The 226,151-nt window shown below is 64.7% G+C and carries 220 protein-coding genes, 5 tRNA genes and 1 other RNA gene (2 of these 226 cut by a window edge); 121 read left to right on the forward strand and 105 right to left on the reverse strand.

Going from position 1 to position 226,151, the window contains the following annotated elements:
- From V6X73_RS05345 to V6X73_RS05355, 3 genes are all read right to left on the reverse strand, one after another.
- Positions 1-231: the 5' end (the start) of a GMC family oxidoreductase gene (locus V6X73_RS05345; RefSeq protein WP_367958622.1), read on the reverse strand. Its footprint begins 1,401 nt before the window's first position; 231 of the gene's 1,632 nt are visible here — the first part of the coding sequence; its start codon is at positions 229-231; its stop codon lies beyond the left edge, outside the window.
- Positions 232-316: 85 nt separating this feature from the next.
- A complete protein-coding gene (gene bhcR / locus V6X73_RS05350; RefSeq protein WP_367958621.1) occupies positions 317-1,150 on the reverse strand; it encodes an HTH-type transcriptional regulator BhcR in 834 nt (277 codons plus the stop codon).
- Positions 1,147-1,344: a hypothetical protein gene (locus tag V6X73_RS05355; protein ID WP_367958620.1), complete on the reverse strand. Its 198-nt coding sequence runs from the start codon at positions 1,342-1,344 to the stop codon at positions 1,147-1,149. Before V6X73_RS05355 ends, bhcR begins: the two co-directional genes overlap by 4 nt.
- On the opposite strand from V6X73_RS05355, the gene V6X73_RS05360 reads away from it, so the two are divergent.
- From V6X73_RS05360 to V6X73_RS05375, 4 genes are read left to right on the forward strand one after another with little or no spacing between them, the layout of a single operon-like run.
- Positions 1,337-2,530: a pyridoxal-phosphate-dependent aminotransferase family protein gene (locus V6X73_RS05360; RefSeq protein ID WP_367958619.1), complete on the forward strand. Its 1,194-nt coding sequence runs from the start codon at positions 1,337-1,339 to the stop codon at positions 2,528-2,530. The genes V6X73_RS05355 and V6X73_RS05360 overlap by 8 nt on opposite strands.
- Before the next feature lie 2 nt (positions 2,531-2,532).
- The gene (gene bhcB, locus V6X73_RS05365) at positions 2,533-3,492 is read left to right on the forward strand and encodes a beta-hydroxyaspartate dehydratase BhcB (RefSeq protein ID WP_367958618.1); all 960 of its coding nucleotides are present in this window, start codon (positions 2,533-2,535) and stop codon (positions 3,490-3,492) included.
- Between the two features lie 3 nt (positions 3,493-3,495).
- Positions 3,496-4,659 carry a 3-hydroxy-D-aspartate aldolase BhcC gene (gene bhcC, locus V6X73_RS05370; RefSeq protein WP_367958617.1) on the forward strand — a complete coding sequence of 388 codons (1,164 nt, stop codon included), beginning with the start codon at positions 3,496-3,498 and terminating at the stop codon, positions 4,657-4,659.
- 10 nt (positions 4,660-4,669) lie between these two features.
- Complete coding sequence (locus V6X73_RS05375) at positions 4,670-5,632, forward strand: ornithine cyclodeaminase family protein (protein WP_367958616.1); 963 nt, start codon at positions 4,670-4,672, stop codon at positions 5,630-5,632.
- A 53-nt stretch (positions 5,633-5,685) separates the two neighbouring features.
- Here the strand turns inward: V6X73_RS05375 and ssrA are convergent.
- Together ssrA and smpB are read right to left on the reverse strand one after the other, a co-directional pair.
- Positions 5,686-6,042, reverse strand: a transfer-messenger RNA (tmRNA) gene (ssrA, locus tag V6X73_RS05380).
- 63 nt (positions 6,043-6,105) lie between these two features.
- Positions 6,106-6,594: an SsrA-binding protein SmpB gene (gene smpB, locus V6X73_RS05385; protein ID WP_367958615.1), complete on the reverse strand. Its 489-nt coding sequence runs from the start codon at positions 6,592-6,594 to the stop codon at positions 6,106-6,108.
- A gap of 99 nt (positions 6,595-6,693) precedes the next feature.
- Here smpB and V6X73_RS05390 point away from each other — a divergent pair, with 99 nt between their 5' ends.
- Both V6X73_RS05390 and V6X73_RS05395 read left to right on the forward strand, forming a co-directional pair.
- The gene (locus V6X73_RS05390) at positions 6,694-7,128 is read left to right on the forward strand and encodes a type II toxin-antitoxin system RatA family toxin (RefSeq protein WP_367958614.1); all 435 of its coding nucleotides are present in this window, start codon (positions 6,694-6,696) and stop codon (positions 7,126-7,128) included.
- Positions 7,118-7,414: an RnfH family protein gene (locus V6X73_RS05395; RefSeq protein ID WP_367958613.1), complete on the forward strand. Its 297-nt coding sequence runs from the start codon at positions 7,118-7,120 to the stop codon at positions 7,412-7,414. Before V6X73_RS05390 ends, V6X73_RS05395 begins: the two co-directional genes overlap by 11 nt.
- A gap of 3 nt (positions 7,415-7,417) precedes the next feature.
- Here V6X73_RS05395 and V6X73_RS05400 read toward each other — a convergent pair whose 3' ends face one another.
- Complete coding sequence (locus V6X73_RS05400) at positions 7,418-7,816, reverse strand: outer membrane protein assembly factor BamE (RefSeq protein WP_367958612.1); 399 nt, start codon at positions 7,814-7,816, stop codon at positions 7,418-7,420.
- 37 nt (positions 7,817-7,853) lie between these two features.
- Between V6X73_RS05400 and fur the strand changes: the two genes are divergently transcribed.
- Positions 7,854-8,342, forward strand: coding sequence for a ferric iron uptake transcriptional regulator (gene fur / locus V6X73_RS05405; RefSeq protein ID WP_367958611.1), 489 nt, complete (start codon positions 7,854-7,856; stop codon positions 8,340-8,342).
- Here the strand turns inward: fur and recN are convergent, their stop codons facing one another.
- Positions 8,343-10,013, reverse strand: a complete 1,671-nt coding sequence (recN, locus tag V6X73_RS05410) for a DNA repair protein RecN (RefSeq protein WP_367958610.1) — start codon at positions 10,011-10,013, stop codon at positions 8,343-8,345.
- Positions 10,007-10,879 carry an NAD(+) kinase gene (locus tag V6X73_RS05415; RefSeq protein WP_367958609.1) on the reverse strand — a complete coding sequence of 291 codons (873 nt, stop codon included), beginning with the start codon at positions 10,877-10,879 and terminating at the stop codon, positions 10,007-10,009. The genes recN and V6X73_RS05415 overlap by 7 nt, the downstream gene beginning before the upstream one ends.
- Positions 10,880-10,999: 120 nt before the next feature.
- Here V6X73_RS05415 and hrcA point away from each other — a divergent pair, with 120 nt between their 5' ends.
- The 6 genes from hrcA to V6X73_RS05445 all read left to right on the forward strand — a co-directional run bounded on the left by hrcA (position 11,000) and on the right by V6X73_RS05445 (position 17,801).
- Positions 11,000-12,055: a heat-inducible transcriptional repressor HrcA gene (gene hrcA / locus V6X73_RS05420; RefSeq protein WP_367958608.1), complete on the forward strand. Its 1,056-nt coding sequence runs from the start codon at positions 11,000-11,002 to the stop codon at positions 12,053-12,055.
- A gap of 46 nt (positions 12,056-12,101) precedes the next feature.
- Entirely contained in the window at positions 12,102-12,833 is a 732-nt protein-coding gene (gene grpE / locus V6X73_RS05425) for a nucleotide exchange factor GrpE (RefSeq protein WP_367958607.1), read from the forward strand.
- A gap of 65 nt (positions 12,834-12,898) precedes the next feature.
- Complete coding sequence (dnaK, locus tag V6X73_RS05430; protein WP_367958606.1) at positions 12,899-14,821, forward strand: molecular chaperone DnaK; 1,923 nt, start codon at positions 12,899-12,901, stop codon at positions 14,819-14,821.
- Between the two features lie 9 nt (positions 14,822-14,830).
- Positions 14,831-15,973 carry a molecular chaperone DnaJ gene (dnaJ, locus tag V6X73_RS05435; protein WP_367958605.1) on the forward strand — a complete coding sequence of 381 codons (1,143 nt, stop codon included), beginning with the start codon at positions 14,831-14,833 and terminating at the stop codon, positions 15,971-15,973.
- The gene (gene dapB, locus V6X73_RS05440) at positions 15,973-16,782 is read left to right on the forward strand and encodes a 4-hydroxy-tetrahydrodipicolinate reductase (RefSeq protein ID WP_367958604.1); all 810 of its coding nucleotides are present in this window, start codon (positions 15,973-15,975) and stop codon (positions 16,780-16,782) included. The genes dnaJ and dapB overlap by 1 nt, the downstream gene beginning before the upstream one ends.
- A 26-nt stretch (positions 16,783-16,808) precedes the next feature.
- Positions 16,809-17,801: an NAD(P)/FAD-dependent oxidoreductase gene (locus tag V6X73_RS05445; RefSeq protein WP_367958603.1), complete on the forward strand. Its 993-nt coding sequence runs from the start codon at positions 16,809-16,811 to the stop codon at positions 17,799-17,801.
- On the opposite strand, the gene dapE is transcribed toward V6X73_RS05445, so the two are convergent.
- Genes dapE through map form a run of 5 tightly spaced genes read right to left on the reverse strand, consistent with a single transcriptional unit; the run spans position 17,764 to position 24,450 of the window.
- Positions 17,764-18,918, reverse strand: coding sequence for a succinyl-diaminopimelate desuccinylase (dapE, locus tag V6X73_RS05450; protein ID WP_367958602.1), 1,155 nt, complete (start codon positions 18,916-18,918; stop codon positions 17,764-17,766). The two genes, V6X73_RS05445 and dapE, sit on opposite strands and share 38 nt — an antisense overlap.
- Before the next feature lie 11 nt (positions 18,919-18,929).
- Positions 18,930-19,748: a 2,3,4,5-tetrahydropyridine-2,6-dicarboxylate N-succinyltransferase gene (dapD, locus tag V6X73_RS05455; RefSeq protein ID WP_367958601.1), complete on the reverse strand. Its 819-nt coding sequence runs from the start codon at positions 19,746-19,748 to the stop codon at positions 18,930-18,932.
- A 12-nt stretch (positions 19,749-19,760) separates the two neighbouring features.
- A complete protein-coding gene (gene dapC, locus V6X73_RS05460; protein WP_367958600.1) occupies positions 19,761-20,990 on the reverse strand; it encodes a succinyldiaminopimelate transaminase in 1,230 nt (409 codons plus the stop codon).
- Complete coding sequence (gene glnD / locus V6X73_RS05465; protein ID WP_367958599.1) at positions 20,980-23,691, reverse strand: [protein-PII] uridylyltransferase; 2,712 nt, start codon at positions 23,689-23,691, stop codon at positions 20,980-20,982. Before glnD ends, dapC begins: the two co-directional genes overlap by 11 nt.
- A complete protein-coding gene (gene map / locus V6X73_RS05470) occupies positions 23,692-24,450 on the reverse strand; it encodes a type I methionyl aminopeptidase (protein ID WP_367958598.1) in 759 nt (252 codons plus the stop codon).
- Between the two features lie 164 nt (positions 24,451-24,614).
- On the opposite strand from map, the gene rpsB reads away from it, so the two are divergent.
- From rpsB to rnhB, 15 genes are read left to right on the forward strand one after another with little or no spacing between them, the layout of a single operon-like run.
- Positions 24,615-25,520, forward strand: coding sequence for a 30S ribosomal protein S2 (gene rpsB, locus V6X73_RS05475; RefSeq protein WP_367958597.1), 906 nt, complete (start codon positions 24,615-24,617; stop codon positions 25,518-25,520).
- Between the two features lie 14 nt (positions 25,521-25,534).
- Complete coding sequence (gene tsf, locus V6X73_RS05480; RefSeq protein ID WP_367958596.1) at positions 25,535-26,419, forward strand: translation elongation factor Ts; 885 nt, start codon at positions 25,535-25,537, stop codon at positions 26,417-26,419.
- A gap of 10 nt (positions 26,420-26,429) precedes the next feature.
- Positions 26,430-27,149: a UMP kinase gene (gene pyrH / locus V6X73_RS05485; protein WP_367958595.1), complete on the forward strand. Its 720-nt coding sequence runs from the start codon at positions 26,430-26,432 to the stop codon at positions 27,147-27,149.
- A gap of 3 nt (positions 27,150-27,152) precedes the next feature.
- Entirely contained in the window at positions 27,153-27,710 is a 558-nt protein-coding gene (frr, locus tag V6X73_RS05490; RefSeq protein ID WP_367958594.1) for a ribosome recycling factor, read from the forward strand.
- 25 nt (positions 27,711-27,735) lie between these two features.
- Positions 27,736-28,470 (forward strand): polyprenyl diphosphate synthase, encoded by a 735-nt coding sequence (uppS, locus tag V6X73_RS05495; RefSeq protein WP_367958593.1) that lies wholly within the window; start codon positions 27,736-27,738, stop codon positions 28,468-28,470.
- Position 28,471: 1 nt separating this feature from the next.
- Positions 28,472-29,284, forward strand: a complete 813-nt coding sequence (locus V6X73_RS05500; protein ID WP_367958592.1) for a phosphatidate cytidylyltransferase — start codon at positions 28,472-28,474, stop codon at positions 29,282-29,284.
- The gene (locus V6X73_RS05505; protein WP_367958591.1) at positions 29,281-30,489 is read left to right on the forward strand and encodes a 1-deoxy-D-xylulose-5-phosphate reductoisomerase; all 1,209 of its coding nucleotides are present in this window, start codon (positions 29,281-29,283) and stop codon (positions 30,487-30,489) included. Before V6X73_RS05500 ends, V6X73_RS05505 begins: the two co-directional genes overlap by 4 nt.
- Positions 30,486-31,850, forward strand: a complete 1,365-nt coding sequence (gene rseP / locus V6X73_RS05510) for an RIP metalloprotease RseP (protein ID WP_367958590.1) — start codon at positions 30,486-30,488, stop codon at positions 31,848-31,850. Before V6X73_RS05505 ends, rseP begins: the two co-directional genes overlap by 4 nt.
- Positions 31,851-31,859: 9 nt before the next feature.
- Complete coding sequence (bamA, locus tag V6X73_RS05515; protein ID WP_367958589.1) at positions 31,860-34,154, forward strand: outer membrane protein assembly factor BamA; 2,295 nt, start codon at positions 31,860-31,862, stop codon at positions 34,152-34,154.
- The gene (locus V6X73_RS05520) at positions 34,155-34,706 is read left to right on the forward strand and encodes an OmpH family outer membrane protein (RefSeq protein ID WP_367958588.1); all 552 of its coding nucleotides are present in this window, start codon (positions 34,155-34,157) and stop codon (positions 34,704-34,706) included.
- Positions 34,681-35,760, forward strand: coding sequence for a UDP-3-O-(3-hydroxymyristoyl)glucosamine N-acyltransferase (lpxD, locus tag V6X73_RS05525; RefSeq protein ID WP_367958587.1), 1,080 nt, complete (start codon positions 34,681-34,683; stop codon positions 35,758-35,760). The genes V6X73_RS05520 and lpxD overlap by 26 nt, the downstream gene beginning before the upstream one ends.
- Positions 35,757-36,239, forward strand: coding sequence for a 3-hydroxyacyl-ACP dehydratase FabZ (gene fabZ / locus V6X73_RS05530; protein ID WP_367958586.1), 483 nt, complete (start codon positions 35,757-35,759; stop codon positions 36,237-36,239). The genes lpxD and fabZ overlap by 4 nt, the downstream gene beginning before the upstream one ends.
- Positions 36,236-37,012: an acyl-ACP--UDP-N-acetylglucosamine O-acyltransferase gene (lpxA, locus tag V6X73_RS05535; protein WP_367958585.1), complete on the forward strand. Its 777-nt coding sequence runs from the start codon at positions 36,236-36,238 to the stop codon at positions 37,010-37,012. The genes fabZ and lpxA (V6X73_RS05535) overlap by 4 nt, the downstream gene beginning before the upstream one ends.
- An 8-nt stretch (positions 37,013-37,020) precedes the next feature.
- On the forward strand, positions 37,021-38,163 hold the full coding sequence (lpxB, locus tag V6X73_RS05540; protein WP_367958584.1) for a lipid-A-disaccharide synthase: 1,143 nt from the start codon (positions 37,021-37,023) through the stop codon (positions 38,161-38,163).
- Positions 38,156-38,755, forward strand: a complete 600-nt coding sequence (gene rnhB / locus V6X73_RS05545) for a ribonuclease HII (RefSeq protein ID WP_367958583.1) — start codon at positions 38,156-38,158, stop codon at positions 38,753-38,755. Before lpxB ends, rnhB begins: the two co-directional genes overlap by 8 nt.
- On the opposite strand, the gene V6X73_RS05550 is transcribed toward rnhB, so the two are convergent.
- The 3 genes from V6X73_RS05550 to lpxA (V6X73_RS05560) are packed head-to-tail and all read right to left on the reverse strand — an operon-like array spanning position 38,752 to position 41,671.
- Positions 38,752-39,891 (reverse strand): DegT/DnrJ/EryC1/StrS family aminotransferase, encoded by a 1,140-nt coding sequence (locus V6X73_RS05550; protein WP_367958582.1) that lies wholly within the window; start codon positions 39,889-39,891, stop codon positions 38,752-38,754. The two genes, rnhB and V6X73_RS05550, sit on opposite strands and share 4 nt — an antisense overlap.
- Positions 39,888-40,835: a Gfo/Idh/MocA family protein gene (locus V6X73_RS05555; protein ID WP_367958581.1), complete on the reverse strand. Its 948-nt coding sequence runs from the start codon at positions 40,833-40,835 to the stop codon at positions 39,888-39,890. Before V6X73_RS05555 ends, V6X73_RS05550 begins: the two co-directional genes overlap by 4 nt.
- The gene (gene lpxA, locus V6X73_RS05560; protein WP_367991066.1) at positions 40,832-41,671 is read right to left on the reverse strand and encodes an acyl-ACP--UDP-N-acetylglucosamine O-acyltransferase; all 840 of its coding nucleotides are present in this window, start codon (positions 41,669-41,671) and stop codon (positions 40,832-40,834) included. Before lpxA (V6X73_RS05560) ends, V6X73_RS05555 begins: the two co-directional genes overlap by 4 nt.
- A gap of 46 nt (positions 41,672-41,717) precedes the next feature.
- Here lpxA (V6X73_RS05560) and dnaE point away from each other — a divergent pair, with 46 nt between their 5' ends.
- The 10 genes from dnaE to truD all read left to right on the forward strand — a co-directional run bounded on the left by dnaE (position 41,718) and on the right by truD (position 54,031).
- On the forward strand, positions 41,718-45,230 hold the full coding sequence (gene dnaE, locus V6X73_RS05565; protein ID WP_367958579.1) for a DNA polymerase III subunit alpha: 3,513 nt from the start codon (positions 41,718-41,720) through the stop codon (positions 45,228-45,230).
- A 53-nt stretch (positions 45,231-45,283) separates the two neighbouring features.
- Complete coding sequence (locus V6X73_RS05570) at positions 45,284-46,249, forward strand: acetyl-CoA carboxylase carboxyltransferase subunit alpha (RefSeq protein ID WP_367958578.1); 966 nt, start codon at positions 45,284-45,286, stop codon at positions 46,247-46,249.
- Positions 46,250-46,257: 8 nt separating this feature from the next.
- On the forward strand, positions 46,258-47,601 hold the full coding sequence (gene tilS, locus V6X73_RS05575) for a tRNA lysidine(34) synthetase TilS (RefSeq protein WP_367991068.1): 1,344 nt from the start codon (positions 46,258-46,260) through the stop codon (positions 47,599-47,601).
- A gap of 109 nt (positions 47,602-47,710) precedes the next feature.
- The gene (locus V6X73_RS05580; protein ID WP_367958576.1) at positions 47,711-49,348 is read left to right on the forward strand and encodes a CTP synthase; all 1,638 of its coding nucleotides are present in this window, start codon (positions 47,711-47,713) and stop codon (positions 49,346-49,348) included.
- On the forward strand, positions 49,345-50,202 hold the full coding sequence (gene kdsA / locus V6X73_RS05585; RefSeq protein ID WP_367958575.1) for a 3-deoxy-8-phosphooctulonate synthase: 858 nt from the start codon (positions 49,345-49,347) through the stop codon (positions 50,200-50,202). The genes V6X73_RS05580 and kdsA overlap by 4 nt, the downstream gene beginning before the upstream one ends.
- On the forward strand, positions 50,203-51,504 hold the full coding sequence (eno, locus tag V6X73_RS05590) for a phosphopyruvate hydratase (protein ID WP_367958574.1): 1,302 nt from the start codon (positions 50,203-50,205) through the stop codon (positions 51,502-51,504).
- The gene (locus tag V6X73_RS05595; protein WP_367958573.1) at positions 51,504-51,785 is read left to right on the forward strand and encodes a septum formation initiator family protein; all 282 of its coding nucleotides are present in this window, start codon (positions 51,504-51,506) and stop codon (positions 51,783-51,785) included. Before eno ends, V6X73_RS05595 begins: the two co-directional genes overlap by 1 nt.
- A complete protein-coding gene (ispD, locus tag V6X73_RS05600) occupies positions 51,769-52,479 on the forward strand; it encodes a 2-C-methyl-D-erythritol 4-phosphate cytidylyltransferase (RefSeq protein WP_367958572.1) in 711 nt (236 codons plus the stop codon). Before V6X73_RS05595 ends, ispD begins: the two co-directional genes overlap by 17 nt.
- Positions 52,479-52,952: a 2-C-methyl-D-erythritol 2,4-cyclodiphosphate synthase gene (gene ispF / locus V6X73_RS05605; protein WP_367958997.1), complete on the forward strand. Its 474-nt coding sequence runs from the start codon at positions 52,479-52,481 to the stop codon at positions 52,950-52,952. The genes ispD and ispF overlap by 1 nt, the downstream gene beginning before the upstream one ends.
- Positions 52,949-54,031, forward strand: coding sequence for a tRNA pseudouridine(13) synthase TruD (gene truD / locus V6X73_RS05610; RefSeq protein WP_367958571.1), 1,083 nt, complete (start codon positions 52,949-52,951; stop codon positions 54,029-54,031). The genes ispF and truD overlap by 4 nt, the downstream gene beginning before the upstream one ends.
- On the opposite strand, the gene V6X73_RS05615 is transcribed toward truD, so the two are convergent.
- A complete protein-coding gene (locus V6X73_RS05615) occupies positions 54,008-54,544 on the reverse strand; it encodes a Smr/MutS family protein (protein WP_367958570.1) in 537 nt (178 codons plus the stop codon). The genes truD and V6X73_RS05615 overlap by 24 nt on opposite strands.
- A gap of 70 nt (positions 54,545-54,614) precedes the next feature.
- Between V6X73_RS05615 and surE the strand changes: the two genes are divergently transcribed.
- Genes surE through V6X73_RS05635 form a run of 4 tightly spaced genes read left to right on the forward strand, consistent with a single transcriptional unit; the run spans position 54,615 to position 57,323 of the window.
- Entirely contained in the window at positions 54,615-55,364 is a 750-nt protein-coding gene (gene surE / locus V6X73_RS05620; RefSeq protein ID WP_367958569.1) for a 5'/3'-nucleotidase SurE, read from the forward strand.
- Complete coding sequence (locus tag V6X73_RS05625) at positions 55,364-56,026, forward strand: protein-L-isoaspartate(D-aspartate) O-methyltransferase (protein WP_367958568.1); 663 nt, start codon at positions 55,364-55,366, stop codon at positions 56,024-56,026. The genes surE and V6X73_RS05625 overlap by 1 nt, the downstream gene beginning before the upstream one ends.
- Positions 56,026-56,604: a YqaA family protein gene (locus V6X73_RS05630; protein ID WP_367958567.1), complete on the forward strand. Its 579-nt coding sequence runs from the start codon at positions 56,026-56,028 to the stop codon at positions 56,602-56,604. Before V6X73_RS05625 ends, V6X73_RS05630 begins: the two co-directional genes overlap by 1 nt.
- A complete protein-coding gene (locus tag V6X73_RS05635) occupies positions 56,601-57,323 on the forward strand; it encodes a peptidoglycan DD-metalloendopeptidase family protein (RefSeq protein ID WP_367958566.1) in 723 nt (240 codons plus the stop codon). The genes V6X73_RS05630 and V6X73_RS05635 overlap by 4 nt, the downstream gene beginning before the upstream one ends.
- Here the strand turns inward: V6X73_RS05635 and V6X73_RS05640 are convergent.
- Positions 57,315-57,701, reverse strand: a complete 387-nt coding sequence (locus V6X73_RS05640) for an Mth938-like domain-containing protein (RefSeq protein ID WP_367958565.1) — start codon at positions 57,699-57,701, stop codon at positions 57,315-57,317. The genes V6X73_RS05635 and V6X73_RS05640 overlap by 9 nt on opposite strands.
- Positions 57,702-57,841: 140 nt before the next feature.
- On the opposite strand from V6X73_RS05640, the gene alaC reads away from it, so the two are divergent.
- Genes alaC through recJ form a run of 5 tightly spaced genes read left to right on the forward strand, consistent with a single transcriptional unit; the run spans position 57,842 to position 64,270 of the window.
- Positions 57,842-59,029, forward strand: a complete 1,188-nt coding sequence (gene alaC / locus V6X73_RS05645) for an alanine transaminase (protein WP_367958564.1) — start codon at positions 57,842-57,844, stop codon at positions 59,027-59,029.
- Positions 59,030-59,051: 22 nt separating this feature from the next.
- Positions 59,052-60,362, forward strand: a complete 1,311-nt coding sequence (locus V6X73_RS05650) for a homoserine dehydrogenase (RefSeq protein WP_367958563.1) — start codon at positions 59,052-59,054, stop codon at positions 60,360-60,362.
- Positions 60,359-61,498 carry a threonine synthase gene (gene thrC / locus V6X73_RS05655; RefSeq protein WP_367958562.1) on the forward strand — a complete coding sequence of 380 codons (1,140 nt, stop codon included), beginning with the start codon at positions 60,359-60,361 and terminating at the stop codon, positions 61,496-61,498. Before V6X73_RS05650 ends, thrC begins: the two co-directional genes overlap by 4 nt.
- Before the next feature lie 7 nt (positions 61,499-61,505).
- Positions 61,506-62,531, forward strand: a complete 1,026-nt coding sequence (locus V6X73_RS05660; protein ID WP_367958561.1) for a hypothetical protein — start codon at positions 61,506-61,508, stop codon at positions 62,529-62,531.
- Complete coding sequence (recJ, locus tag V6X73_RS05665; protein WP_367958560.1) at positions 62,528-64,270, forward strand: single-stranded-DNA-specific exonuclease RecJ; 1,743 nt, start codon at positions 62,528-62,530, stop codon at positions 64,268-64,270. Before V6X73_RS05660 ends, recJ begins: the two co-directional genes overlap by 4 nt.
- Here recJ and V6X73_RS05670 read toward each other — a convergent pair.
- Positions 64,255-66,369, reverse strand: coding sequence for a carboxy terminal-processing peptidase (locus V6X73_RS05670; RefSeq protein ID WP_367958559.1), 2,115 nt, complete (start codon positions 66,367-66,369; stop codon positions 64,255-64,257). The two genes, recJ and V6X73_RS05670, sit on opposite strands and share 16 nt — an antisense overlap.
- Before the next feature lie 85 nt (positions 66,370-66,454).
- On the opposite strand from V6X73_RS05670, the gene V6X73_RS05675 reads away from it, so the two are divergent.
- Positions 66,455-67,306 (forward strand): alpha/beta hydrolase, encoded by an 852-nt coding sequence (locus tag V6X73_RS05675; RefSeq protein ID WP_367958558.1) that lies wholly within the window; start codon positions 66,455-66,457, stop codon positions 67,304-67,306.
- Positions 67,307-67,311: 5 nt separating this feature from the next.
- On the opposite strand, the gene V6X73_RS05680 is transcribed toward V6X73_RS05675, so the two are convergent.
- The gene (locus V6X73_RS05680; protein ID WP_367958557.1) at positions 67,312-67,791 is read right to left on the reverse strand and encodes a DUF6231 family protein; all 480 of its coding nucleotides are present in this window, start codon (positions 67,789-67,791) and stop codon (positions 67,312-67,314) included.
- Complete coding sequence (locus tag V6X73_RS05685) at positions 67,788-68,555, reverse strand: ParA family protein (RefSeq protein ID WP_367958555.1); 768 nt, start codon at positions 68,553-68,555, stop codon at positions 67,788-67,790. The genes V6X73_RS05680 and V6X73_RS05685 overlap by 4 nt, the downstream gene beginning before the upstream one ends.
- A 69-nt stretch (positions 68,556-68,624) precedes the next feature.
- On the opposite strand from V6X73_RS05685, the gene V6X73_RS05690 reads away from it, so the two are divergent.
- Together V6X73_RS05690 and V6X73_RS05695 are read left to right on the forward strand one after the other, a co-directional pair.
- Complete coding sequence (locus V6X73_RS05690) at positions 68,625-69,653, forward strand: quinone-dependent dihydroorotate dehydrogenase (RefSeq protein ID WP_367958554.1); 1,029 nt, start codon at positions 68,625-68,627, stop codon at positions 69,651-69,653.
- Positions 69,654-69,702: 49 nt separating this feature from the next.
- Positions 69,703-69,792, forward strand: a tRNA-Ser gene (locus V6X73_RS05695).
- A 73-nt stretch (positions 69,793-69,865) separates the two neighbouring features.
- Here V6X73_RS05695 and V6X73_RS05700 read toward each other — a convergent pair.
- From V6X73_RS05700 to icd, 3 genes are all read right to left on the reverse strand, one after another.
- Positions 69,866-71,356 (reverse strand): NADP-dependent isocitrate dehydrogenase, encoded by a 1,491-nt coding sequence (locus tag V6X73_RS05700; protein ID WP_367958552.1) that lies wholly within the window; start codon positions 71,354-71,356, stop codon positions 69,866-69,868.
- Positions 71,357-71,480: 124 nt separating this feature from the next.
- The gene (gene aceK / locus V6X73_RS05705; RefSeq protein ID WP_367958551.1) at positions 71,481-73,211 is read right to left on the reverse strand and encodes a bifunctional isocitrate dehydrogenase kinase/phosphatase; all 1,731 of its coding nucleotides are present in this window, start codon (positions 73,209-73,211) and stop codon (positions 71,481-71,483) included.
- Positions 73,212-73,236: 25 nt separating this feature from the next.
- Positions 73,237-74,535, reverse strand: a complete 1,299-nt coding sequence (icd, locus tag V6X73_RS05710) for an NADP-dependent isocitrate dehydrogenase (protein WP_367958549.1) — start codon at positions 74,533-74,535, stop codon at positions 73,237-73,239.
- A gap of 184 nt (positions 74,536-74,719) precedes the next feature.
- Between icd and V6X73_RS05715 the strand changes: the two genes are divergently transcribed.
- Complete coding sequence (locus V6X73_RS05715; RefSeq protein WP_367958548.1) at positions 74,720-78,619, forward strand: DUF3683 domain-containing protein; 3,900 nt, start codon at positions 74,720-74,722, stop codon at positions 78,617-78,619.
- A 125-nt stretch (positions 78,620-78,744) separates the two neighbouring features.
- Entirely contained in the window at positions 78,745-80,049 is a 1,305-nt protein-coding gene (locus V6X73_RS05720; protein WP_367958547.1) for an ATP-grasp domain-containing protein, read from the forward strand.
- On the opposite strand, the gene V6X73_RS05725 is transcribed toward V6X73_RS05720, so the two are convergent.
- Both V6X73_RS05725 and V6X73_RS05730 read right to left on the reverse strand, forming a co-directional pair.
- A complete protein-coding gene (locus V6X73_RS05725; RefSeq protein ID WP_367958546.1) occupies positions 80,028-81,257 on the reverse strand; it encodes an FAD-binding domain-containing protein in 1,230 nt (409 codons plus the stop codon). The genes V6X73_RS05720 and V6X73_RS05725 overlap by 22 nt on opposite strands.
- Positions 81,248-81,703, reverse strand: a complete 456-nt coding sequence (locus tag V6X73_RS05730) for a methylated-DNA--[protein]-cysteine S-methyltransferase (protein WP_367958544.1) — start codon at positions 81,701-81,703, stop codon at positions 81,248-81,250. The genes V6X73_RS05725 and V6X73_RS05730 overlap by 10 nt, the downstream gene beginning before the upstream one ends.
- An 81-nt stretch (positions 81,704-81,784) precedes the next feature.
- Between V6X73_RS05730 and V6X73_RS05735 the strand changes: the two genes are divergently transcribed.
- The gene (locus V6X73_RS05735) at positions 81,785-83,035 is read left to right on the forward strand and encodes a M28 family peptidase (RefSeq protein WP_367958542.1); all 1,251 of its coding nucleotides are present in this window, start codon (positions 81,785-81,787) and stop codon (positions 83,033-83,035) included.
- A gap of 27 nt (positions 83,036-83,062) precedes the next feature.
- On the opposite strand, the gene V6X73_RS05740 is transcribed toward V6X73_RS05735, so the two are convergent.
- Positions 83,063-83,680: an NYN domain-containing protein gene (locus V6X73_RS05740; RefSeq protein ID WP_367981238.1), complete on the reverse strand. Its 618-nt coding sequence runs from the start codon at positions 83,678-83,680 to the stop codon at positions 83,063-83,065.
- A 39-nt stretch (positions 83,681-83,719) separates the two neighbouring features.
- Here V6X73_RS05740 and V6X73_RS05745 point away from each other — a divergent pair, with 39 nt between their 5' ends.
- From V6X73_RS05745 to V6X73_RS05755, 3 genes are read left to right on the forward strand one after another with little or no spacing between them, the layout of a single operon-like run.
- Positions 83,720-84,985 (forward strand): MgtC/SapB family protein, encoded by a 1,266-nt coding sequence (locus V6X73_RS05745; protein WP_367958539.1) that lies wholly within the window; start codon positions 83,720-83,722, stop codon positions 84,983-84,985.
- Positions 84,982-85,725, forward strand: a complete 744-nt coding sequence (locus V6X73_RS05750) for an FkbM family methyltransferase (protein ID WP_367958538.1) — start codon at positions 84,982-84,984, stop codon at positions 85,723-85,725. Before V6X73_RS05745 ends, V6X73_RS05750 begins: the two co-directional genes overlap by 4 nt.
- Positions 85,726-85,736: 11 nt before the next feature.
- Entirely contained in the window at positions 85,737-85,937 is a 201-nt protein-coding gene (locus tag V6X73_RS05755; protein ID WP_367958537.1) for a hypothetical protein, read from the forward strand.
- On the opposite strand, the gene V6X73_RS05760 is transcribed toward V6X73_RS05755, so the two are convergent.
- The gene (locus V6X73_RS05760) at positions 85,932-86,675 is read right to left on the reverse strand and encodes a DUF3581 family protein (RefSeq protein ID WP_367958536.1); all 744 of its coding nucleotides are present in this window, start codon (positions 86,673-86,675) and stop codon (positions 85,932-85,934) included. The genes V6X73_RS05755 and V6X73_RS05760 overlap by 6 nt on opposite strands.
- 165 nt (positions 86,676-86,840) lie before the next feature.
- Here V6X73_RS05760 and pckA point away from each other — a divergent pair, with 165 nt between their 5' ends.
- Positions 86,841-88,478 (forward strand): phosphoenolpyruvate carboxykinase (ATP), encoded by a 1,638-nt coding sequence (gene pckA, locus V6X73_RS05765; protein ID WP_367958535.1) that lies wholly within the window; start codon positions 86,841-86,843, stop codon positions 88,476-88,478.
- A 21-nt stretch (positions 88,479-88,499) separates the two neighbouring features.
- On the opposite strand, the gene V6X73_RS05770 is transcribed toward pckA, so the two are convergent.
- Positions 88,500-88,889, reverse strand: coding sequence for a DUF4332 domain-containing protein (locus V6X73_RS05770; protein ID WP_367972412.1), 390 nt, complete (start codon positions 88,887-88,889; stop codon positions 88,500-88,502).
- Positions 88,890-88,913: 24 nt separating this feature from the next.
- Positions 88,914-90,116: a lytic murein transglycosylase gene (locus V6X73_RS05775; protein WP_367958533.1), complete on the reverse strand. Its 1,203-nt coding sequence runs from the start codon at positions 90,114-90,116 to the stop codon at positions 88,914-88,916.
- Between the two features lie 75 nt (positions 90,117-90,191).
- On the opposite strand from V6X73_RS05775, the gene V6X73_RS05780 reads away from it, so the two are divergent.
- Positions 90,192-90,647, forward strand: a complete 456-nt coding sequence (locus V6X73_RS05780) for an FxsA family protein (RefSeq protein ID WP_367958532.1) — start codon at positions 90,192-90,194, stop codon at positions 90,645-90,647.
- 30 nt (positions 90,648-90,677) lie between these two features.
- Positions 90,678-91,598, forward strand: a complete 921-nt coding sequence (locus V6X73_RS05785; RefSeq protein ID WP_367991074.1) for an AEC family transporter — start codon at positions 90,678-90,680, stop codon at positions 91,596-91,598.
- A 59-nt stretch (positions 91,599-91,657) separates the two neighbouring features.
- On the opposite strand, the gene V6X73_RS05790 is transcribed toward V6X73_RS05785, so the two are convergent.
- On the reverse strand, positions 91,658-92,041 hold the full coding sequence (locus V6X73_RS05790) for a phasin family protein (protein WP_367958531.1): 384 nt from the start codon (positions 92,039-92,041) through the stop codon (positions 91,658-91,660).
- 177 nt (positions 92,042-92,218) lie between these two features.
- Between V6X73_RS05790 and V6X73_RS05795 the strand changes: the two genes are divergently transcribed.
- Complete coding sequence (locus tag V6X73_RS05795) at positions 92,219-94,198, forward strand: mechanosensitive ion channel domain-containing protein (RefSeq protein WP_367958530.1); 1,980 nt, start codon at positions 92,219-92,221, stop codon at positions 94,196-94,198.
- Complete coding sequence (locus V6X73_RS05800) at positions 94,195-96,192, forward strand: CocE/NonD family hydrolase (protein WP_367958529.1); 1,998 nt, start codon at positions 94,195-94,197, stop codon at positions 96,190-96,192. Before V6X73_RS05795 ends, V6X73_RS05800 begins: the two co-directional genes overlap by 4 nt.
- A 9-nt stretch (positions 96,193-96,201) precedes the next feature.
- On the opposite strand, the gene tsaA is transcribed toward V6X73_RS05800, so the two are convergent.
- Complete coding sequence (gene tsaA / locus V6X73_RS05805) at positions 96,202-96,903, reverse strand: tRNA (N6-threonylcarbamoyladenosine(37)-N6)-methyltransferase TrmO (RefSeq protein ID WP_367958528.1); 702 nt, start codon at positions 96,901-96,903, stop codon at positions 96,202-96,204.
- A 30-nt stretch (positions 96,904-96,933) separates the two neighbouring features.
- On the opposite strand from tsaA, the gene cysM reads away from it, so the two are divergent.
- From cysM to V6X73_RS05825, 4 genes are read left to right on the forward strand one after another with little or no spacing between them, the layout of a single operon-like run.
- Positions 96,934-97,827 carry a cysteine synthase CysM gene (gene cysM, locus V6X73_RS05810; protein WP_367958527.1) on the forward strand — a complete coding sequence of 298 codons (894 nt, stop codon included), beginning with the start codon at positions 96,934-96,936 and terminating at the stop codon, positions 97,825-97,827.
- Positions 97,824-98,594, forward strand: a complete 771-nt coding sequence (locus V6X73_RS05815) for a 3'-5' exonuclease (protein WP_367958526.1) — start codon at positions 97,824-97,826, stop codon at positions 98,592-98,594. Before cysM ends, V6X73_RS05815 begins: the two co-directional genes overlap by 4 nt.
- A 3-nt stretch (positions 98,595-98,597) precedes the next feature.
- On the forward strand, positions 98,598-99,932 hold the full coding sequence (gene rlmD / locus V6X73_RS05820) for a 23S rRNA (uracil(1939)-C(5))-methyltransferase RlmD (RefSeq protein WP_367958525.1): 1,335 nt from the start codon (positions 98,598-98,600) through the stop codon (positions 99,930-99,932).
- Positions 99,932-100,564 carry an NUDIX domain-containing protein gene (locus tag V6X73_RS05825; protein WP_367958523.1) on the forward strand — a complete coding sequence of 211 codons (633 nt, stop codon included), beginning with the start codon at positions 99,932-99,934 and terminating at the stop codon, positions 100,562-100,564. Before rlmD ends, V6X73_RS05825 begins: the two co-directional genes overlap by 1 nt.
- Here the strand turns inward: V6X73_RS05825 and purB are convergent.
- The gene (gene purB, locus V6X73_RS05830; protein ID WP_367958522.1) at positions 100,497-101,879 is read right to left on the reverse strand and encodes an adenylosuccinate lyase; all 1,383 of its coding nucleotides are present in this window, start codon (positions 101,877-101,879) and stop codon (positions 100,497-100,499) included. The genes V6X73_RS05825 and purB overlap by 68 nt on opposite strands.
- A gap of 56 nt (positions 101,880-101,935) precedes the next feature.
- Between purB and V6X73_RS05835 the strand changes: the two genes are divergently transcribed.
- From V6X73_RS05835 to V6X73_RS05860, 6 genes are all read left to right on the forward strand, one after another.
- Complete coding sequence (locus tag V6X73_RS05835; protein WP_367958520.1) at positions 101,936-103,330, forward strand: class II fumarate hydratase; 1,395 nt, start codon at positions 101,936-101,938, stop codon at positions 103,328-103,330.
- A gap of 57 nt (positions 103,331-103,387) precedes the next feature.
- Positions 103,388-105,208, forward strand: coding sequence for an excinuclease ABC subunit UvrC (gene uvrC, locus V6X73_RS05840; protein WP_367958519.1), 1,821 nt, complete (start codon positions 103,388-103,390; stop codon positions 105,206-105,208).
- Between the two features lie 45 nt (positions 105,209-105,253).
- On the forward strand, positions 105,254-105,820 hold the full coding sequence (pgsA, locus tag V6X73_RS05845) for a CDP-diacylglycerol--glycerol-3-phosphate 3-phosphatidyltransferase (protein ID WP_367958518.1): 567 nt from the start codon (positions 105,254-105,256) through the stop codon (positions 105,818-105,820).
- Between the two features lie 36 nt (positions 105,821-105,856).
- A tRNA-Gly gene (locus tag V6X73_RS05850) sits at positions 105,857-105,932 on the forward strand.
- Positions 105,933-106,032: 100 nt separating this feature from the next.
- Positions 106,033-106,106 (forward strand) — tRNA-Cys (locus V6X73_RS05855).
- A 5-nt stretch (positions 106,107-106,111) separates the two neighbouring features.
- Positions 106,112-106,196 (forward strand) — tRNA-Leu (locus tag V6X73_RS05860).
- A gap of 30 nt (positions 106,197-106,226) precedes the next feature.
- Here the strand turns inward: V6X73_RS05860 and V6X73_RS05865 are convergent.
- Both V6X73_RS05865 and V6X73_RS05870 read right to left on the reverse strand, forming a co-directional pair.
- The gene (locus V6X73_RS05865; RefSeq protein ID WP_367958516.1) at positions 106,227-107,255 is read right to left on the reverse strand and encodes a zinc-dependent alcohol dehydrogenase family protein; all 1,029 of its coding nucleotides are present in this window, start codon (positions 107,253-107,255) and stop codon (positions 106,227-106,229) included.
- 70 nt (positions 107,256-107,325) lie between these two features.
- Complete coding sequence (locus V6X73_RS05870) at positions 107,326-108,072, reverse strand: glycosyltransferase (protein ID WP_367958515.1); 747 nt, start codon at positions 108,070-108,072, stop codon at positions 107,326-107,328.
- A gap of 138 nt (positions 108,073-108,210) precedes the next feature.
- Between V6X73_RS05870 and V6X73_RS05875 the strand changes: the two genes are divergently transcribed.
- Both V6X73_RS05875 and folM read left to right on the forward strand, forming a co-directional pair.
- Positions 108,211-108,555: a thiol-disulfide oxidoreductase DCC family protein gene (locus V6X73_RS05875; protein WP_367958514.1), complete on the forward strand. Its 345-nt coding sequence runs from the start codon at positions 108,211-108,213 to the stop codon at positions 108,553-108,555.
- Positions 108,556-108,584: 29 nt separating this feature from the next.
- Positions 108,585-109,292, forward strand: a complete 708-nt coding sequence (folM, locus tag V6X73_RS05880) for a dihydromonapterin reductase (protein ID WP_367958513.1) — start codon at positions 108,585-108,587, stop codon at positions 109,290-109,292.
- Positions 109,293-109,295: 3 nt separating this feature from the next.
- On the opposite strand, the gene fabB is transcribed toward folM, so the two are convergent.
- The 4 genes from fabB to V6X73_RS05900 form a co-directional block, all read right to left on the reverse strand.
- Positions 109,296-110,516 carry a beta-ketoacyl-ACP synthase I gene (fabB, locus tag V6X73_RS05885; RefSeq protein WP_367958511.1) on the reverse strand — a complete coding sequence of 407 codons (1,221 nt, stop codon included), beginning with the start codon at positions 110,514-110,516 and terminating at the stop codon, positions 109,296-109,298.
- 12 nt (positions 110,517-110,528) lie between these two features.
- Positions 110,529-111,047, reverse strand: coding sequence for a bifunctional 3-hydroxydecanoyl-ACP dehydratase/trans-2-decenoyl-ACP isomerase (gene fabA, locus V6X73_RS05890; protein ID WP_367958510.1), 519 nt, complete (start codon positions 111,045-111,047; stop codon positions 110,529-110,531).
- Between the two features lie 92 nt (positions 111,048-111,139).
- Positions 111,140-113,029, reverse strand: a complete 1,890-nt coding sequence (gene dxs / locus V6X73_RS05895; RefSeq protein WP_367958508.1) for a 1-deoxy-D-xylulose-5-phosphate synthase — start codon at positions 113,027-113,029, stop codon at positions 111,140-111,142.
- A complete protein-coding gene (locus tag V6X73_RS05900) occupies positions 113,020-113,475 on the reverse strand; it encodes a YcgN family cysteine cluster protein (RefSeq protein WP_367958507.1) in 456 nt (151 codons plus the stop codon). Before V6X73_RS05900 ends, dxs begins: the two co-directional genes overlap by 10 nt.
- A gap of 163 nt (positions 113,476-113,638) precedes the next feature.
- Here V6X73_RS05900 and V6X73_RS05905 point away from each other — a divergent pair, with 163 nt between their 5' ends.
- A complete protein-coding gene (locus V6X73_RS05905) occupies positions 113,639-113,977 on the forward strand; it encodes a hypothetical protein (protein ID WP_367958505.1) in 339 nt (112 codons plus the stop codon).
- A complete protein-coding gene (locus tag V6X73_RS05910; RefSeq protein ID WP_367958503.1) occupies positions 113,974-115,563 on the forward strand; it encodes a peptide chain release factor 3 in 1,590 nt (529 codons plus the stop codon). Before V6X73_RS05905 ends, V6X73_RS05910 begins: the two co-directional genes overlap by 4 nt.
- Before the next feature lie 23 nt (positions 115,564-115,586).
- Here V6X73_RS05910 and pncA read toward each other — a convergent pair whose 3' ends face one another.
- A complete protein-coding gene (gene pncA, locus V6X73_RS05915; RefSeq protein WP_367958501.1) occupies positions 115,587-116,237 on the reverse strand; it encodes a bifunctional nicotinamidase/pyrazinamidase in 651 nt (216 codons plus the stop codon).
- A 140-nt stretch (positions 116,238-116,377) separates the two neighbouring features.
- Between pncA and V6X73_RS05920 the strand changes: the two genes are divergently transcribed.
- Positions 116,378-117,769 carry a DegQ family serine endoprotease gene (locus V6X73_RS05920; protein WP_367958499.1) on the forward strand — a complete coding sequence of 464 codons (1,392 nt, stop codon included), beginning with the start codon at positions 116,378-116,380 and terminating at the stop codon, positions 117,767-117,769.
- A 76-nt stretch (positions 117,770-117,845) separates the two neighbouring features.
- Here V6X73_RS05920 and V6X73_RS05925 read toward each other — a convergent pair whose 3' ends face one another.
- From V6X73_RS05925 to V6X73_RS05935, 3 genes are all read right to left on the reverse strand, one after another.
- Positions 117,846-118,871 carry a class I fructose-bisphosphate aldolase gene (locus V6X73_RS05925; RefSeq protein ID WP_367972437.1) on the reverse strand — a complete coding sequence of 342 codons (1,026 nt, stop codon included), beginning with the start codon at positions 118,869-118,871 and terminating at the stop codon, positions 117,846-117,848.
- Between the two features lie 71 nt (positions 118,872-118,942).
- Positions 118,943-119,653, reverse strand: coding sequence for a TVP38/TMEM64 family protein (locus V6X73_RS05930; protein WP_367958495.1), 711 nt, complete (start codon positions 119,651-119,653; stop codon positions 118,943-118,945).
- A complete protein-coding gene (locus V6X73_RS05935; RefSeq protein WP_367958493.1) occupies positions 119,637-120,941 on the reverse strand; it encodes a DUF3422 family protein in 1,305 nt (434 codons plus the stop codon). The genes V6X73_RS05930 and V6X73_RS05935 overlap by 17 nt, the downstream gene beginning before the upstream one ends.
- An 88-nt stretch (positions 120,942-121,029) precedes the next feature.
- Between V6X73_RS05935 and V6X73_RS05940 the strand changes: the two genes are divergently transcribed.
- The 4 genes from V6X73_RS05940 to V6X73_RS05955 all read left to right on the forward strand — a co-directional run bounded on the left by V6X73_RS05940 (position 121,030) and on the right by V6X73_RS05955 (position 125,034).
- Positions 121,030-121,707, forward strand: coding sequence for a rhomboid family intramembrane serine protease (locus V6X73_RS05940; RefSeq protein ID WP_407810657.1), 678 nt, complete (start codon positions 121,030-121,032; stop codon positions 121,705-121,707).
- Between the two features lie 297 nt (positions 121,708-122,004).
- Positions 122,005-122,967, forward strand: a complete 963-nt coding sequence (locus V6X73_RS05945) for a 2-hydroxyacid dehydrogenase (protein ID WP_367958491.1) — start codon at positions 122,005-122,007, stop codon at positions 122,965-122,967.
- Positions 122,964-123,710, forward strand: a complete 747-nt coding sequence (locus tag V6X73_RS05950; protein WP_367958490.1) for an SDR family NAD(P)-dependent oxidoreductase — start codon at positions 122,964-122,966, stop codon at positions 123,708-123,710. The genes V6X73_RS05945 and V6X73_RS05950 overlap by 4 nt, the downstream gene beginning before the upstream one ends.
- Positions 123,711-123,831: 121 nt before the next feature.
- Positions 123,832-125,034 carry a TraB/GumN family protein gene (locus tag V6X73_RS05955; RefSeq protein WP_367958489.1) on the forward strand — a complete coding sequence of 401 codons (1,203 nt, stop codon included), beginning with the start codon at positions 123,832-123,834 and terminating at the stop codon, positions 125,032-125,034.
- Here V6X73_RS05955 and V6X73_RS05960 read toward each other — a convergent pair.
- The 13 genes from V6X73_RS05960 to V6X73_RS06020 all read right to left on the reverse strand — a co-directional run bounded on the left by V6X73_RS05960 (position 125,027) and on the right by V6X73_RS06020 (position 135,483).
- Positions 125,027-125,809, reverse strand: a complete 783-nt coding sequence (locus V6X73_RS05960) for a TatD family hydrolase (protein ID WP_367958488.1) — start codon at positions 125,807-125,809, stop codon at positions 125,027-125,029. The two genes, V6X73_RS05955 and V6X73_RS05960, sit on opposite strands and share 8 nt — an antisense overlap.
- Positions 125,806-126,792, reverse strand: a complete 987-nt coding sequence (gene holB, locus V6X73_RS05965) for a DNA polymerase III subunit delta' (protein ID WP_367958487.1) — start codon at positions 126,790-126,792, stop codon at positions 125,806-125,808. The genes V6X73_RS05960 and holB overlap by 4 nt, the downstream gene beginning before the upstream one ends.
- Entirely contained in the window at positions 126,782-127,408 is a 627-nt protein-coding gene (gene tmk, locus V6X73_RS05970) for a dTMP kinase (protein ID WP_367958486.1), read from the reverse strand. The genes holB and tmk overlap by 11 nt, the downstream gene beginning before the upstream one ends.
- Positions 127,408-128,430: an endolytic transglycosylase MltG gene (mltG, locus tag V6X73_RS05975; RefSeq protein WP_367958485.1), complete on the reverse strand. Its 1,023-nt coding sequence runs from the start codon at positions 128,428-128,430 to the stop codon at positions 127,408-127,410. The genes tmk and mltG overlap by 1 nt, the downstream gene beginning before the upstream one ends.
- Entirely contained in the window at positions 128,427-129,269 is an 843-nt protein-coding gene (pabC, locus tag V6X73_RS05980) for an aminodeoxychorismate lyase (protein ID WP_367958484.1), read from the reverse strand. Before pabC ends, mltG begins: the two co-directional genes overlap by 4 nt.
- 4 nt (positions 129,270-129,273) lie before the next feature.
- A complete protein-coding gene (fabF, locus tag V6X73_RS05985; RefSeq protein WP_367958483.1) occupies positions 129,274-130,518 on the reverse strand; it encodes a beta-ketoacyl-ACP synthase II in 1,245 nt (414 codons plus the stop codon).
- Between the two features lie 108 nt (positions 130,519-130,626).
- Positions 130,627-130,866: an acyl carrier protein gene (gene acpP, locus V6X73_RS05990; protein WP_367958482.1), complete on the reverse strand. Its 240-nt coding sequence runs from the start codon at positions 130,864-130,866 to the stop codon at positions 130,627-130,629.
- A 94-nt stretch (positions 130,867-130,960) separates the two neighbouring features.
- Positions 130,961-131,710 carry a 3-oxoacyl-ACP reductase FabG gene (fabG, locus tag V6X73_RS05995; RefSeq protein ID WP_367958481.1) on the reverse strand — a complete coding sequence of 250 codons (750 nt, stop codon included), beginning with the start codon at positions 131,708-131,710 and terminating at the stop codon, positions 130,961-130,963.
- Entirely contained in the window at positions 131,707-132,660 is a 954-nt protein-coding gene (gene fabD / locus V6X73_RS06000) for an ACP S-malonyltransferase (RefSeq protein ID WP_367958480.1), read from the reverse strand. Before fabD ends, fabG begins: the two co-directional genes overlap by 4 nt.
- A gap of 9 nt (positions 132,661-132,669) precedes the next feature.
- Positions 132,670-133,641: a beta-ketoacyl-ACP synthase III gene (locus tag V6X73_RS06005; protein ID WP_367958479.1), complete on the reverse strand. Its 972-nt coding sequence runs from the start codon at positions 133,639-133,641 to the stop codon at positions 132,670-132,672.
- Complete coding sequence (gene plsX / locus V6X73_RS06010; RefSeq protein ID WP_367958478.1) at positions 133,638-134,666, reverse strand: phosphate acyltransferase PlsX; 1,029 nt, start codon at positions 134,664-134,666, stop codon at positions 133,638-133,640. Before plsX ends, V6X73_RS06005 begins: the two co-directional genes overlap by 4 nt.
- Before the next feature lie 81 nt (positions 134,667-134,747).
- Positions 134,748-134,927, reverse strand: a complete 180-nt coding sequence (gene rpmF, locus V6X73_RS06015) for a 50S ribosomal protein L32 (protein ID WP_367958477.1) — start codon at positions 134,925-134,927, stop codon at positions 134,748-134,750.
- A gap of 28 nt (positions 134,928-134,955) precedes the next feature.
- On the reverse strand, positions 134,956-135,483 hold the full coding sequence (locus V6X73_RS06020) for a YceD family protein (RefSeq protein WP_367958476.1): 528 nt from the start codon (positions 135,481-135,483) through the stop codon (positions 134,956-134,958).
- Between the two features lie 100 nt (positions 135,484-135,583).
- Here V6X73_RS06020 and V6X73_RS06025 point away from each other — a divergent pair, with 100 nt between their 5' ends.
- The gene (locus V6X73_RS06025) at positions 135,584-136,162 is read left to right on the forward strand and encodes a Maf family protein (protein ID WP_367958475.1); all 579 of its coding nucleotides are present in this window, start codon (positions 135,584-135,586) and stop codon (positions 136,160-136,162) included.
- Positions 136,163-136,167: 5 nt separating this feature from the next.
- On the opposite strand, the gene V6X73_RS06030 is transcribed toward V6X73_RS06025, so the two are convergent.
- Positions 136,168-137,112, reverse strand: coding sequence for a S49 family peptidase (locus tag V6X73_RS06030; RefSeq protein ID WP_367958474.1), 945 nt, complete (start codon positions 137,110-137,112; stop codon positions 136,168-136,170).
- A gap of 20 nt (positions 137,113-137,132) precedes the next feature.
- A complete protein-coding gene (locus tag V6X73_RS06035) occupies positions 137,133-138,083 on the reverse strand; it encodes an RluA family pseudouridine synthase (RefSeq protein ID WP_367958473.1) in 951 nt (316 codons plus the stop codon).
- Positions 138,084-138,467: 384 nt separating this feature from the next.
- Here V6X73_RS06035 and rne point away from each other — a divergent pair, with 384 nt between their 5' ends.
- Positions 138,468-140,969 (forward strand): ribonuclease E, encoded by a 2,502-nt coding sequence (rne, locus tag V6X73_RS06040; protein ID WP_367958472.1) that lies wholly within the window; start codon positions 138,468-138,470, stop codon positions 140,967-140,969.
- Here rne and V6X73_RS06045 read toward each other — a convergent pair.
- The 8 genes from V6X73_RS06045 to sfsA are packed head-to-tail and all read right to left on the reverse strand — an operon-like array spanning position 140,942 to position 149,994.
- Positions 140,942-141,442, reverse strand: a complete 501-nt coding sequence (locus tag V6X73_RS06045; RefSeq protein WP_367958471.1) for a low molecular weight protein-tyrosine-phosphatase — start codon at positions 141,440-141,442, stop codon at positions 140,942-140,944. The genes rne and V6X73_RS06045 overlap by 28 nt on opposite strands.
- Positions 141,439-142,194, reverse strand: a complete 756-nt coding sequence (kdsB, locus tag V6X73_RS06050) for a 3-deoxy-manno-octulosonate cytidylyltransferase (RefSeq protein ID WP_367958470.1) — start codon at positions 142,192-142,194, stop codon at positions 141,439-141,441. Before kdsB ends, V6X73_RS06045 begins: the two co-directional genes overlap by 4 nt.
- Positions 142,191-143,165, reverse strand: coding sequence for a tetraacyldisaccharide 4'-kinase (gene lpxK, locus V6X73_RS06055; protein WP_367958469.1), 975 nt, complete (start codon positions 143,163-143,165; stop codon positions 142,191-142,193). Before lpxK ends, kdsB begins: the two co-directional genes overlap by 4 nt.
- A 31-nt stretch (positions 143,166-143,196) precedes the next feature.
- Positions 143,197-144,981, reverse strand: a complete 1,785-nt coding sequence (gene msbA / locus V6X73_RS06060; protein WP_367958468.1) for a lipid A export permease/ATP-binding protein MsbA — start codon at positions 144,979-144,981, stop codon at positions 143,197-143,199.
- Entirely contained in the window at positions 144,969-147,347 is a 2,379-nt protein-coding gene (locus V6X73_RS06065; protein ID WP_367981235.1) for a DNA internalization-related competence protein ComEC/Rec2, read from the reverse strand. The genes msbA and V6X73_RS06065 overlap by 13 nt, the downstream gene beginning before the upstream one ends.
- A 22-nt stretch (positions 147,348-147,369) precedes the next feature.
- Positions 147,370-148,056: a lipoprotein-releasing ABC transporter ATP-binding protein LolD gene (gene lolD, locus V6X73_RS06070; protein WP_367958466.1), complete on the reverse strand. Its 687-nt coding sequence runs from the start codon at positions 148,054-148,056 to the stop codon at positions 147,370-147,372.
- Positions 148,049-149,296 (reverse strand): lipoprotein-releasing ABC transporter permease subunit, encoded by a 1,248-nt coding sequence (locus V6X73_RS06075; protein ID WP_367958465.1) that lies wholly within the window; start codon positions 149,294-149,296, stop codon positions 148,049-148,051. The genes lolD and V6X73_RS06075 overlap by 8 nt, the downstream gene beginning before the upstream one ends.
- Positions 149,293-149,994: a DNA/RNA nuclease SfsA gene (sfsA, locus tag V6X73_RS06080; RefSeq protein ID WP_367958464.1), complete on the reverse strand. Its 702-nt coding sequence runs from the start codon at positions 149,992-149,994 to the stop codon at positions 149,293-149,295. The genes V6X73_RS06075 and sfsA overlap by 4 nt, the downstream gene beginning before the upstream one ends.
- 112 nt (positions 149,995-150,106) lie before the next feature.
- Here sfsA and mfd point away from each other — a divergent pair, with 112 nt between their 5' ends.
- Both mfd and V6X73_RS06090 read left to right on the forward strand, forming a co-directional pair.
- Positions 150,107-153,562 carry a transcription-repair coupling factor gene (gene mfd, locus V6X73_RS06085; protein ID WP_367958463.1) on the forward strand — a complete coding sequence of 1,152 codons (3,456 nt, stop codon included), beginning with the start codon at positions 150,107-150,109 and terminating at the stop codon, positions 153,560-153,562.
- 10 nt (positions 153,563-153,572) lie between these two features.
- Positions 153,573-154,193: a CsiV family protein gene (locus V6X73_RS06090; RefSeq protein WP_367981234.1), complete on the forward strand. Its 621-nt coding sequence runs from the start codon at positions 153,573-153,575 to the stop codon at positions 154,191-154,193.
- Here the strand turns inward: V6X73_RS06090 and V6X73_RS06095 are convergent.
- Genes V6X73_RS06095 through V6X73_RS06105 form a run of 3 tightly spaced genes read right to left on the reverse strand, consistent with a single transcriptional unit; the run spans position 154,190 to position 156,326 of the window.
- On the reverse strand, positions 154,190-154,765 hold the full coding sequence (locus V6X73_RS06095) for a hypoxanthine-guanine phosphoribosyltransferase (RefSeq protein WP_367958461.1): 576 nt from the start codon (positions 154,763-154,765) through the stop codon (positions 154,190-154,192). The two genes, V6X73_RS06090 and V6X73_RS06095, sit on opposite strands and share 4 nt — an antisense overlap.
- 50 nt (positions 154,766-154,815) lie before the next feature.
- Positions 154,816-155,823 carry a beta-N-acetylhexosaminidase gene (nagZ, locus tag V6X73_RS06100; RefSeq protein ID WP_367958460.1) on the reverse strand — a complete coding sequence of 336 codons (1,008 nt, stop codon included), beginning with the start codon at positions 155,821-155,823 and terminating at the stop codon, positions 154,816-154,818.
- On the reverse strand, positions 155,808-156,326 hold the full coding sequence (locus V6X73_RS06105) for a L,D-transpeptidase family protein (protein WP_367958459.1): 519 nt from the start codon (positions 156,324-156,326) through the stop codon (positions 155,808-155,810). The genes nagZ and V6X73_RS06105 overlap by 16 nt, the downstream gene beginning before the upstream one ends.
- Positions 156,327-156,409: 83 nt before the next feature.
- Between V6X73_RS06105 and gpmA the strand changes: the two genes are divergently transcribed.
- Both gpmA and moaC read left to right on the forward strand, forming a co-directional pair.
- Complete coding sequence (gene gpmA / locus V6X73_RS06110) at positions 156,410-157,108, forward strand: 2,3-diphosphoglycerate-dependent phosphoglycerate mutase (protein ID WP_367958458.1); 699 nt, start codon at positions 156,410-156,412, stop codon at positions 157,106-157,108.
- Complete coding sequence (gene moaC, locus V6X73_RS06115; RefSeq protein WP_367958457.1) at positions 157,105-157,578, forward strand: cyclic pyranopterin monophosphate synthase MoaC; 474 nt, start codon at positions 157,105-157,107, stop codon at positions 157,576-157,578. The genes gpmA and moaC overlap by 4 nt, the downstream gene beginning before the upstream one ends.
- Here moaC and V6X73_RS06120 read toward each other — a convergent pair.
- Positions 157,575-157,907: a 4a-hydroxytetrahydrobiopterin dehydratase gene (locus V6X73_RS06120; protein ID WP_367958456.1), complete on the reverse strand. Its 333-nt coding sequence runs from the start codon at positions 157,905-157,907 to the stop codon at positions 157,575-157,577. The two genes, moaC and V6X73_RS06120, sit on opposite strands and share 4 nt — an antisense overlap.
- 95 nt (positions 157,908-158,002) lie before the next feature.
- Here V6X73_RS06120 and V6X73_RS06125 point away from each other — a divergent pair, with 95 nt between their 5' ends.
- Genes V6X73_RS06125 through V6X73_RS06135 form a run of 3 tightly spaced genes read left to right on the forward strand, consistent with a single transcriptional unit; the run spans position 158,003 to position 160,837 of the window.
- Positions 158,003-158,773 carry a (Fe-S)-binding protein gene (locus V6X73_RS06125; RefSeq protein ID WP_367958455.1) on the forward strand — a complete coding sequence of 257 codons (771 nt, stop codon included), beginning with the start codon at positions 158,003-158,005 and terminating at the stop codon, positions 158,771-158,773.
- Positions 158,774-158,775: 2 nt separating this feature from the next.
- Positions 158,776-160,197, forward strand: coding sequence for a LutB/LldF family L-lactate oxidation iron-sulfur protein (locus V6X73_RS06130; protein WP_367958454.1), 1,422 nt, complete (start codon positions 158,776-158,778; stop codon positions 160,195-160,197).
- Positions 160,190-160,837 (forward strand): LutC/YkgG family protein, encoded by a 648-nt coding sequence (locus V6X73_RS06135; protein ID WP_367958453.1) that lies wholly within the window; start codon positions 160,190-160,192, stop codon positions 160,835-160,837. Before V6X73_RS06130 ends, V6X73_RS06135 begins: the two co-directional genes overlap by 8 nt.
- Here the strand turns inward: V6X73_RS06135 and mazG are convergent.
- On the reverse strand, positions 160,834-161,664 hold the full coding sequence (gene mazG, locus V6X73_RS06140; RefSeq protein ID WP_367958452.1) for a nucleoside triphosphate pyrophosphohydrolase: 831 nt from the start codon (positions 161,662-161,664) through the stop codon (positions 160,834-160,836). The two genes, V6X73_RS06135 and mazG, sit on opposite strands and share 4 nt — an antisense overlap.
- The gene (locus tag V6X73_RS06145; protein ID WP_367958451.1) at positions 161,661-162,353 is read right to left on the reverse strand and encodes a glutathione binding-like protein; all 693 of its coding nucleotides are present in this window, start codon (positions 162,351-162,353) and stop codon (positions 161,661-161,663) included. Before V6X73_RS06145 ends, mazG begins: the two co-directional genes overlap by 4 nt.
- Positions 162,354-162,381: 28 nt before the next feature.
- On the opposite strand from V6X73_RS06145, the gene ispG reads away from it, so the two are divergent.
- Positions 162,382-163,632 carry a flavodoxin-dependent (E)-4-hydroxy-3-methylbut-2-enyl-diphosphate synthase gene (gene ispG / locus V6X73_RS06150; protein WP_367958450.1) on the forward strand — a complete coding sequence of 417 codons (1,251 nt, stop codon included), beginning with the start codon at positions 162,382-162,384 and terminating at the stop codon, positions 163,630-163,632.
- A gap of 6 nt (positions 163,633-163,638) precedes the next feature.
- Here the strand turns inward: ispG and fdxA are convergent, their stop codons facing one another.
- From fdxA to V6X73_RS06170, 4 genes are read right to left on the reverse strand one after another with little or no spacing between them, the layout of a single operon-like run.
- On the reverse strand, positions 163,639-163,962 hold the full coding sequence (gene fdxA / locus V6X73_RS06155; protein ID WP_367958449.1) for a ferredoxin FdxA: 324 nt from the start codon (positions 163,960-163,962) through the stop codon (positions 163,639-163,641).
- Positions 163,959-164,438 (reverse strand): RrF2 family transcriptional regulator, encoded by a 480-nt coding sequence (locus V6X73_RS06160; protein ID WP_407810453.1) that lies wholly within the window; start codon positions 164,436-164,438, stop codon positions 163,959-163,961. Before V6X73_RS06160 ends, fdxA begins: the two co-directional genes overlap by 4 nt.
- A 10-nt stretch (positions 164,439-164,448) precedes the next feature.
- Positions 164,449-165,279, reverse strand: coding sequence for a bifunctional hydroxymethylpyrimidine kinase/phosphomethylpyrimidine kinase (gene thiD / locus V6X73_RS06165; protein WP_367958447.1), 831 nt, complete (start codon positions 165,277-165,279; stop codon positions 164,449-164,451).
- On the reverse strand, positions 165,276-166,844 hold the full coding sequence (locus V6X73_RS06170; protein WP_367958446.1) for a class I adenylate-forming enzyme family protein: 1,569 nt from the start codon (positions 166,842-166,844) through the stop codon (positions 165,276-165,278). Before V6X73_RS06170 ends, thiD begins: the two co-directional genes overlap by 4 nt.
- Before the next feature lie 26 nt (positions 166,845-166,870).
- Here V6X73_RS06170 and V6X73_RS06175 point away from each other — a divergent pair, with 26 nt between their 5' ends.
- Complete coding sequence (locus V6X73_RS06175; protein WP_367958445.1) at positions 166,871-167,674, forward strand: TatD family hydrolase; 804 nt, start codon at positions 166,871-166,873, stop codon at positions 167,672-167,674.
- Here the strand turns inward: V6X73_RS06175 and dusA are convergent, their stop codons facing one another.
- The gene (gene dusA, locus V6X73_RS06180; RefSeq protein ID WP_367958444.1) at positions 167,675-168,679 is read right to left on the reverse strand and encodes a tRNA dihydrouridine(20/20a) synthase DusA; all 1,005 of its coding nucleotides are present in this window, start codon (positions 168,677-168,679) and stop codon (positions 167,675-167,677) included.
- Between the two features lie 41 nt (positions 168,680-168,720).
- Here dusA and V6X73_RS06185 point away from each other — a divergent pair, with 41 nt between their 5' ends.
- From V6X73_RS06185 to V6X73_RS06195, 3 genes are all read left to right on the forward strand, one after another.
- Positions 168,721-168,990 (forward strand): glutaredoxin family protein, encoded by a 270-nt coding sequence (locus V6X73_RS06185; protein ID WP_367958443.1) that lies wholly within the window; start codon positions 168,721-168,723, stop codon positions 168,988-168,990.
- The gene (locus V6X73_RS06190; RefSeq protein WP_367958442.1) at positions 168,987-169,562 is read left to right on the forward strand and encodes a L,D-transpeptidase family protein; all 576 of its coding nucleotides are present in this window, start codon (positions 168,987-168,989) and stop codon (positions 169,560-169,562) included. The genes V6X73_RS06185 and V6X73_RS06190 overlap by 4 nt, the downstream gene beginning before the upstream one ends.
- Before the next feature lie 120 nt (positions 169,563-169,682).
- Positions 169,683-169,952 (forward strand): Lpp/OprI family alanine-zipper lipoprotein, encoded by a 270-nt coding sequence (locus V6X73_RS06195; protein ID WP_367958441.1) that lies wholly within the window; start codon positions 169,683-169,685, stop codon positions 169,950-169,952.
- A 45-nt stretch (positions 169,953-169,997) separates the two neighbouring features.
- On the opposite strand, the gene V6X73_RS06200 is transcribed toward V6X73_RS06195, so the two are convergent.
- Positions 169,998-170,984, reverse strand: a complete 987-nt coding sequence (locus V6X73_RS06200) for a L,D-transpeptidase family protein (protein WP_367958440.1) — start codon at positions 170,982-170,984, stop codon at positions 169,998-170,000.
- A gap of 133 nt (positions 170,985-171,117) precedes the next feature.
- Between V6X73_RS06200 and V6X73_RS06205 the strand changes: the two genes are divergently transcribed.
- Both V6X73_RS06205 and V6X73_RS06210 read left to right on the forward strand, forming a co-directional pair.
- Positions 171,118-171,363 carry a DUF1244 domain-containing protein gene (locus tag V6X73_RS06205; protein ID WP_367958439.1) on the forward strand — a complete coding sequence of 82 codons (246 nt, stop codon included), beginning with the start codon at positions 171,118-171,120 and terminating at the stop codon, positions 171,361-171,363.
- Positions 171,364-171,424: 61 nt separating this feature from the next.
- Entirely contained in the window at positions 171,425-172,009 is a 585-nt protein-coding gene (locus tag V6X73_RS06210; RefSeq protein WP_367958438.1) for a hypothetical protein, read from the forward strand.
- A gap of 301 nt (positions 172,010-172,310) precedes the next feature.
- On the opposite strand, the gene V6X73_RS06215 is transcribed toward V6X73_RS06210, so the two are convergent.
- From V6X73_RS06215 to V6X73_RS06260, 10 genes are all read right to left on the reverse strand, one after another.
- A tRNA-Ser gene (locus V6X73_RS06215) sits at positions 172,311-172,402 on the reverse strand.
- Positions 172,403-172,466: 64 nt separating this feature from the next.
- The gene (gene csrA, locus V6X73_RS06220; RefSeq protein WP_367958437.1) at positions 172,467-172,670 is read right to left on the reverse strand and encodes a carbon storage regulator CsrA; all 204 of its coding nucleotides are present in this window, start codon (positions 172,668-172,670) and stop codon (positions 172,467-172,469) included.
- A gap of 192 nt (positions 172,671-172,862) precedes the next feature.
- Positions 172,863-174,137 carry an aspartate kinase gene (locus V6X73_RS06225; RefSeq protein WP_367958436.1) on the reverse strand — a complete coding sequence of 425 codons (1,275 nt, stop codon included), beginning with the start codon at positions 174,135-174,137 and terminating at the stop codon, positions 172,863-172,865.
- Between the two features lie 8 nt (positions 174,138-174,145).
- Positions 174,146-176,758 carry an alanine--tRNA ligase gene (gene alaS / locus V6X73_RS06230; RefSeq protein ID WP_367958435.1) on the reverse strand — a complete coding sequence of 871 codons (2,613 nt, stop codon included), beginning with the start codon at positions 176,756-176,758 and terminating at the stop codon, positions 174,146-174,148.
- A 23-nt stretch (positions 176,759-176,781) separates the two neighbouring features.
- On the reverse strand, positions 176,782-177,240 hold the full coding sequence (locus V6X73_RS06235) for a regulatory protein RecX (RefSeq protein ID WP_367958434.1): 459 nt from the start codon (positions 177,238-177,240) through the stop codon (positions 176,782-176,784).
- 5 nt (positions 177,241-177,245) lie between these two features.
- Complete coding sequence (gene recA / locus V6X73_RS06240) at positions 177,246-178,283, reverse strand: recombinase RecA (RefSeq protein WP_367958433.1); 1,038 nt, start codon at positions 178,281-178,283, stop codon at positions 177,246-177,248.
- A 95-nt stretch (positions 178,284-178,378) separates the two neighbouring features.
- Positions 178,379-178,894 (reverse strand): CinA family protein, encoded by a 516-nt coding sequence (locus tag V6X73_RS06245; protein ID WP_367958432.1) that lies wholly within the window; start codon positions 178,892-178,894, stop codon positions 178,379-178,381.
- Positions 178,891-179,355 carry a universal stress protein gene (locus V6X73_RS06250; RefSeq protein ID WP_367958431.1) on the reverse strand — a complete coding sequence of 155 codons (465 nt, stop codon included), beginning with the start codon at positions 179,353-179,355 and terminating at the stop codon, positions 178,891-178,893. The genes V6X73_RS06245 and V6X73_RS06250 overlap by 4 nt, the downstream gene beginning before the upstream one ends.
- Positions 179,356-179,386: 31 nt before the next feature.
- Positions 179,387-180,145 carry a VIT1/CCC1 transporter family protein gene (locus tag V6X73_RS06255; RefSeq protein WP_367958430.1) on the reverse strand — a complete coding sequence of 253 codons (759 nt, stop codon included), beginning with the start codon at positions 180,143-180,145 and terminating at the stop codon, positions 179,387-179,389.
- Positions 180,142-180,438: a DUF2249 domain-containing protein gene (locus V6X73_RS06260; RefSeq protein ID WP_367958429.1), complete on the reverse strand. Its 297-nt coding sequence runs from the start codon at positions 180,436-180,438 to the stop codon at positions 180,142-180,144. The genes V6X73_RS06255 and V6X73_RS06260 overlap by 4 nt, the downstream gene beginning before the upstream one ends.
- A gap of 63 nt (positions 180,439-180,501) precedes the next feature.
- Between V6X73_RS06260 and V6X73_RS06265 the strand changes: the two genes are divergently transcribed.
- Together V6X73_RS06265 and V6X73_RS06270 are read left to right on the forward strand one after the other, a co-directional pair.
- A complete protein-coding gene (locus tag V6X73_RS06265) occupies positions 180,502-181,686 on the forward strand; it encodes an MFS transporter (RefSeq protein ID WP_367958428.1) in 1,185 nt (394 codons plus the stop codon).
- Positions 181,687-181,737: 51 nt separating this feature from the next.
- A complete protein-coding gene (locus V6X73_RS06270; protein ID WP_367972481.1) occupies positions 181,738-182,037 on the forward strand; it encodes an HlyU family transcriptional regulator in 300 nt (99 codons plus the stop codon).
- A 10-nt stretch (positions 182,038-182,047) separates the two neighbouring features.
- On the opposite strand, the gene phbB is transcribed toward V6X73_RS06270, so the two are convergent.
- Positions 182,048-182,770, reverse strand: a complete 723-nt coding sequence (phbB, locus tag V6X73_RS06275) for an acetoacetyl-CoA reductase (RefSeq protein WP_367958426.1) — start codon at positions 182,768-182,770, stop codon at positions 182,048-182,050.
- A 162-nt stretch (positions 182,771-182,932) separates the two neighbouring features.
- On the opposite strand from phbB, the gene gshA reads away from it, so the two are divergent.
- The 14 genes from gshA (at position 182,933) to V6X73_RS06345 (ending at position 195,879) form a co-directional block, all read left to right on the forward strand.
- The gene (gshA, locus tag V6X73_RS06280) at positions 182,933-184,519 is read left to right on the forward strand and encodes a glutamate--cysteine ligase (protein ID WP_367958425.1); all 1,587 of its coding nucleotides are present in this window, start codon (positions 182,933-182,935) and stop codon (positions 184,517-184,519) included.
- 183 nt (positions 184,520-184,702) lie between these two features.
- Positions 184,703-185,425 carry a type II secretion system F family protein gene (locus V6X73_RS06285; protein ID WP_367958424.1) on the forward strand — a complete coding sequence of 241 codons (723 nt, stop codon included), beginning with the start codon at positions 184,703-184,705 and terminating at the stop codon, positions 185,423-185,425.
- 2 nt (positions 185,426-185,427) lie between these two features.
- The gene (locus V6X73_RS06290; protein WP_367958423.1) at positions 185,428-186,309 is read left to right on the forward strand and encodes a type II secretion system F family protein; all 882 of its coding nucleotides are present in this window, start codon (positions 185,428-185,430) and stop codon (positions 186,307-186,309) included.
- Positions 186,300-186,668, forward strand: coding sequence for a DUF192 domain-containing protein (locus V6X73_RS06295; protein ID WP_367958422.1), 369 nt, complete (start codon positions 186,300-186,302; stop codon positions 186,666-186,668). Before V6X73_RS06290 ends, V6X73_RS06295 begins: the two co-directional genes overlap by 10 nt.
- 32 nt (positions 186,669-186,700) lie before the next feature.
- Complete coding sequence (locus V6X73_RS06300) at positions 186,701-187,135, forward strand: tetratricopeptide repeat protein (protein ID WP_367958421.1); 435 nt, start codon at positions 186,701-186,703, stop codon at positions 187,133-187,135.
- Entirely contained in the window at positions 187,135-189,042 is a 1,908-nt protein-coding gene (locus V6X73_RS06305; protein ID WP_367958420.1) for a hypothetical protein, read from the forward strand. Before V6X73_RS06300 ends, V6X73_RS06305 begins: the two co-directional genes overlap by 1 nt.
- Before the next feature lie 91 nt (positions 189,043-189,133).
- Complete coding sequence (locus tag V6X73_RS06310; RefSeq protein ID WP_367958419.1) at positions 189,134-189,412, forward strand: Flp family type IVb pilin; 279 nt, start codon at positions 189,134-189,136, stop codon at positions 189,410-189,412.
- A 28-nt stretch (positions 189,413-189,440) separates the two neighbouring features.
- Entirely contained in the window at positions 189,441-190,619 is a 1,179-nt protein-coding gene (locus V6X73_RS06315; RefSeq protein WP_367958418.1) for a hypothetical protein, read from the forward strand.
- Positions 190,616-191,257, forward strand: a complete 642-nt coding sequence (locus V6X73_RS06320) for a hypothetical protein (protein ID WP_367958417.1) — start codon at positions 190,616-190,618, stop codon at positions 191,255-191,257. The genes V6X73_RS06315 and V6X73_RS06320 overlap by 4 nt, the downstream gene beginning before the upstream one ends.
- The gene (locus V6X73_RS06325; protein ID WP_367972488.1) at positions 191,199-191,978 is read left to right on the forward strand and encodes a hypothetical protein; all 780 of its coding nucleotides are present in this window, start codon (positions 191,199-191,201) and stop codon (positions 191,976-191,978) included. Before V6X73_RS06320 ends, V6X73_RS06325 begins: the two co-directional genes overlap by 59 nt.
- Positions 191,971-192,099, forward strand: a complete 129-nt coding sequence (locus V6X73_RS06330; RefSeq protein WP_367958415.1) for a hypothetical protein — start codon at positions 191,971-191,973, stop codon at positions 192,097-192,099. The genes V6X73_RS06325 and V6X73_RS06330 overlap by 8 nt, the downstream gene beginning before the upstream one ends.
- Before the next feature lie 23 nt (positions 192,100-192,122).
- Positions 192,123-192,911 carry a Flp pilus assembly protein CpaB gene (gene cpaB, locus V6X73_RS06335; protein ID WP_367958414.1) on the forward strand — a complete coding sequence of 263 codons (789 nt, stop codon included), beginning with the start codon at positions 192,123-192,125 and terminating at the stop codon, positions 192,909-192,911.
- Positions 192,908-194,194 carry a type II and III secretion system protein family protein gene (locus tag V6X73_RS06340; protein ID WP_367958413.1) on the forward strand — a complete coding sequence of 429 codons (1,287 nt, stop codon included), beginning with the start codon at positions 192,908-192,910 and terminating at the stop codon, positions 194,192-194,194. The genes cpaB and V6X73_RS06340 overlap by 4 nt, the downstream gene beginning before the upstream one ends.
- Complete coding sequence (locus V6X73_RS06345; protein WP_367958412.1) at positions 194,191-195,879, forward strand: ATPase, T2SS/T4P/T4SS family; 1,689 nt, start codon at positions 194,191-194,193, stop codon at positions 195,877-195,879. Before V6X73_RS06340 ends, V6X73_RS06345 begins: the two co-directional genes overlap by 4 nt.
- Here the strand turns inward: V6X73_RS06345 and V6X73_RS06350 are convergent.
- The 9 genes from V6X73_RS06350 to edd form a co-directional block, all read right to left on the reverse strand.
- On the reverse strand, positions 195,872-196,195 hold the full coding sequence (locus tag V6X73_RS06350; protein ID WP_367958411.1) for an SUF system Fe-S cluster assembly protein: 324 nt from the start codon (positions 196,193-196,195) through the stop codon (positions 195,872-195,874). The genes V6X73_RS06345 and V6X73_RS06350 overlap by 8 nt on opposite strands.
- A 4-nt stretch (positions 196,196-196,199) precedes the next feature.
- Positions 196,200-196,646: a Fe-S cluster assembly sulfur transfer protein SufU gene (gene sufU / locus V6X73_RS06355; protein WP_367958410.1), complete on the reverse strand. Its 447-nt coding sequence runs from the start codon at positions 196,644-196,646 to the stop codon at positions 196,200-196,202.
- A gap of 2 nt (positions 196,647-196,648) precedes the next feature.
- Positions 196,649-197,899 (reverse strand): aminotransferase class V-fold PLP-dependent enzyme, encoded by a 1,251-nt coding sequence (locus V6X73_RS06360; RefSeq protein ID WP_367958409.1) that lies wholly within the window; start codon positions 197,897-197,899, stop codon positions 196,649-196,651.
- The gene (sufD, locus tag V6X73_RS06365; protein WP_367981233.1) at positions 197,896-199,224 is read right to left on the reverse strand and encodes a Fe-S cluster assembly protein SufD; all 1,329 of its coding nucleotides are present in this window, start codon (positions 199,222-199,224) and stop codon (positions 197,896-197,898) included. The genes V6X73_RS06360 and sufD overlap by 4 nt, the downstream gene beginning before the upstream one ends.
- A gap of 21 nt (positions 199,225-199,245) precedes the next feature.
- Positions 199,246-200,001, reverse strand: a complete 756-nt coding sequence (gene sufC, locus V6X73_RS06370; RefSeq protein WP_367958407.1) for a Fe-S cluster assembly ATPase SufC — start codon at positions 199,999-200,001, stop codon at positions 199,246-199,248.
- Between the two features lie 85 nt (positions 200,002-200,086).
- The gene (gene sufB, locus V6X73_RS06375; RefSeq protein WP_367958406.1) at positions 200,087-201,535 is read right to left on the reverse strand and encodes a Fe-S cluster assembly protein SufB; all 1,449 of its coding nucleotides are present in this window, start codon (positions 201,533-201,535) and stop codon (positions 200,087-200,089) included.
- Positions 201,519-201,989: an SUF system Fe-S cluster assembly regulator gene (locus V6X73_RS06380; RefSeq protein WP_367958405.1), complete on the reverse strand. Its 471-nt coding sequence runs from the start codon at positions 201,987-201,989 to the stop codon at positions 201,519-201,521. Before V6X73_RS06380 ends, sufB begins: the two co-directional genes overlap by 17 nt.
- A gap of 54 nt (positions 201,990-202,043) precedes the next feature.
- Positions 202,044-202,766: a bifunctional 4-hydroxy-2-oxoglutarate aldolase/2-dehydro-3-deoxy-phosphogluconate aldolase gene (eda, locus tag V6X73_RS06385; RefSeq protein ID WP_367958404.1), complete on the reverse strand. Its 723-nt coding sequence runs from the start codon at positions 202,764-202,766 to the stop codon at positions 202,044-202,046.
- Positions 202,767-202,769: 3 nt separating this feature from the next.
- Positions 202,770-204,596: a phosphogluconate dehydratase gene (gene edd, locus V6X73_RS06390; protein WP_367958403.1), complete on the reverse strand. Its 1,827-nt coding sequence runs from the start codon at positions 204,594-204,596 to the stop codon at positions 202,770-202,772.
- Positions 204,597-204,737: 141 nt separating this feature from the next.
- Here edd and zwf point away from each other — a divergent pair, with 141 nt between their 5' ends.
- The 4 genes from zwf to V6X73_RS06410 are packed head-to-tail and all read left to right on the forward strand — an operon-like array spanning position 204,738 to position 208,759.
- Entirely contained in the window at positions 204,738-206,201 is a 1,464-nt protein-coding gene (gene zwf / locus V6X73_RS06395; RefSeq protein WP_367981232.1) for a glucose-6-phosphate dehydrogenase, read from the forward strand.
- Positions 206,201-206,914 (forward strand): 6-phosphogluconolactonase, encoded by a 714-nt coding sequence (gene pgl / locus V6X73_RS06400; protein ID WP_367958401.1) that lies wholly within the window; start codon positions 206,201-206,203, stop codon positions 206,912-206,914. The genes zwf and pgl overlap by 1 nt, the downstream gene beginning before the upstream one ends.
- On the forward strand, positions 206,895-207,866 hold the full coding sequence (gene glk / locus V6X73_RS06405) for a glucokinase (RefSeq protein WP_367958400.1): 972 nt from the start codon (positions 206,895-206,897) through the stop codon (positions 207,864-207,866). Before pgl ends, glk begins: the two co-directional genes overlap by 20 nt.
- A gap of 38 nt (positions 207,867-207,904) precedes the next feature.
- On the forward strand, positions 207,905-208,759 hold the full coding sequence (locus tag V6X73_RS06410; protein ID WP_367958399.1) for a MurR/RpiR family transcriptional regulator: 855 nt from the start codon (positions 207,905-207,907) through the stop codon (positions 208,757-208,759).
- On the opposite strand, the gene V6X73_RS06415 is transcribed toward V6X73_RS06410, so the two are convergent.
- Genes V6X73_RS06415 through V6X73_RS06425 form a run of 3 tightly spaced genes read right to left on the reverse strand, consistent with a single transcriptional unit; the run spans position 208,716 to position 212,367 of the window.
- Complete coding sequence (locus V6X73_RS06415; RefSeq protein ID WP_367958398.1) at positions 208,716-210,179, reverse strand: RsmB/NOP family class I SAM-dependent RNA methyltransferase; 1,464 nt, start codon at positions 210,177-210,179, stop codon at positions 208,716-208,718. The genes V6X73_RS06410 and V6X73_RS06415 overlap by 44 nt on opposite strands.
- A 9-nt stretch (positions 210,180-210,188) precedes the next feature.
- On the reverse strand, positions 210,189-210,929 hold the full coding sequence (locus V6X73_RS06420) for a type 1 glutamine amidotransferase (RefSeq protein ID WP_367958397.1): 741 nt from the start codon (positions 210,927-210,929) through the stop codon (positions 210,189-210,191).
- A gap of 49 nt (positions 210,930-210,978) precedes the next feature.
- On the reverse strand, positions 210,979-212,367 hold the full coding sequence (locus V6X73_RS06425; protein ID WP_367958396.1) for an SLC13 family permease: 1,389 nt from the start codon (positions 212,365-212,367) through the stop codon (positions 210,979-210,981).
- Positions 212,368-212,500: 133 nt separating this feature from the next.
- On the opposite strand from V6X73_RS06425, the gene V6X73_RS06430 reads away from it, so the two are divergent.
- Positions 212,501-213,439: an AEC family transporter gene (locus V6X73_RS06430; RefSeq protein ID WP_367958395.1), complete on the forward strand. Its 939-nt coding sequence runs from the start codon at positions 212,501-212,503 to the stop codon at positions 213,437-213,439.
- 14 nt (positions 213,440-213,453) lie between these two features.
- Here the strand turns inward: V6X73_RS06430 and V6X73_RS06435 are convergent, their stop codons facing one another.
- Positions 213,454-213,936, reverse strand: a complete 483-nt coding sequence (locus V6X73_RS06435; protein WP_367958394.1) for an acyloxyacyl hydrolase — start codon at positions 213,934-213,936, stop codon at positions 213,454-213,456.
- A gap of 19 nt (positions 213,937-213,955) precedes the next feature.
- Between V6X73_RS06435 and V6X73_RS06440 the strand changes: the two genes are divergently transcribed.
- Genes V6X73_RS06440 through V6X73_RS06455 form a run of 4 tightly spaced genes read left to right on the forward strand, consistent with a single transcriptional unit; the run spans position 213,956 to position 219,216 of the window.
- Positions 213,956-214,738, forward strand: coding sequence for a DUF4402 domain-containing protein (locus tag V6X73_RS06440; RefSeq protein ID WP_367991072.1), 783 nt, complete (start codon positions 213,956-213,958; stop codon positions 214,736-214,738).
- Between the two features lie 3 nt (positions 214,739-214,741).
- Positions 214,742-215,608 carry a fimbrial biogenesis chaperone gene (locus tag V6X73_RS06445; protein WP_367958392.1) on the forward strand — a complete coding sequence of 289 codons (867 nt, stop codon included), beginning with the start codon at positions 214,742-214,744 and terminating at the stop codon, positions 215,606-215,608.
- Positions 215,609-215,635: 27 nt separating this feature from the next.
- Positions 215,636-218,566: a collagen binding domain-containing protein gene (locus tag V6X73_RS06450; protein ID WP_367958391.1), complete on the forward strand. Its 2,931-nt coding sequence runs from the start codon at positions 215,636-215,638 to the stop codon at positions 218,564-218,566.
- Complete coding sequence (locus V6X73_RS06455; protein WP_367958390.1) at positions 218,563-219,216, forward strand: DUF4402 domain-containing protein; 654 nt, start codon at positions 218,563-218,565, stop codon at positions 219,214-219,216. The genes V6X73_RS06450 and V6X73_RS06455 overlap by 4 nt, the downstream gene beginning before the upstream one ends.
- A 76-nt stretch (positions 219,217-219,292) precedes the next feature.
- Here V6X73_RS06455 and V6X73_RS06460 read toward each other — a convergent pair whose 3' ends face one another.
- The 3 genes in view from V6X73_RS06460 to V6X73_RS06470 are tightly spaced (at most 18 nt apart) and all read right to left on the reverse strand, a layout consistent with a single transcriptional unit that may run on beyond the window.
- Positions 219,293-219,967 (reverse strand): response regulator transcription factor, encoded by a 675-nt coding sequence (locus V6X73_RS06460; RefSeq protein WP_367958389.1) that lies wholly within the window; start codon positions 219,965-219,967, stop codon positions 219,293-219,295.
- Entirely contained in the window at positions 219,964-221,844 is a 1,881-nt protein-coding gene (locus tag V6X73_RS06465) for an ATP-binding protein (protein WP_367958388.1), read from the reverse strand. The genes V6X73_RS06460 and V6X73_RS06465 overlap by 4 nt, the downstream gene beginning before the upstream one ends.
- 18 nt (positions 221,845-221,862) lie before the next feature.
- Positions 221,863-226,151, reverse strand: the final stretch of a protein-coding gene (locus tag V6X73_RS06470; RefSeq protein ID WP_367981230.1) for a beta strand repeat-containing protein. It continues 10,534 nt past the right edge of the window; the window shows 4,289 of its 14,823 coding nt (coding positions 10,535-14,823); its start codon lies beyond the right edge, outside the window — the gene reads right to left on this strand; it ends in the stop codon at positions 221,863-221,865.

Genomic DNA, 226,151 nt, shown 5'->3' on the forward strand with positions numbered 1-226,151 from the left:
GTCCGCTTCGGTTTTCAGACACCAATCGGTTCGCGGGTTGTTGAGCGTGTAGAGGTAGCCGACCGGGATGTGGATCCACGGGTAGCGATCCTTTCCACCGGCCTCGAGCAAAAGGACGCGACGGTGAGGGTTTGCGCTCAGTCGATTGGCCAGTAGACACCCGGCGGTGCCTGCACCGATGACGATATAGTCGTACTCGCCAACCCACTCGGCCGCTGTGTCATCTGCCATATGCTGCTTCCCCTCCAGACACGGTTTATCAAGCATAACCCGATGCAATGGTGGTGCAGCAGCGGTGAAGGACGGGTGTCGGCTTTCAGGGGCGTCTACCACCGATGGCCTCGGTCAATGCCGCTGCGGCACCACGGACCTGGTCGCTCAGCCCGGGCAATGCCGCGTCCGACAGGCGCGCCAGCGGCCCGGAAATGGAAATGCCAGCGACGGCCTCGCCATATTCGTCAAATACCGCGGCAGCCAGGCAGCGCATGCCAGCTGTGCTCTCTTCGTCATCCAATGCCCAGCCGCGTTGCTGGGTCTGCTCAAGGGCCGTGGCCAGGGCCGCGGGGTCGGTCAACGTGTGCGCCGTAAAGCGCTCCCGCGGGTTTTGCGCTGCCCAGTCCTGGTAGCGCCCGCGATGGGTTTGCGCAAGTAGCGCTTTGCCAATGCCCGAGGCATGCAGGGGCGTTCGGGTCCCGGGCCGAAAAAAGGCCCGAATAGGGTGATGCGTTTCAACCTGTGAGACAAAAATCACAACATCGCCCTCGGCGATGCCCAAGTTGCAGGTTTCACCCGTTTGCGTCATCAGGGCCCGCATAATGGGCCGAGCGGCCTCAATGACATTCGTGCGGCGGCGAAAGGCGCTGCCGATGCGGAATGCCTCTACGCCGATTGACCAGGTTTGCGTTGGTTCATCGAACTCGACCAGGCCACGGCGGGCCAGCGTGACCAGCAGACGGTAAACCGTGCTTGTGGAAAGACCAGCGTCAACGGCGAGATCACTCAGTGTCTGAGCATCGCCAGTGGCGAGGTGCTCGAGAATGATGAGGCCGCGGTCGAGTGCCTGGTTGATGCTGCCTGAGGTCTCCGGCGTGCCGGTGCGGGGGCGACCACGACGGCGGTGGGGACGGGTTACCTGCGTGGGGAAATTCATGCGACATCCTCCTCGAGCAAATTTTCCATCAGCGGTTTCTGCGTTGTTTGGAAAAACAATAATCCTTGATCAATCAGGATGATGGCATTTTTTGATGCATAACGAAAAAATTTTTTGAAAAACTTGGCAGCGGCACCTGCCTGCGTAAACTGGGGGTTAATAAAGTAAAGAGCGTCGAGTCTGCCGATGGTCAATCCACTATTCATCCCGGGGCCCACTAATATTCCCGAGCGACTGCGCCTGGCGATGGCGAGGAGTGCATGGGATCACCGTGGCCCACGTTTTGCTCAGCTCATCATTCCGCTGCGCGAACGCCTGCGTTCCGTCTTTGGCAGCCGGCAGGCCGAGATGGCGTTTTTTACCGGGAGCGGGACAGCCGGCTGGGAGGTCGCCCTAACCAATGTCCTCAGCCCCGGTGATCAGGTGCTCGCCACGCGTCACGGTATGTTTTCGCAACGCTGGATAGACCTTGCGCGCCGGTTGGGACTTGAAGTGCAGGTCATTGATGCGCCTTGGGGCGAGGGAATTCCCGCAGATCGCCTGGCCGAGGTGCTGCGCGGAGATTGCCAGCAACGCATCCGGGCGGTGCTGGCTGTCCACAACGAGACCGCCACCGGGGTGACGAGCGACATCGCCGCGGTTCGGCGGGCGCTGGATGCGGCGAGCCATGCCGGTCTTTTAATGGTCGATGGGGTCAGTTCTATTGCCTCGCTGCCATTCCGCATGGACGACTGGGGCGTGGATATCGCGGTGGCCGGCTCACAGAAAGGATTCATGCTGCCCACCGGTCTTGCGATCGTTGCGGTCAGTCCGCGAGCTCGCGCGGCAGCGGCAGACCATACTGGCCCGCGCGGCTATCTCGATCTGTCGGCCATGCTGGAGGCGCTGGAGGCAGGGAGCTATCCCTACACGCCGGCGGTTGGGCTGCTCGACGCGCTCGATGAGAGTCTTGCGATGCTGCACGAAGAAGGACTGGAGGCGGTATATGCCCGCCATGCACACATCGCTGCGGGTGTGCGCGCTGCCGTGGGTGCCTGGGGGCTCGAGCTGTGCGCCCGTCGCCCGGCACTGGCCTCGGATACCGTGACGGCCATCCGGGTGCCAGAGGGATTCAGCGCGGATGCCGTGGTGCAACGGGCCCAGACGCGCTATGGGATGTCCTTCGGCATCGGTCTGGGGCAGCTCGCCGATCGCGTCTTCCGTATCGGCCATCTGGGACAGATGAGCGAGGCCATGGCGCTGGCCGGTATCGCCACCGCAGAGATGGCGCTTCTTGACCTGGGCTTCCCGATTACCGCAGGCAGCGGTGTCGCCGCCGCCCAGCGCCAGTATCGCCAGACCGAGAGCATCATGCCACGTCGACAGGCAGGAGGTGCCTGATCATGCAATTACCGGTATTCGACGATGTCATCGCAGCGCATGAGCGCATCGCGCCCTGGATTCACCGCACTCCGGTGCTCACCAGCGAGACCTTCGATCAGCTGAGTGGCGCGCAACTGTTCTTCAAGTGTGAGAATTTCCAGAAGGCAGGGGCGTTCAAGGCGCGTGGCGCAACCAATGCGGTTTTCGGTCTGCGGCCAGACCAGCGTGCTGCGGGAGTTGCGACGCATAGCTCTGGAAATCATGCCCTAAGCCTCTCTTATGCCGCAGGACGGCGCAGCATTCCCTGCCATGTCGTGATGCCGCATACGGCACCGCAGGCCAAGAAGGATGCCGTTCGTGGCTATGGGGGAGAGATCATCGAGTGCGAACCATCCACCTCGGCGCGCGAGGCCGCTTTCACCGAACTCGAGAGGCGCACGGGTGCCGATTTTGTTCATCCTTACAACGACCCCCGTGTAATCGCGGGACAGGCCACTTGTTCACGCGAGTTCATGACGCAGACCGAGGAGCTGGATGCCGTCATCGCACCGATCGGCGGCGGCGGCATGCTCTCGGGATGCTGCCTGACTCTCAGCACCATCGCCCCGCAGGTCAAAATCTACGGTGCCGAGCCGCGCCAAGCCGATGATGCGGCTCGCAGTCTCCATGCCGGGCGTCTGATTACTGACGATGCGCCGCAGACCGTGGCTGATGGCCTCAAGGTGCCCATGAAAGAACTCACTTGGCAGTTTGTCCGCCAGTATGTGGCGGACATTCTGACCGTGGATGAGCAGGCGATCATCGATGCCATGAAGCTTGTCTGGCAGCGCATGAAAATCGTCATCGAACCGAGCTGCGCCGTTCCGGTTGCCGCTATTCTTGCTAATCCATCGTTGTTCGCCGGCCAACGCATCGGCGTGATCATCACCGGGGGTAACGTCGATCTCGACCGGCTCCCCTGGCTCAATCAGGAGGGCTGAACCATGAACGCACCCATTCGCTTCGATGCTCTAGAAGTGGGCTATGACATTCCGGCCGTGCCCGGGATGGATGCCGCTGATATCCAGACGCCGGCGTTGGTTCTGGACCTCGACGCGCTTGAGCGCAATATCCGTAAAATGGGCCAGATTGCCGCCGACAATGGCATGCGCCATCGGCTACACGGCAAGATGCACAAATCCGTCGATGTTGCTCGGCTCCAGCAGGAACTGGGTGGCGCCTGCGGTGTTTGCTGCCAGAAAGTCAGCGAGGCCGAGGTGTTTGCCCGCGGCGGCATCACCGATGTGTTGGTTACCAATCAGGTTCGGGACCTTGCCAAAATCGACCGCTTGGCGCGCTTACCACTTCTCGGTGCCCGAACGCTGTGTTGCGTAGACGATATCCAAAATGTGGCGGATCTCTCAGCGGCCGCCGAGCGCAATGGCACCCAGATTGAGTGTTTAGTAGAGATCGATTGCGGGGCAGGGCGCTGCGGTGTAACCAACAGCACTGAGGTAGTGCGTCTTGCCACGGCGATTGATGCCGAGGCGGGGTTGCAGTTTGCTGGCCTTCAGGCCTACCAGGGGGCCATGCAACATATGGAGTCCTACACCGAGCGGCGCGAGAAGCTGGATGCTGCCATTGCGATGGTGCGCGAGGCCGTGGACGCGCTGCGGGATACCGGTCTTGAGTGTGACATTGTGGCAGGTGGCGGCACAGGTTCGTACTACTTTGAGAGCGCCTCGGGGGTGTATAACGAGCTCCAGTGCGGTTCTTATGCTTTTATGGATGCCGATTACGGGCGTATTCACGATGCCCACGGGCGCCGCATCGACGAAGGGGAGTGGGAGAACGCTCTATTCATCCTCACCAACGTGATGAGCCACGCCAAACCGGACAAAGCCATATGTGATGCTGGGCTGAAGGCGCAGTCAGTGGACAGTGGCCTGCCGTTCATCTATGGCCGGGATGACGTGGAGTATGTGAAGTGCTCGGACGAGCATGGCGTCATTGCGGATCCTCAGGGGGTGCTCTCTATTAATGAGAAGTTGCGCCTCGTCCCGGGGCATTGCGATCCGACATGCAACGTTCACGACTGGTATGTCGGGATTCGCAATGACCGGGTCGAAACGCTCTGGCCAGTCTCGGCACGCGGTAAGGTATTTTGATATGGAGTGCTTGAGTGAGACGGATGTCGCCACGCTGGTCGACCTTGACCTCGCGCTCGAGGCGGTGGAGGCGGTGTTTATGGCGATGGATGCCGGTGAGGCCGATGCTTTCCCTGTCGTGCGCGAGCCAATCGGTTATCAGGAAGCGCTCTACGGGTATAAGTCCGGGTTTGATCGCAATGCCATGACGCTGGGCGTCAAAGTCGGGGGGTACTGGCCCCGTAATGGCGACCGTGGCCTTGCCAGTCATCAGTCCACGGTGCTGCTTGTCGCGCCGGAAACGGGGCAATGCAACGCGCTGGTCGCCGGGAACCACCTCACTGCATTGCGCACGGCAGCTGCCGCAGCGAGCTCCATCCGGCACCTGGCGCCAGCCGGTGCCCGGGTGCTGGGCATCCTGGGCGCCGGCCATCAGGCGAGCTGGCAGCTCGAGGCAGCGCTGGATATCGGGGCGTTTACCGAGGTGTTGGCCTGGAATCGCCGACCTGAGCGGACGCAGGCGCTTGAGGCCATCGCCGAGCGGCGCGGTTGCAGTTTCCGACCGGTCTCATTGCCTGAGCTTGGTGAGGCCAGTGATGTCATCATCACGATCACCTCGAGCTTCGCGCCACTGCTTGAAGATGTCCATGTGGTGGGCCCGACCCATATCGCTGCCATGGGCACGGATACCGAGGGCAAGCAGGAGCTTGATCCGGTTCTGGTCGCCCGTGCCCGGTGTTTCGCGGAGCTGCCGTCGCAGTCAGCCCGACTCGGTGAATGTCAGCACGCGGTGGGTGAGGGCCTGATGGCCGAGTCGGAGATCGCATCGCTGGGGGGCGTCATCGCCGAGCGCGTCCCCGGGCGTAAGGCCAGTGAGCTGACGTTGTTCGATGGCAGTGGTGTTGGACTGCAGGACCTTTCCCTTGCCCGCGCGGCGCTGGAGCGGGCCCGCGTTCGGGGAATGGGCCGGCGGCTGGATCTGACCTCTGAGTGACCACTGGAAATCATCCGAATAAAAAACCCCGCCGGGGCGGGGTTTAAGGTGCTTGGTGGAGACGGCGGGAATCGAACCCGCGTCCGAAGGACCTCCGCCCCAGGGTCTACATGCTTAGCACCGTTTTTGTGTTTAGCGGCTGCCAACCCAACGGTCAGGGTACGGCCGCCGCGATCCCGTCAGGTTTCGCCGCGCGGGTCCGGGCTCCCCGCGGGGCTAGCCTGTGTAGTATGCCTGTCCAACACCCACCACAGGCGATGAGATGCGGACAGCTCACGGGTTATTAGGCCGCGAGTGCGTAGTTGTCGTCGTTGGCAACTATCTTTTTTGCCACATGTTTTACGAGGTTGAGTGACGTCCTCGGCATGCACCTGGAGTTTCGCGACCTCCGTCGAAGCCATGTCGTCCCCAAGTCGTCAGTTAGAGAGGATACACCCGCCAGAGTTCCGCGGGTAGGGCCGGTGCACCGGCGCTCAGACGCTGTGCTTGAGCAGCCGGGCTTTCTCGCGCTGCCAGTCCCGTTCTTTTTTGTCGGCGCGCTTGTCGTGCTGCTTTTTGCCCTTGGCAAGGCCGATGCGCAGCTTGGCGTTGCCCCGCGACCAGTGCAGATCCAGCGGCACCACCGTGTAGCCGCGCTGCTCGATGGCGCCGACCAACTTGGCGAGCTCGTGCTGGTGGAGCAAAAGCTTGCGGGTGCGCGTCGGGTCGGGGTTGACGTGGGTCGAGGCCGTCGCCAGTGGCGGGATATTGCAGCCGATGAGATACGCCTCGCCATTGCGCAGAATGACATAGGCCTCGGTCAGGTTGATCCGACCGGCGCGAAGGCTTTTGACCTCCCAGCCGCGCAACACCAGCCCGGCCTCGAAGGTATCTTCAATGAAGTACTCGAAGCGGGCTTTCTTGTTGACCGCGATGGTGGCGCTATCGCCTGTGGGTTTCTTTTTGCCGGCTTTCTTGCTCACACCGACAGTCTACCATCGGTGAGCGATCAGGCCCGACTCTGATAAGCTTCGCGATCTGTCATCGACTTGTCATACAACCCAACAGGCCTGCCAACCGCAATGACCACGGTCTCTCGCTCTGCAATCGTCCGCCACAGCGCTCAGGAGATGTTCGAGCTGGTGGACGATGTCCGCCGCTATCAGGAGTTTCTGCCATGGGTCAAAGACAGCCGCGAGCTCGAGCGGCGCGACGATCTGGTGGTCGGCCAGCTGCTGTTTGCCAAGGCCGGGTTCGAGAAGTCCTTTACCACCCGCAATTACCGCCAGCCTGGCAAGATGATCGAAATCCGCCTGGTCCGCGGGCCGTTCCACCAGCTCGAGGGGTTCTGGCGGTTCGAGCCCATGGGCGAGGGCGCCTGCAAGGTCTCGCTGGATCTGGAGTTCGAGTTTGCCAATCGCCTGCTTGCCATGGCCTTTGGCAAGGTCTTCACCCAGGTCGCCGGGACGCTGGTGGATTCGTTCGTCAAGCGGGCCGATCAGTGCTATGGCCGATAGCCCGATCACCATCGAGGTGGTCTATGCGCTGCCTGACGAGCAGGCGCTGGTGACACTGACCGTGCCTTCGGGGACCACCGCCTCCCAGGCGGTGGCGCAGTCTGGCCTGGCCGAGCGGTATCCGGACATGGACCCGGCAACCCACGGCGTGGGGATCTTTGGCCGGCGGGTCGAGCCGGCAACGCCGCTGTGCGATGGTGACCGGGTCGAGATTTATCGGCCGTTGCAGGTCGACCCCAAGGCCCAGCGCCGCGAGCGGGCGCGGGAACAGCGCCGGCGCGGCTGAGCGCTACTGCGCCCGGGCCTGATCGGCCCCGTCAAAGAGCGGGTGGCCGGCGTCGATGAACGCCCCCGAGGCGCCTGCGACCTGGCCGTTTTCAAAAAACACCGTCAACCGCCGTGAGACCGCCTCGAGGTCGGTGCTGCGAGGCTCGACTTCGTAGACATAATCCCAGCGCCCCTCGGTGAAGGGGTCCTCGATGGTGGGCGGGCCCAGCAAAAAGCGCACCTGGCGCGGGGTCATCCCGGGCTCGAGCTGGTCGACGGCCGATTCGGTAAACAGCGTGCCCTGGCGGATTTCCGGCTTGTAGAGGATGGGCAGCCGCTCGACGGTCTGCGCGCAGCCGGCGAGCAGCAGCGCGACGGCAGCAACTGTGAGCAGCGGTTTGCGGGTGTATACTGGAATCATTCTAAAAAGGCCGTTGGCAACTGATGAAAGTGACGGAATGGTAACCCAGCCCCAGCGTAACGCCCATATCCCCTGGGAGATCAGCCAGGAGAGCGACGAACTGCGCCGTGCCGGACTCAAGGTCACGCTCCCCAGGCTGAAGATCCTGCGCATCCTCGCCGGCCGCGAGCGCGAGCACCTTGCCGCCGAAGAGGTCTACCAGCGGCTGCATGAAAACGGCGATGACATTGGCTTGGCCACGGTCTATCGGGTGCTCACCCAGTTTGCCGAGGTGGGCATCGTCATCCGGCATAACTTTGACAGCGACCGGGCGGTGTTCGAGCTCAACTCCGGCATCCAGCACGATCATCTGGTCTGCGTGGATTGCGGCCGGGTCGAGGAGTTCAAGGACCGGGTCATTGAGCGGCGCCAGGCGGATGTGGCGGCGGTATCGGGCTACACGCTGTTGAGTCACTCCCACATCCTCTACGGCCGGTGCCCGGACTGCGCCAAAACCCCTCGGGTCCAGGGCGGGCAGATCAGCTGATCAGCCGGCGCGCTCGAGCATCTCGCGGGCGTGGCTCAATGTATTGTCGGTAATCTCGACGCCGCCCAGCATCCGGGCAAGCTCGCGGGTCCGGGCCTCGGTATCCAGGGGCTGGACATCGGTGACGGTGCGCCCGTCGGGGTTTTGCTGTTTTTCGATCTGCAGCTGGTGATGGGCCTGGGCGGCGACCTGGGGCAGGTGGGTGATGCAAAGCACCTGGTGGTGGCCGGCGAGTTCACGCAGCTTGCGTCCCACCACCTCGGCCACGGCGCCGCCGATGCCAGTATCCGCCTCGTCAAAGATCAGTGTGGGCAGCTCGGCGGTATCGGCGGTCGCCACCTCAAGCGCCAGGCCGATCCGCGATAGCTCACCGCCCGAGGCGACCTTCGAGAGCGGCGCCGCTGGCTGATCCGGGTTGGTGCGCACATCAAACCCAACGCGATCCAGTCCGTTGGGGCCGGGCTCGCCATCGGCGTTGTACTCAAGCCGGATCAAAAGGGCCGCCCCACCCATGCCAAGTTCTGCCAAAAGGGCGTTGACGCGCTCCTCAAGCGCCGCGGCGGCGGTCTGCCGGGTCGCGCTAAGGGCCGCCGCTGCCTGGTGGTAGTCCGCCACCAGGGCCTGGCGTTGCTGTTGCAGATCCGCAAGGCGGGTATCGGCATTCTCCAGGGCTTCGAGCTCGTCACGGAGCGCGGCGGCCAGGCCGGTCAGGGCTTCCGGCTCGGTGTGATGTTTACGTGCCAGATCATTGATCCGGCTTATTTTTTGGTCGATTTCTTCAAGCCTTTGGGGGTCCATCTCGAGCCGGTCGGCAAAATGACGCAGCGACTGGCAGGCCTCTTCGATCTGCACCTGGCCGTTGGCCAGCAGGTCGCAGGCCTCAGCAAGGGCCTGATCGGCGTCGGTATGGGGCTCGAGCGAGCGCTCCGCCTGGGCGATGATCGACTGCGCGGTGGTCTCGCCCTCATAGAGCATTGCCAGGCTGGTGTGGCAGGCGTTGAGGATGTCCTCGGCGCCGGCAAGCCGGCGGTGTTCTTGCTCAAGCGCGTGGAGGGCGTCGGCCTCGAGCGCTTCGGCCTCGAGCTCTTCGAGCTGGTAGCGCAGCAGGTCCATGCGGTCCTGGTGGTCTTCGTGCCCACCACTCAGGCGCTCGATTTCGTCATCGACCGCCCGAAGCCCGGCATAGGCACTTGCCAGGCGATCGCGTTCGGCTAAGTTGCCGGCAAACCCATCCAGACTGCGGCGCTGGTTGTCGGCGCGCATCAGCGCCTGATGGGCATGTTGGCCATGAACGCCGACCAGATACTCGCCCAGGGCCTCGAGCTGCGCGCGGGTCGCGGGCCGGCCGTTGATCCATGCCTGCGAGCGGCCGTTGCGGTGGATGACCCGGCGCAGCAGGCATTCATCGTCCTCATCCAGGCCCTCTTCGCCAAGCCAGTGCCGGGCGGCCGGTGTATCGCTGACATCGAACCGGACATGGACTTCGCTTCGCTCGGCGTCGTTGGCGACCATGGCGGTATCCGCCCGATCGCCCAGGCACAGCCCCAGGGCGTCGAGCAGGATGGATTTACCGGCCCCGGTCTCGCCGGTGAGCGCGGTCAGCCCGGTTTCAAGATCGATCTCGAGCCGATCGATGATGGCAAAGTCACGGACCTGGATTTGGTTCAGCATGGCGCGGCTCCATCCCCCCAGCGAAGCTTGGCGCGCAGGATATCGAAGTAGCGGTGGCCGGGAGGGTGCACAAGTCGCAGTCGATGGGGCGAGGCGACGATCTCGGCCCGAGCCCCGTCCTCGAGGGTCAGGTCGGTCTGACCGTCGCAGCTGACATGGACCTGGTGGATGTGCTCGGGGGCGACCCGGACCTCGACCCGGCTGTCGGCGCTGATGACAAGCGGCCGGTTGCTCAGGGTGTGGGGGCAGACCGGCACCAGGGCCATGGCGTGGATGCCCGGGTGCATGATGGGGCCACCGCCGGAGAGGGCATAAGCGGTCGAGCCGGTGGGCGTCGAGATGATCAGCCCGTCCGATCGGTGGCGGTTGCAGGGCTCGCCGTCAATCCAGGTCTCGAACTCGATCATCCGCGAGGTGTTCCATTTCTGCAGCACCACGTCGTTGAGCGCCGGGGCCTCGGCGACCACCCGGTCGGCCACCCGCACGCGGGCTTCGAGCATCAAACGCTCTTCGATGGTCATCGCCCCGTCGATCACCGCTTCGATTTCGTCGAACCGCTCGGGTGAGACATCCACCAGAAACCCCAGCCGCCCGCGGTTGACCCCCAGCACCGGGACATCGTGCTCGGCAACGGTCTTCGCGGCATGCAACAGGGTGCCGTCGCCGCCGACGACGATGAGCAGATCAATGACCGGAGAGAGCGCCGCGAGGGTGTCGTCGGCCGTCGAGCCCTCAAGCGCGAGGGCGCTGTCGACATGGACGGTGCGGCCGAGGGATTCAAGCCGCTCGACAAGCCGGCCGATGGTGTCGGTGACGGCACTGTCGTTGGGTTTACCGGTAATGGCGATGCGCTGGAACGATTCCATGAAACCCTCGATTGTCGGTGGCGACAACTTAGCACGCAACCGGCAAATTGACAGCCTGATGAGCCGTTGTTAGCGTCGCTTAGCACTCTTGGGTCGGGAGTGCCAATCAACGGAGGTTGCATGGTTCAGCGACAGGTCGAGGAGCCGCTCACAGAGCGCGCGCAGCATCTGCTCAAGATGCTCGTCCATCGCTATATCCGTGACGGCCAGCCGGTGGGCTCGCGGGCGCTGACCCGGGACTCGGGGCTCGACCTGAGTGCCGCGTCCATTCGCAATGTCATGGCCGATCTCGAAGAGGCCGGCTACGTCCAATCGCCCCATACCTCCTCCGGGCGTATCCCCACCGACCGGGGCTATCGGTTTTTTGTCGACTCGCTGCTCAAGGTCCGCAGCGACGGCGGTCTGGATGCGGATAATCTGCAAATCCGCCTCGACGGTGGCCAGGATCGCGAATCGCTGGTGGATTCCGCCTCCAATCTGCTCTCCGGGCTCACGCACCTGGCCGGCGTGGTGACCCTGCCGCGGCGCGACTACGGCGCGATTCGGCATATCGAATTCCTGCCGCTGACCGAGCGGCGCATCCTCGCGATCACGGTGCTCAACGACCACGAGGTGCAGAACCGGGTCATCGAAACCGACCGCGGCTACGACCCGGCCGAACTCCAGCAGGTGGCCAACTACCTGTCCGCGGAGTTCGCCGGCAAGAGCGTCGCGGAGGTCCGGCGCGGGCTGCTCGAGGCCATGCAGGCCGATCAACAGCACATGAACAGCCTCATGACATCGGCCATTGCCGTGGCGCAGGAGCTTTTCAATGACGGCGATGGTGAGGAAGACGACTTTGTCATGGCCGGCGAGACCAATCTGATGACCTTTGCCGAGCTCTCTAGTGTCGAGAAGCTCAAAGAACTGTTCGAAGCCTTCGGTCGCAAGCGCGATATCCTGCATCTGCTCGACCGGTGCCTGGCGGCCGATGGTGTGCAGATCTTCATCGGCCAGGAGTCCGGGTATCAGGCCTTTGACGGGGTGAGTCTTGTGACCTCGACCTATCAGAACGACGACGAGGTCCTTGGCGTCCTGGGCGTGATCGGGCCAACACGCATGGCCTACGACCGGGTCATCCCGATTGTCGATGTCACCGCCCGACTGCTCGGGCATGCCTTGAAACCCGGCCATTAATCCCCAATTCCACCGACAAGGTGTCAGGACAACAACGGAGTAGACCATGAGCGAAGAGGACAAGCGCGCTCAGCCGGAATCCGATCCGGCGGCCCGCGCTGAGGGCCAGTCGAACGGCCAACCGGCCGGCGCCGGCGGCCAGCCCAACGACGAATCCCCAAGCGACGCCGCCCGGGCTGCCGGGATCGACCCTGCGGTCGATGAGGCCGGTGAGGCCCCCGAGGCCGAAGTCGTCGCCGACGTCGGCGAGATCGAGACCCTGCGCAGTGCGCTGTCCGAGGCCGAGGCGCGGGCCGAGGAGAACTGGAATCAGTTCCTGCGCGCTCGGGCCGAGATGGAAAACCAGCGCCGGCGCGCCGAAAAGGATGTCGCTTCGGCGCGGCAGCAGTCGCTCGAGAAGCTCGCCGGCGAGCTGCTCGCGGTCAAGGACAGCCTCGAGATGGGGGTGCAGGCCGCCCGCAGCGAGAGTGCCGATGTCGAGAAGCTTGCCGAGGGCTCGGAGCTGACGCTTCGGATGTTCGAGCAGGCGCTCGATAAGTTCAACATCGAGGCGGTCTCGCCGCAGGGCGAGCGCTTTGACCCGGCGGTCCACGAGGCGATGGCCGCCCAGGAGTCCAGCGAGGCCGAACCCAACACCGTTTTGAGTGTGGTGCAAAAGGGGTACCGGCTTGGCGAGCGGTTGCTGCGGCCGGCGATGGTCATCGTGGCCAAGGCCCCGGCCCAGTCCGGCGGCGATCACGCCGACGCCGACAAAGGCGAGGGCAACGAGGGGGGTTGAAAACCCCCCGGCCCGCCTAAATATCGGCCAATGAATTGATTTGAGTTTTTAAGGAGCACGAGCAAATGGGCAAGATCATCGGAATCGACCTGGGAACCACCAATTCCTGCGTCGCGATCATGGAGGGTGGATCGGCACGGGTCATCGAAAACGCCGAGGGTGACCGCACCACCCCCTCGACTGTGGCCTTCAGCGAAGACGGCGAGGTCCTCGTGGGCGCGGCGGCCAAGCGGCAGGCGGTGACCAACCCCGAAAACACCCTGCACGCCATCAAGCGCCTGGTGGGCCGCAAGTTCGAAGAGGACGTGGTCCAGCGTGACGTCAAGGAAATGCCCTACAGCATCGTCAAGGCGGATAACGGTGACGCCTGGGTAGAGGTGCGCGACAAAAAGATGGCGCCGCCGGAGATCTCCGCCCGGGTCCTGCAGAAGATGAAAAAGACCGCCGAGGACTATCTGGGCGAGGAGGTCACCGAGGCGGTGATCACCGTGCCGGCGTATTTCAACGACTCACAGCGCCAGGCGACCAAGGATGCCGGCCGCATCGCCGGGCTTGAGGTCAAGCGCATCATCAACGAGCCCACCGCCGCAGCACTCGCCTATGGCCTGGACAAGCAGGGCGGTGATCGCAAGGTGGCGGTCTATGACCTGGGCGGCGGCACGTTCGATGTCTCGATCATCGAGATCGCCGAGGTCGAGGGCGAGCATCAGTTCGAGGTGCTCTCCACCAACGGCGATACCTTCCTGGGCGGTGAGGACTTTGACCGGGCGGTCATCGACTATCTGATCGCCGAGTTCAAAAAGGATCAGGGCATCGACCTGGGCGGCGACCGGCTGGCGCTGCAGCGGCTCAAGGAAGCCGCCGAGAAGGCCAAGATCGAGCTTTCCTCGGCGCAGCAGACCGAGGTCAATCTGCCCTACATCACCGCCGATCAGAGCGGGCCCAAGCATCTCAACCTCAAGCTCACCCGGGCCAAGCTCGAGAGCCTGGTGGATGATCTGGTCAAGCGCACCATCAAGCCCTGCGAGGTGGCGTTAAAGGACGCCGGACTGAAGGCGAGCGATATCGACGAGGTCATCCTGGTGGGCGGCCAGACCCGCACGCCCAAGGTGCAGGAGGCGGTGACCGAGTACTTTGGCAAGGATCCGCGGCGCGACGTCAACCCGGACGAGGCGGTGGCCATTGGTGCGGCCATCCAGGGCGGCGTACTGGGTGGTGATGTCAAGGATGTGCTGTTGCTCGACGTCACACCGCTTTCGCTGGGCATCGAGACCCTGGGCGGGGTGATGACCAAGCTCATCGAGAAGAACACCACCATCCCGACCAAGGCCAATCAGGTGTTCTCGACCGCCGATGATAATCAGAGCGCGGTGACCGTCCACGTCCTGCAGGGCGAGCGCGAGATGGCCAGCGATAACAAGTCGCTTGGCAAGTTCGATCTCTCCGACATCCCGCCGGCGCCCCGCGGGGTCCCGCAGATCGAGGTGACCTTCGACATCGATGCCAACGGCATTCTGCATGTCACCGCCAAGGACAAGGGCACCGGCAAGGAGCAGTCCATCCAGATTCGCGCCTCGAGCGGTCTGTCCGAGGACGAGATCAATCGCATGGTGGATGATGCCGAGGCCCACGCCGAAGAGGACCGCAAGGCCCGGGAGCTCGTTGAGAGCCGTAACCAGGCCGACAACCTCATCCACGCGGCGCGCAAGAGCCTGGATGAGGTCGGTGACAAGGCCAGCGACGAGGAGAAAAAGGCCGTCGAGGATGCCATCACCGAGGTCGAAGAGGCCCTCAAGGGTGATGACAAGGACACCATCGACACCAAGACCCAGGCGCTGGCCGAGGCCTCTGGCAAACTCGCCGAGAAGCTCTACCAGGACGCCGACGGTCAGGCCGATGCGGGATCCGCGGACGGGCAGGGCGCCTCTGATCAGGAGGATGTCGTCGACGCCGAGTTCGAGGAAGTCAAGGACGACGAAAAGAAGTAACCTCTGCGGATGTCAAAACGTGATTACTACGACGTACTGGGTGTCTCGCAGAATGCCTCCGAAGGGGACCTGAAAAAGGCCTACCGCCGGCTGGCCATGAAATATCACCCGGATCGCAATCCGGGTGATACCGACGCCGAGGTTCGCTTCAAGGAAGCCAAGGAGGCCTACGAGGTCTTAAGCGACCCGCAAAAGCGGGCCGCCTATGATCAGTTCGGCCATGCCGGTGTCGAGGCCGGCGGCGGCGGTGGCGGCGGCCCCGGCGGGCCGGGCGGCTTTGGCGGTGCCGACTTCTCGGATGTCTTTGGCGATATCTTTGGCGATATCTTCGGCGGCGGCCGGGGCGGGTCCCGGGCCTTTCGTGGTGCGGATCTGCGATACCGCATGGAGGTATCGCTCGAAGAGGCCGTCCAGGGGGTGGAGCGGGAAATCCGCATCCCCACCCAGGTGCGCTGTGATGCCTGCGAGGGCAGCGGTGCGGCCCCCGGCAGTCAGCCCCAGACCTGCCCGACTTGCAAGGGGCACGGCGAAGTGCGCATGCAGCAGGGGTTTTTCTCGGTCCAGCAAAGCTGTCCGCGCTGCAGCGGCAGCGGCCAGATCATCAGCGATCCGTGCCGCAAATGCGGTGGCAAGGGCACCGTGGCCGATCAGAAAACGCTCAATGTGCGGGTCCCGCCCGGCGTCGACACCGGGGATCGCATTCGCCTCTCGGGCGAGGGTGAGCCGGGCGAGCAGGGCGGCCCACCCGGCGATCTTTATGTCGAGATGGTGGTCAAGCCCCATCCCATCTTCACCCGCGACGGGGCCGATCTGCGCTGTGACATCCCGGTGAGCATGACCACCGCCGCGCTGGGCGGCGAGCTCGAGGTCCCCACCCTCGAGGGCCGGGTCAGCCTGCGGGTGCCGGCGGGCACCCAATCCGGCAAGGTCTTTCGGGTGCGTGGCAAGGGCGTCAAGCCAGTGCGGGGAGGCACGCCGGGGGATCTGCTCTGCCGAGTCGCGGTGGAGACACCGGTCAACCTCACCGGCCGGCAGAAGAAGCTGCTCGAGGAACTGGCCGAGACCCTGGAGCATGGTGGCGAGCACCACAGCCCCCGGGGCAGCTCGTGGCTGGATTCGGTGAAATCGTTCTTCGAAGGGATGAAGTTCTAGTGGACGTTCGTGTGGGCATTCTCGGCGCCGGCGGGCGCATGGGCCGGACACTGGTGCAGCTGGTGGCCGAGTCAAAGGACCTGGCGCTGGGCGCGGCCACGGTCGAGCCGGGTAGCCCCTGGGTGGGCCGTGACGCCGGCGAGCTGGCCGGTGCCGGGCAGGCCGGGGTTGCCGTGGTGGACGACCCCATGGCGGCGGCGCAGGCGGCGGACGTGCTCGTGGATTTCACGCTGCCGGCGGCCCTGCCGGGCAATCTGGCGGCGGTCGAGGCTACCACCACGCCCATTGTCATCGGGACCACGGGGCTCGACAGCGACGATGTGGCCCGACTCGATGCCGTGGCCGCCCGGGTGCCGCTGGTCCAGGCAGCCAACTACAGCAGTGGCGTGACCCTGATGCGGCATCTCGCCCGTGTTGCCGCCGGGGCGCTGGGTGATGACTACGATATCGAGATCGTCGAGGCGCATCACCGGCACAAGCAGGATGCGCCCTCGGGGACCGCCAGGGCGTTGGGCGAGTCGGTGGCCGCCGGCCGTGGGGTGGCGCTCGAAGATCGGGCCGTCTACGCGCGCCACGGCATCACCGGGGCCCGGCCAAGGGGCGAGATCGGCTTTCAGACGCTGCGCGGCGGAGACATCGTCGGTGAACATACGGTGCTGTTCGCCGGTGAGGGGGAGCGGCTCGAGCTCACCCACCGCGCCTCGTCCCGGGCCGTCTTTGCCCGGGGGGCGCTGCGCGCCGCGCACTGGGTGAAGGATCAGCCGCCGGGGCGTTACGATATGGAGGACGTGCTCGGGCTGCGAGGCTGAGTGAAACCAACCGGCGGGAGTTGCCAATGCGCATAGCCATCATCGGGGCGGGCATCGCCGGTCTGACCGCCGCCGGTGTGCTCAAGGCGGCGGGCCATCAGCCGGTAATCTTCGACAAAGGCCGTGGGCCGGGTGGCCGCAGCGTGAGCAAGCGCACCGACCATGGCGGCATTGACCTGGGGCTGCCTTATTTCACTGCGCGGGATCCGGCATTCCGGCAAACCGTTGATCAGTGGATCGAGGCGGGGGTGGTCGCACCCTGGTCCGTCGAGCCACGGGTGCTTCCCGAGCAGCAGCCGGCCCGGCCGCAGGCCCGGCTGGTCGCTGTCCCGCGGATGTCGGCGCTTGCCAGGCACCTGGCCGAAGGGCTCGATTTGCATTGCTCGGTGCAGGTCAGCGAGATCACCCGCGAGCTCACCGGCTGGGTGCTGCGTGAGCGCCAGGGCGAGTCGCTGGGCGAATTCGACGGGCTGATCCTCACCGCGCCGGCCCCCCAGAGCCAGTCCCTGCTGGCCGAGCCTTGTCCGCGTCTGGCCGCCAGGGCGGCCACGGCCCGGATGCAGCCCTGCTGGGCGGTGGGGCTGGTGCTCGAGGCACCGCTCGAGCTTGGTTTTGACGCCGGTTTCCCCAGTAGTGGGCCGTTGGGCTGGATCGCCCGTTCCGGCTCACGACCCGAGCGGCCGCATCTGCCCGAGATCTGGTTGCTGCATGCCACCGCCGCCTGGTCCGAGGCCAACATCGAATGGTCCCAGGATGCCGTGGGCGAGTGGTTGACCCAGGCCTTTGCCGATCTCATCAACCGTCACCCGGTGGTCACCGAACGGTTCGTCCACCGCTGGCGTTTTGCCCGGGCACGCGATGCACTCAAGGCCGAGGGCGGTTATCTCGAGTCCGAGGATATCCTGTGTGCTGGTGACTGGGTCAGCGATGGCACCCTCGAAGGCGCCTGGCAGAGCGGGCGGGCCGCCGCGCACCGGTTGCTCAGCCGGGTGGGTGCAGCGAGCCCAGTCGACGGATGATCGCCTCGTAGAGGTCGCTGAGTGCCGGGATATCGGCCAGCGCGACGTTCTCATCGGGCTGGTGGATGGTCGCGTTCACCGGCCCCAGCTCGACCACCTCGGCCCCCAGCGGGGCGATGAACCGGCCATCGCTGGTGCCCCCGGCGGTGTTGGCAACGGGGGTGAGTGCAAGCTGCTCGTGGATCACCGCCTCGACCGCGGCGCGCAGCTCACCGGCATCGCCACCGAACGGATCGGCCGAGTGCTTCCAGACAAAAGCCGCATCCGGCGCATGCGCGGCGGCGATCGCCTTGATGCGCCTCTGCAGGCCGGCGGCGGTGGACGCCGGCGAGAAGCGCAGATTGAACCGCGCCTGTGCCCTGCCGGGGATGATATTCACCGCATCGGTATCGGTATCGACTCCTGTGATCTGAAACCCGGTGGGCGGGAAGGCTGCCGTGCCCTCATCCCATCGCTCGGCGACAAGGGCGTTGAGCAGCCCCGCAAGCCGGTGGAGCGGGTTGTCGGCATGGGCTGGGTAGGCAACATGCCCTTGCCGGCCGTCAATCGTGACCTCGGCGCTCAACGAGCCGCGCCGGCCGATGCGGATGGTATCGCCAAGCCGCGCCTCGCTGCTGGGCTCGCCGACCAGACACCAGTCGATATCGCCCAGGTAGTCATGCAGTATCGGGGCCACGGCCCGGACCCCGTCCATGGCCGGCCCTTCCTCATCGCTTGTCAGCAACAGCGCCACGCGCAGGTGGTCGGGTGGGCCGGCGGCGGTCAGTCGCTCGCAGGCGGTAATAAACGCGGCGATGCTGCTTTTCATATCCGCAGCGCCGCGCCCGTAGAGGCGGCCGTCCCGTCGGGTGGGGGCAAAAGGCGGGCTCTGCCAGCGTTCTGCTGGCCCCGGCGGGACCACATCGGTATGGCCGACGAACAGCAGGCAGGGGCCGGCATCCCCCCGCACGGCCAGGAGATTGCTCACCTCGCCCCGCGAGAGGTCGTGACAGTCGAACCCCATCGCCTCGAGCCGGGACTGCAGCAGGGCCTGGCACCCGGCATCCGCCGGGGTGACCGAGGCGCGCTCGATCAGCGCCTCGGCAAGCTGCAAACTGGTGTCGTCGGCAAGGCGCATGGATCGGTGGCTCAGGGCCGCAGGAGTTCGTTGATGCCCACTTTGGCGCGGGTCTTGGCATCGACCTGTTTGATGATGACCGCACAGTAGAGGCTGTGGCTGCCGTCCTCGGCCGGCAGGCTGCCGGGCACGACCACCGCGCCGGGCGGCACCTGGCCGTAGACCACCTCGCCGGTCTCGCGGTTGTAGATCTTGGTGCTCTGGCCGATATAAACGCCCATCGAGATGACCGCACCCTCGCCGACGATCACCCCTTCGACGATCTCCGAACGGGCGCCGATAAAGCAATGGTCCTCGACAATGGTGGGGTTGGCCTGCAATGGCTCGAGTACACCGCCAATGCCGACACCCCCCGAGAGGTGGACCTGCTTGCCGATCTGTGCGCATGAGCCCACCGTCGCCCAGGTATCCACCATGGTGCCTTCATCGACATAGGCGCCGATGTTGACGTACGAGGGCATCAGCACGACCCCCGAGGCGATGAACGACCCGCGCCGGGCGGTAGCCGGTGGCACCACCCGGACGCCATCGGCGGCGAAGTCCTTGCTGTTGTAGTCGGCGTACTTCGGCGCCACCTTGTCAAAGTAGTCGGTCTCGCCGCCGCGGATCGGGGCGTTGGGCGAGAGACGGAAGGAGAGCAGCACTGCCTTTTTCAGCCACTGATTAACCTGCCAGCCGTCGGCGGTTTTCTCGGCCACCCGGGCACGGCCCTGATCGAGATCGGCGAGGGCGGTTTCGACGGCCTCGCGGACCTCGGCCGGCGCACTGTCAGGCCGGATCGAATCGCGGTTGTCAAAGGCCGTCTCGATGGTCTGCTGAAGGGTTGCCATGCAGGGTCTCCGTTAAGCGTAGGTCTGGATGAAGTTGCCGATGCGCTCGAGCGCATCCTCGCAGATGGCCTCTTCGGCCACCAGTGCCAGGCGGACGTAACCGGCGCCCGGGTCACCCTCGCGGCTGGGGCGCGAGAGGTAACGCCCCGGCAGGACTGTCACGCCGCTTGCCTGATAAAGCCCGCGGCAGAAGCCCTCATCATCGCCGCCGGGGACCGGCAGCCAGATATAGAACCCGGCCTGGGGGTCATGATACCCGGCCACCGGCTGGAGGATGCGCCGGGCGAGGGCAAACTTGCGATCATAGGCCCGGCGGTTGTCGCGGACGTGGTGTTCGTCGCCCCAGGCGGCGATGCTCGCGCTTTGCACATGCTCGGGCAGCGCGCAGCCCTGGTAGGTGCGATAGCGGCTGAAGCGCTCGATCAGCCGCGCATCGCCGGCGATAAAGCCGGACCGCAGGCCGGGGACATTGGAGCGCTTGGACAGGCTGTGGAAGACCAGACAGTCCTCGAATGCCGTCCGGCCCGCCGCCTGACAGGCCGCGAGCAGCCCCAGCGGCGGCTCGGCGTCCTCGCGGTAGAGCTCGCTGTAGCACTCATCGGCGGCGATGACAAAGCCGTGGCGTTGCTGGATGGCAAAGAGCCGCTCCCAGAAGGCGTGGCTCAGCACCCGGCCGTTGGGATTGCCGGGGCTGCATAGATAGATCAATCCGCAGCGGGCCCACTGGGCGTCGGTGATGGCGCCAAGGTCGGGCTCGAAGTCGTTCTCGGCCCGGGTGTCGAGCAGCACCGGCTCGCCACCAGCGAGCAGGGCCGCGCCTTCGTAGATCTGATAGAAGGGATTGGGCATGAATACCGCGGGCCGGTTGCCGGGCTCGACAAAGGCCTGGGTGACGGCAAAGAGCGCCTCCCGGGTGCCCGCCGCGGGCAGGACCTCGTGCGCCGGATCGGGACGGCCCGATGGCAGTGAAAACCGCCACTGCAGCCATGCGGCGATGGTCTCGCGCAACGCCGCCGTCCCGGTGGTCGCCGGATAGCGGCCCAGGCTCTCATCCAGACTGACGCGAAGCGCCTCGCCTACCATGGCCGGTGCCGGGTGCCGGGGCTCGCCAATCGAAAGGGGAATCGCGCCCCGGCCCACCGGCGGCGTGGCATCGGCGAGCAGCGAGCGCAGCCGCTGGAACGGATAGGGCTGGAGCCGGTCGAGGCGACCGGTGGATGGATGGGGGCGCTCAGACACCATCACCCCGTCGCATGATGTCGGCCTCGGCTTCGAACGTCCCCAGCAGATCCGCGCGCAAGTCCTGCCGTGTGGCGCTATCGAGCGGCTGGTTGTCGGCATCGGTGATGAAAAATACATCTTCGGCGCGCTCGCCGATGGTGGCGATCTTGGCGTTCTGCACGCGAATGCCGTGGCGGGCAAAGATACAGCCCACCTGGGCGAGCAACCCGGGCTGGTCGCCGGTGATCAACTCCATGGTGGTGCGCTCGTTACCCCGGTCTTCGCCAAAGTCCACCTGGGTCGGGGTGTTGAAATGCCGCAGGCGCCGGGGCAGCACTCCGGTGCGCGGCTGTGGCAGCGCCTCGGGGTCGCGCAGCAGCCCGGTCAGCCGCTCGCGGATGGCCGCATGACGGGCATCGCTGTCGGTCGGCTCGCTCGGGTCATCCTCGACCAGAAAGCTATCGAGGGTGTAGCCGTTGGTGGTGGTGATGATGCGCGCATCGAGGATGTCCATGCCCAGCTGGTCAAATCCCGAGACCGCCAGGGCAAAGATATTGTCCCGGTCGCGGGTGTAGATAAAGACCTCGGTGGCGCCGCGCTGGGTGTCGGGTTCGATCAGCACCAGGGGCTCGTGGGCGGCACTGCCGGCGGCGTGAATGGCGGCGGTATGCCAGGCCACCTCTTCGGCGGTGTAGCGAAGAAAGTAATCGGGGGTGAAATGCCGCCAGATCGAGCGCACGGTCATGTGATGCAGCCCTCGCGAGCGCAGCAGCTCACGGGCCCGACCCTGGGCTTCACGCACCAGTTCATCCTGGTCGATGGGACGGCCCAGGCCGCGCCGAAGGGCCCGGGCGGTGCGGCGATAGAGCTCGAGTAACAGCGTCGCCCGCCAGCTGTTCCACAGATGCGGGTCGGTGGCGCGAATATCGGCGACGGTGAGCAGATACAGATGGTTGAGATGGTTGATATCGCCCATCTCGGCGGCAAATTCGTCGATCACCGCCGGGTCGGTGGTATCGCGCCGCTGGGCGGTCATGGACATGAGCAGATGCTTGCGCACCAGCCAGGCGACAAAACGGCAGTCATAGCGCGACAGCCCGTGCTGGAGGCAGAACGCGTAGGCATCCTCGGCGCCTAGTTCGGAGTGATCACCCCCCCGGCCCTTGGCGATGTCATGGAAAAGCCCGGCAAGATAGAGCAGCTCGGGCTTGGGCAGCCGGCCATGGATTTCGCTTAAGAAGGGGAACTCATCGTGGTGCTCGCTCACACCCAGACGCCGCAGGTTGCGCACCACCATCAGGGTGTGGGTATCCACCGTGTAGACGTGGAACAAATCGTACTGCATCCGTCCGGTGATCCGCGCAAAGGCCGGGATGTAGCGCCCGAGGATGCCGTGGACGTGCATCCGCCGCAGGGCATGGGTGATGCCCTCGGGCTGGCGGAGGATTTCCATGAAAAGCGTCCTCGCCCGCAGGTCGCGGCGGAAACGATCATCGATGCGGTCGCGGTTTTCGCGCAGCAATCGGATGGTTGCTGCGCGAATGCCGCGGATCGCCGGGTGTTGCTGCATGAGCAGGAAAAGCTCGAGCATGGCAAACGGATAGCGGCGAAAGACGTTGCGGTGGGTGACCTCGATAAAACCGCGTTTGACCTGGAAGCGCTTGTTCAAAAGCTGCGGGCGCTCGTCGATGCCGGCGTAGAGGATGGTCTCCTGGTAGAGCTGCAGCAGCATCTCGTTGAGCCGGTTGAGCCGCTTGATCACCCGAAAGTAGCGCTGCATGAACTGCTCGACCGCCAGGGTATGGTCGGCATCCTTGTAGCCGAACTGCCGGGCCAGCTCGCTTTGGTAGTCAAAAAGCAGCCGGTCCTCGCGACGGCCGGCGACGATATGCAGGGCAAAGCGAATATCCCAGAGAAAATGCTGCCCCTGGCGCAGGTCCTCGAGCTCGGCCCGGGTGAGGAATTTCAGATCCACCAGATCATCCAGCGAGTCGGCATTGAAGTGGCGTTTGGCCACCCAGCCGATCATGTGGATGTCGCGCAGTCCGCCGGGGCTTTCCTTGAGGTTGGGCTCGAGATTGTACGAGGTGTCCTCGAAGCGGCGGTGGCGCTGCTGCTGTTCGGCCCATTTGGCCTGGAAAAACTGTGGCCCCGACCAGATGCGAAGCGGCCCGGTGGCCTGCTGCATGGCCTCGAAAAGCGCCCGGTCACCGATAATCGGGCGCGATTCCATCAGATTAGTGGCCACGGTGATGTCCTTGGTCGCTTCGCTGACGCACTCTTCGATGGTGCGCACGCTGTGGCCGACCTCGATGCCCACATCCCAGAGCCGGGTGACAAAATCCCGAAGCCCTGACTCGAGCCCCTCGACTGGATCGGCGGGGATGATGATCATCAAATCGGTATCCGAGCCCGGATGGAGCTCGCCGCGGCCATAGCCGCCCACCGCGGCGAGGCAGGCCGTGTCGGCATGGTCGTTGAGACAGATCGGCCACAGCCGGCTGACCACCGCATCCATCACCCGGGCGCGCAGCGGCACGAGCTCGGCGGCGGGGGTGCCCTCGAGAAACCGGGCGGCGAGGGTGTCGTCGGCCTCGCTCAGGGTTTGTTTGAGCAGCGTGGCCGGGTTCTGGTCGGGTTGGCGCAGGGCGGCATCCAGCCGGTCCTCGTCGAGCAGCTGACGATCCAGCTCGGTGGCAGGGGACTCGGCAACGGCCGCCATTCAGTCCGCAGCGCTCAGGGTGAGGATATCCACGCCATCGTCGGTCACCGCCACGGTGTGTTCCCACTGCGCCGAGAGACCGTGATCCTTGGTCACCACCGTCCATTGATCGCCCAGCAGCCGCGTCTCGCGACGGCCGGCGTTGATCATCGGCTCGATGGTAAAGGTCATTCCCGGGCGCAGCGGCTCGCCGGTCCCCGGCTTGCCGTAGTGCAACACCTGGGGGTCTTCGTGAAAGCCCTGACCGATGCCGTGGCCGCAGTACTCGCGCACCACCGAGCAGCCCCGGGATTCGGCCAGGGTCTGGATGGCGTGGCCGATATCGCCGAGCGTGGCCTCGGGCCGGACGGCGGCAATGCCTGCATCCAGGGCCTCGCGGGCCACATCGGTGACGCGGCGGGCCTGGATCCCCGGCTCGCCGGCAAAGTACATCCGGCTGGTGTCCCCATGCCAGCCATCACAGATCACCGTCACATCGATGTTGAGGATGTCGCCGCGTTTGAGTTTCTTGCTGCCGGGGATGCCATGGCAGATCACATGATTGACCGAGATGCAGGTGGCCTTGGGAAAGCCGCGATAGTTCAGCGGCGCCGGGATGCAGCCCATGGCCTCGATTTTTTCGTGGCACAGCCGGTCCAGCTCGCCGGTGGTCACCCCGGGGCGGACGTGCTCGCCGATCATGTCGAGCACTTCGGCGGCGCGACGGCCGGCCTCGCGCATTTTTTCGATCTCTGCCGGGGTCTTGATGGTGATGCCCATGGAGCCAACGAAATTGTCGATACAAGCGCTCTATGGTATAAACGCGGCGCCCTCGGGGCAATGCAATCAAAATTCCACACATACACCGACACGGTTGGCGGGGTGCCTTCGGGTTGTCAGCTGCGGGTGTATGGAGGCCTAACCCACCACAAGGAGATACCGACATGGCCAAAGTGTCCATGCGTCAGATGTTGGAGGCCGGTGTTCATTTCGGCCACCAGACCCGCTATTGGGATCCGAAGATGGCCCCTTACATCTTCGGTGAGCGCAACAAGATCCACATCGTCAACCTCGAAAAGAGCCTGCCGCTCTACCAGGACGCGGTGAACTATGCCGGCAAACTGGTCGGCAACGGCGGACGCATCCTTTTCGTCGGCACCAAGCGGGCGGCCCGCGACGCGGTGCGTGAAGAGGCCGAGCGCTGCGGCATGCCCTATGTCAACCACCGTTGGCTCGGCGGCATGCTCACCAACTTCCGCACGGTCAAAAAATCGATCCGGCGGTACAAAGAGCTCCAGGAGCAGCAGAAAGACGGCACCTTCGAGAAGCTCGGCAAACGCGAGGTCCTCAGCCTGCAGCGCGAGATGGACAAGCTCGAGCGGGCGTTTGGCGGCATCGTCAACATGGAATCACTCCCGGATGCACTGTTTGTCGTCGATGTCGGCTACGAGAAGATCGCCGTCCAGGAGGCGCGCAAGCTGGGCATTCCCGTGGTGGCCGTGGTGGATACCAACAACAGCCCCCGCGAAGTGGACTATGTGATCCCGGGCAACGATGACGCCATCCGGGCCATTCGGCTGTATCTGCACGGTGTGGCCGATGCCATCATCGATGCTCGTATGACAAGCGCCAAGGCGCCGACCAGCGGCGGTGACGAGTTTGTCGAGCTGCCCGCCGACGGCGCGGCGGCAGATGCCGGGGCTGCCGAGAAAGCCGCGGCCGAGCCGGCGGCCACCGAGCCTGCTGCTGCCGAGCCGGCCGCCGCCGAGCCGGCCGCCGCCGAGCCGGCCGCGACATCGGACGATGCCGAGGCCAAGGGCACCGAGGGTGCCGAGCAGAACGAGAAATAACGGGGATAGAGTTCATGGCGATTACCGCACAATTGGTCAAGGACCTGCGCGAGCGAACCGGCGCGGGGATGATGGAGTGCAAAAAGGCGCTTGTAGAAACCGACGGCGACATGGATGCCGCGGTCGAGTTCATGCGCAAGCGCGGCCTGGCCAAGGCCGACAAGAAAGCCGACCGGGTAGCCGCCGAGGGCGCGGTGGTGGCTGCCATTGCCGAGGATGGCCGCAGCGGCGCGCTGGTCGAGATCAACAGCGAAACCGACTTCGTCGCCAACGGCGATGACTTCCAGGCCTTTGCCGCCAAGGTGGTCGGCCGGATCCTGGCCGATGCACCGGCTGACCTCGAGGCGCTGATGAGTCTGCCCCTCGAGTCCGGTGGGCCGGATCTCGAGACCGCGCAGAAAGAGCTGATCGCACGCATTGGTGAGAACATCCAGGTGCGCCGCTTCGAGCGCTACGCCACCGACACCGGGCAGGTGTTCAAGTACCTCCATGGCAGCCGTATCGGCGTGCTGCTCGAGCTCGAGGGCGGTGATGAGGCGCTGGGGCGGGATCTTTGCATGCACATCGCCGCCAGCCAGCCGGTCTGCGTGGCCGTGGATGACGTGCCCGCCGAGCGCCGCGAGAAAGAAAAAGAGATCCTGGTCGCCCAGGCGCGCGAGTCTGGCAAGCCGGACGAGATCATCGAGAAGATGGTCGAAGGCCGGCTTCGCAAGTGGCTGGCCGAGATCACCCTCCTGGGCCAGCCGTTCGTCAAGGACCCGGACCAGACCGTCGAGGCGTTGCTCGAGGCGCATGGTGCGCGGGTCGTTCAGTTCACCCGCCTGGAAGTGGGCGAGGGCATCGAAAAGCGCGAGGAGAACTTCGCCGAAGAGGTTGCAGCCACGATTCAGGGCAGTTGAGGGAAACGCCATGGCGGAACCGGTCTATCGTCGCATCCTGCTGAAACTCAGCGGCGAGGCACTTCTTGGTGACGCCGACTATGGCATCGACCCGGCGGTGTTGCGGCGTCTCGCCGCCGAGGTGCATTCCCTGGTCGACCGCGGTGTCGAAGTGGCTCTGGTCATCGGTGGAGGCAACATCTTTCGGGGCGCGGGCCTGGCCGCCGCCGGCATGGACCGGGTCGGGGCCGATCACATGGGTATGCTCGCCACGGTCATGAACGGCCTGGCCATGCAGGACGCCCTCGAGCACGAGGGCGTTTTTACCCGGGTAATGTCAGCGATCAAGATCAACCAGGTCTGCGAGGATTACATCCGCCGTCGGGCCATTCGTCATCTTGAAAAGGGCCGAGTGGTGATCCTTGCCGCCGGCACGGGCAATCCGTTTTTCACCACCGACTCGGCGGCCAGTCTGCGGGCGGTGGAAATCGGCGCGGATGTCATGCTCAAGGCCACCAAGGTCGATGGCGTCTACTCGGCCGATCCGGTCACCGATGAGGGGGCGCGGCGCTACGAGCGGCTGACCTACGATCAGGTCCTCGATGAACGGCTGTCGGTGATGGATGCCACCGCCATTGTGATGTGCCGCGACGAGAACATGCCCATTATAGTGTTCGACATCAACCGACCCGGGGCGCTCGCCAGCATTGTCGATGGTGAAAACGTCGGTACCCGGGTGGAGAGGGGATGAATCATGATTGACGAGATTACCCGGGATGCCGATCAGCGCATGGATAAAAGCGTTGAGAGTCTGAACACCGATCTGCACAAAATCCGCACCGGCCGGGCCCACACCAGCCTGCTCGATCAGGTCACGGTGAGCTACTACGGCACCGAGGTGCCGCTCAATCAGGCGGCCTCAGTCGCGGTCGGCGACGCCCGGACGCTAGTGATCACCCCGTTTGAGAAGTCCATGATCGCGCCCATCGAAAAGGCCATCATGGAGTCCAACCTGGGGCTGACGCCCAATACCGCCGGCCAGACGATCCGTATCCCGCTGCCGCCGCTGACCGAGGAGCGGCGACGCGATCTGGTCAAGGTGGTCCGCAGCGAGGGTGAGCAGGCCCGGGTGGCGGTGCGCAACATCCGTCGCGATGCCAACAACGACCTCAAGCAGTTGCTCAAGGAAAAGGCAATCACCGAAGACGAGCAAAAGCAGGCCGAGGATCGCATTCAGAAGCTCACCGACAAGCATGTTCAGGCCATTGACGAGCTCCTCGCCGCCAAGGAAGAGGAGCTGATGGCGGTCTGAGGGCCACCGGCCGGCAGTCACTTTTATGACCGACGCATCCCGCGAAGTGCCACGGCATGTGGCCATTGTCATGGATGGTAACGGGCGTTGGGCCGCACAGCACGGCGAGGCGCGTCACTACGGACATCGTGCCGGTGCCGAGTCGGTCCGCCAGGCGGTTGAGACCTGCGCCCGCGCCGGCGTCGAGGCGCTGACGCTGTTCGCCTTCAGCAGCGAGAACTGGCAGCGCCCCGCCTCAGAGGTGAGCATGCTCATGGAGCTTTTCATGCGGGTGCTCGACCGCGAGACCACGCGACTGCATGAAAACGGCATCCGTTTGCAGATCATTGGCGATCGCAGCCGGTTGTCAGAGAAGCTGCAGACGCGTTGTCAGGCGGCGGAGGCGCTGACCGCCGATAACGAGCGCATGGTGCTCAACATCGCCGCGAGCTATGGCGGGCGCTGGGACATCGCCCAGGCGGCCCGCCGATTGGCCGAGGCCGTGGCGGCCGGCGAGCTGGCCCCCGAGGCCATCGACGAGGCAATGGTCGGCGAGCGGGTCTGCCTGGCCGGCCTGCCCGATCCGGATCTTTTCGTCCGCACCGGCGGGGAGCAGCGGATCAGCAACTTTTTGCTCTGGCAGCTTGCCTACACCGAGCTCTACTTCACCCCGGTACTCTGGCCCGATTTTGATGCTGTACAGATGACCCGGGCGCTGGAGTGGTACGCCGGCCGCGAGCGGCGGTTCGGCACCGTCCGGATATCCGAGGATCTGGACTGAGATGCTGCGTCAGCGGGTGATCACCGCAATCCCGCTGGCGTTGGTGGCGGTGCTGGCCATTGCTGTGCTGCCGCTTGCCGGGTTTGCGCTGGCGCTGGGGGTTGTGATGTTGATCGGCGCCCACGAGTGGGCGCGGCTGAGTGACCTCGGCGGGGCGCCAGCGCGGCTTTTCTTCGCCCTGGTGCTGGGCGGGGCGTTGCTGTTGCTCTGGCACTATCGGGTGGATGGCCGGATGGGCTGGGCATTACCCGGGGTTTTGTGGTGGCTCGCCGTGTCGATGTGGGTCGTCGCCCAGGCGCGCCGGCAGCAGCCGGTGATGCTCCCGGCGGTGCTGCGTCTGGCGGCGGGCATGATCACCCTGGCGCTCGCCTGGCTTGCCATGGTGCGCCTGCAAAGCGAAGGGCCCTTCTGGATGGCGCTGCTGCTGGCACTGGTCGCCGGCGCGGATATTGGCGCCTATCTGAGCGGCCGCCGCTATGGCCGACGCCCCCTGGCACCGGGGATCAGCCCGGGCAAAACCGTTGAGGGCCTGGCCGGAGGCCTGGTCATGGCGCTGGTGCTGGCCACGGTGGTCTTCGCGGCCGGCGGTCGGGCCGGGCTGGCCTTGCCCTCGGTGGCCTGGCTTTTGCCGGTTGCGGTGCTGGTGGTCCTGCTTTCGGTGGTCGGCGATCTTGCCGAGAGCCTGCTCAAGCGTCAGGCTGGCATAAAAGACAGCGGTGCCATCCTGCCCGGTCATGGCGGGATCCTGGACCGGATTGATGCATTGATCGCCGCCGCCCCGATTTTGGCGGCGGCAGTAATGAGGATTGGATGAGCAACACCATCCAGCGAATCGCCATTCTGGGAGCCACCGGTTCGATCGGAACCAGCACCCTGGATGTCATCACCCGCCACCCCGGGGATTTCGAGCTGCATACCGTGACCGCCCACCGGGATGTCGCGGGGATGGAGCGGATCTGCCGAGCGCACCACCCCGCACGCGCGGTGATGGCCGACCCTGACTCGGCGGCCGCCCTGGCGCGACGGCTGCAGGATCTCGATGGCGTCGAGGTGGCGTCCGGGGATCAGTGCGTTGCCGCCGCCGCCGCCGATCCGGCGGTGGATACAGTGGTTGCCGCCATTGTGGGGGCGGCGGGGCTAGCGTCGTGCCTGGCGGCGGTTGAGGCCGGCAAGAAAGTCCTGCTCGCCAACAAAGAGGCGCTGGTGGTCGCCGGTGAATTGGTCATGGCCACCGCCAGCCGAACCGGTGCCCGGATCCTGCCGGTCGACAGCGAGCATAACGGAGTCTTTCAGTGTCTACCCGGACGGGCCGATGCCCCCCATGGCCATGCCGGGCTTGCCGAAGCCGGGGTGACGCGATTGATCCTCACCGCCTCGGGGGGGCCGTTTCGTGAGCGTGACCCGGCGACCTTTGCCCAGATCCGGGTCGACGAGGCCTGTGCCCATCCCACCTGGCGCATGGGCCGGAAGATCTCGGTGGACTCGGCAACCATGATGAACAAGGGCCTGGAAGTCATTGAAGCCTGTCGGTTTTTTCAATGTCAAAGCGATCAGGTCGGCGTCGTGATCCACCCGCAAAGCCTGGTCCATGCCCTGGTTCAGTATCGGGATGGTTCGACGCTGGCGCAGCTGGGGGCACCGGATATGCGAACCCCCATCGCCCACGCCCTGGGCTGGCCCGGGCGGCTGGACTCGGGGGTGGCGCATCTGGATATCACCCGCCTGGGGCAGCTCGATTTCCTGCCCCCGGACGGGCGGCGTTTTCCCTGCCTGGAGCTGGCGCGCGACGCCCTCGAGGCGGGCGCCACCGCCACCGCCGCACTCAATGGTGCCAACGAAGCGGCCGTCGAGGCGTTCATCGGCGGGTCGCTGCGCTTTGATCGCATCCACGCGGTGATCGAGCAGACCCTCGAGCACATGGATCGCCGTGGCGACGCGAGCCTGGATGATCTGGTCGATTGCGAGCAGTGGGCGCGGACGCATGCCGCCGACTGCATCCGACAGTGGGGTGTTGCATGAGCTGGTTGATCAATGTGCTTGGCTTTTTGCTGGTCATCGGGGTGTTGGTCACGGTCCATGAGTTCGGTCACTTCTGGGTGGCCCGACGGGTGGGCGTCAAGGTGCTGCGATTCTCGGTCGGCTTCGGCCGCCCGCTGTTGCAGCGTCGCGGCGCCGATGGCACCGAGTATGTCCTTGCCGCCATCCCGCTTGGTGGTTACGTGAAAATGCTCGACGAACGCGAGGCGCCGGTCGAATCCGACCAGCAGAGCCAGGCCTTCAACCGCAAGCCGCTGTGGGCGCGCAATGCTGTGATTGCCGCCGGCCCGGTGTTCAACTTTGCCCTGGCGGTTATCGCCTATTGGCTGGTGTTTGTCATCGGCGCGCTGGAGCTCCGGCCCGTTCTGGGGCCGGTCATCCCGCAGTCGCCGGCGGCCGAAGCGGGGCTGCAGGAGGGCGATGAACTCAAGCGCATTGGCGGCGTGCGGGTCGAGGCCTGGGATCAGGTGGCCATGGCCATGCTCGATGCCTCGGATCGTGACGATATTCCGGTAACGGTCCAGCGGCCGTCCACCGGCTCGACCACGCTGCGGCTCGACCTCGATGGGGCCAATGTTTTGCAGGACGGCACCGATGTGCTCGAGCAGATCGGGCTCCAGCCCTGGCGGCCGGTCATCGAGCCGCGCATTGCGCGGGTTGTCGAAGGCAGTGCGGCCGCGGATGCCGGGCTGGCCGAGGGTGATGTAATCCGGCAGATCGGACCGACCCGGACCAAGGCCTGGGGGGATCTGGTGGATGCCGTCCGGGACCGCCCGGGCGAGCGTGTCACCGTCATCGCCCGGCGCGATGGCAGTCGCATCACCCGCGAGGTAGTGCTTGGCAGCCGCGGCGAGGGTGAGCAGCGCCGGGGCGTGCTGGGGGTGGTCCCGCGGCTCGACGAAGAAGCCTACGCCGGGATGCGCCACGAAGTCCGCGAGGGCCCGCTTGCCGCGGTGCCGCGGGCGCTGGACGCCACCTGGCGGGGCATGACACTGACGGTGCGGGTACTGGTGAAGATGGTGGTCGGCGAAGCGTCGGTGAAAAACCTCAGCGGCCCGATCAGCATCGCGCAGTATTCCGGTGATTCGGTATCGCTGGGGCCGGTGCCTTTTCTGAAGTTTCTGGCAATCGTCAGCATCAGTCTTGGTATCCTTAACCTCATGCCGGTACCGATCCTCGATGGGGGGCATCTGCTCTACAACGCCATCGAGTGGGTGAAAGGACGGCCGTTGTCCGAAGCCGCCCAGGGGGTGGGGCAGCAGATCGGTATGGCACTATTGTTTATGTTAATGGCGCTTGCCTTCTACAACGACCTCAACCGGCTTTTCGGCGCCGGGGGCTGACAAGGGCGGATGATGCGAACACGACTGGCCGCATTGCTTTTTAGCTTTTTCATCCTGGGTACGGCCCAGGCCTTTACCATCGAAGAAATCCGTATCCGGGGGCTCGATCGGATTGCCGAGGGCACGGTGCTCAACTACCTGCCACTGGATGTGGGTGACGAACTCGATGGCACCGACAGCGCCGACGCCGTGGAGGCGTTGTTTGATACCGGTTTTTTTGATGATGTCGAACTGCTCCGGGACGGCAATGCGCTGATCATCCAGGTCGCCGAGCGCCCGGCGATTGCCCGGATCGAATTCATCGGCAACGACGCCATCGCCGGGGACCGTCTGCGCGAGGGGCTGGCCGGCGCCGGGCTGGGTGAGGGGCAGAGCTTCGACCGGTCGTTGCTCGCGACCATCGAGCGCGAGCTCGAGCAGCAATACTTTGCCCTTGGCTATTACGATATCGACGTCCAGAGCACGGTCTCGCCGCTGCCGCGCAACCGGGTCGGGCTGCGGCTCGACATCGAGGAGGGTGAGCCGGCGTCGGTCCAGCCCATCCGTTTTATCGGCAACCGGGCCTTCGACACCGACGAGCTGCGCGACCGCTTTGAGATGGGCCCGGCACCGTGGTGGGCATTTCTCTCGAACCGCGACAAGTATTCACGCGAACGCCTGGCGGCGGATCTGGAGCGGCTGCGGGCGTTCTACCGCGACCGCGGTTATGCCGATTTCGACATCGAGTCCACGCAGGTGACCATCAGCCCCGACCGCCAGCGCATCCATGTCACGGTCAATATCGATGAAGGGGTGCAGTACACCGTCGGCGATATCGAGCTGGCCGGTGAGCTCATCTATGACGAGGCCGAACTCCGGCCGCTGCTGGCCATTGAATCGAGTGAGATCTTCAACCAGCGCGGGATCACCCGCACGATCGAGGCATTGCGCGAGAAGCTCGGCGAACGCGGTTATGCCTTTGCCCGCATCAACCCGCTGCCGGAGCTGCGCGAGGCCGATCAGACGGTGGATCTGACCTTTTTTGTCGATCCCGCCGAGCGGGTCTATGTCCGCCGCATCCGAATCAGCGGCAATGAAACCACCCGGGATGACGTCATCCGCACCGAGTTGCGGCAGTACGAGGGTACCTGGCTGTCGACCAAGGATCTGCGCGACTCCGAGTCGCGACTGGGCCGGATGGGGTTTTTCAGTGATGTGCGCATCGACACCCCGCGGGTGCCGGGGACCAGCGACCAAGTGGATGTCGAGGTCAATGCCACCGAACGGCTGTCGGGCAGTCTGCGCGCCGGTGTGGGCTTTGGCACCGACCAGGGTGTGATCCTCAACCTGGGCATCCAGCAGGATAATGTCTTCGGCACCGGTGACCGGGCCGAATTCGTCGCCAACAGCGATGACTCGGATACCACCTACCGGCTTTCCTATCTCGAGCGCAACTACACCATGAGCGGCATCGACCGGCGCTATGCGGTGTCGTTCCGCGACCGCGATGCCGACGAGGCCGATCTGGCGGACTACGGGCTGCAGACGGCGACCGCCTCGTACGGCTATCGCATTCCGGTGACCAGCAACGACCGGGTCGGCGTGGATGTGGAATACGATGATGTCTCGCTGGAGTTCAACAACCCCAGCAACATCCAGCGCGATTTTGAAACCCGCAACGGCCCGGACAACACGGTGATCCGCACCAACCTGTCGTGGACGCGGGATACCCGCAATACGGCGATATTCCCCACCGCCGGTGCCCGTCAGCAGACCCGGCTCGAGGTGGCCCTGCCGGGTGTGTCCGACCTTGAGTACTACCGACTGAGTTACGAGCAGTCCCGGTATGTCGCCCTCAGCGAGCGCTTCACGCTGGTGCTCGATGGCACGCTCTCCTACGGCGATGCCTATGGCGAGGGCGAGACCTTGCCGTTTTACGAGAACTTCTACGCCGGCGGCATCACCACCGTGCGTGGCTATGAGAGCAACTCGCTGGGCCCGCGGGATGACAATGACGACCCCACCGGGGGCAATCTGCGCCTTCTTGGCCGGGCCGAGGTGCGCTTTCCCATTGCCGAGGACAGCGATGGCAACAATCTGCGGGTCTCGACCTTTGTCGACGCCGGTCAGGTATGGGACCGCGATCGCGAGGCGGCGGAGGGCCCCGGCGATGTGAGTCTTTCGGATCTTCGCTATGCAGCCGGCCTGGGGCTGGTGTATTACTCGCCCATCGGCCCGCTGACCATGAGCGTGGCCCGCCCGCTGAATGACGAACAGGGCGATGAGACCCAGTTTTTTCAATTCACCATTGGTGCGTTCTTTTAAATGGCCAACAACCAAGCATTCTGGATCAAACCACTGGCATTGCTGCTCCTGGCGCTGGGGGTGATGGGCACGGCGGTGGCCCAGACCGTGCAGGATCTGCGCATCGGTTACGTCAACCCGGGGCGGGTCTCCGACGAAGCGCCCCAGGCAGATGCGGCCCGCGAGCGACTCCAGCGAGAGTTTGCACCGCGGGATGAGCAGATCGTCGCCATGCAGGAGACCCTCCGGGCGCTAGAGGACCGGCTCGCCGAACAGCGCATGACGCTGGACGCCGAGGCCGAGCAGGAGTTGCAGCGCGAGATCGTCACCCGCCGCCGGCAGATCCAACGCCAGCAGGAGGCCTTCCGCGAAGACTTCAACATGCGCCGCAATGAAGCCCTTGGCGATCTCCAGCAGCGCATACTGCGAGTGGTCGAGTCGTTCGCCGCCGAGCAGGGGTATGACCTGGTGGTCAGCGACGGTGTGGTCTTCGCCAGCGATGCGGTCAACATCACCGACCGCATCATCGAGCGGCTGCAGCGCCAGTATGAACAGCAAAACGCCGCCGAGTGATCCGGTGCCGTCCCCCGGGCCGAGACAACTGACGCTGGGCGAACTGGCCTCGGCCACCGGGATGGATCTCGATGGCGGGGCCGAGGCCGCGGTCGATCGGGTCGCCTCGCTGCTCGAGGCCGGCCCGGGGGCGGTGAGCTTTCTGGCCAATACCCGGTATCGCCGGCAGCTTGCCCAGACCCGCGCCACGGCGGTCATCCTGCACCCTTCGGAGTCGGTCGAGGGCTATCCCTTCCGCATTCTCTACTCGCGCAATCCCTATTTTGACTTTGCCCGGGTGGCCCGACTGCTCAACCCGCTGCCGGCGGTGCAGCCGGGGATCGCGCCCTCGGCGGTGGTGGCCGCCGATGCCCGGGTGGATGCCGCAGCCGAGATCGGCGAGGGCGTGGTGGTGCAAAGCGGTGCGGCAATCGGGCCGGGCTGCCGGATCGGCCCGGGGGTGGTGATCGGCAGCGATGCCCGGCTGGGGGCCGACTGTCGAATCGAGGCCAACGCCGCCATCCTTGCCGGGGTTCGACTGGGCGATCGGGTGCATGTCCAGGCCGGCGCGGTGATTGGCAGTGACGGCTTTGGCTTTGCCCGGGGTGAACACCACTGGGAAGCGGTGCCACAGCTTGGCGCGGTGATCATCGAGGATGATGTCTGTATCGGGGCCAACACTACGGTGGACCGCGGCTCGCAGGGGGATACGGTCATCGAGCAGGGATGCAAGCTCGATAACCTGGTTCAGGTGGCCCACAATGTGCGGATTGGCGCGCATACGGTGATCGCCGCGAACACGGGGATATCCGGCAGCACGGTGATCGGGTCGTGCTGTACGATTGGCGGCGCCGTGGGGATTGCCGGGCATCTGGAGATCGCCGCCGGGACCACGCTCACCGGCATGGCCATGGTCACCGGCAGCATTACCGACCCGGGGATCTACTCATCGGGCGTGCCGGCGTCTCCCAACCGCGAATGGCGCCGGAACGCGGTTCGTTTCGGGCAGCTGGAGGGGCTAGTCCGGCGCGTCGAGCAACTCGAAAAAACCCTGGGGGCGGGAGACAAAGAGTGACAGATCAGACAACCACCGCGGCGCGGACGCTCGATCTCAACGGGATCAAGCGCCGTCTGCCGCATCGCTATCCCTTCCTGCTGGTCGATCGGGTGGTGGACTACACCCCGGGCGAGTCCTTGCAAGCAGTGCACAATGCCAGTGCCAGCGCCTGGTGGGTACCGGGGCATTTTCCGGGCGAGGCCATCATGCCCGGCGTGCTGCTGGTCGAAGCGCTCGCCCAGGCCTGCGGGCTGCTTGCCTTTGTCACCCGCGAGGCCGAGCCCGACGCCGAGCTGCCACCCGAGGCCCCGCTTTTCTACCTGGTCGGCGTGGATGAGGCGCGGTTTAAGTCCCCGGTGGTGCCCGGTGATGCGGTGTCGCTGGCCGTCGAACTCGATCGCTTGGTCCGGGGCATCTGGCTTTTCAAAGCCCGGGCCGAGGTGAATGGCCGATTGGCGGTGAGCTGCGGGATTCGCTGCACCATGAGGGCATCGTGACCGGCATCGATCCCACTGCGGTGGTCGACCCGGAGGCCCGGCTGGCCGATGACGTGGTGGTGGGCCCGTATGCGGTGATCGGCGCCGGGGTACAGATCGACAGCGGTTGCTGGGTCGGCCCCCACGCGGTGATCAACGGCCCGACCCACATCGCCGCCGACTCCCGGGTGTTTCAGTTCGCCTCGGTGGGCGAGGTGCCGCAGGATAAGAAATACCACGGCGAGGAAAGCCGGCTGGAGATCGGCCGGCGCAATACCATTCGCGAGTGTGTGACCATCAACCGCGGAACGGCGGATGGCGGTGGCACCACGCGACTCGGCGATGACAACTGGATCATGGCCTACGTGCATATCGCCCATGACTGCCAGGTGGGCAACGGCGTGGTCTTTGCCAATGGGGCATCGCTGGCCGGTCATGTCGAGGTGGGCGATCGCGTCACCCTGGGTGGATTCAGTCTGGTCCACCAGTTCTGCCGTCTGGGGCAGGGCTGCTTTACCGCGATGGGCAGTTGCATCCGTCAGGATGTGCCCCCCTGGGTGATGGTGGCCGGTGATCCGGCCGAGCCCCATGGCACCAACAGCGAGGGGCTGCGGCGCCAGGGGTTTGATCAAGCCGCCCAGCAGCGTCTGCGTAACGCCTATCGGCTTTTGTACAAACGCGGTCTGCGGCTTGCCGAGGCGCTCGAGACCATCGAGGCCGAGGCGCAGGGGGATCCGGCGATCATGGAGTTTCTGGCCTTTCTGCGGGCATCCCCCCGCGGCATTGTGCGCTGAGCCCGGCGATGCGGATCGCAATGGTCGCCGGAGAACCCTCCGGGGATTATCTGGGCGGCGGGTTGATCCGCGCCCTCAAGGCCCGCTACCCCGACGCCCGGTTCGAGGGGATCGGCGGCCGGCACATGACCACGGCCGGGTTGCAGAGCCTGTATCCGCTCGAGTCGTTATCGGTCATGGGGCTTGTCGAGGTCATCCGCCATCTGCCCCGGCTGCTGGGGATTCGACGGGTGCTGCGGCAGCGCTGGCGGGCCGATCCACCGGATCTCTTTATCGGCGTGGATGCCCCGGATTTCAATCTGGAACTCGCCCGCCGGCTGCGCGAGACGGGGCGACCGACCGTTCAGTACGTCAGCCCGACGGTCTGGGCCTGGCGGGAGGGGCGATTGAAGGGCATACGACAGGCCGTCGATCATGTCCTTTGTATCTACCCCTTCGAGGCCGAGTTCTACGCCGAGCGGGGGATAGCGGCGAGTTTTGTCGGCCACCCGCTGGCTGATCAGATTCCGTTGACGCGGGATGTCGCCGGGGCCCGGGCCGCCCTGGCCATCCCTGAAAAGCCCCTCTGCCTGGCGGTCCTGCCGGGCAGTCGGCGCAGCGAAATCGATCGATTGTTGCCGCTTTTCCTGGCCGTGGGGCAGCGGTTACTCGCCTCGCACCCGGGACTGCATCTGGTCATTCCCGCGGCGACACCGGCACTCTCACCGCTCATCGAGCAGGCCGTGGCCCAGGCCGGGCTCGAGGCCCATTGCACCACGATCGAAGGCGGCGCCCAGACGGCGCTGGCCGCTGCGGATGCCGCGGTCGTCGCCTCGGGGACGGCAACGCTCGAGGCGATGCTTGTCGGCTGTCCGGCGGTGATGGCCTATCAGGTCAATCGGCTGACCGCCGTGCTGGCCCGTCGGTCGGTGCGCATCCCGTACTTTGCCATGCCCAATCTGATGGCCGGCGAGATGTTGATGCCCGAGTTCATCCAGGAGCAGGCCACTCCCGCGGCCATTGCCCCGGCGGTGGAGCGCCTGCTGACCGACCCGCAACGCGCCGGCGCGCTGGCCGAGCGGTTCAATACGCTGCACCAGCGCTTGCGTTGCGGCGCCGGCGAACAGGCCGCCGAAGTGGTCGCCACCCTGCTCGAGGGCCGGCGTGGATAGCCGCCTGCCCGACCCGGGGGTCGCCGGGGTGGATGAGGTCGGCCGCGGCCCCCTGGCCGGTCCGGTGGTGGCCGCGGCGGTGATTCTGGATGCCGACGCCGAGCTGCCGGGATTGCGCGACTCGAAAAAGCTCACCGCCGGCCGTCGTGGGGTGCTGGATGAGATGATCCGGCAACGCGCCCGGGCATGGGCGATTGGACTGGCCGAGGTCGAAGAAATCGATCGGCTCAATATCCGTGGCGCGACCCTGCTGGCCATGCAGCGGGCGGTGCATCAGCTAACCCCCGCCCCGCGATTGGTCCTGGTGGATGGACGGGATGTTCCGCCGCTGCCCTATCCCGCCTCGGCGGTGGTGGGCGGCGACAATGCCGTGGCAGCGATTGCCGCGGCCTCGATCGTTGCCAAGGTCCACCGCGATCGCCTCATGCAGGCGTTGCACGAGCGCTATCCCGATTATGGGCTTGATCGCAACATGGGCTATCCATCGGCCCACCACCGGGAACAGCTCCAGCGCCTGGGGCCAAGCCCCGCCCATCGACGCAGCTTTGCGCCGGTGGCCCGGGCGCTGCGCGGTGACGCCCCGGGCGGTTAGGCGCCGCGCAACACCTCGATGATGCGGTCGGCGTCCGCATTGGCGAGCTCTGGATAGATGGGCAACGAGAGGCAGCGCTCGGCGGTGGCTTCGGCCACGGGCAACTCCGCCGCCGGGATGGCAACCTGGCCCGGGCCGGTGCCGTTGAAGGCCGCCTGTCGATGCAGTGGCACCGGATAGTAGACCGCCGAGGCGATGTGATGATCGTCGAGCCGCTGCATGAGCGCGGCCCGGTGGTCGCTGTCGCGGCAGAGCAGGGTGTACTGATGGTAGACGTGGCGGCCGATGCCGTCCTCGGCCGGTAGGGTGAGATCAGCCGCGCCAGTGAGTCCCTCGCTGTAGCGATGCGCCACGCGTCGGCGTTCATTGTTGAATTGATCGATATGCGGCAGCTTGGCCCGCAGGATCACGGCCTGGAGCTCGTCGAGCCGCGAGTTGTAGCCAATCCGGTCGTGGTAGTAGCGCCGGTGGCTGCCGTGGTTGCGAAGGGCGCGCAGCTGCGAGGCGGCGGCTTCGCTGGTGGCGGTCACTAGGCCGCCGTCGCCGTAACCGCCCAGGTTTTTGCTGGGGAAAAAGCTAAAGGCCCCGGTCGTGCCCATTGCGCCGGTCATCACGCCATCCACATCGGCGCCAAAGGACTGTGCACAGTCTTCGACGATCTCAAGGCCGTGGCGCGCCGCGATGGCGTTCAGCGCTGGCATGTCCGCCGGCTGGCCAAACAGGTGGACAGGGATGATGGCCCGGGTCCGCTCGGTGATCGCCGCCTCGACAGCGGCGGGGGCGAGGTTATACGAGCGCGGGTCGATATCGACAAACCGGGGCGTGGCGCCGACATAGCAGATGGCCTCGGCGGTGGCGATAAAGCTAAACGGCGTGGTGATGACCTCGTCGCCGGGCTGGACCCCGGCGGCGAGCAGGGCCAGGTGCAGGGCATCGGTGCCCGAGGCAACGGCAACGGCATGAGGGACGCCCAGGTAGTCGGCGACGGCCTGTTCCAGTGCCTGGACGTTGGGCCCGAGGATGAAGCGCGCCTCATCCAGGGCCTGGCTGAGGCCCGTGTCGATGGCCTCGCGCAGCAGCGGGTACTGGGCGGTGAGATCCACCATGGGGATGGGTCGGGGGGCTGGCTCATTCATGGCCGGTTTCCGTTGAGTTGCTTGCCGATGTCAATCGCCGCCGCCAGCGCCCGGCGTCCATCCTCGGCGCTGACCACCGGCGACTGGCCGGTTCGTATGGCATCGACAAAGGCATGGATTTCGTCGGCGAGCGCATCCCGGGCGGTGGCGTCGATGCGTTGGTGGCTGATCTGCTCCATGGTGGGTGGCCCCGGGGCATCGGCCTGACGGCGCTGGATATCCAGCCGGGCATGCTGCAGATCCAGCGAAAAATAGGCATTGGGCTGGAAGATGCGCATGCGGCGCTCCGCCTTGGGGCTCACCCGGCTGGCGGTCACATTGGCGATGCAACCGTTTTCAAAGCGCAGGCGTGCGTTGGCAATGTCGATGTCCTCGGCGATGACCGGCGCACCACTGGCGTCCATGTGGACAAGCGGCGCGTCCACCAGCTCGAGGATCAGGTCGATGTCATGGATCATCAGATCAAGGACAACGCTGACATCCGCCCCCCGGGGGTTGAACGGGGCGATGCGGTGCGACTCGATGAAAAGCGGACTGGTGAGCCGCTCGGCGGCGGCCACCATGGCCGGGTTGAAGCGCTCGAGATGGCCCACCTGCACGATGCAGTGATGGTCCGCTGCCGTGGCGATCAGCGCATCCGCCTCGGCCAGGGTGGTGGTGATCGGCTTTTCGATGAGCAGGTGCACGCCGGCGCGCAGCAGCGGCATCGCCAGGTCATGGTGCAATCGGGTGGGGCTGACGATGCTTGCGGCATCGATCTGCTCGGCAAGCGCATCCGTGTCGGCCAGGGCGCGACAGTCGAGCTCGGCGGCCACCGTCTCACGCCGGACCGGGTCCGGATCCACCACCGCCACCAGCTCGCAGTCGGGGTGCGCGGCATACTTCTGGGCGTGGAAGCGGCCCAGGTAGCCCACCCCGATGACGGCCACCCGAAGACCGCTCATCGGACCAGCCCCCGATCGCTGCCTGTCATGAACGCCACCAGGGCCTCGATCCACGGGGTCGCCAGGCCCGGGTCGTCGGCGATGGCCTGTCGGGCCTGTTCCAGCGTCAGCCCGCGCCGAAAAACGAGATCATAGGCCTGGCGAATGCGCCGGCGTTCGCCGGCATCCAGGCCGGCACGCTGCAGGCCGCGATGGTTCAGGCCGCGCAGCCGTGCCCGGTTGCCGGTAACGGTGCAGTAGGGCGCCACATCCTGTGTCACCACCGCGCCACCGCCGACCATTGACAGCGAACCGATGCGGACAAACTGATGGACACCGCAGACCGCCGAGATATAGGCGCGATTCTCCACCTGCACATGGCCGGCCAACTGGCTGGCGTTGGAGATGGTCACCCGATCGCCGATGCGGCCGTCGTGACCGATATGACTGTAGGCCATGAACAGGTTGTGGCTGCCAATGCGCGTGACGCCGTCTTCCTTGGTGCTCGCCCGGTGGGCGGTGAAGAATTCGCGAAACCGGTTGTCGCTGCCGATGACAAGTTCGGTGGGCTCACCCGCGTAGCCGTCATCCTGTGGCGGCAGACCCAGGGTGACGTGGGCGGCCAGGTGGTTGCGTGGCCCCAGACGGAGTGGCCCTTCCAGCACCGCGTGGGGCCCGACGATCGTCCCGGCCCCGATGCGCACATCGGGGCCGATCACGGCATAGGCGCCGACTTCGACACCCGCCTCGAGCTCGGCTTGCGGGTGGATGACGGCCGTTGGGTGGATGTCACAATCCGGCATGCGCGCATGATGGCCGAAAGCGGATCCGACCACCAGCCCATCGCTGGTCGCCACTTGCATCGGCGGGGTACGATAAACGCTTCCAGAATCAGGCAGACCCATGTCCAACGGCTTCGTTCATCTACACCTGCATTCGGAGTTCTCGCTCATCGACGGCATGGTCCGCGTCAAGCCGCTGGTGCAGGCGGCGGCGGCCCGTGGCATGCCAGCGGTGGCGGTGACCGATCAGGGCAATCTCTTTGGCATGGTGAAGTTCTACCGGGCGGCGCTCGATGCCGGGGTCAAGCCCATCATCGGGGCCGATCTGCGCATCGGCGATGATCGTCGTGAGGGCCACCACAACCTCACGTTCTTGTGCATGGACGACACCGGCTACGCCAATCTCACCCGGTTGATCACCGCCAGCTATCTGCAGGGCCAGGATGCCGCCGGGCTGCCCATCGTCAAGCGCGAGTGGATCGATCAGTGGCATGCCGGGCTGATTGTGCTCTCTGGCGGGGCCCGCGGCGATGTCGGCGAGGCCCTGGTGGCCGGTGACGGTCCGCTGGCGCGCGAGCGGCTGGCGTTCTGGCAATCCCGCTTTGGCGATCGCTACTACCTCGAGCTGCAGCGCACCCAGCGACCCGGCGACGAGGATCATGTCCACGCGGCGGTGGCACTGGCCGCCGAGACCGCTTCGCCGGTGGTGGCCAGCAACGATGTGCGGTTTATCGACAAGGATGACTTCGAAGCCCACGAGGCGCGGGTCTGCATCCATCAAGGCCGGATCCTGCACGAGCAGTCACGGCCGCGGGATTACAGCGAAGCGCAGTACCTCAAAGATGCGGAGTCCATGCAGGCCCTGTTCGAGGACATCCCCGAGGCCATCGACAATACCCTGGCGATTGCCCGGCGCTGCAACCTCTCATTGACCCTGGGTCAGAATGCGCTGCCGGATTTTCCGGTCCCGGCGGGGTCGACCATCGACGGGTTGCTCCGCGAGCAGGCGCGCGCCGGACTCGCGCAACGGATCGAGCGGTTGGGTACCCCGGGCGGGGACGAGGCGGATTACTGGGCGCGGCTCGATCACGAGCTGGATGTCATCACCCAGATGGGCTTTCCCGGTTACTTTCTCATCGTCGCCGACTTCATCCGCTGGGCCAAAGATCAGGATATTCCCGTGGGACCCGGGCGTGGTTCGGGAGCGGGTTCCCTGGTGGCGTACGCGCTGGATATAACTGACCTGGATCCACTACGTTACGATCTTCTCTTTGAGCGATTTCTCAATCCCGAGCGCGTGTCCATGCCGGATTTTGATGTCGATTTCTGCATGGAAAAGCGCGACCGGGTCATCGATTACGTCGCCGATCACTATGGCCGCGAGAAGGTCTCGCAGATCGCCACCCACGGCACCATGGCGGCCCGGGCGGTGGTCCGTGACGTCGGCCGGGTCCTGGGGCATGGCTATGGCTATGTCGATCGCATCGCCAAGCTGATCCCCTTCGAACTGGGCATGACGCTGGACAAGGCACTCGCCCAGGAGGCGGATCTTCGCGAGTTGCAGTCTCAGGATGAGGACGTTGCGGTGTTGCTCGAGCTCGCGGGTCGGCTCGAGGGGTTGTCGCGTAATGTGGGCAAGCACGCCGGCGGGGTGGTGATCGCCCCCTCGGATCTGACCGATTTTGCCCCGCTTTACTGCGAACCCGGGGGTGGCGGGCTCGCGACCCAGTTCGACAAGGATGATGTCGAGGCGGTGGGGCTTGTGAAGTTCGACTTCCTGGGCCTTCGCACGCTGACCATCATCGACTGGACGGTCAAGGCGGTGAACGAGCTGCGCGGGGCGAGCGGTGAGGATGCGCTGGATATTGCCACCATCCCGCTTGACGATGCCGCGGTGTTCGAGCGGCTCAAGGAATGCCAGACCACGGCGGTGTTTCAGTTGGAATCGCGCGGGATGAAGGATCTCATCCGGCGGCTGCAACCGGATAGTTTCGAGGACATCATCGCCCTGGTGGCGCTCTTTCGGCCCGGTCCGCTGCAGTCCGGGATGGTCGAGGACTTCATCGATCGCAAACACGGCCGCAAACCGGTGGCCTATCCAACGCCCGAGCTTCACCACGATGCACTCAAACCCATCCTCCAGCCCACGTACGGGGTGATCCTGTATCAGGAGCAGGTCATGCAGATCGCCCAGGCGGTCGGCGGCTACAGCCTGGGCGAGGCCGATCTGCTGCGGCGGGCCATGGGCAAGAAAAAGCCCGAAGAGATGGCCAAGCAGCGCAGCATCTTCCTCGAAGGGGCCGTTGGGCAGGGGCTTCGCCGCGAGCATGCCGAGGGGCTGTTCGATCTGATGGAGAAATTCGCCGGTTACGGATTCAACAAGTCCCACTCGGCGGCCTATGCCTTGCTTTCGTATCAGACCGCCTGGCTCAAGGCGCACTACCCATCGGCCTTCATGGCGGCGGTGCTGTCATCGGATATGGATAACACCGACAAGGTGGTCACGCTCATTGACGAGTGTCGGGCCATGGGGCTGGACGTCGCGCCGCCGGATATCAACCGATCCGACTGGATGTTCCGCGCCGCCGGCGAGCGCGGGCTGGTCTACGGACTCGGTGCCGTCAAGGGGGTCGGGTATGCCGCCGTCGAGGCGATTGTCGAAGCCCGCCAGCGCGGTGATGATTTTGCCGATCTCTACGACCTCTGCCGTCGGGTGGATCTTCGCCGCGTCAACCGCCGGGTGCTCGAGGCGCTGGTCCGCTCGGGCAGTCTCGATGCCATCACCGCCAATCGGGCCACCGCCATGGCCGATCTGCCCCGGGCGCTGCAGGCGGCGGAACAGCAAAGCCGCAACACCGAGCTGGGCCAGGATGACCTCTTTGGCATGGGGGCAACCCCGGCGGATACGCCCGAGGCACCGGCCAACGAAGCCGGGGTGCAGCACACGGAATGGCCCGAGCATGAACGCCTGGCCGCCGAGAAGGACACCCTGGGGCTGTATCTCACCGGCCACCCCATCGCCGCCTTTGAATCCGAGCTCGGGGGATTTGTCAGCTGCCGCCTCAACGATGCCGCCATGGGCGCGGGGGTCGACCGCGGCGCCGGGCGCCGTGACGGCGAGCGCCGGGTCGTGCTCGCCGGGCTGGTGGTGGCGGTGCGCAGTCGCATCACCCAGAGCGGGCGGCGGCTCGGGTTTGTCACCCTCGATGACCGGACCGCCCGGCTCGAGGTGGTGCTTTTTGGCGATGTCTTCCAGCGTTATCGGCAGATGCTCGAGAAGGACAGGCTGGTGGTGGTCGAAGGGGATCTGGGCTACGACGAGTTCAGCGACGGCTATCGCCTGTCGGCCGAGCGGGTCTATGACATGGCAGGGGCCCGACAGACGTTTGCCCGTCGTCTGGTCCTGCGGGTCGGCGCCGAGCAGGCCGGCAACGGATTCGTCCAGCGCCTCGAGCAGGCGCTGGCACCCTTTCAGCGCGGCGACTGCCGGGTCTGTGTCGACTATGCCGGCCGCGGCGGGACCTGCCGACTGCGGTTTGCCGATGAGTGGTCGGTGCGCCCCGAGCCCGAGCTGCTCGCCGCGCTCGAGCAGCTGCTGCCGGACGCCGGGGTCGAAGTGGATTATCGCCGCTGAGCGCCACGGGTGCGTGATAATATCTACGGGCAATCAATGCAGGAGCGCAGGCTTTGGCCAGCAGCGATTTGAACTTTCTGGAATTCGAACGACCCATCGCCGAACTCGAGGCGAAGATCGAGGAGCTGCGCTACGTCGGTGACGATGCCGAGGTCAGCATCACCGACGAGCTAAGCCGGTTGCAGACCAAGTCGCGGCAGCTCACCGAGCAGATCTTTCGCAGCCTCACCCCCTGGCAGGTGGCGCAGCTTGCCCGGCATCCAAAACGGCCCTATGCGCAGGATTATATCGATGCCATCTTCACCGACTTCGAAGAGTTGCATGGTGACCGGGCCTATGCCGACGATGCCGCCATGGTGGGCGGACTGGCACGCCTCGATGGCCGCGCGGTGATGGTGGTCGGCGAGCAGAAAGGCCGCGACACCCGCGAGAAGATCGCCCGCAACTTTGGCATGCCCAAGCCCGAGGGCTATCGCAAGGCACGCCGGCTTTTTGCCATGGCCGAGCGCTTTGGTCTGCCGGTTTTCACCTTCATCGACACCCCGGGCGCCTACCCCGGTGTGGGCGCCGAAGAACGGGGCCAGAGCGAGGCGATCGCCCATAACCTTTTTGCCATGGCGCAGTTGCGCACACCGGTGATCTGCACCGTCATCGGCGAGGGCGGCTCGGGCGGGGCGCTGGCCATCAGTGTCGGCGACCGGCTGCTGATGCTCGAGTACAGCACCTATTCGGTGATCTCGCCCGAGGGCTGTGCATCGATTCTCTGGAAAAGCGCGGACAAGGCGGCCGACGCTGCCGAAGCCATGGGGATCACCGCCTCGCGACTGGCCGAGCTGGGCCTGGTGGACGAGGTGGTGGCCGAGCCGCTGGGCGGCGCCCATCGGGATACGGCGGATATGGCCGGTCGGCTGGGGCAGTGCCTGCGCCGGCAGCTGGCGGATGTCGAGTCCATGGGCGCTGATGCCATGCTCGAGAAGCGCTACCAGCGTCTGATGGATCTCGGCCACTTCCGCGAGTGAGCCACGACGTGGCAGGACCGTCGCCGGCGCTCATCCTCAATGCATTGCCCGGCGATGCCCACGCGCTGGCGGTGGGATTCAGCGGCGGGGTCGACTCCAGTGTCCTGCTCGATCTGGCCGGCCAGTGTGGCCATCCGGTCCGGGCCATTCACATCCACCACGGCCTGAGCCCCGACGCCGATCAATGGACGGATCATTGCCGCTCGGTCTGCCAGCGCTACGGCATCGATCTGCAGGTGGTGGGCGTTCGCCCCCGCCAGCAGGGCCAGGGGCCGGAAGCGGCGGCCCGCCAGGTGCGTTATCAGGCCTTCGAGGCAGCCCTGGCCGAGGGTGAGGCATTGCTATTGGGCCACCACGCCGATGACCAGGCCGAGACCCTGCTGCTGCGGCTTGTGCGGGGCACTGGCCCGGACGGGATGGGCGGCATGGCCCGGGTGCGCCCGCTGGGCAAGGGCTGGCTGGTCCGGCCGTTGCTCGATCAAACCCGGCGCGATCTCAAAGCCTATGCCCATGACCAGGGGCTTGGCTGGGTGGATGACCCGAGCAACGACCAGGCACGCTTTGATCGCAACTATCTGCGCCACCACGTCCTGCCGACACTGACCGCCCGGTGGCCACAGGCGGTATCCGCAATCACCCGTTATGCCAGCCACCGCCGGGATGAGGCGCAGGCCACCCGGCCGCTGGTGGACCGCTGGCTCGCTGAGCATGCCCTTTTTAATGGGCCTGCAGGCGATGAGGCGCCCGGGGCCATCGGCCCGCTGCCGGTCGAGTCGCTGGCCGCCGAGCCGATCCCCCTGCAAAAGGTGTTATTACGCCGTTGGCTCACCGTCGGCGGGATGGCGGTGCCGGGCAGTCAACAGCTTGCCGCCGGCCGGGCGATGCTGCTCGAGGCCAGCGCCGATGCCCAGCCACAATGGGCGTGGCCCGGTGGGCGGGTCACGCGTCACCGCGGTTATCTTTTTCGGCTGCCGGCGCAGTGGCCGGCGGTGCCGGCGCCCCTGCGGCTTCGTCCCGGCGCGGCGCAGGCCTGGGGAGATATTGGCCGGATTGTTGTGGGCCGAAGGGTCGCGGCCGATGAAGGGCTCTGGGTTCGACCGCCGCGGCCCGGCGATCGATTGCCGATCCGGCGTGGGGGCCATACCCCGGTCAAAGAGCGGCTGCGCCGCGCCGGGGTGCCGCCGTGGTGGCGGCATCGACTGCCCTTGTTGGTGGACGGATCCGACAAACCCCTGGCGCTGATCGACGGCTCGGCCACCGGGGAGGGGCCGGGGGATGACGGGCTTTTCTTTGCCCCCGCCCGGCTGCCCAGCGGGCCGGACTGGCACTGGCTCGGGCCGGGTCGCGGCTGACCGATCCCGGGCGCGGGTTGATTGTGCCCTCATCGGGGTTCTGCTACCGTTTGCTCCCGTCCTGTGGCGGTCTCCCGCCGCTGCTTTTTGCCACCAGGCCGACCGAATAATGACGCGATTTATCTTTATTACCGGCGGTGTCGTGTCCTCACTGGGCAAAGGCATCGCTGCCGCTTCTCTGGGCAGTATCCTCCAGGCACGCGGCCTGAGCGTGACCATGGTCAAGCTCGACCCCTACATCAACGTCGACCCCGGGACGATGAGCCCGTTCCAGCACGGTGAGGTGTTTGTCACCGATGACGGGGCCGAGACCGATCTCGACCTGGGCCATTACGAGCGCTTTGTGCGCATGCGCGCCAGCCAGGACAACAACTACACCACCGGCCGGATCTACGAACGGGTCATCCGCAAGGAACGCCGGGGCGATTATCTGGGTGGCACGGTGCAGGTGATCCCGCATATCACCGATGAGATCAAGGCCAGCATCCAGCGTGGGGCCGGCAACGCCGACATCGCGCTTGTCGAGATTGGCGGAACGGTGGGTGATATCGAGTCGTTGCCCTTCCTCGAGGCCATCCGACAGTTGGGTACCGAGCTGGGCCGGGCGCGTTCGCTGTTCATTCATCTCACGCTGCTGCCCTGGATTGGCGCGGCCGGCGAGATGAAGACCAAACCCACCCAGCACTCGGTCAAGGAGTTGCGCTCGATCGGCATCCAGCCGGATATCCTGGTCTGCCGGGCGACGATGCCCATTCCGCCCGAAGAGCGGCGCAAGATCGCGCTTTTCACCAACGTCGATCCCGATGCGGTGATCACCGCGCTCGATGTGGATAACATCTACAAGGTCCCGGCGATGCTCAAGGAACAGTCGCTGGATAGTATCGTCGCCGAGAAGTTCGACATGGAGCTGCCGCCGGCCAACCTCTCGGACTGGGCGCATGTGGTCGAGGCCATGGAATCGCCCCGGGGCGAGGTGACCATTGCCATGGTGGGCAAGTACACCGATCTTGCCGATGCCTACATGTCGCTCAACGAAGCGCTGCGCCACGCTGGGGTGCAGAATCGGCAGAAGGTCAGCATCCGTTATGTCGACTCCGAGGCCATTGAGCGCGAGGGGACGTCGCTGCTCAACGATGTCGATGCCATTCTCGTGCCGGGCGGGTTTGGCGAGCGCGGGATCGAGGGCAAGATTGCCGCGGCGGGCTATGCCCGCGAAAACCGGGTGCCGTTTTTAGGGATCTGTCTCGGGCTGCAGGTCGCGGTGATCGATTTTGCCCGCCATGTGGCGGGCCTCGAGGGGGCCCACAGCACCGAGTTCGTCACCCATCCGCGCCATCCGGTGATCGGGCTGATTACCGAGTGGATGAACGCTGAGGGGCTAAAGGAAATCCGCGATACGCAATCCGATCTGGGCGGGACCATGCGGCTTGGCGCCCAGCCGGCAGAGCTGGTCCGCGGCAGCCTCACCCACCGCATTTATGGCAAGGATGTCATCCGCGAGCGCCACCGCCATCGCTACGAATTCAACAACGGCTACGAAAAGCCCCTCACCGATGCGGGATTGGTGATCTCGGGCTGGTCGCAGCAGGGGCATCTGGTGGAAACCGTCGAGATCGCCGATCACCCCTGGTTTGTGGCCTGTCAGTTCCACCCCGAGTTCACCTCGACGCCGCGGGACGGGCATCCGCTTTTCAGCGGGTTCATTGAGGCGGCGGTCACCCACCACGGCGAGCGGGGCAGGCGATGAACCCGGCGATCGAGGTGGCCGGGCGTCCCATCGGGCCGGACCAGCCGCTTTTTCTCATCGCCGGGCCCTGTGTCGTGGAGGATCATACCGCCACGCTGGCCATCGCTGAGGCCCTCGTCGAGATGACCACCGCGCGCAATATCCCGCTGATTTTCAAAGCGTCGTTCGACAAGGCCAATCGCTCATCGGCCCGCAGTTATCGCGGCCCGGGCATGGAGGCGGGACTGAAGGCGCTGGCGGCGGTCCGGGAGCGCCTTGGCGTGGCGGTGATCACCGATGTCCATGAGTACACCCCGCTCGACGAAGTTGCCTCGGTGGTGGATTGGTTGCAGACACCGGCATTTCTTTGCCGGCAGACCGATTTCATCCAGGCAGTGGCCGCCCAGGGGCGGGCGGTGAACATTAAAAAAGGCCAGTTCCTCGCGCCCTGGGATATGGCCAACGTGGTCGCCAAGGCCCGCGAGACGGGCAACGACCGGATTACGGTGTGCGAACGCGGCGTCTCGTTTGGCTACAACAACCTGGTGGCGGATATGCGCTCGCTGGCGGTGATGCGGGCCACCCAGGCGCCGGTGGTCTTCGACGCGACGCATTCGGTGCAGCTGCCCGGCGGGCAGGGCCATGCCTCGGGCGGGCAACGCGAACATGTCCCGGTGCTTGCCCGCGCGGCGGTGGCCGCCGGGGTCAGTGGGGTTTTCATGGAAACCCATCCCCACCCGGAGCAGGCGCGATCGGATGGCCCCAACAGCTGGCCACTGGACCGACTGCCGGCGTTGCTCGACACGCTCATCGACCTCGATGCCGTGGTCAAGCGCCATGGCTATGCCGAATCGCATCTACCAAAGGAGTCATGAATGCCGACGATTGCAAAAGTCCACGCCCGAGAGATCCTCGACTCGCGGGGTAACCCGACCCTCGAGGCCGAGGTCACCCTGGATGACGGCAGCTTTGGCCGGGCCGCTGTGCCGTCGGGTGCCTCCACCGGGGCGCGCGAGGCCGTGGAGCTGCGCGATGGCGAGCCCGGACGCTATCTGGGCAAGGGCGTGCGACAGGCGGTCGCCAACGTCAACGGCGAGATCCACCAGGCACTGGTCGGGATGGATGCCAACGCCCAGCGGGCCGTGGACGAAAAGCTGATTGCCCTGGATGGGACGCCGAATAAATCCCGCCTGGGGGCCAATGCCCTGCTAGGTGCCTCGCTGGCGGTGGCCCAGGCGGCGGCCAACGCCCGGAGTGAGGCGTTGTTCCGCCATCTCGACCAGGGGGATCTGCGCCTGCCCGTGCCCATGATGAATATCCTCAACGGCGGGGCCCATGCCAGCAACAGCGTCGATATCCAGGAGTTCATGGTCATGCCCGTGGGCTTTGACCGCTTCGGCGACGCCCTTCGCTGCGGCACCGAAATCTTCCACGCCCTCAAAAAGGTGCTCTCGGGCCGTGGGCTGAGCACCGCCGTCGGCGATGAGGGCGGCTTCGCACCGGATCTGCCTTCCAATGAGGCGGCCATCGAGGTCATCCTCGAGGCCATCGAGGCGGCCGGCTACAAGCCCGGCGAACAGGTCTGGCTGGCACTGGATGCGGCGAGCTCGGAGTTCTACGAGCGGGGGGTCTACCATCTGGCCTCGGAGGGCAAGCGGTTTTCCGCCGCCGAGTTTGCCGGTGTGCTGGCCGACTGGGTGCGGCGCTATCCGATTGTCTCGATCGAGGACGGCATGGCCGAGGATGACTGGCAGGGCTGGGCCGAGCTGACCCGGCAGATCAGCGACGGCGTACAGCTTGTCGGCGACGATCTTTTTGTCACCAACACGGCCATCTTCCGTGAGGGCATCGACAAGGGCATCGCCAACTCGATTCTGATCAAGTTCAATCAGATCGGGACCTTGACCGAGACCATGGACGCCATTGCCATGGCCGCGCAGGCGGGCTACTCGGCGGTGGTCTCTCATCGCTCGGGCGAGACCGAGGACACCATCATTGCCGATCTGGCTGTGGCGAGCAGCGCAACCCAGATCAAAACCGGCTCGCTTTGCCGATCGGATCGGGTGGCGAAGTACAATCAGCTGCTGCGTATCGAAGAAGCCCTCGGCGCGCAGGCCCGCTACGCCGGTGCCGATGCCTTTCCCAACCTGCGCCGCCTGGGTGCCCGGGAGGGCTGATGAGACTCGCCGTCGCCGGGCTTTTGCTGGTTCTGCTTTTGCTCCAGGCGCGGCTCTGGCTTGGGGATGGGAGCATCCCCGAGGTGATCGCCCTGCGCGAGGCGGTCGAGCAGCAAGCGCAGGAAAACGCCCGGCTCGACGAGCGCAACCGCGCATTGGCCGCGGATGTGGCCGACCTTCGGGACGGCCTTGAGGGCATCGAAGAACGGGCGCGGCGCGATCTGGGCATGATCGGCGAGGACGAGCGGTTCTATCGGGTGATCGATGAATCAAGGCGCTGAGGCGGTCTGGGCGGTCATCCCGGCGGCCGGGCAGGGCGTGCGCATGGACGACCCGACGCCCAAGCAGTATCACCCGCTGGCAGGCCGTGCGGTGCTGCAGTGGGCGGTCGAGGCCATGCTGGGGGTGACCGCGGTGCGGGGTGTCATGGTGGCGCTTGCACCCGATGATCGCCACTGGCAAGGGCTGGCCGCGGCCGCTCACCCCCGGGTGCATACCTGCACTGGCGGAGCGCAGCGTGCGGCATCGGTGCGGGCCGGACTCACGGCGCTGCGCGAGCGGGGGGCAGATCCCGGCGACGCCGTGCTGGTCCATGATGCGGCACGTCCGGCCGTGACCGTGACGGCGATCGAACGTCTGCTCACCATAGCGGCCAGCGAGGCCGATGGTGGGCTGCTGGCGCTGCCGGTGCGGGATACGCTCAAAATGGACGCCGGCGATGGCCACATCGCCAGTACCATCGCCCGGGATGGGCTGTGGCAGGCCCAGACACCGCAGCTCTTCCCGTTGGGCCGGTTGCAGGAGGCGCTTGATCAGGCGGATGCCTCGGTCACCGACGAGGCCGCGGCCATGGAGTTGCTCGGTGCCCGCCCGCGCCTTGTCGAGGGCGAGGTGGGCAATATCAAATACACCTACGCAGGGGATCGCCAGTGGTTGGCCGAGCAGCTCCGGGGCCGGGTAGGGGATACCCAATGATGCGCATCGGCCAGGGGATTGACGCCCATCGGCTGGTCGCGGGTCGGCGGTTGATCATCGGCGGCGTGGATATCCCCCACGACAAGGGCCTCGAGGCGCACTCGGATGGCGATGTCCTTTTGCATGCCATCAGTGATGCCCTGCTGGGGGCCGCCGGACAGGGAGATATCGGCCGGCACTTTCCCGACAATGACCCGGCGTTCAAGGATGCCGACAGCCGGCGATTGTTGCAGGCGGTGGTCGATGGCCTCGCCCGGCAGGGCTGGCAGACGGTCAATGTCGACGCCACCATTATTGCCCAGGCGCCCCGGATGCAGCCTCATCTGCCAGCCATGGTCGGGTGTATTGCCCAAGACCTTGGCCTTGGTGACGCGGCAGTCAACCTCAAGGCAACCACCATGGAGTGGATGGGGTTTACCGGCCGTGGCGAGGGCATCGCGGCCACGGCGGTGGTCCTGATCGAAAAACCATGACCCCATGGGCGGCACTCTCCCACGCCTGGGGTGGATCGATCGGCCAGGCGGCCGTGGGCCGGGCGCCCGAGGATTTTCTCGTCAGCGAGCAGATCGGCTTTGCCGCCGACGGCGAAGGCCCCCACCTGCTCGTCGAAATTCGCAAGCGTCGACTCAGCACCGCCGCGGCGATGACGGCACTGGCTGATCACTGGTCGGTGGACCGCCGCGGCATGGGCTATGCCGGGCGCAAGGATCGGGATGCCGTGACCCGGCAGTGGCTGACGGTGCCCTGGCCGGTCAATAGCGCCTTGCCCCCGGCCGGGCCGGTGCCCCTGCGCGATGCCGATGCCGCTTTAACGGTGCTAAGCCGCCGTCGTCATCGGCGCAAGCTGCGGGTGGGCGCTTTGACGGGCAACCGGTTCTGGCTCTGCCTGCGGGACGTCGACGCCGACCCGCGGCGGCTGCATCAACGCTTCGGTTGTATCGCCCGTGCCGGTGTCCCCAATTATTTTGGCCCGCAACGCTTCGGCCGCGGCGCCGAGAACCTGAGCCGGGGGCTTGCGTGGCTTCGCGGCGGGGCGCCGCCGCATAATCGCAGCGACCGTGGCATGCTGCTCTCGGCGGTGCGCAGTGGTTGTTTCAATCACCTGCTGAGCGCGCGCGTCGCCGATGGCGACTGGGCGCAGGTTCGCGGCATCGACGAGGTATTTGTCCTCGACGGCCGGGGCAGCCTTTTTACCGCCAGCGACGGCGACCAGCCCGGCCTCGAGCATCGACTCGCCGGGCTGCGCATCCATGGCACGGGCCCGCTGCCGGGCCGGCCGCGAGCGGGGTTGTCGATGCCGCCGACGCTGGCCGCCCGCGAGGCCGGCTGGCTGGCGGCGATGGACGATGTCATCGCCGCCATGGCCGAGAAGGGCGTCGAGGCGGGGCGACGCGCCCTGCGCCTGGTCCCGGCGGCAATGACCTGGTGGCCGGTTGCCGAGGGGACCTGGTGGCTCGGGTTTGGCCTGCCAGCCGGTGGGTTTGCCACCACCGTGCTTCGCGAAGCGGTGGATTGGCCCGAGCCCGGGTCAGCGGCGCAGGAGCACGTATAGCGCGCCGGTGCCGCCGTCGACCGGTCGGGCCGAGCAGAAGGCCAGGACGTCCTCGCGCTGGCGCAGCCAGCGATCTACCTGGCCTTTGAGCACCGGGCCGGTGTTCGAGGACCGCCGGCCCTTGCCGTGGATGACGCGAACACAGCCAAGATGGCGGCGATGGCATTCGTTGAGAAAGTCGCTGAGCAGACGCCGCGCCGGCTCGACGGTCTGACCATGCAGATCCAGCTCGGCCATGACGCTGAACTCACCGCGGCGCAGACGCTTGAGCGTGCGCCGGTTGAGCCCGGGCCGGGCGTAGGCGAGGGCTTCGCCCAACTCGGCGCCCAGCGGGCTGCCGTCGCGTTCGCCCTCGGCGAGCTCGCGCAGCACCGCGCGGTCATCCGCGTGGCGCTGCCCGGGGATGGGGGGTGGCCGCCGCCGACGCAGCTCGGCGGTCTGTTGGGTGCTCAACGGGCGTACATCCGACATTGCGGCCCGGAACAAAGCGGTATCCGATTCGTCTTCGGCCATGATCGGCTCCCGAGAGGCGTCCGGATCGGTATAGTACACGGGCCATACGGCAGGGAGACAAGCGCAACCGATGAATATCCTGGTGAGCAACGATGACGGTTACCGGTCCACCGGTATCCGGACATTGGCGGCAGCGCTTCGAGAGCGCGCCTCGGTAACGGTCGTCGCCCCGCAGCGTGACCGCAGCGGGGCCAGCAATTCGCTGACCCTGGACTGGCCGATTCGCCTCGATCATGCCGAAGCCGGTGTCTACGGCATCGAGGGCACCCCCACCGACTGTGTGCATCTTGCCATCACCGGGCTGCTGGATGCGCTGCCGGACATGGTGGTCTCGGGCATCAATGCCGGGGCCAATCTGGGCGATGATGTCCTCTACAGCGGTACCGTAGCGGCGGCGATGGAGGGTCGGTCACTGGGGCTTCCAGCGATCGCGATTTCGCTGGCGGGCCATCACCCCACCCACTACGAGACCGCCGCCGAGGTGGCGCGGCGGCTGATACAGCGGCTGCATGACGAACCACTGCCGGCGGATACCATTCTCAACGTCAATGTCCCCGATCGGCCCTGGTCGCAGATCCAGGGGCTGGAGGCGACACGGCTTGGCCAGCGGCATCGGGCCGAGGCGGCCATACGTGATCAGGATCCCAAGGGGCGGACCATCTACTGGATTGGCCCGCCGGGTGAGGAGCAGGACGCCGGGCCGGGGACCGACTTCAATGCCGTAGCCCGGGGGTTTGTCTCGGTCACGCCAATCGAAGTGGATCTGACCCGCTACGCCGCGCTCGATCAGATCGCCGGTTGGATCCGGGGGGTGGATTGATGGACCGCCACCGCCGTCAGGGCATCGGGATGACCTCGCGGCGCACCCGGGAGCGGCTGGCGGGGCGTCTGGGTGACGCCGGCATTCGCGATGTCCATGTGCTCAACGTCATTCGCCAGATCCCCCGGCATTTGTTTGTCGACGAGGCACTGGCCTCACGGGCCTACGAGGACACCGCCCTGCCCATCGGGCATGGGCAGACCATCTCGCAGCCGTTCGTGGTCGCGCGCATGACCGAAATCCTCATCCGCCACCGCATCCCGGGTCGGGTGCTCGAGATCGGCACCGGATCGGGCTACCAGGCGGCGGTGTTGGCCGCGCTGGTGGATCGGGTTCATACCGTCGAGCGCATCCGTGCGCTTTATGAGCGCAGTCGAGCGCTGTTTCGGCAACTCGATATCCGCAACATCCGCCAGCGCCTCAGCGACGGGCACGAGGGCTGGCCGGCGGCGGGGCCCTTCGATGCCATTCTGCTCACCGCCGCGCCGGTGGTGATCCCGCAGACGTTGTTCGATCAGCTCGCCGAGCAAGGTGAGTTGCTGGCGCCGGTGGGCAGCGGCGAATCCCAGGCGCTTCGTATCCATCGCCGTGTCGAGGGGGCGATCGAGACCGAGGACATCGAAGCGGTGAGCTTTGTCCCCATGCTGGACGGGCTCGAGTAGTGGGCGTGTTTGGCACGCTCTACAGTCTTGTTCTGCGATGGTCGGCCCACCGCCGCGCGCCCTGGTTGCTGGGCGCACTGAGCTTTGCCGAGTCGTCATTCTTTCCCATCCCGCCGGATGTGATGCTCGCCCCCATGAGCATGGCGCGGCCCGGTCGCGCCATGCGGTTTGCCACCATCACCACGCTGGCATCGGTGTTGGGCGGCATGCTTGGCTATGGCATCGGTTATCTGGCGCTGGAGATGGTCTTGCCGGTGATTGTCGACGTCGGCTATGTCGATGCCTACGAAACCGCGCGAAGCTGGTTCGCGACCTGGGGATTCTGGGTGGTGCTGGTGGCGGGGTTTTCCCCCATCCCCTACAAGGTCTTCACCATTGCCGGTGGGGCCATGGCCATTGCCTGGTGGCCGTTTGTGCTGGCCTCATTGATCGGTCGCGGGGCACGGTTTTATCTGGTTGCGGGGCTACTGGCCTGGGGCGGCCCGCGGCTTGAGCCCTGGTTGCGGCGCTACATCGAGCGCATCGGCTGGGTGACGGTGATGTTGTTGATCATGGTGGTGGGGTTGCTTTCGTTGTGATTCGGCGTGGCCTGGGGCTTGTCCTTGTCGTTTTGCTCATCGGCTGCAGCGAGTTCGACTACGCCAGCGACCGGGCGCTGCGCGAGGCCAGTGTGCGCAGTGGGACGCCGGCAAGCCATGTGGTCGAATCGGGCGATACCCTCTATCAGATCGCCTGGGCCTACGGGCTGGACTTTCGGGATGTGGCGCGCTGGAACGATATCGACCCACCCTATGTGATCTATGTCGGCCAGCGGCTCAGCCTGCGCCCCGGGGGCGCCGACAGGCAGGCCCGCGCTGACGGCGGTGGCACGAGTGGCAGTGACGGCTCCCGTGGCGGTTCGACCGCGATACGCAGCTCGGCACCGAGTGGCCCGGTGGCCTGGCAATGGCCGGTGGAAGGCCAGGTGGTGCGGCGTTTTAACGCCAATGCGCTTGGCAAACAGGGGATTACCATTGCCGCCGAGCCCGGCACCACGGTGCGCGCCGCGGGTGATGGTGAGGTGGTCTACAGCGGCAACGGTCTGCGGGGCTACGGCAATCTTGTCATCGTCAAGCACAACGAGCGTTTTCTCACCGCCTATGGCTACAACCGCACGGTGCTGGTGAGCGAGGGTGACCGGGTCAGCGGCGGGGATGCGATTGCAAGAATGGGGAGCGCCGGCAACCATCCCGGCGAGCTGCATTTTGAGGTCCGCGAGCAGGGCAGCCCGGTGAATCCGACTGACTATCTACCCTGACGCCGCGGCGTCGATGATCAGCGCGGCAACCACCCGGCGGCCCTCGCTCATGAGCAGGTTGTAGGTCCGGCAGGCCGAGGCGGTGTCCATAACTTCCATGCCCACGCCGGCCTGGAGGAAATCGCGCATCAGCTCGCGGGCGGGAAATTCCTGCGCGCTGCCGGTGCCAAGCAGCACCACCTCGGGGTCGAGTTCGCGGATGGCGTTCATGTGCCGATCGCTGAGTTCGCCCACCGCCCGCGGGCCCCAGTCGGTGACCAGGGTCTGGGGCGCGACGATCAGACTAACGCTGTAGGCGCCGTCGTTGATCCGCACCACGCCATTGTCGTAGCCGAGAATGCGGTAAGCGCCGTCGGGACTGTCGAGGCTGATCTGCATGGCGGCTACCATAGCGGTGGATGGCCGACAGCGGCAATAAGTTGACAGGAAAAGGGGGCAGATTTAGCGTTCAGCGGTTATCATGAGCACAGCGGGGGCCTTTGCCGGGCCCGACCTGAAAACTGGCCCAGGTGATCGCCTTGAACGAGGAATTCCAGCGCATCAAGCGCCTACCCCCTTACGTCTTCAACATCGTCAACGAACTCAAGGCACAGGCGAGGGCGCGGGGCGAGGATATCGTCGACTTCGGCATGGGCAATCCCGACCTGCCGACGCCACCCCATATCGTCGACAAGCTCACCGAAGCGGCCCAGCGCCCGGATACCCATCGCTATTCCATGTCCCGCGGGATTCCGCGGCTGCGCCGGGCGATCACCCGTTGGTATCACAGCCGCTATAACGTAGCCCTCGACCCGGAGACCGAGGCGATTGTCACCATCGGCTCGAAGGAGGGGCTGGCCCATCTGGCGCTGGCCACACTCGGGCCCGGCGATGCCGTACTGGTGCCCAACCCGGCTTATCCCATCCATCCGTATGGGGTGGTCATCGCCGGTGCGGACATTCGCCACGTGCCGCTGGTCGAGGGGGGCGATTTCTTTACCGAGCTGGAAAAGGCGATTAAAGACACCTGGCCCAAGCCCAAGATGCTGATCCTCAATTTTCCGGCCAACCCGACCACGCAGTGTGTCGAGCTCGATTTCTTCGAGCGGGTGGTGGCGATCTGCCGCGAGCATGGCATCTGGGTGGTCCATGACCTTGCCTACGCCGATCTGGTCTACGATGGCTATCAGGCGCCGTCGATCCTGCAGGTGCCGGGCGCCCGCGAGGTGGCCGTCGAGTCGTTCTCGCTGTCGAAGAGCTACAACATGCCCGGCTGGCGGGTCGGCTTTCTCTGCGGCAATGACAAGGTCATCGCGGCGCTTGCACGGATGAAGTCCTACCTGGACTACGGCATGTTCACGCCCATCCAGGTCGCCGCCATCCATGCCCTCGAGGGCCCGCAGGAGTGCGTCACCGAAATCCGCCAGACCTATCAGGCGCGTCGTGATGTGCTGTGTGATGGGCTCGAGGCGGCGGGCTGGCCGGTGACACGGCCCCGGGCGACGATGTTTGTCTGGGCGCGCATCCCCGAGCCGTATCGCGAAATGGGCTCGCTCGAGTTTGCCAAAAAGCTCTTGAGCGAGGCGGGCGTGGCGGTCTCGCCGGGGATCGGTTTCGGCGAGTATGGCGATGAATACGTGCGATTCGGGCTGATCGAGAATCTGCATCGCACCCGACAGGCCGTTCGCGGCATCAAACAGATGTTCAGGCAGGACGGTCATGGCTGAACCACAAAAAGGAGACAGGCAGTTGAAGCCGGTGAAGGTAGGAGTACTGGGTCTGGGCACCGTCGGGGGCGGGACGGTCAATCTGCTCGAGCGCAATCGCGACGAGATCACGCGCCGGGCCGGTCGTCCAATCGATGTGGTCCGCGCCGCCGCGCGGCACCCGGACCGGCCGCGGACGTGCAGTACCGAGAACATCCAGCTCGACTATGATGCCTTCGCGCTGGTGGACGACCCCGAGATCGAGATCGTGGTCGAGCTGATCGGCGGCGAGACGCTGGCCAAGGAACTCATCCTCCGGGCGCTGGACAACGGCAAACATGTGGTGACGGCCAACAAGGCGTTGATCGCGCTGCATGGCAACGAGATTTTTGCCCGCGCTCGGGACAATGGCGTGACCGTCGGCTTCGAGGCCGCTGTCGCCGGTGGGATCCCGATCATCAAGGCCGTTCGTGAAGGGCTGGTGGGCAACCGCATCGAATGGCTTGCTGGCATTATCAATGGCACGAGCAACTTTATCCTCACCGAGATGCTCTATGCCGGCCGCGCCTTCGGCGATGTGTTGGCCGAGGCGCAGCGCCTGGGCTATGCCGAGGCCGACCCGACCTTTGATGTCGAAGGCATCGATGCCGCGCACAAGCTCACCATCCTGGCCTCGATCGCCTTTGGCATTCCGCTGCAGTTCGACAAGGTCTTCACCGAGGGGATCGGGCAGATCAGCACCGATGATGTGGCCTATGCCCAGGAGCTTGGGTTTCGCATCAAGCATCTGGGCATCTGCCGTCGTGAGGGTGACGGGATCGCGCTGCGTGTCCACCCGACGCTGCTGCCCGAGCGTCAGCTGCTTGCCAGTGTTGATGGGGTGATGAACGCGGTGATGGTCAACGCCGACCCGCTCGGGCCGACGCTTTACTACGGCGCCGGTGCCGGAGCAGAGCCGACGGCCTCGGCGGTGGTGGCCGATCTGGTGGATGTGGTGCGCGAGTTCACCCTCGAGCCCGAAAACCGCGTGCCCTATCTGGCATTCCAGGCGCATTCGCTCTCGGATGAGCCGGCCGTGGGCATGGCCTCGGTCGAGACCGCCTATTACCTGCGGGTCGAGGCGCAGGACGAGGCCGGTGTGCTCGCCGAGATCACCGGCATCCTCAGCCATCTGGGCATCAGCATCGAGGCGGTGATCCAGAAGCAGCCCGCCGCCGGCGCCGAGACCGTGCCAGTGATTATGCTCACCCACCGCGTCCGGGAGGCGCTGATGGATCGCGCCTGCGGCGAGATCGAGGCCATGGAGGCCATCCATGGCGGCATTACACGCATTCGTGTGGAGACGCTGACATGAGCGCGTCGGGACGCTACACTGGGTTGATCGGCCGCTACGCCGATCGCCTGCCCATCGACAACGACGCCCCTGCGGTGAGCCTGGGCGAGGGCAACACCCCGCTCATCCGGCTGGACCACCTAGTAGCGGATCTGCCGGGCGAGGTGGCGCTCTATGTCAAATACGAGGGGCTCAATCCCACCGGTTCGTTCAAAGACCGGGGCATGACTACGGCGGTCACCCAAGCCGTCCATGAGGGCAGTCGGGCGATCATCTGCGCCTCGACGGGCAATACCTCGGCTTCGGCGGCGGCCTATGCGGCACGAGCCGGAATCAAGGCCTTCGTGCTGATCCCCGATGGCAAGATCGCCATGGGCAAGCTTGCCCAGGCCATCATGCACGGCGCCGAAGTGCTGCAGATTCGTGGCAATTTTGACGACGGCATGCGCATTGTGAAGGCCATGGCCGAGCAGGCGCCGGTCAGCCTGGTCAACTCGGTCAACCCCTATCGGCTGCAAGGGCAGAAAACCGCAGCGTTCGAGATCTGCGAGTCGCTGGGCCGGGCGCCGGACTACCACTGTCTGCCGGTGGGCAATGCCGGCAACATCACCGCCTACTGGATGGGCTACAGCGAAATGGCGCTCGCCCCGGGCGCTGCGGGGACTGCGGCCTGTGGCTTTTGCAACGGCGATTGTGTCTATCACCAGAATGCCGTCGCCCATCGCCCGGTGATGCTGGGTTATCAGGCGAGCGGCTCAGCCCCGTTTCTGCGCGGTGGGCCGGTGGAACAGCCCGAGACTATCGCTACGGCCATTCGCATTGGTGCCCCGCAGAGCTGGGAATATGCGTTGACCGCCTCCCGTGAGTCGGGGGGGTGGTTTGATGAATTCGATGATGAGGCGATCCTCGAGGCGCAATGGTTGCTGGCAAGCCGTGAAGGCATCTTCTGCGAGCCGGCCTCGGCGGTGTCTGTCGCCGGCGCGCTTCGTGACATCCGGGCTGGGCATATTGAGCCAGGGAGCACGGTGGTGTGCACGCTCACCGGCCACGGTCTGAAGGATCCGGATGTGGCCAAGCGCCATGCCGAGGCGGCGGTCAGCACGGTGGATGCCACCGATGGCGCCGTGCGTGAGGCGATCCTCGGCAAAATGGCCTAGGGTGCCGATGGCGCCGCGTCCGGTGGTCACCTGCCTGCTCCCCGGGCTTTTCGGCCCGGTCCCGGCCGGTGCGTCGGGCGCGGTGCAGGACACCGGGCCGTATCCCAATCTCCAGCGGCTCATCGCGCTGGGCCGACATCGCCCGGCCCATAGCGCACCCTCGAGTGAGGCATTGATTGCCCGGGTCGGGGGCATCAACGAGCCAACCGGGGGGTTGTTGGCCTCGATGCTGGCCGAGCGGCCGGGCAGCCGGGATGCGATTCACTACCGCGCCTCGCCGGCCCATTTGCAGCCGGATCGGGATCGGCTACTGCTTTTCGCCGGAGAGCTGGTCCGCCCGGATGCGGCCGATCGGCAGGGGATCGCCGAGCGATTCAACGCGTTGTATGGCGACGACGGGCTTTGGCTAACCCCGGCGGGTGATGAGTGGTTGCTGACCGCCGAGACGCCGCCCGGGCCCAATCTGCCGGCGCTTGCCGAGGTGACCGGACGGTATCTGGATACCGCCTTGCCGGGCGGGTCCGAATTCCGGCGCTGGCGGCAGATATTGAACGAAACGCAAATGATGCTCTTCGATCATCCGACCAACACGCAACGTGCCCGGCGTGGCGGGCTTGCCATTAACGGATTGTGGTTCTGGGACGGCGGGGCGGTTGCCGGTCCACTGTCAGCGGCTTTTGACCGGCTGATCGGCGACAACCCGCTGCTCGAGGCGATCGGCGGGCTGAGCGGTATCGGGCACCAGCCGTTGACGGCGCTCGAGGCCGGCCCGCCGATGCCGGGCATGCGCGATCTGGTGGTGGCTGATGGCAGCGAAAAGGCCCTGCTGGGCGGCGATATTGCTGGCTGGCTTGAGGCGTTGCAATGGGTCGAGCGCGATCTCGCTCCGCTTCTGACAACCTGGGTGCGCCGGCATGATGCCGAGATTCTGCTGCACACGGGCAATGGCCGGGCGTACCGCATCCACCGGGCCAATCGCTGGCGCTTCTGGCATCGTCCACCCCGTCTTGCCGATCAGTTGGTCGAACAATGACCACCACCGACGACGCCGTCGAGATCATCCAGCGCGATCCAGGCGTTGAAGGCCCGCTGGATGCCGATCTGCCGCCGCTGCTCGACCGTCTCTACCGCGCTCGGGGCATCCGGGACCGGGCCGAGCTTGATTACCGCCTTCAATGCCTGCCTCGGCCCGAGGGGTTAGGCCAGCTGGAGGCCGCCGCACAGCGGCTCGCCGAGGCGATTCAGCGCGACGAGCGCATCCTGGTGGTGGGTGATTTCGATGCCGACGGCGCAACGAGTTGTGCTGTGGCGATACGCGGGATGGCGTCAATGGGCGCCGGCCAGGTGGATTATTTAGTGCCCAATCGCTTCGCCGATGGGTACGGGCTCTCGGCCGGGCTGGTCGAACCGATCATGGCGCGCCGCCCGGCAGTTGTGGTGACGGTGGACAACGGGATCAGCGCCATCGAGGGCGTGGCGGCGTTGCAGGCGGCCGGTGTCGGGGTGCTGGTGACCGATCATCATCTCCCGGGCCCACAGCTGCCTAACGCCGATGCCATCGTCAATCCCCGCGTGAATGCCCCCGATTTTGGCGCCCCCAATCTGGCTGGTGTGGGGGTTTGCTTTTATTTGATGCTCGCCACCCGGGCGGTCCTCCGCGAGCGCGACTGGTTCGGGCCGCAAAGGCCGGAACCGGCCCTGGCCGAGCTGTTGGATCTGGTGGCAATCGGCACCGTCGCCGATGTGGTGGCGCTTGATTACTGCAACCGGCTTTTGGTCGAGCAGGGGCTGCGTCGCATTCGCGCGGGCAAGGCCTCGGCGGGCGTGGCGGCATTGATGGATGCCGCCGGACGGGACAGGGACCGGGCCAACGCCGCGGATTTGGGTTTTGGTGTGGCGCCCCGCCTGAACGCCGCCGGCCGACTGGATGATATGGCGATCGGTATCGAGACGCTGCTGGCCCGGGCGCCGGATACCGCGGCCGAGCGGGCCCAGCGCCTTGAGGCGTTCAACCGCGAGCGTCGGGCGCTGGAGCAGGGCATGCGCGAGCAGGCGGTGGATGCGCTGGAACCCGGCGAGGTTGGCGACGAGCGCCATCTGGGGCCGATTCTGTGTGTCTACGACGAGCGCTGGCACCAGGGGCTGGTCGGTATCGTCGCCGGGCGGCTGAAAGAGCGCTACCGGCGTGCGGTGATTGCGCTGGCACCGGATCAGGAGGGCCGCTTGAAAGGCTCGGCCCGGTCGGTGGATGGCCTGCACATCCGGGATCTGCTCGAGGCCGTCCATACCCGTAGCGATGGCCAGCTCATGGAACGCTTCGGTGGGCATGCCATGGCCGCGGGCATGACGCTCAAACCCGGGCAGCTCGATGCATTCACCCGGCTGGTCGAGTCCATTGCCAGTGAATGGTTGGGGGCGGTACCGCCCCAGACGGTCATCACCACCGACGGGCCGTTAGCCGCCGATGAGTTCAGCCTCGCCCAGGCACAGCACCTGCGGCGCGCCGGCCCGTGGGGCGCAGAGTTTCCCGAGCCGTGCTTTTATGATCAATTCGCGGTGGTTGACGCCCGGATCGTCGGTGAGCGCCATATCAAGATGCGCCTGCGCCCCCGGCAATGCCCGGGGCAGGTGATCGATGCCATCGCCTTTGGCGCCGCCGAAACCCATGAGCGGCTGCCGGCCGGCGACATCGAGGCGGTCTACCGACTCGATGTCAATCGCTATCGCGGCGAGGAGCGCCTGCAACTGATCATCGACTACCTGGCCGCCTGATCGACCAACCCGTCGCTTGCCACGCGTTGGCCATCCGCCTTCAAGCGGATCAGATCACCCACCACCGCCACGGCCTCGTCGCGAATGACATCCGGCAGCTCGGTAGCGGAGATCGCATCCAGCGAGTCAACGCGGGGACGGTCGTAGGCGGCGAGCTGTTCGTTGATGGCGTCCAGCCGCGCCGCCTCATTGGCCTCGATCTCGGCGCGCCGAACCTCGCGATTGAGCGAGACTTCGGTTTGTTCGCGCTGCTCGGAGAGCCGCTGTGCCTCAGCGGCGACGCTTCGCAGGGCGGGATCGGTGTCGAGCCGGCGCTGGTGGCGCCGGCGCAGTTCGTTAATCACGCCATCGAGACGGCTCAACCGCTCAAACTCCGCCGACTGAATGGTATCCCAAGGCAGGGGGTTGTCTGCGGCGCGCTCGCCCATGGCATGGTCGCGGGTCGGTGAGGGCATGTAGAGATCCGGGGTTACCCCCTCGAGCTGGGTGCTCGCCCCGTTGATCCGGTAGAACTTGGCGATGGTCAGCTTGAGCCGGCCGCTGGGGTATGCCTCGCTGCCCACCCCGAAGCGGTCGAGACCGATCAGGGTCTGAACGGTGCCCTTGCCGAAGGTTTGTTCGCCCATGACGACACCGCGGCCGTAATCCTGGACCGCCGCGGCAAAGATCTCGGAGGCCGAGGCGCTGGCGCCGTTGACCAGCACCCCCATCGGCCCGTCATAAACCGCCGGCTGATCATCCGTATCGCCCAGGACCTCGCGCCGGCCGTTGCTGCGATGCACCTGCACCACCGGGCCTTCGTCGATAAAAAGCCCGGTCATGCGCACTGCCTCTTCAAGCGATCCGCCGGCGTTACCGCGCAGATCGATGACCAGCCCGTCGATCCCGGCGAGTTGCTCGGACTCGAGCAAACGGCGGACATCCCGGGTGGTGCTGCGGTAGTCCTCTTCGCCGGCGTTGGCGGCGCTGAAATCGGCATAGAAGGCCGGCACCTCGATCACACCCACCTGCAGTGTTTTACCGTCGCGTTCGACGTCACGCACCTCGGCCTGGGCCGCCTGCTCCTCGAGCTCGATGGTGTTGCGGGTCAGGGTGACCATCTGTTCACGGCCACTGCCGTCGGCCGGCAGGATGCGCAGGTGCACCTCCGAGCCCTTGGGCCCGCGGATCAGGTCCACCACATCGCCAAGCCGCCAACCGACCACGTCCTGGATATCGTCGGCGCGCTGCCCGACACCAACAATCCGGTCACCGGCCTCGAGCTCGCCGCTGCCCTCGGCCGGCCCGCCGGCGATGAGCTCGACGATTTCGACAAAATCGCCTTCACTGCTCAAAAGTGCGCCGATGCCCTCGAGCGACAGGCGCATGTTGATGTCGAAATTCTCGGACGAGCGTGGCGACATATAGCTGCTGTGGGGGTCGAAGGCCGCCGCCCAGGTGCTCATGAACACCTGGAAGATGTCCTCGGCACTGTATTGATCCAGGGTTCGTGCCAGGCGCTCGTAGCGGCTGCGTAGGGACTCGCGGATCGCGTCGAGCTCACGACCGTTAAGCTTCTGGCTGAGCGCATCGTTGATGACCCTTTTTCGCCAGAGTCGGTCGAGGGCGCGGGTGCTGCCCGCCCAGTCGGCGTTTTCACGATCCAGGTCCACGGTGGCATCGGTGTCAAAGTCGAGTCCGTCCTCGAGCACCGACAGGGCATGGTCGGTGCGCTCGCGAACGCGCTGGCGGTAGCGCTCAAAGATGACAAACGCGGTATTCAGCCGGCCGGCTGACAATTCGTTGTCGAGCCGCCGGCGACGCTCGGCAAACTCGGTGATATCCGAGGCCAGAAAGTAATAGCGTTGTGGGTCAAGGGCGTCGAAATAGTCGGTGTAGACCTGCGCCGAGGTGGCATCGTCGATGGCTTGGTCGCGATAGTGGTAGCGCGAGAGCAGCTCGCCGACCACCTGGCTTGCCTTGGCATGGGTGGGTGCGGGTTCGACCGCCGCGCTGGCCCCCAGAGAGACCGCCAGCAGCAGCGCCGCGGCCAGCCAGCCCACCAACCGAGGCAACGCCACTGCACCTGCGGACTGCTGTGAGTATGCCGTGGTTGTCATGTTCATACGGCTATGACATCGATCGGCGCCGGAAAATCCCGGACGAAGTTGCTAGCCTATCGGGAAGACAAGGCTAGGGAAACTAATGGCAACGACGACCGCTGAACCACGAACCGGCGCCCGGGTCGGTCCAAAGCTCGAAATGCGCGAACAACGCCCGCGCGGGGGCGTGTCAACGAAACGGACACCAGTGGTGCTGGTCCATGGCGCCTTCGTCGCGGCCTGGTGCTGGCAGCGGCACTGGATGGACTATCTCGCCGGGCAGGGGTATCCGGTGGTGGCTCCGAGTCTTCGCGGCCACGGCCACAGCGAAGGCGGCGATCGGCTGGATCACGCGGGCATTCGTGAATACGTGGCCGATCTGCGCGCGGTTGTTGAGACACTCCCCGGGCCAGCCCCCGTCCTGGTCGGCCACTCCATGGGGGCGCTGGTGGTGCAGCGCTATCTCGAGCAACACCCGGCCGCGGCGGCGGTCCTCATGGCGCCCATTCCGCGGGAGGGGCTGGCCGGATCGACCCTGCGAATGATGGTGGCAGAGCCGTTGATGTTTGCGCAGTTCGGGTTGATGCAGACATTCGGGAGCGGGCTGGTCGACGCCGATATGGCGCGGCGGGCGGTCTTCTCGGACCAGTTGCCGGATACCGAGGTCGCCGCGTTGACACGCAAGGTCCAGCGCGAGTCGCAGCGCGCTCTTTTTGACATGCACCTCTATGCCGATGCTCGGCCGTGGCGCGTCGACCCTTCGGTGCCCGTTCAGGTGCTCGCTGCCGGCGATGATCAGCTTTTTCGCCGCTCAGAAATCCGCTCGGTGGCCGAACGCTGGGATGCCGACTATCGCTGCCTCGATGGGATGGGCCATGCCATGATGCTGGAGCCGGACTGGCAGGCGCCGGCGGATGCGATGCTTGGCTGGCTGGACGGCCTGGGCATCGATTAAGCGGGTTACCAACGGAACTTGTCCCAGAGTTCGGGGTTGGCCCAGTGACGGGCATTCAGCCAGTCGGGTGTGGTTTTGTAGTCCTGTAGCGCGAAATGAAACCACCGACGCCGGCGGTCCGGATCGCGGCTGTCCTGCCAGCGGTGCAGCCCCAGCCCAATGAGCTCGGCCCGGGGCAGCGCGCCTGTCCGGGCAGAGGAGGCAATGACCAGTGTGCGCGTCGCGGTGACATCGCGCAGTCGCCCCACCAGCTGAATGGCGGCGGCGGCGCTGGGAAAGCCGGCATCCCCGTCGATGATCGCCAAATCCACCGATGGCAGGGCATCAATGGCATCGCTTGCCTGTTGGCCGGTATACGCCCAGTGATCCAGGCGCGTCTGAGGCAGGGCCGGTGGGTGGTCGGTGATCAGCAAAAGCCGTTGCGGATTAAAGGTATCGATGGCCTCGGCGAGGCGCTCATCAGTTGCCGGCAGGGTATCGGTCACTGGGCCTCCAGCGTGTCATGGAGCGCGCTGAATGCGCCGGTCAGTTTATGTCGCGGTGCATGGTGGCAGAGGGGGCGGGCTTTTTCATGCGACTCGCGGACCTTGACCGATGCGGGCAGATAGGGTGTGCGGACCGGATAACCGGCATCCTCGAGCGAGCGGACCAGCTCGGCGGGGAGACGGGCACGGGCCTGGAACTGGTTGATGATGATGCCTTCGACGGTCAGGCCGTCGTTGTGATCGGCGCGCAGTTCAACGACGCTCTGCATGAGATCGTCCAGCGCCTGGCGCGCGAAGGTGTCACAGTCAAACGGGATGAGGCATCGATCGGCGGCAATCAGCGCCGAACGTGTGTAGAAGTTCATCGCTGGTGGGGTATCGATGTAGACCCGGTCGTAGCCCGCCAGCGCGTCCAGGGACTGACGGAGCTTGTAGATCTTGTAGCGCGACTCGAGCCGACCCTGCAGGTACTCGAGCTCTGGATGGGCGGCGATCACCGATAGGCCGGCGTAGGGCGTCGGCCGGGCGACGGTATCCAGTTCGCGCGGGTAGATGCGGTGGCTGAGGGTGTCCTCGAAATAGCCGGCGATCGTCTCATCCGCCGCGGCGGGGACTTTGCCCAGCAGGTAATGACTGGCATTGGCCTGCGCGTCGAGATCGAGAACCAGGGTCTCCAACCCCCGCGCGGCGGCCATCGCAGCCAGGTTGGCGGTGATAGTGGACTTGCCGACGCCGCCTTTTTGGTTGAAAACCACCCGGCGCATGGTGTTCCTCCTGCTAGAATCCACCTGTTCCTGCAGTCTAGGCAGCTGTGCCGAGAAGGTCGAGGCCCCATGTATGCATTGGCAAGACAACTGCTTTTTGCCCTGCCGCCCGAGGTCGCCCATGATATCGCCCTCGGTGGGCTTGACCTGGCCGCGCGGCTGGGGCTTGCCCGGCTTATGCCGGCCCGTGTCGCGGACCCCTGCAGCGTTCTGGGGCTTCGATTCCCGAACCGGGTGGGGCTGTCAGCGGGGCTTGATAAAAACGCCGATCATCTTCAAGGACTAGCCGCGGCCGGGTTCGGTTTTCTTGAGCTCGGGACGGTGACCCCGCGGCCGCAGCCGGGTAACGACAAACCGCGTTTGTTCCGCCTGCCCAGCCATCGGGCATTGATCAACCGGCTGGGATTTAACAACAACGGGGTCGACCACCTGGTCGGCCGCGTCCAGCAAACCCGCGGCCGGTTGTCCACACCGCTTGGCGTGAACATTGGCAAAAACCGCGACACCCCTCTCGAGCAGGCGGCGGATGACTACTGTCGTGCCTTGAATGCCGTCCACGGCGTCGCGGACTACATCACGGTGAACATCTCGTCGCCCAACACGCCCGGGTTGCGTTCGCTGCAGGCAGGCCAGGAGTTGATGCGGCTGCTCGAGCGGTTGCTGGCCGAGCGCGATGAACTGTTGGCCCACCGTGACAAGCCACTGCCAATACTGGTCAAGATCGCACCGGATCTCGCAACCGAGGCCCTCGCCGGGTTGGTGGATACGCTGCTTGAATGCCGGGTCGATGGGGTCATTGCCACCAACACGACTCTCTCCCGCGAGGGTGTCGAGGGTGCCCGCCACGCCGAGGAGAGCGGGGGGCTGAGTGGTGCACCGCTTCGCGAGCCATCCACCCGCGTGGTTGCCGATATACGAAGGCGCGCGGGTCCCGGGCTGCCGATCATCGGCGTCGGCGGTATCTTGAGCGGCGATGACGCACTCGAGAAGATCGAGGCCGGCGCCGATCTGGTCCAGCTCTACACCGGCTTTATCTACCGTGGCCCGGGGCTTGTCCGGGAAGCAGCGTGCGCACTCCGTGACCACCGGAGAGGCTGATCTCACCGCCCTTGTCCGTGGGGACCTGCGCGGCGACAATAGAGGGTGTGGAGAGGTGGCAGAGTGGTCGAATGCGGCGGACTTGAAATCCGTTGAGTCCTCACGGGCTCCGGGGGTTCGAATCCCTCCCTCTCCGCCAGATACAAAAGCGGCCCCGATCGGGGCCGTTTTTGTATCTAATAGCGTCGGGATTCGAATCCCATCTCGCGGATCTACTGCCCCTGACCGAGCGAGTAGCCACGCTTGCCGTCGAAGTCGTAGAGCTGTTCGGATTTGATGAAATCCACACCGGCCTCCGTCAGGCTTGCGAGCAGCGCGACAACATCCGACTGGTTGACCGGGCAACTGTCGGCCGGCATGAAACGGCAGCGCCAGTGGTCGGTACAGAAGGTCTCGGGTAGGCCGTCGGGCCAGACCTTGACGCCGCGGTTGGTGATCATCTGCAAATCCAGGATGTCGCCAGCATTGCGCCGCAGCGTCCCGGCCAGCGCCTCGGCGGTGTCGGTGGCATGGACAAAGACATCCACCCCCACCAGGGTCTTCGCCGCGACCCGCTGGGGCAGCGGTTCCGGGGCGATCACCGGGGCGGCATCGGCGTTGTAGCGGACCGGCGTCATCGTCTCGGGCTCGGTGCCGAGCCGCTCGATCACTGCATCGGCGAAGCCCCGGGTCCCGACCCGATGGCGGGAGGTCTCGGCACGGTGGATGTCGTCGGTGTGGATGCCCTGCTCGATGGTCGCGAGCCAGGCGTTGTGGATGCGTTCTGCCACCTCGGGCTGGCGTAGATGGACAAGCATCATGACGCCGGCTAGGAGCAGACCGGATGGGTTGGCGATGTCGCGACCCGCCAGCGGTGGCGCAGACCCGTGGATGGCCTCAAACATGGCCCCGTTTGATCCGATATTCGCGGATGGTGCAATGCCCACCGATCCGGTGATCTGCGCGGCAATATCCGAGAGGATGTCGCCGTAGAGGTTGGGCATGACCACTACGTCGAATATCTCTGGCGTGTCCGCGAGTCGGGCGGCGGCAATATCGATGATCCAGTGATCGGTCTCGATTTCCGGGTATTCCGGGGCGATTTGATCGAACACCTCATGAAAAAGCCCATCGGTCATTTTCATGATGTTGTCCTTGGTAAAACAGCTGACCTTGCGACGCCCGTGGGCCCGTGCATATTCGAAGGCATAGCGGATGATCTTCTCGCAGCCCGGGCGCGAGACCAGTTTCAGGCACTGATAAACCTGATCGGTCTGGCGATGCTCGATGCCGGCGTAGAGGTCCTCTTCGTTTTCGCGTACCACCACCAGGTCCATGGCCGGATGGCGCGTCGGGATACAGGCCGGATAGGCCCGGCAGGGACGGATATTGGCAAACAGTCCCAGGCTTTTGCGCACCGTCACGTTGAGGCTTTTGTAGCCGCCGCCCTGCGGTGTGGTGATGGGGGCTTTGTAGAAAACACCGTTGTGGCGCAGGCTTTGCCAGGTACTGTCGGTAATGCCGGCACTGTGCCCGGCGCGGTAGACCGACTCGCCGATGTCGATCTCGTCGATGGCCAGGGAGGCGCCGGCGGCCTCGAGGATCCGCAGGCAGGCCTCCATGATCTCGGGACCAATGCCGTCGCCCATGGCAACGGTGACCGGAGCCGGCTCGGCAATGGGCTCGGCCTGAGCAGAAAGGGCGGTGGCAGCAGCGTTTCGCATTTCGTTCTCCTGGTTGTTGCAGCCCACAACGCGGCCTGTGCCGCGATTGACCGGGAGCATGCCGGGAAGATTGGCGAATTAAAAATAGAAGTTTTCGTGGCAATCGTTCGGTTATAACGAACGACTACAAGCGGATGCGGTGGGGCGCAACGGACTGCCGGGCATAGGGTACGATCTCGGCAACCTCGCCGGCCTGGCGGCGACGTTTTACATCTCGCCAGTAGTCGGGGGTCAGCAGATCGGCGTGGGCATCGAGGAAGTGACTGCGCAGATGCGTGGGCATGGCCAGAAAGCGGATGAACTCCTCGGGAAAGATGTCGTTGGCGCCGACAAACCGGGTGGTGGGATGATCCATGAGTGGAAAATCCTCATCCGGCTCGGGCAGTTCGTAGAAATTGCAATCGGTGACCAGCAACACCTCGTCGTAGTCGTAGAACACCACGCGGCCCGAGCTGGTGACACCAAAATTTTTCAGCAAAAGATCACCGGCAAATATGTTGGTTTCGGCGAGATCCTTAATGCAGCGGCCATAATCGAGGATCACCCGTCGGGCCTCGGTCTCGTCCACCTCGCGGACGTAGAGATTCAGCGGCCGCACCCGTCGCTCGACATAGACATGACTGAGCACCAGCTGGTCGCCGTCTACACCGACGGTGCGCGGCGCCTGGCTGAACAGCTCTTCCTGCAGGGCCTCGCTGAAGCGCGCCCGGGGCAGCTCCAGGTTGCGAAAATGCTGGGTATCGATCAGCCGGCCGGCATGATCATGGCGTGAGACCAGTCGATAGCTCTGGTGCACGTCTTCGTGCGTGGTGGTCTTCGGGGGGCGAAAAACATCGCGCATCACTTTGAAAACCAGATTGAACGAAGGCAGCGTGAAGACGATCATCACCAACCCGGCTTCACCGGCGGCGTGGACGAACGCATCCTCGGTGGCCCGCAGGTGCCGGGTGAGCGATCGATAACGCTCGGTCTTGCCCTGGCGTAAACGCCCCAGCACTGTGTAGAGCTCGTCAATGGGCTTATCCGGCAGTATGTCATGCAAAAACTGCACGGCCGCCACCACCGAGGTGGGGTCGGCAAAGTAGTAGGAGCGGGTGTAGGAGAACACCACCCCGATCTGCTCTTCGGTGATGAGCGTGGCATCCACCCGGATGCCTGCATCGTCGTTGCGCAGCGCGATGACAATGGGCTGGGTGCCCCGGGGCATCCGCAGTCGGCCGACGAGGTAGGCGCGGGTGCCCTGGAAAAAATGCGTGTCGATGAACTCAAGGCGCAGACACTGGGCATCGGCGTCGCTGAAATGGCCACGGATTTCGCCGGCGATTGCCGCGGCATCGCCGTCGCGGTCGGCATAGCCGATGCGAAAGCGAAAATCCCGGAGCATTCGGCTGCAGGCCTCATCCAGATCGCCCCAGCAGGGGTAGCGGCGCATCGTTAACGACTCGATGCCCTCTTCGGGCGGCGGCTGGACGAACTCCACCGTGGCATCCACGCCGCGGGTGCCGAACACACGCCGGGTGATGGAGTTGAAAAAGGTTTTCATAAAGCCCGCATCGGGCATGGCCTCGACGCGCAGGCCAAAGGCCTCTCGAACCGCCGGCCAGAAGTCGTGATCGGCGAAATCGTCGCCCAGATCGCGGCGCAGCTGGCCAACGGTCCGACGCGCCCAGGTCTCGTAGAGCTCGACCCGGGCGGCAATGTCCGCCATCTGGCCTTTCCAGTCGCGTTGCTCGAAGCGCCGTCGGGCGCGGCTTGTCACCCGTCGGAACTGCTGGTTGTAACGGCTGAACCCATCATGAATGCACTGCGCCGCAGCGGCGGCCCCCCGATGGGATGGGCGCAAACTACGGCGCACGGGTTCAGCCTCCAGCCCGGACCGCTCAGCCCTGCATGCGCTTGATCATCGCCTCGCCGAACTGCGAGCAGCTCACCTTGGTGGCGCCGTCCATCAGGCGGGCAAAGTCATAGGTCACATGCTTGCTGGCGATCGCCGCGTCCATGCCTTCAAGTACCAGATCGGCGGCCTCGGTCCAGCCGATATGCCGCAGCATCATCTCGGCGGACAGCACCAACGAGCCGGGGTTGACCATGTCCTTGCCGGCATACTTGGGGGCGGTGCCGTGGGTGGCCTCGAAAACGGCATGGCCGGATTGCTCGTTGATGTTGCCGCCCGGGGCGATGCCGATGCCGCCGACCTGTGCTGCCAGCGCATCGGAGAGGTAGTCACCGTTGAGGTTCATAGTGGCGATGACATCAAAGTCCGTGGGCCGGGTGAGGACCTGCTGCAGCGTGATATCGGCAATCGAGTCCTTGACCAGGATCTTGCCGGCGGCGACCGCCGCGTCCTGTTCGGCATTGGCCGCTTCCTGGCCTTTCTCGGCGACGGTGCGCTCCCATTCCGCCCAGGTATAGGTCTCGGCGGCGAATTCGCGCTCGGCAAGCTCATAGGCCCATGTCCGGAATGCGCCTTCGGTGTATTTCATGATGTTGCCCTTGTGGACAATGGTCACCGAGGGGCGCTTGTTGTCGATGGCATAGCGGATCGCGGCCCGGACCAGACGTTCGGTGCCTTCCCGGGAGATCGGCTTGATCCCGATGCCACATTCATCCGGGAAACGGATGTTGGCGAACGCCGAAGGGAACTGCTCGGCCAGCATGGCCTTGAACTGTTCGTTCTCGGCCGATCCCGCCTCGAACTCAATGCCCGCGTAGATATCCTCGGTGTTCTCGCGGAAGATCGCCATATCGACCTGGTCGGGGTGCTTGACCGGGGAGGGCACACCGTTGAACCAGCGCACCGGTCGCAGGCAGACATACAGATCCAGCACCTGCCGCAGTGCGACGTTGAGTGACCGGATGCCGCCGCCCACGGGCGTGGTCATCGGCCCTTTGATCGAGATCAGATACTGGCGGATGGCCTCGACGGTCTCATCGGGCAGCCAGGCCCCCACCTCGTTGTTGGCCTTCTCGCCGGCGAGCACTTCCATCCAGTGGATCTTCCGCTGCCCGCCGTAGGCCTTTTCAACCGCGGCATCCACCACGCGGTGCATGACCGGGGTGATGTCGATGCCAATGCCATCGCCTTCGATGTAGGTGATGATCGGGTTATCCGGGACGTTGAGGACGCCGTTTTCAAGGGTGATAGGGGCGCCGTCGGCGGGAACCTGGATGGTGCTCATGGGCTTTACTCTCTTTATCTGTATCGCGGTTCGGTGGTCCGAAATCGCGCGGGATTGTTTCATATTCGGGCTGTGGATAACAGTATCCGGCCGCCCGACCAACCGGATCATGATCTCGATCATGGCGTAAGCGCCGGGCATTTGCCGTACCATCGGGGTTGGACTGATCAACGGAGCCCAGACAATGGCGACCAACGCCACGCCCCGGGTACGGGAGATCCCGTACAACTACACCTCGTTTTCGGATCGCGAGATCATCGAGCGCTATCTCGGTGATGATGGCTGGTCGATCATCGAGGCCCTGCGCGGCCAACGCCGGACCGGCATTTCGGCGCGCATGCTCTTCGAGGTTCTCGGCGATCTATGGGTGGTGGATCGAAACCCCTACATCCAGGAAGATCTGCTCGAAAACCGCGCGCGCCGCGAGGCGCTGGTGGCGGCCATGCGACATCGACTCGAGCAGATCGAGGCGCGCGCCGAGGGTAATACACAGGCGCTGGCGCTTGCCGAGCGCTGCCGCGAGGCGGTGGACGAATTCGAGGAGTGGTTCCCGCGCATCGCCGCGCTTCGCAGTACCGCCCGCAAGCGCTTTGCCCGTCACACGGCCGAACACAATATCGCTTTTGATGGCCTCAGCCGAGTCGCCCATCAGACCGATGCCACCGACTGGCGGGTGGCGGTGCCCTTTGTCGTGCTCACGCCGGACAGCGAGGCCGAGATGGCCGGACTGGTGGCCGCCGCTGTCGAGCTGGGGCTGACGGTCATCCCCCGGGGGGGCGGGACCGGCTATACGGGCGGGGCGGTGCCCCTGGAAGAGCACAGCGCGATCATCAACACCGAAAAACTCGAGGGGCTCGGCGCCGTGGAGATGCGCGAGCTCCCCGGGGTGGCCGACCCGGTGGCGACCATCCGGGCCGAGGCCGGCGTGGTGACCCGGCGAGTCGAGGACCGTGCCGATGCCAGCGGCTATGTCTTTGCTGTCGATCCGACCTCGCGCGATGCCAGCACCATCGGCGGCAACGTAGCGATGAATGCCGGCGGCAAAAAGGCGGTGCTCTGGGGCACGACGCTGGATAATCTGGCGAGCTGGCGGATGGTGACGCCCGACGCGCACTGGGTCGAGGTCGAGCGGCTCGATCACAACCTGGGCCGTATCCACGAGCAGGAAGAAGTGCGTTTTAGGATCACACGCTTTGCCGCCGATGGCCGCACGCCAGTGGGCGAACCCCGGGTGCTTGCGATGCCGGGGGCCAGCCTGCGCCACACCGGGCTTGGCAAGGATGTGACCGATAAGTTTCTTGGCGGTTTGCCGGGTGTGCAAAAGGAAGGCTGCGACGGGCTGATCACCTCGGCCCGGTTCATCCTCCATGTGATGCCGGCGCACATGCGTACGGTCTGCATGGAATTCTACGGCCGTGATCTCCACGAGGCGGTGCCAGCGATTGTCGAGATCATCGACGATATGCGGGCCAACGCCACGGTGGCGCTTGCCGGGCTCGAGCACCTGGACGAGCGCTATATCCGGGCGGTGGATTATGCGCCCAAGGGGGATCGGGGGCAGAAACCGCGGATGTTGCTGCTGGCCGATCTCGCAAGTGACGACGAGCAGGCCTGTCAGGCGGCGGCCGAGGCCATGGTCGAGCGGGTCGAACGGCGCGATGCCGATGGCTTTATTGCGGCCTCGGCGCAGGCAAGGCGCACATTCTGGGCCGATCGCGGCCGCACCGCCGCCATCGCCGCGCATACCAATGCATTCAAGATCAACGAGGATGTGGTCATCCCCATCGACCGGCTCGCGGACTACAGCGAGGGGGTCGAGCGCATCAATATCCGTCGCAGCCTTGATAACAAGCTCGACATCCTCGATGCCGTGCGGGCGTACTTGAGCGGGCCGATGACCGAACTCCAGGATCGCTCCGACTACCAGGCGCGCGAGGATTTCTCGGCAAGCGCCGAGGGTGACAGCATCCTGGAGCGAAAACGCCGCGCGGCGCTGGCGCATCTCGACGCGGTCAAGGCCCGCTGGCTGCGTCTGCGCGAGGCCCTTGATGAACCGGCCAAGCGGCATCCGGAGTGCCTGGCCGACGTGCCCGCCGACGTGATCGGCGAGGCCGATACCCTGATGCAGCTGCTGTTAAGACGCGATCTGGTGGTCTCGTATCACCGCGAGGTGGCGGCCAAGCTTGGCGAAATCTACGACGGCCGGGACCTGGAGCCGGTCCGACGGCGGCTTGAGGCCATCCATCAGGCGGGCCGCCAGTCACGGCTTTTTGTGGCGCTGCATATGCACGCCGGTGACGGGAATGTGCATACCAACATTCCTGTTAATTCCAATGATTACAAGATGATGCGAGAAGCGGATGACATTGTGGATGAGGTCATGGCGCTGGCGCGTCGGCTGGATGGCGTCATCTCGGGCGAGCACGGGATCGGTTTGACCAAGTTCCAGTACCTGGAGGATGCGCAGGTCGCGCGATTCAGCGAGTACAAAGCCGAAGTCGACCCCGACGGGGTATTCAATCGCGGCAAACTCGTTCGTGGTAGCGGGCTTGCCCGTGCCTATACCCCGTCGCTGCGGCTGGTCCAACAGGAGGCGTTGATCCTCGAGCAAAGCGAGCTTGGCGAGCTCAATGACGATATCAAGGACTGCCTGCGCTGTGGCAAGTGCAAGCCGGTCTGCACCACCCATATCCCCCGGGCCAATCTTCGGTACTCGCCGCGGGACAAGATCCTGGGGACCAATCTGCTCATCGAGGCATTCCTCTACGAGGAACAGACCCGGCGCGGGCTGTCGCTCCAGCACTGGGCCGAGATGAATGACATCGCCGATCACTGCACGATCTGCCACCGGTGCGTGACCCCCTGTCCGGTGAACATCGACTACGGTGATGTCACCATCAAGATGCGCCATGCACTCAAAAAGCAGGGCAAACGGCGCGAGAGCATCGCCTCGAAGGCATCGATGGCCTTTCTCAACATCCAGGACGCCCAGCGCATCAAGGTCATGCGCAAGGGGCTAATCGAATGGGGCTACGGGGCGCAGCGCTTGAGCCACTATCTTGCCCGTCAGGTCAAGCTCGCCGGTACCCGCGACACGGTTCCCGATAGCGATGTCAAACGCCGGCCCCGACCGACCCGGGATCTCTCCGGCGTCCCGGCGCAGGTGATCCACTTTGTCAAAAAGCCCATGCCGGGGGGGCTGCCCAACCAGACCATGCGCCAGTTGCTCGGCGCCGAGGACCCGCGCTACGTGCCCATCCTCGCCGATCCGGACAAGGCCGACGACGAGGCCGAGGCGGTGTTCTACTTTCCCGGCTGCGGCTCGGAGCGGTTGTTCAGCCAGATCGGTCTGGCGACGCTGGCGATGCTCTATGACGCCGGCGCCCGGACGGTGTTGCCCCCGGGGTATCTGTGCTGCGGCTATCCGCAGACCTCGTCCGGCGATATCGAAAAAGGCGAGGCCATCACCACCGAAAACCGGGTGCTGTTCCACCGCGTGGCGAACACGCTCAACTATCTCGACATCCGCACGGTGGTGGTCTCGTGCGGGACGTGCATGGACCAGCTGCTTCGATACGAATTCCAGCAGATCTTCCCGGACTGCCGGTTGCTCGACATCCACGAATATCTGCTCGAGAAGGGCTACAAACTCGACGGGGTCGATGGCGTGCAGTACATGTACCACGAGCCCTGCCACACGCCGATGAAAACCCAGGCGGGTGAGTCGGTGGCCAGCCAACTGATGGGCCAGCCGGTGTCGCTCAACGACCGTTGCTGCGGCGAAGCCGGCACGTTTGCCGTGGCCCGACCCGATATCGCCAGCCAGGTGCGCTTTCGCAAGGAAGAAGAGATCAATGCCGGCGTCGAGGCGCTGAGCGGCCAGCCGGTGGCCGAGAAAGGCACCACCAAGATGCTCACTTCGTGTCCGGCCTGTCTGCAGGGGCTGTCGCGCTATCAGGCCGATACGGGGGTCGAGGCCGACTACATCGTCACCGAGATGGCACGTCATCTGCTCGGCGAGGACTGGTCCCGGCAGTTTGTCGACAAAGCCCGCGATGGCGGGGTGCAAAAGGTGCTGCTCTGAGCCGATCCCCCGGGTAATGGCCAACCCGCGGCCGATATTCGACTGAATGCAGGAACTCCCCGGTGGCTTGCAGGGCCCGATGCGGTGAACACCGCAGGACCCGGATGCCGGGGCAGGGAGGTCGCTTGGCCGCGCAGCGCCATGTCTTTATCTACGGGCTGGATGATTTCCACCGCCAGCAACTCGCGACCATTGCCGGGTCACAGCGGCTTGGCTTTCATCAGCTGCTCGAGCACGACGAGGCCATCCACCCCGAGCGCTTTCCGGTCGATGAGATGCTTGCCAAAAGCGAGCGCATCCTCGATGCGTTTGGCCCAGGGGCCGATGCGGTCTGTACCTATTGGGATTTTCCGACCAGCGCTCTGGTCCCCATTTTGCGCGAGCGCCGCAACCTGGCCGGTGCGGGACTGGATGCGGTGCTGCGTCTGGAGCACAAATACTGGGCACGTCTCGAACAACAGGCGGTGGTGCCGGGGCTGATTCCGGCATTCGATTGCGTTGACCCGTTCGCCGACGACCCGGCCGCTTCGCTGCAGCTGGATTTTCCCTTCTGGCTCAAGCCAATCAAGGCCCACTCATCCTATCTGGGCTTCCGGATCCACAATCGTCAGGCGTTTCGCCGGGCCATCGACCGGATCCGTGAAGGGATCCATCAGTTCGGCGAGCCGTTCGATGAGGTCATGGCAAAGGTTCGGGCCCCGGCGCCCATTGAGGGCATCGGCGGCTATCACTGCATTGCCGAGGGGATCATCAGCGCCGGCCGGCAGTGCACCCTCGAGGGTTTTGTCCACCACGGTCAAGTCCAGGTCTATGGCGTTGTCGACTCCATCCGCGAGGGACGGCACCGGTCTTCGTTTCAGCGCTATCAGTATCCCTCGCGTCTGCCCCGGCGGGTGCAGGCCCGCATGATCGATGCCGCGCGGCGGGTGATGGCGCAGACCGGCTATGACAATGCGCCGTTCAACATGGAGTTCTTCTGGCACCGTGATGCGGACACCATCGCGTTGCTCGAGGTCAATGCCCGCTGCTCGAAGTCCCATTCGCCGTTATTCCACATGGTCGATGGGGCCTCGCACCTGCAGGTCATGGTCAACCTGGGGCTGGGCGACGCGCCGGATTTTCCCCACCGCCAGGGCGGCTTCCCGATGGCGGCAAAATTCATGCTGCGCGTATTCCGCCCCGGGCAGGTCACCCGTGTGCCGGATGCCGCGGACATTGCGCGGTTGAAGGCGCGATTCCCCGAGGCGCTTCTAAAGGTCCAGGTCGAGCGCGGGCAGGATCTGTCCGATTTGCGTTTTCAGGACAGCTACAGTTATGAGCTCGCCGAGCTTTTCCTCGGCGGCCGCAACCGCCAGGATCTGCTGCAACGCTATGGCATCGCCTGTGAAATGCTCGGCTTCGAGGTCGATCACTCGGCGGCCGCGGCCTGACGGGCCTCGATCAGCGGCCGCGCGGCTTTCCAGAAGCGGAAAAAGCCATGGGTGGCCGCTGGCCAGTGGTCCAGGTCCCAGTACCGGGGGACGCCGACAAGCTCGATGTCGGCGGCCTGCAGCCGCGCTCGCAGCGGCTCGAGGCCATCGGCGGTCGGCCCGTTGGGCACATAGGGGGTGATCAGCCGGCGGATGCCGGCATGGGTGCAGGCCTCGACGATCGGTGAATCACCCACGCCATCGCCCTCACGAACCGGGCCCAGCCGCTGTTCGGCATGGGTACGCTGCAACGCATCGGCCAGCGCGGCGTTGGCAAACCCGCGGACCTGGTCGCTGACCGGCGCATCGCTGCGCCAGTCGGTGGTCTGTAATGCAACGGCCAGTGGCCATTGCACCGCCGGAAACAGGCGCTCCGGGGTGAGGTCTTCTTCGGTGATCAAAAGCGCATCCCCCGGGCCCGGCGTCAGTTCCACCGGCGCGGGCACCGGGCCCAGCGGCGGGCGTTCGATGCCCTCCGGCGCCGGCGCCTCACTGGCAAGCTCCGGGCCGGGGGTGAAGCGGTCGTTGCTGTATTTGCGGATGTTTCGTGGCCGTGCCAGATAGGTCTTGCCCGGGGTATGCAGCCCGGCCACCCAGCGCCAGGACAGCGTGTTGGAAGCCGGGTCGCCATCGAGTAGATGACGCAGGAAAAAATCCGCGCCAAGCGCCCAGGGCAGCTCGAGTGTAAATACCCAGATACTGGCAAACCACATCCGCGCGTGATTGTGGAGATAGCCGGTCTCACATAGCTCTCGGGCCCAGGCGTCGAAACAGTCGATACCCGTGCGACCGGTCGTGGCCGCTTCCAGTGCCGCTCGACTGTCCCGGCCGCGACAGAAACGCGCCCGGCCGGTGGCGAGGTGATCGCGATATTCCCGCCAGTGCACGGGGCGACGCTCGAGAAACCCCTTCCAGTAGGTCCGCCAGCAGACCTCCTGGATGAACTTCTCCGCCGCCGCCAGGCCATGATGCCGGAGCACCGCGTCAACGACCTCGTCCTCGCCGATCAGGCGATGTCGCAGCCATGGCGATAGACCGGAGACCCGGTTGCCGCCGCCGGGGCCAAAGTCGTGGTTGCGCCAGCGCTCGTAGTCTTCGCCGGCATGGGGGAGGAAGTCCGCAAGCCGGGCCAGGGCGGTTTCACGATCGGGCTGTGGGGTCACTCGCATTGGATGATCCGTATTGTGGGCAGCTCGGGCATCGATGCCTGTTCCCAGGCAAGGAGTCGTTTTTTTCGGTGCAGTCCGCCCAGATAGCCGCCTAAACGGCCGTCCCGGCGTACCACCCGGTGGCAGGGTAGCAGCACCGGCACGGGGTTGCGGGCCACCGCGCCGGCGACTGCCCGCGCCGCGCTCGGACACCCCAGCTGGTGGGCCAGTTCCCCGTAGCTGGTGGTTGCCCCCCACCCGAGCGCGGCCAATGCCTGCCAGACCGCGTGCTGAAAGCCAGTCCCGGTCAGCGCAACGGGGAGGTTGTCCATGCGCCGCCAGGGCGCCGGCAGCGGCGCCGGGGCAGGCCGGGGTGATGATGCGATAAAGCGGCTTGCGACGATGGCCCCATCACGTGCTTTGACCTCGAGCCCACCCCATGGCCCCTGCCAGATGAAACGCGACATGGCTGCTCCGATTGGTGATGTCGCGTTATCCTACGGGTTGATCGACACACACGGTAGCGACGCAGCACAAGGGAGCATCCCATGTCCAATCAAGCCACGCCCTGGTCCAGTGCCATGCCCGAGGCGCAGTTTCAGCTCATGCACGACATCCTGGCGGCGCCAAGCCCCATTGGCCTCGAAGCGGCAATGACCGAGGGGGTGCTGCGGCCACACTTCGAACGGATCGCCCCCGACGGCTGGGGCGTGAAAACCTTCAAAGGGCATGCCGGCATCGTCCTTGATACCCATCCCGGTCGGGATGATCTTTTTACCGTGATGGTCATCGGCCACGCCGATAAGATCCGGATGCAGGTGCGCAGCATTGGCAGCGACGGCAAGGTCTGGATCAACAGCGATTCGTTCCTGCCCACGACGCTGCTGGGCCACGAGGTGAGCATCTTCAGCGAAGCCCCCGAGGCGCCGGGCGAGTACCGCCGTCTCGACGGCGGGACTGTCGAGGCGCTGGGGGCCATTCACTTTGCTGACCCCAAGCTGCGGGCAGGCGAGAAGGGCGTGCGCAAGGAGCAGCTCTACGTCGAGCTCCAGATCCATGGCAGCGACAAGAAAAAGCAGGTCGAGGCCCTGGGCATCCGCCCCGGCGACAGCATCATCATGAACCGGCCCATTCGCCATGGTTTCTCGCCGGATACCTTCTACGGTGCCTATCTGGATAACGGACTAGGCTGCTTTGTCGCCGCCGAGGCCGCCCGACTGGTGGCCGAAGCGGAAGGGGCCCGGAACATCCGCATGCTCTTTGCCGCGGCCACCTATGAGGAGATCGGCCGGTTCGGCAGCCGGGTGCTGGTCGGTGAGATGCGGCCCGATGCCATCATCGGGGTGGATGTCAATCACGACTATGTCGCCGCGCCGGGCATCGGCGAGAAGCGCATGGCGCCGGTGGAAATGGGCAAAGGCTTTACCATGAGCGTCGGGGCGATCGTCAGCGAGCAGCTCAACCGCCGCATCGAGACGGTGGCCAAGGACAAGGGCATTCCCATGCAGCGCGATGTGGTCGGCGCGGATACCGGTACCGACGGCATGGCCGGTGTGCTTGGCAACGTCGACTGTGCGGCCACCTCGGTGGGCATGCCGATCCGCAACATGCACACCATCTCCGAGAGTGGCTGCACCAGGGATGTGCTCGCCTGCACCCATGCCGTTGCCGAGACGCTGCTGGCCATGGACGCCGAAGAGTCGCAAACCGGGGCGCTGCATGAGGCGTTCTGCAGCCAGCACCCCCGTTTGGACCAGGCCCGGCCCATGGGCCATCAGGGTTTGCCTGAATCGGACTAGTCCGCCGCCCCGGTCCGTATCCCGCGGCTACGGGCGGTGATCGGTGCCCGGCCCGCCGGCTTCGCCGGTGAGTGCCGGGACGTGATCATCCAGCCACAACACCCGGGCCGCACGGGACTGGAGCTCGGTGGAGACACCGGTGCTGAAAACCGCCAGCTCCAGATCCTTGCCGGCCTCGGTGATGTGGGTGATGGCATCGATCAGATCCCCGTCGCCCGAGGACAGCACAAGGCTGTCATAGCGGGCCTGATGGATCAGCGCCAGTGTCGCCAGCCCCACATCAACGCCCATCTGGCGTTGGTTGTGCAGGCGATGCTGCCCGTTGCCATGGGGGCAGGCGAGTTCGACGCGGGTGCCGCAATCGGCACACCAGGCGTGTCGCACCCGCTCGCTTTTGAGCCCGTAGAGCTGGACGATGAGATTGGGCCCCTGTGGGAGGGCGGTCTGCAGCCAGTTGTGGAACCGGTCCCGGCCCTCGTTGGGCTCATCCTGGATGCCGTTCAGGAAATACCCTCGCCACAGCGGGCCAAGCGCTTGTTCGATCAGCTGGCGCAGTCGCAGATAATCGATCCGCCGGTTCGCGCCGAAAAGCGCGATATTGTTGGCGTGGATATAGCTTGCATCGATCAGCCAGAGTCGGCGCATGGCTTCTTTCACTGCAGATAAAACCGCTAGGGTAACGCAATGATGGACTCCGGACATGCGCTCGGCCTGCTGGTGGCGCTGATGATCGGTGCGGTGGTGGGCCTGGAGCGTGGCTGGCGCCTGCGCCAGTACGGCGAGGGGCGACGTGTCGCCGGGTTGCGGACCTTTGCGTTGATGGGGCTGGCAGGCGGTGTAGCGGGGCTCGTCGGTGAGCGGGCGGGGGCGTGGGTTGTGCCCGTGGCCCTTGCCGGCGTGATCGCGCTTTTGGTGCTGGGCTATCGCCGGTCGGCCTGGCGGCAAGACGATATGGGCATTACCACCGAAGTGGCCGGCGTGCTGGTGTTCCTTCTGGGGGTCCTTGCCACCGCCGGTCAGGCGCTGCTGGCGCTCGCCGGGGGTGTGGTCACGGCGGTCGTGCTTGGCTTCAAACCCCGTCTCCATGCCTTTTTGGTCTGGCTGGACGGCCCCGAAATCCGCGCGATCCTCCAACTGGCGTTGATATCGGCGGTATTGCTGCCGCTGCTGCCGCGCAGTGGCTATGGCCCCTGGAACGTGCTCAACCCCTACCAGATCTGGCTGATGGTGGTGCTAATCAGTGCCATCGGGTTTGTCGGGCATTTTGCCGTGCGCATCGTCGGCTCGCGGCGGGGCGTGCTCTTTACCGGTCTGTTTGCCGGGCTCGCCTCATCGACGGCGCTCACCCTCACGCTCTCGCGGGCGGCCCGTCAGCAACGATCACTACAGCCACTATTTGCCGCGGCGATCGTGCTGGCCTGCACGACCATGTTTCCCCGGCTACTGGTGCTGGTGGCCGCCGTGGCGCCGGGGCTTCTGGCCGGGCTTTATCTGCCGGTGGCCATTCTCACCGCCGTGGGCCTGACCGCGACGGCGGGGCTGGTCATCGAGTCGGGCCACGGTCAGGACAACGCCCGGTCGCCGGCACTGCAAACGCCCTTCGAACTGGGCACGGCGTTGCGTTTTGGTGTCATCCTGGTGGTGGTCATGCTCGGTGCCGAGGCGCTTCGACGGCTTGCCGGGGATGCGGGCGTCTATTTGATGGCCTTGCTCTCGGGCCTCACGGATGTGGATGCCATCACCCTGTCGCTGGGCAATATGGCCGGCGAGCAATTGGGCGCGGCGGTGGCGCTACAAGGCATCCTCATTGCCGCGATGGCCAATACACTGGTCAAAATGGGACTGGCCATTGGTCTTGGCGGACGGGGGCTGGCCCTGCGGGTCGGCCTGGGACTGGGCGCGGTGATCGTCGCCGGCGCGCTGTGGGTTGTGTCGGGAGGGTTGCGATGAATCCGGCTGCACGGATGGGTTGGCTACGCTCGTTTCTGATCTATGGGGCGTTCTGGCGCCAACCCGGTCTGAGGCGGTTTTATCGACCGTTCATCCAGCCCGGCGATCGGGTGTTTGATATCGGCGCCCACCTGGGTGACCGCAGTTTGGCGTTTGCCGCCCTTGGCGGGCGCGTGGTTGCCTGTGAACCCCAGAGCGCTTGCCAGGGCTATCTGCGTTGGCGGCTTCGGCGCCATCCCGACGCCGAGGTGTTGCAGCTGGCCGTTGCCGAGCATGCCGGTGAGGCCAGCCTGGCGGTCAGTGATCGGCATCCGACGCTGGCAACCCTCTCGAGCGCCTGGCGCGATCGTGCGAGTCGGGCCGGCGGCGGGTTTTCTCACGTGCGGTGGAATCAGCAAGAGACGGTCGAGGTCGTCACGCTCTCGCAACTGATCGGGCGCTACGGGATGCCGGGTTTTTGCAAAATCGACGTCGAGGGCGCTGAGCCCTCAGTGCTTGCGGGTCTGGACCAGGCGGTGCCGATGCTTTCGTTCGAATATCTCGCCGGCCATCGCGCCGCGATGGAACAATGCCTGCATCACCTCGATCGGCTCGGCCCCTACCGGTTTAATGTCACCCGTGGCGAGCGCCGGCGGCTCGAGTTCGATCGATGGGTGGATGAAGCCGATCTGCTTGCTTGGATGGATCACAACGCCGATGATGCGGGTTCGGGCGATGTCTATGCCTGCCGGGTCGAGTAGGGGAGCCGCTATTGTTCAGGCAGATACTGTTAACGGCGCTGATCACGTTGATCGTGGTTCTGGTGGTCCAGGCCCGCCGGCGTCGCGCCCGGGTGGATCAATCCCGGGAGACCCGGGCCGGGCTCACCCCTCAGGCCTGGGCCGGCTGGGCGCTGCTTGCCATCATGCTGGCCGCGGCGGTGGGCACCGCCTTTTTGCATGATGGGCTATGAGCCGTTCATCGCCTCAGTGCGACGGCGGCGATAGGCTTCGATCATTGCCGTCATCTCGACGTCATCATAGTCGCGCAAGCCACTGATCACCATGCGCTTTTCGCACTCGCCAATGGCCGTCTGGCGGTTGCGGATGACAAACCGGAACGCCGCATCGCCGCGCTTGCCGCTGACCTCCAGCGTGGTGCCCTCGAGCTCGAGGCTGACATCCCGATCAGGTGGCTCGTCCAAAGCCAGTGTCATGCGGTCGTAGACCACGAAAGGCCGGCGCGGATTGAACATTACCCCGTGGCGGGCCAGCAGCGGCTGCAGCAGATCCGGAAAGGTCTGCCCCGACCATCCCACATAGGCGGCGACCAATGCCCAGACGCCGGGCCCGGTGACGTCCAGCCGACCCTGGTGTGAGACCTCGACATACGCCTTGCCGCTTTCATCCGCGACGCCAAAGGGCGCGTTGGTCTGGAGTGGCGGGAATTTCAGGGGCGTGTCGGCCCGGAGCATGCCCTTGAAAGCAAGCTGCATGCGGTGACTCAACCCGTAATGGCTCACCACCAGGGCGAACAGCAGGTCACCGGGGACGCAGAACCGGGGCGCATCGATATCGTGAATGGGGTTATGGTCGCCGGCGATCTGTTTGGCGAAGCCACTGCCCTGGGGGGCGCTGATATTTACCCAGTCATCGCGTTGTTCAAAAAAAGGGGCCAACTGCTGGGCCAGGCCCGCATTGTGGGCGTCCATGTCGTTATCGCTCCCGATTCCCGGCCGTTTTTTGGGCCGCAGATTATAGCGGCCCGGCATGGTCGTGGCGACTTGCAACGTTGTCACCCCCGGGCAAGATTGGCAAACTGTTTTCACACGAACATCGCGCGAAAAGCGCGGGGAATGCCGAGGAGATCACCCCCGATGCCTGCCATGGACAACGGCCCACTGGGCCTGACCGGCCCGGTCGTACACAAGGACCCCACCACCGCCATTCTCTACGAACATGCCCTGCGCCATGACCCCGCCGCCACCCTGGCGGACAGCGGCGCACTGGTGGCCCTCTCCGGCGAGAAGACCGGGCGCAGCCCGGGGGATAAACGCATTGTTCGGGAGGCACAAAGCGAAAACGATATCTGGTGGGGTCCGGTCAACCGGGCCTTGACGGGTGAGGCCTTTGCGGCGCTGCGGCAACAGGCGGTGGGGCATCTGGATCGGGCCGAACGGGTCTATGTGGTCGACGGCTGGGCCGGTGCCGATGCCGGCAGCCGGGTGGCCGTTCGGGTAATCTGTGAACGTCCGTATCATGCGCTTTTCATGCGCAATATGCTGATCATGCCGGATGCCGGGGGTCAGCCTGGCTTCGATACGCCTGATGTCACCATCATTAACGCGGGCCGCCACCCGGCGGACACCGGCATTGACGGCGTAGACAGCCCGACGAGTATCGCCCTTAGCTTTGCTCGCGGCGAGTTGGTCATTCTTGGCACCGAGTATGCCGGTGAGATGAAAAAGGGCGTTTTCACCTTAATGAACCACCTCATGCCGGCGCGGGGGATCTTATCGATGCACTGCTCGGCCAATGCCAGTGTGGATGGCCAGGTGTCGCTTTTCTTCGGGCTCTCGGGTACCGGTAAGACCACCTTGTCGGCCGATCCACGCCGACGGCTCATCGGCGATGACGAACATTGCTGGAGCGATCAGGGCATCGCCAATATCGAGGGTGGCTGCTATGCCAAGGTGATCGACCTCTCGCCCGAGGCCGAGCCGCAGATCAGCGCGGCGATCCGCTTCGGCGCCGTTCTTGAGAACGTGGTCCGCGACCCGGACAACGGTGCCATCGATTACAGCGACGACCGGATCACCCAGAACACGCGCTGTGCCTACCCCATCGAGCATGTCGACAACGCGCAATTGCCGGGTGTAGGCGGGCATCCGCGGGATATCATCCTGCTGACCTGTGATGCCTTCAGCGTGCTGCCACCGGTCAGTCGGTTGACTGCCGAGCAGGCGATGTATCACTTCATCAGCGGCTATACGGCCAAGGTCGCCGGCACTGAGATGGGCGTGACCGAGCCTCAGGCCACCTTTTCGGCCTGTTTCGGGGCACCGTTTCTGGTCCGGCATCCCGCCGTCTACGCTCGGATGCTTGCCGAGCGCATCGAGCAGACGGGCTCGCGCGTGTGGATGATCAACACCGGCTGGACGGGCGGGCCTTACGGCATCGGCCGGCGCATCCCGCTGGGGTATACACGCGCCATGATCGATGCCATCCACGACAACGCGCTCGAGTCGGTGGGCTTCTGGACGGACCCCGTCTTTGGTCTGTCGGTGCCGGATCATTGTCCGGGCGTACCCAACGAGGTGCTTGACCCCATGAGTGGCTGGCCCAGCCGTCGCGGCTATCTCGAAGCCGCTGCCGAGCTGGCCGCGTTATTCCACCAAAACTTCGCCGCCTATACCGACGTGGCCGACGCGGCCGTTCAGGCCGCCGGACCGGCCAGCGCCGAACACATCCAACGCGAGACCGCCGAGCCTCAGCCAGCCAGCGCCGCGAAGTAGCCGCCGGCCGGTGTTACCGCGCTAGGGCTGACCCGCGGCCGTGACCCAGGCCGAGACCTGCGACTCCGACACCACGGCCTTGTCGGCTTTGAGCTTTGCCGTCAGCCCGGAAGGATTCGCCGCGGCAAGCTCGGCACGGGTGTGGATGCCCAGTTTGTTGAGTCGTTTTTCCATCGCCGGGCCGATCCCCTTGATGGTGGTCAGATCCTCCGGCGCAGTGGTCGGATCTGAGCCCGCGGACACGGCTTCACCGGCCGGCTCGGACGCCGGCTTGGGCTGTTGCGGCCGGGGGGTTGCCTGCCGGGTGTCCGCCGGGCCGGTGGGATCGGCAGCGTCCCCATTACGGCCAGGCACCCACCACAGCGCCATATCCATCCAGCGTTTGATCAAATCACTCCACATGCTTGCCATCTCCCTGCTGCTTTGCCGTTTGATTCAACCGTCAATTGTATTCGCTCTGACACCCAGCGCGCGCAACGTCTCGGTATCCGGGTAGCCATCGGCGATGAGGCCGGCGGCCTTTTGATAGGTGCGCAGTGCCGCGCGTGTCTGCGGGCCCACCCGGCCGTCAACCGGCCCGGCGTCATGACCCAGGGCATTCAAACGCCGCTGCAGTGCCCGCACGGTGGGGATCGGCATGGCAGGCTGTGCCGGCGGCGGGTTGCGCAGCGCTCCGGCACCCGCCAGCCGATCGGCCAGAAGCCCGACCGAAAGGGCATAGAGCCGGGATGGGTTCCAGCGCATGATGACATCGAAGTTGGGATAGACGAGAAAGGCCGGGCCCTCGACGCCGGCTGGCAGCAGCAGCCGCGCGGGGATGTCCACCGCGGGCAGAGGATTGCCGCTGGCTTTTGTCACCCCCAGATCCGACCAGTCAGCGACGGACTGCTGGTCTTCGAGGCGCGCGAAGTCGAAACCATCGGGCAGCAGCACCTCGCGACCCCAGCGCTCGCCGGGCTGCCAGCCCCGCTCACGCAGAAAGGCCGCGGCCGATTCCATGGCATCCGGCAGACTCTGCCAGAGATCGCGGCGACCGTCGCCATCCGCATCTACCGCGTGGTCGCGGTAGACGCTCGGGAGAAACTGAAAGTTGCCAAGGGCGCCGGCCCACGAGCCAGCCAGCTGGTCGGGCTCGAGCGTACCCTGATCCACCAGCTGCATGGCGGCGATCAACTCGCCGCGGAAAAACTCCCCGCGGCGTCGGTCACAGGCCAGTGTTGCGAGGGACTGGACGGTGTTCATCGTCCCGACAAAACGTCCGTAATTGGTCTCAAGCCCCCAGAACGCCACCAGATACCGGGCCGGCACCCCGTAGTCGCGCTGGATCCGCGCGAGTAGGTCCTGATGGGTTTTCAGCCGCTTTTGACCGGTGCGGATCCGCGACGCACTGACCCTGTTTTTAAGGTATCCCCCCAGGGTGCTGACGAATTCGGGCTGACGACGATCCAGCTCGATGACCCGCGGATTGGGTGTCACACCGGTCAACAGACGATCGGCGGTGGTGGACTGCACGCCCGAGGCGATGGCATCGCTGCGGATCGTCTCTAGACAACGCCCGAACTCTGCGCCGACGGCCTGGGTGGATAGCAACGCCGCGGTGATGAGCACTGAGAGTCGTTGTCCGCAAAGCCTGCGCATGGCACGCCCTCGATCCGTGTTCCGGTCGAGGCAATGTTACCCTTGACACTCTGACAATCCCAGACCGGAGGCGATGTGCCGACACTGCTTGTGCTTTTTGTGACGGTTCCCCTGGCTGAGCTTTTCCTGCTCATCGAGGTCGGGCAAGTGATTGGGGCGCTGCCAACCATCGCGCTGTGCCTTTTGACCGCGATGCTCGGGGCGGCGTTGTTGCGACAGCAAGGACTACAGACGCTCGCCCGGGCCCGGGGCAACCTGGATCAGGGCGCTTTGCCTGCCATCGAACTGCTCGAGGGCGTGGCGCTCGTCATCGGCGGGGTGTTGTTGCTCACCCCCGGTCTGGTCACGGACGGGGTCGGATTCGTCTGCCTTTTGCCGTTTACCCGCTTGTGGCTGGTCCGTCTGGTGCTCGCCCGACTGAGTGTCCGCGTCGGCCCGTCGGGCGGAGGCGGGCCGCAGTCGCCGGGGGCGGGTGACGACCCTCATGTCATCGAGGGCGAGTACGAGCGTCGCGACGAGCATCACCGCTAGGGGGCGCCGGCACTGGTCATCATCGCGCAGATCCTCGCGCCGGTTGTCCTGGTGATTGCGCTGGGCTGGAGCCTGGTCCGGCTCGGATTTCTCTCGAGCACAGCCATGGGCGAGATCAACCGCCTGACCTATTGGGTCGGGCTGCCGGCCCTGCTGGTGGTGCGCATCAGCGATGCGACCCCCTCGTTCGAGCGCCTCGGCGGGCTTTTGGTGGTGCTCTTTGGTGCCACGGCGGCGGTCATCGCGCTTGCCTCGGTGGTCGCCTGGTGGGGGCGGTTGCCAGATCGATCGGCGGTGACGTTTGTCCATGGCGCATTTCGCGGCAATCTGGTCTTTGTCGGGCTGCCGGTGGTGGTTTACGCCTTCGCCAATACCCCGCAGGCCGCGGCCATCGAGGCCTCGGTATTGGTGGCCATTGTCCCGGTGGTGATCGCCTACAACACCCTGGCGGTGACGCTCATGCAGGTCCCCGGGCGGGGTGATCCCCTGGCCGCGCTGCAACGGGTGGGGCGGGGGCTTGTCAGCAACCCCATTCTGCTTGCCACCCTCCTGGGATTGGCGCTTGCGCTGGCCGGCGTGAGGATGCCCACCGCGGTTGACCGCACATTGGCCGCGCTCGGGCAGATGGCCCTGCCATTGGCGCTCATCGGCATCGGTGGCGGACTCTACGCCAGTCGCATGGGACGAGGGCAATATCCGTGGGCATGGGTGGCGGCGCTGATGAAAACCGCCCTGGGGCCGGCGGTGGGTTGGTTGATCGGTCAGTGGGTCGGGCTGGGTGATGCCGAGATGCGCGTTGCGCTGACGTTGCTAGCCTGCCCATCGGCGGCCGCCTCGTATGTGCTTGTCGCACAGATGGACGGGGATGTCCCGCTGATCGCAAGCATCATCCTGCTCAGCCATTTCATGGCGCTGCCGGCGATGATCGGCGTGCTGGCGCTCACCGCGTAGGACAAAAAAAAGCCGCCGGCTTGCGCCGGCGGCCTTCGAGGCCTGATCGGGTGACCTGATCAGTTGGATTTGGTGGCCTTCGCCGCCTCGGTGGCGGTGTCGGTGGCCGTTTTGACGTTGCTCTCGACGAGCTTGCGGGCTTCGTTGACGAAGTCCTGGTTCATGGCGACAACCTTCTCGGCATCACTCTTGACCTTCTCCGAGAGGTCCTTGGCCACTTTCTGCTGCTCTTCGGCGTAGGCCTTGAGCGCCTCGGGATCCTTGATCTCGAGGGCGGCACGGGCCTGCTTCATACCGATCTCGGTGTAGGCCTTGGCCGCCGCCATCTGCGCTTCGATCATACGCTCGGTGTAGTCCACGGCCAGCTTGGCGTAATCACGGCTCGGGCCCATGAACATCTTCTCGGCCTGCTCGGTCATCTTGTCAAAGTTCTCATTCATCATCGCTGAATCCTCTTGTCGGGTTGGTTCCAAGGTCTATTCGACCTTGTTGCGCTGCATCATAACCCACGGGTTTGTGCAGTGCAACAGAAAAATGCCTGATCATGTGAAATTTTTATGAACCCGCCAGGAAGGCGGGGTTGGCGGGCTCTGCTATCCTCTCTCGGGCCAGAGCAGTCAATGAGTATCGAATCCATGGATATCGCTTCTTTCATCAGTGCGGGACGCGAGGGTCTGACGCAGTGGGCCAACATGCTGATTGCCGAGCTCAGCGGCCTGGATCGACTCATCGCCGCGACAGTATCGATGGAAAGCGCTGTCGCCGCCGGGCGTCTGGTGGTTTTTCTCGCCCTGGTGACCGCGGTCAGCCAGCTGACGGCCCGGCGCCCGGGCCGCGCCTTGGCGGGGCTCGAACACTGGGCGCTGGCAAGCCAGGGGGCCATGGCTTCGATCCGCCGCCTGTTGGGGTTGTTGGGCCGCTTGGGTATAGAGACGCTGGGCATTGCCCTGATGCTGGGCGTTGGCTATGCGTTGCTGATGCTTGGCCTTGTCACCGGCGAGGTGCCGCGGGTGGCCGCCCTGCATTATCTATTAGCGCTGGCGATGCTGCGCTCTCTGTCGATGGCAACGCGGGTGGCGCTGGCGCCGGACTACCCGGGGCTTCGGATGGTGCCCCTCGCCGATGCGCCGGCAGCAAGCTGGCAGGCGAGCATCAAGGCATTGTTGCCATTGGCGGTGTTCGGCCTAGTGCTGGTGGTCCCGTCCATCGCCGTCGTGCTGCCGGCGACAGGGCAGCTGCTCGAGGCCATCGTGCTGGCTTTGGTGTTGCTGCAGTTAAAGCGTTTGCTCGCATCGGCCCACCCACCGGTATCGACAGTCATCCGCACACAGCGCGCCCGCACGCCGGGCATGTTGTCGCGAGGGCTGCTCTTTGTCCTGGGGATTGCCTGGCATTGGGGGGTGGGGCTGGCCGCGCTGATCCTTGCCGCCGTTGCGCTGCTGGGCCCGCCCTCGGCGCTGATTGATACCGGGCTTGCGATCGGCGCGACCATTGCCATCGGGCTCCTTGCCGGTCTGCTGGGGCACTGGGTGGGGCTTTTTGCACGCTCGCCCATGCATGTCCCGCCGCCCGCCCGGGCACGACTGCCGATGCTCGAGCAGCGGCTGAGGCATTGGATCCCGCTGATCCAGCGCACCGCCAATGCGCTGATCACCGCGGCAGCTGTTGGGTTGATTGGCCATGTCTGGGGCGTCTGGAACCTCTGGGCCTGGCTGGCGAGTCCCGCCGGCCAGTCGGTGGTCGGGGCCCTGGCGGGGCTTTTGGGGGTGGCCATCCTGTCGCTCGCGGCCTGGCTAGCGGCGGCCAGCTGGATCGAGGATCGGCTCAACCCCGACACTGGAAGCGGTGCGCCCGGGGCGCGCGAGAAGACGTTGCTGGCGCTTTTCCGTAATGCGCTTGCCATTGTCATTGTCACCCTGGGTGTGATGGTGGCGCTCTCCGAGCTGGGGATCGATATCGGTCCGCTGCTTGCCGGCGCCGGTGTCATCGGCCTGGCGGTCGGCTTCGGCGCCCAGAAGCTTGTCCAGGACATCATCACCGGGGTGTTCATCCAGCTCGAGGATGCCATTCACACCGATGATTTCATCACCGCAGCGGGTATCAGCGGGACCGTTGAGCGGTTGAGCATTCGCTCGCTGGGGCTCAGGGATCTGACCGGCACCCTGCATGTGGTGCCTTTCTCGTCGGTGGATACGGTCTCCAATTACACCCGGGATTTTGGCTACCACCTGGGCGAGTACGGGGTCGCCTATCGCGAGAACATCGGCGAGGTGGTGAACCATCTGCACAAGGCCTACGAGCGGCTGAAAGCCGATGAGGCGGTGGGTGATGCGGTCACCGGCGCGCTCGAGGTCGACGGGGTGACGGCGCTGGCCGACAGCTCGGTGAACATCCGCGTGCGCATCCGCACCGCCGCCGGCATGCAGTGGGCGGTGGGGCGTGCTTACAACCGGCTGGTCAAGGAGGTCTTTGACGAGGCGGGCATCGAAATCCCTTATCCGCATATGACGCTTTACTTTGGCGAAGACAAGACGGGGAACGCACCGGCGGCCCGTGTTGCCCTGACACAAGGAGGCAAGCCGGCGGCGGAGGATGAATGACCATCCACATCGATGAGGATCTGCGCATACCCATGGCCGATGGAGTGACGCTCTCGGCACGGCTGTGGCGCCCTGCCGATGCAGTGCGATCGCCGGTGCCAGCGATTGTCGAATACATTCCCTACCGAAAGCGCGACCACACACGCGCCCGCGATGAGACGCTCCATCGCCATTTCGCCGGGCATGGTTATGTCAGCGTGCGGGTCGATCTGCGCGGCAGCGGCGAATCCGGCGGCATCCTTGGTGATGAGTACTGTCAGCAGGAACTCGACGATGGCTATGCCGTGGTGCAATGGCTCGCCGATCAACCCTGGTGTGACGGCCGTGTCGGGATGATCGGTATCTCGTGGGGCGGGTTCAACGGCCTGCAGATTGCCGCCATGCGTCCGCCGGCACTCAAGGCCATCGTCACCGTCTGCTCGAGCGATGATCGCTACGCCGATGACGTTCACTACATGGGTGGATGCCTGCTCGGCGACAACCTCTCGTGGGCGTCGGTGATGTTTGCTTACAACAGCCTCCCCCCTGACCCGGCGCTGCGGGGCGCGGACTGGCGGGCCCAGTGGCATCAGCGGCTTGAGGCCAACGAGCCGTGGCTGATCGAGTGGTTGTCGCACCAGCATCGGGATGCCTACTGGCAACACGGTTCGGTCTGCGAGGACTACAAGGCCATTGAATGCCCGGTGATGGCGGTCAGTGGCTGGGCGGATGGATACACCGACGCGGTGTTCCGGCTGCTCGAGCATCTGCACGTCCCGCGCCAGGGACTGATCGGCCCGTGGAGCCACAAATACCCCCACCAGGGCGTGCCTGGCCCGGCGATAGACTTCCAGGGCGAGACCCTGCGGTGGTGGGACCGCTGGCTGAAAGGCCGGGATACCGGGATTATGGACGAGCCGATGCTGCGCGCCTGGATCCAGGAGGCGGCCGAGCCGGCCACCCGTTACCGTCGCCGGCCGGGGCGTTGGGTGGGCGTAGACACCTGGCCATCCGACGGCATTACCGAGCGCTGGCTCTTTCCAGCGCGCGGAGGGTATCTCGCAGACCAGCCCATGGCGCCCGATGAACAGCCATTCAGCCTCCAGTCACCGCTAAGCCTCGGGCTTTTCGCCGGTAAATGGTGCAGTTACTCGGTGGGCCCGGATCTGCCCTATGATCAACGCGAGGAGGACGGTGGCGCGCTGGTATTCGAGACCGCGCCACTCACCGAGGCCATGGAACTGCTCGGCGCCCCCCGGCTAAGGCTGTGTTTTCAGGTCGACCGGCCGGTCGCCCAGGTGGCGGCGCGGCTCTCGGATGTGGCCCCGGACGGCAAGGCCACCCGGGTGACCTACGGGGTGCGGAACCTCAACCACACCACCGATCATGCCGACTCAGAGGCTCTGACGCCGGGGACGACCTACACCGTCGAGGTCGACCTCAACCATTTGGGCCATCGTTTCTTCGCAGAGCATCGGCTGCGGCTGTCACTGTCGACCTCTTACTGGCCGCTGGCCTGGCCGCCGCCAGAGCCAGTCAATCTCAGCGTCATCGGGTCCGGGACCGCGCTCGCGCTGCCGGTGTGTGATCCATCCAGGGGACTCCAGCCGGTGCGCTTTGCCTCCCCCCCCGCGGATGGCTCGGCGGTGCTCACCCAGCACCAAGAGCCCGAGTACCGGTGGCGGGTTCATCGCGACCTCGAGACATCGGCCTCGGAACTCGAGGTCATCATGGACGAGGGCGAGAAGTATCTGCCCGATGTGGATCTGACCCTGCGTCATCATACCTGGGAGTCTTACCGATCGGTCGCCGATGAGTTTGACAGCATCGAGGGTGAGGTCATCGCCAATCGCGAATTCCACCGCGATGACTGGCGCATTCGCACACGCACCCGGACCTTGCTGCGGTCTGATGCGCAGGCGTTTTACGTGGTCGCCGAGCTGGATGCCTGGGAGGGGGAGGACCGAGTGTTTTCACGCAACTGGCAGCAGCGCATCCCACGAGCCGATGTCTGAGCCACGGCGCTAGGCCTCGCGGGCCGGATCCCGGGGGAAGACCCCGGTGACCCGGGCAGTTTCATCGCGTACCCGCCAGCGCACCTCGTGGCCGAGCAGGATCATGCCGTAGCGCTCGTCGGCCCGACGTCGGTGATAGGCCGGGCGCGGGTCGGCGGCGATGGTCTGCTCGATCAGTCGCACCAGCGACGCACCGTGGCGCATGGCGCTCTGACGGGCGGCCGTCTCCCAGGTCACCGGCAGTTCGTCCGGTGTTTTCTCGAACCCGCTGGGTGGGATGGCCGCCGGGCGGGATTCAATGGCGGGCAGATAGGGCTTGATATCGTAAACCGGGGTGCCATCCATCAGGTCCTGGCCCGAAATGGCCAGGCCCACGGATGGTCCGCTGAGGCGGCCCTCGAGCCGGACCAGTGACAATCCCAGCCGATTGGGCCGATAGGGCGAGCGGGTGGCAAAAACCCCCAGACGCTGATTGCCACCCAGCCGGGGCGGGCGGACGGTTGGTCGCCAGTCACCGGCGGGCATGGCGTGAAAGCCAAAGACAAGCCAGATATCGCTGCAGGCTTCCAGACCGCGCAGCGCCTCAGGGTGGGCATAGGGCGGTGTGAGCACCACTTCGGCTCGGGCCTCGGGCACCAGGCCCGGCTGGCGAGGTGTCCCGAAACGGGCCTCGAAGTCACTGCGGATGGTGGCAATCGGCTCGATCTGCATGGCTAAAGTATAATGATTTACAATTCCTACATGACTTATCCAACCGTTGATCAGTGCGTCGGCAATACCCCCCTGGTGCAGCTCCAGCGACTGGCGGATACCGGATCCAACACGGTGTTGCTCAAGCTCGAGGGCAACAACCCGGCCGGTTCGGTCAAGGATCGCCCGGCGCTTAACATGATCACCCAGGCCGAAGCCCGCGGTGAAATCCGCCCCGGTGATACCCTCATCGAGGCGACCAGCGGCAATACGGGCATCGCGCTGGCGATGGCGGCGGCGGTCAAGGGCTACCGCATGGTGCTGATCATGCCCGAGAACATGACCATGGAACGCCGTGCCTCGATGCGTGCCTACGGCGCCGAGCTGATGCTGGTCACCAAGGACGAGGGCATGGAGGGCGCCCGGGATCTGGCCATGCGCCTGCAGGCCGAAGGCCGCGGCCGGGTGCTGGATCAGTTCGCCAACCCCGATAACTGGGGCGCCCACTACAACGGGACCGGCCCCGAGGTCTGGCGCGACACCGCCGGGACGGTCACCCATTTTGTGGCCTCGATGGGGACGACCGGCACCACCATGGGCGTCTCGCGCTATCTCAAAGCGCAGAACCCCGCCATCCAGATCATCGGTGCCCAGCCCCGTGAGGGCGCCAGCATTCCGGGGATTCGCAAATGGCCCGAGGCCTACCTGCCGGCCATCTATGAATCGCACCGGGTAGACCGTGTCGTGGAGGTTGCCCAGCACGAGGCCGAGGAGATGACCCGGCGGCTTGCCGCCGAGGAAGGGATTCTTGCCGGCATCTCCAGTGGCGGGACCCTCTGGGCGGCGCTGCAGATCGCCCGCGAGCTCGAGAATGCCACCATCGTGAGCATTGTCTGCGACCGGGGCGATCGCTATCTCTCAAGCGGCGTCTTTCCGGATCGATGAACATCTTCGCCTTTGACATCGAGACCGTCCCCGATGTCGCCGGCGGCCGGCGGCTCCACGGACTCGATGGGCTGGACGATCATGATGCCGCCGAGGCCATGCTCGCGCTGCGGCGCGAAGAGGCCGGCAACGATTTCCTGCGTCTGCCCCTACACCGGATCGTGGTGATTTCGGTGGCGGCGAAAATCGGCGAGAAATTCACCGTCTTCTCGCTGGGGGAGGGCGGCAATGACGAGGCCTCACTCATCGAGCGTTTCTTTGACGGCATCGAGCGCTACGTCCCGCGTCTGGTGAGCTGGAATGGCGGCGGGTTTGACCTGCCGGTATTGCATTACCGGGCGTTGATGCATGGCATCAGCGCGCCGCGCTACTGGGACACCGGCGACCAGGACCGGAGCTTTCGGTACAACAACTACCACAATCGCTTCCACGACCGGCATACCGATTTAATGGATGTCCTGGCGGGGTTTTCGGCCCGGGCGGTGGCACCGCTCGATCAGGTCGCCACGCTGTGCGGATTCCCGGGCAAGCTGGGCATGAGCGGCGCGGCGGTGCGCGAACATATCGAGCAAGGCGACTTTGCCGCGGTGCGTGATTATTGCGAACACGATGTGCTCAATACCTATCTGCTGTGGTTGCGCTTCGAGTGGATGCGCGGCGGCCTGGACGCCAGTGGCTATGAGACCGAGTGCCGGCGACTCCGCGATGCACTGACCGAGGCCGACAAGCCGCATTTGAACCGTTTTCTCGAAGCCTGGGACCGCTGAACGATGGGCGGACGGCGTGGTCGGCGGCTGCCCAAAGAGCCCGTGACGTTCGATATTGAGACGCTCAGTCATGAGGGCCGGGGGATTGCGCATCACAATGGGCGTGTGGCGTTTATCCAGGGCGCGCTGCCGGGGGAGACGGTCGATGCAAAGATCCACAAGCGCCGCCGGCAGCAGGATGAAGGCCAGGCCCTCTCGGTACACGAGCCGGCGGCCGAGCGCGTCGACCCACCTTGTCCCCATGCCGGTGTCTGCGGCGGTTGCAGCCTGCAGCATCTCGACCCCGAGGCGCAGATCCGGCACAAGGCGCAAAGCCTGGAGAGTCTGCTGACGCGCACCGGCGGCGTGACACCCGAGCGCTGGCTGGCGCCGATCACCGGCCCGGTCCAGGGTTATCGGCGTCGGGCACGCCTGGGGGTCAAATATGTCCCGCGCAAGGGCGACCGGGTCCTGGTGGGGTTTCGCGAGCGCTTCAGCCCCTTTATCGCCGATATCGACAGCTGCGATGTGCTCGACGAGCGGGTCGGCGCGCTGTTGCCGGCGCTATCCACATTGATTCGCGGCCTGAGCATTCCGGACCGGATTGCGCAGATCGAAGTCGCCGCCGGCGATGATGCCGTCGGCCTTGTCTTTCGTAACCTGCGGACGCTATCCGCCGGCGACCGGGAGGCGCTGATTGCCTTCGGGAAGACGCACGGCGTGCGGGTCTATGAGCAACCCGGCAACGAGCAGACCGTCGCCCCCATCGGTCATGGGCATGAACGGCTGCACTACGCGCTGCCGGCGTTCGAGTTGACGTTTGCTTTTGCCCCCACCGACTTCACCCAGGTCAATGCGGCGATCAACCGGGCGATGGTCAACCAGGCGGTGGAGCTGCTGGCCCCGGTGCCGGACAGTCGTGTCCTGGACCTTTTCTGTGGGCTTGGCAACTTTACCCTGCCGTTGGCGACACGGGCCGGTGAGGTGATCGGTCTCGAGGGTGAAGAGGCCCTGGTCGCCCGCGGCCAGGAAAACGCGGCCGCCAATGGTATGGCCAATACCCGTTTCGCCGCGGCGGATCTGACCCAACTCAGCCCCAGCGCCGAGTGGCTGGGTGGGCCGGTGGATCGGGTGCTGCTCGACCCGCCCCGGTCCGGCGCACTGGAAGTGCTGCCCGGCATCGCTCGGCTGGCGCCGCAGCGTATTGTCTATGTCTCCTGCGGGCCGGCCACCCTCGCCCGGGATGCCGGCATCCTGGTGCATGAGCATGGCTACCGGCTGGAACAGGTGGGCCTGATGGATATGTTTCCGCACACCGGCCACGCCGAAGCGATGGCCGTTTTCTCCCGGGGCCGATGATGAGTCGCGACTACGAGATCCTCAAACGCGAAATTGCCTATGACGGCTATTTCCGTATCAGTCGCTTTACGCTGCGCCACGCGCTTTTCGCCGGCGGCCAGACCCCGCCGATCGTGCGCGAGCGCTTCGAACGCGGCCATGCTGTCGGGGTGTTGCCCTATGACCCCTGGCATGACCGGGTGGTACTGGTCGAGCAGTTCCGTATCGGTGCACTGGATACGGGAATGGGGCCATGGTTGCTGGAGACCGTCGCCGGGATGGTCGAGCCCGGTGAGTCGGCCGAGCAGGTGGCGCGCCGGGAAACCCGCGAGGAGGCCAATTGCCGCCTTGGCGAGCTCGAGCTAATCGCCCGCTATCTGGTCAGCCCCGGCGGCAGCTCGCAGACCGTGCATCTGTTCGCCGCCCCGGTGGACAGTCGCGACCTGCAGCGCGACGGCCACGGCAACGACGACGAGGCCGAGGACATCCGTCTGCATGTGCTACCGGCGGACGAGGCGATCGCCATGCTCGATCACGGCGGCATCGAGGCGGCCATGCCGATCATCGCGCTGCAGTGGTTGGCGCTCAACCGCGATCGCCTGCGAGATCGTTGGCAAGCCGCGCCGCCAGCCCCGTATAACGGGCCGGAGTAAGCTCTCGAAGCCCGGCGCGTACGGCCTCGGGCAGCGGCAGCTCGTCAACAAAGGCCTTGAGCGCGGCCTGATCCACCCGTTTGCCACGGGTCAGTGCCTTGAGCTTTTCGTAAGGGGCGTCGATGCCATGGCGGCGCATGACCGTTTGAATGGCCTCGGCGAGGACTTCCCAGTTGGCGTCGAGATCTTCGGCGAGTCGGGCCTCATCCACGGCAAGCTTGCCCAGCCCGCGCATCATCGCCTCGTAGCCGATCACGCTGTGGGCAAGGCCAACGCCGATATTCCGCAGCACGGTCGAGTCGGTGAGATCGCGCTGGTAACGCGAGACCGGCAGCTTGCGCGCCAGGTGATCAAGCAGCGCATTGGCGATGCCGAAGTTGCCCTCGGCGTTTTCAAAATCGATGGGATTGACCTTGTGGGGCATGGTCGACGAGCCCACTTCGCCCTCCACCAGGCGCTGGCGGAAATACCCGAACGCGATGTAGCCCCAGAGGTCGCGGACCAGATCGATACCAATGGTGTTGATTCGCCCCAGCGCATCGAAGAGCTCGGCGATCCCGTCATGGGGTTCGATCTGTGTGGTATAGGCGTTCCAGTCGAGCCCCAGGTTTTCGATGTAACGCCTTGAAAAAGCGACCCAATCGATCTCGGGGTAGGCGCTGATATGGGCATTGAAATTGCCTACGGCGCCGTTGATCTTGCCAAGGATCGGTGTTGCGGCGAGTTGGTCGCGCTGACGTTGCAGTCGGGCCAGGACGTTGGCGAATTCCTTGCCCAGGGTGGTGGGCGAGGCGGGCTGGCCGTGGGTGCGGGCGAGCATGGGCAGATCGGCGTATTCGACCACCCGGTCTTTAAGATGGTGGATGATTTGATCGATGGCCGGAAGCAGTACATCATTCCGCGCGCTGCGCAGCATCAGTGCATAGGCGAGGTTGTTGATGTCCTCGGAGGTGCAGGCGAAGTGGACGAATTCGCGGATGGCCGCCAGTTCGGGGTAGTCGGCCATGGACTCTTTGATGTAGTACTCGACCGCCTTGACGTCATGATTGGTGGTCGATTCGATGGCCTTGATGCGCGCCGCGGCGGTCTCGTCGAATCCAGTGGCGATGGCGGTGAGCGCCCGCGCGGCGCCGTCGCTTAGGGGCGGCACCTCGGCAATGCCGGGTTCGGCGGCGAGGGCCTTGAGCCATTCCACCTCCACCATTACCCGGTGGCGGATGAGGCCGTATTCGCTGACCAGTGGCTGCAGCGCCTCGGTCTTGCGACCATAGCGACCGTCGATGGGAGAGATGGCGGTGAGTTGACAGAGCTCCATGGGCACCGATCCGTCATTGATGAAAACAACAGTTTACTAAAAGCCTGGAGAGGATGATGAGCGATAAAGGATTCCGGATCGAAAAGGACAGCATGGGCGAGCTGCAGGTGCCCGCCGAGGCCCTCTATGGCGCCCAGACCCAGCGCGCGGTGGACAACTTTGGCATCAGCGGCATGCCCATGCCGCGACGGTTCATTCAGGCACTGGGGTTGATCAAGGCCAGCACCGCCGAGGCCAACCAGACGCTGGGGGATCTGGATGCCGATATCGCCAGGGCCATCATCGGGGCCGCCGACGCCGTCGCCGCCGGTGATCATGATGCGCATTTTCCGGTGGATGTGTTCCAGACCGGCTCGGGCACCAGCAGCAACATGAATGCCAACGAGGTGATCGCCCATCTGGCCACCCAGTCGCTGGGCCGGGATGTCCACCCCAATGACCACGTCAACATGAGCCAGAGCAGCAACGATGTCATCCCGACGGCGATCCATGTGGCCGCAGCGGTGGCCTGCGCCGAAGAACTGCTCCCGGCACTGGACCACCTGGCCGGCACGCTGGAGGCCCGGGCGGCGGAGTTGGTTGATGTGACCACCACCGGGCGGACCCATTTGATGGACGCCATGCCGGTTTCGCTGGGCCAGGAAGTCGGCGGCTGGGCACAGCAGATTCGTCTGGGTGAAGCGCGGGTGCGCGACGCCCTCAACCGGGTGCAGGCCCTTGCCCAGGGGGGCACGGCGGTCGGCACCGGCATCAATGCCCGGCCGGCCTTTGGCCGCCAGGTGGCCGATGCCCTGTCACGCCGTACAGGAGTCGCCTTTCGTGAAAGCGATAATCGCTTCGAGAGCCTCTCCAGCCAGGATGCCGCCGTTGAGCTCTCGGGCCAGCTCAAGGTGGTCGCCGTCAGTCTGATGAAAATCAGCAACGACCTTCGCTGGATGAACTCCGGGCCACTGGCCGGTCTCGGTGAGATCGCCCTGCCGGCGCTTCAGCCGGGGAGCAGCATCATGCCGGGCAAGGTCAATCCGGTCATCCCCGAGGCGGTGGCCCAGGTGGCCGCCCAGGTGATCGGCAACGACACCACCATCACCGTGGCCGGACAGTCGGGCAACTTCCAGCTCAATGTGATGCTGCCGGTGGTGGCACAGAACCTACTACAGAGCATTCATGTCCTCGCCGGCGGGGCCCGGGCCCTGGCCGACCGGGCGGTGGCCGGGTTTACGGTCAACCAGGACCGCCTCGAGGCTGCGTTGGGCCGCAATCCCATCCTGGTGACGGCGCTCAATACCGTGATCGGCTATGAGCTGGGCGCGACCATCGCCAAGCGGGCTTACGCCGAGGGCCGCCCGCTGATGGAGCTCGCCCGCGAGATGACCGACCTCTCTGATGCCGATCTCGAGCGGCTGCTCGACCCCCGGGCGCTGACCGAGGGGGGCATTCCCGGCGCCGAGTAGGCGGTCAAGCCGCCCCGGATGGATCGAAAGCCATCCGGGGCGCGCTACAATGAGGCCATGACTACGGCAGCGGCATTCGACCCGGACCCTATCCTCAAAACTCTGCCCACCGGGCCGGGCGTCTATCGCATGTTCGGGGCCGATGGCACGGTCATCTACGTGGGCAAGGCCCGAAATCTCAAACGCCGGGTCAGTAGTTACTTTCGCAAGGGCGCCCACAATGCCAAGACCCAGGCGCTGGTCGGGCAGGTGGCCGATCTGCAGGTCACCGTCACCCACACCGAGGCCGAGGCGCTGATCCTCGAGAACAATCTGATCAAGGAACACCGGCCGCGCTACAACGTGCTGCTGCGTGACGACAAGACCTACCCGTACATCCACCTATCGACCCAGCAAGACTTTCCGCGGCTGTCCTTTCACCGTGGACAGCGCCGCGGCGAGGGCCGCTATTTCGGCCCGTTTCCGTCGGCCGGCGCGGTGCGTGAAACCCTCAACCACCTGCAACGCGTCTTTCCGGTCCGTCAGTGTCGGGACAGCTACTACCGGCACCGCTCGCGGCCGTGTCTTCAACACCAGATCGGACGCTGTACTGCCCCCTGCGTGGGCCTGATCAACCAGCAGGACTACGCCCGGGATGTCCGCCATGTCGAGATGTTTCTCTCGGGTCAGAGCAACGAGGTCATCGACGAGCTGGTCGGGCGCATGGAAGCGGCAGCGGAGTCGCTGGATTTCGAGACCGCCGCCCGGCTGCGGGATCGCATCACCAGCCTTCGGCGCATCCAGGAGCGACAGTACGTCTCCGGCGCCCGAGGGGATGTGGATGTGCTGGCCTGCCGCATCCGCGAGCAGACTGCCTGCGTGCAGGTCTTTGTCATCCGCGATGGCCAGAATCTGGGCAATCGCAGCTACTTTCCGAAGGCCCCGCCAGAGACCACGCCCGAGGAGGTACTGGGCGCTTTTATCGCCCGTCACTACCTCGGCCAGGAGACCCCGGGGGAGCTATTGGTCAGCCACGAGCTGCCCGACAGCGAGCTGCTCGAGGAAGCCCTCGGCAATGACGCCGGCCATCGGGTGCGCATCTCGGCGCGGCTGCGGGGTGAGCGGCGACGCTGGATGACCCTGGCCGAGCGCAATGCCGAACACGCGCTCAGCGCCCGGATGAGCAACGAGCAGGCCATGGAGCGGCGCTTTGAAGACCTGCAGGCCGCGCTCGATCTCGAGACCATTCCCGACCGGATCGAGTGTTTTGATATCTCCCACACCCGAGGCGAGGCCACCGTGGCCTCCTGTGTGGTCTTTGGCCGGGAGGGGCCGATCAAAGAGGACTATCGGCGCTTTAACATCGACGGGATCACCGGCGGTGATGACTACGCAGCGATGCGTCAGGCGCTCGAGCGGCGCTATCGGCGGCTCAAAGAAGAGGCGGGCGAGCTGCCCGATCTGCTTTTGATTGATGGCGGTGCCGGGCAGCTGGCCCAGGCCGAAGGCATCCTCGAGGATCTGCAGATCGAAGGGGTCACGGCGGTGGGCATCGCCAAGGGGCCTCGCCGGCGACCCGGCGAGGAGGTCCTGATGATCGCCGGTCGTGATGGCACGATCCGTCTGCCCCCCGAGTCGCCGGCATTGCATGTACTGCAGCAGGCCCGCGACGAGGCGCATCGGTTTGCGATTACCGGGCATCGCTCGCGGCGCGGCAAATCCCGTCAGGCTTCGACGCTTGAGGAAATCCCGGGGCTTGGCCCCAAACGACGCCAGGCGTTGATGAAGCAATTCGGTGGGTTGAAAGGGATGAAACGCGCCGGCGTGGAAGACCTCGTCCGGGTCAATGGCGTGAGCAAGGCGCTTGCCGAGCGCATTCATGCCCATCTCAATGGCTAGCCGCCGGTCACTGCATGGCGGCTTTTGCATGATAATCTGCCGGGCATGAAACCGACGCTGCCCAATATCCTCACCTGGCTGCGGATTGTGTTGATTCCGGTGCTTGGGCTGCTTTTTCTCTTGCCCACGCCCTGGGCCAACGCGGCGGCAGCGGTGGTTTTTGCGCTTGCCAGCGTGACCGATTGGCTGGATGGCTATCTGGCGCGGCGCTGGAACCAGACCTCGCCGTTTGGGGCGTTTCTCGATCCGGTGGCCGATAAGCTCATCGTCGCGGTGGCATTGATCATTGTGGTAGTCGAGACACCCGGTGCGCTCACGGCGATCCCGGCGGCGGTCATCATTGGCCGTGAGATCGCGGTATCCGCCTTGCGCGAATGGATGGCCGAGCTCGGCCAGCGATCGAGTGTGGCGGTGGGCATGACCGGCAAGATCAAGACCGCAGCGCAGATGATCGCCATTGTGCTGTTGCTCTATCGCAACGAGCTCTGGGGGATACCCGCCTGGCCGGTGGGGCTGGTGCTTTTGTACGCCGCTGCCGGGCTGACCCTGTATTCGATGGTGCTCTATCTGCGCGGCGCGATCCGGACCCTGGACGGGCTGTCACAGGGTTGACAGAAAAGCGGTGCGCACTAGAATGACGGCTCTGTTGCGGGAATAGCTCAGTTGGTAGAGCACAACCTTGCCAAGGTTGGGGTCGCGAGTTCGAGTCTCGTTTCCCGCTCCAAGACATCACCCCGACCGGATCCGGTCGGGGTTTTTTGTTTCGGGGATGTCAGCCCGGGCATCGCCAGCTGGTGTGCCGGTTGCTATGATCGGGCCTCGTTGGCTAGGTGGCAGAGTGGTGATGCAGCGGCCTGCAAAGCCGTGTACGCCGGTTCGATTCCGGCCCTAGCCTCCATCAATGCCCGGATGGCGGAACTGGTAGACGCACGGGACTTAAAATCCCGAGGCCTTGGCCGTGTGGGTTCGAGTCCCACTCCGGGCACCATCGATCCCACCCCCGGGCATCACCAATCGCCTACGCGGTCAGGATCATCTTGATCGCTTTCTTTCTGGCGGCATCGCCGAACACATCATAGGCGGTCTCGATCTCATCAAGTTTGAAGTGATGGGTGATCAGGCTTTTTGCATCGACCCCACCGGATTCGAGGATGCGCATCAGCACCGGGATGGTGTTGGTATTCACCAGCCCGGTGCGGATGGTCACGTTCTGGATCCACAGGTTCTGGATTTGCAGATCCACGCTGGTGCCATGCACGCCGATATTGGCGATGTGGCCGCCGGCGCGGACGATGCGCTGACAGGTGTCGAATGTCTCGGGAATGCCCACGGCCTCCATGGCGACATCGACCCCTTCACCGTCGGTCATCTCCATGACCGCGTCCACCGGATCGGCCGTGAGGGTGTCGGTGGCACCCAGCTGCCGCGCCGTCTCGAGGCGGTTTTCATCCGGGTCGATGACAATGATACGCGCCGGAGAATAAAAGCGTGCCGTGAGCAAAGCGGCAAGGCCGATGGGTCCGGCCCCGACGATGGCCACGGTATCCCCCAGTCCGACCTCGCCATTGAGCGCCCCAATCTCATGGCCGGTGGGCAGGATGTCGCTGAGCATCACCGCCGACTCATTATCCAGACCATCGGGCAACTTATAGAGGCTGTTGTCCGCATGGGGGATACGCACCCCCTCGGCTTGGGTGCCGTCGATCCGATGGCCGAGGATCCAGCCACCATCCCGGCAATGGGAATACATCCCCTGCTTGCAGTAGTCACAGCGACCGCAGGAGGTGATACACGAAATCAATACCTGGTCACCGGGACTGAGTGTGGCCACGCCATCGCCGACGGACTCGATCACGCCGACGCCCTCGTGGCCGAGGGTCCGGCCGGGTTCGCAGGTCGGCACATCGCCCTTGAGGATGTGCAGATCCGTGCCGCAAATGGTTGTGTGACTGATCCGGACCACCGCATCGGTGGGCTGCTCGATCGCCGGGTCGGGTTTATCTTGCCATTGGCGTTTTCCCGGGCCGTGATAGACGAGTGCTTTCATGACAGTCCTCTCTCGTTGGCATGTGTGCGACGAGGGTAGACAAGCTTGACCGCCGCTGTGTTGCGCTGGATCAGTCCTTCTGGCGGTTGCTCGACGCCCGCGTCGGTCGTCGATACCAGAACCAGGTCAAGCGCCGGAAACGGCCCGCCCAGGGGAAAAGCACAAAAGTCAGCAGCACCAACCCATGCTGCCACGGCCGAAACCACTCTAGCTTGCGCGCCGAGCTGACGACCGGCGGGGTGTCGAGCACCGCAAAACGCAATCCACGATGCCGGGCCAGACGTCGCAGCCGGCGTGAGTAGTCGATCTCTTCGCCGGCATAGACCTTTTCGCTGAAGCCGCCTGCCATTGCGTGCAGATCGGCGCGGACAAAGACAAAGCAGCCCGCGGCCAGATGCAGCCGGCGGGCGAGGGCATTCCATGCCGCCAGCCCGCGGCGCTGCAGCAGGCCATCGATCCGGTAGAATGCGATCGGCGCGCCGCCGCCGGCCCAGTCGGCATCGAGCCGGCTTTTGACCGCCTCGAGGTGGATGGCCTGCACCCGGGTATCGGCATCCACGAACACCAGCCCGGGTGCCTGTGCCGCCCGCGCACCGGTGTTGCGCACCCGGGCGATACGCCGTTCGGGTTCGTCGACCACCCGGGCGCCATGATCATGGGCGATGGCCCGAGTGGCATCCGTCGAGGCGTTATCCACGACGATGATCTCCACCGGGATGTTGGCCTGGCCTGCGCTTTGCCTCGCGGCCTTGAGGGTATCGGCGAGGTAGTCAGCCTCGTTCCATGCCGGGACGATGATCGAAAGCTCGGGTGACATCAGCTCCTCAACGTCGTGGGTGGCTGGGACGCACTGCGGGGCGCAGGAGCGACCGGACGACTGTGTGGTCGGCCGCGAGGCGCGGACCGCGCCCGACCGGATACCGCTCGGTCGCCTGTCCGTGCCACCATACAGGGTATGACTCAGCAACGACTCTTCTACGACGGCAGCTGCGGGCTGTGCCGGCGCGAGATCGAACATCTGCGCGGCCGCCTCGAGCCCAACCTCGAACTGGTGGATATCAGCGCGCCGGCGTTCGAGCCGCCCGCCGGCTATACCCTGGCGGCGATGATGGAGCGTATCCATCTGGACGATGGCGAGCGCATGCATGTGGGCCTGCCCGCATCGCTTGTCTACTGGCGCCTGGCCGGTGGCGGGTTTCGGCTGCTGGCGGCGGTGATGCGTCTGCCCGGGATTTATGCACTGGCCAATCGGGCCTACAACGCTTGGGCGGCCTGGCGTCTGCGCGGCCGGGCATGCTAATTAAATCAATGGTTTAAGCGGGGTTTTTCATGAGCGCTCCCATTCTTGTGACCGGTGGCGGACAGCGGATCGGCCTGGCGTTTGCCCGGCATTGTCTGGCGCGCAACCAGCCGATCATCGTCAGCTACCGCACCCGTCGACCGGCGGTGGATGCGCTGGAAAACGCCGGCGCCTGCTGTTTGCATGCCGATTTTGCCACCGATACGGGGATTACCACGTTCATCGATCAGGTCCGCGAAGAGACTGACACCCTGCGGGCGATCATACACAACGCCTCGGACTGGATGCCCGAGCGGCCGGAGACCGATCCGGCCGAGGTCATGACGGCAATGCTCCAGATCCACACCATGACGCCATACCGGATCAACCTCGCCTGTCGCGATTTGCTCGAGCAAAGCGACCACGGCGCGGATATCGTGCATATGACCGATTATGTCGTGGAGAAGGGCAGCGCCAAGCACATCGCCTATGCCGCGAGCAAAGCCGCCCTCGAGAACCTGACCCTGTCCTTTGCCCGGCTGCTTGCGCCCAGTATCAAGGTCAACAGCATCGCCCCGTCGCTTGTGATGTTCAACGACGGCGACAGCGAGGCCTATCGCGAGAAAACCTTAAAGAAATCCCTTTTGGGGATCGCGCCGGGCGAGGGCGCGGCGGTGGAGGCGCTACAGTTTCTGCTGGATAACCCGTATGTTACTGGCCGGCGGATCGGCCTGGACGGCGGACGGCACCTGGTCTAGGCCTTAGCCTATGTAGCGCTTGAAGGCGAGGGTGGCGTTAGTCCCGCCAAAGCCAAAGCTGTTACTCAGCACAAGATCCAGCGTCTGGCAGTTCCGGGTCTCGGTGACCACCGGCAACCCCTGGGCGGCTTCATCCAGGTTGTCGACGTTGGCGGTCCCGGCGATGAAGTCGTTTTGCATCATTAGCAGCGCGTAAATCGCCTCCTGGACCCCGGCGGCGCCGAGGGAGTGCCCGGTCAGCGATTTGGTCGAGCTCACCGGCGGCAGATCGTCACCAAAGACGTTCTGCAGCGCTTTAAGCTCGGTGATATCGCCGGCAGGGGTGCTGGTGCCATGGGCATTGATGTAGTCAACCGATCGGTCGCCCGCCATCTCAAGGGCGATCTGAATGCAACGCTCGGCCCCTTCGCCCGAGGGCGCGACCATGTCGTAGCCATCCGAGGTGGCGCCATAGCCGATCAGCTCGGCAAGGATTTTGGCGCCCCGGGCCTGGGCATGTTCGAGGCTTTCCAATACCAGCATGCCGCCACCGCCGGCGATGACAAAGCCATCCCGATCCCGGTCGAATGGCCGCGATGCGCGGGCCGGTGTTTCGTTGTAGCCCGTCGACAGCGCCCCCATGGCATCGAAGAGCATCGTCAGTGACCAGTGCTCTTCCTCGCCGCCACCGGCAAAGACCACATCCTGTTTGCCCAGCTGGATCTGCTCCATGGCCGCGCCAATGCAATGCGCACTGGTCGCGCAGGCCGAGGAAATGCTGTAGTTGACCCCCTTGATGGCGAACGGCGTAGCCAGGCAGGCCGAGGTGGTGCTGCCCATCACTTTGGGCACCGCGAAGGCCCCGATCTTGCGCACGCCCCGCTCACGCAGGATATCCGCGGCCTTGACCACATGCTCGGTCGACGCGCCCCCCGAGCCGACGATCAGCCCGGTCCGGGGGTTGGAGACCTGTGCGTCGGTCAGTCCCGACTGGGCAATGGCCTGGTCCATGGCGACATAGGCGAACCCGGCCGCATCCCCCATGAAGCGACGGGCCCGGCGAGGGACGCGCTCATCGAGATCGATATCGACCTGGCCTGCCACCTGGCTTCGCAGGCCATAGTCGGCATAGTCTTCGCTATGACGGATGCCGGAGCGTCCCTGACGCAGGGCGTCGGTAACGCTTGCCCGATCATTGCCGAGGCAGGAGACGATGCCCATGCCTGTGACCACCACTCGCCGCACGACGTGCCCCTCCTAAAGACTGGTCTGAGGATTCTGGAACAGACCCACGCGCAGGTCCATCGCCCGGTAGATGATATCGCCGTCGACACTGACCTGACCATCGGCGATGCCCATGTAGAGCCGGCGTTTGATCACGCGTTTGACGTCGAGCCGGTACTTGACCTCGGCATTATCCGGCAGGATCTGGCCGGTAAACTTGACCTCGCCGCAGCCAAGCGCCCGGCCTTTGCCGGTCCCACCAATCCAGCCCAGGTAAAAGCCCAACAACTGCCACAGCGCATCCAGCCCCAGGCAACCGGGCATGACCGGGTCGCCGGGGAAGTGGCAGCCAAAAAACCACAGCTCGGGTTTGACCGCGAGTTCCGCCTGGATCAGTCCCTTGTCGAAGTCACCCCCGGTGTCATCTATATGGGTGATGGCATCGAACATGAGCATGTTCGGGACCGGCAGTTGCGGATTGCCGTCTCCGAAGAGCTCGCCGTGGCCGCAGGCAAGCAGTTCGTCGTAGTTATAACTGGATTGTCTGTTCATGGATTACCGCTGTGCGCGAGCCGATCGACGTGGCCCTGGCACGTCCGGTCGCCGATTGCATTGGGGAAGGGCGTCATCTGGTGGCGCAAACCCTACTGGGTGGGCGCGGGGCTGGCAACCTCGCGGCCCAGCCACTCGCTGATCCGCTGCGCCAGGCCATCGCCATCCAGGCCCACGAGGGCCAGTTGCTCGTCCCGCTCGCCATGGTGCACAAAGCTGTCGGGCAGGCCGATGTGCAAAAGCTCGGGCCGATGGCCCTGCTCGGCCAGCACCTCGGCCACCCCGGCACCGGCACCGCCCGGGATGGCGTTTTCCTCGACGGTAATGATGCGCGGGTGGGTCGCCGCGATGCGGTGGATACAGGCGCGATCGAGTGGTTTGACGAATCGCATGTTGACCAGGGTGGCATCCAGCGCCTCGGCCACCGGCGCCACTGCCGGGACCATGGTGCCAAAGGCGAGAATGGCGGTATCGCTGCCTTCGCGGCGGATCTCGGCCTGGCCGATGGGCAGGCCTTCGAGGTCATCATCCGGGACCACGCCGGGGCCCTTGCCGCGGGGGTAGCGCACCGAGCTGGGCCCATCAATGGTCAGGCCGGTGGAGAGCATCTTGCGGCATTCACGCTCGTCCGCCGGGGCCATGATGGTCATGTTGGGCAGACAGCGCATGTAGCTGAAATCAAAGGCGCCGTGGTGGGTCGCGCCATCGGCGCCGACCAGACCGGCCCGGTCGAGGGCGAAGAGCACCGGCAGGTTCTGCAGCGCGATGTCGTGAACGAGCTGGTCATACCCGCGCTGCAGAAAGGTCGAGTAGATGGCGAGCACCGGCTTTTCGCCCTCGCAGGCGAGCCCGCCGGCGAGGGTAACGGCATGCTGCTCGGCGATCGCGGTGTCGAGGTACCGATCGGGGAAACGCTTGGCAAACGCCACCAGCCCCGAGCCTTCGCGCATGGCCGGGGTGATGCCCCAGAGGCGTGGCTCCTGCTCGGCGGCATCGCACAGCCAGTCGCTGAAGACATCGGTATAGGTCTTCGGTGCCGGCTCGCTGGCCGCCTTGAGTCCGGCGGCCGGGTCGAAGGCCTTGACGCCATGATAGGCAATGGGGTTGGCCTCGGCCTTGGCATAGCCTTTGCCCTTGCGGGTGACACAATGCAGGATCCGCGGGCCCTCAAGGCCGCGCAGCCGCTCGAGTACATCCACCAGGGCATCGACATCGTGCCCGTCCACCGGGCCAAAGTACTGAAAACCCAGCTCTTCGAAGAACGTGCCGGGCACCATCATGCCTTTGACATGCTCTTCGGCGCGCTTGGCGAATTCGCGCATGGGCGTTGGCATGCGCTCGATGACCTGCTTGGCCTCTTCGCGCAGGTTGCTGTAGACCCCGCCCGAGAGAAAACCGGCGAAGGTCTTGTTGAGCGCGCCGACGTTCTCCGAGATGGACATCTCGTTGTCGTTGAGTACGACCAGCAGATCCGGGCGCACGTCACCGGCGTGGTTGAGGCCCTCGAAGGCCTCCCCGGCGGTCAGCCCCCCGTCACCGATGACCGCGCAGGTCTTACGCCCGTCGCCGCGGTTGCGGCTCGCCAGCGCCATGCCCAACGCGGCGCTGATCGCGGTACTTGAGTGGCCGACGCCGAACGTGTCGTAGGGGCTTTCGTCACGCACCGGAAAGCCCGCCGGCCCGTCGATCTTGCGGATCCGGCCGATTTCGCGCCGCCGGCCGGTGAGGATTTTATGTGGATAGCACTGGTGGCCGACATCCCAGACCAGGCGGTCTTCCGGGGTGTTGAATACATAATGCAGCGCGACCGTCAGCTCGACGGCGCCGAGTCCGGCGGCGAGATGCCCGCCCGAGCGGGCGACGCTCTCGAGCAGGTAATCACGCAATTGATCCGAGAGCCGGGGCAACTGGCTTTTGGGGAGCTCACGAAGATGCGCCGGGGCATCGATTCCCTCGAGCAGTGGGTAGGCGCTCATGTCCATGGGGTCTCCTCCACGTAATCCTCAAGCGCGGCGTCGGCCGGCAGCTGCCTTTCATTGACCAGTCTACCGCGAACCGAGATCCCGGCGGTATGCACGGTCTCGGGATCGCCCGAGACAAGCGGATGCCACCACGCAAGCCCCCGGCCTTCGTAGAGCCGCCGATAGGCGCAGCTCTGCGGAAGCCAGGGCATTTCGGGGATGGCCTCGACGGTCAACTGGATGCAATCGGGGACCGTGGCGTGCCGATTGGGGTAATCCGTGCAGTGGCAGCCGTGGGTGTCGAGCAACTGACAGCCCACCCGGATCGGGTAGACCGCGCCGGTATCGGCGTCTTCGAGCTTGTGCCGGCAGCATTGTCCGCAGCCATCACAAAGTGCCTCCCACTCCGGCGCGGACATCTCGGCGAGGGTTTTGCGTTGCCAGAATGGCGTATCAGCGCGATCCATTCCGCCGATTATAGGCGCTGCGGCCTTGTGTGTGCATTACACAGCCTCGACCCGGCACGCCGACGCGTTATCATACCGCAACACCAACATCGGGCTGTCGAGGGCGGCCCGCTCCCAGGCGGCCATATGGCGGTCTGGATCGATCAAAATCTCCTGGGGCGCAATGGATTACTACATCGAAGACATCGGCGATATCAAAATCATGGATCAGGTTAATGTCGACTGTGTCCGCCGAGAGATCAATGAGGCCGGCGTGACCACCGCCATCGAGCGGACGGGGCGTCTGGTCCTGCCCCTTGCGGCTTTTGTGAGACAGAGTCGGATACCGCGGCTGATCTCGCCTCGAACGACACCGCACAGCCTCCCCGGGTCGAAGGGGAGGCACCTGATTCGCCAAAACAGGGCGGCCGCCGGCGATCGCGGGGCCGTTCTGGCTCGTCGGGATCAAAGCAATAACGGCCTTTTTCAGTTTTCATTCATCAACGATCAGGAACTTTTGTGACAGCCCGCGACGACGCGCCGACCCAAGCCCAACGCCGCCGCACCTTTGCCATCATCTCCCACCCCGATGCGGGTAAGACAACGGTGACCGAAAAACTGCTGCTCTTTGGCGGCGCCATCCAGCTGGCCGGCACGGTCAAGGGGCGTAAATCCAACCGCCACGCCACCTCGGACTGGATGGAGCTGGAAAAAGAGCGCGGCATATCGGTGACCTCGTCGGTCATGCAGTTCCCCTACCGCGACCGGATGGTCAACCTGCTCGATACACCGGGGCATGAGGATTTCTCGGAAGATACCTACCGGACACTGACGGCGGTGGACTCGGCGTTGATGGTCATCGATGCGGCCAAGGGCGTCGAAGAGCGAACCATTAAGCTCATGGAAGTCTGCCGGCTGCGGTCGACGCCGATCATGACCTTCATGAACAAGCTCGACCGCGAGGGCCGCGACCCCATGGATCTGATGGACGAGGTCGAGCGCATCCTGCAGATCCGGTGTGCACCGGTGACCTGGCCCATCGGCATGGGCAAGCGCTTTCGCGGGGTGTTCAATCTGCTCGATGACCAGGTCCATCTCTACGATGCCAACCACCAGGGAGCCATTGCACAGGGCGAGATTATCCAGGGCCTGGACAATCCCCGGCTGGATGAGGTGCTGGGTGATCAGGCCGACGAGCTGCGCGGCGAAATCGAGCTTTTGCAGGCGGCGGGCAACGCCTTCGATGTCGCGGCTTACCGCCGCGGAGCGCTCACACCGGTGTTTTTTGGCTCGGCGATCAACAACTTCGGGCTGCAGGAGCTGCTCGATCGGTTTGTCGAGCACGCGCCACCTCCCCAGCCACGGGAGACGGCGACCCGCACGGTCGAGGCGTCAGAGGGCACATTCACCGGTTTCGTATTCAAGATCCAGGCCAATATGGATCCCAATCATCGCGATCGGATCGCGTTCATGCGGGTGTGCTCGGGTGCGTTCGAAAAGGGCATGAAAATCCGGCATGTTCGGATTGGCAAGGATGTCAAAATCGCCAACGCCATCACCTTCTTGGCCTCGGACCGTGATCATGTCGAGACGGCCTATCCGGGCGATATCATCGGGCTGCATAACCACGGCACCATTCAGATCGGGGATACGTTCAGCCAGGGCGAGGCGCTGAAGTTTGCCGGTATTCCCAACTTTGCCCCGGAGCTTTTCCGCCGGGCGGTGCTCAAGGATCCGATGCGCATGAAAGCGCTGCAAAAAGGCCTGGTGGAATTATGCGAGGAGGGCGCTTCGCAGCTTTTCCGGCCGTTGACCGGCAATGACCTCATCGTCGGCGCCGTCGGGGCATTGCAGTTTGATGTCGTCGCCTTTCGGCTCAGACATGAATACGGGGTGGAGTGCCTGTTTGAACCGGTGGCCGTCTCCACCGCGCGTTGGGTGTATTGCACGGATGAGAAGATGCTGGCGCGATTCCGGGATCGGCAGGCGGAGAATCTGGCCGAGGATGTCTCTGGCGCGCTGACCTACATCGCCCCATCGCGGGTCAATCTGCAGCTCACCGAAGAGCGCTGGCCGGATATCGAGTTCAGCGCCACCCGCGAGCATTAGCCTCTGCGGGTGGCGGTCGTCGCTCAGGACGGCTGGCTCCGCCCATCGCCCCGGATAACGCCAACGCCGGCCTGATCCAGCGCGGTACGCACATCGGTATCGGCGTTACTGTCCACCGGTCGGGTCAGATCCCAGAGAAACCGGGTTTCAAAGCCCATCGCAACCGCGTCTTCGGCGGTCCATTTGACACAGTAATCCCGCGCCAGCCCGCAGCAGTCCACCGCGGTGATGCCGCGCTCGCGCAACCACCCGGCAAGTCCGGTGGCCGGGCGCTCGCCGGCGGCGTCCCAATTGTTGGCAAAACCACTGTAGCTATCGACCCAGGGGTCCTCGCCCTTGCGGATGATCACGCTGGCCATCTCCCAGGGCAGGTCGGCATGGAGCTGGGCGCCCGGTGTGGTCTGGACGCAATGATCGGGCCAGAGCACCTGGTCATGGCCGTAGAGCTGGGTGAGCGTGAAAGGCTCGGCGTCGTGGCTGTTGGCAAACGAGACATGGCCGGCAGGGTGCCAGTCCTGTGTGGCGACAATATCGGTATATTGCCCGCTCAACATCAGTGCCCGGATATCAGGGATGATCGCGCTGCCATCCTCGGTGGCGAGCGGACCGCCCTCCATGAAATCCGGCTGCATATCGACAACGATCAATGCGGTTCGGCGATTGCCCTCTGCCATTGAGACCTCCCGTCGGCAATTGGCCCTTGCAGCCTGCGGGCAGGCGGCCGGTTTTGTAAATGGGTGCAAGGGCTGGGTCCGGGCTTGAAAAAAAACCGCCCGACCACCATCTACCTGATAAATGAATCGAGGAGGCTTGTATGGATCGAGCGGGTTCGTCCGGCATATCACAACGGCTCGCCGCCTGGATGCTCGTTGTCCTCGCCGTCATGGCACCGGCGTTGGCTGGCGCACAGATCATCGACCCCGATGATGGCAGCGTCCCGAGCCTGGCGCCGCTCATCGAGGAGGTCTCACCGGCGGTGGTCAATATCGCGACATCCGGGATGGTCGAGGCAGAATCCAATCCGCTTTTCAACGACCCGTTCTTCCGTCGCTTTTTCGATGTCCCGGAACAGCCCAGGCAGCGGGCGGTGCAGTCCCTGGGCTCGGGGGTGGTGGTGGATGCCAGCGCCGGTACCATCCTGACCAATCACCATGTCATCGCCAATGCCGATCGGGTGAAAGTCGCGTTCAACGACGGCCGCGAACTCGATGCCCAGGTGGTGGGCTCGGATCCGGCGACGGATATTGCCGTGTTACGGGTTCAGGCCGATGACCTGACCGCTTTGCCCATGGCGGACTCGGGTGAGCTGCGTGTCGGCGACTACACCATCGCCATCGGGAATCCGTTCGGGCTGGATCATACAGTCACCACGGGTGTGGTCAGCGGGCTCGATCGCACCCTGCCCGGTAACCGTGACATCCGTCTGCAGAGCTTCATCCAGACCGATGCCTCAATCAATCCCGGCAACTCCGGCGGTGCGCTGATCAATCTTCGCGGTGAACTGGTGGGCATCAACACCGCCATCCTCTCGCGGGGTGGGGGTAATATCGGGATCGGTTTCGCCGTCCCGGCCAATATGGCGCGATCCGTCATGGAGCAGATTGTTGAATACGGTGAGGTGCGCCGCGGGATACTGGGGGTTCGGGTTCAGGACCTCACCGCAGAGATTGCCGAGGCCTTTGATATCGGTCGCACCGCCGGCGCCCTGATCGCCCAGATCACCCCGAACTCACCGGCGGCTTCGGCGGGGCTGCAGGCCGGTGATGTCATCGTCCGCATCAATGGCGAGCCGGTGGCCGATGCCAACGCCATGGCCAATATCATCGGGCTCCGGCAGATCGGCGAGGAGATCTCGATCACCTATTTCCGCGACGGCGACACCACCCGGGTCCGTGCCACCATTGCCGACCCGCAGACGGGCAACATCGATAACGCCGCCACGGTTCATCCGCGGTTGGCCGGTGCCACGTTTAGCGAGCTCAACGAGCGCTTGCCGCTGTTCGGCAAGGTCCGCGGGGTTCTGGTGGCAAGCGTCAAGCCCGGCAGTCCGGCAGCGGAGTTTCTCCAGCCCGGGGATGTCATCACTTCGGTCAACCGAAAGGCCGTGGAAAGCCTGGATGATCTGCGTGCCCATGCCGCGGCGCAGGATCAACTGCTTTTGAATATCCGCCGGGACAATGGCGCGTTCTTTGTGCTGGTGCGCTAACGCCGGGTATAGCGGCGTCGCGCTGTGACGGCCCGACGCCCAAGGTCGATCGGGCATCGGGCCAGGTCCTGGATCGTCAGGCCGATTCCTGCTCCATGGCCGGTTCATACTGGCCGTTGCGCGCCAGCGAGTTCAGCCGGGCACGTTTGAGAAACGCCTTCTGGGCGGCTCCCTGGTTGGCTGGGTCGCCCTGCCACGCGGCCTGGACCGGATTCTGCAGCGCCCGGCTGTAGGAAAAGCTCAGCACCCAGGGCCGAGGGCCGTCCGCGCGGTTCATGGCGTTGAGATGCGCGGTCGCTTCCTCGCTGGTCTGACCGCCGGAGAGGAAGTTGATGCTTGGCACCGCCGCCGGGACCGTCCGTCGCAGAACCTTGAGGGTGGCTTCGGCGCAGGCTTCGACACTGGGGCGTGGCTGCGATTTGCCCGGCAAGACCATGTTGGGCTTGAGAATCATGCACTCGAGGGTGACCCGATGGCGACGCAGCGCCTCGAAGACCGCGCCCTGCGCTGCCTCGGTCACCTCGGCACAGCGCGCCATGTCGTGGTCGCCGTCCATGAGCACCTCGGGCTCGACGATGGGTACCATGCCCCGGGACTGGGCGATCGCGGCATAGCGCGCCAGCACCTCGGCGTTGGTCTCGAGTGCCTGGCGGCTGGGTGTGCTCGGAGTGATCGCGTAGACATTGCGCCATTTGGTAAAGAGCGCGCCCTGTTCCAGATAGCCGTCGAGCCGGTCGCCGAGGTTATCCAGCCCCTGGGTAATCTTCTCGCCGTCGGTGCCCGGCAACTCGGTCAGGCCCTTGTCGACCTTGATGCCCGGGACGATGCCCTGGCGGTCGCATGCCTCCGGAATCCGGACCCCCTCATCGGTTTTCTGCCCGAGGGTCTCTTCAAAGAAGATGATCCCGCTGACGTACGCCTCGACGCCCGGGGTGGTGGCCAGCAGGCTGCGATAGAAGCGCCGGTTCTCCTCGGTGGATTCGATGCCATGGTCGGACAAGCGTTTGGTGATGGTGGGGTAGCTCTCGTCGGCGGCGAGAATGCCCCGGCCGGGGCTGGTAAGACGCGCGATGGTGCGCTCCATTTGTCCGATTCTGTCCATGGTCTCCGGAACCTCCCGTGTTGATTGGATTTTGGCTGCGGATTCTAATGGCCTTTGCTGCCCGAGACCAGTCAATCCTCACCGGTGTAGCGACCCAGCCAGCGTCTGAGCCCGTAGAACACCGCCAGACTCAATCCAGCCAGCGCGGCGAGCACGAGCAGCCCGGCTATATTCGGGTCGACCAGAAACCGTTTGGCCTGATTGCCCACCGCGGCAATCGCGGCAATGCCCGGAACGGTCCCGGCCAATGTCCCGGTGATATAGGCGCCGGGCCGGATGCGTGAGGCCCCCGCCAGCACGCTGACCGCATGGAAATGGGCCACCGGCATGATCCGCAGCGCCGTGATGATCATCACCCCGTGCCGCTCGGCCTGGGCGTTGAGCCGATGCAGGGTCGGGCCGCCGAGGCGACGCAGAGGCTCTGTGCCCAGGGCCCGGCCGAGGATGAATCCGCTGACCGCGGTTGCCAGGGTACCCGCCGTGGCCAGCGTGAATCCGCCCAACGGCCCGTAGACGAGGATGGTGGCGACAACGACCACGGTCAGGGGCAAGAAGGCCAGCCCGGCGGCAACGTAGCCGAGCAGGATGGTAGGGACCGCCCAGGGTTGCTGACGCAGGCCAGCCCCCAGCTCGAGCAGCCGCGAGAGCTCGGCGTACGCCCCCAGGTTGTAGACCTCCCAGGCAACGCTCAAGCCGATCACCACGGCCACGGCAACGGCGCCCCGCCAGAGCAGGGGCCAGCGCCGGCGCAGTGAGGCCCGCCACTCAGCCGGCGTCAGCATCGTCACGGATGACACGTCGCCTGACAAAACGCACACCCAGTGTGACCACCGTCACGACCACCGGAATGCTCAGTGCCGTGGCCACGTCCGGGTTGGGGATGCGGCCGGCGGCGCCGAGGCCTTTGAAGGCAAAGCTTATGAGCGAGACCGTGTAGTAGCTCAGGATGACCACCGACAGCCCTTCAACGGTCTCCTGGAGCCGCAGTTGCAGTCTCGCGCGTCGGTTCATCGACTCAAGCAGGTCCCGGTTCTGTGCCTCGAGTGCCACATCCACCCGGGTCCGCAGCAGATTGGCCGCCCGGCTGAGGCGCTTTGAAACCCGCTCCAGGCGCTCGCCCATGTGTACGCAGGTATCGAGCGCCGGCGCCAGCCGCCGTTCCATGAACTCATCAAGCGTACTGACCCCTTCGATGCGTTGTTCACGTAGCGCATTGAGGCGGCGCCGGACCAGCGTGCCGTAGGCGGCGGTGGCGCTGAAGCGAAAATTGGTCCGGGCCATGAGCCGCTCGACCCGGGCCGAGAGCTCTGACAACGCGGTGAGCAACTCTCGCTCGTCGGCCAGATCAGACACCGTCGAGAGACGGTCCATCAGCGTGCCGAGTCGGGTTTCCATATCAGAAATATCCGGTGAGAGCTCCCGCGCGAGCGGAAAGCCGAGCAATGCCATGATCCGATAGGTCTCGAGCTCGAGGAGTCGTTGCACCAACCGGCCCGCCTGCATCGGGTTGAGCCGGTCGTTGACCACCAAAAAGCGCACAAAACCCTGTTCGTCGGCAAGAAAGTCGGTCCAGACGCTGGCCGCACCGCCGGCACAGCTGCTGCCGGCAAGGCTCTCCTGATGAAACTGCCGGCCCAGGGTGTCGCTGTCCAGCGGCGTCTGACCGCCGTCGGTGACCGCAACGTGCATGGCCGCGAGCAGGTCGCCGGGGAGGGCGCCCAGCCAATCATCGGGCAACGCTCCCACGGCGGGTTGATCGAAAGGATCCGCACCCATGCCGTCGGCGAATACCGTGTAGGTCGAAAACTCGGTGTGGCGCTCCCAGCGCAGACGAAACCCGCGTCCCTGCACGACAAAATTCCCGGCATCCGCCGGCGGTGGGGCGTGATCAAGCCGTTCACACAGCGCCTGCATGTGGCTGACCTCGGCGCTTCGGCCACGGGTGCCGGTGTGCAGCACCAGTTGCGAGACGCGGAGCGGGGTTTCCAGACTCTGGAATGGCCGCGCATGCGCCTCTTGGATCAGCGCTTCGCGCAGCGGATGAGTGGTGATGCCGGTTGGGTCGGCCATGTTGGGTGATCCTTCGTTGAGCTCATCGGCACGCTACCCCCGGCGGTGCGGACGGACAAGTGGCGTCCGCCCACAGGCTGCCCGTATGATGGCGGGCATGCGTCCAATGACACCCCTTAGCGCCAGCGACACGCCCGTGGTCATGAGCCTGCTCGTGGTCAACGGCCTGGCCTTTCTCGCCTACATGCTCCTGGGCCCGGCGGTCATCATGGGGTTTGGGCTATGGCCGCTTGGCACCGAGGGCATGACCGATCGCTTCGGCGGCATCCCCGGATTTGCGTTCTGGCAGCTGCTTACCTACGGATTTTTGCACGGCGGGCTGTTTCATCTATTCGTCAATATGTTCGCGCTCTGGATGTTCGGCACTGCGCTGGAGCAATTCTGGGGGTCCCGCCCGTTTGCGCGTTTCTATTTTATCTGCCTGATTGGCGCGGGGGTAATTCAGCTTGTGGTGGCGACCATGGCGGCGGATAGCGGGAGCATCTATCCGACCGTTGGCGCATCGGGCGCGATTTTCGGGATCCTGCTCGGGTTTGCGATGATGTTTCCGGAACAGCGCCTGATGCTGCTGTTCCCGCCCATTCCCATCAAGGCAAAGTACTTTGTTGTGCTCTACGGCGCGTTCGAGCTGTATGCCGGTGTCACCGGCTCGATGTCGGGGGTGGCCCACTTTGCCCATCTGGGCGGCATGGCGTTCGGGTTTCTGGTGATCACTTACTGGCGCGGCCAGCTCCCCATCAAACCCCAGCGACGCCTGCTGCGTTGATGGACCGGTGGTTACTTGTCCACAAAAGCTGTGGATAAGTTTGTGGACAGCTCTACCGATGGGTGGTCCAAACCCTTGCCCGATGCGCATTTACGTTAAGATGATGGAACTTTCACCAGTTCGGGCTTTTTTGTTTTTATTCAGGTATTTACACAGTTTTCCGCATAATTTGCATTGTCAAATTCGCCCAACCCGTTCATCCTGGCTCTCGCGCTGGGGGACGGAGCGCCACGTCCACGATTACTGTGCATAACCCGACGCCGGGCGACTTGATCAGTCAAGGGGGAAGAGATGGGCATGACACGGGCAGTATTACTCGATCGCGAGACGCTGGATATCGGCGATCTGGATTTCACCGAGCTTGAGTCGTCGGTCGACGAACTCGTGACCTATGATCAAACCAGCGCCCATGATGCCGCCGCGCGCATCGGTGATGCCCGGGTGGCGATCGTCAACAAGGTGGTGCTGAGCGCCGATGTCATCGAGGCCTGTCCCGCGCTTGAACTCATCTGTGTACTCGCGACCGGGGTCAACAACATCGACCTCGAGGCCGCCCAGCGTTGCGGAGTCACGGTGGTGAACTGCCGGGGCTACGGGACCGAGGCGGTCAGCCAGCATGCCATTGCCATGATGCTGGCGCTCCATACCCGTCTGGTGGACTATCACCAGGCCGTCAGGGCAGGGCGCTGGGAGCAGGCCCCGCATTTTTGCTTTCTCGACTATCCCATCCGTGAGCTTGCCGGCCGGATGCTGCTGGTGGTTGGCCATGGCGAGTTGGGGGCCGCTGTGGCCCACAAGGCCGAATGCCTGGGCATGCGCGTGCAGATCGCCGAACGGCCAGGGGCAGAAATCGTCCGGCCGGGGCGGGTGGCATTTGAAAAGGCCATCGCCGAGACCGATGTGGCAACCATCCACTGCCCACTGACCCAGGCCACCCATGACCTTTTCAATGCGCGGGTGTTCGGGCGGATGAAACCCGATGCAATGATCATCAACACCGCCCGGGGCGGGATCGTCAACGAATCCGATCTGGCCGACGCGCTGCGTCGCGGCACCATTGCCGGTGCGGGGATGGACGTGCTCACCGAAGAGCCACCCAAAAACGGCAACCCGTTGCTGGCCGCGGATATCCCCAACCTCATCATGACCCCGCATAGCGCCTGGGGCAGTCGCACCGCTCGACAGTGCATTGTCAGCCAGACCTGCGAGAACATCACCGCCTGGAAGGACCAGGCGCCGGTCCGGGTCGTGACCGGATGAGCGAGGCAGAACCGGTTGTCGTTCTGACCGGCGCGAGCAGCGGCATCGGTCACGCCCTCGCCATACGACTGGCCGCCTCGCATACGGTGATCGCCGTGGCACGACGGCAGGGCGCCCTCGAGCAATTGGCCACGGGTCAGCCGGGCATTGAGCCCTGCATCGCCGATGTCGCGGACCCGGCCGATCGCGCACGGATTGCTGCGGCGGTGGGCAACCGGCGCGTGGGCTATCTGATTCATAACGCTGGCACGCTCGAGCCGGTGGGCCCGCTGCTCGAGCAATCTACTGATGCCATCCGCCAGAGCCTTGCCGTCAACGTCGAAGCGCCGATTGCCCTCAGCCAGGCACTCTTTGATCACATGGCGACGGGCGCACGCATCCTGCATATCTCATCCGGCGCCGCACACCGGGCGCTTGCAGGGTGGGGCGCATACTGCACCAGCAAGGCGGCGCTTTATATGGTCTACGAGGTGTTAAAAGCTGAGCTTAGCAATCGCGGTGTGGTCATCGGCAGCCTGCGACCGGGTGTGGTGGATACACCCATGCAGGCGCTGATACGCCAACAAACCTCTGAGGATTTTCCTGCGGTGGATCAGTTCCGGGCGATGAAGGCCAATCATCAGCTCACGACGCCGCACGATTGTGCGCGGTTCATCGCTGCCGTCTTGCTCGAGACCGATGCGGCACCCTTTACCGAGCGGGAGTGGGACATCCGCGAGGATTGGCATTCGGTGTGCGATTGACGGGGCGATGGTTAATGACGGCCTTATCCCTGCGCCAACATCATTTAACATAATATATATTATGCGACCTATTGGATCCGTCGCTGGCTCTTGTCACCGCGCTCAGGGATAATCCCCGCCCATGTCAACGCACCAGCCAAGCCACCTGACACGCGAGGTCCAGGTGGGCGCCACCCGCTTCGTGCTCCTCGGCACGGCCCATGTCTCGCCGGAAAGCGTCGCGGATGTCCGTCGCGCGATCGATAGCGAGGCCTACGACGCCGTGGCCGTCGAACTCTGCGCGACTCGCTACCAGAGCATGACCGACCCGCATGCCCTCGAGCGGATGGACTTATTCGAGATTCTGCGCACTAGCAAGGCCGGTATGGTCATGGCAAGTCTGGCGCTGGGTGCCTACCAGCAGAGGCTGGCCGAGCAATTCGATATCCGCCCGGGCGCCGAACTCGAAGCCGGTATCGCGGGCGCCCGCCGGCTGGGGCTGCCGCTTTGGTGCATCGACCGCGAGATCGGCACCACGCTCAAGCGCGTCTATCGCAACGTTCCCTGGTGGCAACGCCCGGGTTTGTTCACCGGGCTCATTGGCAGCCTCCTGTCGCGGCAGGATATTGGCACCGAGGACATCGAACGGCTCAAGCAAGGCGATATGCTCGAGGCCACCTTCAGCGAGTTCGCCACCGGTTCATCGGCGCTCTATGCGCCGCTCATCGCCGAGCGGGACCGTTATATGGCCGCTCGATTGCGCGAATCCGTCGACGCGGCCGGCACACCGCCGGCCCGGGTGCTGGTCGTTATCGGCGCCGGGCATTTGAGCGGCCTGGCCGACGCGCTGGCCGACCCGTCGCTGGCCCCGGCCGACGAACGCGAAAACCTCGATCAGGTGCCGCCGCCGGCGCGCTGGCCCCGGCTGCTGCCCTGGGTCGTCGCGGCGGTCATTCTGATTGGCTTTGTCATGGGTTTTTCTCGCAGCACGGCCCTGGGGCTGCAACTGGTGATGGACTGGGTGGTGATCAACGGCAGTCTCTGCGCCCTCGGCGCACTGCTCGCCCGTGGGCATCCGTTGACCGTGGGGGGATCGTTTCTGGCGGCGCCGCTGACATCGCTCAATCCCACCATTGGCGCGGGATTCGTGGCCGCGGCGATCGAGCTTTTCGCGCGACGTCCCCGCGTAGAGGACTTTCGTGCCCTGCGCGATGCGGTCATCCACTGGCGGGGCTGGTGGCATAACCGTGTCGCCCGGACACTGCTTGTGTTTTTGTTTGCCTCGCTGGGCTCGGCGGTGGGGACTTACCTTGCCGGGTTTCGGATCTTCGAGCGGCTCATCTAGCACCGAGCGCATTGGCCGCGGCGGGAAAACAGTCAAAGAAGTTCTTTGCTGTCTGCTCGCTAATGGCCTCGAACGAAGTTGATTTGGTATCGGCAAGGCACTGAATAACCTCGCAAACCCAGCCCGGTCGGTTTTCTGATCCGCGGTGCGGTACCGGCGCGAGATACGGGCAGTCGGTCTCGACAAGCAAACGATCCAGCGGCAATTCACGGGCGGTCTCGCGCAGGGCGCGGGCGTTGCCGAAGGTCAATATTCCCGATAACGAGAGGTAGAAGCCAAGATCCAGCATGGCCGCGGCAGTGCGCTGATCCTCGACGAAACAGTGGATCACACCACCCACCTCCTCTGCCCGCTCTTCTTTGAGAAGACGCACCGTGTCCTCGGGCGCCAGACGACTGTGGACGATGATCGGCCGCTGCGCCCGTCGAGCGGCTTCGATATGGCGTCGAAAACGCGCCTGCTGCCAGCTGTAATCCCCGGGGCCGGCGCCGTAGTCCAGACCGGTCTCACCGATGGCCACCACCGCCGGATGATCGGCAAGTTCGGCCAGCACCTCGGGCGCGGGGTCTGTCTCCTTACCGCAGGGATGCACCCCGACCGAGGTCAGCACCCTGGGGTGGGCCTCACTGAAGGCCACCAGCCGGTCGCGGGATTCGACATCGACGGCCACATTGAGAAAGTAATCGACGCCGGCGGCCCGGGCCTCGGCGAGCGCACTCTCGGCACTGGGGGTCGATTCGAGCAGGTGGAAGTGGCAGTGCGAGTCAACAATCATTCGATATCGGCCTCCGGGATTAACCAGGCAAGAAATAGCGCTTCCATGGCGAGCTCCCTGGCAAGGGGCTGACGATCGGCCGAGCGCAGCTGTTGCAGCTGTCGGTCGACGGCATGCAGCCGGCGCGGTGGCAACCCTCCCACCGCCTTGGCAAACCCCGGCGCCAGGGTCATGGCAAGCCCATCGCGGGCATTGCACTGCAGCCGCCGAGCGGTGGTGAGCAACCGCTGCATCCAGGTGAGCACCATCAGGCTGCCACTCGACTGCCAAGTGCTGGCGAGCTCCACCGGGTTGCGCCCCCCCTCGAGCAACTCGCCGAGATCCCCCGCCAGGGACTCGAGCATCTCGATGTGCCCGGCTTCGGCCATCTCCCGGGCTGCCAGGGGCGCACCGCCGGCCGCCGCCAGGGCGCGCCCGGCATCGGTAATGCCCTGCTCGCCGAGCCAGTCCGCCGCTTGCGCCGAATCGGGCAGCGGGCATCGCTCGATACGACAGCGGCTGCGGATGGTCACTGGCAGCCCGGCCACGTCGTGGCTAACCAGAATCAGCACCACGCCGGGCGGCGGCTCTTCGAGGGTTTTCAAAAGCGCATTGGCCGAGGCCCGGTTCATTGCCTCGGCGGGGTGGAGAATGACAACCCGATGATCGCCATACTGGCTGGTCAGATGGCTGTAGTCGATCAAATCACGGATGGCGTCGATTTTAAGGACACCGCCCCGCGCTTCGGGTTCGACGAGCCGCCAATCCGGATGGCTGCCTGCAATACGCAGCCGACAGCTCCGGCAATGGCCGCAGGCCAGGCCCGCCTCGGGTGACTGGCACAGCAACCCGGCGGCCATCGTCAACGCCAGCTGCCGTTTGCCCACCCCCGAAGGGCCGGCGAGCAGATAGGCATGCGCAATCCGGCCATCGCGGCGGTTGGCGATAAATCGCGACCAGATGGGCGCCTGCCAGGGCAGCGGCGTCGCTTGATCAATCGACATGAGCGAACCTCTGAAGCGCGTCAATGATCGCCGCGCTGACCTCAGCCGGGGACTGCGCGGCATCGATCCGCCGGACACGATCCGGTGCCCGCTCGGCGATGGTCTGATACCCCGCCCTCACCCGCTCGAAGAATGCGGTTTTCTCGCGCTCGAACCGATCCGGCGCGCTGCGCTCGGCCGCCCGGGCCAGCCCGGTCTCGACGGGCAGATCCAGCCAGAGCGTCAGGTCGGGTTGTAGATCGGGATGCAGCCACGCGGCGAGGGCCTGGACCTGGTCCACGCCCAGGCCCCGGCCACTGCCCTGGTAGGCGATACTGGCGTCGCTGAATCGATCGCAGATCACCCAGTCACCGGCATCAAGGGCCGGCCGGATCACCCGCTCGATATGCTCGGCGCGGGCGGCGAACATCAACAACACCTCGGCAGCAGGCGTCATCCCGCCATCACGGTGCGACAGCAGCACCTCGCGCAGCTCTTCACCCAGGCCGGTGCCACCCGGCTCGCGGGTGCACACCACCCGGTGACCGGCGGCTTGCAACCACCCACGGGCGGTCTCCACCGCCGAGCTCTTCCCCGCACCCTCGGTGCCTTCAATGGTGATAAAAGCCCCGCGCATCACTCGCTCCCGGATCCGAGTTGATAACGTCGAACCGCCGCATTGTGCGCTTCTAGCGTTTTCGAGAAGACGTGGCTGCCATCCCCCCGGGAGACAAAATACAGGCTCTCGCCGGGCAGTGGTTGCGTGGCCGCGGCAATGGCCGCCGCTCCCGGTAGCGCGATGGGGGTGGGGGGCAGGCCGTGACGGGTATAGGTGTTATAGGGGGTATCGGTGCGCAGATGCTCGCGGGTGAGATTGCCATCAAATGACCGGCCGATGCCGTAGATCACGGTCGGGTCGGTCTGCAGGCGCATGCCCTTTCGCAGACGCCGGGTAAAAACCCCGGCAATCCGTCGACGCTCGGCCGCAAGCCCCGTCTCTTTTTCGATAATCGAGGCGAGCACCAGCGCCTCGTCCGGATCGTTCAGCGGCAGGGGGTCATGACGATCCTGCCAGGCCGCCGCCAGCGCCTCCTCCAGCGCGCGGTTGGCCCGCCGCAGCAGTGCGACATCCGTGGTCCCGCGGGTGTAATGATAAGTCTCGGGCAAAAACCGCCCCTCCGGATGGACACCGGGTCGGTCAATGGCCTCCATGACCTCGGCGCCGGAGACATCGGCGCCCATCGTGTGGTCAATGGCCGCTTCGCGCTCAAGCGCTGCCATCATCTCGGTAAACCGCCACCCCTCGATGATGGTGAACCGATATTCGATCACATCGCCCTCGGCCATGCGCTGCAGCAGATCGGCGGCGGATTCCTCGGCGCGGATACGGTATTCCCCCACCTGGATTCGTCCAGCGATACCGCTGAGCCGACCATAGACCCGCAGTAGCGTGGCATTGACCCCGCGCCGCCGGTCAGCGAGCGCGGTTGCCACCTCGGCAAAACTACTACCCGACTCGACCCGGATCACGGTCTGCGGCCCGTCGCCCAGCGGGCGCTCGACAACGTTTTGCCAGGCCAACAAAACCGCCGCCAGGCCAAAAAGCCCCAGCAGGATCAGGCCGGCGAATACTTGGCTTCGCGTTGTCCTTATCCTCACCCACGCACCTTTGGAGTCAATGCCACCCGGTGATCATCAATGCGTTGTTGCAGCCACCCCAGCCATTGCCCCGGAGGCAGCCACCGGTCTTCGAGTTGTGTCACCGCGACGATACCCAAGAGGCTGTTACAGAGCATCACCGATGTATCCGGGTCAAGGGCATCAGCCGTCACGGGGCGCTGCTCACAGGGGATACCATGCGCTTTCATCTGCTCGACCAAAAAGCCCTGCATCACGCCCTCCACCCCCGCCTCGGTGGCGGTGGGCACGATCACCACCCCGCCCTGCTCGATCATGAGGTTGGCGGCAGTGGCTTCGGCCAGATAACCCTCGGTATCGAGCATCAACCCCTCGTGGATGGCCGGATCATCCCACTCGGCGCGGGCGAGCACCTGCTCGAGACGGTTGAGATGCTTGATCCCGGCCAGGCGGGGCTGACGGGCCAGCCGGGTCTGGCACCAACGACACCGGATGCCATCGCGCCACCACGACGACGGTCGGTTGGGCGCCGGGTCGCGTTGCACGATCCGCGTGGGTCGGGGGTTGGCCGGTGGCGCGTAGCCCTGTCCACCCTCACCCCGGGTGACCGTCAAACGGAGCACCCCGACGGCCGGCAACGCAAGCCGGTCCACGTCGTCGGACAGCTGGTCGGCGACGGCTGGATCAATACCCAGTTGCCGGCAGCCACGCCGCAGTCGCGCGAGGTGACGGGGATAAAGCGCGGGTTGATGGTCGACGACCGCAATGGTCTCGAACACCCCATCGCCATAGCGAAGCCCCCGGTCCGAGGCGCCCAAGGCACCGGTCGGCTGCCCGTTGACAAGGCAGTCGACCGTCATCCGCTCACCCCTCGACGGCGCGGAAGATCACCGTCCCGTTGGTGCCGCCAAAGCCAAAGGAATTGGACAACGCCGCGCGGATCGGACGCTCCTGGGCCGTTTTGGCCACGAATTCCATCTGCAGGTCTTCATCCGGTGCGTCGAGGTTGATCGTCGGCGGCACCACGCCATCCCGCAGCGCCAGCACGGTAAAAAGGGCCTCGATCCCCCCGGCGGCGCCAAGCAGATGGCCGGTCATCGACTTTGTCGAGCTCATGGGCAGTTGATGGGCCCGTTCGCCAAAACTCCCAACCACCGCCTGGACCTCGGCGCGATCGCCGGCCTTTGTCGAGGTCCCGTGGGCATTGATGTAGTCGATCTCATCGGGGTTCATGGCCGCATCATTGAGCGCAGCATCCATGCAGCGTCGGGCGCCCTCACCATCATCGGCGGGCAGAGTCATGTGGTTGGCGTCACCACTCATGCCAAACCCCGCCAACTCGGCATAGATCGTCGCACCGCGCCGTCGGGCGTGTTCCAGTTCTTCGAGAATCAACACCCCGGCCCCATCGCCCAGCACAAACCCGTCCCGGTCCTGATCCCACGGTCGGCTCGCCGCCGCTGGATCATCGTTGCGGGTGGAAAGCGCCCGTGCCGCGGCAAAGCCGCCCAAACCGGTGGGGGTGGTGCCGAACTCGGCACCTCCGGCGAACATGACATCCGCATCGCCATAGGCGATCAGCCGCGCACTGAGCCCCAGATTGTGGGTCGCCGATGTACAGGCGGTCACCGTCGCCAGATTGGGGCCCTTGGCACCGAGCAGAATGGAGAGATTGCCGGATACCATGTTGATGATCGCGCTGGGGATGAAAAACGGTGAAATCTTGCGCGGGCCGGACTGCAGATAGCTCTTGTGGCCTTCCTCGATCGAATGGATGCCGCCAATGCCCGAGCCCACCGATACCCCGACTCGCTCGGCATTCTCTGCGGTGATCTCCAGCCCGGCATCGGCCTTGGCATCCATGGCCGCGGCAACGCCGTAGTGGATGAACGGATCCATTTTTCGGGCATCCTTACGGGGCAGATACGCCTCGACGTCAAAGCCGCGGATCTCGCCCCCGAAACGCACCGGAAAGCCCTCGGTGTCAAAGCGCTCGATGGGGCCGATGCCGCTTTCGCCGTTACAGATTGCTTGCCATGCCGTATCGACCCGGTTGCCGACCGGCGAGACAATGCCAAGCCCTGTCACGACCACCCGTCTTCCGTTCACGCGTGCTACCTCGTCCGCTTGTTCTGCCCACAACAACAGGGCCGGTCGAGGCCGGCCCTGTTGCGACTCACGTCGGTTCGACGCCTGCCCCCGCAGGGCGCAAGGCGGTCAGGACTCGAGGTGAGTATTAATGTAGTCCATGGCTTGTTGAACGGTGGTGATCTTCTCGGCTTCCTCGTCCGGAATCTCACACTCGAACTCTTCCTCGAGTGCCATCACCAACTCGACAGTGTCCAGAGAGTCTGCCCCCAGATCGTCGACAAACGAAGCCTCGGCGGTCACCTCTTCTTCTTTGACCCCCAACTGTTCAACGACGATCTTCTTGACTCGTTCCTCGATGCTGCTCATCTCGCTCCTACCTCTCGGATTGCGGTATAAAGGCCAGCGCCCGGCCAATGCGGGCGTATTCTAGGGAATCCTGTCACGATCCGCCAGCGTCCTGTCAGGACATATACAGCCCGCCGTTCACGCTAATGGTCTCGCCGGTAATGTAACCGGCCGCCGGCGAGGCCAGAAACACTACGGTCCCGGCGACATCGGCGGGTTGACCTAGACGCTGCAACGGAATCTGCCCGGTCAGTGCATCCCGCTGCGCCGGCTCCAGCGCGGCGGTCATGTCGGTCTCGATAAACCCCGGTGCCACGGCATTGACGGTAATCCCCCTCGGGGCGACTTCGCGCGCCAGCGAGCGGGTCAGCCCGCCGAGTCCGGCTTTGGCCGCGGCGTAGTTGACCTGCCCGGCATTGCCCATGAGCCCGACCACCGAGCTGATGTGGATGATCCGGCCCCGTCTTGCTTTCATCATGCCGCGCAGGACCGCCCGCGAGACGCGAAAGACCGCGCTGAGATTGGTATCGATGACCGAGTCGAATTCCTCGTTGGACATGCGCATAGCAAGGTTATCCCGGGTCACACCGGCGTTGTTGACGAGTATCCCGGGGTTGCCTTCGGTCTTGCCGATTTCGGCGACCACGTGGTTAACGGCCTCGGCGTCGCGCACATCAAGGACCATGCCACGGCCGCTGACCCCCGCCTCGGCCAGGGTCGCGCTGATCGCCTCGGCGCCCTGGGCACTGGTGGCCGTCCCGATGACCGTCGCGCCGGCCGAGCCCAGGGCCGTTGCGATCGCAGCACCAATGCCGCGGCTCGCGCCGGTCACCAATGCGATTTCGTTATCCAGTTGCCCGTTCATCGCTCCTCCATTGCATTGAGCCCTTCGGCCAGTGAATCCGGGTCATCGATTGGCCTTGTCGTTAATTGCCGGTCGATACGGCGATTCAGACCGGCGAGGACCTTGCCGGGTCCGCATTCAATACACTCGCTGATCCCTTCGGCCTGGAGTCGTTGCACACAGCCCACCCACCGGACCGGTGAGCGGACCTGCGCGACCAGCCGCTCGCGGATGGTGGCTGGATCGGCACTGCGCGAGACATCCACGTTATGGACGATGGGGATCTCCGGCGGGTTGATCGCCACCCCGGCGAGTCGTTCGGCGAGACGGTCCGCTGCCGGCGCCATGAGCGAACAATGCGCCGGCACACTCATTGGCAGCGGGACCGCGCGCTTCGCGCCGGCCTCCTTAGCGGCCACCAACGCCCGTTCCACCGCCGCTTGGTGGCCGGCAATCACCACCTGGTTGGGCGCGTTGTAATTGACTGGCTCGACACACTGGCCTTCGGCGGCCTGTTCGCAGACCGCCTCGACGGCGCTGTCATCCAGCCCCAATACCGCAGCGATGGCGCCCTCGCCCTCGGCAACCGCCTCCTGCATATAGCGGCCGCGATCCCGCACCAGCGCGACCGCCTCGGCAAAATCCAGCGCCCCGGCGGCCACCAGCGCGGTGTATTCGCCCAGGCTGTGGCCGGCCATCCACCCCGGCATCGGGCCGCCGCCCTCACGCCATGCCCGCCACACCGCAACACCGGCGGTCAGCATCGCGGGTTGGGTATAATCGGTGCGGTTGAGCTGCGATTCGGGCCCGGCCTGGATGAGCTGCCACAGATCGGTTCCCATGGCCGCCGAGGCCTCGATGAAGGTTTTCTGAACCAGTGCATGCCGATCGGCCAGTGCGGCCAGCATGCCGATCGACTGGGAACCTTGCCCGGGGAAGAGAAATGCCAGATTGGGTCGCTGTATCATCATCCTGTCCGATTAGTAACGAATCAATGCCGATCCCCAGGTAAACCCGGCACCAAACGCCTCTAGCAACAGCAACTCGCCGCGCTGGATCCGGCCATCGCGAACCGCCTCGTCAAGCGCCAGCGGGATGGACGCCGCTGAGGTGTTGCCGTGCCGGGCCACCGTGCTGACCATTCGTTCGGCAGGCAGCCCAAGCTTGCGGGCCGTCGCATCCATGATCCGGATGTTCGCCTGGTGGGGAACGAGCCAGTCGACATCCCCGCGCTCCAGGCCATTGGCCTTGAGCGTTTCATCCACCAACCCCCCGAGCGTGCGGACGGCGACCCGGAAAACCTCGTTGCCACGCATGCTCACCGTCCCCCGCTCGGCTTCGAGCGCCTCATACCCCTGCCCCACGCCCCAGGGGACGTTCAAAAGGCTGGTCTGACGGCCATCGGCGTGCAGGTGAGTCGAGAGAATGCCGGCCTGATCACTGGCTTCGAGGACAACCGCGCCGCTGCCGTCACCAAAGAGCACACAGGTGCTGCGGTCGCTCCAGTCAAGGATGCGCGAGAAGACCTCGGCGCCGATGACCAGTGCCCGGTGGGCGCCGCCGGTGCGAATAAAGCGGTTGGCGATATCCAGCGCATAGACAAACCCCGAGCAGGCCGCCGCGACATCGAAGGCGATGACCCCCCCCGGCAGTCCGAGCCGCTCCACCAGCCGGCAGGCGGTACTCGGGAAGACATGTTCCGGCGTCGAAGTGGCGACGATGACAAGATCGATCGACCCGTTATCCGGCCCGGCGGCGGCCATGGCGGCCCGGGCAGCCTGCTCGGCAAGATCCGCACAGGTCTCGCCATCGGCGGCAATGTGCCGTTGCGCGATCCCTGTGCGCTCAAGGATCCACTCATCGCTGGTATCGACAAGACACTCGAGCTCGGCATTGGTCATGACCCGCCGGGGCAGGTAGCTGCCGGTTCCGGCTATGCGCGCCTGGCTCAACGTGCCATCTCCTTGCCAAAAATCTGCCCCAGTCGGGCATCGATGCGGTTGGGGATCGCCTGCATTGCTTCGACCCGGCCAGTCCGGATTGCCTGGGCAAAGGCCACCTCATCGGCGCCGCCATGGCTTTTGACCACCACACCACGCAGCCCCAAAAGGCTCGCGCCGTTGTAACGCCGGGGATCGAGTCGACGGCGCAGCGAACGCAACACCGGCAGCGCCACCAGGCCCGCCAGTCGCGAGAATAGATTGCGCTGAAACTCCTCGCGCAGGTAGTGCGAGATCATGGCGGCGACACCTTCGCTGCTCTTTAACGCCACATTACCGGTAAACCCGTCACAGACAACCACATCGGCCACATTGGCGAACATCCGATCACCCTCGACATAGCCGACATAATCCATGTCGCTCGCCTGCAGCAGCTGCGCCGCCTGTTTGACCTGGTCATTGCCCTTGATCTCTTCCTCGCCCAGGTTGAGCAGCCCGATACGCGGACGCTGCCCCGCGCTCACCGCTTCGGCCAGCTCGGCCCCCATCACGGCAAACTGAAACAGATGCTCGGCAGAACAGTCGATATTGGCCCCGAGATCGAGCATGCGGAACTCGCCCCCGCGACAGGGGATGGTGGTACAGATCGCCGGCCGATCGATGCCGGGCAGGGTCTTGAGGACATAACGCGCGGTGGCCATCAGCGCACCGGTATTGCCGGCACTGACACAGGCATCCGCCTCGCCCTGGCGCACCTGATCGATGGCCCGTCGCATTGATGAGTCTTTTTTATAGCGCAAGGCCTGGGAGGGCGATTCGTCCATCTCGACCACCTCGCTGGCGGCCTGGACGCGCAGTCGCGGGTGGTCGGACAAACCGGCCTGCTGTAGCGCCGGGTGCAGCACATCCGGCTGGCCGACGAGAATGAGCTCAAGATCCGGATCCGAGGCCATCACCGATGCGGCCGCCGGAACAGTGGCGGTCACACCGGCATCGCCGCTCATGGCATCGATTGCCAAGCGACAGCGTCTAGACATCCTGTGCCATACCTAGCCCCATGCACAAAAGGCCACGTCCCGGCATCGCCTGGACGCAGCCGGTCGGCGCGGCTGATCGGATCAGTCGTCCTTGCCTTCGATGACCTTGCGGCCGCGATAGAAGCCATCGGCAGAGATGTGGTGCCGGCGATGGGTCTCACCGGTGGTGGACTCGACGCTGAGCGCCGGCCCCTTGAGCGCGTCGTGGCTACGCCGCATGCCGCGGCGGGAAGGGGTCTTTTTCGATTTTTGTACGGCCATTTCCAATCCTGCTTGATTTCAATGTTGTCTATTCATCAGACGGGCTGCCCTTCTCGCGCAGCGCCTTCAATGCCGCGAACGGGTTGTCGCGCTCCGGCTGTGGTTCACCCGGCGGGCCGAAATGGCGCTGACCACCATCACAGTCCGCGTTTTCATGGCGCGCGACAACCGGCAACGCCAGCAACATTTCTTCTTCGGCGAGTCTTGCCAGATCCAGGATCCCTCTCGGGGCCTCAACCCATGTCTGACCCTCATCCAGGCCGTCGGCATCACTCGCCCGGTCAACCACGACCAGTTCGAATTCGCTCTCAAGCGCCACGTCCACCGGCTCGAGACAGCGCTGGCATTGCAGCTGTATGCTGCCCTCACATCGCCCGGTCACCCTCGGCATCGAACCGCTCAGGTCCAGCATAATGGACGCCTGGACCGGGCCGGGTCGCTCGCCGGCACCCTCGAGCTCGGCCAGTGCCTCGACTGGCACCTGGCCCTCGTAAGCATGCCGGCCTGATCCCAGGCGCTTGAGTTCGACCTGCCGGGGTAACAGCGGCGCTTGCATAACCCACGGATGATATTCGGCGCGGGCAAAAGCTGTCAAAACAAAGTTGCAGTGCGATCGCCGGTCGGCGAGCCTGCCCGAAGATGACAATGGAGAAACCATGACCCCAGTGATCCTTGCATCCAGCTCGCGTTACCGCGCAATGCTCCTTGACCGGCTCGGCCTCGACTACGAGCAGCACTCGCCTGCCATCGACGAGTCACATCAACCCGGCGAGGACCCCGAAGTCTATGTCTGCCGGCTGGCCCGCGAAAAAGCACAGGCGGTCGCCGCCCGGGTGCCCGGTCGGGTGGTCATTGGGTCGGACCAGTGCAGCAGCCGCGATGGCGACATCCTGGGTAAACCCCACACCCGAGAGCGCGCCATCGAACAGCTGCTCGGGTTTGGCGGCCGGCGGGTTCGCATCGCAACCGCTGTGGCTGTGTACGACCCGGAGTCCGCCCGCACCCGATCGGCCTACGTACCCACGGATGTCTACTTTCGCCGGCTCGAGCGAAGCGCTGTCGAACGCTATGTGGATGCCGAATCCCCACTGGACTGTGCCGGCGCTTTCAAGGCTGAGGGGCTAGGCGTCACGCTTTTCGAAAAAATTCTAGGAGACGACCCCAACGCATTGATTGGGCTGCCTTTAATCGCGCTAACCGATTTGCTTGGCCAACTCGGGATCAAGCGCCCGTAATCAAATCAGTGCTGCAGCGCCGGCCACCGCACCGCGTCCATGAGGCTGTTCGCGATTCGGCTGCCCAGGCGATTAAGCGCTTGGTCGATGAAACGACGGCGCGGGGTGTAGTCGACCCGGTTGGCCGCCCCGATCACCTCGCGGGCAACCTGGCGCGGCGTGCCGATGCCATCGGTCAGCCCCAGCTCGATACTCGCCTGACCGCTCCAGATCCGCCCACTGAATAGCGCATCCGGCTCGCCACGCAGCCGCTCGCCCCGGCCAGCCCGAACCGCCTCGATGAACTGCGCATGGACCGAATCGAGAATGGCCTCGATCCGGGCCTCGGCCTCGGGGCTTGCCGGGGCGAACGGATCGAGATCGGCCTTGCTCTCGCCGGCGGTATAGACGCGCCGGTCGATGCCAAGCGCGTCGATGGCGTCGGTGAAGCCAAAGCCACGGCTGACCACACCAATCGACCCGACAACGGACGCCCCGTCGACATAGATTTCATCGGCGGCTGCCGCCACGTAATAGGCCCCCGAAGCCATGGTATCGCCGGCTACCGCATAGACCGACTTGGCCGGATGCTGCGCACGGAGTCGCTCAATGGCCTGATAAATGCGGCTGGCCGCTACCGGCGTGCCCCCGGGACTGTTGATCTCGAGCATGACCGCCCGGGCGGCGGGCGCCGAAAACGCGGCCTCGAGCCCACGGATGACACGCTCGGGGTCGGCATCACGGCCAGCGGCGATGGGCCCGTCGATTCGCACGACCGCCGTGTGCGGCCCATCCACCAAGCCGCCACCGCCGATCCCCGGGATGACGAGGACCGTCACCGCGGTGACAAGCAGCGCAATCGTCAACAACCGGAAGAAGATGTTCCAACGTCTCGCTCGCCGTTGTTCGCGGATGCCGGCGAGGGCAATGTCCCGAAGACTCTCCCGCGCCCAGTGCTCGTCCTCAGTCATGGTGTGCTCATCCCTTCTTATTATTGACTGTCGGTTGAGACCGATCCTGACTGCAGCCGTTCCAGAACCGTGGTCAGTGACGCGGGCAGCGGCGCCGATACACAGACACGCCCCTGGGGCGTATCAAAGGCAAGGCTTGTGGCATGGAGAAAAAGACGGCGCAGGCCCAATGCCCGCAGCCGCCGATCCGCCGCCGCATCGCCGTAGCGATCGTCCATGGCAACCGGATGGCCGATCGAAGCGGCGTGGACGCGAATCTGATGGGTGCGCCCGGTGTAGAGATCGGCCTCGACCAAGGCACAGTCCGGATACTGCGCCAGGCGCTTGAACGCCGTCTCGGCCCGCTGCCCGTTCGGGTCAACCCGCATCATGCGCTCGCCGCCCTTGCCGGTCGCCGCCGCCAATGGCCGGGTCACCCGCCGCCGCTGCCCCCCGGGGTCACCATGCAGCAAAGCGGTGTAGCGCTTATCAACGCCGCCATCGCGAAAAGCCGCGTGGACCGCCCGAAGCGTCGAGCGCCGTTTGGCAAGCACCAGACAGCCGCTGGTATCCCGATCGAGGCGATGGGCGAGGTCAAGGAACTGGCACTGCGGCCGCAGCGTGCGCAGCGCTTCGACTATCCCGTAGGCAATCCCCGACCCGCCATGGACGGCAAGGCCTGAGGGCTTGTCGATGATCAAAAGGCGCTCGTCCTCGTGCAGGATCGCCGCCTCGAGCCGCTTGGCGACCGATGCCGAGGGCGTTGTCGGGCGATTGTCGCTGGCGCGCACCGGTGGAATGCGGACCCGGTCGCCGGCGGCAAGCCGTCGGGTGGGTTTGACGCGCCCCCCGTTGACGCGGACCTCGCCGCGACGCAAGAGCCGGTAGACACGGGTCCGCGGGACGCCTTTCAAGTGGCGCAGCAAGAAATTATCCACCCGCTGGCCGGCGAGCGCCTCGGGCACGGTCTCGGTGCGGACCGCTGAGTTCATGGGCGACGGGGCATGATCGGTTGAGCCATGGCCAAATCCTACCGGATTTTTGGACGAAACCGGCGCTGGTTGCTATTCTTGCTCTGCTACATCGATGCGATGCCGCGGTATCCGCGCTCGCCGATGGCAGTGGAAGAATGCTTCGCAGGGGTGGCAGAGGCCATCCCATTGAGACAAACCAATTCAAACCAACAATGCGCCTCCCCGGCGTCTGGAACCAACACACCATGATGGGTCTTGTTGCCCTTCCAATCCATCGCCTGACAGACCCGCTGATTATCGGAATGATCTGGCCGTTGTCGCTCAGCCCCGTGCGGGATGCGAGCGCCGGCTCAAAGCGATGCTATTCGGACGGCACGGGGATGCGCCGGAGAATCATTCGGCATGAAAAGAATGCTCGTCAATGCAACCCAGCCCGAAGAGCTGCGCGTTGCGCTGGTCGATGGCCAGTCGCTCTACGATCTCGATATCGAAACCCCAGCCCGCGAGCGGAAAAAGGCCAACATCTACAAAGGCCGCATCACCCGGGTTGAACCCAGCCTCGAGGCGGCTTTCGTCAACTACGGCGCCGAGCGCCACGGGTTTCTTCCGTTCAAGGAAATCGCCCGCGAGTTCTTCCAGGGCAACAAGGATGTGGATCCGGCCAAGGCCTCGATCGCTGATGTGATCAAGGAAGGCCAGGAAGTCCTCGTCCAGGTCGAAAAGGAAGAGCGTGGCAACAAGGGTGCCGCGTTGACCACGTTCATCAGCCTCGCCGGCCGCTATCTGGTGTTGATGCCCAACAACCCGCGGGCCGGCGGGGTCTCGCGTCGTATCGAGGGGACCGAACGCAACGAAATCCGCGATGCGCTTCGCGAGCTCGAAGTCCCCGATGGCATGGGGTTGATCGTGCGCACCGCCGGGGTGGGCCGCAATACCGAGGAACTGCAGTGGGATCTCGATTACCTGCGCAACCTCTGGAGTGCGGTGGGCAAAGCCGGCGAAGAAAAACCCGCGCCGTTTCTCGTCTACCAGGAGAGCAATGTCATCATCCGGGCGCTGCGCGATTATCTGCGCTCGGACATTGGCGAGATTCTCATCGACGATCGGGACGTCTACGAACGCGCCCGCGAGTTCATCCAGCAGGTCATGCCCCATAACCTGCAAAAGCTCAAGTACTACGACGATGCGGTGCCACTTTTCAGCCGCTACCAGATCGAAAGCCAGATCGAATCGGCTTTCCAGCGCGAAGTGCGGCTGCCCAGCGGTGGGGTCATCGTGATCGACCATACCGAGGCGTTGATCTCGATCGATATCAACTCGGCACGGGCCACCAAAGGCGCCGATATCGAAGAGACGGCGCTGAAGACCAATGTCGAGGCGGCTGAGGAAATCGCCCGCCAGCTTCGCCTGCGTGATCTGGGTGGGCTGATCGTCATTGACTTCATCGACATGGGCCCGAACCGCAATCAGCGTGAGGTAGAAAATCGTCTGCGTGATGCGGTCAAACAGGACCGGGCGCGGGTGCAGGTGGGTCGCATCTCGCGTTTCGGGCTGCTGGAGATGTCGCGTCAGCGGCTGCGATCCTCGCTTGGCGAGTCCTCGCTGGAGCTCTGCAGCCGCTGCAGCGGCCAGGGCAGTATTCGCAGCGTCGAATCCCTGGCGCTTTCCATCCTTCGCATCCTCGAAGAAGAGGCGATGAAGGAGAAAACCGGCAAGGTGCTCGCGCAGCTGCCAGTGGATGTAGCCACCTTCTTGCTCAATGAAAAGCGCGAGATCATCGCCACCATCGAACAGCGCAACGGCATCGAGATCCTGCTGATTCCCAACCGGCATCTGGAGACACCGCACTACGAGTTGCAGCGACTGCGCAGTGACGAAACGCCGGAAGAGTCACTCAGCTATCGGATGGCCGACGAACGCCCCGAACCCGACAAGGGCGAAGAATTGCTCACCGCCGAACGACCCAAGGCCGAGAAACCTGCGGTCAGTGGCGTGAGCCCCAGCACCCCGGCACCAACCCCGAGCCGGCAACCCGCCAGGCCACAAAGCGCCCCTGCCGAGCCCCAGACCGCCGAGGCTGGCGATACCGGGCCTGGGTTGATGGGCTGGTTGAAACGGCTGGTCACCGGAAGCGAGACCGAAACCGGCGAGAATGCCTCGGAATCGCCGGCTCAGCAGAGCGAAGAAAAAGACCGTGGCGACGGTCAGTCCGGCGGCCGCAATCAGGGCGAGCGACGGCGGCGGAGTCAGTCCGGTAATCGCAGTAGCGGCGGCAACAGCGCCCGCGGGGGCCGTCGAAGCGGCCAGCAGCGCCGCAACCAGGCCGCAGCCGCCGATGAATCCGGCGACAGCGCAATCGCCGAAGCGAAAACGGAATCGTCCCCGCAGACAGGCGACGCCAACCCGGCCGAAGCGCAAAGCGCTAACGCCTCGGGCAGCGGCAGTGGTAGCCGCAGTCGGCGGGGTCGCCGTGGTGGTCGGCGCCGGCGTCGGGGCGGCTCGGGCGAGGACAACACGACAACGGATGCCGCAAATCAGTCGGACGCCGCGGGCGAAACCGCGGACGGCGCGGCCGCGGTGGAAGGCGCGTCGGACGAAGCCGCCAAGCCAGCCGCCAAGCCGGCCGCCAAGTCCGGTGGCTCGCGTACATCGCGCAAACGCAGCGACAAAAGCGGCGGCGAGGATGGCGAGAAAGCGGCGCCGGCACGGCGTAAATCCCAAAATGCCGATACCGATGACGAGGCGAAGAAAGCCCCGAAACCAGCGGCCAGAAACAGGGCCAGAACCGATGACCCGCGGCGCTGGTCCGGTCGACCCCGCCTGCCGGCCGATGCCGCCAACACCGACGACGGACAGGCCGAGGGCCCGGCTCTGGATCAGGAAGCCGGGACCGGTAGCGAGTAGCGCGAGCGAATCGACTCGAGCAGCCCCTCGGCGGCCGGGTCGATGAGGTCGTAGACCTGTCGAAACCCGTGCCGGCCCCCGAAATAGGGGTCCGGCACCCATTGAGTACCGAGCTGCGGGGCATAGCCCAGCAAAGGGTCCAGGCGCTCTCGGTGGGCGGCGGGTGCCATGGCGGTCAGGTACTCAAGGTTCGCTGCATCCATGGCGAGGATGTGGTCGAAGAACTCGAAATCAAACCGATCGACCTGCCGTGCCCTGAGATCCGAGATATTGATCCCCCGCGAGCGGGCCTCCTCAACCGAGCGGGCATCCGGCGGCCGGCCGATGTGATAGTCGTGGGTGCCAGCCGAGTCGGTGTGGATATACCCGTCGAGCCCGGCCTGCATCAGTTTGTGGCGAAACACCCCCTCGGCCGTCGGCGAGCGGCAGATGTTGCCCATGCAAACAAATAACACCTTCACCTGATCCGTCATGCCCCTTCCTCCGAGAGTCGTGCTTCTGCCGCCAGGAGGTCTTCCGCGGTATCAATGCCTGGCCCGGGCACCTCGATGGCATCGGCGACCTGGATGGTCACCCCCGCCTCGAGGGCACGCAACTGCTCGAGCTGTTCAAGCTGCTCAAGCCGGCTGACCGGCAATTGCGGATAGTCTCGCAGAAAACCGGCACGATAGGCGTAAAGCCCGATGTGGCGTCGCGCAAGGGCCACCGCCTCGCCGCCGGCGCCCGCGCGGTCCCAGGGGATGGGGGCACGCGAGAAATAAAGCGCGCGGCCCTGATGATCGGTGACGACTTTCACCACATGGGGGTCATGCCATTCATCCGCATCCCGCAAGGGCGTGCTCAGCGTGGCCATCGTCGCCCGGGGTGAGGCCGACAGCAAACCGGCCACCTGTACCACCAGCGCCGGGGGCATGAGCGGTTCGTCGCCCTGGAGATTGACGATGACCGCATCGGCCGGCAGATCAAGGCCATCCACCACTTCCACCAGACGATCGGTGCCGCTGGCATGGTCGCTGCGGGTCATGCTGACCGTCGCCCCGAAGCCTTCGGCCACGTCCGCGATTCGCGGGTCATCGGTTGCCACAATGACCTGCTCGGCACCGGTCTGGACAGCGCGGTCATAGACATGCTCGATGACCGGCCGGCTGGCAAGGGCCAGCAGCGGCTTACCCGGCAACCGGCTCGCCCCGTAGCGGGCCGGGATAATGATACGAAAGGCGGTCATGGCGCTCTCCCTGGCCTGGATCGTTGCTCGAACCGCCGGACCGCCTCATGCAGCAGGGCATCGCAGTGAGCCGTGGTGGCTGCATCCGGCTCGGCGGCGACCGGCAGATACCATGCATTGGCCGGCGCTAGGTCCTGGCATTTCACGGCATCTTTTTCGGTCATGATGACCGGATCGTCCCCAATGGACTGAAAATCGGCGGCCGAGAAGTCATGGTGGTCAGGCAATGGATGACGCCGTACGACAAACCCCAGGGCCTCGAGCTGGCCGAAAAACCGTGCCGGATCGCCGATGCCGGCCAGCGCGTCGACCGTTTGACCCGGGCGTGGCACTGGTCGGTCATCATCGCCGTCCAACGGCAAAAGCCGGGCCGGCTTGATGTCAAATCTGCCGGTTGCGCCATCCAACCGACCGCCGTTGGCCAATACCAGATCCACCGTTGCCAGCCGTTCGACCGGCTCGCGCAATGGACCGGCAGGCAGGCAGCGTTGGTTGCCATACCCGCGTCGAGCATCCACGACCGCCAGCTCCACATCCCGGCCAAGGCGATAATGCTGCAGCCCATCATCGCTGAAGATCATGTTGACGCGTCCATCACCAAGCAATCCCTCCGCGGCCGCGGGCCGGTCCTTGCCCACCCATACCGGGGCTCGGGTACGACGGGCAATCAGCACCGCCTCATCACCCACCTGCCCCGGGCGGCTGTCCGCAGCCACCGCCGTTGGCCCGTTGTCGCGCCCGCCATAGCCACGCAGCACCACCCCCGGGTGATAACCGAGCGCCCTCGCCCGCTCGACCAGCCAGATGGTGAGTGGCGTTTTGCCCGTCCCCCCGACACTGATGTTGCCCACAACAATCACCGGGGCGGCGGGCCAGACAATCGCCGTTCGTCCCGCAATCGCCCTCTGGTAACGCCACCGGGCCAGCATCGCCACGCCATGACCCAACGGCGAGAGCAGCTTTGCGGCCAAACGGTCGTCCTGCCACGCTCGGGGGTACCGCCTAGCTGCCATGTCCGGCCACATCACCCTGGAACTGAAGCCGGTGCAAGGCGGCGTAGGCCCCGTCCCGGGCCAGCAGATCGGCGTGCCGGCCGGTTTCGATGATCCGCCCGCCATCCAGGACCACGATGCGATCGGCCCGCTCGATGGTCGAGAGCCGGTGGGCGATGACCAGTGTGGTCCGGCCGGCCATGAGATGCTCCAACGCCCCCTGGATGTGGCGTTCGGATTCCGAATCCAGCGCCGAGGTTGCCTCGTCGAGGATGAGCACCGGTGCGTCTTTTAAAATCGCCCGGGCAATCGCCAGGCGTTGACGCTGACCGCCGGATAGCAGCACGCCATTCTCGCCAATGGGCGTGTCAAACCCCTGCGGAAGGGCGTTGATGAAATCTTTTGCGTTGGCCGCCTCGGCAGCGGCCTCGATGGTCTCGCGCGCCGGCATGGGATCCTGGCCGTAGGCGATGTTCTCGGCCACCGAGGCGTTGAAAAGCACCACTTGCTGTCCCACCAGCGCAAGCTGCCGGCGAAGCGCATCGAGTCGATACTCGGGCAACGGCCGGTCATCGAGGCGGACCTCGCCGGCGACGGGCTCATAAAAGCGCGGCAGAAGATTGACCAGGGTGCTCTTGCCGCTGCCCGAACGCCCGACAATGGCGACGGTCTCGCCGGCGGCAATCTCCAGGTCAATGTCATCCAGCACCCTCTCGCTGGCATCCCCGTAGTGAAAGCCCACGCCACGAAAGCTCAGCGCCCCCGCCACCCGTTCGGGCGCATACCGACCGCGATCGGGCTCGCCCGACTCGTCGAGGATCTCGAAAATGCTCTCGCCGGCGGCAATCCCGCGCTGTATCTCGGCGTGCACCTTGGTCAGTCGTTTGAGCGGCTGGAGTAACAACAGCATCGCGGTGATGAACGACACGAAGGTCCCGACGCTGACGGTGGTCATGCTCCCCTGCAGGGTCGCCAGCCAGACCACGATCGACAGCGCCAGCGCCGCACAGAACTGGACAATGGGTGTGCTGAGCGCCTGTGTGGCGGCGAATTTCATGAACTGCCGGGTGTTGCGCTGGTTGGCCTCGTCAAACCGCGCACGCTCCTGAGCCTGGGCGCCGAATATGCGGACCTCGTCGCTGCCCTCGATGGCCTCTTCTGCGACATAGGCGATACTGCCAACCGAATGCTGGATGCGATGACTGAGCCGACGAAAGCGCTTGCTGACATACAACACCACGCCGATCACCACCGGTCCGAGCACCACGAAGATCAGCGTCAGCTGCCAACTCAGCCAGGCCATGTAACCGAGCAGAAAGACCACCGTGGCGGTATCGCGAATGACGATGACCATGGCATTGGTGCCGGCCTGCGCCACCTGCTCGACATTGTAAGTAAGCCGCGAGAGCAACATGCCCGAGGAGGCATCATCAAAGTAACGCCGCGGCAGGGTGAGCAACTGGTCAAAGACCTGTGCCCGCAGTCGGGCAATGACCCGTCGGCTGATCCAGGCGGTGCCGTACTGCGCGGCAAAGCTGCTGACGCCACGGACAATGAAAATGCCCAGCACGCCCAGCGGGATGAGCCGCAAGACCGTGGGGTCACGCTCGACAAAGCCGGAATCGAGCATGGGCCGGACCAGCCAGGCGAACCCCGCCTCGGTCGCCCCGGTCACGAGCATGCCCACCACGGCGACGATCGCGATTCGCCAGTGCTCGAGGACATAACCAAGCAGTCGACGGTAAATCAGCCACCCATGGCCATGGGCGGCCCCTTGATGGGTTATTTGCTGCACAGCGCCTGATATGCCTCCGTGGGCGAAATCTCTGCGATGCCGCGATAATACGGGATCGGCGTGTTGTCCCGAAACCGAGGCCGTCCAGGGCGGGCGTTGAGGATACGCCGTTCGGCGACCCGATGCCGCGAGAGCTGCAACTGACCCGATGGGTCAACGCCCACCGTGACCGCACCGACCCGACCAATGTCATGCCAGTGCACGTTCTCGCACCCAAGCCGCTTGAGCACAGCCGGGTGAGGCATGCCGTGGCTGTTGCGGAAACCCGCCGAGATAATCGCATGAGCCGGCTGCAGGGCGTCGATCCAGGCGGCGGATGTGCTGGTGCGACTGCCATGGTGGGCCGCTTCGATTACATCAATCGGGCCAATCCCTTCATCGAGCAACTCCAGTTCGATGGTGCGATCAATATCGCCGACAAAGAGCAGTCGTCGCCCCGCCGCCTCGACCAGCAGCACACAGGAGGCTTTGTTACCCGACAAAGAGAACCCGGCCGGCGGCCAGAGATAGCGATACGACACGCCATCCTGCCGCCACTGGCGGCCGGCCCGACAGCGCTGCGCGCCGGGCAGATCGGCAAGCGGATCACCCGCCTCGACCCGATCGATTTCAAAGCGCCCTTGCAGGGCCCTCACGCCCCCGCGGTGGTCGCGATCACCATGGGTGACGATCAGATGATCGATCCGCTCGATGCCCTTCGATTCGAGAAAAGGCACCAGGGTGAAGTCGGCCGCCGCCGCGCCCCGCCCCCATGCCGGCCCGGTATCCACCACCGTGACGCGACTGCGAGTCTCGATCACCGCCGCATTGCCCTGCCCCACTTCAAGCCAGGTCACCCGCAGCGCCCCGCGCGACGGTGGCTCGGGCTGTGCGATGACAAGCATCGCCAAAAGCGCAAAGGCCAGGCCGCGCCCGGGCGTCCCGGCCGGCGCGACGAGCAGAAGGATGGCAACGATCGCCGCGACCCACCCGATCAAACCGGGGGAGGCAAGCGGCAATACATTCATGCCATGGGCCTGCAGCCAGGCACCGCCCTCGATCATGGCCCCGAGCACCCCGGCGAGTTGTTGCAACACTGGCGTCGATAGCGATGGCATGACCGGCAGCAGCGCGGTTGCCGCGAGGATCAGCGGCACCAGCACCAGTGTAAAAACCGGCAGGACCAGTAGGTTGACCACCCACCCTGCCGGCGACCAGTGCCCGAAAAACACCCCGGTCAACGGCATCAACCCCAGGGTCAGTACCCACTGCAGGCGTATCGCGGCGACCACCCCGCGCTGATATCCCCTGACTGCGGCGCTGATCAGCACAACGGCGCCAAACGACAGCCAGAAGCCGGCGCCGAGCAGCACCGCCGGGTCGAGTGCCACCACCACGGCGGCCACCAGTGCCAGAAGGCTTGCGGCACGCAGTCGAATGCCGAGTAGCGCCACCCCGCCGGCCAGCACAACCATCATCAGCGCCCGCTGGGTGGGAAGCGCAAAACCCGATAATGCGGCATAGCCGGCCGCCGCGGCCATGGCCATGACCAGTGCGGCTGCCCGTCGATCGATCCGCGTGGGGGCAAAGCCTGCAATGCCCCGGCCAAGGGCATATCCCAGGGTGGCGAGCAGCCCGATGTGCAGCCCCGATATGGCGACCAGATGGCTGGTCCCCGAGGCACGTAACACCCCCCAGGTCCGGTCACTGAAATCTCGTCGGTCGCCGGCCACAAGCCCCTTGATCAATGCCCCGCCCTGGCCGGCGCCCTCAAGCATCGCATCGAGTCGTGCGACAAGCGCTGCGCGCCAGGCCGGCAAACCGCCGGCGGCGCGCAAACGCTGACACCGCCGGCCATCCGCGACCACCCCCAGGGCATCAACCCGCTGGCCGGCCAACCAGTGCTCGTAGTCAAAGCCGGTTGGGTTGGAAAAGCCCCGAGGCCGACGCAGCCGCAGCGGCAGCTGCCAGACCTCGCCGGCGGCAAGCTCAGGCTGTTCATCGTAGTGGGATACCCGTATCCGGCGCGGCAGGCGTTGCTGCCAGCCGTCAATGGCGACGGGTTCGACGATCACCCGCTGCATCCCATCGCCGGTCTCGGGCAGTGAGACCACCCGGGCGGTGACCGTCCAGACCGCCCGGGGTGAAACCTCGGGGCGATGATCGATGGCCTGACCCTGCAGCACCAGCGCCACCCAAACCCCGAGCGCGAAGGCCCCGAGCCTGCGCGCCGAGGTTGCCAGCAGCGGCAACCCGGCAATGGTCGGCAGCAACCAGCCCGCATGGACCACCGGGATCAGCACGGCAGTCGCCATCCCGGCGAGGGCCGGCCCGAGCGGTTGCGTCGAATCGGTCGCTGCCCACCAACGGGTTGTCGTCACCGCCATGGCGGCAACCTAGCAGCATCCGCTAGAGCGGCTGGAGCCTTCCGTCGGCGAGGTTGTAACGACGGTCCATCCGACCGGCAATATCCAGATCGTGGGTGACAAGCACCACGCTGGTGTCGTTGTCGCGATTCAATGACTGGAAAAGCGCCATCACTGACTCGGCGGTCTGATTGTCGAGGTTGCCGGTCGGCTCGTCGGCCAACAGACAAGCCGGTCGGGTGACCAGCGCCCGGCCGATCGCGACCCGTTGACGCTCACCACCCGAGAGCTCGCCGGGTTTGTGTGCAGCCCGGCGTTGCAGACCAACCGCCTCGAGCATGGCCATGGCCTGCTGGCGTGCCGCCGCCGGCGACGTCCCGGCAATGAGCAATGGCATGGCGATGTTCTCGAGCGCGGTGAACTCACCAAGCAGGTGATGGAATTGATAGACAAACCCCAGCGATCGATTGCGCAATCGTCCGCGCGCGGCCGCCCCCAGCCCGGCAAGCGACTGGCCGTCCACCCGGACGTCGCCCGTGTCGGGATCCTCGAGCCCACCGAGCAGATGCATCAATGTGCTTTTGCCGCTGCCCGAGCGCCCCAGGATGGCGATCTGCTCACCGGCGCGCACCTGCAGGTCAACGCCCTGGAGTACATCCACTGCCAGCCCCCCCTCGTAAAAGGCCTTGCTCACCGACTCACACTGCAGCACGGCCGGGCGCTCATTCATGGCGCAGGGCCTCCGCCGGTGCGACCCGCGCTGCTTTCCAGGCCGGATAGATCGTGGCCAACAGACTCAAGGCAATGGCCGCCACCACGATGCGGATCACATCGCTGCCGCGTAGATCCGACGGGAGCTGGCTGATGAAATAGACCTCGCCCGAGATGAACTGGGTGTCGAACAACCGCTCGATGGCCGGGACGATACTCTCGACATTGAGCGAGAGCGCAACCCCCGCACCGGTGCCGAGCAATGTGCCCACAACCCCCAGGAGGCTGCCCTGGATGATGAACACTGCCATGACGGTGGCCGGCCGGGCGCCCAGGGTCCGCAGAATGGCGATATCCGATTGCTTGTCCTGCACCGCCATCACCAGCGTAGAGACAATGTTAAAGGCCGCCACACCCACGATGAGCATCAGGATGATGAACATCACCGTTTTCTCCATGGCTACCGCCCGAAAAAAGTTTTGATGCTGCATGGTCCAGTCGCTGACCCGGTAGCGGCCTGGCAGTGCACGAGCGATTTCACGCACCCGCCCGGGTGCCTGCATCAGATCGTCAAAGGCCAGTCGGATACCGGTGACCGCCTCATCCATACGGAACAAGCGCTGCGCGTCGGCCAGATGGATCAAGGCAAGCGATCCGTCGTACTGCGCCATATCGACGTCAAAAACCCCGACCACCTCAAAGCGCCGCAGCCGCGGCAGGATACCCACCGCCGAGGCGCGCACCTGCGGGGTGATCAGATTGACCGTATCCCCGGTGGCGACGCCCAGTTCGGCGGCCAGTCGGCTGCCAAGCACAACGCCGTAGCCGCCATCGGCAAGGTTTTCCATGGCGCCGCTGATCAGGTTGGCGGCAACGCGCGAGACCCGCGCCTCGCGCTGCGGGTCAACGCCCCTCACCAGTGCACCGGTGACCGCACCACCGCGGGTGAGCATGACCTCGCCGTTGATAAAAGGCGCCGCTGCGGCGACGTCATCGCGGTCATCGAGGGCGGGCAGCAACGACTGCCAGTCCTCGAGCCCCGCCTCGGCTCCCTGCACCGTGCCATGCGCGACCATTCCAAGGATGCGCTCGCGCAGCTCCTTTTCGAAACCATTCATGACCGACAACACGGTAATCAACGCCATCACGCCAATGGCGATGCCAAGCATGGAACTCGCCGAGATGAACGACACAAACCCGTTGCGCCGCCGGGCGCGGGTGTAGCGCAGGCCGATGAAAAGCGGCAGCGGCCGGATCACGTCACCACCGGCACACGGCGGTCCACTTCGATGCCGCGTTCGTGGACCCGGGCGCCCAGGCCGATGACCTCGACGCCGGCGTCCATGACCCGGCGCAGGGTCCGTCCATAAGTCGGGTCGATATCATCCGCGGGGCGGATGGCTTCGACATCCGCGCGCTGGGCACAGAACACCAGCACCCCCGGCGTCCCCGATTGCACCAGCTGCTCGAGGACATCGAGATGCCTCACGCCCCGTTCGCTGGGCGCATCCGGGAACACCGCAACGCCATTGCTGACCGCTGCGGTGACGTTTTTAACCTCGACATAAGCCCCGCTGGCAGGCAGCCAGAAATCGGCCCGCATCGGGGCATTCGGGACGTTGACCTCGGTCTGGATGCCGCCACTGCCATCGGCCTCGGGGATCAGCTCGCCGGCGGCGATCGCCTCGAAGACCAGGGCATTGGTCCGGCCGGTATGGATGCCCACCCGCACGCCCGAGGCCATAGCAACCTGCTCCCAGGTATGCGCGTATTTACGACGCGGGTTGTCGCTGCGCGACAACCAGACCCGTTGTCCCGGCTCGGCACAGCCGAGCATCGAGCCGGTGTTGGGACAGTGGGCGGTGATGCGTTGGCCATTATCGAGGGCCACATCGGCGAGAAACCGCTTGTAGCGGCGCTCGAGAACACCCGGCTGGAGCGCGACGTCGTAGTGCATGCGCGCAGTCTACCCCGGCGGCGGCGGGCCTTCATCCCGTTTCCCCGGGGTGGTGCATTGGGTAGACTCTCCAGCCGCTTCGACCAACGCGATACGCAGGCACTGCCCGAAGATGAATTTTCCACGCCCCGAACTGCCGCAACGACCCGGTGAACGACAGGACTGGCTTGGGCTGCATGGCGACAGCGCCGCGCTGATGATCAGCCAGGCCAGCCAGCAGCATGACGGCCCGATGCTGATCGTCACCCCCGGCACCTTCGAGGCCGAACAGCTCCGCCGCTCGTTGCAGTTTTTTGGTGCATCGCCGGTGGATGTGTTGCCCGACTGGGAAGTCCTGCCCTACGACGTCTTCTCGCCACACCAGACGATCATCTCGGAGCGTCTGCGTGCCCTCCACCGGCTCCGTGAGCAGCCCACCGGCGTGCTCATCGTGCCGGTGGCGACACTTATGCAACGCATCGCCCCGCCCTCGTTTCTGGCCGGCTCGGTGATCCGCCTCGCTCAGGGCGAAGCGCTGGACCGCCAGGCGATGCAGCGACAACTCGAATCGGCCGGCTACCGCTGTGTCTCTCAGGTCCTAGAGCATGGCGAATTCGCCGTGCGAGGCGGCATTCTGGATCTTTTCCCGATGGGCTCGGCCGTGCCGTACCGGCTCGATCTGTTTGATGAGGAAATCGACAGCATCCGTACCTTCGACCCGGAGACGCAGCGAGGCATCGACCGACTCGAAGCGGTGGAATTGCTACCCGCCCATGAATTCCCCACCGATGAGACCGGGATTGCCCGCTTTCGCCAGCAGTACCGCGCCCGCTTCGAGGGGGATCCGACCGCCAGCGCCGTATACCGCGGCATCAGCGACGGCCAGATCCCCAATGGCATCGAGGCATACCTGCCATTGTTCTTCGAGCAAACGGCCACGCTGTTCGACTACCTCGCACCGGATTGTCTGGTTGTGCGGCTGGAGCAAAGCGACCCGGCCCTCGAGCGGGAGTGGGAGCAGATCCAGAGCCGCTACGAGCAACGCCGGCACGACCGGGAGCGCCCGATCCTCCGGCCCGATGAGCTTTATCTCGACCCGGATGGACTACGCCAGCACCTGAACACGCTGCCGGCTGTCACCATTGCCGCCGATCCGCGTCAACTGGCGGCGCGCAACCGCGACCGCGAATTTCCGGTCAAACCGCTACCGCCGCTGGCGGTTGACGATCCCGGCAGCGAGGGACTCGCCCCGCTGGCGGCCATGCTCGATGGATTTACCGGCCGGGTGTTGATCACCGCCGAGACCGCCGGCCGCCGCGAGGCCCTTCGCGAGCGCCTGCAGGCCGCGGGTATCCGACCGGTGGAAGTCTCGGGCTGGGCGGCGTTTGTCGATGGCGATACACCACTTGCCATTACCGCCGCCCCGGTAGAGACGGGGTTCCGCCTTGGTGACGACACACTCGCCCTGGTCCCGGAGAATGCCCTTTTTGTCGAGCGTGTCGAGCAGCGTCGTCGCCGGCAGTCATCGGCCGAGCGCGATCCCGAGGCGATCATCCGCGACCTCACCGATCTGCGCGAGGGCGCGCCCGTGGTCCACGAACACCATGGCATTGGCCGTTACTGCGGGCTGCAGACACTGCATGTGGATGGGGTCGCCACAGAGTTTCTCACCCTCGAATACGCCGGCGGCGACAAGCTCTACGTCCCGGTGTCATCGCTGCATTTGATCAGCCGCTACACCGGCGCCGAAGAGGACACCGCGCCATTGCACCGGCTGGGCAGCGGTCAGTGGGAAAAGGCCCGGCGCCGGGCGGCCGAAAAGGCCCGGGATGTCGCCGCGGAACTGCTCGACATCTACGCCCGCCGCGAGGCCCAGCAGGGCCAGCCCCATGAGGTCGAGGCGGCCGACTATGCCCGGTTCGCCAGCCAGTTTCCGTTCGAAGAAACCCCCGATCAGGAAGCGGCGATCCACGCGGTCATCCAGGATCTCAAACAGACCCGCCCCATGGACCGGGTAGTCTGTGGCGATGTCGGATTCGGCAAAACCGAGGTCGCCATGCGAGCGGCCTTTGCCGGGATCCAGTCCGGCCGCCAGGTGGCGGTCCTGGTGCCCACCACATTGCTCTGTCAGCAGCACTACCAGAACTTCAAGGATCGGTTTGCCGATTGGCCGGTCCGCATCGAACAGCTGTCGCGTTTCGAAAGCGCCAGCGAGCAGGCCAGAACCATTGCCGATCTTGAAGCCGGCAAGGTGGATATCGTCATCGGCACCCACAAGCTGCTGCAGCGCTCGGTGAAGTTTCGCAATCTGGGGCTGATGATCATCGACGAGGAGCATCGGTTCGGCGTGCGGCAAAAGGAAGCCCTCAAGAAGATGCGCGCCAATGTCGATGTGCTCACGCTGACCGCCACGCCGATTCCGCGGACCCTTAACATGTCACTGGCGGGCATGCGCGATCTGTCCATCATCGCGACACCGCCCGCGCGCCGGCTGGCGGTCAAGACCTTTGTCAGCGAATGGGACGATCCCATGATCCGTGAGGCCTGCCTGCGCGAGCTGCACCGCGGCGGTCAGGTCTATTTTCTGCACAACGACGTCGAGACCATCGATCGCACCGCCGAGGCATTGGCCGAGCTCATCCCCGAGGCGCGGATCCGCACCGCCCACGGCCAGATGCCCGAGCGTGAACTCGAGCGGGTGATGCTGGATTTCTATCACCAGCGCTTCAACATCCTGGTGTGTACCACGATCATCGAAAGCGGCATCGACGTGCCCACGGCAAACACCATCGTGATCAATCGCGCCGATCGGCTAGGGCTCGCGCAGCTGCACCAGCTCCGCGGTCGCGTGGGTCGCTCGCACCACCGCGCCTACGCCTATCTGCTCGCGCCACCGCCCCGCAGCCGAACCGCTGACGCGGCCAAGCGGCTCGATGCCATCGCTTCACTCGAGGACCTTGGCATTGGCTTTGCCCTTGCAAGCCACGATCTGGAGATTCGCGGCGCCGGTGAGCTGCTGGGTGAGGGGCAAAGCGGGCAGATCCACGAGGTCGGGTTCAGCCTCTACAACGAGTTGCTCGACCGCGCTGTCCAGGCCCTCAAATCCGGGCGAGAGCCGGCCCTCGATCAACCACTCGAGCAGAGCACGGATATCGACCTGCACATCCCGGCGCTTTTGCCCGAGGACTATCTGCCGGATGTCCATACCCGCCTTGTGATGTACAAGCGCATCGCCGGCGCCCGGGGCGATGAGGCACTGCGTGAACTGCAAGTGGAGATGGTCGACCGGTTCGGTCTGCTGCCCACCCCGGCACAGAACCTCTTTGCCGTGGCACGGCTGCGCCAGCGGGCCGAGGCAATGGGCATCGAGCGCATCGATATCGGCCCCGGCGGAGGGGTGGTGCAATTCTCGGAGACGCCACGAGTCGACCCGGCCGCGCTGGTGCGCATGGTCCAGGAGCAGCCGGCGGTGTATCGTCTGGAAGGTCAGGAGCGGTTGCGCTTTCGTTATGAGACCGAGACCGCCGAGGCGCGGTTGGCGTTAATCGATCAACTGCTGGATGCCATGCGGATGCGAGAAGCGGCTTGAGACATTACCCGTGACCATATGCCGGCGCCTTATCATCCCCTGGGTGCTCGCCGTCTGGGCAGGTCTTGGGGTCGCCCACGCCCAGCCGGACGGGCAACCCGATGCCACGCCCCGGTATACGGTGGAAGTGGTGGTGTTTCGGCAACCGCCCATGGGCACCACGGTCGAGGAGTCACCCAGCGATCGGCCCGCCGATTTTCGCCCGCGCATGGCCTGGCCACTGCGGCCGGTCGGCACCGACGGGCTGGGTTATGAGCGCCTGCCGGCCGCCGAGCGGCGGTTGAACCGAACCGCAGCGCGCATCGATGCCCGGCCGGATTTCGAGGTGCTCTGGCACGTCGGCTGGATTCAGCCGGGGCTCGGCGCGGACCGTGCCCAGGCAGTCGCCCTGCCCCCGGCCTTGACCGCCGTGGGGCTCCGTGGCGATCTGCGGGTCTACCGCGAGCGCTTCCTCCATGCCGAGACCCGGCTGCAATGGCAGCAGGCGCCATCTGCGTACTGGATCATGGATCAGAGCCGTCGCATGCGAAGCGGCGAGTCGCACTACCTCGACCACCCGGCCCTTGGCGTCATCGTCCGGGTCGACGAGCGCCCTCAATCAACCGATCCGGGCGACGCCCCCGCGGATTAATCCTCGTCGACCGGATCGGCGGCATAGATGGCATCGGCGTTGCGCAGATACCCCTTGTAATCCATGCCAACCCCGAAGACGTAACGCTCGGGTACTGTCAGTCCGACAAAGTCCGCTGCCAGGCCCGGTACCCGGCCGGCATTGGGTTTGTCCGCGAGCACCGCGGTGCGCACCGACATCGCCCCCTCCTCGCGACAGTGCTCGAGCAACCCCCGGAAGGTATGCCCTTCATCGAGGATATCGTCCACCAAAAGGACATGGCGGCCACGAAGAGGGGTCTGCGGCCTGGCCAGCCAGACCAGATCACGACCGGTGGTGGTCTTGTGATAGCGGGTCGCGTGGATATAGTCGACCTCAAGGGGGAAGTCGAGGCGCGGTAGCAAACGGCCCAACGGGACGATAGCGCCGGTCATGACCCCCAAAATCAACGGCCGCAGGTCTGCCATCTGCCCGGTGATATCGCGCGCCAGACGATCGAGCGCGTCGTTGACTGCGGCTGCGTCATGCAGACACACCGCCCGATCCATCACCCCCGCCAGCTCATCGGCGGTCAGCGCCACACCCTGGGTCATTCTGCCCCCTTGCCCGTTCATCGATTGACCGGCGCAGTATAGCGGCGGCGCTAGATTTCTCCCAGCATCGCCCGGGCGGTCTGATACTCGGGCCGGGCGTACAACGCTGACAGTGTCTCGCCGCCCCGTCCGTGCATACGCGCCAGGCGCAGTGCTGCGCGCGGATCCGGCGCGGGCAGATGCTCGAGCACCGGGTCGATCGCCCGGCCGGCGTTGCCGACGATGGCCATATCGCAGCCTGCCCGGAGGGCGGCCAGGATGCGCGCTTGCAGATCACCCGCCACGGCAGCCGCTGCCATCTCGAGATCGTCACTGAAAATCGCCCCGCCAAAGCCGAGTGCGCCGCGCAAATACCTCACCCATGGCGCCGAGAACCCCACCGGTTGCGAATCCACCGCCGGAAAAACCAGATGTGCCAGCATGACCGCTGCAAGACCATTGTCGATCAGCCGTCGAAAGGGCAGCAGATCGGCATGCTCGAGATCGGCAATGGCCCGGGGGTCTTCGGCGGCGCTCAGGTGCGAGTCGGGAGCGACCCCGCCGTGGCCCGGGAAGTGCTTGCCCACACAGGCCATCCCGGCGGTGGCGCAGCCGCGCTGCCACTCAAGCGCCAGTGCCGCCACATCATCGGGCCGTTCCGAGAAGGCCCGATCGCCGATCACCTGGCTGACCCCGTAGTCGATATCCAGGACCGGCGCGAAGCTGAAGTCGACACCGAGGCTGCGGAGTTCGCTGGCCATCAGCCAGCCGGCCTGACGCGCGGTTTCGCGGGCAAGTGCCGGGGTCAGACGCGCTGCCTGTCCCAGCCGCCCGGCAGGCGGCAAGGTCGTCACGCCGTCACGGATGCGCTGGACGCGGCCGCCCTCCTGATCCGTGGCGATCAGCAACGGCGGCGATCGGAGCCCACGAATCGATCGGGTCAGCGCCAGTAATTGTTCGGGGTCGTGATAGTTACGGGCAAAAAGGATCACCCCGCCCACCGAAGGATGACAAAGCCGCTCCTTTTCTTCGCCAAGCAGCTCGATGCCCTCGATACCGATCATCAATGGCCCGAGCAAGGGAACCTCTCCTTGTCGGTGTCATCGTCGATGACAACCGCCATCCCCGGCCAGCACTGGTCGGCAAGCTCGATAACGGCCTCGTTGCGCATCCGGATACAGCCATGCGACCGGGGCACGCCCATGGGCTCGGTATCCGGCGTGCCATGGATGTAAATCAACCGCCGGAGCGTATCCACCGCACCCCCCCGGTTGAACCCGAGCTCGATTCCGGTCAACCAGAGGACGCGCGACAGGATCCAGTCCCGCGCCGGGGCCTGAGCGCCGAGGCTTGGGGTGTAGATCTCGCCGGTCGGGCGCCGGCCGACAAAGACTGCTCCGGCCGGCGCGTTACGGCCGATGACCATGCGAATCCGATGAGCGCCGCGGGGGGTGCCGCCCTGGCCGTTTTGCTCGCCCGGGCCCGCGGCGGCGGTGGAACAGGCCCACTGCCCGACCACCCGGCCATCGATTGCCAGCGTAAGGCGCTGCATCGACAGGGACACCCGGATTCCGTTTTGCACTGCGTTGCTGCCTCCGCGGCGGTGAGCGCCGATGGTATCCTACCGATCAGTCAATCAAAGCTTATCAGGGGGCACCGGTTTCGATGAAAAAACTCATCCTGCTGCGCCATGGCCAGAGCATCTGGAATCTGGAAAACCGTTTCACAGGCTGGCATGACGTCGATCTCAGCGATCAGGGCCGAACCGAGGCCGTGGCCGCCGGGCAACTGATGGCCGATGCCGGATTAAAGCCCGATATCGCCTACACATCGGTGTTGACCCGCGCCATTCGCACCGCGTTCATGGGTTTGGATAGCCTTGGTCGGCTCTGGATTCCGCTGATCAAGGACTGGCGACTCAATGAGCGCCACTACGGCGCGCTGACCGGACTCAACAAGGCCGAGACGGCCGAGCAATATGGCGACGAGCAGGTGCACATCTGGCGGCGGAGCTTCGCTACGCCACCGCCCCCGCTTGACCGCGATGACGCCCGCCACCCCTGCAATGACCCCCGCTACGCGGGACTCGACCCGGCCAGCCTCCCGGCCACGGAGTCGCTCGAAGACACACTCGATCGCGTGCTGCCCTACTGGCAGAGCCAGCTTGCTCCGGCGCTCGCCGACTGCAGCACCATGCTGATCGCCGCCCATGGCAACAGCCTGCGGGCGCTGGTCAAACACCTTGAAGGGCTGTCCGATGAGGCCATCACCGGCGTGGAGATCGCCACCGGCGATCCGCTGGTCTACGAGCTCGACGACGGGCTGTCGGTGGAGCGCAAGTATTCGTTGCGGGAGCGCTCATGAGTGACCTCACCCATCTGAACACCCGCGGCGAGGCCCACATGGTGGATATTGGCGAGAAACAGGCCACCCACCGCATGGCCATCGCCGAGGGCCGGATCGTCATGGAAGCCTCCACCCGCGAGGCCTTGCTGGCCGGCAACCTGGCCAAAGGGGATGCGCTTGCCACCGCCCGGATCGCCGGCATCATGGCGGCAAAGCGCACCGCCGAGGTGATTCCCCTCTGCCATCCCCTGCCATTGAGTCACCTGGATGTCGAATTGACGGCGCTCGACGAACCGATGGCCATGCACTGTCAGGTCCGGGCAGAAACCCGGGGGGCGACCGGGGTCGAGATGGAGGCGCTCAATGGTGTGCAGGCGGCTCTGTTGACGGTTTATGACATGTGCAAGGCCCTCGATCGCGGCATGCGGATCGAGGGCGTGCAGCTTGTACACAAATCCGGGGGCCGTTCCGGCGAGTGGAACCGTTAGCCGTCCACCGCGGCGTTGACGTGGGCGGCATAGATGAAGTCATTTTCATGCAGCCCGTTGATGGCATGGGTGTAGATTTCGACCTCGCAGAACCCATACCCGAACCGAATCTCGGGGTGGTGGTCCTGATCTTCGGCCACATCCCCGGCTTGATTGGCAATGGCCTGGGCCTCGGCGAAGTTGGGCGTCTTGAACCGCCGGGTCAGCACCCGGGCATCGTCGCTTAATGACCAACCGGGAACCTCGGGCATCCTGGCTTCGGCATCCTCGCGGCTGAGCGGCGGGATGCCCCCCTGGCATGGCGTGCAGCGCTTGTCGGTCAGGCTCATCGCATTCTCCCTTTCGTTGTCCCGGCAATGGCGCCGGGGTTAAAGTGCGGTCAGACCAATGCGGTCAGCTAATCATCTAACCAAGGGGTGCTGCAATGACCGACGCGGCCAGTCCAACGCCACGGGTGGGGCTTTTTGTCACCTGCCTGGTTGATTTCTTCCGGCCTCGCGTTGGCTTTGCCAGCGTCCGACTGCTCGAGTCGGCGGGCTGTGATGTCGAGGTGCCGGCCGGGCAGACCTGTTGCGGCCAACCCGCCTACAACACCGGCGATCTGGGTGACACCCGCGATATCGCCCGCCGCGTCATCGAGGCCTTTGCCGGCTTTGACTATCTGGTTGCGCCATCGGGCTCGTGCCTGGGTCAGATCCGGCAGTACCCGACGCTTTTCGATGAGGGCAGCGAATGGCGGCGCCGCGCCGACGAGCTGGCCGGACGGAGTTACGAGATCATGGCGTTCATCAACGATGTGCTCGGCATCACACCGCCCGAGCAGGGCTTTACCGGGCGGGTGACCTACCACGATAGCTGCTCGGGGCTTCGGCAACTGGGCATTCGCGAACAGCCCCGGCAGCTGCTGGGCGGCAACGCCGGGCTGGAGATGGTCGAGATGGACGAACGGGATACCTGCTGCGGGTTCGGCGGCACGTTCTGCGTCAAATACCCGGATATCTCGACCCGCATGGTTGATCAAAAGGCCGAGAGTATTGAGCGCACCGGCGCGGAGACGCTGCTGGGCGGCGATCTGGGGTGTTTGATGAATATCGCCGGGCGGATGCACCGGCGCGGACAACCTGTCAAGGTACGCCATGCCGTTGAAGTGCTTGCCGGCATGGCCGACGAGCCGGCCATCGGCGAGGAGGAATAGTAATGGCGGTAAGCGAAGCTGACTTTCGGGCAAGGGCCCGGAAAGCCCTCGATGACGATAACCTCCAGGCGGCGCTCGCGCAGGCCAAAGGCGGGTTTGTCGACAAACGCGCCGATGCCATTCTTGATCTGCCTGCCTTTGAGCAGCTCCGTGAGCGCGGCCGTCAGATCAAGGATCATACCCTAGAATATTTAGATACTTACCTGGATGAGTTCGAGCAAAACCTCAATAGCGCCGGCGGCCAGCTCCACTACGCCGCCGATGCCGAATCGGCCCGCGAGGCCGTGCTTCGAATCTGTCGCGAGGCCCACGCCCGGCAGATCATCAAGGCCAAAACCATGGCCGGCGAGGAAGTGGGCCTCAACGAAGCCCTCGAGGCCGAATTCGAAACGGTCGAAAGTGACCTTGGCGAGTACATCATTCAGCTGGCCAAAGAACCCCCTAGCCACATCATCGCCCCGGCGGTGCATAAAACCCGCGGCGAGATCACCGAGCTTTTTGACACCCATCACCACGGCCGAAGCGGCGGGCCGCTTCGCGAGACCCCCGATCTGGTCAACGAGGCCCGGGGCGTGCTGCGGGAGAAGTTCCTCGGCGCCGATATCGGCATCAGCGGCGCCAACTTTCTAGTGGCCGACACCGGGACCATCACCCTGGTGACCAACGAGGGCAATGCCGATCTCTCGACCAGTCTGCCCCGGGTGCACATTGCCATCGCCGGGGTCGAGAAGCTTGTCCCGTCAATGCAGGAGGCCTCGTCCATGCTGCGGCTGCTCGCTCGCAGCGCCACAGGCCAGCAGATCACCGCGTATACCACGTTCATCACCGGCGCGCGCCGCGAGGATGAGCTCGACGGCCCCGAAGAGCTTCATGTCGTTCTCATCGACAACGGCCGCAGCCGCATGCTTGGCAATGACTACCGCGAGATGCTGCGCTGCATTCGCTGTGGGGCCTGCATGAATCACTGCCCGGTCTACAGCGCCATCGGCGGGCATGCCTACGGCTGGGTCTACCCGGGGCCAATGGGTGCGGTGCTCACGCCAATGTTCCGGGGTCTGGACAAATCCAGCGACCTGCCCCAGGCCTGCACCCTCAATGGCCGCTGCCAGACCGTCTGCCCGGTCAAGATCCGCCTGCCCCACCTGATCCGCCAGCTCCGGGATGATGCCTTTGAACAGCAGATCACCCCCGCAACCACCCGCTGGGGGATCCGTGGCTGGGCCTGGTTGGCTCGACGCCCGCGCCTCTACACCGCGGTGACCGGACTGGCGCAACGGCTCATGAGCCGGCTGGGACGTGGCTCGGTCCGGCGGGCGCCATTGGCCGGTGCCTGGACCGCCGGCCGTGACCTGCCATTGCCCGGCCGGGGCGGCACCTTTCAGCAGCAATGGCAGGCGCGTCAGAGGAGTGGCCAGGATGGATGATCGCGATCGGGTATTGACGCGGATCCGCGGGTCCTTGGGCCGGACCGAGACACCCAGCCGAGAAGCCGCCCGGGCCGATCTGGCGGCACGGCTGGACGATACACCCCCGCGGCCGCAGTGGGAGGCCACCCGGGTTGAGCGCTTTACCGAGCGACTGGAGGCCGCCGCCGGCAGCTGGGCCAGTGTCGCCGAGCGTGAAGCGCTCCCATCGATGATCGCCGCGTGGCTGGGCGAAGCCGGTGAGCACCCCCTTGGCATGGCCCCCCACCCATTGCTCACCGGGCTGGACTGGTCGCCGCTGACCACGCCACAGACCGATCTGGACAACGCCCGCCACTGGCATACCGCCATCACCGTGGCCTACGCGGGGATCGCCGAGACAGGCTCGATTGTCCTGCCCTCGGGGCCGAGTCGGCCGACCACCCCCAACTTTCTGCCCGACCGGCATATCGTGGTGCTTTCGGTCGGCGACATCGTCGATTACATGGAATCGGTCTGGGATCGGCTGCTTGCCGACGGCCCGCTGCCGCGGACCGTTAACGTGATCACCGGCCCATCCCGCACGGCGGATGTGGAACAGACCCTGCAGCTTGGCGCCCACGGCCCACGACAGCTGCACGTGCTGCTTTTACAGGACTAGCCGTTATCGGTCGGCTCGGCCGCGTCATCGCCGGCCTCGGCGGCTTTGGCACGCTGATAGGCCGCCTCCAGCGTATCGAAGTCCACATCCTCCGGCCGTTGACCGGTCTCCCGCAGGATCGCCTCGAGGCCGCGAAACCGGCGCTCGAACTTGGCGTTGCCGGCACGGAGGGCCTGCTCCGGGTCGACGCCGCGACGACGAGCCAGATTGACACAGGCAAGCAGCAGATCCCCGATCTCTTCGGCAACCCCCGCGTCGTCCGCGGGAGTCATCGCCATGGCCGCTTCGACCTCGGCCAACTCCTCGCGGATTTTCTCGACCACCGGCGCGTCATCCGGCCAGTCGAACCCCACCCGGGCCGCCCGGGACTGGAGCTTTCGCGAGCGGGTCAGCGCCGGGAGTGCCAGGGGGATGTCATCGAGCGCGCTGTCAGGTTGAGTGCCGCCCCGGGCATTGCGTCGCTCTTCGGCCTTGATGGCCTCCCAGGTGGCACGCTGCCCCGCCGCGGTGGTCTCTTGATGGGCACCGAAGACGTGGGGATGACGACGGATCAGTTTGTCGGTGACGCCGCGGGCGATGGACTCGAAATCAAAGGCGCCCTCCTCGCGACCCATCTGGGCGTAGAACACCACCTGAAAGAGCAGATCGCCGAGTTCATCGCGCATCGCGGCGCGATCGCCACGTTCGATGGCATCCGCGACCTCATAGGCTTCCTCAAGGGTGTGCGGCACGATACTGCGAAAATCCTGCTGTCCGTCCCAGGGACAGCCCCGCTCGGGGTCCCGCAGCCGGGTCATGACGCCAAGCAGCTCATCCAGCGCCGTCATCGTTTCTGGTACTGACTGGCACCAAAGAGTTGCTCTTTGGCCTTGTCATCGAGCTGCGGCGGCCGGGCATCGGCGAGCACCGCCACCCCGCGCTCGACCGCCGGCCGCTCGGCAATGGCATCGAACCAGCGTTTGAGGTGCGGGTAGTCGCCCAGGGACTGGCCCTGGTTTTCGTAGGGGCGGATCCAGGGGAAGCAGGCGATATCGGCGATGGTGTACATCTCACCGGCCAGCCACTCGCGATCCGCCAGGCGACGGTCCAGTACGCCGTACAAACGCGAGGCCTCGTTGGTGTAGCGGTCGATGGCATAGTCAATCGACTCGGGTGCGTACTGACGAAAGTGATGCGCCTGGCCAAGCATCGGCCCGAGCCCGCCCATCTGAAACATCAACCACTCCAGGGTCTCGAGGCGTGCGCGGGGGTCGGCCGGCATCAGCTCGCCGGTCTTCTCGGCGAGATACAGGAGAATGGCACCGGATTCGAAAAGCGACACCGGTTCACCACCCGGGCCGTCGTGGTCGATGATCGCCGGGATCTTGTTGTTGGGGCTGATCCTGAGGAATGCTTCGCCAAACTGATCGCCCTGGCCGATGTTAATAGGCTGGACCCGATAGTCGAGGCCGAGCTCTTCGAGTGCGATATGCACCTTGTGTCCGTTGGGGGTGGGCCAGGTGTAGAGATCGATCATGCTGCCTCCATCCTTTATGATTGGGGGTATGGAAGATATTCCCGGTTATCAGCGGCGCTACAGTGTGCCCGTTCGGATAGGCCACGTCACGGTCGGCGGCGACGCGCCGGTGGTGGTGCAGTCGATGACCAACACCGACACCGTCGATGAGGTGCGAACGGCCATCCAGGTGGCCGACCTGGCCCGGGCGGGGTCCGAGCTGGTGCGGATTACCGTCAACAGCGAGGAAGCGGCCCGCGCGGTGCCCGGTATCCGGCAGCGGCTCGACGACATGGGGGTGGATGTCCCGCTGGTCGGCGATTTTCATTTCAACGGACACAAGCTGCTTCGTGCGGTGCCCGCCTGTGGCGAGGCGCTGGGCAAACTGCGCATCAACCCGGGCAACGTCGGCAAGGGCTCGCGTCGTGACCCGCAGTTTGCCGAAGTCATCGAGATCGCACGCGATCTCGACCGCCCCATTCGCATCGGCGTTAACTGGGGCAGCCTCGATCAGGATCTGCTGGCGCGGATGATGGATGAAAATGCCCGTCGTCCCGAGCCCCGGAGTCCGGATGCCGTGATGCGCGATGCGGTGGTGACCTCGTCGCTTGACAGTGCCGAGCGGGCCGAGTCGCTTGGCCTGCCCCATGACCGGATCATCATCTCGTGCAAGATGTCGCGGGTGCAGGATCTCATCAGCGTCTACCAGGATCTCGCCGGGCGCTGCGAGTACCCGCTGCACCTGGGCCTGACCGAGGCCGGCATGGGCTCGAAGGGGATTGTCTCGTCCACCGCCGCGCTGGCCGTGCTGTTGCAGCAGGGCATCGGCGATACCATTCGCATCTCGCTGACACCGGAGCCGGGGGGTGATCGCACACAAGAGGTGATCGTCGCCCAGGAGATCCTCCAGTCCATGGGGCTTCGCAGCTTCACCCCCATGGTGGCGGCCTGCCCCGGGTGCGGGCGGACCACCAGCACCTTTTTCCAGGAACTGGCCGACGAGATCCAGACCCATGTCCGTGACCGCATGCCGGTATGGCGGGAGCAGTATCCCGGGGTCGAATCCATGACCCTGGCGGTGATGGGCTGCGTGGTCAACGGCCCAGGTGAGAGCCGTCAGGCGGATATCGGGATCAGCCTGCCGGGGACGGGAGAGAAACCCGTGGCGCCGGTCTATGAGGACGGCGAGAAAACCGTCACCTTAAAGGGTGAGACGATCGCCGATGACTTCAAAGACATCGTCGAGGCCTATGTGGCGCGACGATACGGCCGGGCCGATCCGGCGGCCGGCGAAGCCTGATCCGCCCTAGTCCTCGAGCAGGTCCCGTTTGTCGGGAACGGCCATCCACTCATCGGCATCCGCCGGCGGTGGCTCGGCCCGTTTGATGACCGGCCATCGCGCTGCCAGCTGTGCGTTGAGCTCGATGAACCCTTGCTGATCGGCCGGGACCTCGTCATCCGGGTAGATGGCCTCCACCGGGCATTCCGGCACGCAAACGGCACAGTCGATGCAGGTTTGCGGGTCGATCACCAGAAAATTGGGCCCACCGTGGAAACAATCCACCGGACAGACTTCGACGCAGTCGGTATACCGACAGCGTATACAGGGCTCGGTGACGACGTAGGTCATGGCGCCCCTGCCAGGGATTGGCCACGGCGGCTCGACAGCGCGCCACAGACATCGCATCGCCACTGTCGGCCGCTGTACTGCCGATCCAGCGCCTCGCGGATATCGGGTCTCGCAGCAAAGTCAGCCAGCGTAATGCCATCCAGAAATGCCCCGATGCGCTGCGACAGGGTGGTCCAGACTGCCTCGTCAAGATCCGAGCCAAGCCGTCGGGGCAAGCCTTCGCCATCCATCAGGGTGATGACCTCGCCGATGGAGATGCCCTCAGGCGGCCGCCCCAAGCGATAGCCACCACCCGGCCCGGGCGTGCCCTTGACAAGCCCTGCCCGGCGAAGCCGCCAGAAAATCTGATCGACATAGGACATGGAAATGCCTTGACAGTCCGATACCTCCGCCAGCGGTACGGCGCCGACCGGATTGTGGATGGCCAGATGCAGCAACGCGCTGACAGCATAACGGCTTTTGGCAGACAAGCGAATCATAGGCGCATTATGACAGTTCACCGCCGGTGGACGGGAGGGCAAATGGCGTCACCGTGTGGCCATGATTGACCGGGCCGTGGCCACTGCCCAATGGCACCGCGGTCTCCAGCGCGCGGCGCAGATAGCGGCGTCCGCGGTCAACGGCCGTCGATCGGGTCAGGCCCCGGCCAATGCCCTCGGCAACCGCCGAGGCCAGTGTACAACCGGTGCCGTGATCGGCCCGGGTGTCGATACGCTTGTGTTCAAAGCGCAACATGCCCTCTGGGCCGGCGAGGATATCCACCAGTGACTCGCCCCCCAGGTGGCCGCCTTTTAAAAGCACCGCCTCGCAGCCCAGGGCCCGCAATGCCTCGGCCGCCTCGGCCATCGTCTCCTCGCGATCCAACTTACAGCCCAACAGGGCCTCTGCCTCGGGCAGATTGGGGGTGATCAGTTGGGCCCGCGGGATGAGCACCGCCCGGAGCATGGCCATGGCCTCGTCGCTGACCAGCCGATCACCGCTTTGGGCCACCATCACCGGATCGACGATCAGCGGCACGTCCGCAGCCTCGCGTGCCAGCGTCTCGGCTACCACCTCGATGACCGCCGGCGAGTGCAGCATGCCGGTCTTGAGCGCATCGGCGCCGATATCGCGTAACACCGATTCCATTTGCGCGCGGATGAAACCCGGTGCCACCCCCTCAACGCCCTGGACGCCAAGGGTATTCTGCGCGGTCAGTGCGGTGACCGCGGTCATCGCGTAGCCGCCCAGGGCGGTGACCGTTTTGATATCCGCCTGGATCCCGGCCCCACCGCCCGAGTCCGATCCGGCGATAATGCAAATACGTGCTGGTTTCATGAACGCCCCCTGAGCGCGTTTTGATAATCCGCCCGGGCTTGCTGCCGATCCGGCTTGCCGCTGCCGGTCAATGGCAGCGACGTCACCTGCATGACATCGGCCGGTTGTTTGTACGACGCCAGCCTTGGTCTCAGCCAGTCCCGGAGCGCATCCATGGTGATGGGTGCATCGCTGGTGAAAACCGCCACCGGCCGTTGCCCCCAGCGTGGATCCGACATGGCAAAAACAAGCGCCGCATTGACCGCCGGATGCGCAGCCAGCGCCGCCTCGATCTCTTCGGCGGCGACCTTCTCGCCACCGCTGATGATGACATTATCCAGCCGGCCGACGATGCGCACCCGGCCATCGGCCGCCTCGCGCGCCAGATCGCCACTGCGAAGCCAGCCCGCCTCGGCCCAGCGCGCCGCACTGGCCGACGGATCATCCCAATAGCCGTCAAACGAATGCGGGCTTCGCAACTGCAGCTCACCGACTTCCCCGGTGCCAACCCGTTGGCCGGTGTCGGGGTCGATGATGCGATAGTCGCAGTGATAGAAGCTGGTGCCGACACTGCCTGCCCGGGCCCGCTGCTCGTCGAGGCCGACATCGTCGGCGGCATCCACCAGGTTAGAGGGGCCCGCCTCGGTCAGACCGTAGGCCTGATTGACCGCCACGCCGCGGTCAAAGAAAGCCTCCATGGTTTTTTGACTGCATGGCCCGCCGGCCACGGTAATCCCCTCGAGTGACCGCAGAGAGGCACGCTCGAAGTTGGGCGCCGCACGCAGCGCCTGCAGCATGGCCTCGACCGCACCCAAGTGATTGACGTCGTACCGATCGATGTTGGCGAGCACGGTCTCGGCTTCAAACGCCGGCTGCAGGATCACCGTGCCACCGGCGTAGAGCACGGGGATAGCAGTATTCCAGCCACCAATGTGGAAGAGCGGAAACAACAAAAGCTCGCGACGCCGGGCCATGGACTCGGGCGCTGAGACCAGCAACTCGATGGCATTCCAGATCATCTGCCGATGGCTGACGCGACAGATCTTGGGCAATCCGGTGCTCCCGCCGGTGTGGATGAGCATGGCAAGCGCCCCCGGCGACAGTGGCCGGTTGACCGACGCGGCGCCATCTGCCGGCTGGGTGAGCGGGATATCCAGATCGTAGACCGGCGTTGTCGGCGGCAAAACATCGCCAAGGCCCTCCATCACCGGCGAGTCGGTGGCCACCACGGCCGGCGCCAGTCGCTGTAAAAGCGCCTCGATTTCGGCGGGCGCCAGCCGATGACTGACCGGTGCAAGCACCGCGCCGATCTTGCCACAAGCGAGAAACAGCACCAGCGCCTCGAGCCGGTTGCGAGCAACAAGCGCCAGACGATCGCCGGGGCCGAGCCCGTAGTCGTCAGCCAAGCGGGCTGCCAGCGCACAGGCCCGATCATCCAGCGCGCGATACGTAAGCGTGGTCTGAGTGTGCGGTTCGATCACCGCCGTGCGATCGGGGGTCAGCGTCCGTCGCCGGCCACTCCAGTCCCCCACCCAGTCCATGGGCGGCTCAGACGCGTTCGAGAATTCATCGCCCCTGTTTTTCATGACAATGATTGCAGCAGAATACGCCCATGGGGTACAGCAATCTCACGGATATCGGCGTCAACCTCACGCATCGACGCTTTGATGGTGATCGCGCAGCGGTCATCGAGCGCGCCCGGGCCGCCGGCGTGACACGCATGGTGCTCACTGGCACGAGCGCCGCCGAGTCGCAGGCGGCCGCCCGACTGGCCGCCGCCCATCCCCGTTGCATGACCTCAACCGCCGGCGTCCACCCCCACGAAGCATCCACCTGGTCCCAGGCGACGCGCGAGGTCATCGTCGATCTGGCCAGTCGCGAGCCGACCGTTGCCATCGGCGAGACCGGCCTGGATTACTGCCGCGATTTCTCGCCGCGAACGGACCAACAGGCCTGCTTTGCCGCCCAGCTCGACCTCGCCGCCACCCAGGGCCTGCCGGCATTTTTGCATCAACGCGATGCCGAGGCGGATTTCCTGGCGATCCTCCGCCAGCACCGCGACGCATTGCCTGGCGCGGTGCTTCACTGTTTTACCGGGCCGCGGTCGCTGTTACATGCCTGTCTCGATCTGGATCTGCATATCGGGGTGACCGGGTGGATCTGCGACGAGCGTCGCGGCGGTGCGCTGCGCGACTGCGTGGCCGACATCCCCGCCGAGCGGCTGATGATCGAAACCGATGCGCCTTTTCTGTTGCCCCGGGACATCGCCCAAAAGCCGGCCAACCGGCGCAATGAGCCAGCCTATCTGGGCCATGTACTAGAGACCGTCGCGGCGCTGCGGGATGAGTCGGCAGCCGACCTGGCTGCCAGCACGACCCGGGTGGCGGCACGGTTTTTCTCGCTCGAGGGCGAGTGATCAGGCCGATTCTGCCGTCGAGGCCGCGTGACGTTCGATGGCCGCGCGGCGGGCGGCAAGGGCCTGATCGATAATCTCGGCACCGGCGCTTTTATCCGCCGCGCCCCGGCTCAGCGCCCGTCGCCAGACCCGGGCGCCGGGCTGGCCCTGAAAAAGCCCGGTCAAATGCCGGGTATACCGCGACACCGGGACATCCGGGCGAAGCCGGGCGGCCACATAATCCCGATAAGCCAGCGCCACCGACGCCCGCGAATGCCCGCTGGCCGGTGCATCGCCAAAGACCCGCGCATCGGCCTGTGCGAACAGCCAGGGGTCGTGGTACGCCGCCCGTCCGATCATCACCCCGTCAAGCCGTTCGATCCACGGCATGCCTTGATCGAGCGTCTCGATGCCCCCGTTGAGAACGATCGGAAGCGCCGGAAAGGCGTCTTTCAGCGCTTCGACCCGATCGTATCGCAGCGGCGGTATCTCACGGTTTTGCTTGGGCGAAAGCCCCTTTAGCCAGGCCTTTCGGGCATGAACAATCAATGCCTGCGCCCCAGCAGCAACCACCGCCTCGGTGAATCGGCACAACGAGGCAAAGTCGTCGAGCTCATCAACGCCAATACGGCATTTAACGGTCACCGGCCGATCGCTTGCCTCTGCCATCGCGGTGACGAGTGTCCGGACCAGTTCAGGCTCGCGCATCAGACAGGCGCCAAAGCGGCCCGACTGCACCCGATCACTGGGGCAGCCGACGTTGAGATTGATCTCGTCATACCCCCAGCGCGCCCCCAGCCTGGCCCCATAGGCGAGTTGCGCGGGGTCGCTGCCTCCGAGCTGCAGCGCCACCGGGTGCTCGACATCCGAGCGGGCCAGGAAGCGCTCGGCGCGACCGTGCCAGAGCGCCTGCGCCGGGACCATCTCGGTATACAGACGGGTTCGGGTGGTGATCTGGCGCAGCAGCCAACGAAAGGCCGGGTCCGTCCAGTCCATCATGGGGGCGACGCTCAGTCGAAGGTCCATGGCACTACGCATTGGGGTTGAGCCCGGGGTATGATCCAGTCATGAACGCAAAGGCTAGCACGACGCCCTCGCGGTCACCGAGGATCCGGTTCTACACAACCGCAGGCTGCCATCTTTGTGATGAGGCACTCGCCATGCTGACGCCGGTTGCCCGGCGGCGCGGCCTGACCATCGAGACGATTGACGTTTTGGATGATCCCTGGGCGGAACACCGGTACGCCGAATCCATCCCGGTCGTCGCCCGGGATGATCGCGACGAGGCGCTTTGCTGGCCCTTCGACCGCGGCCGACTCTATCGGTATCTGCCATGACGCCGAGGCGCTGTCGGCAGACAATCGCCGGCGCCCTTGCGGCCCTGATGCTGCTTGCCGCGCTGACAGGCGCCGCTGCGATGCCCTACCCGGGGACCTGGATACGCGTCGATACCGAGGCGTCGGTGGCTGAGATCCGTCATGGCGAGCGGCTCGTCACGGTCCTCGAACATGTCGCTTTTGGTCGCGGCGGCATATCGGATCTTCACATCCGGGGTGATAACACCACCCCCACCGGGCGCTTTCGGATCAACCGCATCAACCGCGACAGCCGTTTTCACTTATTTTTTGCCATCAATTACCCGACCGTCGAGCATCTCGACGCCGCCCGGCGGGACGGAATCGTGGGCCACGAAGAATACACCCGAGCGCTTGACCATGCCGGCGAGCGCGGCTATCTGCCTCAGGATGGCCCGCTCGGCGGCCACATCGGGTTTCACGGCATTGGTGATGGTGACCCGGCGATCCACGAGGATTTCCACTGGACCGAGGGTTGTATCGCGATGACCAATGAACAGATCGAACAATTCGATGAATTCGTCGAAATTGGCACCCCTGTTGTCATTGAGTAGGTCCAAAAGGGGGTTGCAAGTGGCATCGTCCCGCGCAATCATTCCCGCGACATCCGCGGGGTTTTATCCGCCGCAAAGTCAAACGATGGCAATCGCGAACGCAATACAGGAGTTAAACGAATGTCCCAGTCGCTCAAAACGCTGCTCAAGCTGAGCGCCGCCACCGCCTCGATAGGGCTTTTGGTTGGGTGTGCCACGCAGGCCTCCACCCAGGAGCTGCAGGCGGAGCTGGAAGACGTGCGGGCCATGGCCGAGGCCGCCATGGACGAGGCAAGCACCGCAATGGTCACCGCCGAAGGTGCCGATGCGCTGGCCAAGGGCGCTCAGCGCACCGCCGATGACAACAGCGAGAAGATCGATCGCATGTTCGAGCGCTCGATGTACAAGTAAGCCAACCCCCGGTTGGCATGCAAACCCCGCCCCGGCGGGGTTTTTTTATGGCCCCGATCGGGCGGTCATCGCCTCGAGCGCGAGTGGCCGGGTGTCATCCCGGGACACCAGCGCCGGCATGCCGCTTGCCTGATCCACCACATCAACCAGCCGCTCGTTGTCCACCCGCCCGGTGCCACGGTCAAGCACACCGGCGATGGCTAGCACCGCCGCTTCGAGGGGCGGCGGGCTTAACGGGTCATAGGCATTCTCGGCGTCCGCCGGCAGCACCGGATGCGCCTCGATGGCCAGATTACCGCCCAGCCACCCGGCCTTGACCGGCTGATTGACGATCCGCACCTGGGTGCCCTCTGGCAGCCGCTCGAAAAGCGATTCCACGTCTTCCGGAAACATCCGGATGCACCCATGGGTGACCCGCATCCCAATCCCCCGTGGCTCGTTGGTGCCATGGATGAGATACGCCCCGCCCGGAATGGAAAGGCGCATTTTGTGCCGGCCCAGGGGGTTGTCCGGCCCCGGCGGCACGGCCTCGGGCAGCGGGCGCCCCTGAGCGGCCCGCTCTTCGAGGATCGAGTCGGGCGGAAACCAGTAAGGGTTGCGGGTTTTCTCGGTAATCCGCGATACGCCAAGGGGGGTCGACCAGTCCATCCGACCGACACTGATGGGATAGGTTTCGACGACAGGCCTTTGATTTTTCTTGGGTTCTGGGTAGTGATAAAGCCGCATTTCGGGGATGTTGATCACTACCCCTTCGCGGGGCGCATTGGGCAGGACAAACCGCGAGGGAATGGTGATTGACGTCCCCTCGCCCGGGAGCCAGACATCCACACCGGGATTGGCGCGGCGCATCTCCTCGTAGCCAATCCCGTATTCTCGTCCCAGCGCGAGCAGCGTGTCGGACTCACGGGCCTCGATCTGTTGGACCGCTCCCACCACATCGCTTCCCGGTGGTGGCAGCGGATAGGTTAGCGCCTGAGCGGCCCCCGCGGTGAGGCATCCAAGTGATATCCAGACCGCCCGGAGCAGCGTCATGGGCGCGACTCGCGCACCAGCCCGCAAAGCCCCGCGTCGCCGGGACGGACAGTGCTGTTGGGATTTGGAACACCGCATCACGTCTCGTAATGTACCTTAATCAATACCCAATCGATGCGCAGGAGAATACGCGATGGATGATCAGACCCGGGAATCCCTCGAGGCAGCGGCCTTTCGCACCCTTGTCACCCACCTACGCCAACGCACCGATGTCCAGAATATCGACCTCATGGAGCTTGCCGGGTTCTGCCGCAACTGCCTGTCGCGCTGGTACATGGAGGCCGCCCAGGCCCAGGGCATCGACATGGACAAGGAGACCGCCCGCGAGATCGTCTATGGCATGCCTTACGAAGAATGGAAAGATCGCTACCAGCAATAACAATGGCTTAAATCCCACAACGCCTCTTCGCTTTTGCCCGTGGATGCGCAATAATAAAGCCATGACGAGAGGACAGCACGCATTGCTGCGCGGATCTTTGCTGACGATCACCCTGATCGCCAGCGGGGCGGCGTTTGCCCAGGATGGTGCGTGGAGTGATGTTCTGCAGCCAGAGCTTGAGTTGACCTCGCACTTAAGTGAGCGGCTTGATATTCGATTTGGGGTCAATCAGCGCGATCCCGTGGCTGTCCGACCCCGGGATGAAGGCTTTGGGCTGGACGATGGGTCATTGCAGTTCTCCACGCTCATCGACTATTCGATTCACGAAAGCGGCCTGCGCATGACCGGGGGCGCGATGGTCGGCGAGGACTGGCTGACGACCAAGAGCATCACGACACCCCGTCTCGACAACCCGGATATGCAGACCTACCTGGGCGTGGGCTGGGATAACGATTTCGGCACCCAGGGCCGCTTTGGCCTGTCGCTGGACATGGGCCTGGCCTTCGAGGGGCTCAACGACACGTCCCTGCCAGACGACCCGACGGTCAACGACGCGGCCCCCTCCGATGACGCCTCACTGGGCACCGCATTCGAGAGCTTTCGCTACACGCCCAGTTTTTCGGCCGGGATCGAGTACCGGTTTTAACCGTCTGTGCGCCAACTGCCCGATCGCAGTTACTCTGCCCGGTTGTGTATTCCCCGAGCATTCGCACCCAACGAGATTGCCAGACACAAAAAAGGCCCCTGCGGGGCCTTTTTTTAAATTTGGCGGAGAGGGTGGGATTGACTCGCCCCTCACGGGGCTCGCCCTTCGGGCGCCTCGCGTCTGCTCGGCGTCCCAACGGCCGCAGGCCGTTGGTCGAACCCGTCGTTTGCCCCTTCGTGGGTTCGAACCCCAACGCAGCTAACAGACACAAAAAAGGGGCCGATGGCCCCTGTTTTGTGTCTGGCGGAGAGGGTGGGATTCGAACCCACGAAGGGCGATTAAGCCCTTACTCCCTTAGCAGGGGAGCGCCTTCAGCCGCTCGGCCACCTCTCCGTTGAAGAGGCAAGAATACGGCAAGGACGGTTTCACGTAAACCGGGGCCGGCATTTGGATCCGGTCAGGCCGCGCCCCCGTCGGTTGAATCTTTTGGTGGATCGCCCTCCTCACGGATGCGGTCATAGATTTCCTCGCGATGCACCGAAACATCCTTCGGCGCCTTGACACCGACCCGCACCTGATTGCCCTTGACACCCAGAACCGTGACTTCGATTTCATCGCCTATCATCAGGGTTTCGCCGACCCTGCGCGTCAGAATGAGCATTCCGACTTCTCCTAATCGTTATCTGCCTGCCCGGTCAGACCACATTGACACGTAAATGATCCTGCGGTCTGTTCAAATGCCGCCCTGCCCTTGGTCATCTCCCCCCATGGGCGACTGGCTGCGGGGTTCATCCGACACCCCCACCAAAACTGTATACAGTTTACACGAAAACTACCCCTCCATATGAGGGGGTCAGGTATTTTCTCCTTCCACCGCGACGGTTTTGCCACTCGCCTCATCCAGATCAAAGGCCTTGTGCAGCGCCCGGGTCCCGAGTTCAAGATATTTCTCGGCAATCACCACCGAGATCTTGATCTCGGACGTCGAGATCATCTGGATGTTGATGCCCTCGGCCGCCAGGGTGTCGAACATACGACTGGCCACACCGGCATGCGAGCGCATGCCAACACCGACCAGCGAGAGCTTGACGATATCGCTGTCGCCAAACACCTCACGCGCGCCAAGCGTCTGCGCCCTGTCCTTGAGGATTTCGAGTGTCCGGTCGTAGTCGCGCTTGTGCACGGTAAAGGTAAAGTCAGTGAGCCCGTCGTTGCTGATGTTCTGGACGATCATGTCCACCTCGATGTTCGCCGAGGCGACCGGCCCGAGAATCTGTGCGGCAATCCCCGGGGTGTCAGGGACCCCCAGGATGGTGACCTTGGACTCATCCCGACTGAACGCGATTCCGGCGATCAGCGGCTCTTCCATACTGCCCTGCTGCATTGCATCTCCTTCCATCGTAATCAGTGTGCCCGGCCCATCCTCGAATGAGGAGAGCACACGCAGGGGAACCTGGTATTTGCCGGCAAACTCCACCGCCCGGATCTGTAGGACCTTCGAGCCGAGACTGGCGAGCTCGAGCATCTCCTCGAAAGTGATCCGATCAAGCCGCCGGGCGGTGGGCACGACCCGCGGGTCGGTTGTGTAGACACCGTCGACGTCGGTGTAGATCTGGCATTCATCGGCGCCAAGGGCCGCGGCCAGTGCCACCGCGGTGGTATCCGACCCGCCCCGGCCCAGTGTGGTGATCGAGCCATTCTCGTCCACGCCCTGGAACCCGGCGACAACCACGATCCGCCCCGAGCTCAGATCGTCCCGAATGACCTCGGCGTCGATATCCTGAATGCGCGCCTTGCTAAACGCGCTGTCGGTGAGGATGTTGACCTGTGCGCCGGTGTAACACCGCGCCCCGGCGCCGAGTCGCTCGAGCACCATGGTGAGCAGCGCAATCGTCACCGTCTCGCCGGTAGAGAGCAATAGATCCAGCTCGCGTGGGCGCGGACTGTTGCTCTGCGCCGCGGCATGGGCCAGATCGGTGAGTCGATCGGTCTCGCCTTTCATCGCCGAGACCACCACCACCACTTCGTGGCCGGCCTGTTGGGTGGCAATGACCTTGCGGGCGACGTTCTCGATGCGCTCGATACTGCCGACCGAAGAGCCCCCGAATTTCTGGACAATCAGCGCCATGCTCGATCCTATTGTTGTTCGATTCGTTCCCTGACCCAGGGCTCGACAACCGCGAGCGCCTCGCCGATTGCCGCCACATCCGAGCCACCCGCCTGGGCAAAATCCGGCCGGCCGCCCCCACGGCCACCCACCGGGGCAGCCGCTGCATTGACCAGATCGCCGGCTGCGACCCGATCGGTCGCGTCCTTGGTCACGCCGGCGACCAGTTTAACCTTCTCGCCGCTGACCGCGCCGACCACAACCACCGCGGTCCCGAGCTTGTTCTTGAGTTGATCCACCGTCTCACGAAGCGAATCGGCCGCCTCGTCCATCCGCACGGCGAGCACCTTCACCCCATCGATGTCGACCGCCTTGCCCGCAAGCTCATCGCCGGCCTGACTGGCCAGCCGTTGCTGCAAACGCCCCACCTCGCGCTCGAGTTCGCGGATCCGGCCCAGTTCGGACTCGAGCCGCGGCAGCAGATTGTCGGGCGATACCCGCAATTGATCCGCTGCCGCGGCCAGGCGTTGATTCTGCTGCTGGATCAACTCGATGGCCGCGTCACCGGTGACCGCCTCGATGCGTCGCACACCGGCGGACACACCGCCTTCGGCGGTTATCACCACCACCCCGATCCGGCCGGTGCGATCGACATGGCAACCGCCGCAGAGCTCGGTGGAGAAATCACCAAACCGAACCACCCGCACCCGATCGCCGTACTTCTCGCCAAAAAGGGCCATTGCCCCCATTGCGACGGCCTCGTCATAGCCGGTCTCGAAGATATCCGCCGGCTCGTTCTGCCGCACCCATGCATTGACAAGCCCCTCAATGCGACGGAGCGCCTCGTCGCTGATGGGCTCGAAGTGGGCAAAGTCGAATCGCAACCGCTCCGGGCTGACCAATGAGCCCTTCTGGTGGATGTGCTCGCCGAGGACCTGGCGCAGTGCGGCATGCAGAAGATGGGTCGCGGTGTGGTTGAGCCGCGTGCGATCGCGGCGAGCGACATCGATACGGGCATCCACCGCATCCCCCAGGGCCAACTCGCCAACCGCGACGGTCCCGAGATGCCCGCGCGCCTCACCATAGCGCTGGGTGTCATCGACATCGAACTGCATGCTCGAGGCCAGCAGCCAACCACTGTCGCCGACCTGACCACCGGCCTCGGCGTAAAAAGGCGTGCGATCAAGCACCACCATGCCGGCTTCGCCAGCCTTGAGCCGATCAACCGCGGCCCCATCGCGGTACAGGCCGATGACCTGGGCGGCATCCTCACTGACGTCGTAGCCGCTGAATTCGGTGCGCCCGCCAAAGTCGGCCAGACCGCCGTACTCGGCGCGGAAGGTGCTGGCGGCCCTGGCGCGTTCACGCTGGGCCTCCATCGCCGACTCGAACCCCTCCATGTCCAGATAAAGCCCCTGTTCGCGGGCCACATCGGCGGTCAGATCGACCGGGAACCCAAACGTATCGTAGAGCTTGAAGACCGTCTCACCGGGCACCGTTTCGCCCTCGAGCGACTGGAGATCGTCGGCAAGAAGCCGAAGTCCCTGGGCCAGTGTCTCGCGAAAGCGCTCCTCCTCCTGTTTGAGGACCCGCTCGACCAGCGCCCGGTTGGCCGGCAATTCCGGGAAGGCTTCGCCCATCTCGGCGATCAGCGGCTCGACCAAGCGATAGAAAAAGGGCTCGTCGATCCCCAGCTTGTAGCCGTGGCGGACCGCACGACGAATGATCCGCCGCAGCACATAGCCCCGGCCTTCGTTGCTGGGCAAGACGCCGTCCACCACCAGAAACGCGCAGGCACGGATGTGATCGGCGATCACACGCAGCGAGCTGTTTTCGTGATCCGAGGTATTGGCAAGCGTTGCCGCTGCGGCGATCAGTCGCCGGAAAAGGTCGATATCAAAGTTGTTGGTGACCCCCTGGACCACCGCAGCAACCCGCTCGAGGCCCATGCCGGTATCGATGGAGGGCTTGGGCAGTGGGGTCAGCGCCCCGTCACCGCCCCGGTCGTACTGCATGAACACCAGGTTCCAGATCTCGACAAACCGATCACCGTCCTCATCCGGCGAGCCCGGCGGCCCGCCCGGCACTCCTGGGCCGTGGTCATAGAAAATCTCGGAACACGGCCCGCAGGGCCCGGTATCGCCCATCGACCAGAAGTTATCCGCCGCGCCGATGCGGCCGAATCGTTGCGGATTGACACCCACCTCATCGAGCCAGATGGCAGCCGCCTCATCGTCTTCCTCGTAGACGGTCACCCACAGCTTCTCGGGCGGCAGTTCGAGCACCTCGGTGAGAAAAGCCCAGGCGTACCGAATGGCATCGCGCTTGAAGTAATCGCCGAAACTGAAGTTGCCAAGCATCTCGAAGAAGGTGTGATGGCGGGCGGTGTAACCGACGTTCTCGAGATCGTTATGCTTGCCGCCGGCCCGGACACAGCGCTGCGAGGACACCGCCCGGTCGTAGCCACGGCGCTCGCGGCCGAGGAATACATCCTTGAACGGAACCATGCCGGCGTTAGTAAAAAGAAGTGTTGGATCGTTGGCGGGCACGAGCGAGGCGCTAGGCACGATCTCGTGGCCACGCTCGGCAAAGAAACGATGGAATGCCTCACGGATTTCCGCGCTGGTGGTAATCGTGCTCATGCGCCCTTCGTTGGTATTGTCGGTTATTGGCTGTCGCCGATGATGGACTGCGCCAACCCGCTCGGAAAGCCTCGGTTGGTCAGAAACCGCATCTGCCTTGCCCACTCGCGCCGGTTCTGCGGCGCTTCGCCGAAGCGCTTGTGCCAGGCCTCGTGACAGCGTTCAGTCCACTCATCGTCATAAAGTTGGAGATGGGCGTCAACAATGCCGCCATCGACCCCACGCTCGCTCAGCTCGGCGCGGATCCGCAGCGGTCCATAGCCGGCGGCCACCCGTTGACGGATAAAGACCTCGGTGAAACGCTCCTCACTGAGCAGCCCCTCCGACGCCAGCGCATCGAGCACGCCGTTGATCAGCACCGGGTCATCAAAGCGCGCCAAGAGCTTTCGGTAAAGCTCCCGACGGCTGTGCTCGCGGCGCCCCAGGTGGCGGATGGCCTTCTCCCGCGCCGCCGCTTCCGGATCGCTGTCCGGTTCATCCATGGGGGCTAAGGTTCACTGTTCTCGGCGGCCGGCTCATCTTCCTGGGGCGTCGCGGTCGTCAGCAGTTGGCCGCGCAGCGCCTGGTCGATGGCCTGCGCGGTGTCCGGGTTGTCCTTCAAGTACTGGCGGACGTTTTCCTTGCCCTGACCGATGCGATCGCCGTTGTAGCTGTACCAGGCCCCGGATTTATCGATGAGCCCGTGCTTGACGCCAAGATCAATGAGCTCGCCCTCATGGGAGATGCCCTCGCCATAGAGGATCTCGAACTCGGCCTGCCGGAACGGCGGGGCCATTTTGTTTTTGACCACCTTGACCCGGGTTTCGTTACCGACCACCTCATCGCCCTTTTTGATCGCGCCAATCCGGCGGATGTCCATGCGGACCGAAGAGTAGAACTTCAGTGCATTGCCACCGGTAGTGGTCTCCGGACTGCCGAACATGACCCCGATTTTCATGCGGATCTGGTTGATAAAAATCACTGTGGTGTTGGAGCGTTTGATATTGGCGGTGAGTTTGCGCAACGCCTGGGACATCAGCCGGGCCTGCAGCCCGACGTGCGAATCTCCCATCTCGCCTTCGATTTCGGCTTTGGGCGTGAGTGCCGCGACCGAGTCCACCACGACAATATCGACGGCACTGGAGCGCACCAGCATATCGGCGATCTCCAGCGCCTGCTCGCCGGTATCCGGCTGCGAGACGAGCAGCTCGTCGACATCGACACCGAGCTTGCCGGCATACTCCGGATCGAGGGCGTGCTCGGCGTCCACGAAGGCCGCTGTGCCGCCGGCGCGCTGCGCCTCGGCGATCGCCTGCAGGGTGAGCGTGGTCTTGCCCGAGGACTCGGGGCCATAGATCTCGATGACGCGCCCGCGGGGGATGCCACCGACACCGAGCGCCACATCGAGCGTCAGCGACCCGGTGGAGATCACCGGCACATTGCCCACGGCACGGGCATCGCCCATGCGCATGACCGCCCCTTTACCGAACTGCTTTTCGATCTGCCCGAGTGCCGCGCCCAGTGCCTTTTTACGATCTTCGTCCATGCCTTACCTACAACCTTTCGGTGAAATGGATAACCCGTGGAGTATCCCACAGCGGTGGGACAGCGCCCAGCCCGATTGTCCGTTGACGACAGCCGTCAGGCGGCGAGCCGGCGGGCCAGGCCATCCAGCGCATGGGCCACGCTGCCAAGCCGTATGGCCTCACGATCGCCGGGCAGATGCACCGGCTCGCTGCTCAGCGTTTGTTGCGGCAGCGCCCAGGCAAACCAGACAAGGCCCACCGGTTTCTCGGCGCTGCCCCCATCGGGGCCGGCGATTCCGGTCACCGCAACGCTGACCCGATCATCCCGACCGCCGCGGGCGCCCTCGGCCATGGCCTCGGCACAGGGCTGGCTGACCGCGCCGGCCGCCGCCAGAATCGTCGGCGCCACCCCGAGCAGCTCTTGCTTGGCCTCGTTGGAATAGGTCACAAGGCCGCGGTCGAACCAGCGCGAGCTGCCGGCGCGATCGGTACATACCTTGGCCACCCAGCCGCCGGTGCAGGACTCGGCGCAAATGAGCGCCCAGTCCCGGCGCACCAGCTCGTCGATCACCAACTCGAGCGCAGCGGCGATGCGCTCGGCCGGGTCACGCCCCGTATCGGCGGTTGTCAAACCACTGTCACCGGACAGGGCGCGTGGTGGAGCACACGCTGGCTGACACTACCGATGAGAAGGCTTTTAAGCCCCCCCATGCCACGGCTGCCGATGATGATCATCGGATCTTCGGTCTCGCGGGCGTGCTCGACAATGGCCTCGGCCGGAGCGCCCGACAGGGTGACCTCCTCGATGGTCACATCCATGCGCCCCAGGGCCTCGCGGGCGGCGGCGAAGTTTTTCTCGGCGGTGCGATTGCGCAGCTTGTTGAACGCATCCGGCGAGAAGTACTCGAGCTCCTCGGCCCGCGGATCCTCGGTGGGGATGCCGAACATATCCACCGGGTCGTCCGGAAACACGAACAAAAACCGCAACGGCAGATCCAGCCGCTGCGCCAGTCCACCGGCGTAGCGGACCGCTTTGCTTGCGCCCTCCGATCCATCGACCGGGACAAGCAGAATGGCAGGGCTTTGACTCATGAGCATCTCCTCGATTGGGTTGGCATCGGATTCAGTTCTGCAGGGCAAGACCCATTTCGGTCATCATGGGTTCAAACACCCCGCCCACAAAATAGGCGATCAGCGCAGCGCCACCGCCCATGAGCAGCGTCTCGACACCCGAGCGGATACGCCGCTCGCCGACCAGTACGCCTTTGACAAACCCGATGCCGAAAAATGTCACCGCCGTCATGAGACTGCTCACGACAAAGGCAATATCAACGCCGAGCGCTGGCAGCATGAACGGCAGCAACGGGATGGCACCGACCACCACAAAGGCACCGAATGTCCAGAGCCCCGCCTTGAGCGGGCTTGAGGCCGCAATTTCCAGCCCGTGTTCTTCGCGCAACATGGTGTCCACCCACAACGATTCATCGGCCGAGATGGTCTTGACGATGGACTCGAGCGTATCGCCCTTGAACCCCTTGCGGGCGAAGATCTGACGGATTTCCTCGCGCTCGCCATCGGGGGCGTGGTGGATATGTCGGTTCTCGGTGGCGCGGGCCCGAGCCAGGGTGTCGTGCTCGCTTTTCACCCCCTGGTAGTTGCTCACGCCCATGCTAAAGCCATCGGCGATGAGGCTGGCCAGGCCGAGGCCGAAGGCCACAAGGCCCGGCAGTCCGGCACCGACGACACTTGCGACCACGGCGAAGGTGGTCACGCATCCGTCGATGCCACCGAGAATGGCATCTCGCAGATAACTCGGTTGATGGCCTGCTTCGAGGCGCTCGGCGATGGCCTCGGGGTGATGACTGTGTTCAAGCTCGCTCATGGGTTTTTGGCATCTCTCGTGCTGTTGGCCGATGGCTTGCGACGCACATGCAGCGCCCAGAGATCGGTGCCGCGCTCGAGGATCGCAAGCTCGAGCGCACCGTTGTATTGATCATGCAGATAATTCCGCAGCCGATCCGGTGAGTCACTGGTGAGAAAGGCCAGATCGTCTCCGGGGGCCAGTGCGCCGATGGCGTAGACCACCCAGTCCAGCCGCTCTCGTGGCTGGTGGAGACGCAGGTCGATGGTGTTGCCACTGCCGACAATGGGCCCGGGGCTCTGGCTGCGTTGCATCGCTCACGCCGTTACTGCCGCGTCACTGGTGTTACAGTGTAGCGCCCATCGCCGGAGGCCTGCATGCGCACTGCTTTGAGTGAAGGTCCATCAACCCGGGTGGTGATGCTCCTTCTCTGGAGTGCGGGCGTGTATCTGCGCTTGACCGTGATGGTGGCGCCGCCGCTGGCGCCCACCATCGCCGCCGACCTGGGCCTTGGCCAGGCCGCCACCGGGGCGCTGACCACCTTTCCGATCCTCATGCTCGCCATCGCCGGCCTGGCGGCGTCGTGGCTGATCAGCCGGATTGGCGCCCGCCGCACGCTGGTGATTGCGCTCATCCTGGTGGCGTTCAGTTCCGCGGCCCGGGGCGTCGGCGGTGTGGCAGCGCTTTTCGGGGCAACCGCGCTCATGGGGGTGGCGATTGCCGGGATCCAACCCTCGTTGCCGACCCTGCTGACCATCTGGTCACCCCAACGCATCGCGCTGGGGACAGCGGTGTACATGAACGGCATGCTCATGGGTGAAGTCCTTGGCTCAACACTCACCCTGCCGTTGGTCCTGCCCCTGGCCGACGGCGACTGGCGGCTGGCACTTGTCATGTGGTCGATGCCGGCACTGATCCCGGCAATGCTGGTCTTCGGGCTGACCCGCGACCGGGACTCGCGCGCCCCGGATACCGGCGGGTGGATGCCGGCCTGGCGCGAGGGCCTGGTCTGGCGCCTGGGCATCCTGCTCGGGGCCAGCGGTTCGCTTTTCTTTGGCGTCAATGCCTATCTCGGGCCGGTGCTCGAGGGCCGGGGTGAGGATGGCCTTCTGGATCTGGCACTGGGGCTTTTCAATGGCACCCAACTACTCGCATCGGCATTGATGTTCTGGCTCGGGCGTCGCTGGATCGGCCGGCCCATGCCGTTGTTCGCCATGCTGCTCATTGGGCTGTCCGGCCTGGGCGGGTTTGTGCTTTTGCCCGGCATCTCGGGGATCATCGCCCTGTTCCCGGCCGGCCTTGCCGCTGGCATTACGCTGATCCTCATCGTTGCCTTGCCGCCGCTCTACACCCGCGGCAACCGCACCGCAGCGCTGGCTGCCGGTATGTTCGCCATCGGTGCGGTCAACAATTTTCTTGTCCCCTTACTGGGCGGCGTGGTGGCCGACTACCGCGACAATGTCGTCTATGCGCTGATCCCCATTTTTGTTTATGGCCTTATCGCAGCCCCTCTGGCCCGCCGACTCCCCGACCCGGCCACCGCTGCTGCCCAAACCGCTTGAACCGACCGGCTGGCTTGCAGCCCCAGCCCCCCTCGGGCAATCTCGGTGGCCATGCAATGGTTGAAACGACTTTTCGGACAGACCGCCGAGCAGAACGCATCTGCGGCGGTGACCCGTGACTACGGCGAATACCGGATTGCCGCCCATCCACGAAAGGAGTCGGGCGGTTATCGGGTAGCCGGCACGATCACGCGTGCCCCATCGCCGCACGCCGACGCCGAGCCAGGCCCTGTTGAATTCGTCCGGGCGGATGTCTACGGCAGCCATGAGGTGGCCGTAGAAATGACCCTGCTCAAAGGCGAGCGCCTCGTCGATGAGCAGGGTTCAGCGCTTTTCTCGGCCCGGCGCTGAGCGCCTGCGGTCAGGTCATGTACTGGCCGCCGTTGATCGATAGCGTCGAGCCGGTGACAAATCCCGCGGCATCGCTTGCTAGATAAACCACGGCCTGGGCGATCTCGTCGACCTCGCCGAGCCGGCCGACCGGGATCTGGCCGATGATCTGCTCGAGCACCTTGTCCGGGACGCCGGCCACCATGTCCGTGCCGATATACCCGGGCGCGATAACGTTGGCGGTAATGCCCTTGCGGGCGTTCTCCTGGGCCACCGACTTGGTAAACCCGAGGAGTCCGGCCTTGGCCGCCGCGTAGTTCGCCTGGCCCATCTGGCCTTTCTGGCCATTGATCGAAGAGATCTGGATGATCCGGCCAAAACCCCGTTCGCGCATGCCGTTGATCACCGCCCGGGTCATGTTGAATGCCGAGGTCAGGTTGGTGCGAATGACCGCATCCCAATCCTCGATGCCCATTTTATGGAGCATGCCATCGCGGGTGATCCCGGCGTTGTTGACGAGCACATCAACGGCCCCGTATTCGCTGCTCACCGACTCCACACCGGCCTCACACGCCCCATAATCGCCGACATCCCACTTGCGCGCCGGGATGCCCGTCTCGCGGGTGAAGTCCGCCGCAGCCTCGTCATTGCCGTTATAGGTGACTACGACCTGATAACCCGCCTCGCCCAGGCCCCGGGCGATGGCGGCGCCGATGCCACGGGTCCCGCCGGTTACCAATGCTGTTTTTGTCATCGTCCCACTCCTCCTGTTGGGCCGTGTGTGGTTTTCCAGCTTGCAACTCGACCCTAACGATGATCCGGGTGCGAATACCAGCGGCAGCGCAACATAGGCATTCCAAATCGCCGTCGGGGCGGGCACAATCGCGCCTTTCCATGATCCGGCAATGAGAGAAGCATGAGAGAAAGTGCCGATCGGCGAACCCGGGCGCTGCAGGCTGCCGGCGAGCGTGGCTTGATCGCCGGACGCCGTGTGGGGCTGGAGAAAGAAAGCCTGCGCGTCAGCCGCGATGGACGGATCGCCCAGACACCACATCCCGAGGGCCTTGGCTCGGCGCTGACCCATGACGAGATCACCACGGATTATTCCGAGGCATTGCTCGAGTTCGTCACCCCGGCGTTCGATGACCCAGCCGCCGCATTGCAGCGGCTCTCGGAACTGCATCGCTACACCTATCGCCAGATCGGCGATGAGCTGCTGTGGGCAACAAGCATGCCCTGTATTGTCGGGGGTGATGCCAGTATCCCCATCGCCGATTATGGCCACTCCAACATCGGCTGGATGAAACATGTCTACCGCCGCGGCCTGGACTGGCGCTACGGCCGCAGCATGCAGGCGATCGCCGGGATCCATTTCAACTACTCGTTTAGCGAAGAGTTCCTGCGCGCGGTACAGGCCCAGTCGGCGGATCGTCGCGACTTCGCAAGCTTTCGCTCGGATATCTACTTTCGGCTGATCCGCAATTTTCAGCGCTATGGCTGGTTGCTGCCCTATCTCATGGGCGCCTCGCCTGCCATCTGCAAGTCATTCACCGGCGGGCGGAACATCGATTTCGACGCGTTCTCCACCCATACCTTCTACACCCCCTATGCGACCTCGTTGCGCATGAGTGACATCGGCTATAAGAACAACGCCCAGGCCGCACTGGAGGTCAGCTACAACGATCTTGAAAGCTATGTGGCGAGCCTGCGTGCGGCAATCAACACGCCCGACCCGGAGTACAGCCGCATCGGCACCCGCGTGAATGGCGAGTGGCGCCAGTTGAACACCAACGTGCTGCAGATCGAAAACGAGTACTACAGCTTCGTCCGGCCCAAGGCCCGGGCCCGGTCCGGCGAGCAGCCCACCTGCGCGCTGCACCGTGCCGGCGTCGAGTACGTCGAGATCCGCGCCCTCGATCTCGATCCGTTCAGCCCCATCGGCATCGAGGACGAGCAGATCGCCTTTCTCGAGATCCTGCTGCTTTTCTGCCTGCTCGAGGACAGCCCGCCCATCGATGCCGCCGAACAAAACCAGATCAATGCCAACCAGGGCCTGGTGGCGAGGGCGGGCCGCGACCCCGCCCTGACCCTGTATCGGGGCAACGGTGAGCGGGTGGGCCTGCGGCAGTGGGCGCGGGAGCTTTTTGATGCCATGGCCGGACCGGCGGAGCTCCTCGACGAGGTGTATGACGATGGCCGCTATCGCGAGATCCTCGCCCATTACCGGGCGCGTGTGGAGAATGCGGATGACACCCCATCCGCTCGGGTGCTACGTGAGATGCGCGACAACGGCGAGGAATTCGTCGAATTTGCCCTGCGGGTCTCGCAAACCCACGCCGAGACACTGCGCCAGGCCCCCATCTCGCCCGCTGCGCTTTCCAGGCTGCAGAACGCCGCAGCGGCCTCACTGGCCGAGCGGTCACGGCTGGAGGCCGCACCCGAGCCGCCGTTCGAAGAATTTCTGCAAAGCTACTTTGCCCAGGCTCCGACCAACGGCTATTGAGCAAGGCAAAGCCATCGCTTTTTAATAAAACCGTCACCAGACAGGGAGTGTTATGGCGTGACGGGCGAAATGGCGGCCGTGACATTGACCGGGATTGCGGGCGGCGCTGCCGCTTTGGCGATACTCGGACTCGTACAGGCGGCTTCGCGCGCATACACAAGCCATGTACACCGAACGACCACCGTGAGCCTTCATCAACAATTCATCGAGCTCTCCGCACGGCAGATGATGTTGATTGCCGGGCTATTGGCCACCCTGGTGGGTCTGCTTGGCCTTGCATTTGTGCCGCCACCCATCGCTGCCGCCCTGGGGGCAACCGCCCTGTTCATTCCCAGGTTTGCGGTCCAAGTGGTCCGATCGCACCGCCAAAGCGCGATTGCGCAGCAGATGCCCGAGGCGATCGAGGCCCTTGCCGGCTGCCTGCGCGGTGGGGCTAACCTCAACCGTGGCCTTGAACTGCTGGCCACCCATCAACCACGGCCAATTCGCGATGAGTTCGCGCTCATGGTCACCCGCCGGACGTTGGGCGGTGACCTCAACGAGGTGCTCAGCGAGTTCTGCGAGCGCAACAAAAGCGATGATATTGCGCTTTTCCAAAGCGCCGTGGCCATGGCCGACCAGGTTGGCGGCGATCTGGCCTATACCCTCGAGAACCTGGGCAGGACCTTGCGAACCCGCAACGACATGCAACGGCGCATTCGATCGCTCACGGCGATGGGGCGCATGCAGGGACGTCTGATGACCCTGCTCCCCATCGGCATCGCCGGTGTGATCTACCTCCAGCAGCCGGCCACCATGAGCCGTCTGTTCACTCACCCGGTTGGCTGGATCGGTATCGCCGTCGCCGCGGTGCTGATGGTCATCGCCACCCTGTGGATCCGACGGATTGTCGATATTGAGATCTAGCCATGGCGTTTTTCGCTTCCGGGCTTGTCGGGGTCAGCGTCGCACTCGCCGTAGTCGCGGTGGCCGGGCTTGCCGCCCGCGTCCCGAAAGGCGCGGTGCGCCGCCGGCATGGTCAGCGACTGCCGGCTTTGCTTCGGCTGACATTACCCCTCGCCCGTGTCATCGCCGCGCAACTGCCAATCGGTCGCTCGACGTTTGACCGCCGGATCTCGCTGCAGCTCGAACGCGCCGGTTTGCAACAAATCCTCACCCCGGTCGAGTTCTATGTCCTTGGTGCCTGTACGGCCTGCCTGCTGATTGTCTCCACGATGCTTGCGACCACGCCGTACAGCCAGTCGTCGTCGCACTCTGTGCTCCTGGTGGTAGTCGCGTCCACCTGCGGGCTTGTCTATCCCTGGGTCTGGCTTCGGGACACCATTCAAAAACGCCAGAATCAACTCGCCCGTCAGCTGCCCCTGCTGCTTGATCTGCTCCAGCTCTCGATTCGGGCGGGTCTGGGCTTTAGCGCTGCACTTGCGCAATGCAGTGCCCGCATACCGTCGGGCGCTTTGCAGAACGAACTCAGCCAGGTCAATGCCGAGATCCGCGCGGGTGCCCGTATGAGTGCGGCGGTACAGGCCATGGCGCGACGCTCTGGGGTACAGGCAGTCGAGCAATTCGCTGCGGCCATCGCCCAATCGCAGATCTCGGGGGCGGGGCTTGCCGATCTGTTACAGCACCAGGCCGAACAACAGCGTGACCGGCGATTTGCCCAGGCCGAAAAGGCGGCCAATGAGGCGCCCGTGCGTTTGCTTCTGCCGTTGATGACACTGCTCTTCCCGCTGACATTCGCCGTGATTGCCGCACCCATTGTCTTCAACATCCTGGAGGCGGGATGGCTTTAATCGAGCGATGGCGATCGGGTTGGATGATCCTCGAGTCTGATGCCTCGTCCCGCCCGCTCTGGCTCGGGGTGATAACCCATCCACTGGGCCGTCTGCTCGGGTTCCTGCCCTGCCGCCAGCCGCCGGCGGATTTCGATGGGCTCATCCTCGAGCCCGGCGGCAGCGTTCACACCCTCGGCATGGGCTTTTCACTGGATGTGCTCTTTGTTGATCGCCATCAACGGCTCATTCGCCGCCAGGACTGGGTCATGCCAAACCGTTTTGTCTTTGCACCGGCAGGCACCCGGGCGGTCATCGAAGTGGTCGCCGGGCGTCTCCCCCGCGGCCGTATCCAACCCGAACTCGGACCCGGAGGTTAGTTGTGTGGCAGCATCTCACAAGGCTATCGCTCGTGCTGGTCATCACAGCACTGGCGAGCGGCTGCAGCACCGTGTCGCTACAACCGCCCGCCGCCGGTTATGAAAAACTCGAGAAAGCCGACAAGGCTTTCCGCGACGGCGAGTGGGACACCGCCAATGAACTCTATGGCGCCGTTGCCGAAGCACAACCACGGCTGATCTCGCCGCATCTACGCCTGGGTATCATCGACTACCGCCAAGGGCGGCCCAAGGGCGCCGCCGGGCATTTCGAAGCGGTGCTTCAACGCAATCCCGATCATGTCGTTGCCACTTACAACCTGGCGGTGACGCATCTGCAAAGAGCGCGGACATTACTTGACCGGCACGAGCAGCTTGCGCCCGTCAGCGCCTCACGGCCTGCCCTCGTTGATGTCAGAAAGGCGCTCGAGCGACTGAAAGGCGAAAAGCAAACACCCGAGACCCGTTGATGGGGCTTTTGGCCGGATTGCTCGGCTGGGCGAGCCTGCCACCGATCGGGCTCGATGGCTTGGGGCTTGTATGGCTTGTGCCCTGGTTTATTGCGCTGCGGTTTCCCATCAAGCAACGTTGCCTCCACACCGCGCTGGCCGCAGGGCTGCCCGCTTTGCACGTCATCCTCGGCATCGTCGAGGCCTACCCGGCCATGGCTTTTGTCGCTCTGGCACTGGCGCTCGGGCCGATGATGGCCGGCGCGTTGATCGGGCTCGCATCGCATCGCTTTTGGGGGGTGCGATGCGGGCTGATCATCGTCACTGTCGCCCTTGCCATGGGCGGTCTGCGATACCTCGGCTTGCCGGTCTCTGTGGCTGCTGTCACGGGCTTGCCCGGCCCGAGCGGGATAAGGCAACCCCTCGCCGAGGTACTGGCTGGCGGTGGTGTGATCACACTGGATGTCGCGCTAATCGGCGCTCAGGCGGCGATGGCCGCTGCGCTGTGCCGATCGGGGGCACACTCGGACCGTCTGCAACGCCTCGCCCGGTGGAGTAGTGCATCCGGGTTGCTGCTGGCGATCATCGTCTTGACCACGACAAATACTGGCGAATCGGCAGAGCCAACGGCCAAGCGGGTGGCGGTGATTGAAACCGCCCTGCCCCCTCATCAAAAAGCGCGTCTGATCGCTGACAACCAACTTGAGACGGTGGTTGCCCGTCACCGCAGGCTTCGGCAACAGGCCCTCCAGGCCGACCCCGACTGGATTGTCTGGCCTGAAGGCAGCACACCCGGACTGGGCAGCCCGCCGCCGCGTCCGGATCCCGCCAGGCCCGTATCCGGTCCACCCGCAGAGATCCGGCATGTCTATCGGTATCAACGGCCCGGCCAACTCTCAAGCACGGCGGTGCTTCGTACAGTCCGGGGACAGCCCATTGCCCAAATCGATAAAAGACGTCCATTACCCATCGCCGAGTCGTCGATCGCCGATCCACGCCAATCCTCCGCGGCCACAATGCTCGGTGCGACACCGGTGACAGTGTTGATCTGCTCGGATATTTTCCACACACCCAGTCTGTTTGACGTCGCGCGTTCCGACACCGCGGTGATCATCAACCCCACCAGCATTGGCTATCTTGGCGGACGGTGGCTGCCGTTGTTGCATCAAAGGGCGGTTCAGATCCAGGCCGCGGCGCTTGGCCGCCCGGTGGTCGTCCCCACCAACGGCAGCGCCGCCTTTTGGGTGAGTGCGACCGGTGCCCTCAACCGGTTGGGCGCGGGTACCGGCGCGCAGCCCCATATCGCGACCCTCCCGGTCCCTCGCCAGACCCATGCCCCCCACCCATTGCTCGGTGTTGGTATCTGGGTCGCTTTTGTGTCTCTGCCGGCGGCGACTGCGGGCACCGTAAGTCATCGACTTCCCGCCCCGCGCTGGCGCCCCGGTTGCCGACCGACCGTCACCATCGGGGTGCTCGCTCTGATCGCCTTTCGGCTTGTGATCGAACATCAACCAAGCTCAACGCCGTCAAAGACGCCGGACGGCGGCACCGCCTCGCTGTCCTATGAGGCGATAACAGCGCCCGAGCAACCCGATTCGGCGGTCGTTGCCGCCTTAGCCCGGAGCTTTGCGATCCCCATCACCGTCGCCGATATCCCCGCCGATCGCGATCACGCATGGCGCTGGCTATGTCAGCAAATCCACATGGGGCTGGATCCATCACCGGTGCCGTTAATCGAGCCGCCGGCGCTTGGATTTGTGACCGCAAACGAGAGGCCGCTGGTGATTCGCTGGAGCCAGGGTGGCCGACCGATCGCGTTCGACCCAGTGGCCGGTGTATTCCAGATCCTCGAACGCCCCCCACCCGACACGCTCTGGCTGCGCGAGATGCCACCCCATCGGGCCTGCAGCGGGTCTGCCGAGTGGTGATCTGCAAAAGATCAACGGCCCTTATGGGCAAGGGGTCATGGCGCTAGGCTGGAAGCGTTGATCAGGCTAACCACGCTCAGGGAGGAGCAGGATGGATAAAGCAGTCACGGAGCGCCCCGGCAAGGGACACCGCCAGGCCGGACAGGGGATGTCCGAGTACATTATTGTGACCGCACTTATCGCAGTGGCTGGCATCGGGATTTTCTCGGCTTTTGGCGATACGATCGCCAGCCAGGCTGCCGCATTGGCCCGGGAGATGGCGGGTGAAGATGGCAGCGAACAAATCGAGCAGGCGGCCGAGGACTCGGAGCGCGCCGCACAGCGCTCGGAGCAGGCGGATACCCTGCAGAACTTTGACTCACAGAATTAATCGGACCGCTGGTCAGATACTCCCGTTGATGCTTTTCATCATCGCGGCAATCGGACTGGCGATCACCATTTCGCATCGCACCGCTGACGGGGCCAATGACCGCAGCGTCGTGGTCAACGCCGCCGATGCGGCCGCCTACAGCGGCGCCAGCTGGATGGCGCGTCACCTCAACCTGATTGCTTATACCAATCGGGCACTGGTGGCCAACCACATCGCCGTCGGCCATTTCACTGCCTACCTCAGCTGGCTGCGATACGTCGAAGACGCCAGTGACGGGCTGGCCAGCGTCACGCGCTACATCCCCTACGTCAATCAGGCAACCAGCGCCGCCGCGCGTATTGCGGATGCCGCATTGAAGGGCACCGAACTTTTCGGTCGCGGCTATATCAATGGCATCGACGGACTCCACGGCCTGATGATGAGCACGCAGGCCAGAGCCCGGCTGGCGATTCAGCCGCCAGAGATCGACCGGATTATGGCGGCAGTCGCACAGAGCCATGACCCATCGATTGCCATCAACCAGACCGATGCGACAAACGCGCTACCCCAGCCCTATCGGGCGGTCGTCCAGGGGTATCTGGCGAGCCGGTATGCGGAGACGCTAAGCCGTATCCAAAGCGCCCGGCCCGGCGATGATCGCCGCCGCTTCGGCGAATGGGTCGCGGCGACAATCGATCATGACCGACGGCTGCGACGCTGGCTTGCCGGTCGCGAGGGTCGTGGCTGGCCCGGTTATGGCAGTGGCCACCGGGAATGGGATGTCAAAATCCCGCTGATTATCAAAATTCGCAAGCAAGGCGCCACGTCGCGGGCCGACCACGCCGATGCCGACGGTTGGCGCTCGCTCGATCGGTTTCAAAAGGCGGAATACAAGCTGGGCAAGGGCGAGTGGAGCGGCTGGGATACATTGGCGCGGGGACGCGCTGATGCCGATCGCATCGCCGGTAACTACCGCGGTGTTCGACGCTACACCCGGCTCAAGACCCGGGGCGATCATCCTGGAGGATTCACAGTACCAGCCATCGCCACGCTGGCCGAAGGGCGGCTATCCCGCCGCATCAATCACTTGACGATCGCGCGGGTGGTCTACCGGCCGCCCCAGGGCTGCGGTCAGCCATGTCCAGGCGATGCCGGCAATGACCCGACCTTGTTCGGGCCTTTCTGGAAGCCACGGCTGAGCACGCAACCAGGAGGCGTTTGGCCATGAATCGCCAGGGCGGAGCCGCGCTGACCGAGGCGATACTCTGCCTGATGGCGCTGCTGCCAGCGCTATGGGCGGTTGACTGGCTTGCCGATCTACACGGCGCACAGCTTGGCACCCAGCATGCTGTGCGCATCAGCAGCTGGGGTCAGGCACTTGCAGGTGTCGAACTCGAGCACTATCGAGCAAACGACCCGGCCATCCCGGTACAACGCCGGCCGATGAAAAGCGATCAACAGAGCAATCTGGAGGCAAGCGCCGCGGTACGTGCGCTTGCGCATGGTGACTATGTGCCGGGGATTGCACGAATCGGGGGTTTGCACCCTCAGATGCTCCGATTGCCTCAACCCGCTTTGCAATCCCACCACGCCGAGCGGGCCATCAAGCCCACAACCAAGCTGGATGAGCATGCATCCACCCTGAGCGTGGAGGCGTCGGCATCGGTTGTCTCGGTCGATTGGCGAGCCCGGCGTGACCGGCAATATCAATCCCGCACCGAAGGCGTGGTGGCAAGCGAGCCTCTGGACGCGGCCACCCGTCCGGGCCGCGGGCTTGCCCGTTTTGTGTTGTTCAGGGAGGGACGCGATGCAGATGCCACCGACTTCATCCCACCGTCCGGTGTTCAGCCCAAAAGCCCCCATTAGCCGGCTTTTGCCTCGACTTGCCCTGCTGTTGATTGGTTTTGCATCGGCCAGCCAGGCCATGCCGGATGTCTGCGCTCCGGTGATTGCTCAGAAGCATTTGCCCTCGGGGGCTGAGGCGGTCATGCGTGACCCCCGGGTCAGCATCAATGGGCTGCCCCTGTGTGTTGCGAGTTATCTCACCGACCAAAGCCCTGAACAGATTATCGCGCACTATCGCCACGAGTGGGCCGGGACCGCCTATCGTGAAGTTTTCCCTCAAGCACTGGACGATGCAGCCAACGACGGCGAATCAGCGATCGAGACACTGTTCTACAGTCGTCAGGCGACTCGCCATGTCAGCGCCCGATCCACGCCCGAAGGCACGACGGTGATGTTGAGTGTCATGCGGCTGAGTGATGCCCTCGACGCTGACCGTCGCCAGAGTCAAGCCAGCGCGGGGCTGATCCCGCCGGCCATGGAACGGCTCTACCATCAAAGCAACCGTCACGGCGATACGACCGTCATCGAAGGCCACTACCCGATTCCCCGGGCACGCGAGCGACTCGGACGCTATCTGGCACGTCGGGGATGGGTCGAGACAACGGCACCGACCGATACGGGCCACGGCCTTTCCATGAGCCACCCCCGGCTGGGTGCTATCGAAGTTGAATTCAAGCGCCGCAGCGCCCGGACGGTAGCAGTCATCCACCGGATCGAGCATCCCGCCGGTAATCATGAGTAGCTCGGAGTACATCGCGGTCGCAGCGGGGTTAGCCGTTGTCTGGGGGATGCTCGATGAGATCGAGTCATTGCTGCTCCGGCATGCGAATCAATTCCAGTGGGGGCTGAGTGTCCCTTTTTAACAAGGAAGGATGAAGAGACGTCCATGACGGCGCTCCAGAGGCATCTCATCGTGCTTTCGATCGCTCTGCTGTGCGGTCTGGCTGCCGCGTGGCTCGCCGCGCGCCATATCGACCATCTGGCCGAGGCGGTCGAAGCCGATCTATCCGAGCCTTATACGAAGCGGCCTGTGCTGGTTGCCAAAACGGCACTGGCCGCCGGCGAGACGTTATCCGCCGAGGATGTTGCGGTGCGGTCGATGCCCAAGGCCTATGTGCATGCCCATGCACTCGGCCGCCAGGGCTGGTCGCGGATCGCCGGTCGCATTCTGCAACATCCTCTCGAGCGCGGTGATCCGATCCTGCCCGCCATGCTGCGGGAGGACGACCGCACGAGGCTATCGGAGCTGGTACGAACCGGCGACCGGGCCCTGACCATCCCCGTACCCGGGGAGCAGGCAATCGCTGGTCTGCTGCGACCCGGCGATCGGGTTGATCTGCTCATGACCTACCGCCGGGATGGGCAACAGACCACAACCACCCTTTTGTCCGATGTCGTCATCTTGGCGGCAGGACCCCATCTGCAAGGAAGTCTCGCAGGCACCGAGCAGAATCAATGGCGGTACTCGGAGCTGACCGTCGCGGTCTCCCACGCCGAGGCAGTGCGAATCACGCAGGCCCTCGCGGTTGGCGAGATATCGGTCGTCCTGCGGAGTGATAAGGATGACCGCCCCATGCCGCACATGGCCATCGGCGAGGACCAACTGCTCGACAACCGATCCGCACGCGAGGGCAAACACCGACCTGTCGAAGTCATTCGCGGAGGCGCTCTGTGAATCACATTAAAGCAAAAATCTCGCAGGTATTGCTGGTCGCTTGTCTTCTGCCCTTGCCCGCCGTGGCAGAGCTGCCCGTTTCCATGGAACTGACCATCGGACATTCCCGCTTGCTGGAGACCGCCGGTATCGAGCGGGTGGCGATCGCCGACCCGAAGGTGGCCGAGGTACGGGTCATCGAGCCGACAGAACAACTCCTTGTCATCGGTCTGAGCACCGGATCCACCGACCTGAGAGTCTGGCAATCCGATGGTCAACACCGCACACGCGTTGAAGTCGTCGCGGCCCCGACAGCCGACCAGAACCCGGCACTCACACAGCTAGTCGAGCTCATTCCCGGAGTGTCATTGTCGTGGCTTGAGGGTCAACCGGTTCTGACCGGCCAGCCCCAGGATATTGATGCGAAGCAACGGCTCGAAAAGCTCAAAACGATGCACGCCGACATCACTGACCTGACACGGCCTGCCGCCAATCCGGATCGAGCGACGGTGCATTTCAAGGCCCGCTTTGTCGAGATCAAGCGCTCAACGCTCCAGGACCTCGGGCTCGAGTGGTCCGATCAGAGTCCGGGAATCACCTTCGCCTACGCGTCGGATCTACACACCAACGATGTGTTCCGGGCCGACCTTGGCCAATCACTTCCGGCCGGAAAGCTCCCCCTCGATATCGGCCAGAGCAACAGCTATCTCGGCCTGGGCCTCGATATCACCGCCATGATCAATCTGCTGGATGAATCGGGACGCGTCGAGGTCATCGCCGAGCCCATGTTATCGGCGCTCAGCGGCAGCTCGGCGTCGTTTCTGGCCGGTGGTGAGATCCCCATCCCCGTCCCGGGCGACGGCGACGCCACCACGGTGCAGTTCAAAGACTACGGTGTCTCGCTCGATATCACCCCCGAGGTCGCTGACGATCAAACGATTCAGGCGAATGTCGCCGTCGAGGTCAGCAGTGTCGACGAAGCGGTGACCGTCATGGGGGTGCCCGGATTTTCGGTTCGCAATGCCACAACGCGGATGAAAGCGCGCAGCGGCGAGACCCTGGTCATCGCGGGTCTGGTTGACAGTCAGCAATCCCGGGCCATCGACCGCTTTCCCGGCCTCGCCGAACTGCCGGTCATCGGCGAGTTTTTCCGCTCGCGACGCAATCGATCCGAGAACACCGAGTTGATCGTCATGCTCACACCAAGCCTGACACCCTGGCCGCAGAAGCCCGACCCTCGCGCTGGGCTGGCGGAAAGCGCCCCGGACCATGACCTTCTGCCGCTCGAGGAGGGCGTGAGATGAAAGCCATGACTCTGCAGATCACCTCGCCGGCGGGCAGCAGTGATACCCGAGACCTCCCCGATGATGCCGATCTCGTGATCGGGGCCAGCCGACGATGCCAACTGCGACTGACCGATGGCGGCATTGCAAGGCGCCACGCCGTATTGCAGATCCGTGAACGTCGATGCACCTTGCGGGCGCTGGGCCACGCCAACCGGGTTGTTATCAACGGACGCCCCACCCGACACTGCGGGCCGATCACGCCGACCGACCATATCCTTGTTGGTGCGTATGCCCTGCAGATCGATACGCCGGAGGCGAACGCTACACACCAGACGGCTGATGTGTCGGATCCTGCCAGCGCTAACCGCAGCCAACCTGATCCGGATCCGGAACGCGGGGCGCTTGGTTATCCCGATGCCAACCAATCCAATGACCAGTATCACCACATCGGTGCACCCTCACCGGCGCTCGTCGAACGTCTGCGCCATGAAGTGGCGGAGAGCCTTGATCTTTTTCAGCGTGACCTCGTCGAGACCCTGTCGGCGGAGCGGATCCGGCAGGAGGCCGAGCGCATCGCCTGGCAACTCATCGAAAACGACGCCCTGGCGCTTGGCGAGGATATCGATCGGGCCGAGGCGGTGGCGCTGGTGGTGGCAGAGACCGTGGGCCTCGGGCCGATTGAGCGCCTGCTGGCCGATCCCGCCGTTACCGAGGTGATGGTCAACGGCGCCTCCAGCATTTACGTCGAACGACAAGGCCGGCTTTGCCCGGCCGGGATTCGCTTCAGCTCGGAGGCAGCCCTGCAGAACACCCTCGATCGTATCGTCTCACCGATTGGGCGGCGTCTTGACGAAGGCTCACCGTTGGTTGATGCCCGTCTACCTGACGGCTCGCGGGTCAACGCGGTCATCCCCCCGCTGGCACTCAATGGCCCGACGATTACCATCCGCAAGGCGCACAACAGCCACATGACGCTCGACGAACTCACCCGGGCGGGGGCGATGACCCCGGCGATGGCGGGTTTGCTCATCGAGGCCATCAAACGGCGCCGCAATATCGTCATCTCCGGCGGCACGGGCTCGGGCAAGACAACATTGCTTAATGCCCTGAGCGGCTACATTGACGGTGACGAGCGCATCATCACCATCGAAGATTCTGCCGAACTCAACCTCCAGCAATCCCATGTGGTATCCCTTGAATCGCGTCCGGCCAATATCGAGGGAAGCGGCGCGATCAGCATCCGGGACCTGGTGCGCAACGCCCTGCGGATGCGGCCTGATCGGATCATTGTCGGTGAGTGTCGCGGCGGCGAGGCGCTGGATATGCTCCAGGCAATGAATACAGGACACGACGGGTCGCTGACCACCGCCCACGCCAATTCACCTCGCGATGCCCTTTCTCGTCTGGAGGTGATGTGTCTGATGGCGGGTATGGATCTGCCGGCCCAGGCCATCCGCGATCAGATTGCCTCGGCGGTGGATCTGATTGTCCAGCTCAGTCGCTTCAGCGACGGCAGCCGCCGGATAACGCATATCACCGAACTCGCCGGCACCGAGCAGGCCACGATCCTGACGACCGAGCTGTTCCGCTATCAGGCGCGAGAGGGCAATACCACCGATGGCGTGACGGGGTTTCAATGGACCGGACAGCATGCCTCGTTCGCGGCCATCCGCGATCCGGCCAGCGGGGGCTTGGCTACATAAACCCCAACTGCAGCCGGGCGCTTTCCGACATCCGCTCCTGAGTCCAGGGCGGCTCCCAGGTCAGCTCTACTTCGGCCGCCTGAACTCCCGGGACCTGCTCGACCGCCGCCTTGACTAGGATCGGCATCTGCCCCGCAACCGGGCAGGCCGGCGAGGTCAGGGTCATCAGCACATCGACAAAGCCGTCCTCATCCACCTCGACGTCGTAGATGAGCCCGAGCTCGTAGATATCTACCGGGATTTCCGGGTCATAGACGCCCCTCAGGGCGGTGATGATGCCCTCGCGGAGGGTCTGTGGGTCGCCGGACTCAGCCATGACCTTACTCGGTCGAAATCTCGCCCCGGTCTTCGAGGGCGGCCTGCAGGGTATGCCAGGCCAGGGTTGCGCATTTCACCCGCATCGGGTAGTCGCGCACGCCCGCCAGCACCCCGAGCTTACCCAGCGAGGGGTCCAACTCGGTGCCTTCATCGGTGACCTGATGGTGAAAACGATCGAAGAGCGCATTGGCCTCGGCCACGGTTTTACCCTTCAACGTCTCTGTCATGATTGAGGCCGAAGCCGTTGAAATTGCGCAACCTTCTCCAGTAAAGGCGATGTCCTCGATCCGGCCGCTTTCATCGAGCCGCAGCTCGAGGTGGATCTTGTCACCACACAGCGGGTTGTAACCATCCGCCGCGTGGTCGTGGGGATTCACAACCCGAAAATTGCGGGGTTGTTTGTTGTGATCGAGGATGACCTCCTGGTAGAGCTCACGCAGATCGGACATGGTCAGCCAAAGAATTCCTTGACGCGGTGGAGCCCATCGACCAGGGCATCCACGTCGTCTCGATCGTTATAAAGCCCGAAGGAGGCCCGGACCGTGGCCGGCACCTCGAAGCGCTCCATCAGCGGCTGGGTGCAGTGGTGTCCGACCCGGACGGCCACCCCTTCCATATCCAGGATGGTGCCCATGTCATGGGGATGGACGCCATCGAGGAGGAACGAGACCACCCCGGCCTTGTGGGGCGCGGTGCCAATGAACCGCATACCCGGGATATGCCCCAGGCGGTCCATGGCGTAGTCGAGCAGGCCCTGCTCATGGGCGATCATCGCTTCGCGACCCACCGACTCGATGTACTCAAGCCCGCGGCCCATGGCAATCACCCCGGCGATATTGGGGGTTCCGGCTTCAAAGCGCTGCGGCGGCTCGGCATAGGTGGTCTTCTCGAACGACACGGTCCGGATCATGTCCCCGCCGCCCTGGTAGGGGGGCATGTCTTTCAGGTGCTCGTAGCGCCCCCAGAGCACACCCGCACCGCTTGGCCCGTAGGTCTTGTGGGCCGAAAAGCAATAGAAGTCTGCGCCCATGGCCTGGACGTCCACCGGCATGTGCGGGGCTGACTGCGCCCCATCCACCAACACTGGCACGCCCTGCTCGTGGGCCAGCGAGATGATCGCTTCGACCGGATTGATGGTCCCGAGGGTATTGGAGACATGGACCACGCTGACAAACCGCGTCCGGGGTCCGATCCGTGCCCGCAGCCCCTCCATGTCGAGCTGGCCGTCATCGAGCACCGGGGCGACCACCAGCTGCGCCCCGGTGGCCTCGCAGACCAGCTGCCAGGGCACGATGTTGGCATGGTGCTCCATGCCGGTGATCAGGATCTCATCGCCCGGTGAGAGCATGGGCCGGACAAACGACTGGGCCACCAGGTTGATCGCCTCGGTGGCACCGCGGACAAAGACCACCTCCCGCTCATCCGGCGCGTTGATGAACCGCTGGACGACGGCGCGTACCCCTTCGTAGGCCTGTGTGGAGCGCTGCGAGAGCTGATACACGCCACGATGGATATTGGCGTAGTAGGTCTCGTAGCACTCGCGCTCGGCATCAATGACACATTGCGGCTTCTGCGCGCTGGCCGCACTGTCGAGAAACGCCAGGCGTTTGCCGTTCATGGGGCGCTGGAGGATGGGGAAATCCGCCCGGATCCGCTCCACCTCCACCGCCTGGGGGCCCGCACTCGGTGCCGTTGCGCTCAAAGGATATCTCCAATGTCCGCATCTTCTACGCCCAGCCGGCGCATGAGCACTCGGCGGACGTGGTCGCGGACGCCGCTGACACGGAACATATCGACTATCTCGCCGGCGAAGGCCAGGGTCAGCATCCCCTTGGCGCCGTCGGCGCTGATGCCGCGCGTGCGTAGGTAGAAAAGCGCTTCCTCGTCGAGTTCCCCGACCGTTGAGCCGTGGGTGCATTTGACATCGTCGGCAAAGATCTCGAGCCGCGGGTTGGAGTGGGCCAGAGCCCGCTTGCCCAGTACCAGGTTGCGGTTTTCCTGCACCGCGTCGGTTTTCTGGGCGCCTTCGAAGACCTTCACCAGGCCATCGAAAATCGTCTCCGACCGGCCCTGGAGGATGCCCTTGAAGCGCTGCCGGCTAAAGCAATTCTCGACCCGGTGGTTGAACCAGGTATGGAAGTCGGTGAACTGCTTGCCCTCGGTCAGATAGATGCCATTGCAGTCGATCTCACCGCCCTCACCTTCCAGATCGGCGATCAGATCGAGCCGCGCGAGCCGGCCGCCATCGCCGACAAAGGCACCGCGCAGCGAGGCATCGCGCTGAGCGGCCAGGTTGACCGTGCCAATGTTGATGGTGGCGATGCCGTCTTCCTGCAGCCGGCTGTAGTCGAGGATCGTGTTCTGGCCGGCCGAGAGCTCACTGACCGGACTGACCAGCGCGCCGGTCTGATCGTCGCTGATGAATCGCTCGACCACCCGGACCTCGGACCCGTCCTCGGCATCGACGACAAGCCGCGGATAGACGGCCTGCTGATTGGCCTCGGGGGTAATGATGTGAGTGACGGCGATGGGTTTTTCCACCAGCGCCCCGGCGGCGACGTGGACATAGGCCCCATCCTGGAAAAACGCCGTGTTGAGCGCGGCGAAGGGATGCCAGTCGATGTCCGCCCGTGCACCTAGTGCCTTGACAAGCCGCTCGGGCGCTTCGCCCGCGTACTCGCCAAGCGGTGCCACGGTCAGCCCTTTGGCGAGATTGTCGAGATCGGATAGATCGGGGGCAAAGCGGCCATCGACGAAGACCAGGCGATAGCACTCGCCGATATCCGCGAGCCGCTCGACCAAGACCCGGGGCGCAGCCCCCGGCGCCGTGACGGCGCCAAAGTGCGCTTCGGTGACCGGGCGCAGATTGGTCTTGCGCCAGGCTTCCTCACGAGCGCCCGGAAAACCCCGCTGCTCGAAGGCCTCGATACCGCGCCGGTGCAACGTCTCGAGCCACTCCGGCGCTTTGTCCGGACGAGCCTCGAAATCTTCGAGATAGACGCTCTGCGGTTTTGCAACTGCTTCCATCATTGACGTCTCTCCGCGCGATCAGGCCGCGTCTTCGTTGTAGCCTTCGTACCCCTTGCTCTCCAGCTCCTTGGCAAGCTCTTTGCCACCGGTCTTGACGATCCGGCCGTCCAGGAGCACGTGCACCACATCCGGGACGATATAGTCGAGCAGGCGCTGGTAGTGGGTGATCACAAGAAAGGAACGGCTCTCGTCACGCATGGCGTTGACCCCGTCCGAGACGATCCGAAGCGCATCGATATCGAGCCCCGAATCGGTCTCATCCAGAATGCCCAGCTGCGGCTCGAGGACCGACATGTGGAAGATTTCGTTGCGCTTTTTCTCGCCGCCCGAGAAGCCCTCGTTGACCGGGCGCTGGAGCAGGCCCTCATCGAGCTTGACCCGCTTGGCGCGCTCTTTGACCAGCTCGAGGAATTCCATGGCGTCGATCTCGCCCTCGCCGCGGTGTTTGCGGATGGCGTTGACCGCCGCTTTGAGAAAGTACGTGTTCGAGACACCGGGGATCTCCACCGGATACTGGAAGCCGAGAAACACGCCGACCCGGGCCCGCTCTTCGGGATCCATCTCGAGCAGGTCTTCGCCCTTGAAAAGGACCTCGCCCTCGGTGATCTCGTAGGCGTCATCACCCACCAGCGCCTTGGCGAGCGTGCTCTTGCCGCCGCCGTTCGGGCCCATGATCGCGTGGACCTTGCCCGGCTCGATGGTGAGATCCAGCCCCTTGAGGATCTCGGCGCCCTCCACGTTGACGTGCAGGTTGCGAATTTCCAGCAATGCCATTTCTGACTCCCGATTCTTTGCAATCTCTAATCAATGGACGGGCGACGACTGCCGCCCGCCGTGCCCTTTCGTATGCGGCTCGGCGTCAGCCGACCGAGTCCTCCAGCGTGATCTCGAGCAGCTTCTGCGCCTCGACGGCAAACTCCATGGGGAGCTCGCGGAAGACCTCCTTGCAGAAGCCATTGACGATCAGCGAGACGGCGTCCTCCTCGGCAATGCCGCGGGACATGCAATAGAGGATCTGGTCTTCGCCGATCTTCGAGGTCGTGGCCTCATGCTCGAGCTGCGCGGTGCTGTTGTTGACATCCAGATAGGGGAAGGTGTGCGCACCGCACTCCGAGCCCATCAGCATGGAGTCACACTGCGAGTAGTTGCGCGCATCCTCCGCGGTCGGCGCAATCCGCACCAGGCCGCGATAGACCTGCTGACCCTCCTGGGCAGAAATGCCCTTGGAGACGATGGTGCTGCGGGTGTTCTTGCCCATGTGGATCATCTTGGTGCCGGTATCGGCCTGTTGGCGCAGCCGGGTCACCGCAACGCTGTAGAACTCGCCGACCGAGTTGTCGCCGCGCATCACCACGCTGGGGTATTTCCAGGTGATGGCCGAACCCGTCTCGACCTGCGTCCAGGAGATTTTCGAGTTATCCCCCGCGCACAGGCCGCGCTTGGTGACGAAGTTGTAGATGCCACCCTTGCCTTCGGCATCCCCCGGGTACCAGTTCTGCACCGTGGAGTATTTGATCTCGGCATTATCCAGTGCCACCAGCTCGACCACGGCGGCGTGCAGCTGGTTTTCATCGCGCATCGGGGCGGTGCAGCCCTCGAGGTACGAGACATAGCTGCTGTCCTCGGCGATGATGAGCGTGCGCTCGAACTGCCCGGTGTTGGCCGCATTGATGCGGAAATAGGTGGAAAGCTCCATCGGGCAGCGCACGCCCTTGGGGATGTAGACGAACGACCCGTCGGTGAAGACCGCCGAGTTGAGCGCTGCGAAGTAGTTGTCATTGGCCGGGATCACCGTGCCCAGGTACTTCTGCACCAGCTCGGGATGATCCTGGACCGCCTCGGACATTGAGCAGAAGATGATCCCCTGCTCGGCGAGCTTGTCCTTGTACGAGGTGGCCACCGAGACCGAATCAAAGACCGCATCAACGGCCACGCCCGCCAGCATCTCCTGCTCGTGCAGCGGGATGCCCAGCTTGTCGTAGGTCTCCTTGATCTCCGGGTCGATCTCATCAAGGCTCTGCGGGCGATCCTCGTCGCGCTTGGGCGCGGCGTAGTAAGAGATCGCCTGAAAGTCGATGGGATCGTAATGATGGTACTGCCAGTCCGGCTCGGACATGGTCAGCCAGTTGCGATAGGCCTCGAGCCGCCACGCCAGCAGCCACTCCGGCTCGTTTTTCTTCGCCGAAATGGTCCGGATGACATCTTCGTTGAGGCCCGGGGGAACCCGATCTTCCTCGACGTTGGTGACAAACCCGGCTTCATAGCCTTTGTTGGTAAACCGCTCGATGGTCTCAGTGCTCGCGGACATGTCGCACTCCGGTAAATTCCACGGGATGGATTTGACCCTGTTGGCCGGTGTCGGCCGTTGCCATTTCGGCCAGGGTGATCTGGGACAGCGTCTGCTGGACGGCATCGTTGATCCGCCCCCACACACCGCTGATGTTGCACTGGCTGCCGTACTGGCACGCCGCCTGCCCCTCTTCGATGCAATCGGTCAGCGCGATGGGGCCCTCCAGCACGGCAATGATTTCGGCAATAGATATGGCTTCGGGTTCACGGGCAAGCCCGTAACCGCCCTTGGCGCCACGGTACGAGGCAAGCAGCCCGCTGCGCGCCAAGTGTTTTAGGATTTTGCTGACAATCGGCTGCGGCAGCCCCCGCGCCTCGGCCAGAGCTGCGGCGTTATACCGGGCCGCCGGCTCCTGCGCCATCAGCGTCAGGATGCCCACACCGTAGTCGGTTTCTCGGTTCAGCCTGATCATGGTTCGCGATTATAACGGAAAGAGGACCGCTTTGGTACATTTTAAACTGGCGATTTATCGTAAATCTTCAAACGCGCTGCCCGGGTCCTCTTCGCCGGCCACCGAATACCAGCGATCTCCGACCCCGCCGGCCTCCGCACTCGGCGAGCGCTGACCGGATACCGCCGCCGCCAGCGCGCGGATCCGCGGCCAGTCCCGGGCGGCCACCGCGTCCGCCGGCGCCAACCAGCTGCCGCCCACGCAAAGCACGTTGGCAAGCCGCAGAAAGCTCAGATGGTTGTCGGCGGTGATACCGCCGGTGGGACAGAAGCGCGCCTGCGGAAACGGCCCGGCCAAGGCCTTGAGCATGTCGGCGCCGCCGGCGGCGGTGGCCGGAAAGAACTTGAGATGATCCAACCCGGCCTCGACCGCTGCCATCACCTCCGAGGGGGTCATCACCCCGGGCAGCAGGGGCAGATCCAGTTGCTGGGCGCGGACCGCCACCGACGCGGTGAACCCCGGACTAACAACAAAGCGCGCCCCTGCCGATTGCGCGGACGCCACCTGGCCGGCGGAGATCACCGTGCCCACACCGACCGTGGCCTGCGGTAGCGCCTCGGCAATGGCCTCGACGGCTGCCAGCGCGGCGTCAGTGCGCAGCGTCACCTCTAGCACCGGTAGGCCGCCATCCACCAGCGCCCGAGCCAGATCCACCGCCACCTCGACTTCGTCGATGGCGAGGACCGGTATCACCGGCGCACGGGTCATGATCGACTGAATAGCGGACGCGCTCGACATGCGTTATTCCTCCCGCGGCCAAAAGCTGATGGCGCCGTTCTCGGCGTCGCCCGCACTGGCGCGGAAGCCCGCAAACATCTCACGGCCCATGCCGAACTGCGGCTCGCCCTCGGGGCGTTCGAGCGTGCGCGACTGCCATTCGCTGGCCGCCACCAACACCTCAAGCCGCCCGGTCTCGGCATCCACCCGAATCGGGTCACCATCGCGAATGCGCCCGATGTCGCCCCCGCTCGCCCACTCGGGCGATAAATGAATGGCGGCCGGCACTTTGCCGGAGGCGCCGGACATGCGCCCGTCGGTGACCAGGGCCACTTTTTGCCCGCGCGCCTGCAGCACACCAAGCTCGGGCGTGAGCTTGTGCAGCTCGGGCATGCCGTTGGCCCGAGGGCCCTGCCCGCGGACCACACAGACGAAATCGCCGCTCAACTCCCCTGCGCGAAAGGCTTCGAGCACGCCTTGCTGACCATCAAAGACCCGGGCTGGTGCCTCGACCACGCGATGGGCCGGCTTGACCGCCGAGACCTTGATGACCGCCCGGCCGAGATTGCCTTCGAGCACCCGCAGCCCGCCATCCTCGCTGAACGGCTCGGCCACCGGGCGCAACACCGACTGATCGGCGCTTGCCGACGGCGCCGGCTGCCAGGCCACCCCGCCGTCGGCGAGGGTGGGTTCCTCGGCGTAGGCGGATAGGCCACGACCGGCAACGGTGAGGACATCCTCGTGCAGCAGACCGGCCTGCAACAGCTCGCGGATGAGAAAGCCCATGCCACCGGCGGCGTGGAAATGGTTCACATCCGCCTGTCCATTGGGGTAGATGCGGGTGAGCAGCGGCACCACTCGGGATAACGCATCGAAGTCGTCCCACTGAATGCGTATACCGGCAGCGCGCGCGATCGCCACCAGGTGGATGGTGTGATTGGTGGATCCGCCGGTGGCGAGCAGGCCGACGATGCCGTTGACGATGGCACGCTCGTCGATCACCCGGCCGATGGGGGTGTAGTCATCGCCCTGGGCGGTGAGCTTGACGATGCGGTGCCCGGCGGCAATGGTCAGCGCGTCGCGAAGCGGCGTGTTGGGGTTGACAAACGCCGCTCCGGGCATGTGCAAACCCATGATTTCCATGAGCATCTGGTTGCTGTTGGCGGTACCGTAGAAGGTGCAGGTCCCCGGGCCGTGATACGACCGCGACTCGGATTCGAGCAGCGCCTCGCGGCCGACCTTGCCCTCGGCGTAGAGCGCCCGGATGCGGGCTTTTTCATCATTGGGCATGCCACTGGTCATCGGGCCTGCCGGCACAAAGATAAAGGGCAGATGCCCGAAGTGTAAGGCCCCGATCAAAAGCCCCGGGACAATCTTGTCACACACCCCCAGGCAAAGCCCGCCGTCGAAGGTGTTATGCGAAAGCGCCACCCCGGTGGCCATGGCGATCACATCGCGGCTGAAAAGCGACAGCTCCATCCCCGGCTGCCCCTGGGTGACCCCATCACACATGGCCGGGACGCCGCCGGCGAACTGCGCGGTGCCGCCGCCCTCACGCACCGCCTGTTTGAGCAGGGCCGGAAACCCCTCCAGCGGCTGATGCGCCGAGAGCATGTCGTTGTAGGCCGAGACGATCCCGACATTGATCTTCTGCAGTGCCTTGAGCCGTGCCTTGTCGGCGTCCGGTGCCGAGGCGAATGCATGGGCGAGATTGGTACAGGACAGGGCCGTGCGCATCGGCCCCTGCTCGGCGGCCTCGGCGAGACGGGCCAGGTAGGTGCTGCGTTGTGCCTCACTGCGCCGGCGGATGCGCTCGGTCACCGCCTGCAGCGTTGCCTGGGGATCGGCCATGCGCGTCTCCAATGAGTCAATGGGGTGTTGGTAGCTTTCCTACGAACAGACTGCCAAGACCCGTGTGCGACTTCAAATGCCCGGCCCGCTTCGATACGCTGGGTTGTAGTTTTACTACGCCCAATGCCCGATGGAGGCCATGTGGATTCACTCGAGCCCTTTGATCTTGTTCTGTTTGGCGCAACCGGCGATCTGTCCATGCGCAAGCTGCTGCCCGCGCTCTATCGCCGCCACTGCGCCGGACAACTGCCGGATGACGGCCGGATCATCGCCACCGCCCGCCGCGAGATGGATACCCAGGGCTTTCTCGAACAGGTCTACCAGGCGCTTGCCGAACGGCTTGATGCCGCCGAGCTGGAGGACGCGCACTGGCAGAGCTTTGTCGAGCGGGTACAGTTTCTTCAGGCTGATGCCGAGGATGCGCATAGCTTCGAGGCGCTGCGCGCGGCGCTGACCGGCCGGGAGCGTTGCTGCCGGGTGTTCTACCTGGCGGTCGCGCCCGGCCACTTTGTCAACATCTGCGAGCATCTCAACGCCCAGGGGCTTGTCACGCCCGCCTCGCGGGTCGTGCTCGAAAAGCCCCTGGGACACGACCTGGCGTCGGCCAGGGCCATCAGCGAGCGTATCGGTGCCATCTTCCCCGAAGACTCGATCTACCGGATCGACCACTACCTGGGCAAGGAGACGGTCCAGAACCTCATCGCGCTGCGGTTTGGCAATATGCTCTTCGAACCGCTCTGGCGCCGCGACTGGGTCCGTGACGTGCAGATCAGCGTCAGCGAGCAGGTCGGCGTGGATGGCCGCGCCGGGTTCTATGACCGCACCGGAGCGCTGCGCGACATGGTGCAGAACCATTTGTTGCAGCTGCTTTGCATTATCGCCATGGAACCGCCCACCAGCATTGCCGCCGATGCAGTTCGGGACGAAAAACTCAAAGTATTACGGGCGCTTAACCCGCTTTCTGGAAAATACGCATTAAAAAATACCGTGCGCGGCCAGTACCGGGCGGGCGCCATCGCCGGTCAACCCGTGGCGGGCTATCTGGACGAGCCCGAGGTGGCCGGGGACAGCCACACCGAGACGTTTGTCGCTATCCGCGCCGAGCTGGCCAATTGGCGATGGGCGGGTGTGCCCTTTTATCTGCGAACCGGCAAGCGGCTGCAGGAGCGTGCCGCCGAAATCGTCGTTAATTTCCGCGATGTCCCGCATTCGATCTTCGATGTGACCTACGGGGCGGGACGCCCCAACCGGCTGGTCATCAAACTCCAACCCGATGAGGGCGTGCGACTGCACATGATGGCCAAATCGCCGGGAGACCGGATGCACCTTCGCCCGGTATCGCTCAACCTGGACTTTGCCGAGGCCTTCCAGCAACGTCAGGCCGACGCCTATGAGCGGCTGCTCATGGATGTCCTGCGGGGGCGGCTGACCCTTTTCATGCGCCGCGATGAGCTCTACGCCGCCTGGCAGTGGATCGAACCGATCCTCGCCGCCTGGCAGGAGGCGGGGGATCCGCCCAAACCCTACACCGCGGGCACCTGGGGACCGGCCGCCTCCAGCGCGCTGCTTGGCCGCGAGGAATCCAGCTGGCATGAGGAGAGCTGATGGGTGCCGCTGATGTTCTGGAAAGCGCCCAGCGCTTCGCCGATCCGGGTCAGGCCGCCGACGCGCTCGCCCAGCGGGTCGGCGAAGTCATTCGCTATGCAGTCAGGGCCCGCGGCCGCGCCAGTCTGCTGGTGCCCGGCGGCCGCACCCCTGTCCCCCTGTTCGAGGCACTGAGCGGCATTGATCTGCCCTGGGAATCGGTTTACGTCAGCCTGACCGACGAACGCCGAGTGCCACCGGCGGATCCAGCCAGTAACGCCCGACTGGTCGATGAGTACTTGTTGAATGGCCAGGCAGCGGACGCGCATTTCTATCCGCTGCATCGCGAGGGCATCGATGCCCGGGCCGACGAGGCCGCCTGCGGGGCCGCCCTGAGCATGCTGCCCCGGCCCTTTGATGCGGTGATCCTGGGCATGGGCACGGATGGCCATACCGCATCGCTTTTCCCGGGCGACCCCTCACTGGTCCGGGGACTGGACCCGGACACCGAAGCGCATTGTGTGGCCACCCGAGCCCCGGATGCCCCTTATGACCGGCTGAGCCTGACCCTGCATACGCTGACGAGCAGCCGCTGGATCGCCCTTCATATCAGCGGTCAGGAGAAATGGCAGACGCTGCAAAGCGGGATCCGTGCCGGCGACCCGCAGCGCTTCCCGGTCCTCGCGGTCCTGTCACAAAAAAAGGTCCCGACCCATGTCTACTGGTCGGCCTGAGCATCGCGCCTGGCTGTTAGCCGATGTGGGCGGAACCAACGCCCGTGTGGGGCTGTATAACCCGGGCCAAGGCGAGCCAGACCTGCTGTTCGCCCGTCCGACCAGTGACTTTGATGACCTGGCCGGATTGCTGCGGGCAGCAATCCAGACGTGTCCCGAAGCCCACGTCCGGCACGCCGCCTGCGCCATCGCGAGCCCGGTGGAAGCGGATGACATCGCACTGACCAACGCCGGGTGGCGGTTTTCGGTCGAACAAACCCGCCGTCGCTGCGAACTGGATACCCTCGAGATCATCAACGACTGGGCCGCACAGGGCTGGGCCATCACCCGGCTCGGGCCCACGGAACTGGCACAACGATCGGACGGTGTCCCCGCACCAATGACGCCAAAGCTCGCGCTGGGCCCGGGGACCGGGCTCGGCAGCGCACTGGTCGTCCCCGCTGATGCGCGTTGGCAGGTTTTTGCCACCGAAGGCGGACACATCAGCTTTGGCCCGCAGACGCCGCGCGAGGCCGCGGTCGTCACCCACATTAATGCGCGATTCGGCCACTGCAGCGCCGAGCGGATGGCCTCGGGCAAGGGGCTTGAGACCATCGATGCGGCAACCGCCGCCATTGACGGGCGGGACGGCCAGCCGCGGGATGCCTACGCCATCGTTGCCGACGCAAAGGCCGACGAGCCCGCTGCCCGCGAGACGCTGACGCTTTTCACCCAGGCGCTGGCCAGTGCGGCGGGTGATCTGGCGCTCGCCACCGGTGCGCGTGGCGGGGTCTACATCGGCGGTGGACTCATTCCTGCGCTGGGTGCGCTTTTCGACTGGCAGGCTTTCCACCAGCGATTCATCGCCAAGGGCCGTTTCGGCGACTATCTCAATGGCATTCCGGTGTTCAGCATCGAGGCCAGCCAGCCAGCGCTCGCCGGCCTGGCCGCCTATGTGGAACAGCGCTCATGAACCTGCACTCCAGACAAGGCACGCCTAGCACAACGCCCTTGCTGGCCCAGATACGGGCCCGGATGCCCGAGCTCTCCCCCGCCGAGCGCAAAGTGGCCGATCATGTGCTGAAAGCACCCCACGCCATCGCCGATCAACCCATCGCCCAGCTTGCCGCGCTCGCGAATGTCAGCGAGCCCACCGTCGTGCGCTTTTGTAAACGCCTGGGTTATGCCGGGATCCACGGCTTCAAGATGGCACTGACCCGCAGTCTTGCCGCCGAGCTGCCGCCCAGTCCGGTGGGGGTGAAAAGCAACGAGCCGCTTGAGGAGACCGCCGCCAAGGTCATCGACCGGCAGATCGCCACGCTCATTCACACCCGCAACCAGCTCTCGCACCCGCGGCTCGAGCAGGCCATCGAGTGCCTGGCCTCAGCCAGCCGCATCGAACTCTACGGCCATGGTGCCTCGGGGCTGGTGGCCCAGGATGCGCAGCACAAATTCTTCCGGCTCGGCATGCCGGTGGCCGCTTATACCGATGCCCACAACCATGCGATCTCGGCGACCATCGCGCCGCCGGATACCGTGATCATTGCCATATCCCATACCGGCCGCAGCCGGGATTTGCTGGACAGCCTCGAGGTCGCGAGGGCCCGGTCGGTGGTTGTCATCGGCATCACCGGACCGGGCACCCCCCTCGCCCGCCTGGCCGATATCAGCCTGCACGCGGATGTCGATGAAAATACCGACATCTACACGCCCATGCTCTCGCGCCTGGCGCACCTCGCCCTACTGGATGTGCTTGCGGTTGGTGTGGCGCTGCGATCGGGTGCAGAGGGCCGCGAGCGGCTGGCCCGGATCAAGCACACGCTCAATCAGCGTCGGGATTTGCCCGACCCCCCGGAGACCCGGTGACCCAGGCTTTGGGGTAGTGGCTCTCGATCATCTTGCCGTGACCGATCCGACCGACCCCCACGCCATAGCCCTGGTGGGTGAGCACGACAAAACCGCGTGACACCGGGCCACCGCGTGGCTCGGTGTGTTCGGGCGCGATCGGCCGACGTTGGCGGTAGGCATCGAGCCCCGCCCGGGTCAACTCGAGGACGTTCCGCCCCATCTCGGGGGCAAGCCATAGCGCTGCACCGGTCGTGGGTTTAACCGGTCGTACCTGAAGCCCGATCGCGGCGAGGCCGAACGCATCCACCCGCGGCGCGGATGGCCATGGCTGGTCGGCGATCCGGTAGTGCAGATACCGCCCGCCATCGGGGCCGGTGGTCAACCCCTGCAAAGCCCGGGGATTGACTGCAAAGCGCTGCTGCAGTGCCCGTGTCGCCGGATGATCAGGCCACGCGGCCGATCCGACGGACTCTCCCCCGGGGGCCTGACCCACCCGAGCCGGCCCCGTTCGGCTCAACACCGCCACATAAAAGCCACCGACATCCGCATCGCCCGGCCACACCCGACAGGTCCCGGCAAGCCGCGGGTCAAAATGCCGTCCCTGCCACTCGGTCACACCCGGGGAACTCGGCAGCGCCGGCTGACTGGCGGATTCGACGGTCAGCGCCTCGCCCCAGTCACCGAGCACCGCATCGACCACGGCTTCATTCTCTTCCGGGGCGAGCGTGCAGGTGGCATAGACGATGCGCCCGCCCGGTCGGACAAGCCCGACGGCATGATGCAGCAGCCGTCGCTGGCGCTGGGCCAGTCGATTCCGTTCGACATCGTCGATCACCCGGCCCCCATCTCGCTGATGGATTCGATACTTTCGCCAGGTGCCCTCGCCACTGCAGGGGGCATCGACGAGCACCCGGTCGAAGGGGCCGGTATTAGCCGCCAATGACTCGCCGGCGCCGCGGATGGTCAACACGTTGCGAAGCCCCAGACGTCGGATGAGCTGACGGATGGCCGGCAGACGGCCGGATTGCAGTTCATTGGCCACTACCAGGCCGTGATTCTCCATGGCCAGGGCCATCTGCGCGGTTTTATTGCCCGGCGCCGCGCATAGATCCAGCACCCGTTCGCCAGGCCGGGGATCGAGCAACTTGACCGGTAGGCGGGCGGATTCCTCCTGGATCTGAAAAAGCCCGGCAAAGTAGCCCCAGTGATGCGCCGGACTGGCATCGGGGGCAAGCCGCAGCAGGATGTCATCCCAGGGGCTGGGTGCGCTTGCGATGCCCGCATCATCCAACAGTCGCTGCAGCGTCTCGGGTGCCAGTCGCTCGGGATGGGCCCAGAGGGTCACTGGCTGGGGTCGGCTGATGGCATCACGGAACGCCGGCCAGTCGGGACAGATGGACTGATACCGGGCCAGCCCCGCCGCAATCGCCTCACCCATGGGGAAGCGTTAACCTGCGGTGGCCTGCGACTCGGCACCGGCCAGCCAGCCGCGTATCCAGCGGCGGACGGGTTCGTGGTGATTGGATGACGGCAACCGGGCAATCGCCGCTTCGACCGCCTCATCCCCGGCCTTGAGCCGGACCCGGTCCATGAGCGCGTGGAAAAACGCCTCATCAAACTCCGGATGACCCTGAATGGTCAGCGTCGTCCCCCGTTTGGCCGCGTACCAGGGGCATTGTGGGCTGGTCGCCAGTCGCTCGAACCCCGGCGCCGAGTCCACCACTTGATCCTGGTGCACCGCGAGCAGCGATAACGGTTGACCGGCATCCAGCCCCGCCCACGCGGTCTCGGTGTGAACCGGATAGACGCCCAGGTGCCAGCCATGGGGTGACGGTGCCGTCCGCCCCCCGAGCGCCGAGTGGATCAGCTGGTGCCCAAAGCAAACGCCTACCAGCGGCACGCCCTGCGTATCGATGTCCCGAACCAGCCCCTCCAGCTCGACGATCCAGTCCAGACGCTCGTGAACACTGGCACGGCTGCCGGTAACCAGCCATGCATCGGCGGCATCGGGACCGTCGGGCCATTCCTTGTCATGCACCCGATAACCCCGGGTCTCGAATGCAACAGGGTCACCGGCGAGCAGCTCGTCAAAAAGCGAGAGATACGAGGGCCAGCGTGTGAGTAACTCTTCGTGGAGGTCATCACACAAGAGCACTCCGACCGTAAGCGATGGGCGTGACTGCATCATGCAGCAAGCATGCCATCGACCCGTCGCCGGATGCGACCCCGGCGCATGATCATCCGCCCGCCAACAGCCCGATCGCGGCAAGCCAGGCATAGTGAAGGGGGAAGATCAGCAATATGCTCAGCCCGGCAAAAATCAGCGTAAAGCGCGTCAACGCCCCCCAGGGCACCTGCCCCAGCTGCGCGCCCACTAGAATGGGGGGTGCTTGATACGGCAGCAGGTAGGTGGAATACGAGGCCGCCAGGATGGTCAGCACCGACTGCAGTGGCCAGCCGGTGGCCTGCGAGAGCGTCTCTCCCAGCGGTACGCCGATGGCGGGGACCCCCGGCATGGCCGTGAGGACTGCCAACGCCACGCCCCCAAGACTGACCACAGCGTAGTTCTGTGCATCCGCACCGGCCTCGAAGGGAAGATGCGGCAGCATCTGCACGAAGGCCGCTTCGCCAATCCCCGAATGCGCGAGCACCGCGCCCAACCCAAGCACTCCCGCGACCAGCAACAGCGGGCCGATATCCAGCGCGGCAAATGGACGCTGCGGCACCAGGCGCTGGGGCTGCAGCAGACAGACAATCGCGGCGGCCAGCGCGATCCACGCCGGGCCGACGCCATGCAAGAAGTCGGTCACCCACAACGCCAGGGCGGCAAAAAGCACAAAGCCCATGGCCCGCTGCTGATGATCCATCGCCGCCGGCGACTCGCTGCGCGCGTCGTGGGTAGGCAGTGCATCGGGAAAAAGCCGGACAATCAGCACCACCAGCAACAACGAGCGCATCACGCCAAGGACCGGGAAATGCCACCACAGGTATTCCAGATAGCCGATCTCGATGCCGTGGATGGACTGCATCGCACCCGACCAAACGACGTTGGGGGTGTTCGACGGCAGGATTGCAAACGACCCCACATGGGTGCCAAAGACCGCGGCAAGCACCAGCGCGATCCGGCCGTTGGACTCGGCGGCGAACCCGAGCCGGTCGGCCACCGCAACGGCGATGGGCACGAGCAAAACCATCCGCCCCATCGCCCCGGGCATCAGAAAAGCGAAAGCCAGCCCGGTTAACGCCGTCGCCGCAATCACCAGCCCGTAGCGAGACGGCAACCGGGCGAGCAATAAAGCGGCGATATGGGCGCCCAACCCGGTATGGCGGATCCCCATACCGATGATCAAACCCCCGAAGATGATCCAGAAGGCTGTCGATGAGAAACCAGCGAAGATCACCGTTGGCGGCGCCACGGCAAGCAGCATGGCCGCGAAGAAGAACAACAGCGAGGTCACCGCTTCGGGGATCAGCCCGGTGGCATAGAGGGCGATCGTCGCCAGAGCAATCGCCGTGGTTGCACCCGTGCCCGCCGGCAGCCATGCCGGTGGGACGAAGCCAAGAACCGCCGCACCCGACAGCGCGACGAGCGCCACCGCGTGCGAGAGCGCCGGGGTTTTGAACATCGAAACCCTTGTCTAATCCGCCAACTCGATGAGTGCGGAATCATACGCGCCCGCCACCGGCCGGGACAGTCATTGTCGCCGGCACCGCCCGAACCCGATAGACTCCGCACACCCGTAGCAATCACCGGCAAGCATGCAGGCTGTAATCAATCTGGCGCTGCCCTTCTTCGCGCTTATCTTCACCGGTTATCTAGCGGCCCGCAGCCGCATCCTCAACGAGACCGCGGTATCGGGGCTGAACGGGTTTGTCTTCTACTTTGCCCTGCCTGCCCTGCTGCTGGTGAAAACCTACGCCGCGCCGGCGGCCACCGGCCAGGTGGTGGATCTGCTCATCGCCTACTACCTGCCGGGCCTGGTGCTTTTTTTCGCCACCGTCTGGGTGGGCCAACGACTGCTGAAACTTCGCATGGCCGATGCCTCGATCCAGGGACTGGGGGCGGTTTTCTCGAACGTGGGCTTTATCGGCCTGCCGCTGATCATCCTGCTCTATGGCAGCGAGGCGGCACTGCCCGCGGTGCTGATCGTCATGGGGGATACCATCGTCATGCTGGGACTGGCCACCGCTTTGGTCGAGGCCGATTTGGGGACCGGACGCGGTATCCTGCCGCTGCTACGTCGCACCGCCGGCGGCATCATCCGCAACCCGATTGTCATGGCCGGCGTCGTTGGACTGGGGCTCAACCTCATGAGCGTGCCCGTGGCGGAACCCATCCAGCGCTATGGCGGATTGCTCGCTAACGCCGCCGGGCCCTGTGCGTTGTTTGCGCTGGGCGCCACCCTGGCGGGACGACCCATGCGAGAAGGCGCGGGTGAGACCGCCTATGTGGTCACGCTCAAACTCTTCGTCCACCCGGCACTGGTCGCGATGATGGTGTTCTGGGTGGTGGATCTACCACCGGTCTGGGCAGCCGCGGCGCTTTTGCAAGCCTCACTGCCCATTGCCGCCAATGTCTATGTGCTTGCCAAGCGGTATGAGCAGCGCCCGGCGCAGGTCTCATCGGCGATTTTCTTCTCGACCGCTGCCGGGGTTCTCACCATTTCGTTGCTGATCAGTTGGCTCTATGGGGGCTGACCCAGCGAGGGGCTTTAGAAGGCAAATCCCACTTCCGCGGCAATGATATCCACCCCGGGGTTGTGGTCGTAGAGACCGGCGTTGGAGGTGTGCTGTATCCGCAGCCCGAGGGATAGCGCCGTTGCTGGCGCCCAGGCCAGCGACAAGTGACTGGTGAACTGGACGGGCCCGCCCAAATCCTTGCCATTGCCGTTGTGGGAAGAAATGAGGGTTGGCTGGACACCCAGGCTCAGGCGCAGATCCGCTGGTAAGCCCTGGCGCTCGAACACTGGACCGACGGCCAGAAAGCCATTGTCGTCGTAATCCCCGTCCCAGTAGGCAACGCTCAAATCCCAGCACGCGGTCCACGGCGTGGCGTGGCCCGGGCCAAGCAGGTTTTTCTGCAGCCAGGCGGCCGGGCGCCGCTGATAAACCTCAAGGACGTCAAAGCCATCGCCCCCACCGGCGCGCAGCCCGGCAGCTCGGTCGCCCCCCGGCTCATCGGCCCATGCCGGCATATGGGATGCCCCATCATCAGTGCGAAAAAAACCGCGATTAATTCGCCACGAAGGCATGAGCGCTTTTCCACGTATCTCCCCTGCAGTTGCCCGGAATTCAGAGTATGCCGCATTCATCGAGGGACTGACACGCCTGGCCCTATCCATCAGGAACTCCCCACGATTGAACACTGTCGGCCAGGAACACGTTCAAATCAGGAAAACCATGAATAGTAGAAAAGCGAACCGGGTCGCCGTTATCGCCAGCGCCCTTGCGCTGTCTACGGCATCAACGTCTGCATTCGCCGGCTCCGACACGGCTGCCGCCAGCGTTCAGATCGTGAAGGGAATTGCAGTGACCGCTGAACAGGATCTGCAATTTGGCGCGATTCTTAACGGGTTACAAAACGGAACTGACGAAATTACCCTTCAGGCAGATGGGAGCTTTACCGGTAGCGGGACGGATCTGTCAAGCGTTAACGACTCCGTCGATGGAACACAGCTTGTGCAGGCCGCGACATTTTCGGTCGAGAGCGAAGACGCACAGTCCAAGAGCGGCCAGACCATCACGGTCGACGTGAGCCAGGATTTCTCGGAGAACGGAAATGGCGGCACGGCGCCCTCCCTGACTGCACTGCAGGTTAGCTACGGCCCTAACGGGAGCGTATCGGGAAGCGGCACGACGGTGGATATCACGAGCGCGGATATACCGGCCAACGCCACCAGCAACCTGCAGGTCGGTGCCACCCTGGAGGTGTCCGCTGGCACCACTGCCGGCACCTACGACGATGCCGAGATAACCGTCACGTCGAATTTCCAGTAATCGATGGCTGCGTATCGGTTGCTGGCACGGGCACTCGCCGGACTGGTTATCATGGGGCTGACGTACGGCGTGGCCGTTACCCCGGCTCTTGCGCTGACGCTGTTCCCGACGCGCATCGTGCTGGATGAGTCGACACGGGCGGCCCAGCTGCAGATCATCAATAACGGTGACCGACCGAAACGCTACGTCATCGAATGGCGGGCCATGGCCATGGACGGCGACGGCACCCTGAGGCTCACTGATCCGTCGGCGCTGGACACCCCACAGGCCAGTGACTACCTGATCTCCGGGCCGCGTCAGGCCATCGTGCCACCGGGTGGCTATCAGGTGATCCGGATCCTCTCCCGGCTGCCGCCGGATGCGCCGGACCGGGAATATCGGTCGCACCTGATGATCTCCGAGCCGTCCATGGATGAGACATCACCAATCCCACCGGGCGGCGAGGATGGGATCGCCATCGAAATCGAGACCATGGTCCGCACGACGATCCCCGTCATACTGCGGCAGGGCGATCTCCGTGGCACGCTCGAGCCAACTCGGTTCTGGTTCGAGCGCAATGCCGCGGACGGTCCGATACTGGGGGTGCTGTTCGAGCGGCAGGGGGCGCGAAGCATCAACGCCAAGGCGACGCTCACCTGGGCCGGTAATGATGGACCCGAGACCATTCTTACCGAGCGCCGGTTCGCGACCTACACCGAAATTCGTCAGCGCCGGCTCATTCATCGACTGCCATCGTTGGAGGAAATGGATCTTGAGGGCGGGACGATTGAATACACCTTGGAGCGATTGAACCAGTCGGGCGATCCGGCCGGACGCATTTTCCGCCGGACCCTGAACCCTCTCGCACTGCCCGGTTCTGAAGCACCCTGACCTCCGCGACGGGGTTAGAGGGAGCGCATGCGCATCGCGATCGGTCTGTTGTGTATCGCCCTGAGCATGGGCAACGCCACGGCCCAGACCGAACGGCTCCCCCGACAGTTGATCCCTTTGCTGGTCCAGCTCGACGGTGAATCCATTGGCGATGGTATCCAGGCCTACAGCGATGGGCAGTCCACCTGGCTACCACTGCGGCAGATCGCGCTGCTGCTGGAGATCCCGATCGCCGTGGATGTCCGGCGCCGGAAAGTGAATGGGTGGCTGTTCGATCGAACGCGACGTTGGGTGCTCGACGTGGACACATCGCAGGCCCAGGCTTTTGACGAATCGCAAAGCGAGCCTATCCAGCCGCAGGCGGCCATCACGCCCCGTCTGCCCGTGCGCAGCGAAGTGCATGTGCGGCCGGAGGTCCTCGAACAGCTCTGGCCGGTCGAGGTTGAAGTCTCCCGCAGCGATCTTCAGGTCCGCATCGAAGGCGTCACCCGACTGCCGCGGCAGCGCCGGATTGCCCGGGAGCGTGAGCGCGCGGGACTGAATCGCACCACAGGCCGCCGCGGACGCCGTTCGCTGGCAAGGACCGGAACCGGCTATGCCTGGTGGCAGCCACCGAGCGGCATCGCGCGTTTCGGCGTTGGTCAAACCCGTGGCGGGCTTTTGCGAACAACAGCACGGATCACCGCGGTCGGAGAACTCGCCGGTGCAACCGCCTTTGCGACGGGGTCGGCAAGCCGGTCATCCAACCGCGACGCGGGCATCGACACGGCGAGGCTGACATTGAGACGGTTCGCCAGCCCCGATCCCATGCCACTCAACGTCCGGGAGATCGGACTCGGAGATCTCAACCTGCGCTCCGCCCCGGATACCACCGCCGGTGCTCGTGGGGTCGGCGTCTCGGTGAGCAGCTACCCCCTCCGCAACACCGAGACATTCGAGCCCTACACGCTGGCGGATGATGCCGAACCGGGCTCCGAGGTCGAACTCTACCGCCGCGATGAGCTCATTGATTTCGCGGAGGTGGATGAGACCGGCCGGTACCGATTCGACAATATCCCCATACAAGCGGGCATCAACCCATTACGCGTTGTGATCCGTCAACCGAATGGCGAGCGTATCGTCCAGCGATACCAACCGGTCTATGGCCGTAATCAGATCCCCTCTGGCGAGTTCCGCTACCAGGTCGCGGCGGTGAAGCCGGGAGCCCGGCTGATAACCGAAGACGACGATGGCCGAGGCGCCGACCGACCCGTTGGCACGCTCCGCGTCGGCTGGGGGGTGCGTCGCCGCACGACGGCCGGGATGCGACTGATCCGGGCCCAGGGCGAAGACCCATCGACACGGGCGGATTATGCCCGCATCGCCCTCATCCAGGGTATTGGCCCCACTGAGACCCGCGCGACAGCGCAGCGGGCGCTGGATGGGGGAATGCTCTATGGTGCCGCCATTCGCTACCCACGCCGGCAATGGCCGGTGACCGCCGAGGTCCGCATCAACAACGGCCTGGAGAGCGAGGAAATCGGCTTTGGCGACAATGCGCTCAGACGGGCCGCCGAGATCCGCACGACCGGCGACATCGCCATCGGCGGCTACCCGATGAGGCTGCGCCTCAACGCAAGCCGGTCATTGCGGGAGCAGGAAACCGCGTCGGACTCGCTACAAATCAGACAGGCCGGCCGATTGGGCGATATCCGCTGGCGCAACCGGCTCGACTGGGATTCCCGGGACGGGGTTATAGACGGCTCTCTGGCATTCAGTGACTGGATGGCCATGGGCGAAGCACGGCAACTGCGTTGGTCAGGGCAGATGGACTATCGCCAGGCGGCGGGCATTCAGACCCTTTCACTATCAGGTCGCCTGCCATTACCGCGGACCGGGATCGATCTGGATGCGACCTGGACGGCGAGCCGTAACCCAGACATCCATCGGCTCAACCTCTCGATGGCCGATGACCTGGCATCCGGACGCGCGACCCTGTCTGGCAACCTGACTACCGATGGGGATTATGGCATTCAAGCCAGCTGGCAGATCTATTTCGCCGATCGCCGGGGCAAACCACCCCTGTTCACCGAAATCAATCCGACCGGCCAGGGTAGGATGCGGTTACGTGTCTTTCTGGACCGCGACCGCAACGGGGTCCGCGATCCGGCCGACCCCCCGCTGCCCGGCGTTCGCCTCAAGCAACCACTCGCCAACCAAGGCGAGACCGGGGAGAATGGTGAACTGATGATCGCCGGGTTACGGCCGCATCGTTACTATCGGGCGCAGCTCGATCCGATGTCGCTCAACAATCCGCTACACCGCGTCCAGTCCGACGGGCAACGCGTCTGGGTTAGACCGGGTTCCACGCCCGTTCTGGATATCCCGGTAGAGCCCACCGGTGCGATCTACGGCCACGCCCGATTTGCCGGCGAGCGCGAGGGAGCCGAAGGCATCCCGCTGCGACTGGTGAACTGCGCCGGAGAGACAGTGGCACGAAAACGGACCCGATTTAATGGCTTTTTCGCTTTCGAGGGACTGGATTTCCAACGGCACTGGTTGCGGGTTGATAACGAAAGCGGCTTTCGAATGCTGGATAAGCCCGACGCCGCTCTCGATCTGTCGGCCGAACAGCCTTATGCATCGGAGGAGCGGATTGCCGTCGCGGCGCGATCCACCCTGAACGACTTCGGCGCCGTTCAAGGTACTCTCGTCGCACCCGACTGTAACGACGGGCTGGGAAATGTCCGTTTGCAGATCCAGCCCGTTGACACGGATCATCCGCCCTACCGCCTGATTACTAGCGCGGACGGCCACTTCCAGCTCGACCGGCTGCCGTTCGGCCGCTACCGCATTGCCGTCGTTGAAAAGACCCTTGCGGCAGGTATCCGGTTACAGGGCAGCCCGCCGACGGTCGAGGTCAGCGATGATGACCCGTTTGTCAGCGACCTGCATATTCACACCAAGGAGAGACCATGAGAACCGCCGCCTTCCGGCCATCGGGAAAGGGTCAACGCATTGCCAGGATTATGCTGGTCGCTTGCCTCTGGAACGTGCCCGCCACGGTGCAGGGTCAAGGTCAGGGTCAGGGCAATAATCCCTCCAGCGGCGCCCCCCCCGCCAACGGCGAGGCGGAAGTGGTCGTCGAGACCGCCCTGCGCTTCGGGCGCTACCTCAGCCGCATACCCCCCGACGGCGCCGGTGAAATCACCCTTGCACCGAATGGATCCGTGGACACAAAACAGCTTCGAGCATTGGGGCACCAGGCAACCGCCGCGCAGGTTACGGTGCGCGAGACATTTCCGGGTCAGGGGCAACCGGTGGAGGACCAGTATGACGTCATGGTGAGCACCGATCCGCTCCGCAACAATCGGGACACTCGGACGATACGCTTTGTCAGCCTCGCGGTCCGCTTCGAAGAGGATGATACCGGGGGAAGTGGCGGCGCGGTGATCGAACGAACCACAGCCGGCAACGGCACCCTGTCCATTACCTTAGAGGACGTGGATCTACCGGACCGGGACCAGCCGAAAAATCTGTCGATCGGCGGCACAATCCGTTTGAACGATGCCGATAGCGGAGATTATCAGGGCGCCGTCCTGATCGAGGCTCTGAGGCATCACCAATAGGATTGGAGCAGGGAAGAGATTGAGTCGGAGTGGGAGGATTCGAACCGCCGATCACCTGCACGCTAACTACCTGGCACTAAACGAACCGGATTTCCTCGAGCAGGCAATAGCCGCGCTGACGCACCGCGCCGATACAGGCGCCGTCAATGCCGAGCCGGCGGAATTTCCCCCGCAGCCGACTGATCCGCACCTCCAAGGCATTACTCAGCTCCCGCGCTGGATCCATGTCCAACAACTCCATCACCTCCCAGCGCTCCAGCCCCCACCGGCCCGCGAGGCTGAGTTGATAAAGCAATCGGACCTCAGCGGCGGATAGTCGTACCTCGTTATCTTGCCATTCCAGAACCTGCCGCGATCGATCGACAGAACAGGCCGATTGATTAACCAGCGGCGCAAGCGTGCGCGCCTCAATCCGCTTCACCGCTGCCAGCAGAACATCCGGGTCGACAGGCTTAGCGAGGTAGACATCGGCGCCCACACCATAACCCCGCGAGATATCATCGCTGCGATCCCGGGCAGACACAACAATGATCCCCACCTGATCGGCGGTCTCGCGAATACGCTCGATTAGCTCGTAGCCACTGATAGTCGGAAGATTAAGATCGATGATGTAAAGGTCGGGGATCTCATTGATTTCGCGCAGCTCCTCGGCGTCGGCCAGCTCAATGACCCGAAACCCTTCGCCACGCAGAAAGCGCGCCGTGTAGTCGCGCAGCTCGGCATGATCTTCCACTAGCGCCAGCAGCGTCATGAAATAACTCCATGCGTCGCCTCATCGGCGTCGGGAAAACCAAGCACAACGCTTACCTGCCCGGGAGTGACATGCATCTCCAGCGACAGACCCATGCGTTCTGCCAAAACACGGGCAATGTAGAGGCCGAGTCCAGTCCCGTATTGACCGCTTGCCGTCTCGCCACGGTAGTACTTGGTAAACACCTGCTGTGGATCCGGCTCCCCACCTTCGACCACCGCGTTATTGATCCGCAGCACGACATCGTCCGACGACCCATGGCACAGGCTGGCCTGCACCGGCGCCCCCTCGGTACCGTACTTATCGGCATTCTCCAGCAGGTTGGTCAATAGGATACGGGTGAGGTCCGAGTCGGCTATGACAGGCAGATCATCCCCGGTCATCTTCAGGATTAGACGCCGTGAGTCCACCACCTCCTCCATGAGCGTACGCAGACCGAAGCGCCTGTGGCGCACGGGAAGCCGGCCACGCTCGAGCTCGTCCACACGATCAGCCTGCCCAAGCGCATGCCCGATCGCCTCGGTCGCCCGGCTTATGACCTCCACGTCGAGTTCGTTGAGCCGATGGGCCATACGCAGAGTAGCGAGGGGGGTGCGGATCTCATGGGAGAGCATCTCAAGGAGCTGACCAATCTCTTTGCGCCTCGCCCGCTCCTCGTCGGAGCGAATCTGTAACGCCTTGGCCCGAGTCGCCAGTCTCGAGCGCTCCTCCAGGAGACTGCGCTGGCGACGGAAAAGCAGATAGGTGATGTACCCCCCGGGGACGATGGCCGCCGCCATAAAAGCGATGCTCAGATATTGAGCAAAGGCGGCACGCTCATACTGTGCACCGATAAACACCAGGCTTAAAGGCGCCGCCTGCAATAGGAAATAGGTCACGACCGCTCTCGGCGTGATGCTGTAGATCGAGGTATTCCCACGGCGGATCCATGGCACGGTCGCGAGCGCCAGCAACAGCGCCCCCAGCGCCGAGGCGTTGTTGAGCTGAAGGGCGAGGGAGACGTCAGCCAATCCCCAGGCAGCGGCTTTCGCCAACGTGAAGATAACGACAAACGCCGCAAAGACTCGCGAAACCCAACGCGCGCCGAGTTCTCGCAGCAGCATATAGTCGAACATCTGGGCCGCGGTGATGTAGAGAAGGGCCATTGTGTTATGCCAGAGGTCCTGGCTGAGCAGGCCCTCGCCACTGGCAAGGGGACGGGTCAGCCCCATGTGAACGATCAGCGTGACTAGATACAGCGACATCCGCACCAGAAACGCCACAATGAGCGGCGAATAGGAGGTCATAATGGCGGTGGCCGCCCAGAGCAGGTATAGCAGCGTCACTGCAAATGCCACCGAGAAAAGGATGTAGAAAAAGACCCCCTGGTTATGGAGCCCGGCGCGGGACTGGATGCTGACCATCGGCTGCATCACATTGGCGGACTCAACCCGCACCAGCAGCCCGCCCGCGAGCATCGAGCGTTCAACGGACAGCGTGTAGGCGTAAGGGATGATCGACCCGCGCCGGGTGACTCGATCGCCGGCCTCGAACAGGACCACATCCGGGTTGCCGGCGGAGATCACGCGTATGGAGTCCAGGTGGACGGGCTGAATCATCAACCAGGGATTTTCCGGCAAGGATGGTTGATGGAAGTCGACCCGCAACCACACAGGCCGGGACTGAAAGCCCAGTGACTGGCCGATGGAGAATGACCGCCATTGCGCATCCGCTGGCGGTAGCGCCTCCCCCGGATCAGCCACCCAGTACTCAACCGTCATCGGTGGTTCTTGTGCGGGTCGTTGATCGCTGTCGGCAAACGCCGGCCACGCCAGAACGACCACGGCGACGAGAAAAAAGCCTCCGAACCACGCCTTCGAGGCTTCAGTGATGCACATAAAGCCCATAGGCCATGACTAATCCCCGCGCCGCTGAGCAACACCATCCAATTGGCAGGACACCAGATACTCCGGCTGGGCACAGAACTCCGGCCCCGGCGGCAACTCCCATGTGGGCGTCAGCACGTCACTCACCTGCGGTTCAGCGCGACCAAGCCCAGCCGGATCGGCCTGCCTGCCTGCATGCAGCATACCGACTACTGTGAGCGCCCGACGCACGGCACTCCGACTACCGGCTTCACGTGACGGCGCAGGCGGTGCCGGGTTGATTGAGAGATCGCCGAACTCATAGGTGATCGCGTAATTTCTCGCCATAAAGCCGTTGTCACCGACAGCGTCGGCAATGCTCACCTCATTCGGATACTCCCCAACGCCCGCGTCAGGATCCACCGCGGCACCGCTTACAGAACCCAGCGTCGCAGCCGTAATCCGTTCACCGCCGGCGAGCTCGCCAGCCTCGATGGTGAAGTCGGTCAGCCCAAGATCAAGCGTCTCTCCGGCGGTCTTGAACCGATCGACCGCCCTCAGCGTCAGGGCGCGCGGGCGAATCTCCCCTCTGAGCCCGGCGGGCTGCTGCAGCGTGTAGTTACCCGCATCACTCCCGGCAAGGGTATACCCCGATGCCATCACGGCGATGTCTTGCGCCACGTTCGCGTCGGCGAATGTGGCGCTCGCACCGCTGGTGTCAAGGGTGACCAAATCCCCACCGAGGACACCCGCGCCGATCTGACCTTCAGTCAGGGGCGCCTCGGTGGTGCCATTGTAGGTGCGGCTTGGCGCGGTGACATTCACCACATCAAGCGCCCTGGGCTCCACGACCACTTGGCCGTTGGTGATGTTGCTGACGTTATACCCGCGTGCCGCCGGACCGCTAGCGACCGCCTGATATTGGCCGGCGTTGAGATACCCCCCGGTCGAAGTGGATTGATTGGCCACCGACCCGGCAAAGCCATCACCGTTCTCCAGTCCCGTGAGTTGCGTCGCCGTAACCACCGCCGGCGTCTCACCATAAGCCAGGGCCTGATCGGCAATGACCCCGGTAAGGCTTGGTCGTTCGCGATAAATGGCGAAAGGCGTGCCTTCACTCAAGGCCAAACTGAACGCCTGAATCTGCTCATCGCTGCCGTAGCGGAACCGACCGCTGCCGTAGCCGATGAGGCCATCGGCTGCACCATTGCCGCTCTCCGCAACTCCTATGGATCCATCGATGCTGCCGGTGTACAAGCGGATGATCCCCTGCGCACCGGCGCTAATGGTCGGGTCGCCCTGGAGAATGAGATTGCCGCCGCGTGGATCGCCGGCATCGGCGTTGCGGCCAGCATTGAGCACGATCGCCTCGGCGCTGTTGCTCGACGTCACGATATCCTCGGAAATAACGAGATCACCGCTAAGCGTCTCGATGTGGACATCGCCGGTGGCATGCACCCCGGACGGATTTACAGCGCCAATGGTTAGAGGACCTGCATTAGTGAGAGCAACAGAGCCCAGCTCGTCACCGGCCGACCCGCCAGCCAGCGTGGCGAGGTCATTCTGCGCGTGGGTGAGGTTGAATGACTCATTGCCGTGGAGGGCAAGCGTATCGGCGGCAACCGCTGCGGTCTGTGTCACAGAACCCTTGGCATGCAGGGCGAGGGCGTTGCCGCTCGTGTCAATCGGCGCGTTGATGGCAACCCCACCACCATGAAGATGGACCGGACCGGTGATATCAATGCCACCCGCGACTGTGAGATCCGATTCCGTGCCGGGCTTGCCCACTGTGAATCCGGTCATGCTCTCCTCGAAACCGTAATCAATGACCTGGGCGCCATTGAAGTCCGTGCCATCGGGCTCAAGGATGATCTGCCCCGATGCCCGGAAAGCCGATGTCGCAGGCAGCTCGTCATGACGAAAGACGATGGATCCGCCCCCAGGCGTGTGGGTACGCCCCGTGTAGGCCGCCCGCCCTGTGAGCGTTAGCGTTCCGGAACCACGGTGTACAAGATGGCGGCCACCCTCAAGACGGTTCGCTAATGTTATATCGCCGGCGAGATCAAGAATAAGGTTGCCGCGATCCAGGCTGACTGCCCCTTGCCCCAGTGATCCGGTCGCTCCACCATCACCGATCTTCAAACGACCGCCGCTGATTGTTGTATTGCCCTGATAGTCATTGTCGCCGGTCAGCGTGATCAGGTCGTTGCCTTTCTTACGCAGAGACCCGGGACCGGTGAAGCGATTGGCAAAGACCGTCTCCCCGTTCGTGTTCACCTGGAAGGTCAGCCGGCTGTTCGCCGTCTTCAGTGCAACCTCGCCAGAGCCCAGACGGCCCCTGCCGGTCCCGTTGCCAAGGAGCACGCCACCGGTTATCTCCGTGCCACCACTATGCGTGCCATTCGTCAGCAAAAGCGCATTCCCGGTGCGCGTATATCGAATCCGCAGGGTGCCGGTCCCGCTCAAGGGCTGGGTGAAGGCGGCATTCGTCTCAAAGTCGAGGAAAAGATCACTGTTGTTGGTCACCGCGCCGGATCCGAGTGGCCGGAACCTGTTGTCCCTGGGCGCGACCTCGACTGACCCCGCTGCAATGGTGACAGGCCCGGAATACGTGCTGTTGCCGGTCAATCGAAGGACACCTGGGCTGGTCTTGCTTAGTGGCCCAGCACCTCGCAGGTTGCCATTGTAGACAAGCGTTTCACCGTCAGGTATCACGATGCCCCCGCCGCCGCTGTCAACTTTTAGGCCCCGGTTAGCGGCCAGCGTGAAGCCGCTCGTGACCGACAGTGACCCGCCATCGAGGGTCAGGTGGCCATTGGTGACCGCGGAAGGCACCAACCCGAGGGCACTATCCGCGGCGATTGACACAGTCCCGCCCTTGACCACCGTCGAGCCGGTCAACGTATTCCCCGAACCCAGGCTAAGGGTGCCCGCTCCTTCCTTGATCAATGAAACACCGCTGCCCGCAATCACCCCGCCGAGCAGTGCCGAACCGCTATTGTCAACCCGAATATTCCCATTGGTATGCACCGTAATGGGCTGGCCGGTGTTAATGCCCGCCGCGCGCATGTCGAGCCCCGACGGCGCCGCCGTCGCACCGACTGCCTCGGTCAGGGTGATATCACCGCTGCCCGCATCGAGCTTTAACGAAGTCGGATGATCGCCATCATCGACGGCTCCAAGGGTAATGTCGCCGTCGGAACCCGCACTATCGATGGTGGTTATGGCACCGCTGCCAGCAAGCTCAATGCGCCCGGTCAGTGCAATGTCGCCGGTATTGGCAACATAGTCCTCACCGGCCAGGTCGATGGTATCGGCGGTCACGTTGATCGAACCGGCGGTCACGTCAAGAAGCTGAACCCGGCCACCCGTTGCGGTAATGGCCATATCCGCACTGCCGGCGGCCGCACCGTGAAACAGCACATCCCCACCTGGCTGGACCGCCCCGGCGGCCGTGGTGTCAATCGCCTCGATCCCGTCAAAGGCCACCGGCCCTTGCAACGTGACACCAGCTCCTTCGGTGGACAGGTCGCCGGCGAGCGTGATCGCCTGAGCCGTGTAGTGCTGTGCACCCGTCGTCGCAACCGCATTAAGGCTTAGATTGCTGGTGCCGACGTCAACCGAGAAGCTGCTGGTTTCGCCCGTCTTGGTAGTAACGGGCTGGGGGACATTGATCGCTGTCCCGGATGCCCTGGCTCCCCCATCGGTGGTGTCGATACCCGCCGCACCACTGAGCTCGATGGCCCGGTTGAGGGTGATGGCGCTCCCGGCTGTTGTGAGCATCCCACCGAGCGTGATGATTCCCGATGGGGTGTAAGTCTGCGGCCCCGCTGTGGTGACGCCTGAGAGCGCGAGATCATTGCCATCGACCACATTCAGGCTCGTCAGTGCTGTCGAACCGCCGACGTCACCCGCCAGGGCGATATCCCCCGTCCCCGCCTTCAACGACAGCGTTTCGGCCCCATCCAGTGTCCCGACAAGGGTTATATCCCCAGGGCCCGACCCCGTGCTGATCGTGCGCGCGCCGCCGCTGAGGGAATGCACAGCGCCGTTCTCGCCAAGGGTAATGTCCGCCCCGGCAGTTGCGAGATCAGCCGCCAGATCCGTCGGGCCCGTCAGGGTGATGTCGGCGGTCATGGCATTCGGGGCCGATGCGGTATCAATCGACTCATTGATGCTAAGGGTGTTGGCCACCAACGTCACTGCGCCCGTCGCCGTCAACCCATCGGTGCCATCGACGCTTGCGATTGCGAGGTCATCCGCATCCGTGAAGCTAAACGTCCCCACCGAACCGGCAAGCGCATCCACATCATTGGCATTGGTACCGAGGAAGACCGGCC

This window comes from Spiribacter pallidus, assembly GCF_040838495.1.
In the GTDB taxonomy this organism is placed as follows: domain Bacteria; phylum Pseudomonadota; class Gammaproteobacteria; order Nitrococcales; family Nitrococcaceae; genus Spiribacter; species Spiribacter pallidus.

Coding starts and splice junctions, on each gene's coding strand:
- V6X73_RS05715 (WP_367958548.1), top strand. CDS start 74,720: ATGGCGACCAACGCCACGCCCCGGGTACGGGAGATCCCGTACAACTAC.
- eno (WP_367958574.1), top strand. CDS start 50,203: ATGCCGACGATTGCAAAAGTCCACGCCCGAGAGATCCTCGACTCGCGG.
- pabC (WP_367958484.1), bottom strand. CDS start 129,269: ATGACGGTCGACTGCCTTGTCAACGGGCAGCCGACCGGTGCCTTGGGC.
- ispG (WP_367958450.1), top strand. CDS start 162,382: ATGGAAGATATTCCCGGTTATCAGCGGCGCTACAGTGTGCCCGTTCGG.
- bhcR (WP_367958621.1), bottom strand. CDS start 1,150: ATGAATTTCCCCACGCAGGTAACCCGTCCCCACCGCCGTCGTGGTCGC.
- V6X73_RS06135 (WP_367958453.1), top strand. CDS start 160,190: ATGGATGATCGCGATCGGGTATTGACGCGGATCCGCGGGTCCTTGGGC.
- bhcB (WP_367958618.1), top strand. CDS start 2,533: ATGCAATTACCGGTATTCGACGATGTCATCGCAGCGCATGAGCGCATC.
- V6X73_RS06450 (WP_367958391.1), top strand. CDS start 215,636: ATGCGCATCGCGATCGGTCTGTTGTGTATCGCCCTGAGCATGGGCAAC.
- V6X73_RS05625 (WP_367958568.1), top strand. CDS start 55,364: ATGGACCGCCACCGCCGTCAGGGCATCGGGATGACCTCGCGGCGCACC.
- V6X73_RS05580 (WP_367958576.1), top strand. CDS start 47,711: ATGACGCGATTTATCTTTATTACCGGCGGTGTCGTGTCCTCACTGGGC.
- lpxD (WP_367958587.1), top strand. CDS start 34,681: ATGAACAGCAAAACGCCGCCGAGTGATCCGGTGCCGTCCCCCGGGCCG.
- V6X73_RS05950 (WP_367958490.1), top strand. CDS start 122,964: ATGAGCGAGGCAGAACCGGTTGTCGTTCTGACCGGCGCGAGCAGCGGC.
- V6X73_RS06420 (WP_367958397.1), bottom strand. CDS start 210,929: ATGATGCAGTCACGCCCATCGCTTACGGTCGGAGTGCTCTTGTGTGAT.
- V6X73_RS06260 (WP_367958429.1), bottom strand. CDS start 180,438: ATGCAACGCAGCCAGAGCCCCGGGCCCATTGTCGGCAGTGGCAACACC.
- cysM (WP_367958527.1), top strand. CDS start 96,934: ATGACTTATCCAACCGTTGATCAGTGCGTCGGCAATACCCCCCTGGTG.
- V6X73_RS06380 (WP_367958405.1), bottom strand. CDS start 201,989: ATGATCAGGCTGAACCGAGAAACCGACTACGGTGTGGGCATCCTGACG.
- V6X73_RS06320 (WP_367958417.1), top strand. CDS start 190,616: ATGAATCGCCAGGGCGGAGCCGCGCTGACCGAGGCGATACTCTGCCTG.
- ispF (WP_367958997.1), top strand. CDS start 52,479: ATGCGCATCGGCCAGGGGATTGACGCCCATCGGCTGGTCGCGGGTCGG.
- V6X73_RS06345 (WP_367958412.1), top strand. CDS start 194,191: ATGAAAGCCATGACTCTGCAGATCACCTCGCCGGCGGGCAGCAGTGAT.
- tsf (WP_367958596.1), top strand. CDS start 25,535: ATGGCGATTACCGCACAATTGGTCAAGGACCTGCGCGAGCGAACCGGC.
- V6X73_RS06290 (WP_367958423.1), top strand. CDS start 185,428: ATGGCGTTTTTCGCTTCCGGGCTTGTCGGGGTCAGCGTCGCACTCGCC.
- V6X73_RS05790 (WP_367958531.1), bottom strand. CDS start 92,041: ATGATGAATGAGAACTTTGACAAGATGACCGAGCAGGCCGAGAAGATG.
- fabA (WP_367958510.1), bottom strand. CDS start 111,047: ATGAACAGACAATCCAGTTATAACTACGACGAACTGCTTGCCTGCGGC.
- V6X73_RS05920 (WP_367958499.1), top strand. CDS start 116,378: ATGGATCGAGCGGGTTCGTCCGGCATATCACAACGGCTCGCCGCCTGG.
- V6X73_RS05905 (WP_367958505.1), top strand. CDS start 113,639: ATGGATTACTACATCGAAGACATCGGCGATATCAAAATCATGGATCAG.
- V6X73_RS06225 (WP_367958436.1), bottom strand. CDS start 174,137: ATGGCGCTGATTGTCCAGAAATTCGGGGGCTCTTCGGTCGGCAGTATC.
- V6X73_RS05760 (WP_367958536.1), bottom strand. CDS start 86,675: ATGGACGCCCACAATGCGGGCCTGGCCCAGCAGTTGGCCCCTTTTTTT.
- glnD (WP_367958599.1), bottom strand. CDS start 23,691: ATGGCGGCCGTTGCCGAGTCCCCTGCCACCGAGCTGGATCGTCAGCTG.
- lpxB (WP_367958584.1), top strand. CDS start 37,021: ATGCGGATCGCAATGGTCGCCGGAGAACCCTCCGGGGATTATCTGGGC.
- V6X73_RS05660 (WP_367958561.1), top strand. CDS start 61,506: ATGGCGCCGCGTCCGGTGGTCACCTGCCTGCTCCCCGGGCTTTTCGGC.
- glk (WP_367958400.1), top strand. CDS start 206,895: ATGTCTACTGGTCGGCCTGAGCATCGCGCCTGGCTGTTAGCCGATGTG.
- V6X73_RS05775 (WP_367958533.1), bottom strand. CDS start 90,116: ATGCGCAGGCTTTGCGGACAACGACTCTCAGTGCTCATCACCGCGGCG.
- dnaJ (WP_367958605.1), top strand. CDS start 14,831: ATGTCAAAACGTGATTACTACGACGTACTGGGTGTCTCGCAGAATGCC.
- V6X73_RS06465 (WP_367958388.1), bottom strand. CDS start 221,844: ATGTGCATCACTGAAGCCTCGAAGGCGTGGTTCGGAGGCTTTTTTCTC.
- V6X73_RS05595 (WP_367958573.1), top strand. CDS start 51,504: ATGAGACTCGCCGTCGCCGGGCTTTTGCTGGTTCTGCTTTTGCTCCAG.
- V6X73_RS05700 (WP_367958552.1), bottom strand. CDS start 71,356: ATGCGAAACGCTGCTGCCACCGCCCTTTCTGCTCAGGCCGAGCCCATT.
- V6X73_RS06415 (WP_367958398.1), bottom strand. CDS start 210,179: ATGGGTGAGGCGATTGCGGCGGGGCTGGCCCGGTATCAGTCCATCTGT.
- V6X73_RS06310 (WP_367958419.1), top strand. CDS start 189,134: ATGGATAAAGCAGTCACGGAGCGCCCCGGCAAGGGACACCGCCAGGCC.
- V6X73_RS05945 (WP_367958491.1), top strand. CDS start 122,005: ATGACACGGGCAGTATTACTCGATCGCGAGACGCTGGATATCGGCGAT.
- sufC (WP_367958407.1), bottom strand. CDS start 200,001: ATGGCATTGCTGGAAATTCGCAACCTGCACGTCAACGTGGAGGGCGCC.
- surE (WP_367958569.1), top strand. CDS start 54,615: ATGAATATCCTGGTGAGCAACGATGACGGTTACCGGTCCACCGGTATC.
- sufD (WP_367981233.1), bottom strand. CDS start 199,224: ATGGAAGCAGTTGCAAAACCGCAGAGCGTCTATCTCGAAGATTTCGAG.
- V6X73_RS06425 (WP_367958396.1), bottom strand. CDS start 212,367: ATGTTCAAAACCCCGGCGCTCTCGCACGCGGTGGCGCTCGTCGCGCTG.
- V6X73_RS06455 (WP_367958390.1), top strand. CDS start 218,563: ATGAGAACCGCCGCCTTCCGGCCATCGGGAAAGGGTCAACGCATTGCC.
- V6X73_RS06315 (WP_367958418.1), top strand. CDS start 189,441: ATGCTTTTCATCATCGCGGCAATCGGACTGGCGATCACCATTTCGCAT.
- V6X73_RS06170 (WP_367958446.1), bottom strand. CDS start 166,844: ATGAAAAACAGGGGCGATGAATTCTCGAACGCGTCTGAGCCGCCCATG.
- V6X73_RS06435 (WP_367958394.1), bottom strand. CDS start 213,936: ATGCCGGCATGGGCCGATGAGCCGGGGGGCGACCGAGCTGCCGGGCTG.
- ispD (WP_367958572.1), top strand. CDS start 51,769: ATGAATCAAGGCGCTGAGGCGGTCTGGGCGGTCATCCCGGCGGCCGGG.
- V6X73_RS05400 (WP_367958612.1), bottom strand. CDS start 7,816: ATGATTCCAGTATACACCCGCAAACCGCTGCTCACAGTTGCTGCCGTC.
- fabD (WP_367958480.1), bottom strand. CDS start 132,660: ATGATGATACAGCGACCCAATCTGGCATTTCTCTTCCCCGGGCAAGGT.
- V6X73_RS05360 (WP_367958619.1), top strand. CDS start 1,337: ATGGTCAATCCACTATTCATCCCGGGGCCCACTAATATTCCCGAGCGA.
- V6X73_RS06350 (WP_367958411.1), bottom strand. CDS start 196,195: ATGGCTGAGTCCGGCGACCCACAGACCCTCCGCGAGGGCATCATCACC.
- V6X73_RS06445 (WP_367958392.1), top strand. CDS start 214,742: ATGGCTGCGTATCGGTTGCTGGCACGGGCACTCGCCGGACTGGTTATC.
- eda (WP_367958404.1), bottom strand. CDS start 202,766: ATGTCGAGCGCGTCCGCTATTCAGTCGATCATGACCCGTGCGCCGGTG.
- phbB (WP_367958426.1), bottom strand. CDS start 182,770: ATGACAAAAACAGCATTGGTAACCGGCGGGACCCGTGGCATCGGCGCC.
- dusA (WP_367958444.1), bottom strand. CDS start 168,679: ATGGACCTTCGACTGAGCGTCGCCCCCATGATGGACTGGACGGACCCG.
- V6X73_RS05505 (WP_367958591.1), top strand. CDS start 29,281: ATGAGCAACACCATCCAGCGAATCGCCATTCTGGGAGCCACCGGTTCG.
- recN (WP_367958610.1), bottom strand. CDS start 10,013: ATGCTGAACCAAATCCAGGTCCGTGACTTTGCCATCATCGATCGGCTC.
- V6X73_RS06130 (WP_367958454.1), top strand. CDS start 158,776: ATGGCGGTAAGCGAAGCTGACTTTCGGGCAAGGGCCCGGAAAGCCCTC.
- V6X73_RS06175 (WP_367958445.1), top strand. CDS start 166,871: ATGGGGTACAGCAATCTCACGGATATCGGCGTCAACCTCACGCATCGA.
- recJ (WP_367958560.1), top strand. CDS start 62,528: ATGACCACCACCGACGACGCCGTCGAGATCATCCAGCGCGATCCAGGC.
- uvrC (WP_367958519.1), top strand. CDS start 103,388: ATGACTACGGCAGCGGCATTCGACCCGGACCCTATCCTCAAAACTCTG.
- holB (WP_367958487.1), bottom strand. CDS start 126,792: ATGTCGATTGATCAAGCGACGCCGCTGCCCTGGCAGGCGCCCATCTGG.
- lolD (WP_367958466.1), bottom strand. CDS start 148,056: ATGAATGAGCGCCCGGCCGTGCTGCAGTGTGAGTCGGTGAGCAAGGCC.
- V6X73_RS06095 (WP_367958461.1), bottom strand. CDS start 154,765: ATGACCCAGGGTGTGGCGCTGACCGCCGATGAGCTGGCGGGGGTGATG.
- V6X73_RS05865 (WP_367958516.1), bottom strand. CDS start 107,255: ATGAAAGCACTCGTCTATCACGGCCCGGGAAAACGCCAATGGCAAGAT.
- V6X73_RS05690 (WP_367958554.1), top strand. CDS start 68,625: ATGTATGCATTGGCAAGACAACTGCTTTTTGCCCTGCCGCCCGAGGTC.
- icd (WP_367958549.1), bottom strand. CDS start 74,535: ATGAGCACCATCCAGGTTCCCGCCGACGGCGCCCCTATCACCCTTGAA.
- dapE (WP_367958602.1), bottom strand. CDS start 18,918: ATGCGCCTTGCCGACGACACCAGTTTGCAGCTTGCCGAGGCGCTGATC.
- V6X73_RS06210 (WP_367958438.1), top strand. CDS start 171,425: ATGACGAGAGGACAGCACGCATTGCTGCGCGGATCTTTGCTGACGATC.
- V6X73_RS05825 (WP_367958523.1), top strand. CDS start 99,932: ATGAGTCGCGACTACGAGATCCTCAAACGCGAAATTGCCTATGACGGC.
- purB (WP_367958522.1), bottom strand. CDS start 101,879: ATGGAGCTCTGTCAACTCACCGCCATCTCTCCCATCGACGGTCGCTAT.
- V6X73_RS05935 (WP_367958493.1), bottom strand. CDS start 120,941: ATGGCCGACCCAACCGGCATCACCACTCATCCGCTGCGCGAAGCGCTG.
- edd (WP_367958403.1), bottom strand. CDS start 204,596: ATGGCCGATCCCCAGGCAACGCTGCAGGCGGTGACCGAGCGCATCCGC.
- V6X73_RS06235 (WP_367958434.1), bottom strand. CDS start 177,240: ATGGATGAACCGGACAGCGATCCGGAAGCGGCGGCGCGGGAGAAGGCC.
- pgl (WP_367958401.1), top strand. CDS start 206,201: ATGGGTGCCGCTGATGTTCTGGAAAGCGCCCAGCGCTTCGCCGATCCG.
- hrcA (WP_367958608.1), top strand. CDS start 11,000: ATGGTTCAGCGACAGGTCGAGGAGCCGCTCACAGAGCGCGCGCAGCAT.
- V6X73_RS06125 (WP_367958455.1), top strand. CDS start 158,003: ATGACCGACGCGGCCAGTCCAACGCCACGGGTGGGGCTTTTTGTCACC.
- V6X73_RS05685 (WP_367958555.1), bottom strand. CDS start 68,555: ATGCGCCGGGTGGTTTTCAACCAAAAAGGCGGCGTCGGCAAGTCCACT.
- V6X73_RS05930 (WP_367958495.1), bottom strand. CDS start 119,653: ATGCTGACGCCGGCTGAGTGGCGGGCCTCACTGCGCCGGCGCTGGCCC.
- V6X73_RS06255 (WP_367958430.1), bottom strand. CDS start 180,145: ATGAGCGAGCTTGAACACAGTCATCACCCCGAGGCCATCGCCGAGCGC.
- thiD (WP_367958447.1), bottom strand. CDS start 165,279: ATGAAACCAGCACGTATTTGCATTATCGCCGGATCGGACTCGGGCGGT.
- dxs (WP_367958508.1), bottom strand. CDS start 113,029: ATGGACATGAGCGCCTACCCACTGCTCGAGGGAATCGATGCCCCGGCG.
- pckA (WP_367958535.1), top strand. CDS start 86,841: ATGCCTGCCATGGACAACGGCCCACTGGGCCTGACCGGCCCGGTCGTA.
- dapC (WP_367958600.1), bottom strand. CDS start 20,990: ATGGTGTCTGAGCGCCCCCATCCATCCACCGGTCGCCTCGACCGGCTC.
- V6X73_RS06185 (WP_367958443.1), top strand. CDS start 168,721: ATGAACGCAAAGGCTAGCACGACGCCCTCGCGGTCACCGAGGATCCGG.
- fdxA (WP_367958449.1), bottom strand. CDS start 163,962: ATGACCTACGTCGTCACCGAGCCCTGTATACGCTGTCGGTATACCGAC.
- V6X73_RS05675 (WP_367958558.1), top strand. CDS start 66,455: ATGGCAACGACGACCGCTGAACCACGAACCGGCGCCCGGGTCGGTCCA.
- uppS (WP_367958593.1), top strand. CDS start 27,736: ATGACCGACGCATCCCGCGAAGTGCCACGGCATGTGGCCATTGTCATG.
- V6X73_RS06020 (WP_367958476.1), bottom strand. CDS start 135,483: ATGCAAGCGCCGCTGTTACCCCGGCAGGTCGAACTCAAGCGCCTGGGA.
- V6X73_RS06030 (WP_367958474.1), bottom strand. CDS start 137,112: ATGACTGAGGACGAGCACTGGGCGCGGGAGAGTCTTCGGGACATTGCC.
- V6X73_RS06205 (WP_367958439.1), top strand. CDS start 171,118: ATGGATGATCAGACCCGGGAATCCCTCGAGGCAGCGGCCTTTCGCACC.
- V6X73_RS06190 (WP_367958442.1), top strand. CDS start 168,987: ATGACGCCGAGGCGCTGTCGGCAGACAATCGCCGGCGCCCTTGCGGCC.
- moaC (WP_367958457.1), top strand. CDS start 157,105: ATGAGTGACCTCACCCATCTGAACACCCGCGGCGAGGCCCACATGGTG.
- V6X73_RS06460 (WP_367958389.1), bottom strand. CDS start 219,967: ATGACGCTGCTGGCGCTAGTGGAAGATCATGCCGAGCTGCGCGACTAC.
- pgsA (WP_367958518.1), top strand. CDS start 105,254: ATGAAACCGACGCTGCCCAATATCCTCACCTGGCTGCGGATTGTGTTG.
- dnaE (WP_367958579.1), top strand. CDS start 41,718: ATGTCCAACGGCTTCGTTCATCTACACCTGCATTCGGAGTTCTCGCTC.
- V6X73_RS05955 (WP_367958489.1), top strand. CDS start 123,832: ATGTCAACGCACCAGCCAAGCCACCTGACACGCGAGGTCCAGGTGGGC.
- sufB (WP_367958406.1), bottom strand. CDS start 201,535: ATGTCCGCGAGCACTGAGACCATCGAGCGGTTTACCAACAAAGGCTAT.
- V6X73_RS06270 (WP_367972481.1), top strand. CDS start 181,738: ATGCAATGGTTGAAACGACTTTTCGGACAGACCGCCGAGCAGAACGCA.
- sufU (WP_367958410.1), bottom strand. CDS start 196,646: ATGTCCGATCTGCGTGAGCTCTACCAGGAGGTCATCCTCGATCACAAC.
- V6X73_RS05735 (WP_367958542.1), top strand. CDS start 81,785: ATGTCCAATCAAGCCACGCCCTGGTCCAGTGCCATGCCCGAGGCGCAG.
- folM (WP_367958513.1), top strand. CDS start 108,585: ATGAGCGCTCCCATTCTTGTGACCGGTGGCGGACAGCGGATCGGCCTG.
- V6X73_RS05395 (WP_367958613.1), top strand. CDS start 7,118: ATGGCCGATAGCCCGATCACCATCGAGGTGGTCTATGCGCTGCCTGAC.
- V6X73_RS05725 (WP_367958546.1), bottom strand. CDS start 81,257: ATGCGAGTGACCCCACAGCCCGATCGTGAAACCGCCCTGGCCCGGCTT.
- tmk (WP_367958486.1), bottom strand. CDS start 127,408: ATGCGCGGGGCTTTTATCACCATTGAAGGCACCGAGGGTGCGGGGAAG.
- V6X73_RS05795 (WP_367958530.1), top strand. CDS start 92,219: ATGAGTATCGAATCCATGGATATCGCTTCTTTCATCAGTGCGGGACGC.
- thrC (WP_367958562.1), top strand. CDS start 60,359: ATGAGCGCGTCGGGACGCTACACTGGGTTGATCGGCCGCTACGCCGAT.
- acpP (WP_367958482.1), bottom strand. CDS start 130,866: ATGAGCAGCATCGAGGAACGAGTCAAGAAGATCGTCGTTGAACAGTTG.
- V6X73_RS05445 (WP_367958603.1), top strand. CDS start 16,809: ATGCGCATAGCCATCATCGGGGCGGGCATCGCCGGTCTGACCGCCGCC.
- V6X73_RS05815 (WP_367958526.1), top strand. CDS start 97,824: ATGAACATCTTCGCCTTTGACATCGAGACCGTCCCCGATGTCGCCGGC.
- alaS (WP_367958435.1), bottom strand. CDS start 176,758: ATGAGCACGATTACCACCAGCGCGGAAATCCGTGAGGCATTCCATCGT.
- V6X73_RS05770 (WP_367972412.1), bottom strand. CDS start 88,889: ATGGCAAGCATGTGGAGTGATTTGATCAAACGCTGGATGGATATGGCG.
- V6X73_RS05740 (WP_367981238.1), bottom strand. CDS start 83,680: ATGCGCCGACTCTGGCTGATCGATGCAAGCTATATCCACGCCAACAAT.
- V6X73_RS05500 (WP_367958592.1), top strand. CDS start 28,472: ATGCTGCGTCAGCGGGTGATCACCGCAATCCCGCTGGCGTTGGTGGCG.
- tsaA (WP_367958528.1), bottom strand. CDS start 96,903: ATGCAGATCGAGCCGATTGCCACCATCCGCAGTGACTTCGAGGCCCGT.
- mfd (WP_367958463.1), top strand. CDS start 150,107: ATGAATTTTCCACGCCCCGAACTGCCGCAACGACCCGGTGAACGACAG.
- pyrH (WP_367958595.1), top strand. CDS start 26,430: ATGGCGGAACCGGTCTATCGTCGCATCCTGCTGAAACTCAGCGGCGAG.
- kdsA (WP_367958575.1), top strand. CDS start 49,345: ATGAACCCGGCGATCGAGGTGGCCGGGCGTCCCATCGGGCCGGACCAG.
- fur (WP_367958611.1), top strand. CDS start 7,854: ATGGTAACCCAGCCCCAGCGTAACGCCCATATCCCCTGGGAGATCAGC.
- rpmF (WP_367958477.1), bottom strand. CDS start 134,927: ATGGCCGTACAAAAATCGAAAAAGACCCCTTCCCGCCGCGGCATGCGG.
- mazG (WP_367958452.1), bottom strand. CDS start 161,664: ATGACGGCGCTGGATGAGCTGCTTGGCGTCATGACCCGGCTGCGGGAC.
- V6X73_RS05615 (WP_367958570.1), bottom strand. CDS start 54,544: ATGGCCGAAGACGAATCGGATACCGCTTTGTTCCGGGCCGCAATGTCG.
- rseP (WP_367958590.1), top strand. CDS start 30,486: ATGAGCTGGTTGATCAATGTGCTTGGCTTTTTGCTGGTCATCGGGGTG.
- V6X73_RS05640 (WP_367958565.1), bottom strand. CDS start 57,701: ATGCAGATCAGCCTCGACAGTCCCGACGGCGCTTACCGCATTCTCGGC.
- V6X73_RS05520 (WP_367958588.1), top strand. CDS start 34,155: ATGGCCAACAACCAAGCATTCTGGATCAAACCACTGGCATTGCTGCTC.
- V6X73_RS06145 (WP_367958451.1), bottom strand. CDS start 162,353: ATGATCGATCTCTACACCTGGCCCACCCCCAACGGACACAAGGTGCAT.
- dnaK (WP_367958606.1), top strand. CDS start 12,899: ATGGGCAAGATCATCGGAATCGACCTGGGAACCACCAATTCCTGCGTC.
- V6X73_RS05835 (WP_367958520.1), top strand. CDS start 101,936: ATGAGCGATAAAGGATTCCGGATCGAAAAGGACAGCATGGGCGAGCTG.
- V6X73_RS05940 (WP_407810657.1), top strand. CDS start 121,030: ATGGCGGGCATGCGTCCAATGACACCCCTTAGCGCCAGCGACACGCCC.
- V6X73_RS05870 (WP_367958515.1), bottom strand. CDS start 108,072: ATGTCACCCGAGCTTTCGATCATCGTCCCGGCATGGAACGAGGCTGAC.
- V6X73_RS06200 (WP_367958440.1), bottom strand. CDS start 170,984: ATGACGCTGCTCCGGGCGGTCTGGATATCACTTGGATGCCTCACCGCG.
- dapD (WP_367958601.1), bottom strand. CDS start 19,748: ATGGCAACCCTTCAGCAGACCATCGAGACGGCCTTTGACAACCGCGAT.
- rne (WP_367958472.1), top strand. CDS start 138,468: ATGAAAAGAATGCTCGTCAATGCAACCCAGCCCGAAGAGCTGCGCGTT.
- bamA (WP_367958589.1), top strand. CDS start 31,860: ATGATGCGAACACGACTGGCCGCATTGCTTTTTAGCTTTTTCATCCTG.
- V6X73_RS06330 (WP_367958415.1), top strand. CDS start 191,971: ATGAGTAGCTCGGAGTACATCGCGGTCGCAGCGGGGTTAGCCGTTGTC.
- V6X73_RS05875 (WP_367958514.1), top strand. CDS start 108,211: ATGACTCAGCAACGACTCTTCTACGACGGCAGCTGCGGGCTGTGCCGG.
- rpsB (WP_367958597.1), top strand. CDS start 24,615: ATGGCCAAAGTGTCCATGCGTCAGATGTTGGAGGCCGGTGTTCATTTC.
- V6X73_RS05730 (WP_367958544.1), bottom strand. CDS start 81,703: ATGTCGCGTTTCATCTGGCAGGGGCCATGGGGTGGGCTCGAGGTCAAA.
- cpaB (WP_367958414.1), top strand. CDS start 192,123: ATGACGGCGCTCCAGAGGCATCTCATCGTGCTTTCGATCGCTCTGCTG.
- truD (WP_367958571.1), top strand. CDS start 52,949: ATGACCCCATGGGCGGCACTCTCCCACGCCTGGGGTGGATCGATCGGC.
- frr (WP_367958594.1), top strand. CDS start 27,153: ATGATTGACGAGATTACCCGGGATGCCGATCAGCGCATGGATAAAAGC.
- V6X73_RS05960 (WP_367958488.1), bottom strand. CDS start 125,809: ATGATTGTTGACTCGCACTGCCACTTCCACCTGCTCGAATCGACCCCC.
- V6X73_RS06305 (WP_367958420.1), top strand. CDS start 187,135: ATGGGGCTTTTGGCCGGATTGCTCGGCTGGGCGAGCCTGCCACCGATC.
- V6X73_RS06265 (WP_367958428.1), top strand. CDS start 180,502: ATGCGCACTGCTTTGAGTGAAGGTCCATCAACCCGGGTGGTGATGCTC.
- V6X73_RS05555 (WP_367958581.1), bottom strand. CDS start 40,835: ATGAGCGGTCTTCGGGTGGCCGTCATCGGGGTGGGCTACCTGGGCCGC.
- V6X73_RS06295 (WP_367958422.1), top strand. CDS start 186,300: ATGGCTTTAATCGAGCGATGGCGATCGGGTTGGATGATCCTCGAGTCT.
- bhcC (WP_367958617.1), top strand. CDS start 3,496: ATGAACGCACCCATTCGCTTCGATGCTCTAGAAGTGGGCTATGACATT.
- gshA (WP_367958425.1), top strand. CDS start 182,933: ATGAGAGAAAGTGCCGATCGGCGAACCCGGGCGCTGCAGGCTGCCGGC.
- kdsB (WP_367958470.1), bottom strand. CDS start 142,194: ATGACCGCCTTTCGTATCATTATCCCGGCCCGCTACGGGGCGAGCCGG.
- V6X73_RS05900 (WP_367958507.1), bottom strand. CDS start 113,475: ATGGATCGCGCTGATACGCCATTCTGGCAACGCAAAACCCTCGCCGAG.
- pncA (WP_367958501.1), bottom strand. CDS start 116,237: ATGGCAGAGGGCAATCGCCGAACCGCATTGATCGTTGTCGATATGCAG.
- V6X73_RS05745 (WP_367958539.1), top strand. CDS start 83,720: ATGATGGACTCCGGACATGCGCTCGGCCTGCTGGTGGCGCTGATGATC.
- V6X73_RS05925 (WP_367972437.1), bottom strand. CDS start 118,871: ATGGACAGAATCGGACAAATGGAGCGCACCATCGCGCGTCTTACCAGC.
- V6X73_RS05550 (WP_367958582.1), bottom strand. CDS start 39,891: ATGAATGAGCCAGCCCCCCGACCCATCCCCATGGTGGATCTCACCGCC.
- V6X73_RS05800 (WP_367958529.1), top strand. CDS start 94,195: ATGACCATCCACATCGATGAGGATCTGCGCATACCCATGGCCGATGGA.
- recA (WP_367958433.1), bottom strand. CDS start 178,283: ATGGACGAAGATCGTAAAAAGGCACTGGGCGCGGCACTCGGGCAGATC.
- V6X73_RS06120 (WP_367958456.1), bottom strand. CDS start 157,907: ATGAGCCTGACCGACAAGCGCTGCACGCCATGCCAGGGGGGCATCCCG.
- fabG (WP_367958481.1), bottom strand. CDS start 131,710: ATGAACGGGCAACTGGATAACGAAATCGCATTGGTGACCGGCGCGAGC.
- V6X73_RS05670 (WP_367958559.1), bottom strand. CDS start 66,369: ATGACAACCACGGCATACTCACAGCAGTCCGCAGGTGCAGTGGCGTTG.
- gpmA (WP_367958458.1), top strand. CDS start 156,410: ATGAAAAAACTCATCCTGCTGCGCCATGGCCAGAGCATCTGGAATCTG.
- V6X73_RS06025 (WP_367958475.1), top strand. CDS start 135,584: ATGACCCCAGTGATCCTTGCATCCAGCTCGCGTTACCGCGCAATGCTC.
- V6X73_RS06195 (WP_367958441.1), top strand. CDS start 169,683: ATGTCCCAGTCGCTCAAAACGCTGCTCAAGCTGAGCGCCGCCACCGCC.
- V6X73_RS05750 (WP_367958538.1), top strand. CDS start 84,982: ATGAATCCGGCTGCACGGATGGGTTGGCTACGCTCGTTTCTGATCTAT.
- map (WP_367958598.1), bottom strand. CDS start 24,450: ATGGGCATCACCATCAAGACCCCGGCAGAGATCGAAAAAATGCGCGAG.
- sfsA (WP_367958464.1), bottom strand. CDS start 149,994: ATGCACTACGACGTCGCGCTCCAGCCGGGTGTTCTCGAGCGCCGCTAC.
- V6X73_RS05390 (WP_367958614.1), top strand. CDS start 6,694: ATGACCACGGTCTCTCGCTCTGCAATCGTCCGCCACAGCGCTCAGGAG.
- V6X73_RS06045 (WP_367958471.1), bottom strand. CDS start 141,442: ATGACGGATCAGGTGAAGGTGTTATTTGTTTGCATGGGCAACATCTGC.
- V6X73_RS06035 (WP_367958473.1), bottom strand. CDS start 138,083: ATGAACTCAGCGGTCCGCACCGAGACCGTGCCCGAGGCGCTCGCCGGC.
- csrA (WP_367958437.1), bottom strand. CDS start 172,670: ATGCTCATTCTGACGCGCAGGGTCGGCGAAACCCTGATGATAGGCGAT.
- V6X73_RS06430 (WP_367958395.1), top strand. CDS start 212,501: ATGCAGGCTGTAATCAATCTGGCGCTGCCCTTCTTCGCGCTTATCTTC.
- V6X73_RS06065 (WP_367981235.1), bottom strand. CDS start 147,347: ATGGCGGTGACGACAACCCGTTGGTGGGCAGCGACCGATTCGACGCAA.
- plsX (WP_367958478.1), bottom strand. CDS start 134,666: ATGTCTAGACGCTGTCGCTTGGCAATCGATGCCATGAGCGGCGATGCC.
- rlmD (WP_367958525.1), top strand. CDS start 98,598: ATGGGCGGACGGCGTGGTCGGCGGCTGCCCAAAGAGCCCGTGACGTTC.
- V6X73_RS05415 (WP_367958609.1), bottom strand. CDS start 10,879: ATGGAATCGTTCCAGCGCATCGCCATTACCGGTAAACCCAACGACAGT.
- V6X73_RS06325 (WP_367972488.1), top strand. CDS start 191,199: ATGCAGATGCCACCGACTTCATCCCACCGTCCGGTGTTCAGCCCAAAA.
- V6X73_RS06250 (WP_367958431.1), bottom strand. CDS start 179,355: ATGAGTCAAAGCCCTGCCATTCTGCTTGTCCCGGTCGATGGATCGGAG.
- grpE (WP_367958607.1), top strand. CDS start 12,102: ATGAGCGAAGAGGACAAGCGCGCTCAGCCGGAATCCGATCCGGCGGCC.